Here is a 230,686-nt window from a genome sequence, read left to right on the forward strand (position 1 = left end):
GGTGGCCTGACCAAAAATGACCTCAAAGAGCATGTTATTGTAGCCAAATACGATCAACTGATCAGAAAGCAAGGAGGGAATATTTCCCATTCCATGCACAGCTACCATAAGTCACCTACCAAAAAACTCTTGGACATGTACTTGTGTGAAGATGGGCTGCCAATTTCGATGTCACCACTGTACAAGGATGGTAATCCCAATGATCCAGCTATCGATGCAGAGTTTGTGAACAGGGATCTAAGGCTTCAAAATAGCTTTAGAATACCGTTCCACACTTACTACCCGAGAGCTGAAGAAACTTACTACGAGCCTGAGTTAGGAACCAATACCCTTACTGGTTATAACTGGATCAAGTTTGTGAGTATAGAAGATATCGAAAGTGGCGAAGAAGGTTTTGATTCTCCTATTTTACGGTATGCAGAAGTATTGTTAAACTATGCAGAGGCGGTATTTGAAAGAGACGGAATGATCAGCGATGCAGATTTGAACAGATCGATCAATGTAGTTCGTGACAGGGTGGACATGCCGGCATTGACCAATGCTTTTGTTACCAGCAATGGCTTGGATATGCGAACAGAAATCAGAAGGGAAAGAACAGTGGAACTGGCTTCTGAGGGACAGCGGCTATTGGATCTGAAAAGATGGAAAACGGCCGAAGTAGAAATGCCGATGGATATGATGGGCGTTAAGATCACAGGGACCAATTTTGAAGATGATCCAGATGCGGTCTATCCAGGATTGAAAGATGGCTTCTTGTTGTTTCAGGATGCTTCTACTAGACACTGGGAAGACAAGCATTACTTGGATCCATTGCCCCAAGATCAGCTTAACTTAAACAGAAACTTGGAGCAAAATCCAGGATGGTAACGAAATAGTTTTGTCAAGAGCCTCTGATTGCTCCCTATTTGGGAGTGGTCAGGGGTTCTTTTTTTGTTCCACCTAGAATATGCATTAGTCTATCTATTACGGTCTGAAACCCTAGCTGTTCGAGATTTGTAATCTCGAACCGAGATAAAGGGGATTTGAAATCCCCCTAGGCCATTTGTGAACAGCGCAGACATCAATAAGGATATAGGTTTTCAACAACTTACACTAGCCTGACGGCTATGAGCGGCCAGATAGGTTCACCATCGCGGTGCTATGCCTCCATCTCCAATCAGCTTGATTTTATTGCAGTTTCACACCGTCTCTACATCCTTCGGGATAGACCATGACGATTCCTAAATCGGGATAAAACGATATTTGATTATACACTTTATTGCCAGTAGGTTTTATTTCTCACGGAACACACAGAACTCCCAGAATGAAATAAGGCTTTTCTGAGATTTCCATGTTTTCTGTGAGCACCTATTTAATTTCCCTGTGATTACTGGTATCATTGAGGATAATCATAAAACGATAAGCAAAATGAAACCGTGAACCGACAAAAATTAGTTTTTATTTTTCTACTGATGTTGTCCGCTCAGCCTGTGATCAGCCAATCACCCGAAAAGTGGATCAATGCAGGAGTAAGTGGAAATACATCTGTTGATCTGCTGGATCGGCTTGACAGGGATGTGTTGTCGCAGCACCCTGATTGGGTAGTGATGATGGTGGGGACCAATGATATGCTGAACTCTTCTAAAATGGTGGACATAAAAGATTACAGATACAATCTAACCGAACTCACCAAACGGATGTTGTCGGCAGGAATAGAGGTGATTTTGATGAGTCCTCCTCCAGTGGATACAACTTATTTGTTTCTTAGACATTCACCAGGCAGTTTTCAAGTATCTCCAAATGCCAAGATTGATACAGTAAAACAACTTATGCAGGCAACAGCTAAAAGAGAAGGGTGCGGTTTCTTTGACTTGAACCAGCAATTCACCATCAATCACCTTCCGCAACACAATAAAGATTCCCTGATCCGAAACGAGAACAATAGCAACACCAAAGACGGAGTCCACTTGACCAGTCTTGGGTACCGTTTTGTAGCAGACGGCCTGTATGAATACCTAGCAGGTGAAAAGATCTTATTGAAGGGGAGCTAAGGTGGTGTTTTTTGGGGATTCACTCACCAAAGGAGTGGGCGACACTGAAAACACAAAAGCCAACCTAAAAGGCTACCCCGCTTACCTTTGGAGAAGGTTGGACCAAGATCAATTTCGTAATAAAGACTGAAATATGAAGATTAAACCACTAACTTCCAGAACTATGACAACTAGACTCAAAAAAATTCCTTTTTATGTACTGATCATTTGTCTGACCACCAGTTTGGTGAGTATGTCCATGAAGATGATCGACACCAAGGAAGTGTTGGATTACTGTATCGGTAAGGTAAAGGGCAGCTTGGAACAGCTCACAGCGTATGATCGTTTTCCTAGAAATATTCCCGAAGGGGAGAAGCATTGGGAAACTGTCGACGTAAGGGACTGGACCAGCGGGTTTTGGCCAGGTGTGTTGTGGTACAGCTATGAGTACACAGGCGATGATGAGCTTAGACGTCAAGCTGAAAAATACACTGCACCCTTAGAGGTGATCTCAAAAAGTGCTGCACGTGACCATGATATAGGGTTTATGATGTATTGCAGCTATGGTAATGGCTACAGGCTTACCGGAAATCCGAAATACAAACAAGTGCTGTTAGCTTCTGCTGACACCTTGGCCACACTCTTTAATCCTGCTGTGGGTACGATCCATTCATGGCCAAGCAAGCCCCAATACCCCCATAATACGATCATTGATAATATGATGAATTTGGAACTGTTGTTCTGGGCGGCGAAGAACGGAGGAGACCAGCGGCTGTATGACATCGCAAAAAGCCATGCTGAAGTAACCATGGACAACCTCATTCGAGAAGACTATTCCATTTATCATTTGGGCTCTTTTGATGATAAAACAGGCGAGTTTATCGAAGGAAAAACCCATCAAGGCTATGCCGACGAATCCATGTGGGCACGCGGTCAGACATGGGGAATATATGGCTTCACCATTTGTTATCGGGAAACACAGGAAGAAAAATTCCTCGAAACTGCCCAAAAGCTGGCTGACCGATTTATAGAGCGATTGCCCCAAGACGTTGTTCCGTATTGGGATTTTGATGATCCAGGAATCCCTAATGTTCCCAAAGATGCTTCTGCAGCAGCTATAGCCGCCTCCGCCTTATTAGAGCTATCCCAACTGGTCAGGGATAAGGCAGTAAGGGAAAAGTACCAAGAGGTGGCCGTTAACTTACTTGATAAACTGGCATCCAGCAGGTACAGGGCGGGAGATAAGAATGATGCCATTTTGTTACATTCCACAGGACACATGCCTAGAAAATCCGAGGTAGATGTACCTATTGTATATGCGGATTACTATTTTATGGAGGCCTTGCTGAAGTTACGTTCCATGGATCTTTGACCCCAACGCTAGGTTTTAGAATTGGGATTTTATGAATTCTGATAACCCAAAATTACAACATACATGAAAAATCAACTTATTGGATTAATGATACTGCTGTCCACGGCAATGACCAGTTTTGGCGGCACTTTGGAAAAGCCCATCGACAAAGAGGCTGATGTGATTATTTATGGTGGCACTTCTGCTGCGGTCACCGCAGCGGTCCAAGTGGTGAGGATGGGAAAATCAGTGATTATAGTTTCTCCAGATGAGCATTTGGGCGGATTGTCCGCCGGTGGGCTGGGATTTAGTGATACAGGCAATAAGGAAACGATAGGTGGGCTTTCCCGTGAGTTTTATCAGCGGGTTTATGACTATTACGATCAGGAAGAGACCTGGGAATGGCAAAAGAAATCCGAGTATGGCAACAAAGGCCAAGGCACCCCTGCCATAGATGGTGATAAGCGGACGATGTGGATCTTTGAACCGCATATAGCAGAACAGGTATTTGAGGATTTTATCCGTGAAAACCAAATCGAAGTTTACCGAGATGAATGGCTGGATCGGGAAAAGGGAGTAATAGGAGAAGACGGAGGTATCCAGTCGATTACGACCCTGAGTGGTAAGAAATTTATTGGAAAGGTATTTATCGATGCTACGTATGAAGGAGACCTCATGGCCAGTGCCGGAGTTTCCTATATGGTAGGAAGGGAGTCAAATGAACGATACGACGAAAACTGGAACGGAGTACAAACAGGTGTGCTCCATCACGACCATTGGTTCAAGAGTGATATCTCTCCGTATGTGGTGCCGGGAGACCCCCTTAGCGGTGTACTGCCATTGATATCTGTAGCGGATCCAGGGGAGAAAGGCGAGGGAGATCATAGGATCCAGGCATATTGTTTTCGGTTGTGCATGACTGATTTGCCGGAAAACAGGGTGCCATTTCCCCAACCAGAGAATTATGATCCTTCCCAGTATGAGCTGATGTTACGGGTGTTTCAGTCAGGATGGAGAGAAACATTTACGAAATTTGACCCTGTCCCAAACAGAAAAACAGATACCAATAACCATGGGCCATTTAGCAGTGATAATATAGGTAAGAACTACGACTATCCTGATGCTAGTTATGAAAGGAGAGAAGAGATCATCAAACAACATGAAAATTATCAAAAGGGCATGTTGTACTTTATGGCCAATGACCCTAGAATGCCCAGTGATGTTCGGGAAGAGGTGAGCCAATGGGGACTGGCCAAAGACGAATTTGTGGACAATGACAATTGGCCACATCAACTGTACATTAGAGAGGCACGTCGGATGATAGGTAAATATGTGCTTACTGAACATGATGTGACCTTAAAGTACGACACCCCCGATCCAATAGGCATGGGGTCTTATACCATTGATTCCCATAATGTGCAGCGCTATATCAAACCAGATGGCTTTGTTCAGAATGAAGGTGATATCGGGGTACACCTTAAAGCACCTTATAAGATCGCTTTTGGCTCTATTTTACCTAAGGAAAAGGAATGTACCAACCTGCTGGTGCCTGTATGTGTGTCTGCTTCCCATACGGCTTTTGGCTCGGTGAGGATGGAGCCAGTGTTCATGATTTTGGGCCAAAGTGCTGCTACGGCAGCTGTTTTGAGTATTGAAAGCGGTGAAGGACTCCATCAACTTGACTATGAAAAACTAAAAGGGCAATTGGAGGAAGATGGCCAAGTGCTCAATTATGAAAAGTAAAGCAATGTATTGGCTGATGTACATCAAATTATAGCCGTTTTTGGTTTTCCGGGAATATGCGCTGTTTGTTTTTTTTAAATACGGTGACATGCCTTATATTGCAAGAATAATAAAACGATTTAATGATAGACCCAATAATTCCATGAAGGCTAAAAACTTAGGATTGTCAATTCTGATGGCGAGTTGTTTGTCCATTTCGATTTCTCTATGTCAGGGACAGAACATGATATCAAGTCACCTTGATGCGGCACCTGTGCAAGGAGGTTTGGAAATGGAAGACTACTGGGTATGGGGAAGTGCTGTAATAAAGGGCGATGACGACCAATACCACATGTATGCTTCCCGATGGCCGAAGTACCTTCCTTTTCACCCAGGGTGGATGATTGCCTCAGAGATAGTGCATGCCGTTTCTGATCGTCCTGAGGGACCTTACGAATTTAAAGATGTGGCTTTGGGAGCAAGAGGGCCACAGTATTGGGATGGTCGATCCTGTCACAATCCCAAAATAGTAAAATACAAGGACACCTATATCTTGTATTATATGGGATCTACGCACCCATTTGAAGAAGTCACCACTGATAATGTGGATAAGTTTGACTTATCAAGTAAATGGTGCATCACCGGACGTTGGAGGAAGCGGATCGGTATAGCGACCTCAAAAAGCCCCTACGGTCCTTGGAAGAGGAGGGATGCGACGATACTGGATGTGGCACCAGATACGTTTTATAGCTTTCTGACTTCCAATCCGTCGCCGCTAATCAAGGAGGATGGTTCAGTGGTGCTGCTTTTTAAAGGAAGGGGATATAGAGAAGATGGGATTACCCATGGAGATATGAGCATCGGTGTGGCCACGGCACCTTCTTTTGATGGGCCCTATACCGTCCAAGGAGATAAGCCACTTTTTTCGGTGGATCATTTGGGAGAAATAGAAGATCCGCATATTTGGGGAGATGAAGATGGGTATCATATGGTGGCCAAGGACCAAAGAGGGGGCATAACCGGCCATCAAGGGGATGGCCTAATAGCACATTCCGAAGATGGTATTCACTGGGAAGTAGATCCCGACCCAAAAGCATATACCAAAACAGTAGTTTGGGATAATGGTAAAACGATAAAACAGGGGCAATTGGAGCGCCCATTTGTGCTGGTGGAAGAAGGGCAGCCGACACACATTTTCTTTGCTACGATGGACGGGCCAGGAGGTTTTTCCAATGGGACCAAGACATGGAATATGGTCATTCCCATTACCAAAGATTAAGTTGCTCTTTTTAAGCTGGTTAAAAAATTGAAATTATACATCTAACTAATAACAGAAAATGAAACGTTTCATACCTTATGTGCTTTCCTTGGCCTTGCTGGGACAGGGAGCATGTTCAACAAATAATAAAACAGAGGAAAAAGAACAAGCCGTAGTGACGGAAGAAGCATTGCCAGATGATGAGCGAATGGCTTGGTGGCGGGATGCTGGATTTGGAATGTTTATCCACTGGGGACTTTATTCTATCCCAGCGGGAATATACAAAGGAGACACTGTCCGAGGCAATGCCGAATGGATCATGGACAAGCTGGATATTCCTGTAGAGGAGTATGAAAAATTCGCAGGACAGTTTAACCCAGTCAAATTTGATGCAGACCAATGGGTAAAAATAGCCAAAGATGCAGGCATGAAATACATCGTGATCACTACCAAACACCATGAGGGATTTTGCCTGTGGGATTCTGAGATCACCGATTATGATATCATGGATGCGAGCCCTTTCAAAAGAGACATCCTTGCAGAACTTGCTGAAGCCTGTGAAAAAGAAGGTATCAAATTGTGCTTTTACCATTCCATTGTGGATTGGCACCATCCGCAGGCCCAAGCTCCATTGTATCCCAATTATAATGCGGGCCAAAAGGACTCCACGGTGTTTAATCCGGAATTTTCCAAATACTATGACAATTACCTAAAACCCCAAATTAAAGAGCTCTTGACCAATTATGGTGAAGTAGGCGTGGTGTGGTTTGATGGTGACTGGATACCGGACTATACCACCGAAATGGGTAAAGAGCTGTATAGTTTTATCAGGGATATCCAGCCAAACACTATCGTGAACAACAGGGTGGATAAAGGAAGAACCGGAATGAGCGGCATGAACAAAGAAGGAAGCTTTGCAGGGGATTTTGGCACTCCAGAAAAAGAAATTCCTGATACCGGGATAGAGGGTGTAGACTGGGAGTCATGCCTTACCATGAACAATACTTGGGGCTTCAAAACCACGGATCATAATTGGAAAAGCTCAGAGACTTTGGTGCAAGATTTGGTGGACATTGTGTCCAAGGGAGGTAATTTACTATTGAATGTAGGTCCGACGTCAGAAGGTGAGATCCCAAGTCCAAGCGTGGAAAGGTTAGCAGTGATGGGAGATTGGCTAGATGCTAATGGTGAATCCATCTATGGAGCTGAGGCTAGTCCTTTTTCTAGGCCAGACTGGGGAAGATATACCAGCAAAGATGGAGTGATCTATGCCCATGTTTTTGATATCCCTAATGACAGGACGATCAGTGTACATCCAGACATAGCAATTTCTTCTGCTACTTTATTGGCTTCACCAGATCAAGCAGTGGAGGTGGATAAGGAACAGCATCGCCTGAGGCTTCCTGAAGGAATAGAAGATGAAGCAGTTACCGTAATTAAAATACAGTAATAACCCACAGCCAGATAATAGTCCCTGGAGCCTTTGGTCTTCAGGGACTTTTTTTGTCCTTTTTTCAACTCGGGTTATCTTGGTTTATGGATCAAGCCGTATTTATGTGAGGCGATAAATTTCTTTATTTATCAGAACAATGATACGCCACTAAGGCTCCAAGGCACAAAGCAATTATAAATCCCTTTCAGTACAGGTTCCAGCTTGCACTTGGTGCCTTTGGGACTATGTGGCCCTTTTATTTTTCGTGTTTTTACCATTAACAAACTGGCAGTCCCCAGCTTTTACGCTTGGTCCTGGTTGGACCAAGCAAAATATCCTGGGGAATAATTTTGGACATACTTCCTTGAATTTTTTTTCTTATTGATCATTGAAAAAAGCGCTATTGGTGTGCAAAGGGTTTTAGCGTGAATTTATAAGCGCTAGGAAGATGATTGCTGCTAAAACAATAAGGTTATTTGTGATGTTTACCATGGGCGTTGTCTATGGCTAAGTTTGTTACGCCCTTTCAGGGCTTGTTTATACTACTTGGCTATTCCATTTAAAGAAAATCTGATTATAGGCTTTATTGCCAGTAGCTTTTATTTCTCACGGAACCCACAGAACACCCAGAATGAAGCAAGGCTTATCTGGGATTTCCAATGTACAAATCGGGGGAAAGTGCCAGCGGCACGATAAATTTAGTAACCTGCGGATTCATCCGCAAGAGCTTAAGCTCTCCTCAACCTCCCGAAGGAGTGCCAGCGGAACGGATGATAGCTATGCCTACACGAAAATTGTTTCCCTTCAAAACACTAAACGCGTTTGCCCTGTCCCCCAGTGCAGCTGTCGGAACAACAGATGACAGATTTTTCGTGAACACTTTGGTGTCTTGGCCACTTAGTGGCTTCTTCCATTTTTAGAGCAATAAGGGTACTACGGCTGCAAGGAGAACATTTCCGTGAAATAGCACTTGATCGGGAGTACTTACATTTGACTTTCCATGATCTCTATATTTTACTTGATATCAGTTAATCGTTTTAGTAAATAATATTTGGTATAATTTCTATAAATGTGTTTGTAGGATACTTGTGTGTAAGGTGTTTGTTTCAAATAATATTTTAATTAAATGGTCAAACAAATGTTTAAAGTTTGCTAATACTTGTATGATCGGTATGGTATTTTGTTTACTAAATTGTTAAAAATATTTGCATTTATTACCAAAAGGCTTTCAAATATTGTGTAAAATGATTTACTTATAGAATGTTATAGGTATTAAAAAGGTGGGAGATGGCTTATTAGTCTCCTGTTATGACCAACCTTTAGAAATATCTTAGCTCATTATAAACCAAAATAACCTAACATTATGAAAGAAAAATTACCATGGGCGGTATCACCCAGGATTAAAGGCGCAATGGCTTTGTTTTGGGGGGTACAGTTTGTAATTAGCCCCATTTTTACACCAGCTGTTTCTGCTGATTCCGCGACAGCGTTGGCGACCAGTCCTATTGGTCAGCCTTATTCATTTCATTTAAAGGATAAAGAACCAAAAAAAACCGATGAACGGGAAAAACGTTTTATCGAGGTGATCAATGTTCCAGAGAGGAATGTTTTTCCGCTTTATGTAAATGAAAGAAAAGAGAATTATCCGATGGTTTCCTCACTTGATAGGGAAATTGCGGAAGAAAAAGAAGTGACAGGAAAGGTCTTGGTACCCGGAGACCCGTTGGGTCTTCCAGGGGTTACGGTAAGGCTAAAGGGCACAGATGTAGTGACCGTCACAAATATCGACGGTGAATTTTCGATCTCTGTTCCTGATAATAATGCTGTCCTTATCTTCAGTTTTGTCGGGTACCAGACCACAGAAGTACCCGTGGGCACCCAAACGGATATTACCGTAAAGCTCGAGGAAAACCTAGAAGGACTGGAAGAGGTAGTGGTGGTAGGATTTGGTACGCAAAAGAAGGAAAGTGTAGTGGGTGCGATGTCTACTATTAATCCATCTGAGCTCAAAATCCCCTCCAGTAACTTGACCACGGCATTGGCAGGTAGGGTGTCAGGTATGGTTTCTTACCAGACCAGTGGCGAACCCGGTGCTGACAATGCCCAGTTTTTTGTTAGGGGTGTTGCTTCCTTTAACAACCAAAACGGTCCTCTGATCCTTATCGATGGTGTGGAATTAACGGCTGATGATTTGGCCCGGCTGCAGCCTGATGATATTGAGAGTTTTTCTGTGCTGAAAGATCCCACTACCACGGCGATTTATGGTGCCAGAGGTGCCAACGGAATCATCTTGGTGACCACCAAAACAGGTGTAGAAGGCCCCGCAGTGGTTAATTTGAGGGTGGAAAATTCGTTCAGTTCACCGACCCAATTGGTGGAACTGGCAGACCCAGTTACGCATATGCGGCTCCAAAATGAAGCCAATAGGACGCGGGGAGATTTTTCCACTTTTACAGAAGAGCAGATAGCAGGTACCGAAAGGGGAGGAAACCATAATATCTATCCCGCAACCGATTGGTATGAAACCTTGTTCAAAGACTATGCAAGTACTACCCGGGTAAACCTCAATGTACGTGGTGGTGGCCCTAAAGTCCGGTATTATGTGGCTGGATCATTTAACAAGGACAATGGCCTGATCAAATCTGACCAGGCAAATAACTTCACCAACGGTATTGACCTTAAACGGTACTTGTTACGATCCAATGTGAATATAGACCTTCACAAAAACACCGAAATGATCGTAAGGTTACATTCTACCATTGATGATTATAGAGGCCCACTCCAAGGAGGTAACGACATTTATAATGCAGCGGTACGGACGAGTCCTACGCGGTTTCCAGCAGTGTATGATCCAGACCCGAGCTTGGAAGGTGTGCCACATATCCTTTTTGGCAATGGCCTCCCTCCCCGTGGACAGGTCGCGGCCGGTGGAGACGAAAGTGCCGTTCCCGTGTGGTTTAACCCGTACGCAGAACTCCAGAGAGGCTATCGCGATACCCGTCGGCAGCTTTCCTTGGTACAGTTGGAATTTAAACAAAAACTGGATTCTTGGACACCAGGATTGAGTGCCAGGATCTTGGGCAATATCAATACCACTTCATACTTCGAAAATAGGAGGGCTTATCAACCGTACTTTTATAGGTTGTCCACATTTGATCCTTACACCGAGGAATACAACTTGGTAAGAACTGCCTTAGCTTCTGGGGATGAGTCGTTGGAACTACAGCCTGGCCTGCATACCAATAACTCGGTGATTTATATGGAGTCGGCAGTACATTATAACCGAACTTTTGGCAAGAATACGGTAGGCGGCCTAGTGGTAATGATCGCTAGGGAATACCTGGATGGTAATGCCAATACGGTTCAGCTTTCTCTCCCCAGTAGAAACCTTGGTATTTCTGGGCGTTACAATTATGATTATGACAATAAGTATTTTGCTGAATTTAATTTCGGGTATAATGGCTCGGAACGTTTTGCCAAAAACAATCGATTTGGCTTTTTCCCTTCTTTCGGTTTGGGCTGGCTAGTATCCAATGAGAATTTTTTGCGCTCATCATCACTTATCAGTCGATTGAAGTTTAGGGCTTCGTATGGTTTTGTGGGCAACGATCAAATAGGTAATTCCAGAAACGACCGTTTCTTCTATCTTTCAGAAGTAAACCTGAGTGATGGAGGCAGAAGTGCCACTTTTGGACGTGAGCTCAATGCCGGCATTCCGGGGGTATCCATCAGCAGGTATGCCAATCCTTTGGTGACCTGGGAGCTTGCCGAGAAGGCCAATTTTGGTATGGAACTGAACCTGTTTGACGATGCGGTCCAATTGAGAGTGGACGCATTTAAAGAAAACAGGACGAGTATCCTACAGAACAGGGCAGACATCCCCTCCACACTGGGCTTACAGGCACCACTACAAACCAATGTAGGGGAAGTGAAAGCCCATGGGCTGGATGCGTCCCTGGACATCAACCACTACTTTAACAATGAATTTTGGGTGATCGGTAGGAGTACATTCACCTATGCGGACAATGAATTCGTGGTCTTTGAGGAGCCTGACTTTAGTGAAGTAGGAGCTCCTTGGCGATCCAAAACAGGGACGAACGTAAGTGTGGCGCAAGGGTATATTGCCGAAAGGCTATTTGTGGATGATGAAGAGGCAAAAAACTCTCCTGCACAATTTGGAACCCCAGGTGTGGATTATGGCGGTGGAGATATCAAATACAAAGACCTCAATCAAGATGGTATCATCACTGAACTGGACCAAGCACCAATTGGCAAACCACTTATTCCAAAAATCACCTATGGATTTGGGTTCTCGGCCGGTTACAAACGATTTGATATCAACGTGTTTTTCCAAGGCTTGAGTGAATTGTCCTTTATGATCAATCCTGTTAGCACTGGGCCATTCATCAACTCCATCCAGAATGAGGACAATTCGTTGGCTTCGGGGATATTGAGCGAAAACGGTTTGCTACAGGCGTATGCGGATGACCATTGGTCTGAAGAAAACCGCGATGTATATGCGCTATGGCCACGCCTATCTACCAATCAAATCAACAATAACATACAAACGAGTACCTGGTGGATGCGAGATGGTTCTTTTTTAAGATTGAAGCAGCTGGAAATAGGGTATAACCTGCTAAGTGACGCCACCAATAAACTGGGAATGACCAACCTGCGGGTTTACGCCACCGGTACCAACCTGTTTACTTGGAGCAGGTTTAATCTTTGGGATCCAGAGTTAAAGGGAAATGGAATGAATTACCCTTTGCAGCGTGTGATCAATCTAGGTGTTCATATTGGATTTTAAAATATAGAAATGATGAAAGCGAGAATATTAAAATACTTTGTGGTCCTGACAATGATGTTTCCCATGTCCAGTTGTGGGGATTATCTTGATGTGGTCCCTGATAATATTGCAGTGATCGAAGAGGCCTTTGATACCAGGGAAAGTTCCCTCAGGTTTTTGGCTACCCTTTACAATTATCTTCCGCCTTTTGGGCATTACAACAATAATCCGGCATTGGCAGCAGGGGATGAAATAGAGGTAAACGATAACGTGGCAAGAAACTGGAGCAGTAGGAGAATAGCCCGTGGCGGCCAGAATATCATCGCGCCCGATCTGGGTTATTGGGGCAATAACGGTACGGTTACCAACCTGTTTATAGCTTTGAGGGATTGTAATATCTTTTTGGAAAATGTGGACAGACCATTTGACCTGACAGAGGACGAAAAAATCAGATGGATAGCAGAAGCAAAATTCCTAAAGGCCTATTTTCATTTTTACCTGATGAGAATGTATGGCCCGATGCCCATTACCCGCGAAAACATCGATGTAAGTAGTGGTGTGGATGAAGTGAGGGTAAAAAGAGACCCTGTCGATGATGTGACGGATTATATAGTGGAGCTATTGGACGAAGCGATCCCAGATCTACCCTTAGTGATCCAGGATACTGGAAATGAGTTGGGACGTATCACTTCTCCCATTGCTGCATCCATCAAAGCCAGGGTATTGGTGACTGCTGCCAGCCCACTATTTAATGGAAATACCGATTATAGCAACTTTGTAGACCATGATGGTGTGCAGTTGATAAGCAGTGAATACGATGAGACCAAATGGGTCGAAGCAGCGGCGGCTTGCAGTGAAGCTATAGAACTCGCCCATGAAGCAGGTCATCAGCTGTACCGGTTTCAGCAGGCTCCTTCGGACTGGTCTGATACCACTGTGCTGAAACTGAGCATTAGGGGAAGTATGACAGAGAGATGGAATGATGAAGTCATTTGGGGAGGTTCGGACAGCCAGGTTTCAGGAGGATTCCAAAGCTGGGCACAAGCGAAAATAGCCAATGGGCTTACAGCAGAAACACGTCAAAGTGCTCCGTCTACATGGTCGCCACCAATGCGGATAGCTGAGATGTTTTATACTGAAAACGGGGTGCCTATGAACGAAGATTTGGATTACGATTATGCCAATCGGTATGAGGTGGGAACTGCCAATTCAGCCCATAAGCACTACGTGAGAACTGGCTTCGAAACCGCCAAGCTTCACTTGAACAGGGAGCCGCGATTTTACGCTTCCATAGGATTTGATGGTGGTATTTGGTTTGGTCATGGGGTAAAAAGCGATGATGAAGCCCTGTTCGTTAGAGGCAAAAAAGGAGAGCAGTCTGGAGACCTAGACGGACGGCTGTACTCTAATAGCGGCTACTATGCGAAGAAGATGGTTTACTACGAAAACGTCCAACAAACATCCACCGCCGGGTATTCTGCCAGGTCTTATCCATTCCCTATTGTTCGATTGGCCGACCTGTATCTGATGTATGCAGAAGCACTGAACGAATCAAGTGGACCTGCCGCTTCCCATGAGTGGGTTGACCTTGTTCGGGAAAGGGCCGGTTTGGAAGGAGTCGTGACATCTTGGGCCAATCACTCCAATAACCCAGACAAGCCTACGACCCAAGAGGGAATGCGGGACATTATCCAGCAGGAGAGATTGATTGAGCTTTGTTTTGAAGGTATTCGGTTCTGGGACTTGAGAAGGTGGAAGAAGGCATCGGAATATTTGAACAGTGACATTAGGGGCTGGAATTCACAAGGAGAGACCACAGATACCTACTATCAAGTGACCTCTCTGGGTACCTATAAGTTCCTGAGCAGGGATTATCTGTGGCCGATAGCAGAGGAGGACATGATCGCCAATTCCAATTTAGTCCAAAACCCAGGTTGGTAAGTAAAAACAAAAATCGAATATTATGAACATCAATATAAAAATACTAGCGATATTCAGTTTGCTGGCTTGCTTCTCGTGTGAGGAGGAGTATATCGAGCCTTATCCAGAAGATGGGGTGCCTCCCGGCAAAATAGGGGAGGTGGTCGTGAGCAATTTGCCCGGAGGGGCAAAAATAGAATATGCCACTCCACAAGACGAAGATGCACTTTTGGTAGAAGCCCATTATACACGTGACGATGGGAAGGAAGTCGTGACCAAGTCATCCATCTATAAGAATTTCATAACAGTAGAAGGCCTGCGGGAGATCAAGGAGCGTCAGGTAAGCCTGATTGTGGTGGACCGGAGCAATAACAAATCCGAACCGGTGAATGTTAGCATAAATCCTGAAAAAGCACCCATCGATCAATTTTATGAGACCATGGAATTGGTAGAGGACTTTGGAGGTGTGAGGCTACGGTTTGATAACTCCAATAACTTGTCAGCTGAGATTTTGCTGTACAGTGAAGATGATAGCGGAAACTTGGTATATACCCAGTCCACTTTTGTCAATAATGACCAGCAAAATTCGATCGCTTTTCGGGGCTTTGATGTGAGGTTACAGAAATTTGCCGTGAAGGTCATCGACCGATGGAACAATATCACGGATACCTATGAAGAGGAAATCACCCCCTTAAAGGAATCCTTTATTCCAATAGAGAACTTCAGGGATATATTTCTTACAGGTGATCAGGAAGATGCCTTCGGTTGGGTGAAGACCAATATGTGGAACAATACCCTAGGTGGCAATGGCTTTCACACCGCTCAGGATGAGCCAGGTCATGTGGTGGCTCCATATACCGAATCTTACCATATGTTTACCATGGACTTAGGTACCACTGTTAAGTTAAGTAGGTTTAAGTTTTGGCAACGGCAAGGTGGCTGGATATTCAGGCACGGTAATCCCCGTTTATTTGATCTGTGGGGAATTGATGAACTTCCTGAAGATAGTAATGGAAGCCTAGAAGGTTGGGTGAAGCTAGTAGATAACGGCGAAGACTTCAAGCCATCCGGTGGACCTGAAGGAAGTAATAGTGCCGAGGATCAAGCAGCTGCCGCAGCAGGCGAGGAGTTTGACTGTAATGTGGAAGCGCCACCGGTGCGGTACATAAGGTTTGTAAACAAGGAATCGTGGTCCGGTGGTAAGTTTATGCACATAATGGAAATTAATTTTTGGGGACAAGAAGTAGAACAATGAAGACGTCAAAAAGAATGATTTCGAATATAACGAAAGTACTGTTGGTCATGATAATGGGTGCAGGCTTGGTGGCCTGTGAGACCACTATGGAGACCTATGACGAGTTTTTGGTAGATGGTGAGACCGTCTATGTAGGAAAAGCCGATTCGGTAATGGTAGAAGAAGGCTTTGAAAAGCTGAAGTTTAACATAGCCATAAATGCTGATCCCAAAATCACGAAGGGGTTGATCAATACCATTGACGAAACCATCCATCATGAGTTTGAGGTGAACCGCAAGCATGCAGGGGCTGATACCATCACCGTGGACATGGAGCTTCCTGAAGGAGAGTATACTTTTGGTGTTTTCTTTTTTGATGATTATGGAAATAGCTCTATCAGGGAAGAAGTCACGGCTAGGGTCTATGGAGAAGCTTATATAGATCGACTGATGAACAGGGCTATAAGTAATATGGAGATGAATGACCAAAACGAATTGACTATCAATTGGTCATCTCCCATCGGTACAAGTACTTATACCCAGCTGACTTATGAAGACCCAATGGGAGAGGTTCATAGCATCGAAGTACCAAATGAAGATTCTGAGACCATTATAGAAGCTGTAAAGGAAGGTAGTGAGCTGACGATCATTACAGCATATCGACCTACTTCTACCTCTTTTGAGGATTTTATGGCTAATCCATCAGTTGTGATGGTACCGGATATTTCCCTTCCCTAATGGGCTTGTTTTATGCCAGGCCGCCTGAGTGGTGGCCTGGCCCTAGGGATAACGGTAAGAGCGGGAAGTGCAAGAAAAATTAGTTAGTTTGGCGGTGTAACCGTCTGCCAAGGTGGACGGTTACCCTGTCTAACTGCCTGATAGAACCAGAAACTAAGGCTTAATGGTCGATTTAGAAGACATTAGGTCAGGACTTCTGTGGACATGCCTATTAGCCAGCGGCGGGTCGCTTAGATAGACGAATGCCTATTCCGTGATTACCTAAACGGTATTGACTTTGGGTTTGAATTTCCTGATTATTTTGCATTTTAAATCGTTTAACTGTCAAGGCTACCATTAAAGTAAATTATAATTATATTTACGTCATTATGGCAAAGAAGAAAATTTCCATTACCGATATAGCGAAGGACCTCAATGTTTCGATTACGACTGTTTCTTTTATACTGAACAAGAAAGCCAAGGGGAAGATTAGTGAAGAAGTAATCAAAAAAGTGGAGGATTATGTAAAAAAAGTAGGTTATAAGCCCAATCAGCTTGCCCAAGGACTCAGGACGGGAAAATCCAACATCATTGTTTTTATGGTCGAGGATATTTCAGATGCATTTTTTTCCAGTATAGCGCGGTTAATGGAAGAAAAATCTTACCAAAATGGGTATAAACTGATCTTCTGCAGTACAGAAAACGATCCGGACAAAACACGTGACCTTATCCAAATGTTTAAAGATAGACAAGTGGATGGCTATATTATTACCCCTCCTGATGGCTTCGAAAAGGACATCAAGAGCCTAGCTGATGATGGCCACCCTTTAGTTCTGTTTGATAGGTATTTTGCGGACTTGGACGTAAGTCATGTGGTCATCAATAACCAGGAAAGCACTTTTCTTTCGCTTAAGCACATGATAGAAGGAGGGTTTCGTAATATTGGTTTCGTTACGCTGGAGTCTGGGCAGTCCCAGATGGTAGACCGACTGGAAGGGTATGACAGGGCCGTTTCCTTGTATGGTTTATCTAACTACACACTGAGGATCAATTTTAAGGATTTCAAAACACTCAAAGCCTATAACATCATAGAAGACTTCCTGGATGAAAATCCTAATTTGGATGGCTTGTTTTTTGCCACCAACTATTTGGCCAAAAGTGGATTGAGAGTGCTTAAAAATAGAAATATTACTATCCCTGATCAGGTAGGGGTAATGAGTTTTGATGATAATGAAGTCTTTGAGCTGTATACGCCGCAGATTTCTTGTCTCTCCCAACCCATCGAATCCATTGCCGAAAAATTAATGGAGATTATGCTTAAGCAACTGAAAAACACCAATTCTAATGGACATATTATCCATTCCGAATTGCCAGGGAATTTGGTGATCCGTCAATCCAGCTTCAAAAATTAACAGGGATACGTTTAGCGGGTCCAAGGCTCTTCCTATTAATCCTATTTTGTTAAACATTCTTAAAGTAAAACATTTTAATGGTTAATTTGAACTAGTTTTATTCCAAAGCAGTGTAGTTTATATAAATGCTTTTGCAACAAGAGTAGGCTGTGTGGGGAAGGAGCAGGACAGTGCTTCTGTATTGATACTGGGACCATGTTTCTTAGTTCCATTGGGTTGTGCATGGAAGATACATAAGTAGAAATTAAGGTTTTGATAGTAATGTGATCTTATAAAAGGTTTTATTTTTATTACTTAAAAGTAAAACCTTTTAATAAAAGATTATATATTTGAGAAATGAAGTAAAGAACAATGCATTTGATTTGTGTTATTATTGGTCCTGAAAATGACGTGATAACTTATTTTAGTGCAGTAAAAATAAGTGATATATGATAATTGCAGTTTATATTTCTGAAAAGTATTTGGGTAATCATTGTATATTTTGATTAATGATTTGGGTTTTTATCTACCATTCAGGATTTGTGAGAGTTCGGAAGTCTTGAATAATTAATAATCTTTTTTAAAAGGTTTTATTAGGTTAACAACGAAAGCAGAGGTCCGCCTCTGTTTTCGTTAATGTTAAGGCCAATATGCACCCAACTTCATAAAATAAACCTAGAATAATAAAATTTGGTGATTTTAATAGAATTAGATAAATGAAAGAATGTTTTAATGAGGATAATCTTTGGGGGATAGATTTTGGAGGGACAAAGATAGAAGGGGTCATACTGCATTCGGCAAAGAAACCTGAAGTCATCTTTAGATTTCGCGTGAAGACTGAATCCCATTTAGGGTACGAGCATATTTTGGATCAATTTTCCAAACTCTTCAATACGATGAAAGAGAAGGCAGGATATGAGCCAATGGTGATAGGAGTAGGTAGCCCGGGGACATATATTCCCCAAAAGAATGAAATGAAGAATTGTAATGCTACGGTGGTAAACGGTAAGCCATTTAAGGATGACCTGGAGCGAAAGCTAGGAATAGAGGTCATTTTGGCCAACGATGCCAATTGCTTTGCCCTAGCCGAAACCAAAATAGGGATCGTTCAGGAGCTTTACCCAGCAGCCGATGTGGTGTTTGGAGTGATACTGGGCACTGGTGTAGGTGGCGGCGTAGTGGTCAGAGGAGAGATCATCAATGGCAAGCACGGCATAGGAGGAGAATGGGGGCATAACTTCCTCGAAGAGGGTGGTGACAGCTGTTATTGTGGCAAATCAGGATGCAATGAACAGGTGTTTTCCGGCCCTGCTTTGGAGCGATTTTACCATAGAATATCAGGAAAAAAGAAAACCATGCAAGAAATCTCCCTTCTTGCTGAATCAGGCATAGACCCACATGCCCAACAAACGATGGATCGATTGATCCACAGTTTTGGGAAAGCCCTTAGTGTAGTGGTCAATGTCATCGATCCAGACGTGATTGTCTTGGGAGGCGGAGTAAGCAATATCAAACAGATTTATTCCGATAGTTTGAAAACACTGAATCAGATGGTCTTCAATAGAAGTTTCGATGCTCCATTGGTGAAAGCCAAATTAGGTGACAGTGCAGGGGTATTTGGTGCAGCCCTGCTCGTGGGGAAAGAAAAATCAGTGTATGAAGAAAATTAGGAAGTGATCCCATTCCGGTACTTAAGGGAGATACTCTTTGGCACCTAGGAAAAACCCATTTACCCAATAACCCAAATTACTAACCCATGCTTAATGTAACCTTACAAAAAGTGATACTAATGTCCTTAGCCATTTTGGTAACACCATTTTGCAGAGGACAAGAAATAATCAAAGAAACCAAAAAAGAACTGCTCTCGCCCAATGGGGATTTTGAATTCCGCGTATACCAAAAGGAATTAGACCAAGGTGGAAAACAATTGTTTTATGCGGTCAAGTTTAAGGAGAAAGACATCATCTTAGAATCTAAACTTGGTGTTTTGATTAAAAACCAACTTTTCGAATCTGCACTAGCCGTCCCCAATGATACTACCGAATACTGGAGCCAAAACCTTGACCTGGTTGGGGTGAGCAGTGACCAACACAATGAGACTTGGGAGCCATTGTATGGGGAGCGTAAGGAAGTGGTCGATCAATATAATGAGCTGACGCTTCACTTCCAGAAGTTTGGTGACCAAGAAGGGGGAGTGGAAGAAGGCCATTCAGGGACCTCTTACGATAAGCGCCAACAATACGAAATGGATCTTGTGATCCGGGCCTATGATAGTGGTATAGCCTTTAGTTATTCCTTTCCAGAAACCAAAAACGGACTTTTTTTACATATCACAGGTGAGCAAACCTCCTTTACATTTCCAGCAGAAACCTATGCGTACTATGAACGCTGGGCGCAGGGTCCGTATGAACGTAGACCACTTGAAGGCTGGGATGAAGAGAGTGAGCGACCTCTTACCTTAAGTCTTAAAAATGGCATTACCGTCGCTTTGACCGAAGCGAGACTCGTGGATTTTGCACGCACCAAGTTTCGACTTAGCAATCATCAGGCCAATACGCTCGAAACTTCCCTGTATAATACAGTAGATGTCATTACGCCGTACCAAACGCCCTGGCGAGTAATCATGGCGGCAGATACACCGGGAAAATTGATTGAGAACAATGACCTGATCTTAAACCTCAATCCTGAAAATAAAATCGAAAACACTTCATGGATAAAGCCTGGAAAGGTATTTCGCTCTGATCTGACCACTAAAGCAGCTAAAGAAGCCGTGGATTTTGCGGTGTCCAGAAACCTCCAGTATGTCCACTTGGATGCGGGATGGTATGGTCCAGAAATGAAAATGTCTTCCGACGCAACTACGGTGGATCCTGAAAAGGACTTGGATTTGCAGCAAGTAATCAACTATGGCGCCAGTAAGGACATTGGTATCATCGTTTATGTCAATCAACGGGCCTTGGCACAACAACTGGATGAGCTACTGCCATTATATCAAAAGTGGGGACTGAAGGGTGTGAAATTTGGCTTCGTCCACATTGGTTCGGATAAGTGGACTACCTGGTTACATGAGGCCATAAGAAAAGCCGCAGACCATCAGCTCATGGTCAATGTCCATGATGAATATCGTCCCACGGGTTTTAGCCGGACTTATCCCAACTTGATGACGCAGGAAGGTATTAGAGGAAATGAAGAAATGCCTGATGCTGATCATAACACCATTTTGCCTTTTACCCGCTATTTGGCTGGTGCCGGGGATTATACTATTTGTTATTTCAGCAATCGCATCAAGACCACCCATGCCCATCAATTGGCCTTGGCAGCCATTTATTATAGTCCTTTGCAATACCTCTATTGGTATGATAAGCCGGGCTTTTACCGAGGAGAGCCTGAATTGGCGTTTTTTGACAAGGTGAAGACCGTCTGGGATGATACCCAAGTCCTGCATGGGGAAATTGGCAAGTTCATCACCGTAGCACGGCAGTCTGGTGAGGACTGGTTTATCGGGAGTATTACCAATACCGCCTCTCGGGAGGTCGCCTATAGTTTGGATTTTCTGGATAAAGATAAATCCTATATCGCCCATATTTATATAGATGATCCTTCGATGGATACGAGGACCAATGTCAGGATCCTTCGCTATACCGTGAATGCAGAAGACCAGTTGAGGTTTTCCTTAGAGGCCAGTGGTGGGGCAGCGGTTCATCTCTCGCCCGCATCAGGTTCCGGAAAAATTGAAAAATTACCAAATGGTAGTTTGTAAAAAAAGTAAACAGTTTATGATCAAGGTATTTTATTCATTGGTAATTGGTGTTTTGATGCTGGGATGGAGCCAACATGGCTATGCCCAAAAAAGACAATACCTGTTACATACTGCCGATAATATAGAACGGTTAAAGACCCAAGTAGAAAATGACGATAAAATAGCTGATGCTTGGGAGGATCAGTTGCGCAAGGCCGAGCAAGTGGTAAAATCTGATCGGCAAAGTGCCTCAGATTGCCAGGTTTTGGCTTTGGCTTACCGCATGACAGGTAGGGAGGCATTTGCCGAAAAGATCCGGGAAATTTTATTGGCCAATATCGACAAGGATACGTGGGAAAGCCAAGGGCTCCTCAACAGAACACCCTCTTGGAAAGGAGGCTTAAGGACTTCCCATACTTCGTTTTTTTTATCGCTCGGGTTTGATGCAGCTTATGAACATCTATCGGAGGACGATAAACAAAAAATAGCAAAGGGTATCGTGAGGCTTGGCATCAAGCCACAGATGGAGAATTGGCTGGATCCAGAAACCAGCTTTCATACCTTCGATACCATGGGACACAATTGGTGGAGTGCTTGCGTATACATGGCAGGACTATCGGCCATTGCCGTTCGCAACGAAATTCCTGAGGCAGAAAGATGGATAGAAGAAATCGCTGGTACTGCCGGCGAGTGGATTGGGTATTCAGGAAGTGTGCTGCAAAATAAGATCCCGACTTTTGACCAAGACGGTGGCTTTTATGAGAGCATAAACTACGCTGCTTATGGTGTTTCCCAGTACTTACTTTTTCGTTATGCCCTAGAGCAGGCCATGCCTTCTATGGAGCAGGAGGACTTTCCCATTTTGGAAAAAGTCGTTGATTTTTTTATCCATACGACCTATTACGTAGAGGGTGATCTTCCACTATCCGTGAATTTTGGCGATACCAATGTGCACCGAAATGGCAACTCCTGTGTGGTACTTTTGTATAACTTGGGCTACCGGGATGATCGGTATACTTGGTACCTCAATCAGGTGAACAAAGGCAGTGATAAAGAAGGACTGGAGGTGAACTCACCCAACGGACTGATCCTATACCCTGACCTTCCAACGTTGGAGGGTGATTACACACCAGATTTGGCGCACTCGCATTTGTACAAAGAGATGGACTGGGCCACAATGCGGAATTCCTGGGAAAATGACGCCACTATGCTGGCTGTAAAATCAGGTTTTAGCTGGAACCATGCCCATGCAGACGCAGGATCATTTATCCTCTTTCATCAAGGAAAAAATTTGATTATTGATTCAGGAAATTCGTCCTATGGCAATCCCTTGTACACCACATATTATTGTCAAAGTGAAGCGCACAATGTCATTTTATGGGATGGTAAAGGGCAGGATAGAAAAGACCCCTACTTCGGTACGGTGAATCATGGAGATTTACATCACCTCATCGACGGAGACCACTACAAATACCTTTTGGCTGATGCATCGGGACCATATGCCCACTTGTTGAGAAGAAATTACCGTAGTTTTCTTTGGGTCGGGGATGTGATACTGGTGATCGATGACCTGCTGGCACATCAGCCCGGAAAATTTGAATGGCTATTGCATTACAATGGTGTGTCCAAAAGAAGTGGAAAGGATTTGTCCATCAAGGAAGGTGATGCGGAAGTCTTGGTTCGTCCGTTGTTTCCAGAGACTTTTCCTGATGCTGGCCTGCCACATGACTTTCCCGAGCAGATGAGGCTTGAGGAAAAAATGGGGTACAAAGACCATGAACCAGAAAATAAAGTGCCTTATTGGTCCATCAGTCATTTTGAAGAATCCGCACGTACCAAGTTTGTGAATGCTATTGTCTTGAAAGAAGATGGCCAGCCTGTACCGGAAGTAGAGCCGTTTGAAGGAAAGGACTTCTTGGGTGTTAGGATTACCCAAGGAGGGGAGGTCACAGAAGTATATTTTAATCTGCTGGCCGATGGTCGCTTGAAACACCGTAACAGTGTCATCAACATGAACGGTTGGGAAACCGACGCCTACCTGACCGCATTGACCTTTGATGTCGGAAGTGACCGTACAACAAGCGAAAATGTCAAAAAGCTATTTGTCGGTCACGGCAGCTATTTGCGAAGAGATGGACAAGTAATGGTGCATTCCCTGTCCAAATTGTACGGGGAATTTGGGTTTGATGATGATGGAAAAGCCTATATCGATGGGCAAGCAGGGGCAAAAGTCAGCATGAACGGATCGTCTTTTGAGCGTTTTCAAGTAAATGGACAGTCCGTAAACCATTCAGTGGATGAAGAGAGTGGGCTGTTTACATTTCGCCTGTCCGATAAATAAAGAATGATTGCCAATAAAGATGAAACTATAAGAAATATGATGTTAGAAAGTAGGACCATAACAATTGCATTGCTTTCTGGGCTTTTGGTGCTGGGAGCATGCAACGGTCAAAAGCAAAATAATGAACAGGAAACTGTAAAAAAGGAGGGGTTCAATGTGGACGCTCAGCTGGACTATTGTTTGGCACAAGCGGAGAAAACACTGCAAATGATACCTGAGGACTCTGTTTTTCCACGTACTATCAATAAAGGAGAAACAGCTTGGCGGTATGTTCCTGTAGAGGATTGGACCAGTGGGTTTTGGCCGGGTACCCTCTGGTATCTGTATGAATACGCCCAGACAGACCAATGGAAGGCTGCTGCTGATAAATATACCCGCTTCTTGACCCCCTTGTCCCAACGTCCACCGCTGGACCATGACATAGGTTTTCAGGTTTATTGCAGTTTTGGCAACGGATATAGGCTGACAGGAGAACCTGACTATAAGCAAGCTATCCTAGGTGCAGCCGAGCAACTGACCACGCTGTACAATCCAAATGTTGGCACCATTTTGAGTTGGCCGCGGGATGTTCCCAATATGGAATGGCCCCAACATAATACCATCATGGACAATATGATGAACTTGGAGCTGCTGCTATGGAGTGCCGATAACGGTGGCAAGGAAAAATATGAGTCAATAGCCATAGACCATGCCCAGACCACTATGGAGCATCATTTTAGGGAGGATTATTCTTCTTACCACGTAGTAGTGTACGATCGTGAGAGCGGAGACAAAATCAAAGGCGTGACCCATCAAGGGTATTCGGACAGTACCATGTGGGCAAGAGGACAATCTTGGGCTATATATGGATATACCATGGTCTATAGGGAAACCAAGGATCCCGAGTACCTTGAATTCGCAGAAAAGGTCACTGATGTCTATCTGTCCCAGTTGCCTGAGGATTTGATACCGTATTGGGATTTTTCGGCACCTGACATCCCCAATGCTCCGCGGGATGCATCGGCTGCCGCTGTGACTGCCTCTGCACTTCTGGAGCTTGGCAGTTATGTCGGTGGTGAAAAGGGGGCAAAATACCAGGATTTGGCTGAAAAAATGCTTCAAGAACTTTCTTCCGATCGCTATCAGAGCGGGGAAAAGAATTCCGCTTTCTTGTTGCATTCCACAGGTCACTATCCCGCAGGATCTGAGATAGATGCCTCTATCAATTACGCTGACTATTATTACGTGGAAGGCTTGATCAGACTGAAAAAACTGAAGGAAGGAAAGGACATATTAAGTTAAACCCGGTTTATGCATTAGCAATTGTAATAGACAGGCTAATGCATATTCTAGGTAAAATACCAAGTTACAATTAATCGATAATGAATAAACTGTATTGATCATATGACCAAGAAACTGTTTTTGGGAGCTATAGTGGCCTCTTTGGGAGGCTTGCTGTTTGGCTTTGATACCGCCGTGATTTCAGGCGCCGAACAATCCATCAAGGATGTATTCCATCTGGAAGGATTTGCCCATGGTTTTACCAATGCCATTGCATTGATAGGGACCATTTTTGGGGCCATGTTTGCAGGAAAGCCAGGAGATGCATTTGGAAGAAGGAATACATTGGTCGTGTTAGCGGTATTTTATGCCGTATCTGCCTTGGGCTGTGCTTATTCTTCCTCTTGGGAGGGATTTCTCTTTTACCGTTTTCTTGGTGGCTTAGGAGTAGGTGCTTCCTCGGTACTCGGCCCCATGTACATTTCAGAAATCGCTCCTGCCCAATATCGAGGCAGGCTGGTAGGACTCTTTCAGTTCAATATCGTTTTCGGGATCCTTTTGGCTTTTTTCTCCAACTACATCATCAATAACCTAATTGATCAGGAAGCTTGGAGATGGATGCTTGGTGTGGAAGCATTGCCAGCAGCATTGTTTTTGGTGTTGCTCTTTACGATTCCACAGAGCCCTAGGTGGTTGGTGAAGATGGGGAGAGAAGATGAGGCTTTGCAGGTACTTCAGAAATTGGGAACGCTAAATCCTACCCAAACCTTTACTGAAATCAAAGACTCTCTCTATAAAGACCAGGCTAGCAAAAAGGTAAGGCTGTTCAGTAAGCAATACAGTTATCCATTATTATTGGCATTTCTCTTGGCCACCTTCAACCAGTTTTCCGGGATTAATGCGATCATGTATTATGCGCCAAGGATCTTCGGGATGACAGGGCTGGCAGAGGATACCGCTTTATTGCAGGCCATTGCCATTGGTCTTACCAATATGGTTTTTACCGTCATCGCGATGTCTGTCATAGATAAGATCGGCAGAAAAAAATTATTGATTATCGGTTCGGTGGGGATGATTGTCAGCTTAGGATTGACGGCTTATTCATTCCATGTTCAGAATTTTTCTGGATATGGTGTGTTGATTTACCTTATCGGTTTTATTGCCAGTTTTGCCTTTTCCCAAGGCGCGGTCATTTGGGTATTTATTTCTGAAATATTTCCCAATGCGGTCAGGGCAAGTGGTCAAGCATTTGGGACATTTGTCCATTGGTTTTGGGCTGCGGTAATGACTTGGACTTTCCCTGTGGTGGCAGAAATGGAAAATGGAGGCGCCATCGCTTTTGGATTCTTTTTCTTCGCCATGGTCCTTCATCTATGGTTTGCTGTAAAGATGCTTCCGGAGACCAAAGGAAAATCCCTCGAACAACTCCAAAAAGAACTGATCAGATAGCTCGCTTTTTGATCAGTTCTGCTAGCCTGTTTTTGAAAAAGGTAAAACATTTTAGCTGTAGCTTGGGATTTGGTTTATCTAATGTAGAAGGAGGGAAATATTGTACTGGTAATAAAGGTGATCAATGACGAATTTTGGTAAAAACCAAGTAATAAACTCAACATGAACCCAGATGGCTATGCCATCAAAAGTAACTAATCGTGAGAAAAGGAAATTTAATGTTTTTACAAAACCTGCTAGTCCTGATGTTGCTATGCGCTGGAGCCTTTGGGCAGTCCAGCGTCCATAACGGTAAAGAGCATCCACGCCTATATGCTGGGAAAGCTGAACGAGAAGAAATTTTACAAAAAATAAAAAGCCAAGAATGGGCCAATGAAAGTTGGGAAAAACTACTTGGTGAAATAGCTCCCTATGTAGAGCGACATCAGTCCGACCCTGAATGGATCACTTCTAGGCTGGCCATGTATTGGGAGGAAGGTGAGCGCTATACCCAATGTTATATCAAAGGGCAAGACTGGGACTATGGTGAAGGAAATGCGCCAGTACCTACTGTACGACTCCCAGGAATGCGGAAATGGAATGACTTTCAAAATGTTCCCTTGAAAGACCGCATTCCGTACAATGAGAGTGGTGATATGCTGGGCGTGAGCAGGTCTTCCGGTGACAAGACGCCCGTATTGGTGCCCTACAAGGAGAGTGGCCATATGATCCGTAACAATAATAAGGAAATCCTCCAACTGGCCGAAAAATCTGCATTTGCCTACTACCTGACCAAAGAGGAAAAGTACGCTAAGTTTTCTGCTGATATTCTCTGGACTTGGCTATTGGGGACTTACTATATGAAGCCACCATTGGATCCGGAAGAATCTACTGGAGGTCTAGGGGGCTATGCTCCCGGCGGGATCATGGGCTACTATGACTATGAAGTGATCCATGATGACCGGCAAGTGCCAGCGGCTACCACATACGACTTTGTCCATGATTATATGTTGGCAAATCCTCATGAACACCTGTCCCAACTGGACATGAACGTGACGGACCTGGCAGGTGATGTCTTCAAGCGATTTATCGAGATAGGACTGGTCAGAGGCGGGGCGAAGGGCAACTGGAATGTCAATCGCTATAGACATGTGCTGATAAGTATGTTAGTCCTTGAGGAGGATGAGTATTACAATGATGGGAAAGGAATGGAGCATTATATTCCCTATTACACTGAGATATCTACAGCGTTTCATGCACCTCTCCCTAAGATCCTGGAGAATTACAATAAAGAGACAGGCCTTTGGCCAGAATCTCCCGGCTATGCTTCAGGCATGATAGGAGCATTGCTGGAAATGGCCTTGCCCCTTTACCAAGCAGGAATCAATACGCTAGGAGAAAACCCCATGATCCAAAAAGCTGCCATGGCCAATTTAGGTTGGCTGGATGCCAGGGGAAACTTGGTGGTGTTTGGAGATATGCGGGGAGGCCCCTTAAACTACGAGGTTTTTGAACGATTACTGACCTATTATACTTGGGAAGGAATCACTGATGAGGCCAAAAAAGTAGCCACTGTCATCAACAAGGGAATAGCCTCGGATCAGTATGACAGGTCCGAAGTGGATTGGAGAAGGATTATTCTCAACCAACCGATCAATACTACAGAAAACACCCTGCCTTACCATCGTGCTGCATATTCTCCATTTCATCGGCACATGATTATGCGAAATGGAAATGACGATGAAAACGGCATGATGTTTACCCTATATGGCGGCATGCATGGAAGTCACTTATCTTCGAATGGCCTGGCTTGGCAGTTTTACGGAAATGGTTATGCACTGGCACCTGACGGAGCTGCATACGAATCATATTGGACACCGGACATGGGCTACTATAGTGGACCTGTAGCCAGTAATACCATTGTGCAGGGATATTCCAAAGGAGAGATCACCGTTAATGCCATGGACCCAATGGTACCGAGCGGACAATTTTACAATGAAAGTGTGACCTCGGAATTTTGTTCATTTGCTGATGTCTCGGCAGATGAGAAGCGAAGATTAATTGCGATGATCAGAACTTCTCCTACTTCTGGATACTACCTGGATATTTTCAGGTCAGACCTAGCAGAGAATGATTACATCCATCATAATTTGGGTAACCGTATGACCCTAAGTGATACTGGTGATACCCCGATTACGTTGGAAAACAGCAGTATAGAAAATCCTCCCCACGAAGCTTACTCCTTTTTTGAAAATACAAGAAAAGCGCGGTATGCTGATGATTTCAAAGCCACCTGGACCATCGATTCCGTTGCTCCGGCGTTGAACGTGGACATGTGGATGATGGGGCAAGAAGGCAGGGAACTGTTCGTAATGGATGCTCCACCGACTACCCTCCGTCCGGATGTAACTCCCGGCCAAGTCAACAAAGCTCCCCAAAAAACACCCACTTTACTGGTAAGGCAAAAAGGAAACAACGCTTCAGAAAGTCCATTTGTAGCTGTTTTTGAAACATATAAAAAAGGGGAGAATTCATTGAAGGCAGTTTCTACGATCCAGAGCACTGATCGGTTTGTAGCTTTAGAGGTAGGCTCTGATAACACCAGACAACTGATACACAATGCGATAGATAAGGAGGTTTATGAAACCCCAGCAGGAAGTGTTTTTCAAGGTATCTTTGGCGTAGTATCGTTAAAAAATGATGAATTGACCTACCTTTATTTGGGCAAAGGAGGCCAGATAGGGTATGGAGGATACCATCTAGCAGCCATTGAAGGAGAAGTAAGTGCCTCCTTGACAATAGAAAATGGAATAGTAGCTTATTCGGCCGATAAGCCTGTCATGATTAAGCTGCCAGGTGGGGATAAAAAGGAATTTTCGGCAGGTAAGAACATTAGAATACATCCAAGCAAGTAAGTATAAGTAAAATGAACAATAGGTATTTACACATCGTCATGGTGCTTTTTTTGGGAGGGATGATGGCATCTTTTACCCAAAAAACTCCTCCCAAACGGCCCAATTTTCTATTCGTGGTAGGGGATGATCAGTCTCCATTCGACTTGCAGGTGTATGATGGCAAGTCGGTATTGGAAACTCCACATATCAGCCAACTTGCCAGTTCGGGGATGGTATTCGAAAGTGCCCGCCATATGGGATCCATGAACGGTGCGGTGTGTACTCCCTCGCGTCATATGATCATGACGGGAAGAACACTTTGGCACCTTCCTCCCAGTGCGGAATTCCAAAAGCAGACTGACCCTCATCCATTGGACGAGCAGAGTCTTCCGGCTGTTTTCAATAAAGCTGGATATAAAACGATGAGGACCTGTAAGAAGGGAAATTCCTACCCAGGAGCCAATCGGCAATTTACGGTAATAGAGGATGCTACCAAACGGGGAGGTACTGAGGAGACAGGTAGCGCTTGGCATTCCAAGCAAGTGTTGGCGTACTTGGAAGATCGTGAAGCGAATAGGGAAGAAGATCCTTTTTTAATTTATTTTGGGTTTTCCCATCCACATGATACACGGGACGGCACGCCCGAGCTATTGGATAAGTATGGCGCTGTCAACCATAGGGATAAAAACAGCCTTCCACCGGCCAATCCAAAGCAACCGCCCCTGCAAGAAAACTATTTGATCGAGCATCCTTTTTTTCATGGACATCCGGAGCTTAGAGATGAAGAACGTGTAAGCGGCGTATGGAAAAATCGGGATGAGCAAACGGTCAGAAATGAGCTGGGACGGGAATATGCCTGCTCAGAGAATATTGACGACCAATTGGGAAAGGTCCTCCAAAAGCTTGAAAAAATGGGGGAGCTGGACAATACCTACATTATTTATACCTCTGACCATGGTATGTCCATAGGAAGGCATGGACTGATGGGCAAACAAAACCTGTACGAGCACACATGGAGAGTGCCGTTCATAGTGAAGGGGCCGGGTATCCAGCCTGGTCGCCGTGTGGAAGGGAATATCTATTTATTGGATGTGCTCCCGACTTTATGTGATTTGGCAGGAATAGCCATTCCTGAAACTGTAGAAGGAGCTAGTTTTAAGCCAGTCCTTATGGGGCAAAAGGAAACCATAAGGGAAGTCCAGTACGGGGTGTATTGTGGTGGTACCAAGCCCGGCATGCGGACAGTAAGAAAGGGAGACTGGAAACTCATAAAATACGATGTGATGGATGGAGAAGTGAGGGAAACACAGCTTTTCAACCTGGCCGAAAACCCACATGAATTTCTTCCGGAACATCAAAGGGCTGCCAAAATGGAAACTAACTTGGCCACCCATCCGGAGTACTCAGATAAGCTTCAAGAAATGGAAGCCCTTCTGCTGGAAGAAATGGTGAAGCACGATGACCCTTACCGACTTTGGAACCAAGAATAGAAATAATGAAAAATATCAATACCACCTTGTTGTTAATCCTGGCCGTGTTGGCCTTTTCCTGTGAACAGAAGAAGGAAAGGGCAAGCCAGCCCAATATTGTTGTTATTCTGTGTGATGATTTGGGCTACGGGGATTTGGGGGCTTATGGCCATCCAGTGATCCAAACGCCCAACTTGGACGATATGGCGGCCAAGGGAATACAGTTCACCAACTTTTATTCGGCAGCTCCTGTATGTTCACCATCCAGGGTGGGATTGCTGACCGGTAGGAGCCCAAACAGGGCCGGTATTTATGATTTTATAATTGGGGGAAGTAGAAAACGACCCAATAACCGGGACTTGGTCCATCTACAAGCTGATGAGGAAACCATTCCCGCAAGGCTAAAATCTGCAGGATATGCCACTTGTCTATCCGGAAAATGGCACTGTAGCTCATTGTTCAACCAACCAGCCAAACAGCCTACCCCTGACCATTTTGGGTTCGACCACTGGTTTGCTACCCATAATAATGCTGCACCAAGTCATGAAAATCCCAATAATTTTGTCAGAAATGGTCAGGATGTCGGCGAGATAGAAGGGTTCAGTTGTCAGATAGTGGTGGATGAAGCATTGAGTTGGCTTCAGGGGCAGTCGGAAGACAAGCCTTTCTATTTGCAGGTTACCTTTCATGAGCCTCATGAGCCTATTGCTTCTCCGCAGGACTTGGTGGAGAAGTACCTTCCTACTGCCGAAAACCAACACCAAGCCGAGTACTTTGCCAATGTCGAAAACATGGATTTGGCAGTTGGGAAATTGATGGCTTATTTGGAAGAAAACCATGGTGAAAATACCCTCATTGTCTTTACTTCAGACAATGGCCCAGAGACGCTGAACAGGTATGCTCGTGCCAAGCATTCCTATGGTTCTCCAGGAGAACTAAAAGGCATGAAGTTATGGACAAATGAGGCAGGTTTTAGGGTTCCGGGTATTATGTACTGGATGGGAGAGTCCATTTATCAAGGCACTTCTGATGCGGTGGTGTCATCATTGGACTTTATGCCTACATTCTGTGAATTGGCCGGTGTCGAGGTGCCTGAAAATACATTGGATGGCCAATCTTTCCTGCCTGTACTGGAAGCGGGTACAATGGAGGAGCGTGATAAGCCGCTGTTATGGAGTTTCTATAATGCGCTCAACGACCACATGGTGGCGATGAGGAAAGGAGACTGGAAAATTCTGGCACGCCTAAAAATGGAAGAGGGCTATCTGCCCAAAACACTGAACCTTTATCCCGGAAATGAAGATTCCGTAAAAAATGCCAAGTTGGTGGATTTTCAACTGTATGACCTCAGTAAAGACAAAGGAGAGGGGACGGACTTATCCACTGAGCATCAAGAGAAATTAGCGGAGATGAAGCAATCGCTGGAGAAAGAGTATAAAGCATTATTGGAAGGCAGCCATATTTGGGAGCGGGATTCTGAATAATCAATAGCAATAATAAAGTGGAACATAAAATAGGAAGTGTTATGAGTAAATCGGTTTTATGGATAGTCCTTTCGGGCATGGTGTTTTTTGCATGCACCAAAGGTGAAGAGAAGACCGTCCAGCTAACAGATGATTTGACGGTGAAGGCGTCTTTACAGTATAGTGATGATTTTGCCGAAGGTATAGCAAACTGGAAAGCGGAGCAAGGCGAAGGTGGTGAAGTGTACCACAATAATGGAAAACTTGAAATAAATGATAAAAGTGGTTGTACCGTTTGGTTTAAAGAGAAACTGGAAGGTCCGGTCATGATCGAATACGATGCCTATGTCATCGAAGACGGAGGAGAATATGATCGTGTTTCTGACTTGAACTGCTTCTGGATGGCTACTGACGGTGAAAACCCAGACAACCTTTTTGCCAAGTCAGATTTTAGAAAGGGTAGTTTTCCTAATTATGACAGCCTCCATCTTTATTATGTGGGAATGGGGGGACATCACAATACAAAAACAAGATTTAGGAGGTACACGGGCAATGGTGAAAAACCGCTCTTACCTGAGCATGACCTCAGTGCCCCAGAGTACCTCATCACACCAAATACCGTAAAGCATATTCGGTTAGTGGCTTTTGATAATGTTATCCAATATTATCGAAATGATACATTGATCTATGATTATCGCGACCCAAATCCCTATACGGAAGGGCATTTTGGCATCCGAACAGTCCATAATCACATGACCGTAGACAATTTTAAAGTTTACCAGCTCAGTGAAGTAGAAAAATAGCATAGCTTAAGCAATAAGCCCGTCTCTCGTTAACCTAGTTATTAAAATGAAGATTTCAGGATTCCATTATCTGAATTTACTGATAGTATTTACTTTCCTACAGCAGGCAGTTGTGGCTAATCCGTTGGGGTTTTCTGACGAACGGGTGAAAGAAATATACGTCTCTCCACTAGGTGATGATGATGGTGCAGGGACGAAAAATGATCCTTTTGCCACATTTGACAGGGCATTGCGGGAAACCAAAGCATACGCGGGAAAGCAAGCCGTGACAGTGTGGTTCTCTGAGGGAACGTACTATTTGGAAGAAACTATCAGGATAGGAAGTGAATATTCCGGGACGGATTCAAATCCCGTGACTTTTGCCGCCTCTCCCGGAGCAAAGGTCACTATAAAAGGATCCCAGCGTCTGGACAATTTACAATGGGCAGCCTATAAAGAGGGGATTTATGTGACGTCTATTCCATCTGATCTAGAAGAGGTGGACCAGTTATTTGTGAATGGAAACAGGCAAGTGCGAGCGCGCTTTCCCAATTACGATGATCAAAATCCCCTGCGAGGTGGCGAAGGATACATTCAGGTGACTGGCGGTATGAATGAACGCTATGATGAATGGTTTTCCTATGATCCCGAAACATTTACAGAAAAGGAATGGGCACATCCGGAAACAGGGATTGTCCATGCCTTTCAAAGCCACAACTGGGGGAATATGCAGTATGCCATTAAGGAAGTAGATAGGAGTTCCAATAAAGTTTATTTGGGAGAGGGAGGATGGCAGCTCCAGAGAAAATATGGAATAGGAGGAAAAGGGAGCAAGTCTTCTTGGTATTTTATTGAGAATATTTTTGAAGAGCTGGACGATCCGGGAGAATGGTATGTAGACCATGAAGAAAACCTACTTTATTACTACCCTCCAGCTGGGGTAAATCTCTCCGAAGCCATGGTGGAAGTTCCGGTGGTGAATGACCTTATCCAGCTGATGGGTAGCCCATCCTCGCCGGTAAGGCATATTCAATTCAAAGGATTCCGGTTTACCCAATCCAATTACACGTTCATGGATGAATACGAGCCGCTTGCTAGGGGAGATTGGGCCATACACAGGGGAGGAGCAGTGTTTATGGAAGGAGCAGAGCACTGTTTGGTAGAGGACTGTGCGTTTGAATACCTAGGAGGAAATGGGGTGTTCATGAGTGCTTACAATAGAGAGAATGTAGTAAGAGGGTGTCAATTTGTCCACTTGGGAGAGAGTGCGGTGTGTTTCGTAGGGGATCCTTCATCGGTTCGCTTCTATCAGACTTGGGATGATAGTGAGCTACTCGGTAAGGACTGGGTCAAGATGCGTGAGGGGATGGATATGGAGCCAGGCCCTAAGACTCCCGACTATCCAAAAAACTGTGTCGTAGAAAATTCCATCATGCATGACTTTGGTGATGTGGGCAAGCAAGTGGCAGGAATCTATATTTCCATGAGTTTTAAGATCAGGGCATCACATAATACGATCTATAACTGTCCCAGGGCCGGTATCTGTATTAATGACGGTACTTGGGGTGGCCACATCATAGAGCACAGTGATATTTGGGAAACAGTCCGGGAAACTGGAGAGCATGGCCCTTTTAATTCCTGGGGAAGAGAGCGCCAGTGGCGGGGCTCCCGCGGAAAAGATGATCAATTTCTCAAAGAACTCACGAAGCTCGATGCGTTGGAGAATGTAATCGTTCGGAATAACAGGATCGCCAATTACCGTAAATCGATTAGTGCCGGTAACTGGACAATAGACTTGGATGATGGATCCAGTTATTTTGAGATATATAATAACCTTAATTTGGGCTCTACCATTAAGCTTCGGGATGGCATGGCCAGAAAGGTTTATAACAATATCACAGTAAGTGCTGTGCCACTGGGATGGCACGTATGGCCAAAAGAATCTGAAGATGAAATCTACCAAAACATTTTTGTGATAGCCGGTGCTATCCCTGGCAATGAGCAACCTACCCGTAATTTTATCCGGCCGGTGGGGTTACCTTCCGACACTAAGTGGAGTGAGCATTATGACCGAAATTTATACTGGAATTATAATTTTCCTGTGGATTTTTTAGTCACCGAAAGCAAGGATATGAAGGCTTGGTTAGCAGAAGGATATGACAAAAACTCCCTTGTTGCGGATCCGCAGTTTGTAGATCCGCTCAATGGCAACTACCAGGTAAGTGAGGATTCTCCTGCGTTGGCGCTTGGTTTTGAAAATTTCCCTATGGATAAATTTGGGCATCAGATGACCCGGATAGTTCCTTTTGGGGGCGAGTTTGAAGAGGATATAAAAGTGGAGCTAAAGAAGGACTTGCGAGCAAAAGATGGAGGCAAAGTGTATTTTACCCTTGACGGATCCGCCCCGACCATTCATTCCTTGGAATATAATGGTGAATTCATCTTGGATAAAAACACTACCGTAAGGGCGCAGACTTTTGATGCCAATGGCTTACCTGTTGGTTTCGAAATGAAAGCAGATTTTGAAAAAGTGGAAAAAGTTATTTATCCGAGCTGGTTACAAACCTTATTGGCCGGAAAATACCAAGGTGATGTAGTAGCTGCCGACCAAGCATTGGTAAAAGAGGTAGCTGGAGCCACACTGGTGAATATAAAAGATGATCCGGATTTGATTGATGCCACAGGCGGCTACGATTATGGTTGCTATATCAGGTCACTAGATGAGGACAAAGGCGCCATGTGGGGCGATGCAGGGCTAGAGCAAGACTGGGTCATACAACAAGTAAATGGCGTTACTGTCCGAAATATCACCTCCCTGGAAAGGGAATTGGCAAAATACCATAATCAGGACGTGGAAGTAACGGCAGCAAGAGATTATAGTACAAGTACGTTTACCGTAAAAGTACCATAAACGTCAATTGTGCTATCATCTAAATATTAACCCCGGTTGATGCATATTTCAGGTTAAAGAAGAAAATAGGAAATAGTAATCTCGACCAATATGATGAAAAATATACGAAATAGAGCGTTGTGGACATTTTTTGCCTTTATGATTGCATTTTATGGGTATTCCCAATCCAAGGAAAATATAGGTTCCCCTGATTTTTCTGATTGGTCAGGTATCCAAGATGTGGAAGGTGGCATAGCAACGATCCAAAATGCCCAAGCTATTTCTTATACCTATGCCCATCAAAACCGGGTTTATTTCCCTGATATACAGCGTAATTACTTTGGGGATGCCGCCGATTGGACTGCCTTTTCGGGATTGGCCTTTGACCTATATTTGGGATCTACTTCCCTCACTGAAGTTACGGCGGTGTTAAAGGTGGACTCCCTCGACTATAAAGAACTAAACCCTGTGAGTACCGCAAAAGTGAATGTGCTGGGAGAAGGTTGGCACAAGGTCTATATCCCGTGGGACATGTTTGATATTGATGCGGGACAACGGTTGGGGACGCTCTATGCCATTAAGCACGTAAGCTTGTCAGTGAATTCGAATGATAGGACCACACACCAGATCCGGAATGTAACGGTCCAAAAAGGAAGAGCCACTTATCTGGAAGGAGGCATCCAAGGTAAATCAGCCAAGGCCGGAGAAAAAGCGATCTATCGATTTGAAGTGGGCAATTCAACCGACCTGCCGCAGGCAGTCACGCTACGCATCGAGACCATGGGCTGGGAATCCATGAAAGCCAAGTTATCCAACAACATAATTGAGTTGGCTCCGGGAGAAAGCAAAGAAATGGAGCTGAGCGTTTATATTCCAGACCATCTGCCTGAGGGAATCCGGGAAAAGCAAGTGATCAAAGCCATTGCCAATGGAATGGGCGAATCCGAAGCGACACTCACCTTTACCACGGCTGTTCAGCTGCCTTTTCCCAATATTGTTTTTACACCTGATAAGTGGCAGGATGTGAAGGACAAGGTAGCTAACTATGAGTGGGCCAAGGAAGGTTTGGCAGCGTATGAAGAAAAAGCCCAACAATGGAAAGTACCTAAAGGAAATGACTTTTCTGATGTGGAAGGATCCTTGTTGGGGAAGTCGGTTTTCAATACGGACGGAAAAGAGATTTTGGACTGTGCCATTGCTTATCAACTTACAGGAAAAGAGGAATATGCTGCCAAATGCTTGGCGGTGCTACGACGGCTGACCGATCCAGAAATTGGGTATCCCGCCACCTTGGTAGGTGGTGGAAACTCCTTTGTGGCGGAGGGGAAATTTTGGCAATCTATTGGTCGGACATATGACCTTATCCGAGGCAGTGAACTTCTCACGCCAAGGGACAGGGAATTGACCGATGAGACATTCAGGCTTTTTGTGAACCAGACCATTAAGGGAAATAGGCGTGGAGCAATCAGCAATTGGAACATGGCCGAAATTACCGCAGCCCTTTACTGTGCGCTTAATCTCCAAGATTGGCACCTCATTGAGCAATTGCTGGAATCTCCTACTGGGGTGTATAAGCACATCGAGCATGGGATAATGAATGATGGCTGGTGGTACGAGTGTGCCGTCGGGTATAATACTTGGGTAGCCACAGAGCTGTCCGAAATAGCCATTGCCCTGGAGCCTTGGGGGATCAACCTTAAGGACCGACAGTTTCCCATAGGAACCACCAAGCACTTTAGCCTACTAGCCAGCAGAAGAGAAGGAGGCTTGATGGGCATGCAGTTTGAAAAATGGGGCAAAATCGAGCGAAACAGTGTAGGCATCAAGGCGATGTGGGATGCGACCGTCCAATTCCTGGATTATAGAGGAGTGATATTGGCCGTTAATGATGCCGTGGAATCTCAGGTGGCGGGCAAGCCGTACGAATTGGCTTATTACCTATACCGAGATCCTGAATATGCAGCTGTGATCAATAGGGGAGACCAGAGGGACTTACTGTATGGGGTGCCCGATTTGCCGGAAGTAACTTCTGAGCAAATGAAAAAGTCCACCTATGCCGACAATATGGGAATCGTCCAATTAAGGTCACAAACCAAAGGACGGGAACAACGAGAACAGCTCCAAGCATCGCTTCATTATGGATCGCATGGTGGCTACCATGGGCATTTTGATAGGACCAGCCTTGTGAACATGGCCAGGTACGGGCGGAGTTTTTATGGTACCCTGGCTTACTGGTTTCGTTACCAAAGCTACTTGTACAAATTCTGGAAACAAACCTCCATAAATAAAAACATGGTGGTGGTAGATGAGAAAATGCAATTGCCTGTAGAGAATTTCAGGACGTTGTTTCATGCTGGTGAAATGATGCAGGCCACCGCGGTGGAAACCAATTCAAAATGGAGCTATGCACCCTATGGCGGGATCCATTATAAAGCGGACCAAACTTTTGCAGAGAAAGTATGGGAAGAAGGACGGTCCATTACGATCCCAGAAAATGCCCCGGAATATGGTGCCGTTACGGGATATACCGAACCTGTGATGCAGCGAAGGACGATGTTGGTCATGGATGATTATGTGGTGTTGGCTGATTACCTGGAAGGAGAAAAAGAACACCAGTTTGATTGGATGCTGCAGGTGAAAGGTTTTAAAGGAATCTACGCCGATAAGGTGAAATATTCGCACCATACCTTTCAAATGAATACCGATCCACTTGGAAGTGCCCAGTTTATCACGGATTGTGATTGGTATATCACCGAAGGCACCACCAAAACCCAGTACGAAATGTGCTTCGGTGAAGGTTGCGACAATAGGGGAGTTCGACTGCCAAACAGGGCCGACGGCCCATTGAAAATAGATGTTTATAATGCTTGGCCCAGAAAAAACGAAGTGATGATCGGGACATCTACCGAGTCGGTAGGGGTAAATAAAAAGCTATGGTACACCATTTCGGCAGATGGCGAAGAGGTGGTCAATGATAGTACAGGAGCGTGGATTTTGGGAAGTAAGACTATCGCCCTGGATATTGCTGGCAAAAAGCAATTGGAACTGGCATCAAAAACCGAAAGTCGGGTGAACAACAACACCCTGTTTTGGGGAAATGCAAAAGTCATTTTGAGTGATAGTTCAGAAGTTTTTCTTTCTACCCTTCCCCTTACCTACGAAAACATCTTAATTCCTGACGAAAAGGGCAAAGACTATTACGGCGGCCCTGTCAAAATCCAAGGTGAACAGATGGATATGTCCACCCCGGCCATGCCGGAAGACACCAAGGAATGGGGGAAAGTAAAGGTGGATTTGAGCGGTTTGGATGTGGTGAGGTTGGAAGCTAAGGTAGGTGGTGATTTTCCACTGGGCGACGAGACTTCCAGGTTAAAGAATATGGCGGTAAGAAGCCATGGCAAAAAGGCCAGGTACTTGGCCGTACTGGAGCCCTACGAAAACGAATCCATGGTCAAAGAGGTCATTGCCAAAAATGAAAATGAATTGGTGGTAAAACTTCTCGATGGCCGCGAACAACACATTACGTTGTCGGGAATGGAAGAAGGTAATGTCTCGGTAGCAGTCGAGGAATACAAGAACGGAAAACTTATACGGCAAGAAAAAACCAAATAAGGAATGTCAATAAGAAAATTAATAGGGATAGTGAAAGTCATGTTTTTGATCGTGTTGACTTCTTGTGGAGATGAGGCCAAGAAAGTGACCGTATATCCAGCTCCTGATGGAGTGGCACTGTCTGAGGACTATAATGTAACCGTAGACGGGCAGTCGGTGCCGGTTTACAAGACCAAGATTCCACCGGACAAGCCCATACCACGACTGAACCACTCCCGTTCGGAATATGGCTATGCTTCTTTGGCATCTTTTGATATGGCAGAGGAAGCAGTGGAGCTTAGTATAACTTATCCAGTAGCGATCGAGGAGGCAAAAGTCCTGCCTTCATCCTTAGGCATAACACCCCGGATCGAGGGAGACAGGCTGGTATTTAATGTTACCAAACCCGGTAACCTGACCATAGAAATAAATGGTGATTGGCACGAGTCCTTGCATGTCTTTGTGAATCCGATGGAGACCGATGTTCCCGATCCGGATGACCCAAATGTGATCTATTTTGGCTCCGGCCTCCACGAAGTAAGCCATGTCAATGTAAAGGACAGTACCACCGTGTATTTGGCCGGAGGAGCTTATTTAAAGTGTTTATCCGATCCTGAGGAAGAGGACATAGACAGGCTGATTGGGCATAATAAAACACCGCCGACATTTTTGCTGGAAGGTAAGGGTATTACCCTACGGGGAAGGGGCATTATTGACCAATCGGCTATTCACAAAAAGGAAAGACGCTATACCATTTTCTCCCAATATTCCGATAATGTGAAGTTGGAAGGGGTGACCATACTGGATCCGAGCCACTGGACAGTGCCGATTCAAGCCTCAGGAAATATTCATGTAGACAATCTTAAAATCATAGGTTGGCGGGACAATTCCGACGGTGTCGATATTTCCAACAGTCGGGATGTGCTGGTAGAAAACTGTTTTATGAGGACGCTCGATGATGCAGTAGTGATCAAGTCCTTTGAGGGAAAAGGTGAAGTACGGAATATCCATACCCGTAAATGTGTGGTATGGAACGAACTGGCCCATTCTTTTAGCATTGGTGCGGAAGTTCAGGAAGATGTAAGTGATGTGCTTTTTGAAGATTGTGATGTCATCCATGATGTGGGACGAGAGACGGCCTTACGTGTGTATCATTGTGACGATGCACTTATTAGTGATGTTACTTTTGAAAATATCCGGGTAGAAGAAGCCCGCAGGTTAATTTCTTGCTGGATAGGAAAAACACGATGGACCGAATCCGAAGAGCGTGGAAATATCAGAAATGTTACGTTCAAAGACATTAAAGCTATCTCCGCACCCATTGATACCACATTGACCGGTTTTCAGGATGGGCCAGACTGGAAGCCGTACATTATTCGGGATCATGCGAGTATGGAATTGACAGGCTTTGATAAAAACCATACCATTGAAGGAGTGATTTTCGATAATGTGCAGTTGGATGGGGAGATAGTAAGTGCCGATCAGGTAACGATAAATGAATTCGTAAAAGATGTAGCATTCCATTAAAATGGGATTTTCTGATTATATAGTAAAAGGTTTTAATTTTAGATTCAATATATGCGAACGATAAAAAATACATTGACCGTCCTGTTCTTTTGTTTATGGAGCAGCGGGTATTCACAAGAGCTTGTCGGCTCCTTGGACGAATTACTTCCGTATTTGTCCCAAGATGGAGCAGAGGTAACGATAGCACCAGGCACTTATACCATAACAGCAGCAGATATTGCCGAAGGACGCTACCAAGGCATTACCACTATCCGGAAGCACAAAGGCTATGCATTATTGCTTTTTGAAGGGAATAACAGCACTTATGATTTTACAGATGTCACCATTAATGTGGAGACGGCTGGTTTCAGTGATTACGGGGATTTTGATGAGTTTTACGAAGTACAGGTGACAGGCAATGACAACATCATAAAAAACCTTACGCTGACTGACGTAGGATCAGTCCATGATTACCCCAAAAGAAGAGCTTGCAATATCGTCATGGACGGCGCCAATAACAGGATTGAAGGTTTTCATGTCACCACACGGGGATCATTTCCTTATGGTTATGGAGAGTCCTTTGGCAAGGGAGGAAATAATGTGATCGGGCATTATAAACATTCGGCTCTTTTGGTAAGGGGATATAAAAACCATGTGAAAAATTGTAGCATCATCCATCGGTCTTATGGTCATGCCATCTTTATGCAAGCGGCGGACAAGCCGCTGATAGAGGGCTGCTATGTGGAAGGCCAGATGCGGTCTACAGATGATATGCTGGAAGAAGAAGGTACGGGGTCAGAAGCGGATAAGGTGGATTTTATGACCTATTTTGATTATAAGCTTCCTCAAGGCTATATGCTCAGCCTCGGCGAAGAGGGCATACGTGCTTATAATGGCGGAGAAACTATCATAGATGGTGTAGAATATGTCCGTGGTACTTCTAATCCCACCATCCTAAACTGTACAGTAAAAAACATGCGAGCTGGCGTGACCCTCACCCACGCTACAGGTACCAAGTATGTAGAAGGTTGTGTGGTAATTGGTTGTGAGCGTGGGTATTGTATAGGATCTGGCGATATAGTGGATTGCTATGCGGACACACAGTATGGGCCAGCCTTGGGCGTAGACTATGCCACCGATCATGGAACGAATGCCGAAATAACGCTTTTGCCTTATGACGGCCCTTCCTATAATGGGAGTAAGCATGCTGCTATCATCATTGGGCATGACCACTATATTACTTTGAAGGGAGAAGTGCCGGATGCTGACCAAGATTTAAAAATCAACGTTGGTGGAGATAATCGCACCATTGGACTATTAAAAAAGGATGAAAATTATCCTGCTTCCAATATTGTCCTTCACAATTTGACCGGTTATCCCGTGGTAATGGACGATAACAGTAAAGGCTGTACGGGGATTTCTGTCGGTAGCGTAACAGATCAAGGAAGGAACAACCATGTGTTTGAAAAATGATCATAGAGCTAGTTTTGCCCATTTACAAGGGGCTAGGCTGTTAATGAAAAAGATATGAAAAAGTATTGTATTTGGTTTCTTTTATTAATTCTTACTATTTCATGTGGCCCAGAAAAAGAGCATAAAAAAAATGTTCTGCTCATTTGTATTGATGATTTGCGTCCAGAATTAAATTCCTTCGGAGCCACCTATATTAAATCTCCACATATCGATAAGTTGGCTGCAGATGGACGTGCTTTTCATAGGCATTTTGTAAACGCTCCAAGTTGTGGCCCTTCTAGGTATACCTTATTGACAGGTCAATATGGACTCCAGTACCGCCGACATTATAACCAACCACTATTTTCGAGGGCGGCAGAATTTCAGAAGGATGCTGTTTTGGGCGATGCTAGTATGCCAGCGTGGTTTCGGCAAAATGGTTATACAACCGTTTCTGTAGGAAAGGTCTCTCATCACCCAGGAGGTAGAGGTGGGGAAAATTGGGATAATGATTCCATACCGGAAATGCCCAGTGCATGGGACAGACACTTGATGCCGGTAGGAGATTGGAAGACACCTCGTGGAGCCATGCATGGACTTGCTTATGGAAAAGTGAGGGAACCCAATCAAAGAGATGTGATAGAATCGGTAGACGGAGGAGACGATAGCTATCCTGATGGGCTTATCGCAGAGGAAGGCTTAAGACAACTCGAAGACCTGGCCGCAGCCGATAAGCCATTCTTTTTAGCTATCGGTCTTATTAAACCTCATCTCCCTTTTGGAGTGCCTAAAGAGTATTTGGATTACTATGAGGGTGTGGACATACCACCTATTCCTCATCCTGAAAAACCAAATGGAAAAACCACTTGGCATGGTTCCAAGGAATTTATGAATTACAATCGCTGGGGAAAAGATCCTAGAAAAGATGCTGAGTTTGCCATGACTTTAAAAAAATATTATGCGGCCTGTGTGAGTTATGCCGACAAGCATGTGGGAGACATTCTGGATAAATTAAAAGAAACTGGGCAAGACCAAAACACCATTGTAGTAGTATGGGGAGATCATGGTTGGCATTTGGGTGAACATGCAATCTGGGGTAAGCACAGTTTATTCGAAGAGTCGCTGCATTCTCCTTTGATTATTTTTGATCCTGCGATGTCCCAAAAAGGAAAATCCACCAATGCGCTTGTAGAGACGTTGGATGTTTTTCCAACACTTTGTGATTTGACACAGATCGGAAAGCCTGAATATTTACAAGGTATATCCCTTTTACCTTTCATGAAAGACCCGAGCTCAAAGGGACATTCTGCTCTGGCATATTCATCAGGCGCTACTACTATCAGGACAGATCGGTACAGGTTTACGCAAGATGCAAGCGGAAATATGGAATTATATGACCATATGGCTGATGAATACGAAATCCAAAATGTCGCTATGGAAAACCCTGTAATGGTGGAGAAATTGAAAAAACTTATCATAGATAAGGCAGGAGAAATTGCTTTTGTTTGGGATCCATAAATGGACATTCAACGATTTGAAGCTGATCATTACAATTATAAAACCTAATAATAAGCATGACCAATAAATACTTATTCAGCTTACTATTCATATCCTTCGGTTGGTTGACGGCACCCCATCAGGCAAATGGACAGGTAAAAACGGAGATAGACTGGCCAGAGTTCATGTCTCAGCATGACTTGGTTTGGGAGGATATTCCATTACAGTGGGCCGAAGGAGCATTTGTTGGGAACGGGCAACTTGGTATGATGATGTATGCCAAGATGGACGAGAACCGATTCAACTTCCATGTGGGAAGGCAAGATGTGACAGACCACAGAAGGGCACCTGATAAAAAAACATCCATGGGAGTAGAAGGGGCTAATTTGTTGGACTTTTCAAGGCTGGATATTGGCAAAATGGTGTTGCACCCAGCGGGTGAAATTCAAACGGCTCACATCCGTCAGGATTTATACAATGCCGAGGTTCGCGGTACTATTTTTACGGATAGGGGAGAGATTAAATTCCGTGCCTTCACCCCACATGATAGAATGGTTCAGGTTATTGAAGTCAGTTCCACAGAACAAAAAGAGGGTAAGGAACTTCCGTTTTCTTGGGAATGGATGCCTGGAAATCCTTCTTGTCCAAGGGCGCTACTTATGCCGGACCGATATGAGGATACGTATAAAATGAACCCCTATAAACCTGAGATCAGTTCACTGGACGGAGCGTCAGTTTGTGTCCAGCGGCTGGAAGCAGGAGGCGACTATGCCACCGCCTGGAAGGAGGTAAGGTCCGGAGATGGGCGACAGGCGACCGTCTATATTGCTACGGCCAATGAAGTCCCTGAATCTAATAAATCAGCAGGGGTAGCTGTTAGCGATGTGAAGGAAGCAGCCGAATTAGGGGTCGAAGCACTGGAAGTGGCTCATCAGAAATGGTGGCATACCTATTTCCAAAAGTCATTTCTTAGCTTCCCTGACACGAGAATGGAATCCTTTTACTGGATCCAATTGTATAAAATGGCCACTTGCTCTCGTGCAGATGGCCCAGCCCTTGATTTGTTGGGGCCGTTTTTTAAAAACACCTCCTGGCCTGGATTGTGGTGGAACCTTAATGTCCAACTCACCTATTGGCCGTTCAATGCCAGCAACCATCAGGATATTGCTATCAACTATATCAAATTGATCGATGATCACTTTGATTACCAGATCAAGCATAAGTCAGGAAAAAACCTAGGGGATTTTGCCTGGGCCACTCATAATTACTGGTTGTATTTTAACTATCAAGGGGATGACCAATCCATCTTGGAAAAGTGGGTACCCAAAGGGATGGCCATTGCCAAAAAATATGAAGAAAAGCTAGCTCGAAACTCAGAAGGCCAATTAGAATTGACTCCTATGGGTTCTCCTGAATACATGGGATTTAAGTCCTTCAAAAACACCAATTATAACCTGGCCATACTACGTTGGTTGCTCAATGCCCTTATAGAGGCCAATGAAAAAGCCGATCAATACCCCGAAAAGGTAGCGCATTGGAAAAGTATTTTGGCAGATCTGATTCCTTTTCCAGTAGATGAAAATGGGCTGATGATAGGAAGTGACCAAGCAGTGGATATGTCTCACCGTCACTATTCCCACTTGTTGGCATTGTATCCGCTGTTCCAACTAAACCCAAACTCTCCAGCGGATCGTGACTTGGTGGTAAAGTCTGTTTTACACTGGCACAATATAGATAATGGGTCAGGTTTGGCCGGTTATTCTTTTACGGGGGCTTCATCACTTTATGCTGCATTGGGTATGGGAGATGAGGCGGTAGCGGTAATGCAGGATTTTTTGGATGCCAATATTGGTAAGGCCCATTTTCTGCCCAATACATTTTATATGGAGGGCACCAACCCTGTCATAGAAACGCCATTGAGCGGTGCTGCTGCCATAATGGAGTACAGTCTCCAAAGCTGGGGAAATAAAATCCGGGTTTTTCCTGCCATACCAAAAGATTGGAAAAACGCATCATTCAAAGATTTATTGGCCCAAGGAGGTTTTGAAGTAAGTGCATCACTTGAAAATGGCCAGGTCCAATGGGTACGGATCAAGAGTTTGGCAGGGAAACCATGCAAGCTGGTCGTGCCTGGCTGGGAAAATGCCGTTACGGTGGGCATGGACAATGAGGTGAATATTACTAAAACGGAACAAGGAGAATTTTCAATTGAGCTTGGTAAAAATGACACGGTGGTGTTGAGCCCTGCTGTATTGGAAAGCATACCCTCTATAATGCCAGTAGCACACCCTGATGACGAGACGAACTATTTTGGAGTGAAAAAAGGCCGAAAAAGAAAGCCGCTATTGGAAGCGCCTATCTTAGAATATAGTGAACAAAATTGACCAAGATAATTAGCAACGACTAAACGTTAAAAAAGATGAATAAGATCATACTATTTACCATAACCTTATTGTTACAAGGGGGGCTTTGTTTTGGACAAAAGCCCGTATCCGTCAGTTCAAAAGCAGCTGGTGAGAAATTTGAACACTTCTGGAGCAAAAGTGTAGGAGCGGGCCGAGCCAATGAAGGATTACGTGCTGGTTGGCTAGAGCAATTGGAAAAGGTGCAGCAAAATTGTGGGTTTGAATACGTGAGGTTTCACGGTATTTTCCATGATGATATGTTTCCCATCTTTGAAAAAGACGGGAAATACACCTATAACTGGCAATATATCGACGATTTGTTTGATAGGATGCTGGACTTGAATGTGCGGCCTTTTGTGGAGCTGGCCTTTTTCCCTACACCATTGGCGGCAGAAAACAGCAAAACGCAGTTTTGGTGGAAGGCCAATATCACCCCCGATGAATCTAAATACGACGAATGGTATAACTTGGTACAGGCCTTTACCCAGCATTGTGTGGATCGCTATGGGATCGACGAGGTGCTTACGTGGTATTTTGAAGTATGGAACGAGCCCAATCTCTATTATGGATTTTTTGATGGTACCAAGTCGCAGTATTTTGAATTGTACAAACAGTCGGTGCTGGCAGTACGTTCGGTGGATGAGCGACTGAAAGTAGGAGGGCCTTCCAGTAGTAACTTTGTGGCTGATGGCAGGTATGACGGCGAAGTAGAAAGCAGGGATGGCGATCTTATCACATTTACGGCAGATAATATCAATGACCTGGAATGGAAGGGCTCGTGGATAGTGGATTTTCTGGAATACTGTGAAAAGGAAGAGTTGCCGGTGGATTTTATATCTACACATCCTTACCCTACCGATTATCCTTTTAATCCCAATACGGGCAAAGGAAAGGATTTTTCACGGTACGTAAATTCTACCAAGGATGATATGGAGTGGCTTAATGAAGTAATAAAAAACAGTGCGTATCCAACTGCCGAAATTCACCTTACGGAATGGAATACAAGCCCGAACAGCCGGGATGCCATGCACGACTTTTTACCTCCTGCTGCCTATATTGCCAAGGTAAATCTGGATTGCATTGGATTGGCCAATTCATTGGCATTCTGGACGTTTACGGATATTTTTGAAGAAAAAGGTGGTGGAGAGAGTATTTTTCACGGAGGTTTTGGCATGATCAATTACCAAGGTCTTGTGAAGCCTTCCTATCATGCCTATCGAATGCTTCACCAGCTCGGGGACGAGAAAATCTATCATAACGATTACCTATTTGTGAGCAGAAAATCAGGCGATGGAAAAATAGTAGCATTGGCCTATAACTACCCCGAAGACCATTACAATGCAGTGCCTTCCAGTATCAAAAAGATCGACCAGCATAAAAATGGCAAAAGCCGATCCTTGGACTTTAACTTATCTGACCTAAAATCGGGCACCATGTTCAAAATAGAAGTACTGGACTGGGAAAGTGGAAATATCTATGACTACTGGGAACAAATGGGCAAACCGGAACCACCAACGCGTGAACAGATAAAAGTAATGAAAAACTACGCTGAGAACTTGGACACTGACCTTGTTAGTGCCGATGAAAATGGAGAAGTCAGTTTTCAACGTACGCTGGCTCCTTGGAGTTTGGTCCTTATAGAACAGGTTAATTGATCTTTACATCACTTGTGCAAATAATTAAATAAACCATTGTAAATAACCTGAAATGAGATTCATAAGACATATCTTTTTATTTGTCATGCTGGGTGTTTCCATAGCTGGCCAAGCCCAAGACTTGAAGTTGTGGTATGATCGTCCCGCACCGGACTGGAATGAGGCGTTACCTATTGGAAACGGAAGGTTAGGCGCTATGGTCTATGGTGATCCCCTAAGGGAGAATATCCAACTTAACGAGGAAACGCTTTGGTCCGGAGGGCCACACCGCAATGATAACCCGGACACAAAGGCCATATTGGACGATATCCGAGCGCTGCTTTTTGAGGGGAAGTACAAAGAAGCCCATGACTTGGCCAATGCCAAAATCATTTCCCAAACATCCCATGGGATGCCCTACGAAACGGCAGGAAACCTATACCTTGATTTTCCCGGTAGTGATAATTATACCAATTATTATCGGGAATTGGATATTAGTAAAGCCATCCAAAAGACGACCTATACGGTGAATGGTGTGGATTATGAGCGGGAAATGTTTACTTCCTTCGCCGACCAAGTACTGGTCATCCATCTTCGTGCAAGCCAACCAGGGAAAATCAACTTTACGGCCACCATGGATCGGCCTGATTCTACCTTGCGAAAGCTGTCTACAGCAGGTGATAACCTCCTGATAATGAATGGCAGGAATGCTGACCGCAAAAATAAGCGTTTACCCAAAGGTGCTGTGGGAACCAAAGGGCAACTGAAATTCGAATCATTGGTAAAGGTCATCCCGCAAGGAGGGAATCTGGTGACAGAAGAAGCTTCCCTGACCGTAATGAATGCCAATAGTGCTACCATTTATGTTTCCATTGCCACTAATTTTGTCAATTACCAAGATATCAGTGGTGATCAGCATGAGCGAGCCCAATCGTACCTGAAAGGGGTGGAAGGAAAATCCTATGATGCACTCAAAGAAGCCCACATTGCCAAATACCAACGGTTTTTTGATCGGGTAACCTTGGATCTTGGCCATACAGCAGAAGCTGAAAAAACTACCGATCAACGTATCAGGGATTTCAGTAAGGTAAATGATCCTTCTTTGGCGGCACTTTATTTTCAGTACGGGAGATACCTTTTGATCAGCTCTTCCCAACCGGGCGGCCAGCCATCAAACTTACAGGGTATTTGGTGCAACCAACTCGACCCACCATGGAAAAGTGCCTACACCATCAATATCAATACGGAAATGAATTACTGGCCTGCCGAAGTGACCAATCTCCCAGAGATGCATGAACCATTGATCCAAATGGTGAAGGAGCTGTCCGAAGCAGGGAAAGAAACCGCCCAAGTGATGTATGGCGCTGATGGCTGGACGACGCATCACAATACGGATCTTTGGCGCATCTGTGGCCCGGTGGATGGAGCTACTTGGGGGATGTGGCCAATGGGAGGTGTATGGCTGTCCCAACACCTCTGGGACAAGTTCATGTTTTCTGGTGACCTTGAGTACTTAAAGGATGTCTACCCTGCGATGAAAGGTGCTAGCGCTTTCTGTCTTGATTTTTTGACTCCAGAGCCCACAAATGGGTGGTTGGTAGTGGCTCCTTCCACTTCCCCAGAGAACAGGCCCCAACATTTTCCAAACATGGTAAACATAGCTTATGGTACCACGATGGATACACAGCTGGTATTCGATATCCTTACCAAGACTGCCAAGGCAGCACAATTACTCGATGTGGATGCGGAGTTGGTGGCTAAAATTGACAAAGTACTCCCTCAGCTTCCGCCCATGCAAGTGGGACAGCACGGTCAGCTTCAAGAATGGCTTTATGATTGGGATGACCCTGAGGACCATCATCGACATGTTTCACATCTCTACGGGCTGTACCCCTCCAACCAGATTTCGCCTTATCAAAACCCCACATTAGTAGAAGCGGCCAAAAACGTGTTGATCTACCGTGGTGATCCTTCTACAGGCTGGTCCATGAACTGGAAAATCAACCTTTGGGCGCGCTTGCTGGATGGAAACCACGCTTATAAGCTGATGACAGATCAGATCAAATTGGTAGGAAGACCAGATTCCCCCAAAGGTGGCGGGACGTACGCCAATATGCTCGATGCCCATCCTCCTTTTCAAATAGACGGAAACTTTGGATTTACCTCTGGACTGGCCGAAATGCTGGTACAGAGCCACGATGGCGCCGTTCACTTATTACCTGCCCTACCCGATGTGTGGGATAAAGGCAAAGTCGAAGGGCTACGGGCCAGGGGCGGTTTTGTCATCGAGTCATTGGAATGGGAGGATGGTCAGGTCAAAGAGGCCGTTATCCGTTCGACCATAGGAGGAAACTGTAGGATACGTTCTTTTAGCGAACTTTCCCTCAAAGGAACGGGAAGCCTTAAAATTGCCGAAGGCACCAACCAAAACTTGTTTTATCAAGTGCCACAGATCGAAAACCCTGAAATTTCAGCAAAGGCCAGCCTAGCAGCATTTGAAGTGCCTAAAAGCCATTTATATGAGTTGTCAACTAACCCAGGACAACGCATTGTTTTAGTCAGTAAACCATGAAATAACCTTAAGTACTTATGAAGAATCAATGGATTACGAATTTCAAGCATTGTTTTCCTATCATCATTGCCTTGATTGGCCTTCAGAACGTTTGTTTTGGCCAAGGGAATCAGGAAGGAGAAAATGTAAAGAGCGATCGCCGTTTGTCACTGTGGTACGAACAGCCAGCCACAGAGTGGACCAAAGCCCTTCCTATAGGGAATGGTCGACTTGGAGCCATGGTGTATGGCGGGATCCAAATGGAGCACTTGCAGCTGAATGAGGAAACGCTATGGAATGGCGGACCGCATAGTTATGATAATCCAGAAGCCTATCAATACCTTAAGGAAGTGAGGGGATTATTGGAACAGGGTGAATATATCCAAGCTGAAGATACAGCCCAAAAAATGCTCGGGTCACCTTCCAAGCAGATGGCCTATCAGCCATTTGGAGATTTGTTTTTGATGTTTCCGCAAGGTGAAAAAGCAAAAAACTACCGTCATGAGCTTGATTTGGCGTCGGCAGTGAGTACTGTTTCCTATGATATCGGCCCCACCCACTATACCAGGAAGGTGTTTGCCTCCCATCCCGATGAGTCGATTGTCATGCGGGTAGAGGGGGAAGGCGAGGGACAGGTTACCTTTGATCTATTACTTACCAGTCCGCATCCATCCTCCACCTCAGTGGATGAGCATGGCCTGTTAGTGATGAAAGGCCAGTTGGGTCCCCGTGAAGAAAGAGGGCTGATAGGTCCTTGGGAAGGAGAGGGAATCGAATTTGCCGCTAAGGTAAAAGTCTTGGCCGAAGGAGGAGAGGTGGTCTCACAAGGAGAAAAAATATCCGTCAGGGATGCCGATGCAGTGACCTTGGTATATGTGGCGGCCACCAGTTTTGAAAGCTATGATGATGTAAGCGGAGACCCTGTGCAGAAGGTCAATGATGATTTATCGGCAGTAGACGGAAAGTCCTATGACGATTTATATCAAAGGCACATTAAAGAATATTCAGAGGTGTTTAACAGGGTTTCTATTGACCTTGGTGGTCCAGAGGAAGGGGATGATGTCCCTACAGATCAAAGACTTCACAAAGTGATCGACGGAGGAACGGATCCATTGCTGGCAGAAAAGATCTTCCAATATGGCCGTTACTTAATGATAGCTGGATCCAGACCAGGTTCGCAGCCATTGAACCTTCAGGGGATTTGGAATGGGACGATTAACCCTCCTTGGGCCAGTAAGTACACGATCAATATCAATATCCAGATGAATTATTGGGTAGCTGAGGTGTGTAATTTGAGTGAGTTCCATGAGCCTTTACTGAACATGGTGGATGAGTTACAGGGGCCCGGAAGCACTACAGCCGAGGTACATTATCGTGCCAATGGCTGGGTGACTCACCATAATACAGACCTCTGGCGTGGTACGGCTCCCGTGGATGGTGCGCAGTGGGGAATGTGGCCCATGGGAGGAGCATGGCTTTGCCAGCACTTATGGGAGCATTACCTATATACGGGAGATCGTGAGTTTCTCAAGAAAGCCTATCCCATCATGAAGGGAGCGGCCACTTTCTTTTTTGATGCATTGGTAGAAAATGAGGAGGGATACCTGATTACTTCTCCTTCTATTTCACCAGAGCATAGCCATGGGGGCACCACAGCCGATGGCCTAAGTGTGGGACGGGATGGCACCTCGCTTTGTGCTGGTCCTACCATGGATACCCAGATCTTGAATGACCTGTTTGCCAATTGTGTGAGGGCATCTGAAATATTGGGAGAGGACAAGAAGTTTAGGCATCAGGTCGAACGAACAAGAGCCAGGTTGGCTCCAATGAAAGTGGGCCGCTACGGTCAGCTTCAGGAGTGGCAGTCCGATTGGGACAATCCTGATGATCCCCATTCCCATGTTTCACACTTGTACGGACTTTATCCAAGTAGCCAAATAAACCCTTCCAAAACGCCCGTTCTTTTTGATGCAGCGCGGACTTCGTTGATCCAGCGTGGCTTTAATGATGGCTGGCCCGGGGCTTGGAGGATTTCTCTATGGGCCAGGGTAGGAGATGGCAATAACGCCCACAAATCCCTCAATGACTATGTCATCCCAGGATTGTCCGAAAGTTTGCTCAACAACGGTAGGGTGTTCCAGATAGACGCTAATTTTGGAGCGACCGCAGGGATAGCCGAAATGTTGCTTCAGAGCCATGATGGGGCTGTCAACTTATTACCTGCCTTGCCAGATGTGTGGGATAAAGGCAAAGTCGAAGGGCTACAGGCCAGGGGCGGTTTTGTCATCGAGTCCATGACTTGGAAAGATGGTCAGCTCGAGGAAGCAGTGATCAAATCAACACTTGGTGGCAATTGTAGGGTGAAAGCATCCAACGAGCTGGTTTTAGCAAGTGGCCAATCCCTGAAACTGGCCAAAGGCAACAATAAGAATGAGTTTTATCAAATTCCAGCTATAAAAGAACCGGTGATAGCCGATCGCTCGGCCCTACAAGGCTATTCTGTCCCAGAAACCACTGCATATGATATACCTACCGAAAAGGGTGAAATAATCAGGTTGGAGAGGAAGTAAACCATCGCTAGATGCGGTTCGTCATCCAAGGCCTTCACTAAGGATGGGCTATGGCTAGGGAATCCAGCAATACGTCAATAAATTAAATTATGGATATGATACAAAAAGTAAAATTTATAAAACCTCGGTTGTGCTTACTATTTATCTTGTTCTTTGGCATATCGGTCAGTGGAATCGCTAAGGAGTTTTATGTCTCCCCGTCAGGAAATGATAAAGGGAAAGGGACATTGAAAAAGCCTTTTGCGACCATTGCCTATGCCCAATCGATGGTGAGGGCTTTCAAAAAAGCCAATCCCACAGAACCCGTCACGGTTTACCTAAAAGGCGGGAAATATTACCTGTCCGAGCCTATCGTGTTTACCGCAGCGGATAGCGGTACTGCAGACGCTCCCATCACCTATAAAGCGTATAAAGATGAAGTACCCATGGTACTGGGAGGCGTGGAGCTGACAGACTTGCAATGGGAACAATATGATGAGCATATCTACAAGACCAAGGTGCCAGAAGGGCTGGTCTTCGAAACCCTTTTTGTCAACGGAAAACAACAAGTGCTTGCCCGCTATCCCAATTACGACGAGGATGCTGCCAAGTTCAATGGAACGGCCGCAGACTGTTTATCCCCAGAGAGGGTAGCTACTTGGGAAGACCCCACCTATGGTTACTTTCATGCCATGCACAAGGCGCTATGGGGAGGTGTTCATTATCAGATCACTGGTAAGAAAAATGACCAAGAGGTGATCCTCGAAGGGGGCACGCAAAACAACCGCGGAAGTAGTCAGCACGCTGAATTTCGCTTTGTGGAAAACATCTTCGAAGAGCTGGATACCTTAAACGAATGGTATTTGGACCGAAAAACCTCCGAACTATATTTTTATCCGGAAGAGCAACAGGATTTGGACAAAGCAGCGATAGAGGTCGCCGCTTTGGAACAACTGTTCGTGTTTGATGGGACAATGGAAAACCCCGTGAAGTATGTTTCCATTGAAGGGTTGACCCTAAAGCGCACCATTAGGACATTTATGAAGACCGCCAATCGCTTGTTGCGTAGTGACTGGACGATTTATAGGGGCGGAGTGGTCCATTTTGAGGGAACGGAAAATTGTGCCATTAAGGATTGTGAAATGAGTGACTTGGGAGGCAATGCCGTATTCTTTAATGAGTATAATAAAAACAGTGCTGTAGAAGGTTGTCATATATTTGATGTAGGAGGAAGCGGTGTTTGTTTTGTAGGAGATATCAATACAGTATGGCATGAGAACTACGATATTGGCAATGCCCCGGATCTGGACAAGATGAACTTTACGCGCGGCCCAAAAACCGATAATTACCCCCAACATTGCCTTGTGGACAATAACCTGATCCATAATATAGGAACGGTGGAAAAACAAACGGCAGGGGTACATATGAGTTTGGCGGCTTATATTACTGTGAGCAGAAATAGTATTTATGACGTGCCCAGAGCAGGGATCAATATTAGTGAAGGAAAATGGGGAGGGCATATATTGGAATACAATGATGTGTTCCTGACCGTCCAAGAAACCCATGATCATGGTGCCTTTAACAGTTGGGGACGGGATCGGTATTATACTAAAAACAGAGGTGCTGCCGGAGATAGAGTGGCCCTGCATGGGTATGATTTGGTGAGATTGGATATGATTGAAAAGAATGTAATCAGAAACAACCGTTTTCGTTGTGATCACGGATGGGACATAGACCTTGATGATGGCTCCGCTTGGTACGAAATCTATAATAATGTTTGTTTGAGTGGAGGTATCAAATTGCGTGACGGGATGCTCAGGACAGTTTATAATAACGTCACCATCAATAACTCCATGAACTTGCACGTATGGTTGCAAAATAGTGGGGACACCGTTAAGAATAATATTTTCACCCATGGGTACATGCCCATAGGCATGAGGCACTGGGGATCTCAGCTTGATTCCAATCTGTTTTTCCAAAAAGAATCCTTAAAGAAAATCCAGAACTCCTTTGGTACCGATCAGAACAGTGTGTATGGAGATCCTGAGTTTGCAGATCCTGCCAATGGTGATTATACAGTGACCGATACGGCCTTGGCCAATAAGATAGGATGGAAGAATTTTGCAATGGATCAATTTGGCGTTCAAAAACCTGCTCTAAAGGCCATTGCCAAAACGCCTGAAATCCCTGAAATCGAACTGACACCTGACGAGGTGATTCCCGGTGTGGAATACATGGGCGGTGTGATAAAGAACATTGTCAATGATGGCGAAAAATCAGCAGCAGGACTGCCTGACTATAAAGGAGCCAAGATCGTAGAAAGGCCAACAAAGGGGATTTTCTCAGTCGTCCAATTACAGGACGATGATGTGATCCTCAAATTGGATGATGAAGAAATCGACAATATTGATGATTTCAGGACCCTTTTGGCCAGTGACCATGTGTATGGAACCATTGGGGTATGGCGATACCAAAAGCTGATCGAGCTGGAATTGCCTGATCCTGCTGATTGCACTATTCCAATGATGATCGATAAGGAAAATTGGGAATTGGTTTCTGTAGACAGTGAAGCAGCAGATTATTCGGCCAAAAATGCTATAGATGGGGATCCACAGACTTTTTGGCACACACAGTTTGAACCTACCGAACCGGCTTTTCCCCATGAAATAGTCGTGGATATGGGCGAAGCGCATGTCCTTCATTCGTTTGAATATGTGCCACGACAGGGATCCTCACATCCCCGTATCAAGGACTTCCGGTTGTATGTTTCGGAAGATGGCAAATCGTGGGGCAAGCCCTTGGTGGAAGGGACCTTTGAAGACTCCGAAGAGATTCAAGCCTTCTCCATTGATAAGGTAAAAGGCCGCTACTTCAAGCTAGAAGGGCGTTCGGGATATACTCGCAATGCTGCAGCAGTGGGCGAGATCTCCTTATACGGAACTTGTGTGCCTTAACGAAATAGGGCAAATCAACTGATAAGCCTAATACGCTCCTTCAGCCTTTCTTGTCGCAAGCAATGAAGCTACAAATGCAAATTAAGAATAAGACGTGAAATGATGTTTATAAACGAAGTAGGACCAAGTGGGCAATTCCAAAAAGGGTTGGTAATCCTTTTTTGTATATTATTATGCCCTGATGCGCTGTTATTGGCCCAGTCAACTGATCGGCCCAATGTTATCTTTGTGATGCCCGATGACATCAGTCATCATGCATTTTCTTATTACAACGAAGATGGTCCCCAGACTCCTCATATTGATGGTTTTGCTCAGGAGGCTGTTCGCTTGACGGATTTTCATGTATCACCAAGCTGTTCACCAACACGTGCGGCACTTTTGACGGGTAGACCGAGTAATGTAGTAGGGGTGTGGCATACCATTAATGGACGTAATATGATGCGTGCTGATGAAATTACCATGGCAGATATCTTTAAAGCCAATGGATACGCTACAGGTTTGTTTTTTAAATGGCATTTAGGCGATAATTATCCTTTTCGCCCAAAAGATCGAGGTTTTGAGTATGTAGCTTGGATCAAAGGTGGAGGTACAGGCCAACAGCCTGATTACTGGGGCAATACCAATAGAAGTGCCAGCATGTGGGTGAATGACCAGTTGGTCAAAATGACCGATGAAGATGATGGAATCGAAGGAGCCTTCACTACCAACTTCTTTATGAACCGGGCCATGGATTTTATGGAAGAAAATATCCGGCAGAACAAACCGTTTTTTGCCTATATACCACTAGGGACAGCCCATGCGCCACATGTAATGCCACCTGATGCCCGTAAGGGTGTAAGCGCCAAGACTGGAACGATCGAGAATATAGACAAGAATTTTGGTCGCTTATTGGAGTTTTTGGAAGATAAAGGCATTGCAGACAATACCATTTTGGTCTTTACCACTGATAATGGGTCCGGCACTCACCTGCGGGGTGGTAAAGGATCCAATTATGATGGAGGCACACGAGTTCCTTGTTTCGTCAGGTGGGAAAATGGCCAACTTGGTGGCGAAGGTAAAGGAAGAGAATTGGCCCTTCTGACGGCACATATCGATTGGTTACCCACGTTTATGGATATGCTAGACCTGGATGATGAGGAAGGACGACCCGCAAAACTCAAGATACGAGGTAGGAGCTTTAGGCCTTTTTTGGATGAAGATCCCACCAATGATCCAGTGGACTATAAAAACAGGGCCGTCACCATTAATGACATGTGGACTGAGTTTCCCGAAAAATACAAAAAGCTTTCGGTGAAAAAAGACGAGTGGGATGGCGATGTCATTACGCACAAGTGGCGGTTGGTACGTACCAATAGTGAGTCCGATTGGGAGCTGTATGATGTGCTTGAAGATGAAGTGCAGCAAAATGATATCATCGATCATCCTGCCTATGAGGAGATTGTGGGTGAGCTGAAGGAGGAATATGAAAAATGGTGGCAGCTTGTGGATGAAAGATCGAGTGAATATACGAGGATCATTATAGGAAATCCTGCCGAACCAGTTAGTGATCTTCATGCCCATGATTTTCACGGTACGGTGATCTGGAGCCAAGGAGATGTGAAAAAGGGAGCAGAAGGCAGTGGCTTCATTGCAGTGGAATTTGATAAAACGGGTACCTATACGTTTGATCTTCGTCGGTGGCCAAAGGAAATTGCAGCAGAAACCACTTTGACCTCAGCAGGTCCTGGAGAAGCCCTGGACATATCCAGTGCGAGGATTAAGATCTGGAATGGCGATCAAGTATATGTCGATAAGAGCAAAGAAGCTGATCCGGATGCAGATGGCGTGCATTTCACCATTGATGATTTACCAAAAGGGCCTGCCTTTATCCAAACTTGGTTTTACGATGAAGCAGGAGAAATGGAAGGTGCGGTTTATTATAATTATGCTCAGGTTCATAACCAAGGTTTTCCTTTGTCCAACTGAGGTAAAAGAGTAAAATTTCTGTAGCCTTTTTTTGGATGGTAAAACAATTTACTTGATCTTGTAGAAGATGCGAAAAAAGTGTATTTGGTAAAAAATATGCCTAAATGCTAGCGTTTAGTTGAGGATGAAATTTCATTGCGGATATATGTGAGTCGGAATTGTATCTATTCATTAACCTAGAAATAATCACAAAATGAATACGGTTCATCTTAAGGATATCTTGAGAAAGATGGTGGATAATAATGATGAAAAGGCATTTTCTGTTTTTTTTGACCATTATCATACACGAATGATCAACATGTCCATGCTTTTTGTTCAAAACTTTGATCTAGCCGAAGAGGTAGTTTCGGAGGTGTTATTAAAGCTCCTGCAAAAAAAGGAGCGATTGCTTAAAATTGAAAATTTTGAAGGGTACTTGTTTAAGATGGTGAAAAACTACTCTTTAAATAAGCTGAAATTTCATAAGAAGGAAAGTAAACATTTACGGGTTGATGATATTCAAGATTTTCTGATACCAGACACTTCAGATCCAGAGAAAGACCTGATCAACTGCCATTTAGGAGATTTTTTAGATGAGGTTATCCAAAAGTTACCTCCAAAAAGGAGAATGGTTTTTAAGCTGATCAAAGAAGAAAATATGAGCTATAGTGAAACTGCAGCGTTGTTGGAAATCTCCGTAAAAACCGTAGATGTGCATTTGAGTTTGGCCATAAAGGAACTCCGCAAAAGGCTTAAGGTATTTTATGACGAACACCAAGAAAAAATACCCATGTCCCGACAGCGATTTTTATCTATCTTTTTGTAATTGCCCCCCTAACATAGCCATCAGGCTAATACATGTAAGTTGCTGAAAATCTGTGTCCTTAAAAATGTTTGTGCTCTTCATAAATGGCCTAGGGGGATTGCAAATCCCCCATTATTCCGGTTCGGGATTCCAAATCCCGAACAGCTAGGGTTTAAGAGATAAGAGGAGAGGTTTTTTCGATTTCCTAAAACTAGCCCATACGCTGAAGAGGTGATCAAAAAGTCCCCTTTAGGGGATTTAAGGGTGAATTTTAACTAAATTCCTTCAAAAGCAACGTCTATGCTCGGACGCCACTAAAAAAAATAGTAAAAACCATTAAGGAGTTTTCTGGGCTGCATTGTCTTTATAGTGTTGACAATGTACCTAGATGGAAAACCGTAAAGACATAGACCTAAAAATAGCCCGATGTTTACAAGGCGAAGCTTCAGAGGATGAAAAAAGAGAAGTTGATTCTTGGGCGAAACAGTCTGAGCAGAACGAGTATGAATACGAACGTCTACGTGCATACTGGAAGAAGCCAATAAGGGATCCCCAACTGGTAAACCATGAAGAGCAAAAGGCCCAAATATGGCAATCCTTCCTAGAGCAGCAGGAAGATATTCCTCAAAGAAAAACTTCCAGAGGCTGGTTAAGGATGGTGGCTGCATTTTTACTGTTAGCTTGCGGGTCATTCCTCTTCTATCAGTCTGATTATATCTTTCAGAAAGCCGATCCTGATAGTCCTTTATGGATCACCAAGGCCAACCAAAAAGGCCAAAAGTCACAAATTCAACTTCCGGATGGATCAAAAGTATGGTTAAATGCCGATAGTAAGATCAGTTATCAAGAAGTGTTTTCAGATACGGCGAGAGTGATACAGCTAGGTGGAGAGGCATTTTTTGATGTCGTAAGAGACAGTCTTCGCCCATTCATCGTGACCACAGAAGGGCTCAATGTGCGTGTTTTGGGCACTCAATTCAATGTCGAAGCTTTTGAAGGTGAAAGGGATATTACAGTTTCGCTATTAGAAGGTGCGGTAGAAGTCCATTCATCTGAAGAAGACTCCAACGAGGGGATCTCCATCCAGCCAGAAAACGGTATTTCTTTTATAAAACAGGAGAATATTTTTCAGCGATTTTCAAAATCCTCCCATAAAGAAAAATTCAATAAGGCCATTTCATGGAAAGAGGGTGTTTTGATATTTGAAGGGGTAGACATGTCGGTTTTTATACAAGAAATAAGCCGTTGGTATGGAGTGTCAGTTGTAGTGAAGGGGACACCAACAGATGACTGGGACTTAAAAGGACAATTCAATAATGAGTACCTGAGCAATATCCTTGAAGCGGTAAGCTACAGTAAAGGCTTCGAATATGAAATAGAGGATAAGCTAGTGACTTTGACCTTCGATAACAATCAAAAGAGATAGATGCTTATGAAACAAGCTGTCTGGCAAGAGGCCAGAAAATCAATTAACATCAGATTTTAGAACAATAAACCAATACCCAAAATGACGACAACCTTACCTCAATTAATGAAGACGGCACTGTGGTACTTGATTTCAGGCCTGCTGGCCCTGATAATAAGTATGAATGGTCTCTTGGCAAAAGAGACCTCAATACAAGGTGACAAAAAGTTAAAGGATTATCATATTGAAATCGGATTTGACCAAGTATCCATTCAGGACGTCTTTGTACAACTCGAATCAGCCACACCTTTTACTTTTGTTTATGACAAATCAGATGATTACCTGCATAAACGGGTTTCCATCACCAAAAAGGATTATAGCCTAGAGGAGCTTTTGGGAGAAATAGGCAAATTCCAAGGGCTTCATTTTAAGCAGGTAAATTATAATATTAGTGTATTGGACACCGTAGAAGAGCGGGAGCCGGTGGAGACCAAGGCCATGGTTCATACTGTCCAAGGAACTGTCATATCCCAATCCGATGGCGAGCCTATTCCCGGCGCAACGGTGGTGCTAAAGAACACCACAAAGGGTACTGTCACGGACATCGAAGGGAAATTTACCCTGGAAGTTCCAGATGAGAATGCCATATTGATCATTTCTTTTGTCGGGTATCGCTCCGAAGAGATCCCTGTAAATAACCAAACGACGATAGAGGTGCTCTTGGAAGAGGACTTGCAAGGTTTGGAGGAAGTGGTGGTCGTAGGATATGGGGAGCAGAAAAAGGAAACGTTGACAGGGTCAGTGGTGAATGTAAAAGGCGATGAAGTGGTGGCAAGCCCATCAGCCAATGTGACCAATTCTTTGGCAGGGCGCTTACCCGGTCTAGTGGTGAACCAGCGAAGTGGTGAGCCTGGCAAGGATGATCCCAATATCCTGATCCGTGGAAATTCCACATTGGGAAATAATTCACCTTTGATCATTATTGATGGGGTACAGCGGAGTCTCATGGGCAGGCTGAACCCAGAGGATATCGAAGATATTACCGTGCTGAAAGATGCTTCGGCGGCGATCTATGGAGCTAGGGCGGCTAACGGCGTGATTATTATTACCACTAAAAAAGGGAAAGTTGGAAAGCCGTCTTTTAACTTGTCCTATAATCAGGCATTCAACCAACCCACTAGGATGCTGGAAGTAATGGATGGCCCTACCTTTGCCGATGTATATAATGAAGCTGCTTGGTACAGGGCAGGGCGGCCAGAAAATTTTAACAATCCCTATTCCGAGGATTTTATCCAACAGACAAGGGATGGAAGTGATCCAGTTCTCTATCCAGATACCGACTGGGTGGGAGAGGTACTGAAGCCTCATTCTTTGCAGAGCCGACTTAATCTTTCCGTTAACGGAGGAGGAGAAAATACACGGTATTTTGTCTCCTTGGGAATGATGAACCAAAACGGGAATTTTAAGAATAATCCTACATCCTATGAACAATATAATTTTAGGGCCAAACTAGATGTGGATATTTCCGATGACCTGACAGTCGGTTTGAATATTTCCGGTATTTTAAATAATGGAACCTATCCATCTACAGGAGTATGGGCAGGTTTTTATAATATTCTCCATGCCAGCCCATTGCTAGTAGCACAGTATCCCAATGGGCTGATCGGTCCTGGGAGACTGGGACAGAATCCCTTGCTTCGTGATCAGGTAGGAACGACTACCACGGAAGATGTTCCCATATATTCCACTTTTACGGCAGAGTATAAAGTTCCGTTTTTGGAAGGCATGAAGATCTCAGGATCATATAATTATGATATTAGCCACAGGTTTGAGAAGACCTTTAGGACACCATTTTATTTTTATGAATACAATGTTAATACAGAAGAATATGATCGTACAATGTCCTCCGAAATTCCCGTTACGGAGTTGACGGACAGGTTTGATAAGTGGACGACTTCACTGTACAATATTAAAATTCATTATGACAAGAGTTTTGACCAGCACAATATAGGGGTGATGCTCGGTAATGAACAGCAGAAGAACACCAATAAATGGGTGAGTGCTTATCGACGTAACTTCGTCAGTACGGCCATTCCCCAGATCAATGTGGGAAGTAATGCTCCAGAAGACAAAAATAACGGAGGATCAGCATCCTATGGTGGTTATAATAATTACTTTGGGCGGCTTAACTATAATTTTGATGAACGTTACTTGGCCGAATTTGTCTTTAGGTATGATGGATCACAGATTTTTCCCAAAGAAAACAGGTATGGCTTTTTTCCGGCGTTTTCTGCTGGATGGAGAATCTCAGAGGAAAATTTTATCAAAAACAACCTTCCATCCATCAATCAACTTAAGGTGAGAGTTTCCCACGGCAAAATCGGTAATGATAAAGTAGGACAGTTCCAGTATCTCCAGGCTTTTTCATTCGGTGATAATTACGTATTTGGAGGGGGAGATGTCCCGGGCATTTATCCCAATACCATGCCCAACCCAAATATCACTTGGGAAGAAAGTATCAAAACCGATATAGGACTGGAATTAGGTCTTTGGAATGGTCTTTTAGGACTTGACCTGACCTATTTCAAAGAAGACAGGAATAGTATTTTGGCCAAAAGAAACCTCAGTATCAGTGCGATATATGGTTTTTCAGGATTGCCGGATGAAAACATCGGAGAGGTCAAAAGCCAAGGTTATGAAGCGATCATTACACACCGTAACCAAGTGGGGGAATTCAATTATAACCTCAGTGGTAATGTTTCCTATGCCCGTACCGAAGTAGTGTACCTAGATGAAGTACCGCCGACGGAAGAGTACCAGGCCGTAACTGGCAGACCTGTAGGAGCACCGTTATATTATCATGCTGATGGTATCTTCAATACAGAGGAAGAACTGGAGGCCTATCCCCATCTGGCAGCTGCACAAGTAGGGGATATCAAACTGGTGGACCTTAACGAAGACGGACAGATCAATGCCCAAGATCAGGCGCGCTTTGATTATTCAGAGACACCAGAATTTGTTTTTGGCCTAAATGCTTCTGCCCAATATAAAGGGTTTGATTTCAGTATGCTTTGGCAAGGGCAGACCAACGCGTACAACCTTGACACAGAGTTCAGGAAACTGGGTACCACTGGCTATGACAATACGGCTGTGGCCAGGGCGGAGGATCGCTGGACAGTAGATAATCCGGACGGTAGTATGCCCAGGGCTGATGATGCATCACCTTCCAACAATACTTTTTGGGTTTTTGATGCCAGTTTTGTCAGGTTAAAGCAGGTAGAGCTGGGGTATACCTTGCCCAAACCTGTTAGCTCTAGCATCAAAATGGACAATGTCAGGCTCTATATAAGTGGCTTTAATATGTTGACCTTTGCCAAGAATGATTGGACCGATCCTGAAAGAAGTGGTGGTTACTTGTTTTATCCACAACTAAGGACAATGAACCTAGGTGTTAATATCAAATTCTAAAAGTAGCAATCATGAAAAATATACTAATTTATACAATTATACTTATAGCATGTTTGGGGTGCAATGATGACTATTTAGATGTTACGCCTCAGGATAGGGTTTCGGAAGATGCGGTCTGGTCAGATCCCAATTTGATAGCGGCTTATCACAATGGCTTGTATAATGGGATCCCCCATGGTTTTGGACGCCATATGATTTCAAAATACTCAGATGAAGCATTCAGTAATTTTTGGGATATACAGCGAAATACACTAAATCCCGATAATGTCACCTCAGTAGGAGGAGGAAACACCAACTATCTTTATTTTTGGGGAAGGGCGTATCAGTACATTCGAAAAGTGAATGTTTTTCTTGAAGAAATGGAAGATCCCCAAGTCGAGCTTCCAGATTTGGACAGGATGGTCGGCGAGGCAAAGTTTATAAGGGCCTATATGTATTTTGAGATGGTGAGGCGTTTTGGCGGTATCCCCTTGGTCACAGAGGTATATGCACTAGGAGACGAAGTGATGTTTACCAGAAATACATTTGATGAGTGTGTGGATTTTATCGATGCAGAATTGGATGAGGCCATCGCTTTGTTGCCGCAATCATATGCATCAACGGATGCTGATTTTGGTAGAGCTACACAAGATGCCTGTCAGGCACTGAAATCCCGCATGTGGCTGTATGCGGCTTCTCCATTGTTTAATTCTTCCAATGATATGGCCGTTTGGCAAAAAACCGCCGATGCAGCAGAGCTGCTATTGGATAGAGGATATTCATTGCATCCTGACTATAGACAGATGTTTATCCAAGAAAGTGGAGCTGCGAACGAAGAACTCTTGTTCGTAAGGAACTTTTCAGTGTCCAATTCCCATCAAGCACCCATTATCAACATGAACAGGAGATATGGAGGTTATGGTGGGTGGAGTGCCAGTAATGGTCCGACCCAAAATCTGGTAGATGATTATGATATGGAAAATGGTCAGCCGCCCTTTATCTATGATAATGGCCAAAAGCAGCTGAATCCAGCTGCCGGATATGACCCACAGGATCCTTATGCCGACCGAGATCCCAGAATGGACTATACCCTGCTCCACAATGGGTCTGAATACAGGGGGGATGTAATGGAAATGTGGGTTTCCTCGGATGAAGCCACATGGGGCTTTGATTCCTTCAGGCAAAGTGGTGACAATCCCCGATCAAACTACGTACTGAAAAAATTCATGCCGGATGAGGATATACCGCTGGATTGGTCTACACCTTTCCATATGCCTTGGATTCACTTTAGATTAGCCGAGATCTACCTCAACTATGCTGAGGCACAATTCGAACTGGGTAATGAATCTGTATGCAGAGAGTACATCAACATGGTAAGGGCTAGGCCTAGCGTAGCACTTCCGCCTATTGGCAATGACGTGACGGGCGAAGAATTACGAAGGAGACTTTATAATGAAAGGAGGATCGAGCTGGCCTTTGAAGGACATCGGTATTTTGATCAACGCAGATGGAAAGTTCCTTTAGAAGAATTGTCATCACCTATTATGGGAATGGATATTATAAAAGATGCAGCATCCGGTGAGCTGACTTTTACGCCATTCGTTTTGGGAGAGCGGGAGCCATTTGAGGACCATATGTACCTTTTACCCATAGAAACCAATGAGATCCAGCGTAATCCAGAACTAGAACAAACGCCTGGGTGGTAATCTACTAAAAAAACATCATAATAGGGTTTATTTGATGTAGGGTGGCTTTGTCTTCTGGTTAACCAGTGGCGAGGTCACCCTTTTTACTTGGGTTCGAAGACGATGAGAGAGTAACGTAAAGTGGCCAACTTATTAAGGAACCACATAGGCAGATAGAAAACATAGTTTTTTTGACTTGTGATGGAACGCAGATACCGCTGATCAGGCAGATGACCACTGATTTTTAAAAGAACAACATAGGAACATGAGGACACATAGCGCATTGGGTAAGCCTATGTTTTTTATTGATGAAGTTAACCTTAAACCATCTTCCCAAGAGCAGCTCTGAAAAGTGGAGGTGAGTTAAAAACTCAACTTTCGTGGTTCCGCAGCACAGCTGCTGTAACAACAGGATTCTGCTGTGTCCTATGTGTCTATGTTGTTAACCATAAATCATACTCCAAAGAATAACTTGTAGATGGTATTGTCTTTAACCACATAGGCAGATAGAAGACATAGGTTTTTTGACTTGTGATGGAACACAGATACCGCTGATCAGGCAGATGACCACTGATTTTTAAAAGAACAACATAGGAACATGAGGACACATAGCGCATTGGGTAAGCCTATGTTTTTTATTGATGAGGTTAATCTTAAACCATCACCCTAAGAGCAGCTCTGAAAAGTGGAGGTGAGTTAAAAACTCAATTTTCGTGGTTCCGCAGCACAGCTGCTGTAACAACAGGCTCCTACTGTGTCCTATGTGTCTATGTTGTTAACCATAAATCATACTCCAAAGAATAACTTGTAGATGGTATTGTCTTTAACCACATAGGCAGATAGAAAACATAGTTTTTTTGACTTGTGATGGAACACAGATACCGCTGATCAGGCAGATGACCGCTGATTTTTAAAAGAACAACTCTGAAAAGTGGAGGTGAGTTAAAAACTCAACTTTCGTGGTTCCGCAGCATAGCTGCTGTAACAACAGGATTCTGCTGTGTCCTATGTGTCTATGTTATTAACCATAAATCATGCTCCAAAGAATAACTTGTAGATGGTATTTGTCTTTAACCACATAGGCAGATAGAAGAGATAGTTTTTTTGACTTGTGATGGAACACAGATACCGCTGATCAGGCAGATGACCACTGATTTTTAAAAGAACAACATAGGAACATGAGGACACATAGAGCAGTGGCTACCCCTATGTTTTTTATTGATGAGGCTAACCTCAAACCATCACCCTAAGAGCAGCTCTGAAAAGTGGAGGTGAGTTAAAAACTCAACTTTCGTGGTTCCGCAGCACAGCTGCTGTAACAACAGGATTCTGCTGTGCCCTATGTGTCTATGTTGTTAACCATAAATCATACTCCAAAGAATAACTTGTAGATGGTATTTGCCTTTAACCACATAGGCAGATAGAAGAGATAGTTTTTTTGACTTGTGATGGAACGCAGATACCGCTGATCAGGCAGATGACCACTGATTTTTAAAAGAACAACTCTGAAAAGTGGAGGTGAGTTAAAAACTCAATTTTCGTGGTTCCGCAGCACAGCTGCTGTAACAACAAGTTCCTACTGTGCTCTATGTGTCTATGTTGTTAACCGCATAATCCTTCACTAAAAGACATTCATACCGGGTCATTAGAGCACGTAAATGGCCTTGATATAAAAACGGTTTACTTAATTTCTCCAATAGGAGAGGATATGTTAACCTGTTCTCGGGAATGTCAACGTGTTTCCTTGTTGTGTTTGTAAAATAGGTTTTTTTCAGTGTTTTATTCTATTTATGGTAATTTAGAAAAAGTTAATTATGTAAAAATGATCTCTTGGGTCTACTGCTCGTTTTTTTAGGGGATAAAAAAGAGAGGTAATTGGGTGGTGTTTTAGGCCTGTTCGTATAAGGTAGCGGTGATCTATAAGTGATTTATATGCTATAAATATGACTATTTATACTGTTATAGGTGAAAAATATAAGAAATAGCTTGGTAAAAGAAGAAAAAAGTGAAATATTGTAAAGTAAATAGTAAAACGTTTTAATTTCAATCTTTCAGTTTGGTAAAGTGGCGCCAAATGGAGGAAAGAACTTAGCGAACAATTAACCAACCAAATAACCAAAATAACCTATGAAAACAGACTTTTACCTGAGAGGAGGTAGTAAGTTGCGCTACCTATTTTGTATGAAGATGTTTCTTGTCGCGTGGCTATGGAGTGTATGCGGCATGGCACAGACTACAGTGGCCTCGCTGGCGGAATTGAAACCGTACCTTAAGCAAGATAATGTCGATGTGAAAATGACACCAGGGGTTTACACCATCACAGCAGAAGATGTGGCCAATGGGCTGTTTGATGATGAGACAACCATCTCTGGGGTTACTGTAAAGGCGCTTCTATTATTTGAAGGAAGCAATAGTACCTATGATTTTTCGGACGTGACCATACAAGTAGAAACGGCCGTTTTCCAAGCCTATGGCAATGTTCAAGTTTATGAAGTCCAGGTCATTGGAAATGAAAATGTGCTTAAAAACCTCACCTTAGAAGATGTGGGTTCGGTGCATGATCGCCCAACAAGAGGTGCATTGAATATATGCATGGACGGTAGGGCAAACCGGATAGAAGGTTTTCATGTAACGGCAAAGGGATCCTATCCTTATGGGTATGGAGATGCTTTTGGCAAGGGTGGCTCGTATACCATCAAACATTATAAACACAGTGCTTGCCTCATCCGGGGAGAATCCAACCACTTAAAAAACAGTACTTTTATTCACCGATCCTATGGTCATTGTATTTTTATGCAGGCAGCCAGCAATCCATTAATCGAAGGCTGTCTGGTGGAAGGAGAAGTAAGGAGTACCGACGATATGCTGGCAGAGACTTCTGGACCTGCCTATGATATCGATTTTATGACCGATTGGGGATACAGACTGCCTGCCGGCTATATGTTGAGTACGGGGGAAGCTGGTATCAGGGCATATAACGGTGGCCAGACTGTGATCGATGGAGTGGAATATTCTCGCGGGACCTCTAATCCCACCGTTTTAAACTGTACCATTAAATACATGCGTACCGGGGTCACCATAGCCCATGCCACGGGTACCAAATACGTAGAAGGATGTACAGCGATAGGTTGTGAAAATGGATTTTCCTTAGGCTCTGGGGATGTGGTGGACTGTGCTGCGGACTGCACTTATGGCCCTGTGTATGCCTCTACGTACGAAAATGACCGCAATTATAATGCTGACATTACCATTCTTCCGGCCAGTGATCCCTACTATAATGGCTCTGGAAGCGTGGCATATATAGGAGGAAGCGGCCATCAAATCACCTTAAAAGGATCATCAGAAGCCCTAGAGCAGGGATATAAGATCAAAGTGGGCGGGGATAAGAATAATATCCGGCTACTTAATGGCAACCTTCCCCATCAGAATGATTTTGCAGCATCGGACTTTGAGCTTAACAACCACACCAATATCCCTGTATTTCTCTCGTCAAAGTCCTCGGGTATCGTGGGGCAGTCAGGAGGAATGGTGACCGATTTAGGGACCAACAATAATTTGGTACATACTGCCGTGCCGGTGCTTGATATTGAAGCGGAAGATTATACAGACATGAGTGGTGTGACTACCGAAACCACTACGGATAATAATGGTGGAGAAAACATCACCTCCGTTGAAGGGGATGATTGGTTGGAATATCAGATTGACGTTCCCTATAGCGGGACATATTTTATGGATTATCGAGTAGCCAGTGCATCTGTTACGGGTGATTTTGTAGTGCTTGCTGAAGAAGATACGTTGGAAAACATTACTTTTCCGGCTACCGGGGGTGGGCAAACATGGTCTACCACCAGATCACCCGCGGCTTTTTACCTAAGCAAAGGTACCCATACACTGAAGGTACACGCCAATAGTCCAGGGTGGAACCTTAATTGGATGCAGTTATTATTGGAATGTGCGGAGACTCCTATCGTCCCTTTTGGGGAGGAATCCAATTCCCTAGGAATGAGCATTCGTAGGGAACAAACTGCGTCATGGACTGTTTTTCCTGGCAATACAATTAGCCTGCAGCCTGAGCCACTATTGGGAGGCAGCTGGACTTGGGCTGGACCAAATGGATTTACAGCCAACTCCCGAGTGGTCGATATCCAAAATATAGATGTGGATGATGCGGGAGCTTATGTAGCCACTTATACCAATGATTGTGGTCAATCCACTTCGGTGGAGTTTACAGTTGTAGTACAAAATGCATTGGAAATAGAGGCAGAGGATTATTCGGACATGAGCGGAGTGGAGACAGAAGATACTGATGATACTACTGGCACAGAGAATGTTACGGCTATAGATGCGGGAGATTGGATGGAGTATTCCGTCGAGGTGGCTGTTTCCGGAACCTACTCCGTGGACTATCGCCTGTCCAGTGAGGATGAAGGGGATTTTACCTTAAGTATAAATGGTGAAGAAAAAGAGACGGTTGATTTTACCGCTACAGAAGGCACTCCTCCATGGGAAACCATCGCCGGCATTACTTCCTATTACCTAGAGGAGGGCACCCACACTTTTCGTATTACTGCCAATACCCCCGGCTGGAAAATCAATTGGGTGAAGTTGAATAGTGAGCAATTTGTCAATCCGTGTGAATTGCCATTTTCGCCTGAAGGATTTTCCATAAAAAATGAAACTGTAGAATGGTCTTCTGGGTTGATCGATATTGGCTGTGCGGCTACAGTAAATGCGTATGTTGAGCTTTCTGAAGCTGGTTCTTTAGGTTCGGAAGACCATATCAACCTATATTACAGGTTGGATGGAAGTGAAAAGGTGGCCATTCTCGAAAATTCCGGTTCATTGGCCGAAGCGGCAGGAATAGTAAGGGAGTTGGATGGAGAGACATTGGAGCTTATCATAGAAGGTAGCAGTGCTAGCGCCACGGATTTTTATACGATCAATAAAATCAATATTGTAGAAAGCAGTGACCCATTTGCCAGAATAGAGGCCGAGGACTTTACCGAAGCTGACGGGCCAAGGGCCGGTAACACTGGTGATGTAGGAGGAGGACAGAATTTAGGCTCGATAGTACCCGGTGCATGGAGCATGTATGCCGATTTAGACCTTACCGATGTGAAAAGCATCGATGCCAGAGTGGCCTCTATTTATGATGATTCGTATGTGGAAGTGAGGATAAATGCCGTGGACGGCCCGCTCATCGGTACGTTGGAAGTACCACAAACTGGTGATTGGCAAACCTATGAAACAGTCAGCGCTTATATCGAAGATGTCGTAGGGATTTATGATGTTTATTTGGTCTATCAATCAGGTAGTTCCCATGTTTGTAATATCAACTGGTTCGAATTTTCGGATGCGTTCGTGGCTCCTCCCATCGATCCATATGAACGCTTTGAAGCCGAAAATTACGATGGACAGGAGGGAACCGATACCGTAGCTACATCCGACATGGATGGTGACCAAGAGTTAGGGGATCTTCAGGATGGTGACTGGGTAAGGTACGACGGACTTGATTTTTCTGATGCGTCGACTTTAACATTAAGACTGGCCAGTGATTCCGAAGGTAGCGGCACCGTCGAACTGCGTTTGGATGCAGTAAATGGTCCGATTATATCCATTTTGGATGTGCCGGATACAGGTTCACTCGGGGATTGGCAGACGGTGGCTACCCAGATCGATAGGGTAGAAGAAGAACACGATATCTTTTTGGTATTCAAAGGAGAAGGTGATGATCTATTGCGATTAAATTGGCTGCAATTTGATATTTATGAGAACCCCAATGAACGGATAGAAGCAGAGGATTTTGATGACCAATTTGGTGATCCCAATGTGGCCGGTACCACTTCGGATGTAGATGGTGGGATGGATTTACGAGGGATATTTCCTGGTGATTGGATCATGTTTACTGATATCGACCTCACGGGTGCCAAGAGCATTACTGCTCGGATAGGTTCGCTATATGATGATGCCTATATAGAAATAAGGGATGCATCTGTGGATGGTCCTGTCATCGGCAACATCCCCCTTCACAACACTGGTGGATGGCACAGCTGGGAGACCGTCACTGGAAGCATTGAGGAACTGCAAGGATTGCATGACCTATACTTTATTTTCAAAACTGAAAGTAGCCCCAATGTTTGTAATATCAACTGGTTTCAGCTTTCAGGCCTAAAGGTAGATGCTGTCATCGATCCTTTCGCCAGGATTGAAGCGGAGGATTATTCCGGTGAAAAGGGCACTGCTATAGCGACCACCACCGACAGTGATGGCGAGGAAGAGGTGGAAGGCCTCGACCAAGGTGACTGGATCAAGTTTAATCAGGTAAGTATGGATGATGTTGGCAGAATAGATGTACGTGTGGCAAGTACCTGTGATGACTGCCATATCCAGCTACGTTCCGGTGCTTACGATGGGCCGCTTTTGGCGGAGATGGATATCCCCAATACAGGAGCGACCAATTCTTGGGAGACCATCAATGCACCAGTCACTTCATCAGAAGGTATACATCATCTTTATTTGGTATTCCAAGGTGGACAGGACATGGCTGTCAAAGTCAATTGGTTGCAGTTTTTTGAGTTTGAAATTCCAGCAGGGTACTTGGAAGCGGAAGACCATGATGATATGTATGGCATTCAGACACAAGAAACATCCGATGAGTCTGGAGGAGAAAATGTGGGCTGGGTCCACAATGACGATTGGATCATGTTCAGCGAGGTGGACCTTACCGATATTTCCATGGTGGATGCCCGATACAGTTCTCCCAATACCGGGTGCGGGCTGGAAGTACGTTTGGGAGCTGTGGATGGGCCTTTGGTCAGCTATATTGATCAACCAAGTACCGGAGACTGGGACAATTGGCAAACCGCCAGTGCCAATGTGCTGGACACGGAAGGGGTCCATGATGTTTACATCATCTTCAAAGGTGGAGGAGGCTATCTGTCCAATCTCAATTGGCTTTATTTCAAAGAAGGAGAAAGGGTTTTTGAAAGGGTTGAGATAGAAGACTTTACTACCATAAGTAGTGGTCCTCGTGTAGCGTCTTCTACTTCTGATGTGGATGGTGGAGCTGATATCCGTTCCGTAAAACCAGGCAATTGGACATATTATGAGAACTTGGACCTCACTTCGGCCAAAAGCTTAACAGTGAGATCGGGAACACAGGTACCCGATGCACGTGTGGAAATACGGCTAGACGATCCTAATGGAACCTTGGTGGGCGAAGTCCCCTTGATCAATTCAGGTGGATGGCATAATTGGGTAAATTCCTCAGCCAATATCGAAGGGGCAGAGGGAGTGCAAGATGTATATTTGGTCTATCAGACCGATAGCAGTGCTAATGTAGGGAACTTTAATTGGTTTGAGTTTTCCAGCACAACCTTGCAGCAGGACGTGGATCCTTTAGCAAGAATAGAGGCCGAAAATTACGATTTGGTAAAAGGAACTTCTGTTGAGACCACCACCGATACTGATGGGGTAAAAGAGCTCATGGGTAACGATGGAGATTGGATTGCCTTTGGCAATTTGGACTTGAGTGAAATTGGTCGTTTGGACCTGCGGGTAGCCAGTAATCAAGATGGAGGTACGATCGAAGTCAGGTCCGCAGACTACCTCGGTGAACTGCTTGCGACCATAGAAGTACCAGGCACGGACTCGTTCACTGGTTGGGAAACGATAAAAGGAGAAATCAGCGATATTGCCGATAAACAGCATATATTCCTTGTTTTCAAGGCAAACAGTGAACAACCTATTAAAGTGAATTGGCTTCAGTTTAAACCGAAACCCATTGATATTGGTGAAAATAGTAAAGTAGAAGCTGAAAAATACTATGAACAAGTGGGAGTAGAAACCCAAATCACCACTGATGAAACTGGTCATGAGCATGTGGGAATGATCGATAACGGAGACCATATTTCCTTTGATGTCAATGTACTCCAAAGTGGCATTTACAAGGTGTCATTTAGGGTTTCTTCCGAAAGCACAGGAGGTGAAATTGCCATGAGGACGGATGGTGATCATCTGGGCACTACGGCTGTGCCAGTGACAGGAAGCAAGGAAAGCTGGAAAACCGTGGAAGCCCTGATTAAGTTGAACGCTGGTAAACAGGTCCTGGCGTTTGAATTTTTAGGAGATGGTGAAGACCTATTTGATCTAAACTGGATCCTATTTGAGCTAAGCGGTATTGACCTGAGTCTGCAGACAAGGACAAAAGGCAAAGTTTCCGACAATAGTATACAAACAGATTTTGAGCTTCTAAACCAAGGGAATGAATCCCTATCCTTGGATAGTTTGACCATTCGCTATTGGTTTACTGCTGAGGATGCTGCCCCGCTAAGCTTTAATGTTGATTATGCGGAACTGGGGGGTGAAAATATCACTGGTAAATTCCATTCCAGCGCTCCCGTTCGAAAAGGAGGCTATACCTTCCTTGAGATGGACTTCCAGTCGGGGATAGACCTTATAGGAGGGATGAGCACAGGAGATATCCAAACCCGCATAGCGAAGAATGATTGGACCGATTTCAGTGAAGACGATGACCATTCATTTATTGCATCTAGCAGTTATGTGGAAAACCAGAAAGTAACCCTATACTATAACGGGAACTTGATTTGGGGGACAGTGCCAGAGATAGAGCCCGCTGAAACGGCCTTGGAAGTTTATCATAAAGCTGGTGATTTCAACTCTCCTGCTGACAATCAACTAAAACCACAATTCAAACTGGAAAACACGGGCAATACCCCGGTAGCTTTAGCAGATATCAAGGTACGTTATTGGTTTTCGGAGGAGGATGAGGCTCCCGTTAATTTCTATTTGGATTGGGCAGAAATGGGTGGCCAGGGCATAGATGGTGCGATTTATGAAAATGAATCCGAAGGAATTGGAGCCAATAAATACTTGGAACTGACCTTTACTGGAAATGACACCCTGCACAGCCTGAGCGGAACGGGAGAAATCAGGACCCGATTGGCCAAAACCAATTGGAGCGATTTTGAAGAAACCGACGATCATTCTTATGTAAGCACTAAAACGTATGAATCTAATGAGAAGATCACCGTTTATATCAAAGAGGAACTCGTGTGGGGATACGAGCCCATGGGGTCAGAAAGTGCCAGGGAATACCCAACAGAAGCAGCCTCCAAAGAAGGTGAAGTCATCCTTACGGAGGTCCAGCTCTATCCAAACCCTGCTTCTGAGAAATTGACGGTAGATTATGCAGTGCCACAAAAAGGCCTGGTAGTACTAAAAGTACTGGATATAACAGGAAAGGTACTCCATAATGAAATGAATGAGGTGGACGCTGGCAGGCACACTACTGAATTAAGTGTCTCTGATCTATCTAGCGGAGTGTACATTCTTCAGTTGAAGCAGTTTGGCAACCAATCCGCGCTTAAGTTCATTGTGAAGCATTAAACCCGGAATATGCATTAGCCTATCTACGCCACGGCGCACAGGTGTTGTGACCTGAAACTGCTTCAAAATCAGCCGTTTCATTTTAGTTTTCGGCATTACCGTAGCGGTGCTACGCTAATGCCTCCAAACTAACTGATTTTCTTGCAATTTCAGCTCTCACTACGATTCCTAACGCATAATCCGGGTTAAATCAATTCAGTATTATGATTGGATAAGATAAATGGAGCTTAGTTAGGTAAAAAAGCTGTATTATTGAAGTTGCCCTGAAGCTTCTTCTCGGGGCAACTTTATCTATATTACAACTAGTAAAATAGCTAGGAAAGAAAGTGATTTTAACGCATTAGTAACATGGTATTAAGTAAAACGTTTAAGTTTCTTTTGGTTGCGCTTTTTTTGGGGGCTTTCAGTAAGGGATATGGCCAAGATACTCCGCCAAATATAATTTTGATCATGGCAGATGATTTGGGGTATGGGGAGCTATCCAGTTATGGGAGTAAGTCCATCGACACCCCCAATCTGGACCGACTGGCTAGGAATGGGGTGAAGTTTTCGGATTTTCATTCTAATGGCCCTGTTTGTAGCCCTACCCGAGCCGCATTGATGACAGGTAAGTACCAACAGCGAACAGGAGTGGAAGGAGTGATCACAGCGGCAGATCATCGCGAAGTGGGTTTATCCTTGGATGAAGAGACTATGGCCGAAGCCCTTAAGGAGCTAGGTTACAACTGTGGGATTTTTGGAAAATGGCATTTGGGTTATGATAAGGAGTTTAGCCCTATTGACCAAGGTTTTGATGAGTTTGTGGGCTTTGTGGGAGGAAATATTGATTATATTTCGCATGTGGACCAAGCAGGTTATTTGGATTGGTGGCAGGGTAAGGTAATAGAGGATGAAGAAGGATATACCACTGATTTGATTGCAGATTATGGTGTGGAGTACATAAAAAATAATCATCCGGATAAGACTGGCAAGCCTTTTTTTCTGTACCTGCCACAGGAAGCGCCCCACTATCCCATACAGGGAAGGGGAGACAAAGCAGTAAGGAAAGTGGGCAGTGGAAAGTACATAAGAAAGGTGCCCAATGACAGTGTCCCGGTGATTTACGAAGAGATGATAGAGACCATGGACGAAACTATCGGGAGAATACTCCAGACGGTGTCCGAGGAAGGTTTGGATGAGAATACCCTCATTGTATTTTGTTCCGATAATGGCGCAGCAGGTGGGCGTGGGGATAATGGAGTCTTAAGGGCGGCAAAGGCTTCCGTCTATGAAGGTGGCCATCGGGTACCCGCAATAATCAGTTATCCCGGAAAGATCAAAGCTGGTACAGAAAGTACGGCGACTATAATGTCGATGGATTTATATCCTACTTTTGTAGAGCTTGCTGGTGGAAGTGTGGCCCAAGGAAAATTTGATGGCGTCAGCCTAAAAAAGCACTTGTTGCAAGGCAAAAACCTCCCGAAAAGAGACTTGTTTTTGTCGTTTAAGGGAAATGCTGCCATCCGTAGTGGAAAGTGGAAATTAGTTGCCAAAGGGGTAGACAAAGAGGATCCCGAGTTGGAATTATACGATTTGGAAACCGATCTGTCGGAACAAAATGACCTGTCCGACAAGTACCCCAAGAGAGTAAAAAAGATGTTTCGTAATCTTCAGGATTGGGATCAGGAGGTGAGAGAAGGAGTGACGTTTATAGCAGAATAAAGATTAAAATTGATGCATAAAATGAGACTTGAAATTAAGCTTTTAGCAAGCTTTCTATGTATGGTGCTGTTGGGGTGCGGGAGTACCCGATTAGATGCGGTTCCCAAAGATCGCCCCAATGTCATATTGATATTGGTGGATGATCAGGGCTATGGTGATATTGCCAGTCTTGGCAACCCTTACATCAAAACACCCAATATCGATCAGCTTCACGAGGTGAGTGCCCGTTTTACGGACTATCACGTGAATCCTACTTGTGCACCCAGCAGAGCTGCATTGCTCACGGGCCATAATGCCAACAGGACAGGGGTTTGGCACACCGTCAATGGGCGTTCGTTGATTTTGGAACGTGAGATTACGGCGGCTCAAATAATGAAAGAAAATGGATATGCAACGGGGATTTTTGGAAAATGGCATTTGGGGGATAATTATCCCTTTAGGCCAGAAGACAAAGGCTTCGAAGAAGTATTGGTCCATGGTGGCGGTGGTATAGAGCAAACCATGGATTACTTCGACAATGATTATTATAACGATACCTATATCCATAACGGTAAATTGGAACAATACGAAGGCTATTGTACTGATATTTGGTTTGAAGAAGCCATGAAGTTTATGGATTCGAACCAAGACCAACCGTTTTTCTGCTATTTACCGACCAATGCAGCCCATTCTCCCTATTTTGTCGATGACAGCTATATCGAGCCTTATAAGGACAATGAAGATATCCCGCTTCCTGCTTTTTATGGGATGATCGCCAATATTGATGAGAACATTGGGAAGCTGATGGACCATCTTGAGAAAAATGGTCAGTTGGACAATACCATTGTTATTTTTACCACTGACAATGGTACTGCACAGGGTGCAAGAGTAGAAGGACACCGCTTGGATGGGTTTGTAAACCAAGGCTATAATGCAGGCATGCGCGGTATCAAAGCCAGTAAATACGAAGGTGGCCACCGTGTGCCTTTGTTCATCCATTGGAAGAATGGGGGGATTACGGTAGGCAAGGACATTGATGAATTAGCGGCGCATTATGACATTCTCCCTACGCTTGTGGAAATGTGCGATCTGGAGGTGCGGCCGGAAATTGATTTTGACGGAAAAAGCCTTTTGCCTCTTATCAATGGGGACAAGGGGGATTTTAAAGACCGAATCGTCATCACCAACTCCCAGCGGACAGAAGTCCCCGAACCATGGAGAAGGACTTCACTGATGCAAGGGAAGTGGCGATTGATCGATGGAACAGAACTGTATAATTTAGAAAAAGATCCAGAGCAGCGCGAAAACATTGCAGATCAGCATCCAGAAAAAATGAAGGAGTTTAAAGCTGCATATGATCGCTGGTGGAAGGATCTTGAGCCAGGATATGAAGACCAGCCACGTATATATGTGGGGCATGAAGAAGAAAACCCTACAAAATTGTATTGTCACGATTGGCATACAGAGGAAGTCAGCCCTTGGCACCAGCGCCATATCAGGGAAGGGTTTATTGATAATGGATATTGGCTGATAAAAGTCGCTGAAGGCGGCAAATACAGGGTGCGTTTGAGAAGATGGCCAGTAGAGACAGGGCTTTCATTAGGAGCAGAAGCGCCTGTACGGCCAGCACTTCCCGGGACTAGTGTAAACGCCAGTAAGCTGGGAAAAGCCATGAAAATAAAAGAAGCGAGGCTTGCTGTCCAAGGCATTGAGATGCAGAAAGAAGCCAGCCTTGCCGATGAATATGTTGAATTTGAAGTGGATCTAAAAAAAGGCGACACCAGGCTACAGACATGGTTTACATTAGAAGACCAGAAAGAACTAGGAGCCTATTTTGTGGAAGTAAAAAAACTATGATAATGAAAAAGATTTGTACGATGCTGTTTCTTTTGGCCATGACGATGGGGATTTCTGGCGCCCAGGATCTGGCCAACTTGGGAGAAGCAGTCAACCATGATGCCCCTTTTGATTTGATCTATAAGGTCAAAAATGGCGACACATTAAAATTGACCTTCAGGTACCCAGACAATGTGAAGAAATCAAAGAAGTACCCTACCATTGTCTTCTTTTTTGGCGGTGGATGGAACGGTGGATCGGTCAACCAGTTTAAGCCCCATGCCGAATACTTTGCCTCTAGGGGAATGATTACCGTTTTGGCCGATTATAGGGTGAAATCCCGACATGGTACCACTCCCTATGAAGCGGTCAGCGATGCCAAGTCTGCAGTTCGTTTCTTACGGGAACATGCCAAAGCCTTAAATGTCAATCCCAAAAAGATAGTAGCCTCCGGAGGTTCGGCAGGTGGTCATTTGGCTGCTGCCTGTGGGAATTTACCTGGTCTGGATGAGCCCGGAGATGATTTGTCCATTAGCTCCAAGGCCAATGCCCTGGTTTTGTTCAATCCTGTGTTTGATAATGGACCAGATGGATTTGAACACGAAAGAATGGGAGAACGCTGGAAAGAGATTTCTCCTGTACACAATATCAAAAAAGGTGCCCCGCCAACGATCGTTTTTCTGGGTACAGAAGATCACTTGATCCCTGTTGCCATCGCCGAAAACTATAAAGAAACAATGGAAGCGGTAGGAAGCCGGTGTGACCTACATCTCTATGAAGGAGCAGGACACGGTTTTTTTAACAAGGGAAAAAAAGACGGAATCTATTATGACAAGACAGTTCGGGAGACGGATTTGTTTTTGATTTCCCTCAAGTACCTAAAAGGCAAGCCTACGATTTGACCAGAGGGAAAGGCGCGCTAGGTTACCTTATTTAACTCGGAGTATGCATTAGCCCATCTACGCCACGGCGGACAAAATCAGCGGCTTTGCTTTAGTTTGGAGGTGTGAGTGTAGCGGTGCTCCGCCCGCAACTCCAAACTAACTGATTTTATGGTGCTTTAAGCTCTTCCCGTATCAGTTGGGGCAGGCTATTACGGTTGCTAATGCATCAGCCGGGTTTACTTCGCATTGATAGAATTAAATATGTTTATTAAAAGGTTTTATAATGATTGATAATATGTGTCGGAGGATCATCATCATAGTTTTTGGGCTTTTTGTTTGGGGGGAGAGTACGGGGCAGACCCACCGGATCATTCCTACTCCCGATGACCTACCCCAGGCCTATCCCCGTATTTATGTAAGTCCAGAAGACAAAAGCGATTTGATAGAAACGGTTGCTGACGAAGAGTGGGCAACAGGGGTGGTGTCTGGAATCCATGACCGTATCGATGAGCATGTTTATCGCCATGAGAAAGATAAGGAGTGGATGATTTCCCGTTTACAAATGTACTGGAATACCAAAGCTACGGATGTTTATATTGATGGGATCTACTATTCCCATGCCTCAGGAAAAGCCCCCGTGCCTACAGTTCGGTATTCTGGGTCGAGGGATCCTGTCACGCCCTATAAGCGACCCAAGCTGGAAGATATCCAACCCTATATGGATGATGAAAGAGGCTTGTTTTTTCACAATACCAGCAAAGAAGGTAATCCCCTTGAATGGGTGGAACAGTCCAAAACCGGGAAGCAAATAGAAAGTATTAACCAAGAGATAATCGGTTATGGCCGTGATGCTGCGTTTTTGTATTGGTTAGAGGAGGACGATCGGTTTGCGGAATTTGCTTTCGACCTGTTTGATACTTATATGGATGGGATGTATTACCGTAGCGAGCCCATTGACATCTCCAATAGCCATATACAGACCTTAGTTGGGCTTTCTTCCTTTCAGGTGATCCACGAGGGCATCCTTCAGGACCTGTCGATATTATATGATTTCCTTCATGGCTATATTGAGACCAACCATGGTGAAGAAATAGCAGGGTATGAGGAGACCTTCAAGAAGTGGATCGATCTGATCATACAAAATGGTGTACCCCAAAATAACTGGAACCTCCATCAGGCCAAGCATATTTTGAAGGTGGCGATGGTGCTTCGTGACAATGTACACTATGAAGACGGCAAAGGCCGGGAGTATTATATCGATTACCTCCTGAACCAAACTTCAGCCAGACAATGGTCGCTGACGAAGTTTATGGATTATGGATATGATTTAGAAAACGGAGTGTGGGCCGAGTGTCCAGGGTATTCGCAAGGAGTCACCAATGATCTGACTCATTTTATTCGGGATTACTATACTAATTTTGACTTTAACATTTTGCCTTATACTCCTGTAATGGCAAAGGCCGTAAAGATGCTTCCACAGTACTTGTTTCCCAATGGAGATATTACAGCCTTTGGGGACACCTATTATGGTGCTGTCAGCACAGGCCCAATGGAAGATATGATCTGGATGGCCCAGCAGACCGATGATGAAAAAATGGAGGAGGAGTTTACGGCGATGTATAGGTTATTTGAGCCGAATGCAGAAAAAATGGGGAATAAATACAGGCCTCGGCCCGAAATTTCTTCGCTTTTTTCCAGTAAGCAGCTCAGCTTGGATCCAGCTTATAAGAAGGGTGAATTGACTGATTACCTTACCCAGACTTTTTATGCGCCCAATGTAAGTTGGCATGTCCAGCGTATCGGTCAAGACCCGAAGAATGGTATGATGGTCTCCATGGTCGGCTCGCTCGGTAACCATATGCACGCCAATGGGATCAGCGTAGAGCTATACGGAAAGGGATATGTACAAGGAGCCGAATCGGGTAGGGGATCCAGTTATTTCCAGCCGGATTACTTGGAATATTATTCCCAATTCCCTGCGCATAATACGGTGATGGTAGATGGTATTTCGTCCTATCCTGAGATGCTGAGCAATCATGCGTTTGACTTGAATGCGGAATACCCACTATCCGGAAAAAAGGAAGGTTACTATCCAAGCATTACTTTTTCTGATGTGTATTTCTTGGAACCTGAATCACAGAGCGACCAACGGCGCCAAGTGAGCATTGTGAAAACCAGCGAATCAAGGGGGTATTATGTGGATATATTCCGGTCCAAAAAACAGCGTGAAGGTGATAAGTTTCATGACTATTTTTACCATAACCTTGGACAGTCCATGACCATTACGGATGAGGAAGGGGAGGCATTAAAGCTGGTCCCTAGTGATGAGATGGCCTTTGCTGGGGGGCATTTATTTGCATTGGATTATCAATGGGACAAAAAATCCATTACTACCAATGAAGACTACCAAGCGGAATGGAAAATAGCACATCCTGACGGGGAAGACGTATATATGAACCTTTGGATGAAAGGAACCAAAGGCAGGGAAGTGTTTTCGCTTAAATCACCACCTACCAAAGCATTTAGAAAATCAGCTGATCTGCCTTATGACGCTTCCAAGGAGCCGTTTTTGACCATTGCTGCACGGCAGCATGGAGAGGCTTGGGAGCATCCTTTTGTCTCTGTGTATGAGCCATATACCTCTTCAGAAGGCAAAAGCATAGCCTCTATCGATGGATTTGAGGACGAAAATGGGAACAGTGGATTTGTAGGCATAAAAATCACCCATAAGTCAGGAAGGGAAGACTTGGTCTTTTCCTCAGCTGATGGTGCCGTAGCCAAATTCAACGGGATATCCACTGATGCATCCTATGCTTTGGTAGGGAAAGAAGCGGATGGGAGAATGGTGTTATTTCTCGGTGATGGAAATCAGTTGGAGCTGGATGGCTATTCCTTGACCACCACAGAAAAAGGTACTGTGGTCATGGAGGTAAGCGAGGGAAGTGTCATGCTCCATAATGAGGTTACTGTGAAGGTGACCAAGGAAGGAAAAAGCCAAACTATTGATCCAGGAGATTTCCGTAAAATTAAATTCTGATTATAGGCTTTGTGAGATTTCCATGTTTTCTGTGAGTACCTATTTAATTTTCCTGTGATTACTGGCATCATTGGGGATAACCATAAATTGAATTAACCTTATCAAACAAACGAATCAGCGAATACCATTTGATATGAAAGTAATTAACAAACAACCCAGACTAGCCGTTTACCTGCTTTTTATCTGTGCATTGACTGTCCTTCCAAGAGCTGGCCAATCACAGATCAACAGTAAGCAGCTGGATATCCCAGCTTACCTTCAGCTAGCAAAAAAAGGCGATATATACCCCAATGCAGCCCAATTGGAAATGCTGGATGCAGTGCTTCCCAAGACGGCCTTTCAGCCAGCGCCCTCTTTTCAAAACAGGAAATATTGGCAGAAAATGGCGGACACTGACTTGGGAAAGAAATACATCCTAGAAGCCGAAGAGGCTATCGGCCAGGCTCCTGAAGTGCCCATTTCGGATGCCATCTATCGAAGGGCAAACAAGGAAGGAAACCGAGGGATTTATAAGCCCAGGTATTATCGGACGATGGACAGGCTGGAGAAGTACATTTTAGCGGAGTGCATGCTGAATGATGGACGCTATCTAGCCCAGATCGAAACGTATATAGAAGCCATTATGGAAATGAAAAGTTGGCTTCATCCCAACCATGATGATTCGGACAATTCCGTTTTGGAAGGAAAACGGGTGTCGATTGATCTTGGAGCACGTAAATTCGGGTTGGTTTTGGCACTTGCAGATGCTTTACTAGAAAATAAGCTGTCCACCACCTTGAGAAATGAGATAGCAGAACAACTTCAGTGGCGGATCATTGATACCTATTTGGCATCCTGTAAAGAAGATGACCCTGAAAGCAACCATTGGATCAGAAGTACCAGCAACTGGAATTCTGTCTGCACCAGCGGTACGCTTTTTACGACGATGGTGATATCAGATGATGAAGAAGAAAGAAAAGCAGCTATTGGAGCAGCGCTCAATAGTATGGTGTTTTACTTGTCAGGTTTTGGAGAGGACGGGTACTGCTCGGAAGGTACGGGATACTGGAACTATGGTTTTGGGCATTACCTTTACCTAGCAGAAATTTTGTTTGATTATTCAGGAGGAAAGATTGACCTCTTCCGCTTTGATAACCCGGAAAAACTCCAAAAAGTAGCTGATTTTCCTGAGAATTTCCAAGTGCATCAAGGGCTTTATGCCCCTTTTTCGGATGGAGTCACCAGGGTCAAAGAAGGAGGCGACAACTTTGCCTATGTGATGTCGGCAAAATATTACGGCGCCCAGAAGCCCAAGGGCTTTGTTCCTGATGAGGCTGTGCAATCCTTGGTGGTGTGGCCAGATTATCAACAGTACATTTCAAATGAAAAGGGCAAGAATCCATTACCGCCAGTAACCTATTTTGATGATTATGGTATAGTGATTTCCCGTGGTCAACAAACGACTCCCTTTTCCATTGCTGTCAAAGCAGGACATAATGCCGAAAACCACAACCACAGTGATGTAGGAAGTTATGTGATCGCCTATGGTGAGCAGATTATGGCAGGTGATATCGGTGCGCCCTCGTATATAGCAGGCGCTTTTTCCAAGGACAATCCTGCCAGAAGTTCTTGGGGACACCCCGTGCCCAAGATCAATGACCAGCTCCAATCCAATGGTAGAGAGTACAAAGGGAGGATCACCAGCACGGAATTCACCAAGAATAAAGATAAAGTAGAGGTGGATATACAACCCGCCTATGAAATTCCTTCTTTGACCTCCTTGTCCAGAACTGTGGAAAATGATAAGACTGGTCAGGGTACCATCAGTATTACGGATCATTTTGCGGCCAGTCGCCCAGTAGACTTTGGGGTAGCCATCATGACCTTGGCCGAATATGAAATCGTCGATTCGCGAACTGTTATTATCACCGAAAACGGGTATAAAATAAAAGCAGAAATCACTGGAGAGGGGGGCGACTTGGTCATTAAGGATGAACAAGTCCCTGTGGAACACCTGAGAGAAGGAGGGCCGGCATATAGGATTGGGGTGGACTATACAGCGCCCGTAGCAGAGGGCAGCATTACGGTACGGTACAGCCCACTTCAAGAGTAACTTAGCTAATCGGTGACGGCTTTACCATTCGGTAATTTGTGAAATTCCTTGAATAGATTCCTATTGAAATATTGATTGGAACCAGCATGTTAATGAGCAAGTAAAACAATTTATCAACAAACCCAATAAGATATGTTAAACCGCATAAACCATTTTATAGCCACAAATAGCTTTTTTACCACCGTACTCCGGTTGATTGGTGTGGTATTACTTTATTTGATCAGTAATGTTGTTTATTCTCAAACAATGGTTCATTCACTTAGTGAACTGAAACCTTTTTTGGATGATGACGATGTCAATGTGAAATTAGCACCAGGGACTTATACGATCACAGCTGAAGATGTAGCCAATGGTGAAATAGGTAGTGACAGTGAAACGTGGCCTAACGTAAGTCGATTATTGGCATTTGAGGGCAATAACAGTACCTATGATTTTACAGATGTAAAATTCGATATTGATACAGAAGTGCTACAGGCTTTTGGAAGGAATGATGTCTATGAGTTGCATATCACTGGAAGTCATAATGTCATTCAACATCTTACCATAGAGGATTTAGGAAATACCCGACCAAATTTCCGTGCCACAAGTATTGTCGTTGATGGTTTGGACAATAGACTGGAAGGAATTCATATGACTGTAAGAGGTTCATACCCTTATGGATATGGTGATGCTTTTGGTAAGGGAGGTCCCCAAGTCATAAAACACTATAAACATAGCGCCCTGTTGGTAAGAGGAGAAAGTAACCATATAAAAAACTGTACTATTATCCATAGGGCCTATGGGCACGCCATCTTTATGCAGGCAGCCGCCAAACCAATTATTGAAGGGTGTTATATAGAAGGTGAGGTTAGGTCCACCGATGATATGTTAGCTGAAGAGGGTACAGGTTCCCCAGCAGACAATGTTGATTTTATGACCATCTGGGGTTATAAACTGCCAGCAGGATACGTGATGAGTCTTCAAGAAGAAGGAATTCGTGCTTATAATGCAGGGCAAACCATTGTAGATGGAACACTCTATAAACGTGGTACCTCTGATCCTACGATCATTAACTGTACCGTGAAGAATGTAAGGGGAGGTGTGACACTTGCCCACGCATCAGGGACCAAATACGTTGAAGGTTGTACCGTACTGAGTTCTGAACAGGGATATTCTGTTGGATCCAATGGGAATATTGTGGATTGTAGCGCAGATGCCAAATATGGTCCCGTTTTGGGATTTGCATACTCCAGTGATAATAATAGTACGATTGACATAGCCATTATTCCTAGTGACAGTATCCAAAATGGTGCTGGCTCTTTAGCTTATGTAGGAGGGTCCGACCATAAAATAACCTTTAGAAATGCGGAGTCCAGTATCAATCAAGGCTTAAAAATAAGCGTATCCGGTCCTAGGTACAGTGTGAGACGGCTGGACAGCACTGATACAAATAATGATTTGAATTCTTCCAATATAGAAATTTACAATTATACGCCTTACCCCCTAGAACTTGCAGGTAACAGTGCTGACATATCAGGAGAGTCGTGTGGGCCAATCACAGACAATGGAGCGAATAACAATATCAACAATAATGACTGCAGTGGGGCTTTGATTTCACCTTGGGAAAACAATGATGTCGGAACAGTAAAGAAAAATGGTCGTGCATCAGATCTTGGGGGACTATTTACCATAGATGGTGCAGGCAAGGATATCTGGGATACATCGGATGAATTTCACTGGGTATATAAGGAAATGTATGGTGATGCAGTGATTACCGCCAAAGTAAATAAACTGGGAAATACCCATAATTGGGCAAAGGCTGGATTGATGATACGGGAAGAAGCCGCAGGAGAAGGTTCTAAATATGCCATGGTAGGCATAACAGCTACTAAGGGAAGTGTTTTCCAGTTTAGAAATACAGAAGACGGCCCTACTTCTCACGAAATCCCTAAGGACGGAAAAGCGACTCCAAGTTGGCTTAAACTTGAAAGGCTAGGGGAAGTGATCACAGGATATATTTCGGATGATGGTATTTCTTGGAAAGAAATAGGAAGTACCTCTGTGGCAATGAATGCGACGGTTTCAGTTGGTATGTGTGCGACATCCCATAAAAAAGGCACTACTACAACAGCTACATTCAGGGGAGTACGCACAGCATCTCCTTCTGTGCACATCCCCCAAGTAGGTAAAACTTATTATATAGACAATAGGAGATGGAATGTCCGGTTGGCTGCAGATGGGAATAACAAACCCTATACGACTTCTGTAGACAGTATAGGAGCTAAAACGGAGTGGGTAGTCAAGGCCAGTGATGTTCCTGAATATTTTTATTTGGAAAGTAATGGGGCTCCTACGAAGAGCCGAATAGCTTCTGATGGGATAGCCAATGCTACCATGAAAGAAAATACTAACACTGAAGATGCAGCGAAATGGGAATTTGTCCCCATAAAAGAAGGAGTATATCATATCGTTACAAAGGATCCAACCTTACCAAGGTTGTTGGTAGACAATGATGGGAACGTTAAAATGACAGGAGTAGAAGGTACTAACTTCTGGACCAGGTTTCAGTTTACCGTAGTACCAGATCCGGAGGGCAAAGAACCGCTAGCAGTAAATAATGCAGCGCAAGTAAATGGGGAGAAGAGCAAGGCAGAGGTGGCCATATATCCCAATCCTGTCCAAAGCGAGCTCACCGTAAAAGTACCTTCCGCGACTTATCATCAGTATGTGATCTATGATGACTTAGGGAATACTTCATCAGTAGGAGATATTCCAGTGGATAGTAATATTCTATCTATTGATGTCAGTAAGTTAGGAATTGGGGTCTATATGCTTCGATTGAACGGAGTGGAGAGAACGGATGGTTTTAAGATAATCAAGGAGTAGCAGAAGTAATATAATCATATTCTTCATTCCAATTTGATCCATTTGGGGAAATGGCCAATTTGTTTTGGTAAAATGATTTCAGGCCACAAAAAGTAAAAAATTAGTCAATCAAATAGTAATATGAAGTTCAAAATCAGTGCAAAATGGTTACTGGTGTTATTCGTGGGAATAGTATCGTGTGATCAAAAAGGTGGAAATACCAAGGGAAAAAAGCCCAATATCCTTTTTATAATGTCTGATGATCATGCCTATCAGGCGATCAGTGCCTATGGAAGTAAACTGGTACAGACACCACACATCGACCGTCTGGCCAAGGAAGGGATGTTGTTTACCAATGCCAGTGTGACCAATTCAATATGCGCACCATCAAGGGCTACCATTCTCACAGGAAAGCATACGCATCTAAATGGTAAGATAGATAACTTGATGCCTTTTGATACCACACAGGTGACCTTCCCCCAGCTATTTCAAAAGAACGGATACCAAACGGCGATGTTTGGGAAATTACATTTTGGCAATAACCCAAAAGGGGTGGATGAATTCAAGATTTTGCCGGGCCAAGGGTATTACCTCAACCCTGATTTTAACACCCCAAAGGGAGATATGACCATCATGGGATATGTCACCGATATCATCACCGATCTTACGCTGGGATGGCTGGAGGAGGAACGGAATCCCGATAAGCCATTTATGCTAATGTACCTGCATAAGGCTCCTCATCGTCCTTGGTGGCCAAGTCCAGAGAAGTTTGAGGAATTTACAAAAAAAGAGTTTCCAGAACCCGCTACATTGTTTGATGATTACCAAAACCGGGGCACAGCAGCCAAAGAGGCAGAGATGAACCTGCTCACCCATATGATGTACAGCCATGACAGTAAGATCAGGCCTGAATTATTGAGCGAGATGGGAGAAAAGGTGAGCCCCAAGGTCGAAGAGTTTGAAAATGGATTTTATGGCCCTTATGGTCGGGCTACAGCAGAACAGAAAGCTAAATACGACAAGGTATTGGACAGGATCAATAGGGATTTTGAAGCGAACTGGCCTGATATGACCAAGGAAGAAAAAATGCGCTGGAAATACCAACGGTATATGCAAGATTATCTAGCGTGTATTTCTTCTGTGGATGATAATGTAGGTAGGGTATTGGACTACTTGGATGAAAGTGGCCTAGCGGAGAATACCATAGTGGTCTATACTTCGGATCAAGGATTCTATTTGGGAGAGCATGGTTGGTTTGATAAACGGTTCATTTATGATGAATCTTTTAAAACGCCACTGATCGTCAGATGGCCTGAGAAAGTGGCTGGAGGTTCAGTAGAGGACGAAATGGTACAGAATCTTGATTTTGCCCAGACATTATTGGATGCTTCCGGAATCGAGGCTCCTGATGATATGCAGGGAGAAAGCCTGATGCCTCTGCTGACGGGAAATAAGGAAAAATGGGACAGGGATGCAGTATATTACCATTACTATGAATACCCAAGTGTACATATGGTAAAGCGCCATTATGGTATCGTCACGAAGGAATATAAGCTTGTCCACTTCTATTATGACGTGGATGAATGGGAGCTTTATGATCGCAAAAAGGACCCGAATGAAATGAACAATGTGATCAACGACCCTGCTTATGCTGAGGTAGTGGCCGAAATGAAGGTGAAGTTAAAGGAACTTAGGGCGAAGTATAAAGATTCTCCAGAGCTGGACAGCGTGTTTATAGAAAAGTACAAAACCATGCAAATAGAAAAAGGGAATGATTTCTGGTAAGCTCTTTTACTGGTTATCCGCCTTCTTGCCAGTATTAAACCCGGAATATGCATTAGCCTATCTACGCCACGGCGCACAGGTGTTGCGACCTTAAACTGCTTCAAAATCAGTCGTTTCACTTTAGTTTTAGGCATAACCGTAGCGGTGCTACGCTAATGCCTCCAACCTAACTGATTTTCTTGCAATTTCAGCTCTCACTACGATTCCTAATGCATAATCCGGGTTAAAGTCTTTCACGGATTTCTTGGATGATCATAGACAATCACAGACAACGCACTTTTGGGGATTTAGGGCAGATATGGACGAATTTCCTTCGAAAGCAACATCTTTACTCGGACGTTGTTTGTGGCTAGTGGTTCGTCGCCTATGATGATCAACCTAGCTTACGGGCATAAAATCGAATAAACAACAACCATAATAGATTGGAATGAATAAGTTACTGAACATCGTATTATTACAGTTTATCGTGTTTTCGGCAATAGCGAACGAAAACAAAAAAATAAACAGTCTATCCAAAGCCGCCAATGCAGGTGAAGAAGTAGTATACGAATTTGATGTTTCCAATAACTCAGCAGAGGCCCAGGCTTTTCGGCTTATGATAGCTACACCCCGGGAGTTGACATGTGAGTATCTACTGGAAGATTCCTTGGTAAGTCTAAGCCCAGGAGAGACCTATGAAGGTCGGTTAAAAGTTATCGTAAGCGATCAGATCCCCATTGGGGCATATGAAAGCGCCAGCCTGTTGATAAAATCGGCAAATGAAGTAAAGAGGAGGGAATTTGTGACCGTACGGTCAAGACAGCATCCGTTCGTTTTGGTAACTGAAGAAACCTTTACAGAGACCAAGCAAAAAATCAATGACCATTCATGGGCCAGAGAGAATTTGGACGATATGCTTCAAGAGCTGGAAAGATTTGACTTTCCAGAGAAAAAGATCATTAGCAAGCCAAGACCCACGAAAGTCTGGTCGAGTTTTAACTACCAAGCCAGCGATGGCGAAATGGCTTTTAAGTACAGTTTGGCATGGAAGCTTACTGGTGAGGATCACTACTTGGATAAAGTCGTGGAATTTGTCAAGACCGTTTGTGATCGCGAGGAGGGATACCTGTCCATCGGGGCGGCTACTTCCGGGGTACAGGTCCATGAAGGTAACTTTTTTCTTTTTTTGGCGGCAGCATGTGATATTATTTATAATGAGCCCAGTTTTTCCTCAGAAGACAGGGAGAATATCAACGCTACTTTTCGGTATTATCTAGCCCAAAACCGACAACACATGAATTCTTTGGGAATCATGAACCATCAGGCCAGTGCTAATGCTGGGGCGCTTTTGGTAGCATTGTTTTTACAGGATATTCCAGAAATCCACCACCTTATAGAGGCTGATGGGGCATGGCAGATCAAATCGGAAAAGGAGTCATGGCAGACGGCTGGTGGTTTGAGTCCACGGCAAACTATTGTTATTTGGTGGCACAGAGATACACTTTGGTGGCGCAGGCCTTTAAAAATTATGGATGGGACTTGTACCACAGGAAGTTTCCGACCAAATATAAAAGCAAGGATTTTGAAAATGCCAAAAGCGGTTTTACTGGGATGAAGTTTGAAAACTGGGGCCCTACAGGCAAAAACACCCGGAGTCTAGAAGATATGGTGACTCCTTATGTACCCATGATGGATGAAAATGCCAATGCCGTTGCCAGTAACGATACTAATCTTAAGGAACCGGATCCTTTTTACGAACTGGCTTATCGGGAATATGGACAGGATGAATTGGCCTGGGTGCTGAGTAAGACGGACAGGGACTCATGGGTAGCACTCATGTATGGTGTGCCCGTATTGCCGGATGTGGAAGACCCCAGAAGGCATTCTGCCTATAAACCTAACGTAGGAATAACGGCATTGAGGTCCCAGGGTGAATCGCAAGCACCGGAAGAACAAGTACAGGCCTATCTCAAATATGGGACACATGGTGGATGGCATGGACAGTTTGATAGGACAGGGCTGCTCGCACTGGATAGGTATGGGCACAAATATTTCAGTACAGAAATGGTTTGGTTCGGATACGGGCATCCAGGATATAAAGAATGTGTCCAGACCTCTGCTACCCATAATATGGTCGTGGTGGATGGTTTGCAGCAAGAGGCCGTACCCTCTGAGCAGTTGGTGTTTTATGCCGGGGATATGATGCAGGTAAGCGTGGTAGAGACCGAGGCAAGATGGAGGAAAATACCAACATTCAATATAGAAAAATTCCCCCCTTGGGATGATGCCGAATATGAAGATGGCTTTGAGCCGGTTTTGCAACGCCGAATGGCCATAGTGACGGATGATTATGTGGTGCTGGCTGATTATATGTCATCCTCCCAAAATCATCAGTACGATTGGTTGATCCATCCAGTTGGTTTTCAGGATATAGGTGATGTAAAGAGAAAAGGTACGCAACTCGATCAGTTAAGCACTGCCGATGATTCGCCATATAAATACTTTAAGAATGCCCAATGGTACCACATATCTCAAGGAACTTTGGTAGAATTCAAGGAAGGTGAAATGCACCTTGATGTACATACACTTTGGCCAAAAAAGGCAGAAGCATTAATTGCCGATTACCCTAATGGAGGCCGTCAAAGAGATATGAGAAACAATCCCAATAGAAGAACTTTTGGCGTACGCACCAATGGGGAAAAAGCCTCTTTTCTGACCGTATTGGAGCCTTATAAGGGAGCATCTGCTATTGAGAAAATCGAATCTACCTCTCCGGATAAGTTAATCATAACCTTAAAAGATGGAAGGACACAGACGGTTACTATATCCCAAATGGACGGTAAACGCCCTGTGGCCCAAATAGCTGAAACAAAAAATGGTGATGAAGTCCGGCGTGAACAGACCAATTAAGGGTTGGATTGGGTAGGTATTTACATCCGGCTTATGCACTAAGAATCGTCATAGGCCGTAATAATAACCTGCTATCGGCACAGTAGCTGCCACAAATAAATGACGTAGCTGCTCGAGATTTATAATCCCGAACCGGGATAATGGGGATTGGAAATGCCCCTAGGCCATTTGTGAAAAGCACAGACGTCAATAAGGATATAGGTTTTCAGCAACTTACATGCACTATCCCTAGGGGCTGATGCTCTTAATCCAATGGTAAAAGCTATGGGATGCTCCGTACCAAGCTTCTTATGAAACGAGTGGTATTGAGTTAAAAACTCAATGCTAGTGGTTCCGCAGCATAGCTGTCGGAACAACGGTAGGAGAATCCCCGCTCCCTGAGCGTAGCCGAAGGAAACGGGGATGGATTGATAATCGATTTTTTGAATACACGCTTTTTTGCCATTAGATTTTTATTTCTCACGGAATGCGCAGAATCCTCAGAATGAAATAAGGTTTTTCTGGGGATTCCGTGTTTTCTGTGAGGACCTAATGCTCCGTACCAAGCCTCTTATGAAACTTCCGTATGAGTGGTATTGAGTTAAAAACTCCATGCTAGTGGTTCCGCAGCATAGCTGTCGGAACAACGGTTTACACTACTGTTGCTGTGTTGGTATGACGCAATGATGATAATTTTATTATCGGCCACTGGTTAAGTGATAGATAAGAGCTAATGCATAAACCGGCTTTATGGTTTATAGTGCTGGGAAGGATTTACAAGAAACGTTTCAATGCTAAGCCAGCAACCGTTCTGCCAATGGATAGGGAAGAGGTAGCTGCAGGACTGGGGGCATTGAGGACGTTGATGGCATGGGCGTTTTCTGTGATGGCAAAATCATCCAACAAGCCACCAGTACGATCACAGGCCTGGGCACGCACGCCTGCACCACCGTCCACAAGGTCGTCTTCTTTGAGGTCAGGAATCAGTTCTTGCAGGGCATGGGTAAAGGCCGTTTTGGAGAAGGAGCGATAGTATTCTCCTATTCCGGTCTTCCAGTATTTGGCGGCTACTTTTTGCAGGCCTGGCCAAGTGATGGCTTCACGGAATTCCTTAAGGTTGAAATCCGTTCTTTTGTACCCTTCCCGCTTAAAGGCCATGACCGCATTTGGTCCAGCTTCCACGCCACCTTTCATCATGCGGGTAAAGTGGACGCCTAGGAAAGGGAAATTGGGATCTGGCACGGGATAGATAAGGTTTTTGACCAAGTATTCCCGTTCTTTTTTGAGTTTGTAATACTCCCCACGAAAAGGAATGATCTTGACATCCAAGTCCAGCTCACCGTTCATATCGGCGACCTTGTCAGAATAAAGTCCGGCACAGTTGATCATGAGCCGGGAAACGATGGTCTTACCAGAAGTGGCCAGCTCAGATTGCTCGGCTTTGTGATTGATTTTTTTGACTTTATGACCGAGAAGGATTTCTCCACCTAATGATTTGAATTTTTCACCATAGGCCAAGGCCACTTTTTTATAATCTACGATACCGGTTTGTGGTACGTGCAGGGCAGCGACTCCCTTACAGTAGGGCTCATATTCCTTGAGTTCGTCCAAGGTGATCTGACGAGTTCCTGTCAATCCATTTTGGAGTCCCCTTTTTAGGAGGTTTTGCAGCAAGGGGAGTTGTTCGTCCTTGGTGGCCACTACGACTTTACCGGTAATCTCAAAGGGGATATTCTCCTCTTCGCAGAATTTAATCAGCCCATGGTATCCATTGATGCAGTTGGTGGCTTTCAATGACCCAGGCTTGTAATAAAGACCAGAATGGATCACACCAGAATTATTGCCTGTTTGGTGCTTGGCAAGTTCATTTTCTTTTTCCAGGATAACTACCTTTAGTCCTGGCTGCTGCTGGATTATAGTAAGTCCGGTGGCAAGGCCCACGATGCCACCACCCACAATTGCAATATCGTATGTCATCTTTCCCGTCAGTTGTGTTTAAGCATTGACAATTTATGTGCTAAAAGTAATAAGCAACAAATATACAGATTCAAATAGTTTCTAGAGTAGATAAATTGCCTTTAAAACCGTCTCTGAAAATCGTTTGAACCCTTCCTGCGTATTGTTACGCCCTTTTCTCATGCCGTATCCATTATGAAAGGGTTTGTTTGGAGCAGACAGGGCCGCAATGAATTGATGTTGATTTGATGGTATTACTTCTGCATTTTCCTTTGGAATGAGCTGTTTCGGTGCACGTTTTATGAAGGTTTCTATGAAAACAGCCCATTGATTTCCCTGTCGATCTGGTTGACGATAAAGCTAAAGTCCTCCCTGTTGGATACGAAATCGAGGTGGTTGACATCAATGATCAATAGCTTGCCTTTGTCGTAGTGGCTGATCCAGTTTTCATAGTGCTTATTGAGGTTTTTGAGATAATTGATGCTGATGGTGGTTTCGTAATCCCGTCCTCTTTTTTCGATCTGGCTTACCAGTTTAGGAATATCAGCGCGTAGGTAGATCAACAGATCAGGAGGTGTGGCATACGCCATCATCGAATGGAAGAGCTTGAGGTAGTTTTGGTAATCCCGTTCTTCAAAACAACCGGATTGGTGCAGGTTGGCAGCAAAGATGTAAGCGTCCTCGTAAATGGTCCTGTCCTGAACAGTATATGTGGGGGACTTTGCAATATCTTTGACCTGTTGGAAACGACTGTTCAAAAAATAGATTTGGAGATGAAAGGACCACTTTTTCATGTCTTCGTAGAAGTCCTCCAAATAGGGGTTGTCTTCAGTATCCTCCAGCTCGATCTTCCAGTCATAGTGATGCCCCAGTTTTTTGGCCAGTGTCGTTTTGCCACTTCCGATATTGCCAGCGATAGCGATGTGCATGGTTAGTGATTAAGTTACGTGTATATTGGTCAGTGAGTGGAGTGTCAGCGGATGGCCAAATGGCGAGCGTGCTTCCCCAGAATCTAAATTGGTTTTCCTTAACATTAATACTGCTTACTTATTAAACCGTTCTGAAACGATGAGTTCTTTGCTTCCATGTGTATGAAGGTAAAACCCCTCACCGGATTTGATGCCTTTGTTTCCTGCCTCGACCATATTGACCAGAAGGGGGCAAGGTGCGTATTTCGGGTTGCCGAGGCCTTCGTGGAGTACATTCAGAATAGAAAGGCATACATCAAGGCCAATAAAGTCTGCCAGTTGCAGTGGTCCCATAGGATGTGCCATGCCCAGCTTCATGACGGTATCGATTTCCTGTACACCCGCTACTCCTTCATACAGGGAGTAAATGGCCTCATTGATCATGGGCATCAGGATACGATTGGCGACGAAACCCGGGTAGTCATTTACGGCTACCGGTGCCTTCTCCAGTCCTTTTGCTACGGACATGATCTGATGGGTGGTTTCTTCGGAGGTTTTATACCCTTTGATGACTTCTACTAGCGGCATGACAGGAACTGGATTCATGAAATGCATCCCGATAACTTGCTCCGGCCGATTAGTAGCAGCGGCTATTTTGGTGATGGAAATGGAGGAAGTGTTCGTGGCCAAAATGGTGTTTTTTGGGCAGTGCTGATCCAGCTGGCGGAAAATGTCCAGCTTTAGTTTGGTGTCTTCGGTGGCGGCTTCTACCACGATGTCTGCGTTTTGCACGCCGTCAGCCAACTCGGTATGGGTGGTGATATTGGCCAATACGGACTCCTTTTCTTCTGCCTGGATGACCCCTTTGGAGAGCTGCCGGTCCAAGTTCTTGGAAATCGTCGCCAAGGCTTTTTCCAAGGCTTTTTCATTGGTATCTATAAGCGATACCTGATGGTCATGTTGGGCAAAGACATGGGCGATTCCGTTGCCCATGGTGCCTGATCCTATTACTGCTATTTTCAACATCGAGAAGAGGTTTGATTAACGGATAATTTCTACCGGGATTTTCGAATCTAGCCTCGCTGATCCCTGCTGGTATTTGCCTGTTGGATTGATATAAATCTAATTTTTATCCTTGGGTTTAGCAAATGTTAGGTACAATGTATAGGGTACAAATTACGAAGTGTCATAACGCTGACCTTGATGCGATAGACATGCCTTGGCATAATTACTGCCAATGGCATTTTCTTACTATTTGCACACTTTTAGTTACCTTTGCATGATATGGATACAATTAATGAACTAGGTAAGATTTCTAGCCTGCCGATCACGCGATTTACCGCTCATGGAGCTTATTTGAATATGTCCAATGGGAATGAGGTGCTTTTGCCCCAAGGGTATCTGACGGGTGATGAAAAAGAAGGAGAGGAAGTAGCCGTATTTGTATATACGGACAGTGAGGACCGTCCGGTGGCGATTACCGATAGGCCCGTGGCATTGGTGGATGAATTTGCCATCATGGAAGTCAAAGAAGTGACCCCGTTTGGTGCATTTATGGATTGGGGGCTTCCTAAGGATCTTTTTGTGCCCAAATCAGAAATGGGCAAGCCCATGACGCCGGGAGATCACTGTCTAGTGATGATCTGTGTGGATTATAAAACCAATCGACTGATAGGCGTATCCAAGTACCAGGATTTTATGCTGAATGATACATCGGAGTTTGAAGAAGGGCAGGAAGTAGAGGCCTTGGTTTTTGACTCGACAGATCTTGGTTATAAAGTGCTTATCGATCAGCATTACGAAGGATTATTGTATGCAAATGAGACATTTAAGGAAATTGAGGTAGGGGATGAAGTGACGGCCTATATCAAAAAGCGCCGAGAAGACGGCAAACTCGATGTGCAGTTGACACCGGTAGGAAGGCAGAAATACGAAGAAGGGGCAGAAAAAATCTTAAACCTTTTAAAAGTTAAGCGTTTTTTGCCCCTTCATGATAAATCATCCCCCGAAGAAATCAAAAAGACGTTAGGGATGAGTAAAAAGCACTTTAAACAATCCATTGGTCAATTATATAAAAGTAGGAAGATCGAAATCAAAGCGGATGGTATTGAGTTGGCGGATTAATCCAACTTAAATATCTCGCCTGGTTTTATACAAAGCACTGCTTTGCCCCGCTTGATGGCAATGGGAGCTTTGAGCAGGTAAGGATGTTTGACCAATATGTGCAACCAGCTTTCATCATCCCAGGTTTTACCTGCTATTTGGCTTTGGTATTCCGGATGGGCCCGGTTGAGCAAGTCCTTGGCCCGCAAGTGCAATTTATCCAGGATAGTTCTCCATCCCGTCGTGGTGATGTGCTCTTTCTCAATATTGATCTCATTGACATACCGAGAAACCGATCGCGCATATGCCCTCGCTTGCTTGTCGATAGTGTGCGAAGGAATATAATAGAAGAACAATTCATTTGGATGCATTTTCATGTCGAAACTGGGTTTATGTTACCAATAAAAATACGAATAATATTGTAAATTCCAAATAAATTACCATGAAATTTACCAGAGATAGGTGAAAATATGGTTTATGAAAGCGTTGGAAATGCATATAAAGTGACTCCAAATAGAACAGTTTTCTAGCGCTATTCAGCTTGCCAATACGACAAGCGTGCAATTCAATAAAATAAGGTATGGATCTAGCTAATTTCAGGCAAAAATCCCTTTCGGATTATAGCCATAACAAGAAGCTGCGTGTGAGGTTAAGGAAAGTCAAGCCCAAGGTTCTTGATGAGAGGTTTGCGGCAGCGCATGAAGAGCAGTTTGAGAAGATCGATTGCTTGGATTGTGCCAATTGCTGCAAGACCACTAGCCCAATTTTTCTGCAAATTGATATCGATCGATTGGCGAAGAAACTGCGAATGAAATCTTCCGAATTTATCGACACTTATTTGCACAGGGATGAGGAGGGGGATTTTGTGCTGAACAGTTCCCCATGCCCCTTTTTGGGCGAGGACAATAAGTGTTTTGTGTACGAATCACGGCCCAAAGCATGCCGCGAGTATCCACATACCAATCGAAAAAACATGCATGGCATATTGGGATTGACCCTAAAAAACACCTTGGTTTGTCCTGCTGTTCATGAAATCTTTCAAGACTTTTCCAAAGAATTTAGGAAGTAAGCTTATCTGTTTACTATTTTAGATGTCAAAACCTATTAAACCGTAAACCATGCATAATCAAGACGAGCACTTTTTGGGTGTAGACGTAGGTGGAACTCACCTGAAAATTGGTAAAGTAAACCAGCAAGGAGAAATTGTATCTTTTGATAAAGAAGATACCAGCCATTATAAGGAAGACCCAAAGGGGTTTAATTCCTGTTTTGTGGATGTTATAGGCAAGTACTTGTCAAAATACCCCGATATCAATAAAGTAGGCATTGGCCTACCGGGCTTGATCAATAAAGAGCGGACTACCACATTGGAGATTCCGGCAATACCGGCCTTGGACGGGTTTAACCTGAAAGGTAGCCTGCTGGAAAAATATCCAGAGAAAAGTTTCTATTTGGAAAATGACGCCAGTGCTGCTGCAATGGGTGAGTTTAAATTTGCTTCCTCAAAACCCTCTCCCAATTTTCTGTTTATCACAATGGGGACAGGAATCGGAAGTGCTGCCGTCGTGGACGGGAAGATATTTAAGGGAGCACGAGGCAATGCCATGGAAATGGGGCACATGCTTTCTAGGGGTAATGCCAGACTGGAAACCCTCATTGGCAGAAATGGCATATTGAGCATTATGGAAAGAATGATCAATGCCTATCCGGAGAAGGCCGGGGAATTATTGGACAAGGAATTGGGAACCCATCTGCTGGTAGATACTGCGCGTGAGGGGAATGAAGTGTCCTTGATGACTTTTGAAGAAGTGGCCGATATCCTCGGAGAGGCAATTGTCTCCACCGTTCGGGTTTTAGACGTAAATGAAGTCTATTTTGGCGGGGGGATCTCCGCTGGTCTGGAGTTTATGATGCCTGCACTCGAAAAGACCGTCAGGCAGTACCTTACCCATTATTACACCAATGACCTTCAGCTCAAAAAAGCTACTTTGGGCAATAACGCTGGTACACAAGGAGCCGCAGCTCTGTGTTTTTAATTGATAGTCTTGAGACGTGAGATTTGAGACATTTCTGTGGGAGGTTAGTTGGGGGCTTTAGAGCACGGAGGCTCCCAGAATGGCGTCAGGTGAGCTCAATTTCCAATTTGGCACCATGAAAAGCCTTCGTCTCAGGACAGCATTGACACTATGGATTGAGCGTGGTAATGGTCACTTCACTGACCTTATTGATAGCATTTAAGCGGAAAAGGGCCTTTAGGGGCTCTTTTTTGTTGTTGTGGTTATCACATTCACTGGAAGGCTCGAGAAAATAAAAGAAAAAGCTCTGGCTTTTACTTAACAATTCCACTCGGTCAGGGCGACCAAAGGTAACGATCAGTTCTTGGTTGGTAGCTTCCAGAAAGGTGTTTTTAAGCGATTGGAGCTCGTCGAGATCTTTTATACGGAGCCCTTTGCAGCCATTTCGGTCGTTTTTCCAGTTTTCCATATTGATGTTTCCAGTGTCCAATTTGGATACACAGCTGGTAAAAACTGCTAAAATCAGCACAATAATGATGGATGGAAGAGGACTACGTTTCATCTATGGGAAGTTTCTTGACGATTAGATGCCAAAGGTAGTTTAAGAAATGGGCGGATACAAGTGTGGTTACTATTAGCACAGGACAAACGCATAGAGTATATCGAAAGAAACACTTTTCGTGTAGGCATAGCGATCATCCGTGCCACTGGCACTCCTTCGGGAGGTTGAGGAAAGCTTAAGCTCCTGCGGATGAATCTGCAGGTTACTTAATTTATCGTGCTGCTGGCACTTTGCCCCGATTTGTACATTGGAAACTGCAGTAGCTTATTGAATATGGAGTCATTAGATAGGAGATGTGAGACGTGAGATTTGAGAGCCATTGAATCTGTAGGAGCTTACCTCTATGGCGCCCTATATACCTATGTATTTCCCCAAAAAACGATCTTCCAAAGAGTGCTTGCCTGAACTTGACCAAGGAGGACTACTACCACTTTTCTTTCAAATTCTACTTATTGTCAGTAGATTATGTCTTTCCAAAATCAGGGGGCTAGAATGAAGCAAAAATCTAATACTTCAGAATCAGGCATACTATTATCTTAACCATTATATTAGCAGTTTAAAATACGCATATATGAATCATAGATTTGCTAAAGCATTCCACCTAATTACTGTATTGGCTTTTATTGTTATTTTCATGTACATCTATTCAGGTCTGCCTGCGATGGTGGGCTTTGAGCTGAACGAGGATGGGTTTGCCCATGGAGTGATGGATAAGAATATCTTTTTCTATATTGTCATAGGCATCTTTTTAGTGCTGAACATCCTATTGGTGACCCCTGCAAAACTCATAGAGAGTGGCGCTAGTCCGAATATCAAACGGTTATTTGCCAAAGGCGATCCTTTTCGCGATCAGATGTTGACATGGATTTACTCTTTTGTTGGTGTCATCAACGTCTCCATCATCGTCGTGGTGATGTACCTATTCCAGTTGAATGGAGTCATGGAAGAGACGGGACGGCCATCGGGAGTTGGGTTATATATTTTGCCTGTTTTATTTGTAGTTTGGACGGTCATTTTATTTATATTGTTGACCCGAAAAATGAAGAGTGTCCAGTCCACCAAATAAGGACCGAAGAGAAAATTAAGTAGCCAAGAAAACAAACAACCACACATGGCAGAAAAGAACGTACAATATACCGAAGATAGTATCAAGTCACTCGACTGGAAAGAGCATATCCGGCTTAGACCGGGGATGTATATCGGGAAGTTGGGGGACGGTAGTGCCCAGGACGACGGTATTTATGTGCTTGTGAAAGAGGTGCTTGACAATAGTATCGATGAGCACATGATGGGGTTTGGCCGTACTATCGACATCAAGATCAGTGAACATAAAGTAGAAGTAAGGGATTATGGCCGTGGTATTCCGCTGGGAAAAGTAGTCGATTGTGTTTCGAAGATCAATACCGGTGGCAAGTATGATTCCGGTGCCTTCCAAAAGTCCGTTGGGCTAAACGGTGTGGGTACCAAAGCGGTGAACGCCTTGTCACAGTATTTTAAGGTGCAATCTTACCGTGATGGACAGACCAAAGTCGCTGAATTCGAAATGGGGGTGTTGAAAGAGGACAGGCCAGTGGACAAGAGCTCTGACAGAAACGGCACCAAAATCGTCTTCAGTCCAGATGCCACGGTGTTTAAGAATTATCATTTTATCCCTGAATACCTAGAAAACCAAATTTGGAATTACGCCTTCCTCAATTCAGGATTGACCATCAATTTCAATGGGAAAAAGTACTTTTCTGACAAAGGCCTTCATGACCTTTTGGACAGAAAAGTGGATGATGACAGCAAGCGGTATCCGATTATCCATTTGAAAGGCGAAGATATAGAAATGTCCCTTACCCATACCAACCAGTATGGAGAGGAGTACCATTCATTTGTAAACGGCCAATACACCACGCAAGGAGGAACGCACTTAGCGGCCTTCAGGGAGGCGATCGTGAAGGCCGTAAGGGAGTTTTTTAAGAAAGATTACGATGCGGCGGATATCCGGCAGAGCATCGCGGCGGCCATTGCTGTCAGGGTGCAGGAGCCGGTGTTTGAGTCGCAGACCAAGACCAAGCTGGGGTCACACAGTGTGGGACCTGATGGGCCGACCTTGCGGACGTTTGTGAATGATTTTGTGAAGACGGAGCTGGACAATTACCTCCATAAAAATACCGAGACAGCCAATGCCCTGCTCAAGCGAATCTTACAATCCGAGCGAGAGCGTAAAGAAATATCAGGCATCAAGAAGCTGGCCAACGAAAGGGCCAAGAAGGCCAATCTCCACAATAAGAAACTAAGGGATTGCCGTGTGCACTACGACGATGCCAAGGCCAATGAGGAAAAGAAGAACGATACCATGCTGTTCATCACAGAGGGGGATTCGGCCTCAGGATCCATTACCAAATCCAGGGATGTGCAGACACAAGCCGTGTTTTCCCTCAGGGGAAAGCCCTTAAACTGTTTTGGCATGACCAAGAAGGTGGTGTATGAAAATGAAGAGTTTAACCTGCTGCAGCATGCGCTGAACATAGAAGATGGGATAGATGGCCTGAGGTACCGTAAAATCGTCATTGCTACGGATGCCGATGTGGATGGTATGCACATTCGCTTGTTGATCATGACCTATTTCCTGCAGTTTTTTCCTGAACTGGTAAAAAACGGGCATTTGTACATCCTTGATACCCCCTTGTTTAGGGTGAGAAATAAGAAGGAGACCATTTACTGTTATTCGGAGGACGAAAAGAGAAAGGCTGTTGTCAAGCTGGGAAACAAACCAGAAATCACCCGATTTAAGGGGCTGGGAGAGATATCACCAGATGAGTTTGGTGGATTTATCGGTGAAGATATCCGCTTAGAGCCCATTATCCTTAATAAGGAAACCAAGATAGCGGACTTGCTTTCGTTCTTTATGGGCAAAAACACCCCAAGCCGGCAGACTTTTATTATTGATAACCTGAAAATAGAAAAAGACATCGTCGAGGAAAAGGCGGAAGGAGCCAAATTGGATTCAGAAGAGACTGAGGCAGCGTGATGGGGGAGTACTGAGTAAACAATAACGGAGTAGTCAGTGACCAGTAGTCAGTGTGATGTAGCTCAATAGCCAATAACCAATAACGCTTAAACCTTACAACGTTCAAAACCTAGCATATGAGTGATATAGAAAACAACGGTCAAGGTAAAAACGGAGATGCTTTGCATGATTCCGTACCGGTGACCGGTATGTATCAAGAGTGGTTTTTAGATTATGCATCCTATGTGATTTTGGAGCGGGCGGTTCCAGCCATTGAAGATGGTTTTAAGCCCGTTCAGCGCAGGATCCTGCATGCGATGAAGGAAATGGACGATGGCCGCTTCAATAAGGTGGCCAATATCATCGGCCAAACCATGCAGTACCACCCGCACGGGGATGCCTCCATCAGTGATGCCATAGTCAATATTGGCCAAAAAGACCTGCTGATCGAAACCCAAGGAAACTGGGGCGATATCCGTACCGGGGATGGAGCGGCTGCGGCACGTTATATTGAAGCTCGGCTATCGAAGTTTGCGCTGGAAGTGGTCTTTAACCCACAGACGACCGATTGGCAGGTATCCTATGATGGCAGGAAGCGGGAACCGGTAACGTTACCCGTAAAATTCCCTTTGCTGTTGGCGCAAGGTGTAGAAGGGATTGCCGTGGGGCTTTCCACCAAGATCCTTCCCCACAACTTCTGTGAGCTGATCAATGCCTCTGTCGATATACTGAAGGGCAAAAAAGCCAATATTGTCCCTGACTTTCCCACAGGTGGACTGGCGGATTTTTCGGAATATAATGAAGGCCTTCGTGGCGGAAGAATCAAAGTAAGGGCGAGAATAGAAGAAGGAGAAGGCAAAAGCCTGTTGATCAAGGATATTCCTTTTGGGACGACGACCACTTCACTGATCGATTCCATCATCAAGGCCAATGACAAGGGCAAAATCAAAATCAAAAAGGTGGTGGATAATACCGCCAAGGACGTAGAAATACAGGTGTTCCTGGCCTCTGGCCAATCTCCTGATATGACGATCGATGCCCTATATGCCTTCACGGACTGTGAGCAGTCCATCTCTCCAAATGCCTGTGTGATCATCGAAGACAAACCGGTTTTTATAGGCGTAAATGATATTCTGGAGTACAACACCCGCCAGACCAAAGAACTCCTGAAGCGTGAGCTGGAGATCCGGAAAGGGGAGTTGATGGAGAAATTGCTCTTCTCTTCGCTGGAGAAAATATTCATCGAAAACAGGATCTACCGTGACATCGAGGAGTGTGAAACGTGGGAAGATGTCATCGTCACGATCGACAAGGGACTGGACCCTTACAAACCGGAATTTTACCGGGAAATCACCCGGGACGATATCATCCGACTGACGGAGATCAAGATCAAAAGGATCTCCAAATTTGACAGTTTCAAAGCGGATGAACTTATGCGAAAACTGGAAGATGAACTGAAGGAAGTCGAGCACCACTTGCAGCATCTTACGGAATTTGCCATAGACTATTACAAAAACCTGCTGAAGAAGTACGGTAAGGGCAGGGAAAGAAAAACAGAAATTCGCAATTTTGAGACCATCCAAGCGACCGTCGTTGCGGCCAACAATGCCAAGCTGTATGTGAACCGTAAGGATGGTTTTATCGGTTATGGGCTGAAGAAGGACGAGTTTGTTTGTGACTGTTCTGACCTGGATGATATCATTGCGTTCAAGAAAGATGGTACCTGTGTGGTGACCAGGATTCAGGATAAGGTATTTGTGGGCAAAGACATCATCCATGTGGGGATTTTCCGCAAGGGAGATGAGCGGATGGTCTATAATATGATCTACCTGGATGGCACATCCGGACGGACCATGGTGAAGCGTTTTCAGATCCTCAGCGTGACCCGCGATAGGGAGTACGTCCTCACCAAAGGTACCAAAGGCTCCAAAGTGCTGTATTTTACTGCCAATGCCAATGGGGAAGCGGAGATCGTGACCGTTTACCTCACTCAAGGAAGCAAGGCCAGGGTGAAAGTATTTGACTTTGACTTTAAAGAGCTGGACATAAAAGGGAGAGGTGCCGGTGGAAATATCCTTACCAAATACCCTGTCAGAAAAATCCAGTTGAAAATGGAAGGTGTATCGACACTGGGCGGTCTGGACGTGTACTATGACGAGGCAGTCGGCAGGATCAATACGGATGAACGGGGAAAACTGATCGGCAACTTTTTGGGTGATGATAAGGTCGTTGCTTTTTATAAGGATGGAAGTTATGAACTGACCACTTATGAATTGACCAATCGCTATGATCCCAACACGCTTTTGCTGATAGAGAAGTTTGATCCGCAAGCGGTCATTTCATGTGTTTACTATGATGGTGCCAGCAAAAACCATTACGTGAAGCGATTTAACATCGAAACCAGCACGGTGAACAAGAAATTTAACTTCGTCTCTGATCACAGGAAATCCACCTTGGATATAGTCTCAACGGATAAGCAACCACAAGTAGAGGTGACCCTCAGCAAGGGCAAGGAAACCGAAAAAGTGGAATATGACCTGGATATGCTTATCGATGTAAAAGGGTGGAAGGCCGTAGGCAATAGACTGAGTTCCCATGCCGTAAAAAGCATCAAACTACTGGAGCCAGTGAAGAAGGAATCTCCAGCCCAAGAGCAGAAAGGAGACAAGGATAGTCTAGAGGTAGGATCTACTATAGACCTGAAAATAAAGGATGAGGACGACGAGGATCAGTTAGGATTGTTTAAAAATGGGAAATAATTCTTTTGATCCGGAGCTATTAGTTTACCTATCCCAATATGTAACAGACCATAAGAAAGCCAGGATGGAAGAAGTCCTGGCTTTACGGTCTCGATTTTTTACCGTGGTGTTGGAGGATATTTATAAGCCACATAATGCCAGTGCGGTTATCAGGACCTGTGATTGCTTTGGTGTGCAGGACATTCACATCATCGAAAGAGCCAATTCCTACGACGTCAATCCCTATGTCACCAGAGGAGCAGCCCAATGGGTGGATATCCACAAATACCAAGATGACCCCGGCCGATCTTCGGTGGACGCCTGTTTTGAGGAGCTGAGGGCGCAGGGGTATAAAGTCATGGCTACGTCGCCACACGGAGAGAGCGTTCCGTTACATGAGCTGAAGGCAGACCAGAAAACGGCCTTGGTCTTTGGCAATGAGCATGCAGGAGTAAGCGAAGAGGTAATCCAAAAAAGTGATGGTGTCGTCCACATCCCCATGACGGGTTTTACGGAAAGTTTCAATATCTCGGTCAGTGCTTCTATTTGCCTGTATGATTTGCAGCAAAAGATCGTGCGTTCCCGGCCAGAGGTCTATTACCTAAGCGAGTCAGAAAAAGCCGAAATCCGCTTCCGATGGTATAAGAGTGTCGTCAAAAACGCAGAGGCACATATCCGGAATTTTTATGGATCCGAAAGCCGTTAATTAAACCCAAATTCCAAGACTTTGAGGAAGTAACATAAAGTAGCTAATTTATTAGACCACCACATGAGACCCATAGGGCATAAATCAGGATTAACAAGCGCTTCCTCCTTGCCCTACGGCTCTTCAAAATACCTCAAATAGGGTGTTTTTTTATAATGTAAAGATTCGGTGTTTTTCGAAAATAGCGGGTTGTAAGCGGAAGTAAACGTTTGTAGTCGTTTACAAACGGGAAATATAATGGATATAGAGGCAATAGGGGTTACTTTTATATAAGTGTTGGCGGTAATTAAACTACGTGCTTAGACAAAATATGTTCTTCTCCCCAAGCTTCCATTGATTTCAAAACAGGACAAAGGCTTTCTCCCGAATCGGAAAGGGAATATTCTACTCTTGGTGGGGTTTCATTGTATTTCTTCCTAATTATTAAACCATCTTTCTCCAATTGTTTCAGTTGCTCAGACAGAACTTTTCTCGAAATATGCGGAATCCGTACTGCTATTTCACCGAATCGTTTTGTCCCAAATGTGAGACAATACAAAATGATAGGTTTCCATTTTCCGCCAATAATTTGAAGCATTGCCGTAACAGGACATTGGGTAGTTCTATTTTTATCTTCCATTAGTTACTATTTTGTTACCACTTTTTATAAGTTACCAAAAGGTAACTGGTTACTTAAGTAAACTATTTTTAGTTACTTTGTGTAACAAATGTAATTAATTAATTAAAAAAATTGAAAAATATGATTTTAGTAACAGGCGCAACAGGACATTTTGGAGGTTTAGTGATTGATTCTCTAATAGAGAAAAAGTTGAACCCAGTCAAATATCTGCATTAGTTCGAGACAGTCAAAAAGCAGAAAGTTTAAAAAATAGAGGAGTCAATTTACGAATAGGAAATTATGAAGATTTCAGCTCTTTGAAACGTGCATTTGAAGGTGTTGACCAACTGCTATTTATATCGGGTAGTGAAATCAAAAATCGTTTTGAACAACACAAAAATGTAGTGGAAACTGCTAAACAAGCAGGAGTAAAACACATCGTTTATACAAGCTATGCCCGAAACGACAAACCAGAACCATCGCAACTAGGAGACTTAGCCGAATCGCATATTCAAACAGAGGAAAAATTGAAAAATAGCGGTGTGGATTACACCATTTTGCAAAACAATCTGTACTTAGATTTTATTCCTTACTTTATTGGCGATAAAGTGTTGGAAACCCAAACGATATTGTTGCCTGCCGAAAATGGAAAAGTTAGTGCTGGATTGCGGTCGGAATATGCAGAAGCAACGGCAAATGTTCTTCGTTCCGAAGGTCACAAAAACAAAGTCTATCGTTTTACAAATACGCAATCTGTCAACTATAGCGATATTGCCAATATGCTTTCTGAAATTACGGGTAAAAAAATAAACTACGTTTCGCCTTCTTTAGATGAATATGTAAAAACACTTTCAGATGCTGGAATTCCAACTGATTTCATTAACCTTTTTGGTAGTTTTGCAGTAGCTCAAGCAAAAGAAGAATTGGATGTAAAAAGCAATGATTTAGAGCAATTTCTGGGCAGAAAGCCCACATCGTTTAAAGATTTCTTGATTAACGTTTATGGCAAATAAATAAACCAGCCTACACATTTTTTACAAATCCCTAAATTGAATGAAAAGAAATGAATTTCTAAAAATGTCAACTCTTGGACTTTTGGCATTTAACCTGCCGTATGGATTTGATAGTATTGTGAAGAAACTCAATAGTTATAAAAAATTAAAAAGAAATAATATGGAAAAAGAAACAGCAAAATATGGAGCGGTACATTTAGAAATTACTGACAAAGAAAAATCGCTTCAGTTTTATAGAGACATTGTCGGATTGAAATTGCGAAATGAGAACGACTCGCTTGAAATGGGAACAGAAACCGAAACTTTAGTGGTTTTACATCCCGTAGCAAACCAACCCAAACTAAAAGGACACAGCGGATTATATCACTTTGCCATTCACCCACAAACCGAAACAGAATTTGCACGAATACTCGCAAGAATGATTGAAAGTCGCTATCTTATTGCGCCAACCGACCACACCATATCGAAAGCCATCTATTTAGATGACCCCGATGGGATAACGGTGGAAATCACCCTTGAAACCCCTGAACGCTTTTCGCATTATGAATTGAATGGCAGGATGTTTTCGGCTATTGCCAAAGATGGCACAGCCAAAAGCGCATCAGCACCACTTGATGTAGAATCTTTATTAAAAATTGCCCCAATGGATAATCTACAAAATCCATTGGCTGTTGGTACTGTCATCGGACATATGCACCTGTATGTTGGCAACTTAAATGCGTCATACGACTTCTATTCAAAACTTGGTTTTGAAGAGCATTATTTAGCTTCCGAAATCCAATTTGCGGATTTTAGTTTGGGCGGTACTTTTAAACACAGAATGGGCGTAAATACTTGGCAAGGATTAAATGCACCACAAGCACCTGACGGAACTGCAAAAATGAGACACTTCACCATTCAATATACTACTAAAAACGGTTTGGAAACTGCATTACAAAATGTTGGTCAATTTGAAAAGACCGATGATTATCACCTTGTAAAAGATCCATCAGGTACTAAAATTAGGTTGACAGCTGAAAAACAATAATTAACGCTTCGGACAATAAAATCACTACCGCCAACAATGGTTATACGTAATGCGGGTTAAAGTACAGATATGAAAGCAATTACATTAAATAAACTAACTGCTAAACGGACAGTAAAGTACCTTGAAAACCCGCACTACGCATAGCCGAACCGTTAGCTTGCATTTGACTGAACAAACAAAAATGATTGCAATAAAAGAACGAATAGTGAAATCTTATCAAGATACCAAAGACTTTTGTATGATGATAAAAAATGGTATCAATATCCACAAACAATTTATTTAACAATTTTCATCTTACTAAGTGCAATTAGTTTTTTTCTTAAACCAACATATCAAGTTGTCTTTTTAGTTATATGGGGAATTCTATTATTTCTAGGAATAGTTACAGTAATTTTTCCATTAAATAAAAAACGGATAAAAACTAAACTAGATGTTGAACCTAAGAAAAGTAAACACTCTCATTGGGCAAATACTGAATTTAGAGAAGCGCAAATCAAAAAATTCTATGATGCCTTGGTTGAGAATAGAGTATTAAATAAAAATAAGAAAGATATTGACTTATTAACTTCGTATGAGAAGCTGTTTAAAGATGAAGCTGAGTTATTGAAGTCTAAGGAAAGATTACTTTTAGGTGGTGGAATTCTTCTATTGTTTATTTTGCCTGTTTGGAATACTTCAACTGAATTAATTCTATCCGATGGTCAAAATTTTGTGAAAAATATTAAACTAGTATTTAAATTTTTATTCTTAATCTATTGCTTGATTTACTTTTTAAACTTAATGAGATTTTGGATAGAAGAAATACTAAATAAAACTTATTGGAAATTTATTGACATTAAGCGGAATTTACATCAGATTAAACTAAACATTGAACTAAAAAACGCAAGCCAATCGAGTAGTCCGACCTGAGCCAAGTAGCTCAGGTTAAGACTCTCACAGCCCTGCTGAGCTTGTCGAAGTACCACTCCCGAAAGCTTTCGGGATACGGGTCTTACCGATAGTCCTGTAGAAACAATAGCTTTTTTTGGTTCAGTCAGGAACCGTAAGTCGCTGCTCAAAGGTAGTTGCTTTCGGGATATTGATGGAATAAAGGCTGCTACTGCTTCTACACAGGGCGTTGGCAACAAGCTGAAAAAAGAAAATTCATTACCAATTTGGTAACTTTTTTATTATGTTTGCGACAAACAAATATAATGTGAGAGTAATAGCGAAACGAACTTTACGAGACTTTTGGGAGAAACACGCTGACTGTGAAGAACAATTAAAGTCTTGGTTTAGAGAAGCAGAAAAATCCGAATGGAAAAGTATTAATGAATTAAAAAACGATTATCCAAGTGCAAGTATTTTAAAAGACAATAGAATTGTTTACAATATTAAAGGCAACAACTACCGATTGATTGTAAAATTCAACTTTGAATATCAAATATGCTGGATAAGATTCATCGGAACTCACGCAGAATATGACAAAATAGACGCAAATAATATCTGATTATGAAGATAACACCAATAAGAAACGAAAAAGACTATCAAAACGCTCTGAACAGACTTGAAGAGATTTTTGATGCAGAAAAAGGAACTAATCAAGGAGATGAATTGGAAATCCTTTCAATCTTAATTGACAGATATGAAAATGAGAACTTTCCAATTGGAATGCCTGACCCTATTGAGGCAATCAAATTCCGAATGGAGCAAATGGGAATGAAACAAAAAGATTTAGCCAAAGTTGTTGGGTTTAAAAGTAGAGTTAGTGAAATTTTAAGCAAAAAACGAAAACTGACTTTAGGAATGATAAGAAAACTGAATTCAACACTTCACATTCCGACTGAAGTGTTAGTTCAAGATTATTGATAAAAAAGCCAGTTGCCAGTCGAGTAGCCCGACCTGAGCCAGTTGGCTCAGTGATTTTGGAGGTTTAGGGTAAAAGTATCGAGGTCTTTTGGGCCTGTATGGTTGGTGTTAGTTGATTACCTACTTACAAACCGAATAATTCCGAGAAACAGTATTGTACCTACGGCACAAGGTGATCCCGTTAGAGCGTGAGTTTATTTACCAAGCTTTTATTCCTAGCGGCATAAGTCAGGCTGGCTACCTTCCTGACTGGTTTTGCTAATAAAAGTGTTCGCAGGGATGCTCCGTTAGGAGCAAAAAGGTTGGTGACAGAAAGGAAATACCCTATTTTTAGCAGTGCCGTAGCTATTTTAAGATTCTCATATAATTACATTGTGAGGATAAGCAACACCACGATTTTGAAATCTAAGTATCGAATCTTTTACAACAATCCCTTCGTCTAAATTGATAGCATAAGTTATTGTTTTATTTTTTTTCCAAAATGCTCTACCTTCTATAACTGAAGGCAAATGAGGTATTAATGCAGCCGAGATAGACCTTGAAGCACTTTCCCAAAAATAACTAGGTGTATGATCTACAGCGTAATAATCAATGCTATCTATCACTATGATTGGGTCTTTAAATGTTGTAGGCTTAGCGAAATAAAACCCCATGCCTTCATCACAACTAACATCGACAATAAGTGTCCCTTTATTTAACATCCCTTTTTCTTCTTCTATTATATAATCGATAGGACTATCAGTATTCTGATATGTTCCATTGATTATAATTTCAGATTCTTTAATTAATTCCAACAAAGGACGTTCTGAGCCATCGTGTTCTACTACGATCATCCTAGCCTCATTCTCATTTCCTTTTCTGATTCTAGTATAATGCACATCTAAGATTTCTTCTCTAACCTCTTCATCTAATCTTTGTACACAGATAGTAATATCTCTATAGCCATGAGCTTTTAAAGCATAAATTGCACCTCTACTTACAGCACCAAAACTGAAAATTAAAACTTTTCGTTGAATTCCCATAATGTCCATCTATTCCTTTTAATTGGAGAGCATGAATAACAGCACTATACCCAGCCATTTCATTGTTTTTGTAAAATGTATGCCTTCCTTTTTGTCCGTTAGAATGCCACATATACATATCTTCGAAAGCAATCAAAGTCAATTTTTTATCTATAGCAATTTGAGTAATCTCTTTTTGCTGAGCACAATGAGGATACCCCCAAATAATACCTCCTTCTTTGACTTCTTGTAAATCGGCTAAAATAGGTTTAGCAATAATGATATCTCCAATATCTGATAAGATTTCTCTACGTGTAGCTATTCCACCTACTAAATCACAAATTTCTTCATCTGAAATATGAAAAGGGGCTCCATACCCTTTTTCAAAAATCAATTGTTTACGAATGTTTTTTGGAAGTCTTTTTAAATGTTCTGGATGAATTGGTAACCGTCTCTCGTCTTCTTTTTTTGATGTTCCGATAACACCCATTTTTAAAAAAGTCATTTTTTTTGAATTAAAACGAGTTGCAGAGTAATGACATTTGCAAAGCGTAGGATTAAAACCATTATTAAATAGTTACTTACTAGTAATCAGGCATTAAATTGGCCACTAGAGTTTTATGAATCAAGACAGGGACTTTAGTTAAGTCTTAATAATTCGCTAAAGTTTTGCGAAGAGATAAATAATACTTCAACAAAGATACCTTTAAATAAACTATTATCACTACACTATCGAAAAACCTGTTAAATCGAAACTTTATCCTTTAAATTAAAATACCCAAAAAAACTGTTGCCAATAACTAAGCATTGGTGTGGCCGGAACGACGGAATCTGGATGCAGTGTAGTCTTTGGTAGATAGGCTAATGCATATTCCTTTCTCCGGTTCCTGCGGCATCTACCTAAAAGGGCTCGGTGGTCACGGGCTTTGCAAAGATGTGCTTGCTTACCCGCCCTTATTGGCCTCTGTATACCGTTTCTGTTCGTCAGTACCGGATTTGCAGTCCCACTTCCTTCACTGTATGCCTCACGGCAACCAGCTTGCGGCTTGCTAATAGCCTTTACCAACTCGCCTGTAAGGGACTTTCACCCTCTGGAATATTTTGGTATCTTCGATACCTGATGCTCATGCTGGGCACACACAATGACTATAAGTTATTGCTTGTTCTCGCCTACTTCTGAAAATCATCGAGGATTTTCAGTTTGGTGTGTACTTGCAAAGTTAAGTTCTAATCCACGCAACTACTCATCGCCGAGACCGTTGTACTCAATTAAAAAATTCCGTTTCCTTACATAATTTAAATTAAATGATTGCATCTTTGATAGTATCAAATGATAGTATCACGAATGAATCCACCTTACGAAATAACATCTTCCATTTTAAAATTATTAACTTCTATTTCCGAAAAAATTGGAGAGGTTAATGCAAACCTATTAAATAAACCTTCACCTAAATTGAGAAAACAGAATAGAATAAAAACTATTCATTCTTCATTAAAAATAGAAGGGAATACACTTACTGAAGAACAAATAACTGCTCTACTTGAAAATAAAAAAATTATTGGTCCAAAAAAAGATGTTCTTGAAGTTTTGAATGCTATCAAAATTTATGAGAATTTAGAAAAATATAAGCCTTCTAATGAAAAGTCATTTTTAAAAGCTCATAAAGGCTTAATGGAAGGTCTTATTGAAAACCCCGGTAAATACAGAAACCAAAGTGTCGGAATCGTAAAAGGTTCGATAGTTGAACATTTAGCACCGCCATTTGGGAATGTCCCTTATTTGATGAAAGAACTTTTTGAATACCTAAAAAAGTCAGACGAAATTGAATTAATTAAAAGTTGTGTTTTTCATTACGAAATGGAATTTATACATCCATTTTTAGATGGAAATGGTAGAATGGGAAGATTATGGCAAACTCTGATTTTAATGACGAGATATCCAGTATTTGAGTTTTTACCTTTTGAAACTTTAATAAGTAGTGACCAAGAAAAATATTACAAAGCTTTAGCTGAAAGTGATAAGTCAGGAAATTCAACAAAATTTATTGAATATATGTTAAACGTAATTGATATTTCAATAAGTGAATTATTAGATTTCAATAATCGGACATTAAACGAAAAAGACAGATTAGAATATTATGTTTCATTAAATAAAACCGAATTTTCAAGAAAAGACTATATGGATATTTTTAAAGATATTTCTTCAGCGACAGCAAGTAGAGATTTAAAGACTGGAACTAAATTAGGTTTGTTTGAAAAAATAGGAGAAAAAAATAAAACAATTTATCGATTAAAATAACTGGGTGGATATCCCGGTCGATGTTGACCTTTAAAATTAAAATACCCAAAAAAACTGTTGCCAATAACTAAGCATTGATGTGGCTGGAACGACCGAACCTGGATGCAGTGTAGGGTGGTCTTTGGTAGATAGGCGTACCATGGCAGGAAAGAATGCAGTGTTGAACGAGTGGTGCTGGGAGAGGGGTGATTATGGAGAAAGCTTTTCCTCTTTTGTGATTTTGGAGGTTTAGGGTCAAAATTTTGGTGGCTATTGGAGCCTGTATAGTTGGTGTTAGTTGGTCGTCTACTTTCCAGAAAAATTCCGAGAAGCAGTATTGTACCTACGGTACAAGGTGATCCAGTTGGAGCGTGAGTTTATTTACCAAGCTTTGATGCCTAGTAGCACAAGTCAGGCTACCTTCCTGGCTGGTATAGCTAATAAAAGTGTTTGCAGGGATGCTCCGTTAGGAGCAAAAGCTTGGTGACAGCAAGGAAATACGATGTTTTAACAGTGCCGTAGGTACTGGCCATCCAAAGGATAGCGATGTGGAATATAAAACACAGGGCCATAGTTATGGGCGAATTTGGTGAGAGCTTTTACTTTTATTGTCTTTGGCCGTTTGGAATGGGAAATTTTGTAGTATTTGGTGTTGATCATTCTTTTGAATGCCTGTAATTTTAGGTTGCAATAGATAGGCTAATGCATATTCCGGGTTTAATAAAATTTAACAAAAAAGGCTGAGTGTAGATCTAATTTTCCTAATCGCATGAGTAAATAATGTAAAAGCACAAAAAAAAGCAAATATGACAATCAACAAAGAAGCACCTGTAGTACAAATAAAAGAGATAATAATTAACGCTACCCCAGAGAAGGTATGGCAAATCCTAACCAATATTGGCAGTTGGAATGAATGGAATGAGAGGATAAAGCAACCAACGTTACAAGGCGATTTGGAAGTTGGAAGTAGTTTTACTTGGAAAACAAATGGAAGTAAAATAAAATCCAGGATTCACTCTTTTTCACCAAACAAAACTCTTGGTTGGAAAGGAAAAGCATTTGGTGCAAGTGCCATTCACAATTGGTATTTGGAACCAACTGAAAATGGCACAAAAGTGAGCGTCGAAGAAAGTATGGAGGGCTGGATTATCAACTTGATGAAAAAGAAAATGAACGAAAAATTGGCTGATGATATCATTTATTGGCTCGAACAACTAAAAAAAGAAAGTGAAAAATAAATAAGACACCCAACCATGGAGTAGTCCGTCCGATCTTGATTCAATTGGCTCAGATTGAGGAACAACACTCGACCCTATGACGTTTCCTGCCGGGTCACCCGCACAGGATGTATATGGCGGTTCGCAAAGAGGAAGAAAACTGCTCTTTACACCAATATCCTCTTTATACTACTTCTAATATAAGGGTACACAAAGGCTCCTTATCGACCCCGCCTGACGGACGGCCAGGTTTTTACTTCGCGATACGTTTAGCCCTTCATCTGCCCGTGAGGGCTCTTCGGCTTTACGAAGCTTATGTCCTGTTGACTACTATGGCCTCTGAATGCCGTTCCTGTTAGTAGGTGTTGGATTTTGCAGTCTTGTTTTTACTGGATGCCCCACGGCAGCCGGCTTGCTAACAGGCTTCACCAACTCGCCTGTATGGGATCTTGGTAGGGATCGGCATAAGCTTTTCACCTTTTGGAATAATTTGGTATCTTCAATACCTGATGCCATGCAGGGCACACATAATGATTGAAAACGCATAGCTTCCTACCGTCAGCTGCGACATCATATACACGCTGTTATTCCTCCTACTAAGTGATACTATCGAATAAATTAAAAATATAGCTCACTAAAATATGACTAATACAAAAACAAACTATTTATTCTTTACCGGTAAAGGGGGAGTCGGAAAAACTTCACTTGCTTGTGCAACAGCGGTTGAAATGGTCGATGCTGGAAAAGTCGTTCTTCTTGTCAGCACAGACCCTGCGTCAAATTTGAAGGATGTATTGGAAAGTCCTGTTGACGAGAATATAAAAGCTATAAAAGGAACCAATAATCTCTTCGCTATTAATATTGACCCTGAAAATTCTGCCGAAGAATACCGCAATAGAGTTACTCAGCCATTAGAGGGTGTTGCTTCTAAAGGAGAAATCAAAAAAGTCAGGGAAGACCTTTCTGGTGCGTGTACTACGGAAATAGCGTCTTTTGATGAATTCTCTCGTTTCGTTTCTGGCGAAACTGAAGGGACAGAATTTGACGTGATTGTATTTGATACTGCACCGACAGGGCATACATTACGCCTTCTTGAGCTGCCTGCTGCATGGTCTAGCTTTACGGAAGAAAACCCTGAAGGCGCTTCTTGTTTGGGGCCGACCTCTGCTCTGAAAAGTGGCAAAGAAAGGTACCATACCGTAGTAAATAGACTAAGAGATGGTTCATTGACCAGCTTTTATATTGTAGCCAGGGCAGACAAAGCCTCCTTGAAAGAAGCATCAAGGACAAGCAATGAATTGAAAGAACTTGGTATGGGGAATCAACAATTGTATATCAATGGTGTATTCAAAGCAATTGACAAGCAAGACTCACTTGCTAATGAAATTGAAGCGAAGGGCAGCGAGCAACTCAAGTCTATTCCCGGTAATTTAAATGAGCTACCAATAAGAACATTTCCTCTTTTGCCATACAATATTTTGGGAATAGATAAACTCCGTTCATTATTTAACCCTGATCTCCAAAAGTCGATTTCTGAAAGTACGGTTGCTCAAACTAATACACCACATCAGGAACTAACGGGAATCGAAAAATTAGCAGAAGAACTATGTGAAAATCAGCAACACGGACTTATCATGACCATGGGTAAGGGAGGTGTTGGTAAGACCATTGCCGCTTCTGCTATCGCAGTTTTACTTGCCAAAAAAGGCCATGAAGTTCTCCTAACAACTACTGACCCTGCTGCTCATATTCAGGATTTTATTCAGCAATTGGGTGAACTACCAGCTACATTGCAAGTGGAACGGATAGACCCCAAGGTAGAAACGCAACGATATACAGAAAAGGTACTGGAACATAAAGGCCAAGGGCAGTCCGAGGAAGCTAAAAAGCTAATCTTGGAAGATTTAAAATCCCCATGCACAGAGGAAGTGGCGGTTTTTCATGCTTTCTCAAAAGCAATCAGTATGGCAAAAAGAAAATTTGTCATAATGGACACAGCACCGACCGGGCATACACTTTTGCTATTGGATACCGCAGGAAGTTACCATCGTGACATTATGAGGAATAATATGAATGCAGGTCGGCTTCGTACCCCTTATATGAGTCTACAAGACCAAGAGCTATCAAAAATAATTCTAGTCTCCTTGCCCGAGACAACTCCTATGAGAGAAGCAGGGTCATTACAGGATGATTTAAAAAGGGCGGGGATCAAACCTTACGCTTGGCTAATAAACCAAAGCCTTACTTTACTTTCATCTATCACAGACCCATTGCTCAAAAGTCGTGCAAGTGCGGAAGCAGAAGTTATTAATACAATTAAAACGAGCTATTCGGAAAAAACATTTGGCATTCCCTTCATTGCGGACACAAGGCTACTCCCCACACTTTTGGGAAACAAGGAGAAGGTATAAAAACATTGCTTGCGTTGCGAGTGTAGGACGAGCAATAAACCTATTCGTTTCACGATCCAGATGAGATTTTTATAGGGAAGGGGTCGGGGAGTGGTAGGAAAAGGAGGTCCGTAAAGTCAACATAATGGAAGCTTTTTATTGATTTTGGCCAATATTACCCGCTTGTTAATTTAAATTAAATCTAAATAAAGTTGCTTTGACGTTGTCCTGCTTCTATATTTGTTGTATAGTTAAGTTTGAAGCGGACTGACCATGATTACATTAGCAGCATTTATCGTTTTTTTGGGTTTTTATCTCTTATATAATACTTCCAAAAAAGCACAACTTCACCAGACACACCGCCTGGAAATATGGGCCCATCATTATCCTAACCAATCAAAAGTTATAGGCCTATTGTTATTTCTTGTGGGATTGCTGATAGCGGTCTTTGACAGTGGTCTGGGAGCGGGTATATTTACCTTTTTTGTTCTATTGATGACAATAGGAAGCTTGGTGGTAGTGGTCACTCCGATAAGGTTTTTGAATTTCAAGACCCTCATTGTCTTATTTGCCATTTCCTTCATCTTTGAATTGTTATAATATGCCAGCCAATAAAAAACACTTGACGACATCAAAATCACAGCGATTTGCCAAGATCACAGCGGGATTTTTGGGTGGATACGCGGTGACCGTTAGCCTTTTTATGGCCATTGCCTTTTGGGTAGACCATATCAATGTCCTCAGCAGTCTCCGGTTTGGAGGTTTTATGTTATGGGCCACGTTGTTTGTGGTAGCTTTTCTCTTTAGAAATGGATGGAAAGTGTGGGGCATTTATCTCCTTTGCACCTTGGTCTTTTCAGGGTTGATCTATATTGGTAAAATCTATAACCCAATTGTCTGAATATGAGTAACAGGATCTACAATGTGCTATTCCATACCCATACCGTAAGCGGCATCGTGATCAGCGTAGCGTTGTTTGTGATTTTCTTTGCTGGTTCTTTTTCCTTTTTTAGGGATGAGATCGTTGGTTGGGAGAGAAATGAACCGATTGCTGAAAATGCGACCTTGAGTGACTTGGATTTTGACGTGTTGTTGGATACCCTTGATCAGCGATATGCACTTTATGGACGAGATGTGGCCCTTACTAGGTATTTTAATGAGCGAAGGATCAATGTCAGCCTATCTGCCACTAAGGATACTACGGCCACCGAGGAAGCAAAGCGGAGGAATTTCTTCTATTTGGATCCCCAGACTTCCGATACTTACACTTATCAAAGTAACTACAGCATAGGGGAGTTGCTGTATCGCCTTCACTTTTTTGCCCAGCTAAACTTGTGGGGAACTTCAGGATATATCTTGGCGGGTCTAGTGGCCTTCTTCTTTCTTTTTGCTATCATCACCGGTGTGTTGGTGCATTGGAAGAAGATCGTTTCCAATTTCTATGTCTTCCGCCCAAAAGCCAGCTTGAAAAACCTCTGGACTGACGCCCATACTGCCCTTGGAGTGATAGGTTTACCTTACCAATTTGTCTATGCAGTGACAGGAGCCTGCCTGATCATCGGTACATCTGTGATGTCTCCAGCTGTGGTAGCTTTCGTATATGACGGAGATACTAACCAGCTGTATGAGGACTTTGGTTTTAATCCACCACATTATGAGTGGTCCAATGATAAATTGGCCGAAGTGCCAAGCATCAATGCATTCGTAGCACGTGCAGAAGACAAATGGGATGGCTTCGAAGTTCGTAATGTTGAGGTGTTTGATTATGGTGATCAAAATATGCACATTGGGATAGAAGGCCGTACAGATTATAAAGCAAAATTTGCGGGCAGGGGAGAAATTGTGTTTAATGCAACTACTGGCGAAGAGGTAAAAGTCGTGGATCCCTTTACGTCCACTTCTTATCAAAATGCCGCTACAGCTGTTATTACCCAGCTGCACTTTGGGGATTTTGGTGGTATGCCCTTGAAGGTAGTTTATTTTATTTTGGGTATTATTTCTTGTTTTGTCATTATTTCGGGTGTCATGATCTGGTTGGTCGCGCGTGACAAAAAGCACATCCCTGAAAAACAGCGGAAGTTCAATGCTTGGGTCGTTTGGATTTATTTGGCGGTTTGCTTGAGTATGTTTCCGGCTACGGCCATTACCTTTTTGGCGGTCAAGGTTTTCCTTCTTGATTTTGATGCTACACGCATGACATTCATCTATCAAGTCTTCTTTTACAGTTGGTTGGTGTTGTCAGTGCTATTTGCCGCAAAACGGGACAATTTCTTTACCAATAAATATAACCTTTTAGGAGGTGCCGTTTTAGGGCTTCTGGTTCCAGTGGCCAATGGCATCATCAGTGGTAACTGGCCTTGGGTGACTTTTCCTGCTGGTTATTACCAGATCTTTGTGGTAGATGTTTTTTGGTTGGCGGTTTCCTTGACGGCTTTGATCATTGGACTGAATCTTAAAAAGCCAGACAAGCAAGTCAAATCACCTCCCCGCAAAAGAGTGATCAGCCATTTGCAAAAAGGGGTAGATGTTTCCTTGACGAGAGAGGAAAGTCTACAACAATTAAACTGATGTACAGCTGGGGATCATTTCTCCTCTGATCGATTAGAATAGCCAAAATTGCTAGCAACAATAACCCGTAAAAGTGCGTTACTCGTTTGGACGATTTTGAGCCTTCAGCATGCAGTCAGCGGTTGCTTCGTGCTTACCTCAGAAAACAGCACAGTACAGCACAATGAGGTTGAAATTTCCAGACGTGTTGAAAGAGCTATTCTTAAAGTCACTATCTTTATTTTTTAGCTTAACCGATAAAATGAAGACCATGCGTTTCCGATTAGTTATTTCTTGCCTGCTTTTCTTAGCCAGCATTCCCTCTTTCCTACTTGCCCAAGATGTACGAAAATCATGGACGCTGGAAGACAACTGGAAGTTCAGCAAAGGAGAGCAAGAAAAGGCCTTCGCGGTAGATTATGACGATTCAGGCTGGCAGGAAGTGACCGTTCCGCATGATTGGGCGATCTATGGTCCTTTTGATGAGCGCAACGACATGCAAATCGTCGCTGTGACCCAAAATGGTGAAAAAGTGGCCACGAAGAAAACTGGGCGAACAGGCGGATTGCCCTATATGGGAGTCGGCTGGTACAGAAGGACGTTTGAGGTCCCTGGTTTTGACCCTGAGGGACAACGGGTAAAACTGATTTTTGATGGGGCCATGAGCGAGGCACAAGTGTATGTCAATGGGGAAAAAGTAGGCTTTTGGCCCTATGGCTATAATACGTTTTATTTTGATGTAACGGATTTCCTTCATACGGACGGATCCAAAAACCAATTGGCCGTCAGGCTGGAAAACAAAGAGCAATCGTCTCGCTGGTATCCTGGGGCCGGGCTCTATCGGAATGTACATCTGCAGGTTACTCCCAAAACCCATGTGCCCGTTTGGGGGACGTTTGTGTCCACGCCCCATGTCGCTGAGGAATATGCATCGGTCAATGTGAAAACCGAGGTAAAGAATGTGCCGGAAGGAACTGACATCACTATCACAACAATCATTACAGATGCTTCTGGGAAGGAAGTGACACAAAAGGAAAATACCCAACAACTCAATCACGGTCGGCCACTTGAGCAGTTTTTGACGGTGAATGACCCGCAACTTTGGTCTCCTGAAACGCCTCAGCTGTATTTTGCCAAGTCCACCATCTCCATTGGAGGCAAGCTGGTGGATGAGTTTACGACGCGTTTTGGGATTCGGAAAATTGAATTCATTGCAGATAAAGGTTTTTTCCTTAATGGGCAGCGGAGAAAATTCCAAGGGGTAAACCTGCACCATGACCTTGGCCCTCTGGGCGCGGCAGTGAACCGTTCTGCTATCAAGCGACAGCTGAAGATCATGAAGGACATGGGCGCTGATGCCATCAGGACCTCACACAACATGCCTGCTCCCGAATTGGTGGAGCTGTGCGATGAGATGGGCTTGATGGTGATGGTGGAGTCCTTTGATGAATGGGATGTGGCCAAATGCAAAAATGGTTATCACCGCTTCTTTGACGAGTGGGCCGAAAAAGACCTGGTGAATATGGTGCGTCATTACCGAAACAACCCAAGCGTGGTCATGTGGAGTATCGGCAATGAAGTGCCTACCCAGTGCAGTGCCGATGGGTATAAAGTGGCCAAATTCCTTCAGGATATTTGTCACCGAGAAGATCCTACCCGCTTGGTTACTGCCGGAATGGACCGCATTTCCTGCGTGCTGGACAATGGTTTCGCAGCAATGATCGATGTGACGGGCTTTAACTACCGCACCCATCGGTATCAGGAGGGGTATGAAAAGCTCCCGCACAGCTTGGTACTGGGCTCAGAGACCGGTTCCACGGTGAGTTCTAGGGGTGTTTATCATTTTTCTGTAGAAAAAGGCGCGCAGGTGATCCATGAAGACCAGCAGTCCAGCGCTTATGGACTGGAGTACTGCAGCTGGTCAAATCTCCCCGAGGATGATTTTGCACTGGCGGAAGACTATGACTGGACCTTGGGACAGTTTGTGTGGACAGGCTTTGACTATTTGGGAGAGCCTACGCCGTATGATACCGATGCTTGGCCCAATCACAGCTCGATGTTCGGGATTGTTGACCTAGCTGGAATTCCCAAGGATAGGTATTATTTGTACAAGAGTGTGTGGAAGCCAGAAGAAGAGACCCTTCATATTTTGCCCCATTGGAATTGGGAGGGAAGAGAAGGTGAGAAGACACCAGTTTTTGTTTATACCAACTATCCATCTGCCGAACTCTTCATTAATGGCAAGAGCCAAGGGAAAAAGGCCAAGACCAAAGAGGGGAGCTTGCAGGAACGGTACCGGCTGATGTGGATGGATGTGACATATGAACCTGGCGAAGTGAAGTTGATAGCTTATGATGACAATGGCAACAAGGCAGCTGAGAAACTCCTACATACGGCAGGAAAAGCCCATCACATCAACCTAATTCCCGAAAAAGAAAAAGTGTCCGTGGATGGCAAGGAACTGGCTTTTGTCCGCGTGCAGGTTGTGGATAAGGAGGGGAATCTCTGTCCGACCGATCAACGATCCCTGTCGTTTGAAGTGAATGGCGCAGGGGCTTTCAAGGCCGTTGCCAATGGTGATCCGACTAGTTTGGAGCTTTTTCATAAGCCTACTATGAAGGTGTTTAACGGCCAACTTACGCTTATCGTATCACCAGAAAAGTCAGGTGAAATCAAGGTGGTCGCAAAGGCAAAGGGAGTCAAGACAGGGGAGGAAACCTTGTCAGCTTATTGATGGATGCTCTTTAGGTTTTCTTAGACTACAGTTTCTTTTTTCCAGTTTCCTCCTTGTCCGCTGGTGGATCAAAAACGGGTAAAAATTACCAAGTAAATTGGCCATCACCAGTAGGTAGAAAAAGAGTTGGGAACCTGTAAAAAAAATGAATAGTGTAATACCAGCTAAAACCACCGTGGCAATTAGGTACTCAAATTCCCGGGTAAAGTGTTTGATCTTAATCTCCTCAAGGCTAATACGGTTTTGGTTTTTTCCATACATCATCTGATATTCCATGTACTCCAGTGGAAAATAGGAGATGAATTTTTCAAACCAGTTGAGGGCTATCCATTTTTCCCATTTGTTGCCGTTAAAGAGGAACAGCTTACCATACCTGGAATGGAGAAGGTGGCCTTTTGTCCAATGACAAACCATTATCGCAACAAACCAAGAAAATATCAATGAAAGAATAGTAGGGAAAATTATGGTGATTAAGATCATTTACTTTGGATTATAAACCTGCTAACTACATAAACACGCAATTCACATAATTATTTTAAATTTTGGATATTGTTTTCTTTTCACATCGATGAAATGGGGCTTATTTTCCAGTCTTTATAAGGGTGGTAGATAAATGTGCTGATTGGTATGATGCCCTTAGCCTAGTGATGGATCAAGCAATATTTTTTGGGAGATAATTTTCGACACACTTCCTTAAGACTCTTTTTTCCTGTTGATTATTGGAATAAAGCGCTGTTGGTGTGTATTGGTTTTTAGCGTGAATTTATAAGCGCTAGGCAGGTAATTGCTGCTAAAAGAATGAGGTTGCTTTTGATGTTCACCATGAGGGGTTGCCCATGGCTAAGGAGATTACGCCCTTTCAGGGCTTTTTTATGCTACTTGTCTTTTCCAATTATAAGCAAAAAATCAGCGCAAATCATAATCATCTGCGTCATCAGCGTTCTATCCGAACCATCCCCCGATCCTTCAACTTTTCCGTAAGACCCGGCCAAGCACCAACTACTTTTTGGGTGGATATAAAGGAGGTGAATTTTGTAAGTACTTCTGGGCTCAAGTTAGACTTATCCAATCATAAGAATTATGAAGGAGGAAAGCATTTAAGGTAAATTTCGAATGGTAATTTTTTTAAAAAAATCCGTTTGAGTTCAATTTTCGTGGTGATTTTCCTTTCTTTTTCTGCCTCAATAAAATAGACATCTTCGGCTTGATCGATTGCAGTCTGAAAACGTTTTATTTCAAGCTTTATTAAAGAAGGAAATAGCACTTTGAACAACTCAAAGTCGATGAGGTGTTTTTTCATTAGTCTGATAAGTGTAGTTTCTTTATATCAAAGTAATCAAAATTGACAAATAGACAAACGAATAATGTGATTTTTTTTAGAATTGATAATAAGAGATGGTGATTTTTTTAAGTGAACCGTTACTAAATACAATTGTAGAGGTGATATTTACAAGCACCTATATTATGCGTGCAATCGTTGTACTTCACACCAAGATGCTATTAAAGCTTGTTTTTTATTGAGATGTTTGGAAAAGTCAATGAATACAGGAGTGCTGAGTGGTGTTCTGAGTATGATCCAGTCAATTCCTTCAGCTTCTATGTGGCTTCCTGATAAATTTTCATTGGTGTTGCCAAAGCCATGGCAATAATGGTCATTGATAGTTTTTCCTACATTGCTCATATTGAAATCGGTATAGTTAAAAAGGATTTCTGATTATACGCTTTATTGCCAATAGGTTTTATTTCTCACGGAACACACAGAACTCCAAGAATGAAATAAGGCTTTTCTGAGATTTCCATGTTTTCTGTGAGCACCTATTTCATTTTCCTGTGATTACTGGTATCATTGCTGATAATCATGAAAGGATTCCTAATCGTATTACGTAATTTAAATAAAATCCCGCAAAAACCCTTTCCTTAAACCTAATATTGGTATTAAATACCGTAAAAGGGGTAGGGTATTTAAATAAAAATAACGCAACAATGTTGCAAAAAATAGCATTCTCAATTAGGTTTGTGTATTATAGGTTCATCAGAGAATATATTTCCTATGGGTTAGCTGTCTATTAGGATACCATAAAATACAGTAAGGGTAAAAGTCGTTTATCAAAATTGGAAAGATGGATTGGCCAAAAGCTATTAACTATGGATACAAAACGCATAAATGTTTTTATACTGACAGGTTTTTTGGGGGCTGGGAAAACAACTGTGCTAAATAATTTATTGCAGCAATATGCCCGTGAAAACAACATGGTAATCGAAAATGAGTTTGGAGCGGCATCTGTGGATGGCGGTTTGGTGAATGTCCGGCAAGACCGAGTTTTTGAGTTGAACAACGGGTGTATTTGTTGTTCATTGGGAGAAGAGCTCTATAGCGTCCTGAGAGAAATAGCGCAGATGCCCACTCCTCCTGAGAATGTGTTTATCGAAGCGTCGGGCTTGGCTGACCCTGGTGCTCTGGCCAGTGTTTTTGTGATGGAAACAGTGAGTGAGTATTTCGTAGTCAAAAGTGTCATAGGAATAGTCGATGCTGTTTTATTTGAGGATAGTTTGGTAGAAGTGCCAGAGGCGGGAAGACAATTGGCCATTGCTGATTTGATAGTGTTGAACAAGGAAGCAATGGTTGCCAAAGACTACACCCACTCTCTCGTTCAGAGAATCAAGCGAATTAACCCTCTTTCTGTTGTATATCCTACCAATTACGGTAACATCAGCACTGAGCTGCTGGCCCAGCACTTTACTGAAGCCCCCCAGTTGTTAACTTATAAAGAAACACAATCGCATGAACACAGCGATGTCAAATCGATTTTGTTGGATTTTAAGGAGGTCGTTTTTGATCTTGGTCGTTTGCGAAGTATCTTGACGGTGTCACTATTTCTCCATTACCATCAGATTTACAGGATCAAAGGCTATGTCCATATCAATGGAAGCAAGCGCCTTCACTTGGTCCAAAGCGTAGGCCAGCAGCTTAGTATTTCTCCCGTCCATAGAAATGAGGTCCAAGATCCTTTTTTAGTGGTAATAGGAAAAGGGCTTACCAGAAAAGGGATAGAGAAACTGTTTTCCAAGGGCTTTGATCATGAAGCAATGGTCAAGTGACAGGTGAAGACCAATCAAATATCATTTCTAGAAAGTCGTGACATGAAGAGTCCGATCGCCAATAAAGCAGCATTTTGCGTACTGTCTTCACCAATTGATCAGGCTTTTTTGATCATCTTGAGGGAAAACCAGCCCAATACCACAATGATGATGGCCATTATCGCCCAAAGCCATGCTTTATTACCAAATAGCGGCAATGGAGCAGCAGCCGGTGTTGACTGGATGGCTATTGGCGGTTTTAGCGTAAGTGCTTTTGGGGAGGAAGGGATGTTTTCAGTGAATTGGGCAATATCATAATGCGGGGCTATTCCATTGGCCTGGCCATATACCAGAAAATAATCTGCCGGTGTCGTGAATCGGGCGATCAGCATATAGTCAAATCCTTTGGCTTCCACACCATTCACGGTGAGAGGTGTATTGTCCTGATTATGGATGGTGATCCTGAGCTGCTGTAGCGTGGTAGGAGGCAGGTCAAATTGGTTGCCCGAGAGGGAGTTGAGCATTCCTGAAGCCAACTGACGGTACTGATAATGCCAGCCTTTTTCTATCTGTACACTGTCCGAAAGGTAGCTTATAGTGACTGGCCGATAATAGTCAAAATCTTCGTTAATATTGATCTTCACCTGACTTATCGGTACCGGCATGCTTAATTTCACTTCGATTTGACTTGACTTTGATTCATCATTCTGATGTGACTGAATACTGGCGACTTGGTGGTTTTGATAGGTTCCTTTTTCGATGACCTGCCGCTCTAGTGTTGCTTTTTGCAAGTTGGGATTTTTGCTGCTGGGGATGGCCAGTCGGTAATAGGGGTAATTGGCCGCCGGAAAATCCAACGTGGTGAACCGGAAGTCTGTGGAAGTGTTTTTGATGGAGAGTATCCTGTAATCTTCCAATAAGGTGAACCATTCTTTTTGGTCATGGCTTCCCTCCAGCTTTACTTTCCAGTCAAAGTTCTGTCGACCAATATCAAGGGCAATATGGTCCGTTATCGCTTCACCCGCTACTTCAAACGTGTAAAAGTGATGTCCACTACTTTGTGAGGTGTTGAGTAATTTGAAGTCAATGGAGGCTTTGTCCGCTTTTGGCGCAGTGGACCTGAGGAGATAGGGAGCTTCTATCGTGTCCTGTTGGGCTGTGATGCCATAGATGCGGATATCATCGAGCTGTTGGTCGACCTTTCCGAAAATATCATCCGGCAGGTCAATCTGATGCCACGTATCGGTGATGCCTTCCAACTCACGCATATACGCGTAATCCTTGATTTGCCCTAAGGCCTGCTGGGACACCAGCAGGTAAACGGGGATTAGAAGTTTAATGATCGGTCTCATCAGTGATAATGTGCTTGAATTTGTTGTACAAAAATGAAATGATCAGCAATAAAATGCCAAGGGAAATGAATACCACGGTTTTGGCGATGGTGTCCAAGTGGCTGATGTCATAGAAGAACAGTTTGAGCAGTGTAAGACCAAACAGCGCAATCGCCGCTATCCGCAGGTACTTTTTGTTTTTCCAGATTCCAATTCCTATCACTGTCAGCGCATAGACACCCCAAAAGATACTAAGCCCAAGCTTATATTGACGGGACCAGCCGGCCATGTCCATCCAATGAATCAGTTCACTGCTGAGGGTCCATACTAACGTGAGGTGCAGTCCAAAATCAAATGCCATCACAAAAGAACGTTTCATAAAAGCCTGTTTTCGGTAGAAATAGGCAGCGATAAGGGCTAGGCCTACAAAAACAAAGGAGATATAGCGAATGATAATATTTCCAAACCCATATGCAAAGTATTCCGGGTGGGGTGGATCCAGATAAGTTACCCTAAGCTCACTTAACGCATAAAGACCATCGGTCAAAAAGATCAGTAAGGCAAAGGCCAATAAAACCAAGTTTACCCAGCCGAGAGGTTGACTGCGGAGTTTTTTGAAATTTAAAATCGCCAAAATTGCTAGAAAAGCCAGCGAATAGCAAATGGCCCAGATGCTCTTAAAATGGAGCAAGTCCTCGTTTCTAACGTATCCGATATTATCAATGGCCACTTCCGAGATGACATACAGTTGCTGCCAGTAGGTGTTGATTTCTGCAAGTAAAGTGTAGAAAGCGCTAAAGAGGAGGATCGCGGGAATACCAAAAGAAATGACAGTGGCCGTTTCTTTTGTCGGTTTCCACGACGGGGAGAAGTCCGTTGTTGATTGCAGCCAATAGATCCACCCAAAGCCTGCCAAAAACAGCAAAGAGGAAAGAAAATGGATATTAATTAGTGGCGTAAAATGCGCTTCTTTTATTTCTGGATAATATGTGGCGTAGATGATCGACCAGTCTTGGATCAGGCTGAAGAAAGCGATGAGCATGAGGGGATAGGCCATTTTTTCGTAAAATGCTACCTGTTTGGTCCTTCCTATCCAGAATAATAACGCAGCTTCACCAGTCCACAGCAATGTCACCCAATTGCCATCCAACTGTACTGGGAAAGTCAGGGTGACAAAGATCAAAACCAGCCCTATCACCAAATAGAAGAGGTTGCGATCAGCGAGTTTACGTCGATAAATCGGTAAGCTGACCAAGAAATGGATAATGGCATTGGCCAGTGTAAACAGTCCTAAAAAGGGGGCTTTATCCGGTTGATCTGAAAGAAGCGCATATCCTATTCCATAGAAGATAAAGGCATTGGTCATCAGCATGATGATATCTGCTGAATTGAACTTTTCCTTCTGAAGGAATTTATAAGCAAGGAATGCCAAGTAGAAGATCACAAAAAAGATCACCAGAAACGTCATGGCCAAGCCAAAATGTTCCGCGCGTCTATAATCGAAAACAAACCATACCAGATAGATGATCCAAGTCAGTCCAAAAGCGGAATAGTAAAGTGCTTTCCAGTATTTTTTGATAGCAATGACAAGGATTCCCGCATTGATAATAGCGATATATGAAAAGAGAAAGCCGACATTGCCGGATCCATCACTGAGTAGAAAGGGGACAGCATAGGCGCCCACCAGTCCAATGTGTGCGATGACCTGCTTGTCGTAATGCAATGCTGCCAGCACGGTAAAGGCCGTGAAAATAACCATCAGTGCAAAGGTTAACGGAAGCCCGATCAACCCATAAAAGCTAAATGCTGCAAAAGTAATAAAATACATAATGGCCATGGCTCCACTGAGCAGCACAGCACTGAAATTTCCATACTTCTCTTTTAGCTTTATGGCAAATCCCATGAGACCAATTCCCAAGCCGTAGCCAATGATAATTCTGGTCAGTGGGCCGATCAGTTGGTTTTCAATGGTGTATTTGGCACCTATGGCGACCCCTATGATGACGATGATAATACCGATCTTATTGGCGAGGTTTTCACCAATAACCTTTTCAAAGTCGATTTTTGGTTTTTTTGACTTGGGAGGGAAGTCCCAGGCCAAGGCTGCTTTTGACTTTTCCTGTTTACGGAAGGGCCGTAGCGATGGTGTTGGTTCCTTTTTGGGAATTTCGGGTAGCGTTTTTTCCTCTTTTCCGGCAGAGGTAGATGTTCTTTTTAATTGTTGGATTTCAGATTGCAGCTGATTGACTTCCTTGGAAAACGCTTCTTGTTTTTCCAGTAATACTTCCAGGTTTTTTAGAAGCAAGTCCAGCTTTTCGTGATTTTCAGCCATAGATTAATGGTAAAATAGAGTCGATTGATGAAAAAATAGCAGTCAGCTAGCTATTCCGGCAATATAGGATTTTCTCGGCTAATAAAATGTGATCTATTACAGGAAATACGAAAGCGTAAATTGTGAATCTCTCCGAATACTTACGACCTTTTGGGATAACGATTACAGATGTTGATGGTTATGAGGAAGTAATTTGTTTCATATTGAAGGCGTTTTGTTTTTATGAAGCGGGAAGTGTAGAGCAGTTTCCTGTAGCGGGATAGGAAACAAACAACTGCCACCGATTCACCTAATTTTGCCTCAAAAAAACAATAGGTCGGTCTTCTTTACTGTAGCTATTTTCGTTGGGATTTGCCTAGGCTTTCTTTACAAAAATGGACTTTAAGGCCATTGCGCCGAAGCCAGGGATTTTGCAGTCTATATTGTGGTCTCCCTCTACCAAACGAATGTTTTTTACCTTGGTGCCTGCTTTTATGGGGTGGGCAGCGCCTTTTACAGGCAGGTTTTTGATCACTACCACATCGTCGCCATCTTGGAGGGGATTACCGTTGGCATCTTTGACGTCCAGACTTTCTTCATCCTCCTCAGTAACTGCAGTTTCTGGGTTCCACTCGTGGCCACATTCAGGGCACATCATCGAAACTCCGGTAGGGTAGGCGTATATGGAACTACATTGGGGACAAGGGCTATTCTCTGACATGATTCGTAGTAATGTGTAGGATAAATTACTGTTCTGTAAATACTTCTTCTTTATGATCATCGTGGTTTTGGTGATCACACAGCTCTTCGGAATGCACTTCTCCAAAACCCGAACAGGTATGGCAAGCGCTGACCTCTTTTAGTGTCCCATCGCATCGTGGGCAGGTTAATCTTCCCTCACCTTCACATCGGGAGCATTGGTAATATTCGGTGATGTCAAAGACATTTTTCCGAGTGACGATCCCGGTGGCTTTACAGCGGCTGCAACCCACCACTCCTTTTCCTTTACAATAGCTACAGTCCTGCTCGATGACTTTTTTGCCATGGCAGGTAGGGCAGGGTTGGTACCGATAACCTTTGGCATCACACAGCTTACAGGATGAAATAGCCTCCAAAGGAGCTTTCAGTGCTTGCTGTAGGGCTTTTGCCTCCTTATAGTTTTCTGCTTTGAACCCGTTTATTTCAAGGTATTTGTTGAGGAAATTAGAGCTGTTGTCGAATTGCTTTAATTGGTAAAGGGTTTCTGCAAAATAGTAGGGCATTTCTGGTGGAATGGAAACCCCGCTTTCGATAATTTGTCGGAAATAGTAATTGGCTTTTTCATAATCACTTTTGGCGATGGAAGTTTTGGCCATTTCCATGAGACGGTCAGTTCTTCCTAGGTTGGGGCTACTTTGGCCAAAAGAAGTGTTGGTCATTCCGACCAATAATAATAAAATGAAAAGGGAAGTCTTTAAAGGGATAAGCCAGGAATGTTCCTGTGTGATTTTCTTTCGCGGCATAGTATTGATTCTACTCTCTATCTAATCGAACTTAAAGAACTAAAATTTGCACGAAATGTCCGCAGTTTTTTCCTTTTTTTTAAGTTATATTAACATTATTAGTGCATTTTGAATGACTATTGCGCAAATGGTATGTATGATTTTACTACAAAAACAGGAGTTTTTATACAGCTTTTTTTAACGGCACACCATAGATGGTTCATCCTGTTTGTCCATCTTTTCCCAGGGTAGGAATCGCTAAAATAACCTCAAACTTGACAAGGTAACGAGATGAAATAAATTGTTTCGGGTATTTATTACTAGTTAATTGTTAAGGATTTTATAATTTACTGTTAAAAACGGAAATGGTTATTAAATGAATTGTAATTTTTAGTTATATTAAAAGTGATTTGTTAAAAAGCAGGCAGGGTTATTGATGAATAGCGACTGCAATCTTTTTGATGCACTATACAACTTAACTGTTTTAACATGATCAATGAAATTTTAAAAAATGTGGGGCCAGAGGTGATTTCTAAGATCACTAGCCAGTTTGGATTGTCAGAGGAGCAAGCCTCCAAAGCAGTAGACACCACACAAGAATCTCTCACTGCCACAGCCACCAAAGAAGCTGCAGGCGGGAACCTGGATGGATTGCTCAATATGATCAATCAAGGCAGTGGAGCGGCCGGTGGTAGTATGTTCCAGAAGTTTGCAGGAAACCTGGCCAGCGATTATATCTCCAAGCTGGGAGTTTCTGAAGGTATTGCCCAGCAGATCAGCAATTTTGTCCTGCCATTGGTGCTCGATAAGATCCTAGGCCAGACTGGTGGAAATGCCGGCAAAGGTGACCTGATGAAGCTTATTGGAGGCAGTGCGGGTGATATCCTCAAGGGCAAGGCAGGAGATATGCTCGGCGGATTGGGGAATATGTTTAAATGACAATCATCCTTTTTATGGGGGTTTAATAATGCGGAAGCATTGGCCGACTATGCTGGATATGGTCATATAGACTTTATTAAGCTCATTAATGATTGGCATCGCTACCACAGGACAACTTTAACTTAATTTTCAATTATAATTCGTTTACAATCATGTCAAAAACCATCACAAGCATTGAAGGAATTGGACCTGTGAATCAGGAAAAACTGACCAAAGCAGGAGTAAAAACCGTAGAAGGACTTTTGGAGAAAGGCGCCTCTAAAAAGGGCAGAAAGGAATTGGCCGAATCTTCAGGAATTGATGAAGGCAAGATCTTGGATTTTGTTAATATGGCTGATCTTTTTAGAATCAATGGCGTCGCCAGCCAATTTGCAGAATTGCTGAAAGCTACTGGGGTGGACACGGTCAAAGAACTTCGTACCCGAAATCCAGAAAATCTCCACAAGGCACTTACAGAAACCAATGAGGCAAAAAAACTTACCAGAACAGTTCCTGCATTAAGCCAAATAGAAGATTTTATCGATCAGGCCAAATCACTGGATCCGGTGGTTACCCATTGATATTAGCTATAGAGACAGACACCTTGGACGGTTTGCCGTCCAAGGTGTTTTTATTTTAGCATGATTGATCCAATAGTAGAGAATGAAAAATATTTTTAGCCGATAGGCTGCTACCGAAACGATGACATCATGCTCACTAATAGAAGAAGATACAAAAAGCATCTAGTTATGCATTTCGGAAAGCCAGCCACCAGCTTAATCATTTTATATGACAACTAAAGAAGATTTCCAGCGGCATATTTCAGCAGGTTACCAAACGAAAAAAGACTTTTTTGTTTTAGGAACAGGTATACTGGAAAAAAATCCCGTGAAAGAAGCTACGGTCAAGATTCCCCTAAAGACACTCAATCGCCATGGGCTGATAGCAGGAGCTACAGGTACGGGTAAGACAAAGACATTGCAAGTGATGGCGGAGCAACTTTCACTGAAAGGAATTCCGAGCGTACTGATGGATCTAAAGGGTGATCTTTCAGGTCTCGCTTGCCCGGGCACTTCAAATGATCACATTGTCTGGCGAAGTGATGCGATAGGGGTAGAATATGATCCTGCGGGTCTTCCTGTGGAGTTTTTGACTATCAGTCAAGAGCCCGGGACTAGGCTAAGAGCCACAATAACGGAGTTTGGGCCGGTGCTGATTTCACAGATTTTGGACCTGAACAGTACCCAACAGGGGATTTTAGCCTTGGTTTTCAGGTTTTGTGATATCAAACACTTACCCTTGTTGGATTTGGAGGATTTGAAAGAAGTCTTACAATATGTGATCAATGAAGGTAAAGAAGAAATAAAGAAGGAGTTTGGCGCAGTCTCCTCGGCCTCTGTGAATACGATCATGCGAAAGATCATAGAACTTGAACAGCAGGGAGCGACATCGTTTTTTGGTGAGGTGTCTTTTGATGTCAATGATCTGCTGAGGCAGAGAGAAGGAAAAGGAGTGATTTCCATTATTCGATTGACTGATGTTCAAAGTAAGCCTAAGCTCTTTTCTACTTTTATGCTGAGTTTACTATCTGAAATCTATGAAACCTTTCCCGAGCAGGGAGATTCGGATAAGCCCAAGATGTGCCTTTTTATCGATGAGGCACATTTGGTATTTGACAATTCCTCCAAAGACCTAAGGGATAAAATTGAAGTGATCGTCAAGCTGATCCGATCCAAGGGTGTCGGAGTTTATTTCTGTACGCAAAGTCCGACGGACATTCCGGAAAATGTCTTGGGGCAATTGGGGCTTAAGATTCAACATTCCTTGAGGGCCTTCACCGCCAAGGACCGTAAGGCTATCGGCAAAACCGCCGAAAACTACCCAGAATCTACATTTTATGATACCAAAGAGGTCTTGACCAAAATGGGAATTGGCGAAGCATTAGTTACAGCACTTAATGAAAAAGGAATCCCCACACCCTTGGTGCACACGCTGGTGAGACCTCCCGTGACCAGAATGGATATACTGTCCAAAACCGAACTGGAGAGCTTGGTAAGTCAATCACAGCTCGTTCAGAAATATAACCAGGAGATCGATAGGCAAAGTGCACACGAGATGCTGGAGGCAAAAATCCTACAGGCAGAAGAAACAGCCAAAGAGAAGTATACATCTACTGCAAACCGAAAAACTACTTCACGTAAAAAGGAAGACAGTTTATTTGAAGAATTGTCCAAAAATACCATGGTCAGACAATTGGGCAGGACAATTTTCCGTGAATTGACGCGGAGTATTCTTGGCACCTTATCCGGAAAGCGCAAGTAAGGTACTGCATCGCATAAGGGGTAGATGTTGCCCTAGTCGTATCGCTCATCTAGGATATATCCATAAGGGTTTTTTAATTTGGAAGAAGCAATATATTTTTACAGTATATGGCGATTATAGGAGTAATAGGAGGCGGAGCTGCTGGTTTTTTTGCAGCTATTCATGCGGCACAAGAAGGAGCACAAGTGACGATCTACGAAAAGACGGGCAAGACACTGTCCAAGGTGAAGGTGTCAGGAGGGGGGCGGTGTAATGTGACCCATGCTGCTTACCAAGTTTCCACACTGGTCAAGCATTATCCCAGAGGAGCAAAATTCCTTAAAAAAGCCTTTGGAAAGTTCCAGGTAAAAGATACGGTGGAATGGTTTGAAAGCAGAGGTGTAAAGCTCAAAACAGAAACCGATGGCAGGATGTTTCCTGTTAGTGACAGTTCACAGACCATCATCGACCTACTTCGCCAAGAAGCGGATAAACTTGGTGTAGAAGTAATGCAAAAGTCAGAAGTGCAACAGGTTACTGCTACGGATGAAGGCTTTGTATTGACTATAAATGACAGTACCACCATGGTGGACAAAGTGATCGTCTCGGCAGGAGGAAGTCCAAAGTCAAAGAGCTACGATGTGTACAAAAAACTAGGACATACCATCATTGATCCGATCCCAAGTTTGTTTACTTTCAATACCCCAGCAGCAAAGCTGAAGCAGCTGCCTGGAGTGGCCGTCCCCAATGTCCAGGTGAGGATAGAAGGTACCAAACTGGCTTATGAAGGTCCATTATTGATCACCCACTGGGGAGTCAGTGGACCTGTGGTATTGAAATTATCAGCTTTTGGGGCAAAGTGGCTTCATGAGCAAGATTATAGTACGAATGTACACATTAGGTGGGTGACAGGAATGAAAGAGGAGGAAATCGGACAAGCGTTGCGCACCTACAAACAACTACACCCAAAACGTAAAGTAAGTGTTCACCCACTTTTTGATTTGCCAAAAAGACTGTGGGAGCACCTGATAGAAAGTGCAGGAATTGACTCATCGGCCAAGTGGTCAGAATGTGTCAAAAAACAAATAAATATTTTGGAACAGCATATTTTTTGTTATATCTTACAAATGAAAGGTAAGACGACGTTTAAAGAGGAATTTGTTACAGCTGGAGGAATAGCCCTAAATGAGGTGAATCCAGTAAATATGGAGAGTCGGTTGGTGCCAAATTTGTTCTTTGCGGGAGAAGTTTTAGACATAGATGGTATTACGGGAGGTTTTAATTTTCAGGCCGCTTGGACCACGGGATATATTGCAGGAAAATCAACACAAAAACTATGATCAACACCATGCCTAACATGATTAAAAGCAGGAATATTAACATGGATAAAGTCCATGAAATGTCAGAGGGAGATATGGAATTTCAGAAGGAACTGCTTCAAGCCATTGCCAGTTCCGTAGAAGAGCTAAAAGAGCGATATGAAGATGGTATTACTAAGCGTGATGAAGATATTCTTCACCAAGCGAGGCACAAGGTTAAGCCAACTGTTACCATTTTTGAGCTTAGAAATTTAAGTCAAGTTTTGGACAAGGGAAGACAGCTTATCCAACAAGATGAATTGGATGAGAGGATGAATGAACATTGGGAAGAGTTTTCCAAAGTTGCTGATGATCTCTTGCGAGAGATTTATGAAATGAATAACTGAGCACAGATTTCGTTTGTTAAAAGAGAATTGCCGAATACTACTACTTCACATTACATTTTTGCCCATTGATCTACTAGTAAAATGCTGATAAGTTGATTTTTACAACTATACTGGGCCATAAATTCACTATTGCTACTAATTGTATCCATTCATAGAATAGGGTTGACCTGATATTCTGGTTTTATGATCGGAATAATCCGTCATTGTTAGCTTGTCTGGGTCAGATAGGTTCTTTTTACAGGATGGTACGTAGGAAAAAGGGGCAATCTCGTATGGACGGAGACTGCTGTAGCTCCTTCCCATAGATCACTGTTGGAGACCTGTTGGCTCGAGATAAGGGGCAAGCAATGGTTCAATGGGGAATAATTTTCGACACACTTTCCTAACATTGCTTCTCCCTATTGATTATTGGAATAAAGCGCTATTTGTGTGTATTGGGTCTTAGCGTGAATTTATAATGCTAAGAAGGTGATAGCTGCTAAAATAAAGAGATTATTTTTTATGTTCACTTTGTGTATGGCCCATGGCTTAGGGTGTAATGCCCTTTTAACCTGAGCTCGACTTATTTTTAGTATAAAAAGCGTCATAGCGAAGCCTTTTAAGGAGGATGTGGGTTGGAAAAGGGTGTGGCAACTCGCCGCGGCGAGCTGCCACGGCTTCCACTTCCTCAAATCTCCCCCTAAGTCCTGTTTGGCTCCAGACAGGCTCGCAGTGCATGTTCCGACCACTGTACGGAAACGGTTTTATAATCGAACTGAGGTTATGAAATTAAAGCATTGATATTTGAGAGGCCAGGGAACAGTCCCCTTGTTCCGACAGCTGTGCTGTGGAACCACGAACATTGAGTTTTTAACTCAATACCATATATTCGAGCAATTATTTAGGATACAGTTTGTTTGTAAGAACATAGACACTGGACAATAGGGGAGATTTATCAAAAGACCCCACCTACCTCGCCAACAAGGGGAGGAATACAGTTGTCAGGGGTGTTTTAGCAATGGAAGAATACGCTTCACTTATGGTGATTTTTTGGGTAGTTTATTGCTTCATCAGCCTAAGATCATTTACTTTGTCGGCCATTACCGAGCTGAATTTCCATGCCTTTAATAAAACATTCTTCCTATCCCGGTCCACCAATACTTTACTTTAATGGTCATTTCGAAACGATATTGCCCAGTGTGTTTCGGAAAATTACTGGTGTCGTATACCAGCGTGAGCGGATCGATACAGCGGATAGGGATTTTTTGGATTTAGATTGGAGTAGGGTGGGAAGCAAAAAGCTTTTGATCATTTCCCATGGGCTGGAAGGAAACTCAGCTAGACACTATGTCACGGGGCTAGTGAAACTGTTTAACCAACACCAGGTGGATGCATTGGCCTGGAACAACCGCTCGTGCAGCGGTGAAATGAACCGTCAGCAAGTACTTTACCACCATGGAGCCTCACATGATCTGAAAACAGTAATCGAGCACGTGCTGGCTACTGGTGAATATACCGATATCTACCTTGCCGGGATCAGTATGGGAGGAGCGCAAACACTCAAATACCTCGGCGAAGAAGGAAGTGCACTTCCCAATCCTATAAAAAAGGCCGCGGTCTATAGCACTCCCTGTAATTTGCCAGACAGTGCAGCGACGTTGCGATTTACCAAAAACATCTTTTATAAAAATAAATTCCTCGCCAAGCTAAAGGTGAAAATGGCCGAGAAAGCCAAGCAGTTTCCTGGTATTATTGACGAAGTTTTACTGCAGACGGTAAACGATTTTGATAAGTTTGATGACCACTTTACCGCAAAACTTCACGGGTATAGGAATGGGCAGGACTTTTATCATGCTGTTAGCCCTGACAATTGGATGGAAGAAATTTCTGTTCCCACGCTCATAGTCAATGCCCAAAACGATCCATTGCTGATTGATCGTTGCTATCCCATACAACTTGCCGCACAGCACGAAATGGTTTATTTGGAAATGCCCAAACGAGGTGGGCATACAGGCTTTGCTGTCAAAAGGAAGGAGTTTAGCTGGGCAGAGGAAAGGCTACTGGAATTTTTGAATTCGAAATGACATTAGGTGTTTTTTAGATTGATGCCTTTATCCACCATTATTATATAGCGATCAAAACCTTTTGCTGATTTGATAGTTTAGGATATTAAATAGTTTTTCACATGATTCAAAAAGCTTATATTTAGCTCTGATGAATTTTATGGGCAGTCTGTTAAGAAAAACAGCATGCCTATGTGTTAGGTTAAGCAACAAATACCAAAATTATGCGCCATCTTTTTTATAATATCACCATTATCCTAGTTATTTTCTTTGCCATTTTGGCCTATTATTATGAACAATGGATTTGGGCTTTTCTGATCATAGGGCCGATAGTTTTGATCGGGGTTTATAACCGTTTTCAGAAACGGCATACGATTTTAAGGAATTTCCCTATTCTAGGTTATTTTAGGTACTTTTTTGAGATGATTTCTCCAGAAATCCAACAGTATTTTATCGAAAGAACTACTGACGGTAAACCTTTCAGCCGAAATCACAGGGCGTTGGTGTATAGACGGGCCAAGGATGTAAACGATACCCACCCCTTTGGCACACAACTGGAAATCACTGGTGAAAACTACGAGGCCATTCGGCATTCGATTTACGCTACCCCGCCCGTTTCAGAGATTCCTCGGGTGATTGTCGGTAGCAAGGCCTGCAAGCATCCTTACAGTGCTTCGATTTTGAATGTTTCGGCGATGAGTTTTGGTTCACTGAGCAAAAACGCTATCATGGCCCTTAACCACGGAGCCAAGAAAGGGCATTTTTATCACAATACGGGTGAAGGAGGACTTTCGCCCTATCACTTGGAAGGTGGTGGAGATTTGGTTTGGCAGATCGGCACTGGCTATTTTGGCTGCCGAACCGAGGATGGGGATTTTGATCCGGAAAAATTCAAAGAGAAAGCAGCGCATGAGCAGGTGAAAATGATTGAAATCAAAATCTCCCAAGGAGCCAAACCCGGTCATGGGGGAGTACTTCCAGGCGAGAAAAACACGCCTGAAATTGCTAAAATCAGAGGAGTAATACCCCACACCACTATCGTATCTCCACCCAGTCACCGGAAATTTTCTGACCCTGAGGGACTGATCAAGTTTATCAGCGAATTAAGGGAGCTAAGCGATGGTAAGCCAGTTGGCTTTAAGCTTTGTATAGGAAGGACGGAGGAGTTTATCGACCTCTGCGCGGCCATGAAAAAGAGTGGTGTAGTGCCAGATTTTATCACGGTGGATGGGGCCGAGGGCGGAACTGGGGCTGCGCCATTGGAATTTTCCGATTCGGTGGGTATTCCACTCGAACCCGCATTGATTTTTGTGCACCGGACCTTGGAAAAATTTGGGCTGCGGCAAGAAGTGAAAGTAATTGCTAGTGGCAAAGTGCTCACGGCTTTTTCTATTTTGAGGATGCGTGCCCTGGGAGCCGATATGTGCAATTCCGCCAGGGCATTTATGTTTACAGTGGGCTGCATTCAGGCACTCCGCTGCAATACCAACGACTGCCCAACTGGCGTGGCCACGCAAAATAAAATGCTGGTGAAGGGATTGGTGGTGGAAGAGAAGGCCGAAAGGGTATTCAATTTTCACCGAAATACCATGCATGCTGTCCTAGAACTATTGGGAGCCTGTGGAGTGAAGCATACCAATGAAATCAACATCAGCATGTTTGTGAAAGGTGATGAAATGGTCGCCTTGACCAATAAATACTTCCCTGACTCCGTGCTGAACAGGGTGGATTGATGTAGTTTTTAGTAGTGAGACTTGAGAAGTGAGACTTGAGACAAATGTACATTGTATTGAGACAATCCTCCCCGCCGCGGCGGGGAGGTTAGGTGGGGTTATTTTGGAGCAAAGAGAAACACAATAGGATTTTAGTAAATGACTAGCGATTACAATAATTGATAATGAAAACTAATATTAATCCGGTCAACACTAATCAGGGAAGTACAATGAGTCAGTAGGTGGTAGGTTAAATGAGTTTAAGTAGTTGTGTCAGTTCCCAATAACTTGCATAATAAGCTAAGTAAGAACCCAAGAATAGGAGAAGAAAAAGTTTGCCCTATTGTTGGGCTACTTTAAGTGTTTGATCAATTTTCCTAGATGATCGTAGAGTACTTTCATTTCGTCTAGATCGAGAACCTCTACATTTTTTAATATTTCGGAAGGGATGCAAACTGCTTTTTCCCTCAGGGCTTTCCCATAAGAGGTCAACGTGACAAACACCTTGCGCTCGTCATCTTTGTCCCGCGTTCTTTTTAGCAAACCTTTGTCTTCAAGCCTTTTCAAAAGCGGTGTCAGGGTGTTGGATTCTAGCATCAGTGCATGGGAGATTTGACTTACCGTAAGATAATCTTCCTCCCAAAGTACCAGTAGCACCAAATACTGTGGATAGGTCAGGTCCAGTTTGCTCAAGTGTGGCTGATAGGCTTTTATTATCAGCCGAGAAGCAGCGTAGAGTGGAAAACAAAGCTGATTTTCAAGAAATAGGCTGGAATAATCTTCGGTTTTTGCCATTGTCAGTGTGTATGTTCGTTCTGTAAAACCAATTTACATCAGGTTTTCTGCTTTATCCAATACTTATATGCACCGCTACTCCAAAGGGCCCAAGCGATCAGCAGGGGTTGGAAGAAGAGCCTTACCAGTCTTTTGGTGTCCGTATCCAGGCCAAAGGAGTCGATGCCATTAACGTACTGTGCGATATTACCAGGGAAGACCGCTATGAAAAATAGTCCCAATGCAAGCCCTGTATACACTTTGTAGTTAGTGCCGATAACCATGGCAATACCCAAGAGGATCTCTGCGACACCCGAAGCGAGTACAACGAAATCTTTCGAGAATGGCACCCAATCTGGTACCTGAGCTTGGAATTCAGCCCGCAGAAAAGTCATGTGACCGATACCTGCATATAGCATAAATAGTCCCAAGAGTACCCGAAAGATATTTTGTGCTAAAGTTGTTTTGACGGTTGGTATGGTCATGGTCTTAAGGGTCAGAAGGTATAATAGGTGATTCAAAGTATCCATGAAGCCAAATTTTTGGCTTCATGGATATAGAATATTGCTTAATCATCTGTATTGACATTAATATTGACTTCCACATTACCTTTTACGGCATTGGAGTAGGGACATGTAGCGTGTGCAGTAGCTACGATGTCTTCGGCCGTGGCCTGGTCGGCGCCTTTAATGGTGATGTCAAGGGCAACCGTCAATTGATAGCTTTTGTCGGCTGTCATCGCCAATCCAACGGCGGCGGTGGTTTGGGATTCTATTTTTGCTTTTTTCATGGCAGCCACGTGAATAATGGCATTATCAAAGCAAGCGGAATAGCCTGCGGCAAAGAGTTGTTCTGGATTGGTGAATTCACCGCCTTTACCGCCCATTCCGGTAGGAACGCGGACGTCAAAGTCCAGAATACCATCTTCACTTTTTACATGGCCATTTCTTCCACCAACAGCTGTGGCACGAGTTTCAAATAATGTTTTCATAATTGATTAGGTTAAAATTTTCTTTATTTTATTCGATAGCGATTATATCGTAAACGATTTAAATGAGCGAAAAGTTTAGTAATAGTATTGATTTTTTATTCATCACTTGAGCGTCTACTGAAAATCATTTTTCCTTTCCCATCTCTTCCTTCTACTACAGGGGTGAAAATCAAGGTTATTCTATCCAATTGTAAGATTTTAGCTTGTCGACTATAAGGTCTGTTCTTTCAGGGCAAATGCGTTTAGTGTTTTGAAAGGAAACAATTCTCGTGTAGGCATTGCTATCATCCGTGCCGCTGGCACTTTCCCCCGATTTGTGCATTGGGAATCGCAGTAGCCTATCTTGCTGAATGCCGGGATAGGCTGGAAGTACAAGATCAGTTAGCTAGACAGGCTAACGTCTGTAAGTTGCTGATAACTTACATTCATATTGGTGTCTGTGCTATCCACAAATGGACTGGGGGGATTGCAAATCCTTACGTTTCGGAAGTAAACAAAAAGTGCAATTAGCCTTAATCGCATTCATGCGGTTTGGTATCTATAGCGACCTGAAATTGCTTTAAAATCAGTCGTTTTGGTGTTATCGGTGCTACGCTCACACCTTGTTTTCTGGAGCATGAATTATGTGTAACAACATAGACACATAGTCCACAGTAGGGGATATGCATCTATTCACCCTGTCGGTACCTTCACTGTTCTTGCTGGATCGATAGCAAGCCACTAAGGCACCAAGACGCTAAGTATTCTGGAGAGCAATAGGCCAAGTACCCGACACATCACTATTCCCCCCTCTTTGTGACTTCGTGGCCAAGAAATAATCAGCGAAAATCAGCTGGATCCGCGCTATCTGCGTTCCATTCAAAATTACCTGTTGGATCAATAAGGAGCCACTAAGGCGCCAAGACGCTAATTATTTTGGATAGCGAGGCCAAGTACCCGACACATTACTATTCCCCCTTCTTTATGACTTCGCGACTTTGTGGCCAAGAAATAATCAGCGAAAATCAGCTAAATCCGCGTTATCTGCGTTCCATTCAAAATCACTTGTTGGATCGATAGCAAGCCACTAAGGCACCAAGGCGCTAAGTAGTTTGGATAGCAATAGTCCAAGTACCCGACACATCACTATTCCCCCTTCTTTGTGACTTCGAGACTTTGTGGCTAAGAAATAATCAGCGAAAATCAGCTAAATCCGCGTTCCATTATTAGTCAAAACATCGCTCTCCGAGACCTTTCACGTTCTAAAAGCTATGTGCCCTATGATTCTATGTGGTTGTCAAATAAACAGATTACTAATACATATTACAGGTACATTTCATCCATATACTGGTATTTTACCACTTTACACCTAGTATGATGCAGGATACTTTTTGATTTTATAGTGATTATTATTGTTATAGACGGTGTATAATCTATAGAAATAGGAAAAATCCTTTATTTAATTGATTGATAGAGGGTGGGTCCCTAGTGTCTGTTTCGTAAGGGGATCCTGCTGCTTCCAAACATTATAGAGTACTGGATCTATCATAACCTGAGATTGATTTAAAAACTCAGTGCTAGTGGTTCCGCAGCATAGCTGTCGGAAAAGCGGTTCCCTGTACATCTACTGCCTTCGAATGAAGGATTGGTAATTCATTTTATAGTACTCGAAACCTACTAAATATCAAGGCCAAAGAATTAGGAAAAGTCCAACCTAATAGTAGGAGCAATTGATACCAAAGCAAAAATTGCCAAGTCGTTTGTGTTTGCTGAGCCCAGAGCAGATCACATTATAGTAAAAATCAATAAACCAATTTAACCGAATCGATGATTATGAAAACAAAATGGAATGTAAATGTTTTTGCCTTAGCCATTATGGCATTTAGCACGGTCTCTTCATGTATTCAGGAGGATACTCCTTCGGTGCAGGAAAGTGACGAAGTGGAATTACTAACGACTACCGCAGCATCTTATAAAGGGTGGAACCCCACTTGGGCCAATCTGATCGGCAATGAGCCAAGGGCAACAACTAATGCGGAGCAGTCTGCATTGAGGGACAAAGTGGCCAATGGGACCATTGATACAAGAGGGACACTGGTAGATGTTCCCAATACCACTATTGAGACCACAGGAACAGGTAGTCGATCAGTGATGCCGGATAGCGATATGAGATGGCATAATCCGCTTAATTCTAATGCTACTGACCCCAATGAGAGTACCCGTTGGTATCAGAAAGATGGGAATACGCAGGTGTTCAGGGTTATTCCAGGAGACCAAAACTGGCAAAATAGTAGAGTGGGGGCTGCCCGAAGTGAAGCCTTTGCCCCTAATCTAGGTATCCGGCGGGATGATAATAAAGTGATGACATTCTCTGCCCGATACCACGTAGCAGCTCATAACGGAGCTAAAGATGTCAAGATCTTTCAGTCCAAAGCAACCGCCGCCAATGGGTTTGACCCTGCTTGGGGAGTGGCCCTTCATGTTACCGCTGCTGGTGATATTGATATTATTAAAAGAGGTGTTACATGGCCCCAAAATGAAAGGATTTCTACTGGAAAGACGATCGGGCAGAGTTTTAATCTACGGGTAACCGACGATGGGTTCAATTATAAGGTCTTCATTGATAATGTAGAAAAAGCTTCCGGTACTTGGGATCGGGCAAACTTGAAGTCTGTATGCCGTTGGGGAGCTTATGTTCAAGGAGGAAGTGATGGGATTTTGCCTGGAAGCGTCAGCAATCCGGAGATTGTTTACATAAGTGGAGCCAGGGTGACACTTACGAATTAACAAGGGATATCAGCAAGCACAACACTTGGTTGGTAAGCCATCACCTTTGAGGTGATGGCTTTTTGGGGTTAAACAGGAAAAAGCAATAGGGGATTTCAGGATCACCAATTATAGAAATCTTGGATCAAGCGGAAAAGCTGGGGGCTTATAGAACGCTGAGGACGCAGATGATTAAGATTTGCGCTGATTTTTTTCAAGAATCAATAGGGATAAAAAATTCAAGGAAGTATGTCCAAAATTATTCCCCCAGAAATATTGCTTGGCCCAAAATCTTCGCCAAAACCTAGTATGAGGCAGGATAGACCTTCACGTTAAATTGGCTAATATTGATTTATAATATTTGGTCATGGAATAAAAAGGGAAATGAATGGATCAATGAAAGTGGCTTTTGTTATAGGGTTTTCAAAATCACCTTTCCTATTTCTGTGTAGCCCTGAGTAATTTATTGATCGAATTATTAAATAATAATGCCATTTTGTATTGACAAAATTCTGCGTTTATTATTAATGGTAATTGGGTTATGGCGTCCATCAGATAGTGTTTGGTGGACGCCTTTTTTAGATTTAAACCGGCTTGTGCATACTCTGGTTTAATTATATGAAATAATCGACATATTCCACCAATTTCCTATTCTTGGAAGATGTGCTGTTTATAGGTGGTTAGCGCCCTCTTAGGCTTCCGTGATCCAGGTAAGTAACTTAAAAAAAATCCTGTTGTATGATGATGATAAGATTTCTACTGTTTTTATTTATTGGCTGCATCCCTTCTCATCTGGTTGCGCAGTCGCTGGAGTTTTCTGCCCTTACTTGTGAGTCACAGGTAAACCCAATAAGCATAGAAGCTGGCCAACCTTCATTTAGTTGGATGATGAATGCAAGTGGCTTTGATAGGGAACAGACTGCTTATCAGATTTTGGTGGCCTCAGATAGTGCCTCTCTTTTTGTCGGGAATGGAGATATATGGAATTCTGGAAAGGTTTCGTCTAGCAATTCAGTGGACATATCCTACAAGGGGGACAGCTTGGTGCCAAAACAAAAATACTGGTGGAAAGTCCGGATATGGGACGAAAGTGGCAAAGTGACCAATTGGTCTATGATCCAGCGTTTCCAGATGGGACTGATGGGCACTCAAGAGTGGGGAGGTTCCAAATGGATTAGTCTAAGAGAAGACACAAGAACATCCCAATACCGGTTCAGAGGTTATAAAACCGGAGCTATGACAGCGCCGATACAGGTCACCAGCCATGCTGCTGGGTATTTTAGAAAAGAATTTCAAAATTCAAAGAACATAAAAGACGCACAAGCTTATGTATGTGGCCTTGGGTATTATGAATTATTTGTCAATGGAGAAAAAACAGGAGACCATGTTTTGGATCCAGCTCCATCCAATTATGACCAGCAAGCCTATTATGTGGTATATGATATTTCTGATAAGTTAAAAAATGGCAAGAATGCTTTTGGAATCATATTAGGGAATGGTTTTTATGGACAAAATATATCTTGGAAGAATGACCCAGAGTCGGAGAGGGACTTATCCTATGGCACTCCTGCTGTCAGGCTCATGGTTGATATTACTTATGATGATGGGAGTAAGGAGACATTGATCAGTGATGGTAGTTGGAAAGAATCTACAGGGCCTATAGTTTTTGATAATATTTATGGGGGAGATACCTATGACGCTCGGTACGAGTTAGGTGACTGGTCGCAAGTCGGCTATAATGATAGTGAATGGCAACAGACCAAGGAGGTGCGACCAGCAGTAACTAAAATCAGTGCACAGCAAATTCCTCCAATTAAAAAATTAAGATCATTCAAGCCAGAGCGTGTTTTTAAAGCGAGCAGTGGTGACTGGATAGTCGATTTTGGACAAAATATCGCAGGATGGATACACCTGACAGTGGATGAAAAGGAGGGAACCGTTATCGAAAGTATAGCTACTGAGGCATTGACCCAGGATGGAACAGCGATTTTTCCGGGCTCTACAGGAGGAGGTGCCAATGGCATGAAGCAAATGTACCGGTACATTTGCAAGGGAGGAGGCAAGGAAAGTTGGGAGCCGAAATTCAGCTATCATGGCTTCCGTTATGTACAAGTGTCGGGTCTTACCTCGAAGCCAAATGCCGAGACGATCCAAGCCGTGATGGTCGCAACGGACATAGAGAATAAGGGCTACTTCAGCAGCTCAGATCTGCTGCTTAACAAAATGCACGAGGTAAGTAAATGGACCATCGAAGGGAATATCCATGGTATACCTGAAGACTGTCCTCATCGAGAGAAATGCGGCTGGCTGGGGGATGCCCATGCATTTTGTGAATATGCGCTCTATAATTACGAGATGAACAATTTTTATGAAAAATACATGGAGGATATCCGTACCCAAATGCGTCCGGTCAAAGGAGGAAATAAAACTGAGAAGACCTTTCTGGCGCCTACAATGATCGCACCAGGTAGGCGCACCTCTTCGATTGCCAAGCTGGATTGGGGAGTGGCCACGATGTATCTTCCATGGTATAATTACGTCTATTACGGTGATAGTGCCATGGTTAAGGAATATTACGAAGAAATGAAGGTGCTGACCAATTACTACCTTACTTTCAAAGATGAGAATGGAGTGGTACAAAATGGAATGGGAGACTGGTGTCCACCACGATGGGACAGGCGACAAAATCCCGATGCCATGGAGTGTCCTCCATTGGTCTCCGCCAACGCCTATTTTTATGATGTGTTGGGAATAATGGAAAGGTTTGCCAAAATTACCAATGATGATATTTACCGAAGTGAAATAGCAAGGGAGCAGGAGGAAATAAAGAGAGCATTTAATTCCCAGTTTCTGGAAGCGGTCCCCGGGACAGCTCACAAATGGTACGGCAGTCAAACAGCTACCGTGATGGCCTTGCAGTTTGGGATGGTGCCGGAAAGTGAAATTTCTGCCGTTGTAAATGGGCTTGTGCACGACATTACTGTTGGAAAGAACGGGCACCATAGTACAGGCATTCATGGCAACAGGTATATTTATACGGTGCTGAGCAAGTATGGACATGAGGATTTGGCATATGAAATATTGACCACCCCTACATTTCCAAGTCAGGCCTATATTCTGAACTACGGTTTTACGACCTGGCCGGAACGACAATTTGAATGGGAAAAAATGGCCGGATTGACCAATTCTCTCAACCATCCCATGCACAGTGGTTTTGCGGCTTACTTCTTTGAATCTTTGGGAGGCGTAAAATCATCCTATGATGCACCGGGCTATAAGAGATTTGTGGTAAACCCCGTATTTCCAGCTACCCTTACCCGCACAGAAGTGGTGATTCCGACTCGATACGGTGATATCCGAAACTACTGGAAGAGAGAAGAGGGGGATGTTACAATGTGGTTGACCGTTCCCTTCAATACCAAGGCCTTACTCAAACTGACGGAAGAAGAATTGGCCACATTTACGATCAATGGCCAAACTGGAGAAGAATTTCTCCAGGAGCACGAGGAAGCATATTCGAGTAATCAGGAATTGGTTCTTGGGTCTGGCTCCTATAAAGTGGCCTACAAACATATAAAATAGGGAGATGGGTGCTTGCCTTTTAATTCAACGCGGTTTATGCACCTTATGCAGTTGGCCTTCTTTACTTATCTGTTCAGAAGGATACAGGATGCATTTACGAAGAAAATACCCTAAACTTGAAAAGCAGTAATTTGGTTTTGAAACATAACCCAGCTGTACCATTTGGCTAAATGATAATTTAACCCTTAACCCAGTCTGACCTATGAAAGGAATATCTTTCTACTTTACTATTCTTTATTGTTCCATTGTGTTGATGTTTAACCTTGGATGTTCAGAAGCTAAATTGGCCAGTGAACCAGTATCGTTACGTGTTTCAGAAAACTTTACATCACCTTTGGGGTTTTATGATTCCAAGCCGACATTTTCGTGGAACCTACCTACTTCTAATAATGGATTACAGCAAACAGCTTATCAAATTGTGGCAGGAAGTGATCCGGACTTGCTACCAGAAAAAGCTGACTTTTGGAATTCTGAAAAAGTAACCAGCTCCCAGTCTGCCTGGATAAAATACAGTGGAACTGCGTTGGGTTCTCGACAACGGGTGTATTGGCAGGTTAGGTATTGGGATCAAGAAGGGCAACCTTCTGAGTGGAGTAAAACAGAGAGTTTTGAATTGGGTTTATTGGACAATTCGGATTGGTCAGCCAAATGGATAGGGTTACCGACAGCGGAAGAGGAAGTGACAGGTGAGTATGGAGATATGGTTCATAGGCCCCAATATCTTCGCAAGGACTTTGATATCCCCTCTGATGTGACTCAAGCGAGGCTATATATTACGGCAAAAGGCGTATTTGATGTACATCTAAATGCCAAGGATATCAGCGATGACGTGATGCCTCCTGGCTGGACGCCTTATGATGAACGTATAGAAACCATCACATATGATGTGACCGATTTATTGTCCCAAGGGCCTAACACTATTGGGGTGGAACTCGCCCCCGGGTGGCACTCCGGCAGGTTGGGGTGGCAAAAATCCAATTGGAGTGAAACGCCATCACCAAAAGTCCTTTGCCAATTGGAAATGATCCACTCAGATGGAAGCAAATCGCTACTGATTACCGACCATAGTTGGAAGGCAACCACCGATGGCCCCATAAGAAGGGCGAGTATTTATGATGGGGAGCTTTACGATGCGAGGAAGGAGCTGGAGGGATGGACAAGTAATGGATATGAGGACAGTGATTGGAGTAAGGTGCTGGTGGAGGACATTGATCCTTTGGTGGATTTACAGCCGAAGAGGCACCACACCGTAAAGCCCAAAATACACCTGGAAGCTAAAAAGGTAGAAATGACCGATGGGGAGGCTGTTTTTGATTTGGAGCAAAACATGGTAGGAGTATCCCGGTTACAGGTTCCCATGAAAAAGGGTGATACACTTAAAGTGCGCTTTTCCGAAATGCTTAGTCCTGATGGGACATTTTATACGGATAATTACCGTAGTGCACTGTCTACCGATTATTATATTGCCGATAAGACGGGAGTGATCGATTGGATGCCCAAATTTACCTTTCACGGCTTTCGCTATGTAGCCTTGAGCGGATATGACTTGGGCAAGACCCCCACTGAGGATTGGGTGACGGGAGTAGTCCAATACTCTGATTTTGATCAGAACGGGAGCTTTTCATCTTCACACGAAAAACTCAATCAACTGCAAAGTAATATCCAATGGGGGCTTAGAGGAAACTTTTTTGATGTCCCTACCGATTGCCCCCAAAGGGACGAACGGTTAGGTTGGACGGGAGATGCCCAGGTTTTTGGCCCCACTTCCTTGTTCAATGCTGAGGTATATTCCTTTTGGGCGAGTTGGCTCCAAAGCGTCCGTGAGTCCCAATATAAAAATGGCGGTATCCCTTTTGTGGTTCCTGATGTCCTTCAAAATAACAAGGTGAGCTCTGGCTGGGGAGATGCATGTACGATAATCCCTTGGGAACTGTACCGGTACACTGGAGATAGGGCCATATTGGAGGATAATTATGAGATGATGAAAAAGTGGGTACACCATCATAAAGAGAGTACCACTGATTTAATTTCGCACATGAACTCATTTGCCGATTGGCTTCAGCCATTTCCCGAAACAGGAAATACCCGTGGGGATACTTCACCAAAACTAATCGGCACGGCATTTTTTGGGTATTCAGCCAAGCTGACTGCGCTGACAGCAGAAGTTCTCGGCAGAGAGCGTGAAGCCAAGGAATATTGGGATTTATATAATGCAGTAGCCACTGCATTTGATCAGCAATTCTTTAATGCTGATGGAGAAGTGACTGGTGTAGAACCCACACAAACGGCTTATTTGCTTGCCTTGGCCTTTGACCTGATACCTGATAACAAAAGGGCCAAAGCAGGAGAACATTTGGTGGCAAAAATCAATGAGGCGGACAACCATCTTCGGACAGGCTTTTTGGGTACACCATTATTGGCCAAGGTATTGGATCAGTTGGGACACCCTGAGTTGATGTACACCTTGCTTTTTAAGGAAACATACCCCTCTTGGTTCTATTCTATTAACCAAGGAGCTACCACTATTTGGGAACGATGGAACAGTTACAGCAAAACAGACGGCTTTAACCCCCAGCGAATGAACAGCCTTAATCATTATGCCTACGGCGCAATAGGGCAGTGGATGTATGAAAGGATTGCGGGGATCGCACCGATAGAGGCCGGGTATAAGAAGATCCGGATAGCACCATTTCCCCATGAGCCACTTACTACAGCCAAGGCGTCTGTAAATACTACTTATGGAGAGGTGAAAAGTTCGTGGCAAATAGAAGGAAACCTGTTTGTCCTAAAAACGACGGTTCCTCAAAATACCACCGCCAGCATAGAGTTGCCCACGACAAGTATGGAGACGGTTATGGTGAACGATGAACCTGTAAAGAATAACTACACCGTCAGGGGAACAGGAAAAGGTAAAACGTTGAGTTTTGAAGTGGAGCCAGGGACTTATCATATTAAGTGCCAATTGGACCGATAGGCTTTTTAACCCGGATTATGCGTTAGGAATCGTAGTGAGAGCTGAAATTGCAAGAAAATCAGTTAGTTTGGAGGCATTAGCGTAGCACCGCTACGGTAATGCCGAAAACTAAAGTGAAACGGCTGATTTTGAAGCAGTTTAAGGTCGCAACACCTGTGCGCCGTGGCGTAGATAGGCTAATGCATATTCCGGGTTTAACTGGTTGTTGGTAAATAATTAGTAGAGATAGATTAGTTAATCAAATCAATCATAAACCAAATGAATAAAGTAGAAGCGTTAGGTATATTGGGACTTGTGCTAGTAATAGCTTGTTTTACATCCTGCAAAGGGGAGAAAACCAACTCGGACATGAAGACATCAGGTCAAAAGAATCCGAATATAGTTTTGATACTTTCCGATGATCAAGCTTGGACAGATTATGGATTTATGGGGCATGAGCATATCGAAACGCCAAATATAGATAGGTTGGCAGAAGAGAGCCATACCTTTACGAGAGGCTATGTCCCTACATCATTATGCTCTCCCTCCTTGGCTTCCTTGATTACGGGGCTTTATCCTCAGCAAAATGGAATATTGGGAAATGATAGGATATTGCCTACGGATGACCCCTCCAAGAAGAAAGAAGTCCGAGGAGAAAACTTCAAGCCTTTAATCAAGCAATTTGAGAAGTTCGAAACGTTGCCAGATCTATTAAAACCTAAAGGTTACCTGTCATTTCAGACAGGCAAATGGTGGATTGGAAATTATAAAAATGGTGGGTTTGACAAGGGCATGACCCATGGTGATATATCCCGGGGCGGAAGGCACGGTGATGAAGGCCTGAAAATAGGCAGGAATGGCATGGATCCGGTTTTTAAGTATATTGATGAAGCGGTAGAAAAGAAAAAGCCGTTTTTTATGTGGTATGCTCCGATGATGCCCCACGGCCCCCACACTCCTCCCGATAGTCTTTACCAAAAATACCTAAAGAAAACACCTTCTAAATATGTGGCAAAATACTGGGCCATGTGCGAATGGTTTGATATCACCTGTGGACAGCTAATGGATTATGTAGATAATAAAGGCCTTACCGACAATACCATATTTATCTATGTCTGTGATAATGGCTGGGTTCAAAACGAAGACAACGCTAGCTATGATAAGGTATCCAAAAGAGCACCTTATGATTTGGGAATGAGGACTCCGATTATGATCAAATGGCAAGGACAAATAAAACCATTAATGGATACTTCATCCATCGTAAGCAGCATCGATATTGTCCCTACTGTCTTAAGTCTTTTGGATTTAGAAAAAACCGAGAAAATGGAAGGCATTGACTTTTTGGACCAACAAGCCTTGGATAATCGGGAAACAATATACGGTGAAATCTATGACCACGATTTTTATAGTACCGAGGAAGACCTGTTTTATAATATTGTGTACCAAAAACCGTATAAGCTAATCGTACCCAATAAGAAGAACAAACCAAATGAAAAGATTGAACTTTACGATATTTTCCAAGATCCATATGAGGAAAATGAAATAAGTGAAGCCCACCCTCAGCTAGTGGAGACATTGACAAAGAAGGCCATCGAGTTTAGAAACTAAGCACCTACTTATGGGGGCAACTTCAATTAGTTAAGGAAAAAACATATGATACGGAAAGCATTTAAAATGAAGGTCTATCCTGATCAATTGGAAGAATACAAGCGCAGGCATAATCCGATCTGGACGGAGCTAAAAGACACATTGAAAAATCATGGGGTTAGCAACTACAGCATCTTTTATGACAAAGAAACCAACTCCTTGTTTGGGTACGCTGAGGTATCCTCTAATAAGCAGTGGGAGGAAATTGCCAATACACCGATATGCAGGCAATGGTGGGATCATATGAGCGAGCTTATGGAAACCAATGCTGACAACAGCCCCGTTTCAATAGATCTTCAGGAGGTCTTTTATATGTCATAGCGAACACAGCAACAGTGTAGGTGAGAGATCGTTGTTCCGACAGCTTTGCTGCGGAACCACTAGCGTTGAGTTTTTAACTCAAAACCACTTATTCCTTTCCGTGCTGGTGTCCAGCACTTATGGCATTGCTAGGATGCTTTATCCACTTTCTATTTCCAAGCTAAAGCTCCTAGCGGAGCATCCCTGCTTCGCAATACGAAACAGGATAGTTTTCAAGAGACTATGAAGTAGTTTTGATATTCTAAGGTTTAACCATTATAAAGCATTTAACATAATGAGCACAGCAGAACGTACTTTTAAGCATGTCAACTACCTCTGGGACGAGCAAAAAGCCCAAGAACTAGAAGGAGACGAGGTAGCCCTTTTGATCTACCGTTCCAATATCCTTGGATCGGATCTCCGCATCACCAATTACGGTGGGGGGAACACGAGTTGCAAGACCACGGAAGTCGATCCCTTGACCAAGGAAGAGACAGAGGTAATGTGGGTAAAGGGCTCCGGTGGGGACATCGGCACCCTGAAGAGAAGTGGGCTTGCCGGTCTGTACATGGAGAAGCTGCATTCGCTGAAGAATGTGTACAGGGGCTTGGAGTTTGAAGACGAGATGGTAGGTTTGTTCAACCACTGCATCTATGACCTGGACTCCAAGGCACCTTCCATTGATACGCCCTTGCATGCATTCCTGCCGTTCAGGCACATCGACCACCTGCATCCTGATGCGGCCATTGCGATTGCTGCTTCCAAGGACGGAGAGAAGATTACCCAAGAGCTTTTCGAAGGACAGATTGCGTGGGTGCCCTGGCAGCGCCCAGGATTTGACCTGGCCCTGCAATTGGAAAAAGCCCTGAACGACAATCCCGGTATCCGTGGCATCATGTTGGGCGGCCATGGACTGTTCACCTGGGGCGATACGGCCTATGAGTGCTATATCAACAGCCTTGAGATCATCGACAAGGCCTCTGAGTACCTGGAGGAGAACTATGGCAAGGACCGTCCGGTATTCGGTGGCCAAAAGCTGGAGTCCTTGGCCCCTGAACAGCGTAAAGAGCAGGCTTCCATTATCGCCCCCGTGCTAAGGGGACTGGCTTCCGGGTACAACAGAATGGTCGGCCATTTCACCGACGATGAGCGCGTACTCCAGTTTGCCAACAGCCATGACCTGGAAAAGCTGGCACCGCTGGGAACGAGCTGTCCCGACCACTTCCTGAGGACAAAGATCAGGCCTTTGGTACTGGATTTTCCTGCTGATATTGACCTGGGCAACGCAGAAGAGATCAAGGAAAAGCTGGACAGGGATTTCGAAGAGTACAGGGCGTACTATAAAAAATATTACGAGGACCATAAGCGGGACAACAGTCCGGCCATGCGAGACCCGAATCCCGTGGTGATCATTTGGCCAGGCGTGGGGATGTTCTCCTATGCCAAAAACAAGCAGACCGCACGTGTGGCCAGCGAATTTTACATCAACGCCATCAACGTAATGCGCGGGGCGGAAGCTGTTTCCGAGTATGTGGCCCTGCCGCTCCAGGAGGCTTTTGATATTGAGTACTGGTTGCTGGAAGAAGCAAAGCTCCAGCGTATGCCCAAGGAACAACCACTTTCCAGAAAAGTGGCATTGGTGACCGGTGGTGCAGGCGGTATCGGCAAGGCGATTGCCGACAAGCTGGCCGGTGAAGGTGCCTGCGTATTCATCACGGACATCAACCAGGACCGTCTGGACGAGGCTGTAGGGACTTATTCCAAAGATGTCGGTGGCGGTGCAGTGATGGACGTGACCAAGGGTGACGACATCGTAAAGGCCTATAAGGAAGCTGCCCTGAAGTTTGGTGGTGTGGACATCATCATCAACTGTGCCGGGCTGGCGATTTCCAAGCCGATCGAGCAGACCTCCGAGAAAGACTGGGACCTGCTACAGGATATTCTGGTAAAGGGACAGTTTGCCGTATCCAAGGCGGGAGTGGAAACCCTGAGGGCACAGAACCTTGGCGGTGACATTATCAATATAGCCAGTAAAAATGCCCTGGTATCCGGTCCCAACAATGTAGGTTATGGTACTGCCAAAGCCGCCCAGGTGCACATGAGCCGTCTTCTGGCCGCTGAGCTTGGCAAGGACAAGATCCGCGTAAACGTGGTGAACCCCGATGCCGTGATCGAAGGAAGCAAGATCTGGGAAGGCGAATGGGCAAAAGGAAGGGCCAAAGCCTATGGCATCACCGTGGAAGAGCTGCCGGCCTTCTATGCAAAAAGAACGATCCTGAACGAGATCATCGGTGTGGATGACATCGCCAATGGTGTCTTTGCCTTTGTGGGCGGTCACCTGAGCAAGTGTACAGGTAATATTCTGAATGTAGATGGCGGAGTGGCCGCTGCTTTTGTGAGATAATTATGCGAATGGACAAGCAAGGAATAAATGAAATGAACGATCAGGCTCTCCCGGACCACCGGGAGGGTCTTGATCATTTGAATAGCGTACTGGGAAAGAAGGGCATCGATGTCAATGCCCTTGTGGGAAAGCTAAAGGAATTCCAGGTGGCCGTGCCCAGCTGGGCACTGGGCACCGGAGGCACACGTTTCGGGAGGTTTCCCGGAGGCGGTGAGCCGGGCACCCTGGAGGACAAGATTGCCGATGTGGGGCTGTTGCACCAGTTGAGCCAATCTGCGGGAGCGATCTCGCTGCACATTCCCTGGGATATCCCCAAGGATGTGAAGGCCATTAAGGAACTGGCCGCTTCGCACGGGCTGATCTTCGACGCGGTGAACTCCAATACCTTTCAGGACCAGCCTGACCAGGAGCTTTCCTATAAGTTCGGGTCGCTTTGCCATGCGGACAGGGCGGTCAGAAAACAGGCCGTGGACCATAACCTTGAAGTGATCAGGTATGGTGATGCCCTCGGCTCCAAGTCGCTGACCGTTTGGTTGGCGGACGGATCGTCATTCCCGGGACAGCTGAACTTCAAGAAGGCTTTCCGGCGTACCCTGGAATCGCTTCAGGAAATCTATGCGGGCATGCCTTCCGACTGGAAGATGTTTGTGGAATACAAGCCCTATGAGCCGAATTTCTACTCTACGGTGATCCAGGACTGGGGCACCTCCCATATGCTGGCCGATAAGTTGGGCGACCGTGCCTACAGCTTGGTGGACCTTGGCCACCACCTGCCCAATACCAATATCGAGCAGATCGTGGCGACGCTGATGATGGAGGGCAAGCTGGGCGGCTTCCACTTCAACGATTCCAAGTACGGCGATGATGACGTGACCGTTGGCTCGCTGAAGCCCTACCAGTTGTTTTTGATCTTCAACGAACTGGTGGACGGCATGGAAGACCCTACATCGGACAATCCCTATCCGGCCTGGATGATCGATGCCAGCCATAACCTGAAGGATCCGTTGGAGGACCTGCTGCAATCACTGGAAGCGATCAAACTGGCCTATGCACAGGCACTGTTGGTGGACCGTGTGGCACTGGAAGAGGCAAGGGAAAACAATGATCCTTCCCTGGCACAGGAAATCCTTCAGGCAGCCTACCGTACGGATGTCCGCCCACTGTTGGCGGAAGCCAGGTTACAGGCAGGAGGGGCACTGGATCCGATAGGTACTTATCGAAGGCTCAATGTCCGGAAGGAACTGATCGCCCAGCGTGGCGAGAAGGTGATCTCCACGGGACTGTAACAGGGCCGTCATAGCTTTGCCTTGGGCCCTTACCATAACATCAATACAATCATTACAGCAACTTCCGGCAATCCGTTCATTTCCTTTTTCACGGGTTTAATAGGTTTGAGAATTTTCTTCTGAAAAATTGAACTGGATTGCCGGTTTTGTATTACCAGCTTCCAACGTGAAGTCTAATTAACTTACCCCATGACGCCAATACCGGTAATTGCCATATTTGATATAGGAAAGACCAACAAGAAGTTCTTTTTGTTTGATGGGCACAGCAATGAGATCAAGCAGGAGTACAACAAGATCCCGCTGACAGCGGACGAGGATGGTTTTGAATGTGATGACCTGGCAGCATTGACGGATTGGATAAGGTCCAGTGTTGAGGGCATCTGCCGGTCACCGGACTATGAGCTCAAGGGGATCAATTTTTCCACTTATGGCGCGTCGTTTGTCCATATTGGCGAGGATGGCGAGCCGCTGACACCACTTTATAATTACCTGAAGGAAATCCCCCAAGAGGTGCTTGACGGGTTTTACCGGCGCTATCCCGAGGAGGCCAACAACCTGGAGACCGCTTCCCCTTCATTGGGCATGCTGAATTCCGGGCTGCAGCTGTACTGGCTGAAGAAGACGAGACCGGAACTGTTTGCCAAGATCAGACACTCCCTGCACTTCCCCCAGTACCTGAGCTATCTGTTTACGGGCAAGGCGGTGAGCGAGCCCACTTCCATCGGCTGCCATACACGTCTCTGGGACTTCCAAAAAGGCCAGTACCATGATTGGGTGAAGGCGGAAGGCATCGACCGGGTGCTCCCTGAGATCGTACCGACGGGCCAATTGTACACGGCAGCGATCTGTGGCCGGAAAGTGGATGTCGGTGTAGGTATCCACGACAGTTCCTCGGCGCTTGCCTCTTATCTGGTGCGGGTAAAGGAACCGTTCCTGTTGATCTCCACCGGCACCTGGAGCATTTCCCTCAACCCGTTTACCCAAGATCCACTGACACGGGAAGAACTCCACAATGACTGCCTGAATTTCCTCAGTATCGATGGCAATCCGGTGAAGGCATCCCGCTTTTTTATGGGCTACGAGTTCAATTACCAGATGGACCGGATCAACAGGCATTTTGACAAGCCCGACAAATATTACAAGACGGTACCTGCCGACCCGGCAATCATCCGGCAAATCAAGGACGGAAAGGTCCGCAATACGTTTTGTCCGGCGCATATCGCGGAGACACCATTGGTGAAGTCCCTTTACGGCGGCAATGAGTGGGAGCCCGGGGCATTTGACAGTTTTGAAGAGGCCTACCACCATTTGATCTGGGGGCTGACGCTGCTGCAGGTAGCGTCGCTCAAATTGGCAAGGGGGAATTCCGCTATCCATAAGGTCTTTGTCGACGACGGCTTTGTCCACAATGAGGTGTTCATGGAACTGCTGGGACACTACCTTCCGGACTGCGAGCTGGTGTTTTCGGACTTCCCACTGGGATCGGCCTACGGCGCGGCCCTGGTACTGGAGGCCAGCGAGAAGAAGATGGTGTAGAAGTCCGAAGACTTTGGGAAGTTATGGTCGCAAGTCTTTAGACTTGGACCAATTAAGCCCTGGTCCAAGTCTGAAGACTTGCGACCTCATACTTATGGAAGTCTTCAGACTTCCCTTTTTTTACCTTGTTTTAAAGAAAGAAGAATTCCATACAATATTACCTGTTTTTTGGACTTTTCAATGGGGAATAATGGCTTCATTGGAGATTAAATGAAGCATATGGTTACAATTAACTATTGTTTCATTCTATATGTTGAAAGGTTAATGTAACATAAATGAAAATCTTTAAAATCACGGTACTTCTTATGTGTTTTGCCGCACAGGCATTTGGTCAGATCGAAAAAGGGGCAAGAGATGATAATGGGCGACATGTGATCCCGCGAGGCTTTGTGGTCAACACCAATGATGCAATGGGTGAATTGTTTTACACCAAAGACGATTATTTGAGAATGGTCCGGATGGGTGCAAATTATCAGGTGATCCGGCTGGAATTGGGGAAGGTGAGTGGTTTTACAGGCTGTACAGTGGATTCTGAATATTTACAAAAACTGGATACATTGGTGGAGCTGGGGAAAGAGCACGGTATGAAGACCGTGTTTAAAATGACGGTATATGGTGTGAAAGGCTTCAGTTGGGAAGAGTTTTGGGAAAACAGAAACGATGAACACTTGACCTATATTGATGCATGGAAAAATATTTGGGAACGTTACCAAGATCAAGTAGCAGTAAAAGGGTATGACCTTGTAAACGAGCCAAGGAAGGAATCGATGGATATTTCGTATGAGGATTTGACCAATGACTATTTGGTTCCGCTCTACCAGAAGATTATCGACGAAGGCCAAAAATTCAACGCAGATAAGTTGATGTACTGCCAAGCTATTTTTATGAACAAAGGTGATGCCGTCAACCATAATCAATATGCTGAGATCACCGCAGCCATAAACCGTGAGAATGTAGTGTTTACCCCGCATATCTACCAAAACAAGAAAGAATGGATAAAACCTACTATGCTAAGATTTGAGCAAGAAGCAGCACTGCAAAAGGGGCCCATGCTCGTAGGGGAGTGGGGCTTTCCTACTTTCCAAACCACAGATTCCTCCGCCCATGAGCAGAGGAATTATATGGATTTTTATATCCATACGGTAAATATGTTTGACAGTTTAGGAGTGGGGTCGATAAAGGCTTGGTTTTCAGGCAACCGTAAGATGCAAAATTTTCTTCCTGGAGGGCCATCTACTTGGGCGATATTCAGTGATCCCAATGGTGTGGGAACGGTGGAGCGGAAATATATCACGGATATCATAGCCAGGCCTTATCCCCAAGCGATCGCAGGAAGTATCCGGTCATTTGGCTTTGATTTCGCCACTAGGACGTTGGCGGTGAAGATTACTTCAGACAATCAGAAAGGCCCTTCCCATATCTTCGTCGGGGCAAACAGACATTACCCTGATGGGTTTTCTGTTAGACTAGGAGATGAATTGACCCTGATTCAAAACCCACTGCATAACACAGGACTTGAGGTGGTTAAAAACGAAAATAATTGGGAAGTTGATGGTTTTATCTGGGATGAGGTACAACAACAACTCATCGTGTTGGATTGGCCACTGGACCATACGGATTTGGAGCTGAGGATCGAGCCAGGTGTTACCCGTTGATAATCTCCTTGGGCGGAATCTCTATTTTAAACTACAGCAAAAAAATAACAATATGCGCATCATATTAATAATTTTATCAGCAACCGTTTTCGTATCTATCGGTAAAGCCCATTCGCAGGTAAATGTCGCACACAATGGCTCTCTGGAGTGGGATTATGAAGAAAAAAACGGAATAGTTGCGGTCGAAGCAGAGCATTTCTATAAACAATCCAAAACAACAAAGAGAAAGTGGTATGCCATATCAGGCAAGCAGGCATCGGCACCTGCTATCCAAGGTAAAGAAAACCATGCTTCGGGAGCGAGCAACGAAACCTATATGGAGATTTTGCCTGATACAAGGACGGATCATTCGGACGAATTGGTTCATGGGGAGAATTTTTCCAATAAAGCCGGGGAAATAGGTGTACTACATTACCAAGTAAAGTTTAATACACCAGGTAGGTATTATGTATGGGTAAGGGCGTATTCGACTGGAAGCGAAGACAATGGGGTACATGTGGGCATTGATGGAGCGTGGCCTACGAGTGGCCAACGGATGCAATGGTGTGAAGGTAAGAATGGCTGGACTTGGGAAAGTAAGCAAAGAACCGAGGAAGAACACTGCGGGGTGCCCCATGAGATTTATCTGGATGTAGATAAAGCGGGTATGCATGAGATCCAGTTCAGCATGCGGGAAGATGGGTTTGAATTCGATAAGTTTATTTTGACCAAAGATGTGGACTATCAACCTACAGGAATAGGCCTTCCATCTACGGAAAAGCAAAGGGATCTTTCGAATGGTTCAACAAATCAGAACAGCAGGGAGCCATCGTATATTGCGAGGCTGTCCACTTCTTCAGCGGACAACAAGACATTTTTTGCCAAGGAATATGCAGTCGAAGGCTCAGGTTTTTATAAAGACAAGCATGGAGATTGGTTGGCCATAAATCCGGAAGAGGGTGAACGGGCAAAAATCTCGATGCCTTTTTATTTTTCTAGTGGAAAGTACGATATACTGTTTGTAGGAGTGGGAGAAAGCGATGGACAGCCCACGTATTCACTAAGGGTAAATGACCGCGACCTAGGGAGTTTTTCTTTTCCTCTTTCTGATAAAATGTTTGAGCAGGGGCCCACATATAACCATGTATGGGAAAATATTTCCTTAACCAAGGGTGATATCGTGACCGTTCAGGCCACTATAGCGAGTGCTGATGGAAAAGAGTGGGCGAGGGGAAGATGGTCAGGTATCGTATTTGCCCCTGCAGGACGAGGGAAGCTACTGCAAAGTAACATGGACAGTGACCAATACGGCAGAGATCCTATCAGTATATCGCCGCCAGTGGGGAGATTGGCTATTGTAGCAGATGGAAACTCACCGGATCCTGATGATTTGGGAGGTACGGCGGTTTCTTTGGCCTTATTGCAGGCATCGGGCCTGGCGGATCGCTTGGTCCATTACTCCCATAGTTGTGATTTGGTCAGAGGGGACCGGATTTCTGAGCGTGCAGAGAAAGAGCGGCATTCCCTGATGCAGGTAGCATGTGATGTGACGGCACGTCGTTGGGGAGGTTTTGATTCCTTGAAATTCCATGATGCGCTATGGGAGCAAGAGGAAACGGTCAACGACCTGGCCAGAGCCATAAATAATTCTTCGGCATCGGATCCTTTATGGATTGTGGAAGCTGGAGAACCTGATATAATTGGCTTGGCCTTGGATGCGTCCCTACCTGCTAAACATTCCTTTGTGAAGGTGGTCACCCATCACTCAGCAAATGATGATGCAGGTGATTTTTATACATGGCAAAATATACTTGATTTCGGCGTGGAAGAAGTGCGGATACCTGATCAGAATGTCCATCTTAAAGTAGCCTTGGAGGCTTGGGATTGGGCAAAAGATCACCACGATCCTAGGATACAATGGGTATGGCTAATGGGGAAAATTGCGGAAGTGGACGATGTGGTGAAATTCCAAAAAGGAAAATGGGACTGCTCAGATGCCGGAATGGTATTGTATTGGATTACAGGAGCCACATCAGGAGGAGTGGAACTGGGAACTGTAGAAGATGTAAAAAAATTGCTATTGGATTATATAGATAAGTGAATGGAGGCATGATAAAAGATGTTTCACTAAGGTGGAAATAGAAATCCTGTTTCCGAACGACTGCTTCCAAAACCCTTTGGAACGCAATACCTGTATGCGGTGGCGTAGCCAGGCTAATGCCTATTTCGGGTTTAAGTTGATTTTGGAGAACTTTTGGACGAAAACACCCTTTTTTTAGACGATTCTTTTCACGCTGCTGCTTTAATTTGGTTGAAATAAATTAACACAGTTACAATGAAAGTACAACAAACTATTTGTGGCTATTTTTGGTCGCTTCTGATCATGGTGCTTGTCATGGGGTGCCAGACTCATGGAAAAAATACGGAGAAACAATCCACTATTGACCAAAAGGTAGCAGAGCTGGTCAGTAGGATGACGTTGGCAGAAAAAGTAGCGGAGCTCACACAAGATGCTCCTCCAAATGAGCGTCTGGGTATTCCGATGATGCAGTACAGTGAGTGTCTCCATGGCTTATGGCTTCCTGGGGCGACGGTATATCCACAGGCGATAGCCTTGGGGTCTACTTGGGATCCGAAAACGATCAAAGAAATGACCACGGCGATTGCCAAAGAGGCCAGAGCGGCAAATCTTACCCATTGTTATTCTCCTAATTTGGATGTGATTACGGGTGATCCCCGTTATGGAAGGGTAGAAGAGTCTTATGGTGAGGATCCTTATTTGGTCTCTCGGATGGGAGTGGCTTTTATTGAAGGTTTACAAGGAACAGGTAGTGAAAAGTTTGATGAAAACCACATCCTAGCCACAGCAAAACACTTTGTTGCCTACCCCGAAAACCGCCGAGGAATCAACGGTGGGTTTAGTGATATTTCAAAAAGGAGGCTTTATGAGGTTCATCTTCCTCCATTCGAAGCAGCTGTAAAAGAAGCAGGAGTAGGGTGTATTATGCCCGGCCACCAAGATCTCAATGGTGTGCCTTGTCATATGAACACATGGTTGATACAAGATTTGCTTAGGGACCAATGGGGATTTGATGGATTTATCGTCTCGGACAATAATGATGTTTCAAGATTACACCATATGCATTATATCGCCAAATCTCGGGAGGAAGCAGCCGTAATGGGACTGCAGACTGGAGTAGATGTGGACTTGGTAATCGGTAAGGATCCTGCTAATGCAGCCTATATTATGGAGGTATTGGAAGATACGTTGACCAGTAATCCTGATTTGGTGAAGCACGTAGACAGAAGCGTATCACGAATATTGAAAATGAAATATAAACTTGGCCTATTTGACCAAGAGGATACCGATGAGGTAAAGGACGTGGTAAGTACACCAGAAAGCCAAGAGCTGGCGCTGGACATTGCCAAAAAGTCCGTAGTGCTGTTAAAGAACGACAATGACCTATTGCCTCTGGACATTGACAAGGTCAATTCTATAGCAGTAATCGGCCCAAATGCCCATGAAGAGGTGGCCAAAGGGAAAAAATATACGCTTCTCGGAGGGTATGCTGGTATACCGCCATATTATACTTCCGTGCTGGAAGGTATACGACAAAAGGTGGGAGACAAAGTGAAAATCAACTATGCGGAAGGCTGTAAACTTACGAGCAGTTCCAAGGCAGGGTTTGCAGAAGCCATCGAAGCAGCCAAGAAATCCGATGTAGTGATTTTGGCGGTTGGCGGCTCCACTGCCACCTGTGGAGAAGGCGGAGATCGTGCAGATTTGGATCTTTTTGGTGTCCAAAATGAACTTGTTGAGGCCATCCACAAAGTCGGAAAACCGGTGGTAGCGGTACTGATAAATGGCCGTCCACTTACGATAAACTATATAGCGGAAAACATTCCTTCTATTATCGAAAGCTGGTATCTAGGAATGCGTAGCGGGGATGCATTGGCTGATGTGGTCTTTGGGGACTATAATCCGGGAGGAAAACTTACCGTTTCTTTTCCTAGATCAGTGGGGCAGCTACCTGTAACTTATCTGGAGAGACCTGACTTTGTAGGGTCGGGAAAGGGACTGTATAAATTTACCGATAAATCCCCCTTGTTTCCATTTGGACATGGACTTAGTTATACCTCTTTTAGCTATAGCAATGTAAGGCTCGATAAGCGCCAAATCAAAGCTGGCGAAAAAGCCATCGTATCCGTAGATGTGACCAATACAGGCAGCAGGGCTGGTGATGAAGTGGTGCAAATGTACGTCAGAGATGATTTTGCCTCAGTAGGCCGATATAACAAAATGTTAAAGGGCTTTGAAAGGGTTCCGTTGCAAGCAGGTGAAACCAAAACCATCCAGTTTGAACTGAATCCTGAAAACCTGTCGATATATGATCAGAACATGGAAAAAATAGTGGAGCCTGGAGATTTTACCATTTCAGTTGGTGGCTCTAGTCTTGAAAAAGACCTTAGTGAAATCAAATTAGCAGTGTTGTAAATCAACTGATTTTCGTGCACTTTCAGCCCATCCCGATAGCTGTCTGGACAGGTCATAACGATTCCTAATGCATAAACCGGGATAAGCCGGGGTTAATTGATTCTACCATCACAAAGTGCTTAATCATAGCCTGAGTTGGGGCATAAATCGCTATCAATCCGTCATAGCAAGCTTCTCTGCTCCAAACAGGCCTGCTGGACTTCAGACAAGCCTATCTGGAGTGAAGCTAGGCAAGCCTGTCTTGGGTGGAGCCAGGCAAGCCTGTCCGGAGCCCATAGCCGTCAGGCTAATGTAAGTTGTTGGAAACCTATATCCTTATTGAAGTTTGGGCTCTTTACAAATGGCCTAGGGGGGGCAAATCCCCATTATCTCTGTTCGAGATTACAAATCTCGAACAGCTAAGTTAAACTGACGACTATGGTCCCGAGCCCGGCAGGCTCGCAGTGCTTGTTCTCCTTGGGCGATAGGCAAAAGGGAAATCATGAAGGTTTTGTCACCGACAGAAAAGAAGTACAGCTGTTTTAGGAGGGGCTTGTTCGTTGGTGGATAGTGGCTAATTGCTATATTTGCTATTACCAACAGATCAATAGTATTCCATTTGCTGCAATGGATAAATATACATTCGTTTGTTTTGTCAAATGAAAAGTTACTATTGGTAATGTGTTTCCCAAAAAAAATCACCTGAAATACCCCTGCTTCCAAAGACTGGGCCCTTGATCCAGAGAAGGTAAAAGGAGTAGTGGTAAAGAAAATATAAGAACGTGAAGTGCTATTTAAACCCAAGAGCGCCAAAAAAGATAATCACCGGAGTTGTTCCTCTCCATATAACTGTGAAAAAGCCTTCAATGGCGGTTTCATTGATTGGTCTGATAGTGTACTTTTTGATGATTGGAGCGGAGGTTAAATCCGCTTTAGGACAGGACCAAATCAATAATTTCAAGCATATTTCGACCTCTGATGGGTTTTCCCTAAACTCAGTTAACTCCATTGGCCAGGACCAAAAGGGACTCATCTGGTTTGGAACCCGAAACGGACTGATGAGGTACGATGGTAAGGAATTGAAGGTAATGCGCCGGGAAATAGGGGACACTGATAAGCTACGGATAAACGATATATACGCTATCCATGTGGATAGTGCCCGTGGGATATGGATGGGGACCAAAAGCGGCCTGAGCATTTTTGACCCCAAGAACCATTCCTCGATTGATTTTGAAGAGGAGACGTTGTCAGACATGGCGATCTCTTCGCGTTTTGTACACGATGTATTGCGAATAAGTGACCATGTGGTATGGATAGCTACCAAAAACGGCATCAATGTCCTAAATGAAAAAGAAAGAAAGGTTGCCTATTATTTGCATGATGAGACCAGACCTGAGACCATCAATTCAAGTTTTGTCAATTGCCTTTACCAATCCAGTAACGGAGCGATATGGGTAGGATCGCGATCTGGCCTCAACAAGCTGGAAGAGGTCCAGGGAGATGAACTTGTTTTTAGGGATTTTACCATAAAAGAGGGCAATAAGGAAAGTCCTTTTAGTGAAAATGTCAGCTCTATAAAGGAAGACCATAAAGGTAACTTGTGGATAGGGACACATCATGGACTTTTTTATTTTGATATTTCCACTGAAAAATTTGAAGCTTTTGGAGAAAGTTCCGGTCAGACACTGACCAATAATCTCGTTCAGGATTTGACTCTTGATAAGCACCATCGACTTTGGGTGGGGACCTATGATGGGTTAAATGTTATAGATAGCACACATACACTGATCAGGAAAATCAAACATGACCCCCAAAAGCCGGATGGTTTGACAGATAATTCTATCCGGTCCCTTTTTACGGATAGTCAGGGGGGAGTATGGATTGCGACCTATTATGGTGGTGTGAACTATTGGGATGATAAACAGTTGAACTTTGAGAATATAGAAGAGAGCAACGGAACGCAGTTAGGGTATAACGTGGTGAGCACGCTAGTGGAAGGAAGCAATAAGAATATCTATATTGGTACCGAAGGGGCAGGACTGACTGTGCTCAATCCAGAGGGGATGGAATTTCAAAAAATCAATGAACTGGGACCCGGAAATTATATTGGGTCTGTAAAGGATTTATTGTTTGAGAGCGACGATAAATTATGGATTGGGACATTTAGCAGGGGGCTGGTACTACTGGATCTAAATACGAGAGATTTTAAGGAATATCGTGGGACAACTGATTCGTTAGCGCCAAACACATTGACTACAGACCAATTATTGTCCCTGGAGGAGGCGCCTGATGGAAAACTTTGGATAGGAACCCTTAACAGGGGGCTGGATTTATTGGATACAAAGAAACAGTCCATTAGGAATTTTAACGCCGATGGTACGAAGTCCATGATAGCCAATAATAATGTAAGGGCCTTATTGCGCAGCTTAAAAAACGACTTGTACATAGGTACGGGTCAAGGTCTATGTAGATTAGATTATTCGAAGTATCAAGCGGGTGATTATGATTTTGAGTTTTTTGAAATGGCAGATGGGACCCCTGATGACCTCTATATTCATGATCTTTTCGAAGATTCTAATGGAGAAATATGGGTGGCTGCGCATAACTTTGGTCTATTTCGTGTAGAAGGAGATCAGTTATATCCTTCGGGGCTATCTGGGGTAAGCAGTATCTTTGCCATTTCTGAGGATTCAGAAGGGAGTTTATGGCTTAGCTCGGAAGAAGGCATAGTCACTTATGACCCGACCAATGGAGACCAACGGATATATAACCGGAACGATGGTGTACAGGCAAATGAGTATAATAGAGGCGCTAAGCTCCATGCATCTGATGGAAGGATGTTTTTTGGAGGTGCTTCTGGGGTGACTACTTTTCAGCCGAGTAATTTGGAAATAGAGAACAGTTATGCACCTCCAGTAGTCTTGACAGGACTAAGTATAGCTGATTATAAACTACAGGCCAATGACAGTACGGGGATTTTGCAAAAGTCCATCGAGTATACCGAGTCAGTGACCTTGGATTACGATCAGAATATCTTCACTATACAATTTGCAATGCCCAATTTCAGCAATGCAGATAAGAATACCTATATGTACCGACTGAAAGGCCTCGGGGAGCAATGGAGCACTACCTCTAATTCCTTTGTTACCTTTACCATTCAGCGGGGTGGTGATTATGTATTTGAAGTAAAAGGGATCAATAGCAACGGAATCGAAACTCCCATTACTACTAAACTTGAAGTTAAGGTAAAGAGTGCGCCGTGGTTGACAGTATGGGCATATTTACTTTATGCTGTCCTTTTGCTATCGGCATTGATTCTATTCATATATTTTTTTAAGTCCCGCTTGAACCTCCAGCACAAACTGGAAATGGAAACCCAAGAATTCCTTAATCAACAAGAACTTAACCAACGGAAATTACAGTTTTTCACTAATATTTCCCATGAATTCAGAACGCCCTTGACGTTGATATCCGGGCCGCTGGAAAAAATCATGGGTAATTATGAAGGGCCAAGTTCGGTTTTTAGGCAGTTACAGGTGATCAAAAAGAATACAGACCAGCTTTTTAAACTGATCAATGAACTGATGGACTTCAGGAAATTTGAGAGTAAGCAGATGAAATTGCAGGCAGCAGAAGGGGATATAGTAAAATTTGCCAATGAAATATTCCTTTCCTTTGCCCAGCAAGCCAAACTGAACAAGATCAAGTATACCTTTGATTCGGAATATGAAGAGATCAATGTGTTTTTTGATCGGGACAAATTGGAAAAAGTACTGTATAACTTGATATCCAATGCATTTAAATATACGCCATCAAAGGGAAAAATTAAAGTCACTGTAACCAGCGCCAATGGAAAGGTTTTGGTACTGGTAAAAGACAATGGTGTAGGCATTTCGCCTGATCATTTGGAGAAAATATTTGATAGGTTTTATGAAATCCCAAAATTGAAAAAGCGTGAAAAACTAATTTATGGCTCGGGGATAGGATTGGCTATTGCTAAAAATGTCATGGATTTGCATAAAGGGGAGTTAAAGGTAAATAGTGAAGAAGGAAAGGGAAGTACCTTCATCATGGAACTTAGGACAGGGAGAGAGCACCTAATGAATGATGAAATTATCGTATCCTTCAAAAACAGCGAAGACATCACACAATACACCGATGAATCGTCGGTATTGAATATTCAGGAGCAGGTGCGGTCGATCATAGAGGAGCATGATCCATCGGGAAATGAAGGGACTGTTCTAATTGTAGAAGACAATCCGGATATAGCCCAATTTATCCAAAGTGCCTTAATGGAGTATTATAAGGTGTCCTTAGCAGAAAACGGAGCCATTGGATTCCAAAAAGCCATCGCAGATCAACCAGACCTTATCATTAGTGATGTCATGATGCCAGTGATGGACGGTATTGAATTTTGTGCCAAGGTCAAAGGAGATCTTCGCACAAGCCATATTCCATTTATCCTGCTCACTGCCCGTACCTCTTTGGTGTATAAATATAATGGATTGGAGTCAGGAGCTGACGAATACCTGAGCAAGCCTTTTGAATTAAAGGAGCTACTGCTCAAATGCAAAAACATCATCACCACTCAGAAAAAACTCAAAGAAAAATTTGCGGAAACAGGGGAGTTTGCCGTAGTGGAAGCGACCGTAAACTCTAGGGATGAAGAGATGATGAACAGTGCTATCCAAATAATAAAGGAGAATTTAAAAAACGAATTTTTTGACATCCAGTATTTGTGTGAGGAATTAGGTATCAGTAGGTCCTTATTGTTTACAAAATTCAAAGCATGGACCAACCAAACTCCCAATGATTTTATCTTATCTATAAAAATGAAACAAGCAGCCACACTTATCGAACAGGGAAAGACCAATGTTTCGGAAGTCGGCTACCAAGTAGGGTTCAAAAATCCCAATTATTTCTCAAAGTCATTTAAGAAATACCATGGCCTGAGTCCAAAGGCTTACGCCCAACGCTTCAAAGCCAATTTGGGAATTGAATGATTTGATAAACTGGTGTGCCAAATACTAAGACTGCTACGGCTTCCATCCCTCAAATCTTTCCCTAAGCCCTGTTTGGCTTCAGACAGGCCTGCCTTCGGCTTCAGACAGGCTCGTAGTTCCTGTTCCGGCTACTGTACGGAGACGCTTTTATAATCGAATTGAGGTTTTTAGGTTTTATTCTCAATAAAATAACCCCTTCATGGTAATGTTTACCAAAAGTGCTTTAGATAATTGAGCTTGGTATTCTTTTAATGTATTTTAGAAAAAACGTCCAGATCACTCCATTACTGTCTACAATGTCGTTATTTGAACTATTTGACCTGTAATCTGGACTTTTTTTTCTAGCTATATGTATAATATTGAATGATGACAGGGAGAGATCCTGACTATTACCAACGATCACTTTACCCAATTAACCATGATCATAAAGAATAGAATAGTACATAATGCGATCAATGAATCATCTCGTGTGCCCAAATACAGGCAGTTGGCCGGAATCATAACCCAAGCAATAGAAAATGGGGAACTTGAAGTAGGGGAAAAACTCCCTTCCATCACGGAGTTACATGAAGAGACTGAGCTAGCAAGGGATACTATTGTTAAAGCACTGACTTACCTCAAGGAGAAAAAGATCATTTCTTCAGTCATTAGTAAAGGCTTCTACGTAGCCAGGAATGTCAATAGGGCCAAAACAAGGGTGCTGCTGGTGATGAATAAATTAAGCAGTTATAAGCTGAAGATCTACCATTCCTTTGTGGATGCCTTAGGCGTGGACTATCAAGTGGATCTAAAGGTCCATCATTGTAATCCGGAATACCTAAAGTCCATACTTGAAGAGGGGATGGAAGTCTACGAACATTTTGTAGTCATGCCGCACTTTAACGGAACTACAGCGGAAGAAACCAGTATTATCGACTACTTGAATGGTCTTCCCGACCATAAACTGTTGTTAATGGACAGGCATGTTGCCGGGATTTCGGATAAGGTTCCCTGTATCTACCAGAATTTTGAAGATGACATCTATTTTTCGTTGCTAGGTATAGCGGACAAATTAAAGAAATACGACAAGTTGACATTGGTTTTTCCAGAGCACAATATCTACCCTTACCCAGAAGAAATCAAAGCGGGTTTTTTGCGTTTGTGTCACCAATTGGAATGCAGTAATGAAATCATCGACAAAGTGTACCAGGATATGGAGTTTGAATCCAATGATGCCTTCATCATCATTGATGAAGAGGACCTGGTCTGTTTTCTTCAACAAGTGAGGGACAAAAAGCTAGTCTTGGGAAATGACCTTGGAGTAATTTCATATAATGATACTGCGCTGAAAGAAGTACTGGGGATTTCTGTGATGACGACTGATTTTGAAGTGATGGCCGACTCAGCGGCATATATGATCAAGAAAAAGAAATATGATATCGTACCAAATTACTTTAGCCTTATCGACAGGGGAAGTGTTTGATCGATTTGTTTAACTCTATTAGGATGATAGTAAAAAATGATAAGGTCTCATAGGAACATAGTACCCCATTACATTGCGCTGGTCTGTTTTACAGTACTGTTAGGTTGTTCCTCAAGTAAAAAAGAACAAAAGGCTATTTCGGATGACAGCAAACCCAATGTATTGTTTATCGCTGTTGATGATTTGAATACTTGGTTGGGATGCCTTAAAAATTATTCCAATACCAAAACGCCAAACTTGGACAGATTGGCAAGTCAGGGAGTGTTGTTTTCAAATGCCCACTGCCAAGCACCTTTATGTGGACCATCGAGGGCCTCTGTAATGACTGGCTTAAGACCGTCCACCACAGGAATGTACGGTATGGTGCCAGATGAAAAAGTGCGCTCTGACAATCCCGCTACAAAAGATATCGTTTTTCTTCCCGAATACTTCTCCCAAGAAGGCTATCATACAATGGGCATAGGGAAGCTATTCCATATCCATGCCCCAAAGGGAGTATTCACTGAGTCTGGTGGCAGGGTAAAAGGTTTTGGCCCTCACCCGGACCAGCGATTCGTATGGGATGGCGTAGGCCAGTCTGACCAGTCCCGTTATGGTAGGACCAGTACAGACTGGGGAGCCTATCCAGAACAGGATACATCAATGCCAGACCACCAGTCGGTGGATTGGGTAGTGGAGCGGCTTGAAAGAGACTACCAAAAGCCGTTTTTTATGGGCTTGGGTTTTTTACGTCCTCATGTGCCGTTGTACGTTCCCCAGAAATGGTTTGATCTACACCCTTTGGACAGTATCGAGACACCGCCCTATTTGGAGGACGACTTGGAAGATATCCCCGAAGTTGGGCTTAAAATCAATGACCTGCCCATGATGCCATCCACAGAATGGGCCAAGGAATCTGGTGAATGGAAAAAAATCATCCAGGCCTACTTGGCCTGCGTGAGTTTTGTGGATTATGAAATCGGAAGGGTGATTACAGCTCTTGAAGAAAGCCAGCACGCCCAAAACACGGTCATTGTATTATGGTCTGATCATGGATATCGCTTGGGAGAAAAAGGGACTTTTGCCAAGCATGCCCTGTGGGATCCGGCTACCAATGCGCCTCTGTTATTCAAAGCGCCTGGGTTACCTGCTGGAAAGGTCATCACCGAGCCAGTAGAGATGTTGGATATCTATCCTACTTTACTTGAATTATGTGGATTGGAGAAATACCCGAGGAATGAAGGCAAGAGTTTGGTGCCTTTGATGAAGGGCAATAGCAAAGGAGAAGAAAATGTGGCTATCACCACCTTTGGCATGAACAACCATGCCGTAAGAACGAATAAATACCGGTATATCCAATATGAAGACGGTACTGAAGAGCTCTATGCTCTCCAAGAAGATCCCAACGAATGGGTGAACCAGGCTCAGAATCCAGCATATGAGGAGGTAGTCAATAGATTAAAAAAACACTTACCTAGTACCAATGCGAAGTGGGATGACAATTCTTCTTATAGCTTCCAGCCCTATTTCGTAGATCAAAAGTCAAGAACAAGCAACCTTTAGGTCATGCATCCAAATAGCTATGCGGTGAAAGCGGTTATCCCAGCATCCGATTGGCTATTCTACATCTTGTCTTCTACTATCGATATCACTTAATCGATTTACTGGTCGGTTTCATGATGGGCCAACACAGGTGAGTTTACCTACCGTACGGTGGATATATGGTGAAATAAAATTAATAAAGCAGACTCCTGAATAATAAGGAGGATGGCAGTTATACACTAATTATGCAGTATAATATGAACATTAGAAAAGTAGTGGCTTTTATTAGCTTGATGATATGGGGAGGAGTCCTTGCTGCCCAAACTGCAAAGCCAATTTACAAACAACCTGAACATAGCATAAGCGAAAGGGTGTCGGACTTATTGGAGCGAATGACCTTGGAGGAGAAGGTGGCCCAGATGCGAATGTTTCACGCACAAATAGGGGTAGCACTCAATGAAAAAGATGAACTGGAGCTATCCGACAAGGTCATCGAGAAATTAAAGATGGGCATAGGCGGGATCAAAAACCCGGGAGAGCACCTGTCACCGCATAGGGCAGCGATACTAAACAACCAACTCCAAAAGTACATTATTGAAAATGGTCGCTTGGGTATTCCGGGATTTTTTGTGACCGAATCCTACAATGGGGTGGATGCCGCAGGGTGTACCCGTTTTGGCCGTCCCATTAATATGGCTTCCACGTTTAATCCAGCATTGGTCAAGGAAGTTTTTGATGCAGTGGGAAGGGAAGCCCGATGGAGAGGATTACATTTGACCCATTCACCGGAAGCGGATATCGTCCGAGATCCTAGGTTTGGTCGGATGAGTGAAGCTTTTGGTGAAGACACCTACCTTACCAGCCAAATGATCATCAGTGCCATTACAGGACTGCAGGGTGATTATAAAGGCCTGAAATCAAGTCATATCGGTGCAGTGGCAAAGCATTTTGCGGGCTATGCACAGGTGGCCGGAGGAACCAATTTTGCCTCCATAGAGATTTCTCCACGTACGCTGGTCGATGAAATATTCCCGCCATTTAAAGCAGCAGTCATAGAGGCAAATACCTTAGGGATAATGGCATCTCACGGAGATATAAACGGGGTGGCCAGCCATGCCAATCCTTGGTTATTGACCGAAGTACTTAGGGAACAATGGGGATTTGAAGGGTATGTGGTGTCCGATGCCAATGACATTGGACGGCTCCACTATTTTATGAAAGTCGCCGAGACGCCTGAGGAAGCGGCGATTTTAGGCTTAAAGGCAGGGGTCGACGTAGACTTGTACGCCGAGGATGCTTATGCACTTCTTCCGGAAATCGTCAGTAAAAAGCCCGAACTCATGAAATATATCGACCGCTCTGCAGCTAGGGTGTTAAGGACGAAATTTATTCTGGGACTGTTTGACGATCCATATATTGACATCGAACAAGTGGCTTCATCAGTTCGGTCCCAAAGCCATTTGGACCTGGCCAAGGATGCAGACCGGGAATCTATCATCCTGCTACAGAATAATGGGGTATTGCCATTATCACCTGCTAAAACCAAAAAGATAGGGCTAGTAGGGCCTTTGCTCACTTCGGAGACAAGGGAGCAGTTTGCCAATGCCTTTGGCGAAGAAGTGGAGTTCATCGAAGCAAAAGGATTTGAACTTACCGATGGTAACGGTGCAGTCCCCCAGTTGGCACCCGAAGAGGCCCAAAGAAGAGGCATCAAAGAAATCATCGACAAGGTCCAACAAGCTGAGGCTATTGTGGCTTTTGTGGGAGGGGATGAGTTCACTGCTAAAGAAGGTTTTTTCAATAACGCCCTAGGTGACCGTGAGCGTATTGACCCTGTTGGGCTCCAAGATGAATTAATAGCGTCGCTTAAAAAACTTGGCAAGCCACTGATCATAGTCCTTAAGCATAGGCGGACGCTTTCTATAAATACATTTGCCAAAAAGGCAGACGCCATCTTGGATTGCTGGGACCTTAGTGAAAAGGGGGATTATGCCATAGCGGAGGTGCTTTTTGGTAAGGTAAACCCTTCGGGAAAACTACCTGTGACGGTACCCCGATCTATTGGGCAGCTACCTTTTCATTATAGCCAAAAAGAAATCAATTATAAAAAAGGCTATCTTTTTGCCGAAAACAAGCCTTTGTACCCATTTGGACATGGGCTTAGCTATACCACATTTGACTACAGCCCTGTACAGCTGTCACATCCGGTGCTCCACGAAAACGGATCAATGTATGCTACCGTCAAGGTGACCAACACAGGGAGCCTACCAGGTAAAGAAACAGTGCAGCTATATCTTAAGGACCTTATTGGCACGGTGGTACGTCCGATGCAGGAACTTAAAGGCTTCCAAAAAATCGAATTGATGCCAGGGGAATCAAAGGAAGTGTCTTTTGAAATACTGCCTGAAATGCTCGAGTATTGCGGCCTTGATATGGAAAAAAACCAAGGTAAAGGCACCTTTGAATTGCGTGTGGGAAGTTCGAGTGCATCCTTCCAAGCCATCAACTTTGAGTTGCAATGATGTCTGGGCAATGAGGTAAGTAAATGAGACATATTCCGGATCAAACCTAGGAAGTATTCCCTAGATCAACGGGAGCTGAAATTGGATGCTGAAATGAGGACAGTTAACCATACAGGAGTTTAAAAACGCGACGGTGAAGCATCCAACGTCCGCATAAGAAGAGAACAATAGTAATAACAAACTTTCAATAAAATGACACTATCAGGACTTTTGGAATGGGCGGTTAAGAGCGTAGGGATAGCATTTTTGCTGGCCTGCACTGTTAGTTGTGGCCATACAGGGAATTCACAAAATAAGGATAACGCGGCCATGGACCATGAAGGCTTATCAAGGCCCAATATTTTATGGCTAGTGACCGAGGACATGGGGCCATATATAGCACCTTTTGGTGATTCTACCGCCTACACCCCAAATTTAAACCGCTTGGCCAATGAAGGTGTAAGGTATCCAAATCTATACTCTACTTCAGGAGTCTGCGCTCCCAGTCGAGCAGCTATAGCTACGGGGATGTACCCTTCCAGTATTGGTGCTAATCATATGCGTACGAGTTCGTATACTGAAATTACGGGACTGCCCAAATACGAAGCTGTACCTGGAGCCGATGTCAAGATGATCAGTGAGCTCTTACGGACACAAGGGTATTATTGTACCAATAATTACAAGGAAGATTATCAGTTTAGGGCGCCGGTCACAGCTTGGGACGAGAGCAGTCCTTACGCCCATTGGCGAAATAGGGCAGAGGGTCAGCCTTTCTTTTCTGTTTTTAACTTTACAGAAACCCATGAATCAGGTCTATTTGACCCCTACGGTTTTCGGTATATTGAAACCCGACATTATAGAGCTGGTGATAGAAGCTATAAATGGGCAGATGGAAGGATGAGCGAGGAGGAAACACCGGTTCACCTATCCAAGGACAAGGATTTTCCTATTCCTCCTTACCTCCCCAATACAGGGGTAGTAAAACGGGACATGTGGAAAATGTATAACAATATTTCTGAAATGGACCGGCAATTGGGCGCTGTCTTGGACCAGCTGGAAGAAGATGGGTTGTTGGAAAATACCATCATTATCTTTTATGGAGACCATGGAGGACCTCTTCCCAGACAAAAACGTCTGATCTATGATTCTGGGCTGAATACACCAATGATTATCAGGTTTCCCAATAAGCGTCGTGCAGGGTCAGGAGATGACCAATTGATAAGTTTTGTTGACTTTGCGCCGACAATGCTCTCTCTGGTAGGTGTGCCACCTAAAGAATATATGCAGGGGCAGGCATTTCTGGGCGAGTACCAGGCATCGGAAGAGAGGGATTATATCCATGCCGCAGCGGATCGATTTGATGAAGTGACCGATGCCATTAGGGCAGTAAGGGACAAACAGTTTAAATACATACGGAATTATCGTCCGTATCAAGGATATTACTTGCCCATAACGTACCGCGAAAAAATCCCGACCATGCAAGAGTTATTGCGGATGCGGGAAGCAGGCACCTTAAATCCTATTCAGGCTCAGTGGTTCCGGGACAGTAAGCCAAAGGAAGAGCTGTATGATCTTTCGGTGGATCCCCACGAGCTCAACAACCTAGCGGAAGATCCGGAATACAAGGACAAGCTTCGGGAGTTGAGCGGAGAAATGGACAGGTGGCTGACAGAAATCGGTGATGACCCCACGATGCCCGAGCGAGAACTGATAAAAGAGCTCTGGAATGGTCAATCTACACAGCCTAAGACAGGAACTCCAATAGTGACCATAGAGCAGGGGGAAGTCACGATCAGCTCTGAAACTCCCGGAGCTTCCATTGGCTATAAGGCCATCAATCATAAAGGAGAAGCCAATAAATCCTGGGATGTGTACCAAGGACCCGTTGAAATCACCGAAGCCGATAGCATCATGGTAAAAGCACAACGGATAGGCTATAAACCCAGCCAAGTGGTGACAGTAAGCATCAAACAATAACCGGATCTATTAACGTTGAATATCATGAACAGACGGGATTTTATACAATTTTCATCTTTATTGGGCCTAGGGATAACGATTCCTTCCAGTCCGCTGCTAGCCATCGATAGCAGGGGAGAAGGACATTCAAAGGCATATAGAGAGTTGGTTTACGAACTGCTAAAAGAGTGGTGTGATGGTATGATCGCCAGACAGCTTATCGATCCTTCGGATCCCAAAATCCATGGACTTATGCAATGTCCTGCTTGTGATGTGGTCCATGCACGCTTTTTTGATGCAGTTTACCCACTTTTCTACATGGCCAAGACCACTGGACAAGCGAAATACCTGGATGCGGGAATAGCGGCAATGGAGTGGAACAGAAATGTGACGCTGGCCGATGGGAGTTGGACAAATGACCTGGATCCCAAATCATGGAATGGGACAACGGTTTTTGGAGCGATTGCCTTGGCCGAGACGTTAAAATACCATGGAGACTTGCTTGATTCCAAGCGCTATGAGGCTTGGCAGCAAAGACTTCGGGCAGCAGGTGATTTTATCTACCGAAAGTTTGACGCCATTGATGTGACCAATGTCAACTACGGTGCTACGAACATTTATGCCCTTGATCTCATCGGGAAACTTTTGGAGCTTCCCCATTACCGTTTAAGGAGCAAGGAGCTTGCCGAGCAAATAAAAGGGTATTTTACGGAACCCAATAAATTATTGTTCGGTGAGATCAAACCTTCTGCTCATAAAAAAAGCGCCAAGGGACTTCCAGGTGTGGACCTAGGCTATAACGTGGAAGAGTCCCTGAACAGTATCGTCATGTACGCACTTCATGCCGAGGACAAAGAACTCATTGGGCTGGTGCAGAAATCCATGGAAAGCCATTTGGAATTTATGCTTCCAGATGGAGGCTGGGACAATAGCTGGGGAACCAGGATGTTTAAGTGGACCTATTGGGGCAGCCGTACATGTGATGGTTGTCAGCCGGCATTTACCATGATGGCCGGACACAATCCTGCTTTTGGTACGGCAGCCGTGAAAAACACCGAATTGCTGAGACGCTGTACGGCGGATGGGCTACTACATGGCGGACCACACTATATTTCACGTGGGATAAAGCCTTGCCTACATCACACCTTTACCCATGCCAAAGCACTGGCCACTGTACTTGACCAGTGGGATGAACTGCCTCCGGTAAATACAAATACACCTTTGCCAAGAGCGGAGGCCGATGGGGTACATTATTTTAAAGAGCTTGATACGGCGTTGTTTGCGAGAGGAGCTTGGAGAGGAACTGTGTCGGCCTACGATGCAGAATATTATCACAAAAGGGACATGCGCCAGGCCACGGGCAATTCACTGGGGATCTTATATCATGAAAAGGTAGGCCTTTTATGTGCAGCAAGCATGGCCATATATAAGTTGATGGAACCCCTCAACCAACAACCTGCCCCAGGAGAGGATATAGCCTTAACACCAAGGATTGAGACCTATCAAAATGGAAATTGGTACTCTAATCTTTTTGACCTGACCAGTACGTTTGATTCAACTGATTCGGATGGGAAAATTACCGTTCAGGGTCAAGTGGCCCTGAAGAACGAGCGCCGTGAAAAAGTCCAAAACACAGCTGCGGATTTTGGTATAGCATACGAGTGTACAGCGGAGCACGTTCGGATAACAGGAGATACCACTCAAGAGCTTGTAAATGAAACGTCTATCACGGTTCCTGTGCTTTCCCCATCTGGTGAACTAATGGGCCAGCCCGAGCCAAATTTCATCACCATACAAAAACCTGAAGGTACGGTGTATGTATCGGCCAATGTCCCTTTGGAAATCAAAGAAATGGGCACTGACCGAACGTTTAACATGGTGCCTGGGGTGGAAGCCATTCCCATTGTTGCTTTTTTTACTCCAGAACAGAAGCGAGTGGAGATAGAAATCAAGGTAATATGATTCGTTCTACCTTATTCGGATAATGCGTATTCCGGAGCCAAATAGAGCACAGGGGGATTTCAAATCCCCATTATCCCGGTTCGAGATTACAAATCCCGACTAGCAAAAGCTATCCTCCAGATAGAGTCGAGTTCTAACGTCTAGCCTTCGACTCCGCTCAGGCTGACATCTCTTTACTAATAGTTTATAAGGGATTTTCCCCATTATCCCGAACAGCAAAAAACTTAATGTTAGCTATTCCGCAGCATAGCTGCCAGAACAACAGTTAGATGGCATCCCTTCACTGGTGGTGTCCTCGAATGACGGCTTGTCATGGATTTTATTAGCGATTTGAGATTAATTTTTTTGGATTTTGACTTTTATGCTCACTGTGGCTTTGAGGGTTTTTAGCAGTTTATCCAAGTGTCCTTAATGAATATGCTTTAGCCTAGCAGGGCAACTATGCCAAGATGACTTTGTGGAAATTGTTCTATGGTGTTTATAGTCCACCATATCCTTAAAGAAGTAGCTGTTTGTTGCGTTTAAATTCGGTGTAAACCATCGTTAATGGACGTTTTGAGAGGTTTTGTACGATATCACCTATTTTTTGGACTTTATTTTCCGCGATAGTAATAAAATTGAGATAACGTTAAATCAATGCAATTGGCCAGTCCCCAATCATCGAGAACGATTGCAAGAGACAGCATTATACAATCCCTAAAAAAAAGTAACGGGTGATTATAACAGTTGCGCTCAGGCTGGTTGAATAATGTAAAAGCAAGAAAAGAAAGGAGCCCTACGATGAAGTAAAAGGTGGGGGAAATATTTTGAAGGTACCCAGAGGATGTGATCAGGATTACTTGCCTACAAGTATATTAATCTTCTAGAAAGGGGTCATGACTGATTTTTATAAAGTGAAATATGAATAGTTAAAAAAATTGCGAACATGGAAAAAAACCCAACATAACCTAAGCCAAATAATGCGCAGCCCTACAAAGGCCAGTGCATGATTGGTGAAATAACAAATTAGACTACAAATTTAAAATACAATATCATGGTTCATAAGGTTCTACAAAGAATACTATTATTAACTATTTCATTCTTGGTATACGCTCATTTGGCTACGGCCCAAGAGGGAGTGATATCAGGTACCGTGACATCAAATGAAGATGGACTGGGATTGCCAGGAGTGACGGTACAAGTACAAGGGAAATCAAATGGCACGGCCACCGATATAGACGGCAAATACCAAATAAATGCCGGTCCTTCGGCAGTATTGGTGTTTTCATATATAGGCTATGCCCAGCAGAAAATAGAAGTCGGTAACCGCTCCCAGATCGATGTGGTTATGGAGCTAGATGTCTCACAGCTCAACGAAGTAGTGGTAGTTGGCTATGGGGAACAAAACAGGAGGGATTTGACCGGTTCAGTGGTTTCGATTAAATCCGATCAATTGGAGCAAGCCACCCCTACTACTGCTTTGGAAGGAATGAGGGGAAGGCTATCAGGTGTGTCCGTTACCGCTAATGGGGGGCCGGGAGAAGCTCCCGATATCAAAATCAGGGGTACATCTACACTTAATAGTGGTACGGGGCCGCTGTACGTTGTGGATGGACAGCAGCTTGATGATATCAATAATATAAACCCTAATGACATTGCTTCCATAGAAGTGCTCAAGGATGGAGCTTCTGCTGCCATATACGGGTCAAAATCAGCAAACGGGGTGGTGATCATTACTACCAAAAAAGGTAAATCAGGTAAAACCAAGATAGATGCAAACTATGTGCGTAGCTATAGTGTGCTGTCTTCCAAAATACCCGTGTCCAACACGCGTCAGGCGAGGATATATGAGATCGCCAGACTAGGAAATGATGCTGTCAATGCTGGACCTCCGGCGGATTCTCTCTCCACCTTGTTCAACCAGGATTTCGATTACCAAGAGATGATCACTCGCGTCGGGGTCAGGGACCAAGTAGGACTTTCTTTGAGTGGGGGTAAAGATGATGCCAATTTTTATTGGAATACCGGTTTTATGAACCAAGATGGGGTTGTGAAAAACTCAGGTTTCGAGCGGGTCAATACCACCTTAAACCTGAACTTTAAGGCTTCAAAGATAATCAAGGCGGGCACCAGGGTTTTGGCCTCCTATTCCGAGAGAAACGGGTTGAACGAAGGAGCCGTATTTAATCAGTTGTCGACGCACTTTCCTTATTTGCCTTCCCAAGACGCTGACGGGACTTATGTGCCGCAAACTTCCAGTCAGCAGAATGTGCTTGCTGAAACATTGTTTACAGTAAGGAAAAGGAGAGATTATGATGGGCAAATATTTAGTTTTATAGAATTGGATTTATTGCCCTCGTTAAAGTTCAAATCAACATTGGGCGTGCTATTGGAGCTTCGCAGGGACAATGATTTTGATCCTATTGTCGTACAACCACTGGGAAGAGCAGCATCTGGATCTGAAATAACACGCTTAAATTACAGCCTTCAGCAGGAAAATTATCTAACCTATAAAAAGCGTTTTGGCGACCACAATGTAGGAGGGGTTTTGGGTATTCAGATCCAAAAATGGAAAAATGAATTTGCCCGTTTTAGATCAACAGAATTTAACAATGACCTCGTCAGGACTTTTAACAATGTCGTAGAGCTCGATGCTGCCAATACGCTGACGACAGCTTCTGACCATTCTATCGTTTCCCAGTTTGGGAGGGTGACGTATGATTATAAAAGTAAGTACCTTTTTGGTGCCACGGTGAGAAGGGATGGTTCTTCACGTTTTGGATCAGCAAACCAATACGGTGTTTTTCCAGGTGTCTCCGTTGGATGGAGGGTAAGTGATGAGGCTTTCTGGTCACCGCTGTCCACTGTAGTCTCTGATTTTAAGCTGAGAGCAGGGATTTCCCAAAATGGCAATGAGCGAATTGGTGACTTTGACAGCAGGTCTTTATACTCTCCAGGATTCTTCTATGACGGCCAGAATGGTATCGCCCTCACACAGCTAGGAAACCAGGACCTCGTTTGGGAGACGACACAACAATCCTACGTGGGATTGGATTTCGGACTATTTAATGGAAAGATCAATGCAAGTTTTGATTATTATGAAAAGCTGACCTCTGATTTGCTCTATAATACTCCGCTTCCTGAAGAGACAGGATTTAGCAGTATTAGAAATAACATTGGTGAGATCAAAAATAAAGGATTGGAATTTACCATCAGTGGTGATGTGATGAACAGGCCTGATTTCAAGTGGTTTTCAAGCTTTAATATTTCAACCAATACAAATGAAATTTTGGATTTGGCAGAAGAGGATGGACAGATAATTCAGGGAAATTATATTATCAGAGAAGGTGGCCCGATTGGAGATTTTTGGGGATATACTGCTCAGGGTGTGTTTGCCTACGATGAGTCCAATGCATTCGATGACGCAGGAAATCAATTGACGCCGATTTTTGATGAGCAAGGTGGTTTTCTTAGTTATGAGCTGAATGGAGAAGCGTATTCAGGTAATATTAACCAATTATCTGTTGGCAATAACATCCTGACAGGAGGGGATGTTCACTGGAAAGACTTAAATGGAGACTTTAATATCGATGCCAATAATGACCGTTCGGTAATTGGAAACGGAATTCCCAATTTATTTGGCGGCTTCTATAATGAATTCACCTATAAAGGCATCAAGCTTTCCATTATGATCGATTATAATTTCGGAAATGACATATACCGAGAATATGACGAGACCCGTAACCAAAGAATGAGGAGAACAGTTCTACCTGGTCCGGATAGGATCGATGAAGCCTGGTACCAGCCGGGAGACATTGCTAAATACCCGACCTTGGCATCTGCCGGTAGTTCTAAAAACAACCTCGGCCCCAATAGCTTCTGGGTCAGTGATGCTGATTTTATTATGTTGAGATCTTTAAGGGTTGATTATTCCCTTCCCCAGTCTGTTATCGATAAGGTGAGTTTCTTGTCAAACGTGTCCTTATATGCTTCAGGAAACAATTTACTGAACTGGACAAATTACGAAGGTTATAATCCAGAATTGGGAACCCGAGGAAATGCCTTGCAACCTGGAATGGATAATTTAAGGTACCCCTTATACCGTGAGTATATTATGGGGCTAAATATTGCATTTTAAGAATCTTAGTTGCTTGAAAAATAATAAAGACATTAAATATGAAAATTTTCGATAAAATACGATGGATGTTGACCTTTTCAATAGCCATGGCCATTACTGTGGGCTGTGAGAGTATTTTGGAGGTGGAGCCAGAAAGTTCGGTTAGTGAGAGTCAGTTCTGGAACTCAGAAGCTGACGCCAATGCGGGCGTAGCAGGTATTTATGATGCCATGCAAGGAGCCTATAGTAGAAGGTACTTTTTATGGGGAGAGATGAGGTCAGATAATTTTGATGCCTTTGGCTCAGCAGAGAATCCAGAATCCTTGGAATTGACGTCAAACAACTTGACAGACCAAAGGTCCAGTTATTCAAGTTGGGGTGATTTTTATCAAATGATCTTGCGGGCCAACCTTGCGATAGAGAATATTCCGTCTATCGTTGGCGGGAATACAGATCCTCTTTTGGGACAGGCGTATGCCTTGCGGGCCTTTGTTTATTTTGACCTGATCAGGGCATATGGAGATGTTCCGTTATATCTTGATTTAATTTCTGGGGTCAATGATGATATTTTTAGGTCCAAAACGTCTGGAACGGAAATTATGAACAATGTTGTCATTCCCGATATGTTAAAGGCTGAGGAACTTATTCCCATTCCGAAAGATAGGTTTAGGTTCTCACTGTCAAGTGTTTATTGTTTACAGGCCGAAGTATATATGCACTTAGGGGAATATGCCCTGGCCAAAGAAGCCCTTGACAAATTAGAGGCTTTGGGTGAGTTCAGCTTAGTGACCAGCCCAGAGGCATTTCATTCTCTGTTTAGAAGAGAACCGGAAAGGTCGGGGATTTCTACTCCCCAAGAAACGGGGCCAGAATTGATCTTCTCCATCGTCTTTAACCAAGACGAAGAACCAGGTGATGGAGCGATTTATTCATTGTTTTGGCCCGGGGTGCCCAGTTATGTGGTCTCTAACGAACTGGAAGAAAAATGGATAGAAACTTTCCCGATAGACTCGGCTTCTTGGGTGGCAAAATACCCTGATTACACCCCTTCTACGGTAGATGAAGAAACTGGTGCTACCATATACGGCGATTACCATAGGTACTTACAGTTGATAGAGAGCATTAAAGATATTGGGGATAGGAGATATGGGAAATACAATTTAAGTAATTATCCCGGCTCTGAGGATGATGTAGATATCGTTGTCTATAGGTATGCAGGGATGCTCCTGCTCAAAGCGGAGGCAGAACTACAGATGGGCAATAGTGAAGAGGCCGTCAACTTGGTCAACAGGGTCAGGAGTGCCCGGGATTTACCTGGAATTTCGCTTGCTGATTACCAGACCACGGAAGAGCTTCACGACGCAATCCTAGATGAACGTCAGTTTGAGCTCCTCGCTGAAGGCAAAAGGTGGTGGGACCTGATCAGGACCAACAAAGCAGTAGAGATCATGGGCCCGATTAACGGCCAGACCTCGGAGACTCTTTTGTTTCCTATTTGGTTTAAGCATCTAGTGGACAATGAAAACCTGACGCAAACACCAGGGTATTAATTAAGCATTAAAACAGTGGAAAAATGAAGATATTCATAAAAAAATCAATAAATATAATTGTGGTAGGTGCAATGATGTTGTTCGCAGCGAGTTGTGACTTAGCGCTACAGGAGAAGTGGGAGTATGTGCCCGAACCATTTGGAAACCGTCCGACAGGTATGACGGCCTATGATTGGATGCTGATGATCAATGGTGATACCACCTATAACGATGACGATGGCTTGCCTCAGTTCCAGTTTATGCTGGATGCCATTGAACGTGCAGGGGTGTTTGAATTATACAATAATCCTGATGCACAGCAAACGTATTTTTTATTGAGAAATAGTGCCTTTAATGGCGGTGGCCAATTGATCGCAAATATGACAGGAGATAGTGAAAATCCACTGGACTCGATAAGTCCGGACCGATTGGCACATGCCCTCAAATACCATATTATAGATGAGACAATGAGCCAAACTGATATCCCGAAGAATGATTTTCATCTTTATTATCAGTCCCTTATCCCTGGGGATACCGGGGTAGTGGAGATAAACAAAAGGCTTTTTAATCAAGAGATCCGGATTAATGCCAGTATTGCAAGAGTAGGAGGAGGGACTACCCCGACCACTATGCCGAGTTCATCAAAAGGAGCTACAGTAGTCTTACATAACTTTATATTCACCAATGGGATTGGTCATCAACTTAACGGATACGTGAGGTACCAACCTTTCTAATAACCATTTTATGGCAGGCCAATATGGGCCTGCCATTGTTTTTAGCAAAGCGATAGCATTATGTCATCGTTTGGGGAAATGACCTTGTACAGGGAAATGGATAGTGTTTCAAAAGGAAAGATGAGGACTCCATCAGTCTAACCTATTTTTCTCTCAAGATATAAATCATTTTATGCAATTTTAATATCATATTGTCAATTGATTGATTTTTACTTTTTAGTGATATTTGGTAAGTAGTAAAGCTAAATAATTGATATATAGCTATTTATTGTTTGAAGTGAATTGACTATTTCTATAGGTGTAGTCAATAATGAAAAATATCAAATAATACTATTTTAATATGCGAGTGTGCTCGTCTTGAGAGCTTAGCATTCCTAAAATTTCAATCAAAATAAACCTTATTATGCAACCCACTTTCAGTCAACAAAAGAGGCGTATGCCTAATGTGCCGGCGACCCAAAAACAAGCGAAAAATAATCTTAAATAGATAAAAAAACGCTATAAGTAGAAATATACTATTCCAAGGAATTATGTATACAAGTCCCTGCTGTGAAATGGACTTTATCACCCTTTTTATAAATTATTTTTCAATAAAAGAACCTCAGATTAGCAACGAATAATCCAATGTACTATTTGTGAAATCAAAAAGGGCATGCGTGTCATTTATGAAATGTATAGGGTATAAATAATTATCAACCGCCTATTGTCAGGGGTAAAGAGAAAGCGAGCTTGTCCAGCTAAACCCCGACTGAATCTTAAATTAAAATAACCTCAAAATGAAATGTAAAGCATTAACAAACACGTTGTCTTGCGCAAAATTTGCTTTAATAATTTTCTTTATTAAAGCACTTGCCATCCATCCTCTTATTGCAAAAGAGGATGGGCTTCTGCAAGACAAGATCAAAATTACGGGCCAAGTAACGTCCGCCCAAGATGATACTACCTTGCCAGGTGTGACTGTGTTGGAAAAAGGTACTTCAAATGGCACAGTAACCGATATTGATGGAAACTTTGCACTGAATGTAGAGCAGGGCGCTACACTTGTCATATCGTTTGTCGGTTTTGTAACCCAGGAAGTTCCCGTGGACAATCAATCCAAAATTGACGTGGTCTTGGAAGCAGATGTGAAACAATTGGATGAAGTCGTGGTCATTGGTTATGGTACCGCTAAAAAATCCGATCTAACGGGGGCTGTTTCCACAGTGGATACCAAGGTACTGGAAAACAACCCGAACTCAAGGGTGGACCAAGTGCTACAAGGACGGGCGACAGGTGTGCAGGTCACCCAAACAAGTGGGGCACCAGGAGCCGGGACATCCATAAGGGTCCGCGGTGGCAACTCCATCCAAGGCAGCAATGAACCACTTTGGGTCATTGATGGAATTATAGTTGGGCAGGACTTTAACCTAAATAACATAAACTCCAATGATATCAAATCCATCGAAATCCTCAAGGATGCCTCTTCGATAGCCATTTACGGGTCAAGAGGTGCCAATGGAGTGGTCTTGGTAACCACCAAAAGTGGGACCGCTTCAGGTGGAAAACCAAAGGTAAACGTTGGATTTTATACAAGTACGCAGCTGGTGCCGGAGCGGCCGGCTTATCTTTCACAACCGGAGCAGATTGATTATACCAACGAAGATGCGCGGTTTAGGTCTGCAGGAGAACCCTTTCCGAACGATCCTTCCAGTTATCCCGACAATGATTGGTTTGACCTCTTGATAGACCCTGCTGCTATTTATAATGGAGATGTTTCAATAGCAGGCTCATCAGAAAATGGCCATATTAATTATTATAACTCCTTCAACTATTTTAACCAAGATGGCTTGATCGAAAATTCCGGGATCGAAAAATACATTTTCCGCTCAAACCTAAGTGTCGATTTGAATGATAAGTTAAGCGCGGGATTTCGGGTGAATTATTCCAGGCTACATCAGGACAACGGTACTGTGGGGTACAGTCAGTTATTGGCCACCTTGCCCACCCAGCCCATATACAACGAAGATGGGTCGTACAGTGGCTATGACGATGTGATTGGAGCGCCATTTTCTAATCCAATAGCCAATGCTGCGTTGAATACGAACGAAACCTACACCAATAACCTGTTGGGTACGGTTTACTTGGAGTTCAAACCAAATGAAAAATGGCTCATTCGTTCTACTTATAGTCCAGAAATAAATAGTACCAAAACCAATGTGTTCAATTCCAGTCAGCGTCCCGATTACCTGGAAGTGGGTCAAGACGGGGATGCAAGTGTAAATGCCCTGTCCAGCATGGGCTGGAACAATGAAAACACTGTCAAATACCAAACAGATTTTTTGGATGACCACAGCATCACGGCATTGGGAGGGGCGTCTTTTCAGAAGTTTACCTCCGAGACCTTTTTTGCGGAAGCTTATGGCATTACCAGTGATGCCACAGGGTTCAACAATTTAGGCTTGGGTTCAGATCCCATCAGGAATGTTATTGGTAGTGGGTACGATGAATTTGAGATTGCCTCTTTTTTTGGAAGGTTAAACTATTCCTACAAAGATAAGTACTTGTTGACCTTGGTAGGAAGGACCGACGGCTCATCTCGGTTTGCGCCGGGAAATAAGTATGAGTTTTATCCATCCATAGCCGCCGCTTGGAAAATATCCGAAGAAGTGTTTATGGACGATGTCACCTTTATCAATGACTTAAAGTTAAGGGGGAGTTTTGGACGATCGGGAAGTCAGGGAATCGACTCTTACCGTACGCTTGCCGTAATGACCGAAGCCAGTACTACGTATAACGGCGTTCAAAACCCAGGGGTGACACTGGGCCGTCCTGCCAACCCTGGTCTGAGATGGGAGACCACTCGACAATTTGATCTCGCTTTGGAAGCCTCCTTTTTCAATAACAGGATTTTTACCGAGTTCAATTATTACCAAAAACAGACCAACGATTTATTACTTGAAGTGGTCATTCCAAAGCAAACTGGATTTACAAGCCAATTACAGAATATAGGTTCATTGGAAAACAAGGGATGGGAACTGTTGGTAAAATCAACCAACATCAGCAACCAGGATTTTGACTGGGGATCTACCTTGACCTTATCGGCCAATAGGAACAAAGTGCTGGATTTGGGCGGAAGACAATTTATTGATGTGGTGGTAGACGAAATCTTGGGAGCGGGCAATACCCGGATTATTGTTGGTGAGCCCGCTCCCGTGTTTACAGGGGTAAGGTACTTGGGAACTTGGAAAAGCCAAGAAGAAATTGATGCTTCGGGTTTAGGATCCCAAGTGGTGGGAGGTCCCCGATTTGAAGACCTCAATGGCGATGGTATCATATCGACAGAAGATAATGTGGTGTTGGGAAGTCCACAGCCGGATTTGGTATTCGGTTTTGAAAACTCCATTACCTATAAGGATTTTGAGTTTTCATTCTTTTTCCAAGGTACAGTCGGTAACGAAGTTTATAATCTAAGGACGAGAGGCAGTTACTTTACAAGAGGTGAACTGCCGAAATATGCAGAAATGGCAGACCGGTGGACACCAGATAATCCCACTTCTGATATCCCAAGAGCAGGGTCTGATGCTGTAACCTCTATAATGAGTAATTCAGAATACGTGGAAGATGGATCGCATATCAGGTTGAAGACCGTTAGGCTGGTCTATAATTTACCCGTCCAGCAATTGGGCCTCAATAGCGTGGAGAGAATGTCCGTATATTTTTCCGGGTCCAATTTGTTCCTCGCTTCAGGGTTTAGGTTAATCGATCCTGAGACAAGCAGGTACGGGACTTCTGGAGTAGGTAATATCGCCCAAGGGTTTTCCAATGGAGAGTACCCCAACCCTAGGGTACTTACATTCGGCGTAAACGTTACTTTTTAAGATTAGCTTAAACTAAAATTGACAATTATGAAAATCAAAAATATAATAGTTGGTGGTTTGGCCATTGTTATGGTCAGTTGTAAAGGGTTCTTGGAAGAAAAACCTAGGGACATCATTGCCCCCGAAAATTTCTTTAGTTCGGAAGCAGATGCCCGACAGGCCGTCACAGGGATTTATGCCATCCTTAAAAACAACTCACTTTATGGACAGGTTGGTTTGGACGTATTCTATGATAATGGAGCAGATATAATAGAGCCGAACCGTGCGGCGGACATTTTTGAACCGATCGGTAACTACTCTATGAATGAGGCGTTGGCGGATGTATCTATTCAGAAGATGAGTGTTGCTGATACTTGGAGGGACCTGTATAAAATTGTCCTAAATAGTAATTTGATTATTGAAAAGGTAGATGGTAATGAGGCCATTCCCGATGCCGTAGAAACAGCTATCATTGCCGAAACCATATTTCTTCGTTCCTTGGCATATTGGCACATTACCAACCTGTGGGGAGATGCGCCATATTATACAGAGAGCCTTGATATCAATGAGATTAGAACCTTGGGAAGAACTGATAAGGAGGTGATCATTGAGGCGGTTTTGCGTGATCTTCAATTTGCCCAAGACAATATGCCAAGAAGGGACCAGATTCCTGAGGACCAAAGGGGAAGGGCATCAAAGTGGACGGCTGCTATGGTGATGGCAAAAATACATATGAAACAACAGGACTGGCAAGCTGGACTGGATAAGTGCTTGGAAATTATTGATTTGTCATCACATGAGCTTATGCCTGAATATGCCGATGTGTTTGACCCTGAGCAGGAATATAATGATGAGATCATATGGGCCTTGGATTTTGCAAAGGACATAGTTGGGCAGTTTGAAGTAGGAGTTCCCCAACTACCAGGAAATGGAAACTGGAGGCCTAGTATGTTCAACCCCCGGTTGAGGGATGAGCCTGCAAATACCGACCAGAGGGACGAATTGTCTCAGGGACTGACGTCCGAAGGTCAGACATTTAATGGGACAGGACTTCAGGTAGCCTCTAAAGATTTTGCAGAGAAATTCCCACAGAACGACTTGAGAAGACCCCTAAATATTATGGATCACTATCTTGGTTATGAGTTGGTATTTCCTTACATGAAGAAGATGATGAACCTAGATACCGAATCCTCTCCAAGATTTAACCACTCCGATAATAGGTTGGTCTTTCGCCTGGCAGATGTTTACCTTATGGCTGCCGAATGCGAAAATGAGTTGAATGGCCCTGCAAATGCCTATCAATATATCCATGCAGTAAGGCAACGTGCCTACGAAACCATAGCAGAATGGACACTCAACGGTCTAAGCCAACAAGGGTTCAGAGAAGCGATTTATGATGAAAGGAAATGGGAATTGGCCGGAGAGGCACATAGAAGATATGACCTGATCCGTTGGGGAATACTCTTGGATGTGGTCCAAAACCTGGAATATCGTTTTTGGAAACCAAATGAGAACATTAAACCATGGCACGTGCTGCTGCCGATTCCATTACAGGAGTTGCAAACGAATCCAAACTTACTTGAATCAGATCCAACCAATAACGGGTATAGGTAATGATCAATATAAATGGAATTTTGAAAGTGATTAAGTGAATACTAAGGCTCCTCACACTGTGTAGGGGTATATTTTGGGCAAGTGCTACTCGTCAATGGTTGTTAGACTAGGTCTTCAGCCGTTGACGAGTTTTTTGTTTTTCTGTTTGTTTTTTCTTTAGTAACCTGAGCTCGATTTATTTTTAGCATTAAAAGCGTCATACGAACCCTTTTTAGGAGGGTGTGGGTTGGAAAAGGGTGTGGCAACTCGCCGCGGCGAGCTGCCACGGCTTCCCCCTGCTCAGAGCCCCCTCTAAGCCTCGCAGTGCATGTTCCGACCACTGTACGGAAACGGTTTTATAATCGAACTGAGGTTATGAGGATGAGGAGAACAGGGGGGAGGCAGAAAAATTGGGAGATTGGGAATGGTTCGGATAGAATGCTGATTTACCTCGGTGTGACAGGCGCCGCTGATGATTAAGATTTGTACTGGTTTTATTCTTAAGCTAGAAAGGCCAAGTAGAATAAGAAAAAAACTGAAAGGGCATAATATCCATGGGCAGGGCAAAGCCATAAAAAAAAATGTTCCTATTTGCATTTATACCTGCCGTTCCTACGGAACGTACCCTTTTGTGTGTAATCATTCTTTCAGCCTATCCAGCCATTCGGCAATCTAGTGTCAAGCCAAACCTAAACCTACGTGTAATCTGGTGTGGCTTTTGGCCTATCTCTACGTTGCAAAAAGACTCCCTTAGCTACGGCTAGGGGCATTTTTTGCGCCTTGATCTCGTCCAAAATCCACTACCGCCTTACCCGTCATTTAAGCGTTGACTTGACCCTAGGCTACTGCGGTTTTCAACGTATAAATCGGGGCAAAGTGCCAGCGGCACGATAAATTTAGTAACCTGCGGATTCATCCGCAGGAACTTAAGCTCTCCTCAACCTCCCGAAGGAGTGCCAGCGGCACGGATGATAGCTATGCCTACACGAAAAGGGTTTCCCTTCAAAACACTAAACGCGTTTGCCCTGCTTTCCTAGTGTAGGCAATTTCATTTATAAGATGGCGTCCTTTTTTCGTTAATTGGGTTTGAGAAGTAAATTAGTTTTTGTAAAATACCATTTCTCTTTAGTTTATTCTATAGCTTTTAATAAAATAAACTTTTAGAATATTTAGTTTACAATTAATATTGCCCAACATTCGATTTATTTTGAAATTGAAGGATAACCTAAGGCCAAGGAATTTTCAGCTTGAGACTGAAGCAGATTTTGATATGCTTTTTCAAAGTTATTATCATGATTTGGTCACTTATGCTCATACTTTTCTTCATGATATGGATGAAGCCGAGGACTTAGTGCAGAATTTGTTCATTCATTTTTGGGAAAATGCCAGGAATATCAAATTAAATGGATCTTTAGAAGCTTACTTTTTCAAATCTGTTAAAAATAGGTGTTTGAATAAATTGAAGAGTATGCATGTTTATGACAAGCACAAGGTTTTATATTTGGAGGCAACATTGTCAATGAACAAATCAGAGGATGTTGAAGATGCCACGTTTCTAGAAAAGGAGCTTCTGGAAGCTTTGGAAAAGCTACCAGATCAAGTGCGTGAAATCATTGAACTGAAATATTTGAAAGGGAAGAAAGTGTCGGAAATAGCATGCCAATTGGAGTTATCTGTAAATACAGTAAAAACACAATTACATAGGGGAAAGTCAAAACTAAGGAAAGAGATGGACCCAGGATTGTTCAGTTTGTTTTTTTTGATCTAATCCATATAATTTTAGTGTAGTTCAGAAGGATTTTTTAAAGTACAATGAAATCAATTGGTCAGAGGTGTTGACCTTCACCGGACCTGTTTGTCAGGCCATAGCCGTCAGTTTAAGTTGCTATTGGCACACCAGCTGCCACAAATACATGAATTTAGCTGTTCGGGATTTGGAATCCCGAACCGGAATAATGGGGATTTGTAATCCTCTAGGCCTGTATTAGGAATCGTAGTAGCCTGTCCCTACTAGTGTCAGGATGAGATGAAAGTGCATGAAAAGCAGCTAGACAGGGCCACTCTACCTGACCATATCTACCCCCCTTAACTAAACGACGCTAATTTCAGGTTTACTGTCATTTATTACTTGTTACACTACTTTGGTCTCAAAGTACGAGTAGTACTCTTTTTCTATAGTGTTTTGGTTTTATGGTGTGTTTTGAATTTTTATTTCGTGAATGATACGTTTGTTAGATATATGTGCTGAAAGTTTTTTTTAAAATAATTTTATTTTTTGTCACCTCTTTTTCCATGTTGCCTGTCATTTAAATGACAACGCACTAAAATATGATTGATTATTTACTTATTTGGAAAAAAGCGCATAACTGTATTTCTGATGCTGAGGAAAAACAGCTAGAGGAATGGATCAGCGAAGATCCTAGGCACGAAACATATTATCTAAAGACCTTGAGGTTTTATGAATCCCAGAAGATATTTGTGCCAATAGATCCGAATAAAGCATCATCAAAAATAAAAGAGAGGATAACTTTTCAAAAAGCAAGACCATTACCTTATTGGAGGTATGCAGCAGCCTTAGTGATTTTTCTGGCTTCAGCTGCGGTGATTTGGTGGTCCATTAGCTCTACAGTTCAGTATAAGGACATCCAAGAGGAGGTTTTAATAGAAGTGTCACAACAGACGGGGAGTGTCCGGTTATATACATCTACAGGATCACAGATTGATTTTGAAAACGATAGTGTGTTTTCTATTGCAGACCCAAATGCAAAAATATCGGCAAAAGGCAAAAAACTGGAATATACTGATGCACCAACTTCGTCAGGTATACGTCAGTTGAATACCTTGGTAGTGCCTAGGGGAGAGTCGTTTACCCTGAGTTTAGCGGATGGAACCAAGGTCTGGCTTAACTCCGAATCTATTATTAAATACCCTTCCTCTTTTGGCGAGAAAACGAGGGAAATAGAGTTTACGGGAGAAGGTTATTTTGAAGTAGCCAAAGACGCTAGTCGTCCTTTCGTTCTCCAATCTCAATCTCAAACCATTAAGGTTTTGGGAACAGCTTTTAATCTGACCTCATATAAAGATGAAGATAGCATCACCACCACTTTAGTAGAAGGAAGTGTCGCTCTAGAAACTAGTACTGGAAAAGACATGGTACTTCACCCCAATGATCAGGCTCGTCTGTCAAGGACCAATGGCCGACTGATAAAGAAAGAGGTGGATGTGGAAAATTTCATCGCGTGGAAGGACGGTGTGATGTATTTTGACAACGAAGAACTCCAAGTTATCCTTTCAAGAATGGCGAGATGGTATGATATCAAGGCGGTTTTTGAGAATGAATCATTGAAAACGCAACGGTTTACTGGTGAGATAGTACGTTACGAAGAAATTAGTCAGTTTTTGGCAATGCTTGAAGCTTCAGGAATTGTGGAATTTAAAATAAAAGACAATGTAGTGATCGTAAAATGAAAAAGGAGTGCTCCCAACACTCCTTTAAATCTGTTTAAATAAATGTTTAACCTTTTACAATTAAAATTTATGTTCAACAAGATTACAATAATACCCAAAAAATTCTGTAAAAAATACTTACCACCCCTCATTCTGGCGATAATGGTAATGTCAGGTGGTCTAAATAAAGTAGCAGCAGAGACCTATGCACAGTCTGTTACATTAGATCTTGAGATAGAAAATGAATCATTTGAATCTATCTTAAAAGAAATAAAGCGGCAAGGTAAATTCAAGGTATTATATCCAAGTGAATTATTTCTTGGTCTACCCAAGATGAGTATTTCTGTAAAAGAGGCCAGTGTCTCTTCAGTTCTGGATAGGCTAATTGTTCCTTATGGATACAACTATGAAGTAAGGGACAGTACAATAATATTTAAAAAGAAACCATCGGCTGGTCTGAATGATGGAGAAGGTAGCTCTATGACCGTAAGCGGAAAAGTGACGGATGAAGAAGGAGAGAGCTTGCCCGGCGCCAATGTTTTGGTAAAGGGGACATCTAAAGGTACTGTTACAGATGTAAATGGAGAATACAGCTTAACAGTGGATAGTGAAGCAGTATTGGAATTCAGTTTTTTAGGGTTTATCAGTTCCCAAACTGCCGTAAAAGGCCGGTCAAAGATCGATATGGTCCTGCAAGCAGATATAGCAGGCCTTGACGAAGTAGTAGTTATCGGATATGGTAGCGTTAAAAAGAGCGACCTTACTGGGGCCGTCAGTACCGTTTCTACAGAAGATTTTGATAAAATAGCGGGAACCTCACCACTAAATGCCATGCAGGGAAGGGCTGCTGGGGTTTCGATTTCCAGTAATTCTGGTCTTCCAGGGTCTGGGTTTAACGTGACCGTTAGAGGGATCAATTCGATCAATACTGGCAATGGAAGCGGGTCATCTCCTATCTATGTTGTAGATGGGGTAATTACCAGTTCCATCGAAAATATCAACCAAAATAATATAGCGTCTATTTCAGTACTGAAGGATGCCTCTGCTTCTGCTATTTATGGGGCAAGGGCCGCTAACGGGGTTGTGCTGGTAACCACCAAGAGGGGAAAGGTGAATGTGGAGCCACAAATTACCTTTAATGCTTACTGGGGTGTCAGCAACGAGGGAAATCTCAAACATGAACTTTTGAATGCAGATCAGTTTTTGGAACTGTGGACAGAGTCTTATGAGAACTCCAACATCCCTTTGGATTGGGAAGAAAGTGATTTGGCCTATTATGAAGGAGTAGATACCAACTGGAAGGACCTGATGCTTCAGCAAGGAGGGATACAGTCCTACGATGTTTCAGTGGCGGGCGGTTCAGATCGCTCCAATTACTTTGTGTCTGCTAATATGGTGGATCAGGATGGGATGGTTATTGGTACAGGCCAAAAGAAATATACATTTAGAATCAATACTGACCACAAAATCCGTGACTGGTTAAAGTTTGGAAATTCATTAAACATTAGTTCCAATAAAGTATATGGTGACCAAGCTTACTACCGGAAAGCCCTTACCAAAGTGCCACTTACCAGAAATAAGGAAGAAGATGGAGATTGGGGAGTCATTCATAATCCCGGCCTTGAACATTTCTTTGTCAATCCTATCTGGGAAGCACAAAACAGCAGCCAGGAAGCCATTTGGAATGGGCTTCAGGGAAATTTATATGTTTCAATTTCTCCTGTGAAAAACCTGGAGTTTACCGTGAGGGGAAGCCTTAATTATTCTGGAAAGAAACAATCGGATTTTACCCCGGGGGTGCCCCCAGAGTATGGTTGGGGAGGTACCAATGTCAATACCGTTTATAAGGAATCTTTCGAAAACGTATATTGGAGCAACGACTATTTGTTGAAGTATAAAATGAATGTCAATGATCATGCAATTAATTTTTTGCTGGGCTATTCAAGAGAACAAAATTCCTCAGAAACCCTCTCAGGGCAGCGAACCGGTACCATTAATAACGATATTAGGTTCTTGGATGCAGGAGACCCAACTAGCCAAGTCAACAGTAATTATTTCAGGGACTGGGCATTGGTATCCATGTTTGGCAGGGTCAACTATTCCTTTCAGGATAAATACCTGTTTACCGGTACTATACGGCGTGATGGAACTTCTAGGCTTACAGAAGAAAATAGATGGGGGGTCTTTCCATCAGGGTCTATTGCCTGGAAAATATCTGAAGAGGTTTTTTTAGAAAACAGTTCAGTGTTGGAAGAATTAAAGTTGAGGGCCAGTTATGGTTCTTTGGGAAATGTGAATTCCATTGGAATTTATGGAACCAGTGCTGCTTTGGTCGCGGTAAGAGCCGTATCTAATAACCTCCCTGCTTTGGGGTATACCTTGACTTCTGCAGTCAATAAGGATGTGACATGGGAGTCCGCCAACAAGGCCAATGTGGGCTTGGATGCTTCATTGCTAAATGGGCGGTTGTACGGAAGTGTAGATTATTTTGTAGAGAATACATATGATATGCTTTTTGGAGAACCTATTCCACGCTCTTCCGGATTGTCCGGTTTTCCGGTGATCAATGGAGGTAATGTAAGGAACAAAGGCTTTGAAGTGGTGCTGGGAGCAAGAGGAGGTAATTCGGATTGGTTTTATGATGTGAGTTTTAACATCACCAGGGTCAAAAATGAGGTGACTGATTTGGCAGGAAGGGATGAAATCACGTTGGGAGGTAGCAGGATCAGCTATATGCATAAGGTAGGAGCACCGGCACACTCATTTTTTGGGTATAAATCCGATGGGCTTATCCGAGACGAAAGCGAATTGGATAAATACGCTGGAGGAAACTTCCCTACCAAGCAAGTAGGTGATATCGCATTGATGGATATCAATGGGGTCGATGAGGAGGGAAACCTTACCGGTGAGCCAGATGGAGTGGTCAATGAATACGACAGGACGATTATAGGTAACAGGTATCCCGAATTCTTTTATGGAGGGATGCTCTCTGGTGGATACAAAAACCTCAGTTTAATGATCCAGTTGCAAGGTTCCCACGGTTCTGATGAATTCTTTGGGCCCGGTCAATCAACAGACCTGTTTCAGCTTATGACCAGTTTTGCTCAAAATGAAGATGTGAGGCTCTATGACCGATTTCATCCTACCAAAAACCCTGATGGCACCTTTCCACTTTTAAACAAAAATGGGTCTGGAGGAAACGAGCAGTTCTCGGATTTTTGGTTGGAAAGTGCTTCTTATTTGAGAGTTCAAAACATTACCCTTAGTTATGATCTCCCGAAGAGCCTTCTTTCAAGGGCACAGGTGGACAAATTAGGGGTCTACTTTAGTGTGCAGAATGCTTATACTTTTACCAAGAACCATAATCCTGAAGTGGGGAACTCTACTGCGACGGGGGCAGGGCTGAATGCCTATGTTACCGGAGTTCCTATTCCGAGAACACTTACATTAGGCGTTAAAGCGGCATTTTAAACCCAAAATAGTTAAACCATGAATTCTATAAAGAACATAAAAAATATAGTACGTCTCCTTTCCTTGGTGACATTTATTTCCAGCTGTAGCGAAGAGGATTTTCTGGACAGGTATCCTTTGGATAGACCGAATTCTGAAAATTTCTTCGTGGGGGCCGAATCTGCCAGGGCAGCGGTCAACGCCTGTTATGACCCTTGGCACAGGGGCAATGCCAATATGCTTTACAGGGATTTGACCATCCATTTGGATGCGTTGACAGATGACAGCTATTGGCGGCCTGTAAGGGCTGCATCGGTGGCATTGGAACAATGGAATATAAACCCAACCCACGAAAATGTGAGCAGTTGGTGGAGATATCCATATGAATGTATCAATGCCGCCAACTATGCGTTGGCCAATATCCCAAACTCTACTGATGAAAGCTTTACAGCAGAGCAGCAGGCTCCTTATTTGGGGGAGGCAGCTTTTTATCGGGCTTATTCCTACCAGTTTTTGACATTGCTTTATGGTGATATTCCCCTGTATTTGGAGTTGGCGGACAGCTATGAAGATTTCCATTTGCCCAGAACATCTAAGGAAAAAGTCTTGGAGCAGGTGATAGCCGATTTCACCTTTGCAACCGAAAACCTGAAAGAGACACCTATCTATCCTGGAGCCCCATCCAAGCCAGTTGCAGCAGCGATGTTGGCCAAGGCCTATTTGATTGTGGAGGATTGGGCCAATGCCGAAACAGCTGCTAGAGAGGCTATTGAGATTGCAGAAGGAGCGGGGAAACACCTTATGGATGATTTTGAAGCAATTTGGGCCTTGGAAAACGAAGGGGATAGTAATCCGGAGCTTTTGTGGTATTGGGGATTTGTGGAAAATGATCAATACCATGGAGGAAACCATGCCGTACAGCGATTGTGCAGGGACTTGCCTTCCACTCTCAAAACGGCAATTGACGGGGATGGATGGGGGTATGCCCTCCCACAAAGGGATTTGTACGATGCCTTCGAAGAGGGAGACCCCAGAAGAAAATATACCATTTTTGCGCCAGGGGATGATTATAAAGTATACCCAGGAGAAGATTTTGCATACACACATCAGCGATTGGATGAAAACGGAGACACGTTAAGGTGGGATGTGGTTTATTCGGCAGGTGATATGGTGGAGTATGATTATCGTTGGTCTCCATCGGGCATGAATGTCCGAAAGATGACCAGAACAGTGATCAATCTTGCCAATGTACGCTGGTCCGGCCAGGATGTCCCAGTAATGAGGATGTCAGAGCTGTACTTGATATTGGCAGAAGCGCTGGCTGAGCAAGGTAATACAGAGGCTTATACTTGGGTAAACAAGGTAAGGGCCCGGCCATCAGTGGACATGGCGCCGATAAACAGTGGTGATTTAGTAGAAGTGGTCCGTCATGAAAGAAGGGTAGAACTTGCTTTTGAAGGTTTGCGCCTTTTTGACCTGATCAGATGGGGGGAAATTGAAAATGTTTTTGGGGATGGAATGAAGGTTAAACGGCATTTTTATTCGGACTTTATGCCTAATAATTCCCTTCTTAAATATGATCAGCCTATTGGCAGATTGAATTTGGACCCTCTTTTCCCTCTTCCTCAAGAAGAGATCGATAATAATCTCAATATCAATTCAAATAATCCAGGTTGGTAAATGCTCATGGTTAGACAGTTGATGGGGGCAGGAGCTTGGCTGCTGTCCCTTTATCAACTGGAAGATCAAAACGCCATATTATGGGGTGAATGGAAAAGCTATGGCCTTACCAGAAAACGATTGGACTTGATAATAAATTAACCTAACCCAAAATTCCATGTATGTATCTAGACAAGTATATTCTTTTATTTATTTGATGTTGTGTGTGGTCTTGGGCCATACCCAGGTAGTTATGGCCAGTGTAATTCAGGTGAATCCTGGAGATGATGTGGCAACTATTATTCAAAATGCCAACGGGGGAGACGATCTGGTATTCAGTCCCGGTACCTATGACAAGGTGCTTATCGAAAACCGACAATTTACAGAGAATGCTCCTTTGGTCATTAAGTCGGACGGTACCGGTGAGGTGGTTTTCGAGACGGTGACCAATACCGGAACGGCTTTCAAAATAGCTAATAGTAGTTATGTGGTCGTTCAGGGAGTCTTTATCAAGGGAGGATTAAACAGTGTAGTGATTGAAGCAAGCGACCATATTGTGGTGATGGATTGTGATATTAGTCAACCCGGACAGGCAGGGATTCATGTGCACCTAAGCTCCACTTATGTTGATATTAAAAACAACCATATATACGAAACCGGAAAAAGAAACCCACAATGGGGAGAAGGGATTTATGTGGGTACAGGGAGTTATTACAGTGCGACTTTTCCGGATAATTGTGAACATATCTGGATAGAAGGGAATGAGCTTCACGAATGCGGTTATGGAGAAGCCATCAATGTAAAAGGGGAAAGCTTTCATGTAACCGTGAGGGACAATGTGGTATATGATATTGCTCCAGGTACGGCCACACAGTATAATCAAGCGGCAATTACATTGGAGGCGGCGTCGATTTCCATAGATGAGAACTATCGTTTATCAGAGTGGAGGGATACTTGGGTAGAAGACAATGTGATTTATAATGTTTCGGGCGGTTATGAAGAACGTAGCTCGGATAATGGGATCATGTTCGGTGGGTCGGGATGCTACATCATTGGCAATACGGTCCATAATTGCGATGAAGTGGGGATTTTGGGAAATGCTTGGAAAAGCCTCGGATTCGATACCTATGTGTTCGATAATGTGACTTTTGACAATGGAACAAATTCGAGATATAGCAGTGGGTTGAACATTCTCAACCAAGACCCAGGGCCCAATCCCAATTTACCACAAACTTGGTATACTCCTGACACGGTAAACGTGGACACGGTCATATTGGATCTTTCTTCGGTGTTGATGGAAGTCGGTGAAAATCAGCAGCTTGTAGACCAAGTAATGCCGCTGATGGCCAGTGACCGTTCAGTTACATGGAGTTCTTCCAATACCAATGTGGTGACTGTAGACGAAAATGGACTGCTCCGGGCAATGGGGCTGGGACAGGCCCTTATTTCGGTCGTAACATCAGATGGAAATAAAACGGCCACCTGTTCTGTAATCGTCAATGACGGAGCCCAGGCCTTGGGAAATACGGATATCTATCCATTGATCAGCACGGCAAGTAACAGAAGTGCTGTTCCAGTGGAGGTAACACAGCCAGGTACCATCAATGAAATTTCTATTTATCATGAAGGTGGAAGTGGGAATATGGTTTTGGGGGTGTATGAAGGTGAAACGGCTCCTGCGGATTTATTGGAAAAAACAACTATTACAGCTGTCAATGCAGCTGCAGGCTGGCAGCAGGTTTTACTGGATAGCACGATAGAGGTGGTCTTAGGGCAAAAGATATGGCTGGCTTGGAGTTTTGAAAACAATCCCGGAATCCGGTATCAATCGGGAAGCCCAGGGGTAAACAAATCCTCAGAGGGCTGGGAGAATGGTTTGCCCACATTATTTGGAGCAGCTACCGAAGAAGGTAAGGTCTTTTCCATTTTTGCCTCTTTGGATCCTGAAAATATAGCTCCTAGTATAGAACTGACAAATCCATCAGCGGGAAATATAGAAATTAACCCAGGTTTGGCCCTAGTAGAATTATTGGCTTCTGCCAATGATCCGGATGGGGAGGTGGCACAAGTAGACTTTTTCGTGGATGGAAATTTAGTGGGGAGTGCTAATAGTTCGCCTTTTACCGTGGATTGGGCAAATGTTACCGCAGGTAATTATGCACTTAGCGCAACAGCGCAAGATAATGAAGGAGCACTTGCTTACTCAGATACCACCCTCGTTACCATCACCGAGAAAGATTTGGTACCGGGCACAGTAGGTATTACGGACGTGCTGGGAACCAATACGACCAATAATAAGAGAAGGGCCCAGCCTTTTGTGATGCCTGAGGATGGAAGGATAGAAAGTATGTCCATGTACCATAATGCAGGCAGTGACGGGATGATTTTGGCCATATATAATGGCACCACAGCTCCAGATAGTTTGTTGGCCACTACTCCGGTGACCCCAGTGGACAATGTGGAAGGTTGGCAGACTATTGGTCTTTTGGACAGTTTGGAAGTCAGTGCTGGAGAAACGGTGTGGTTGGCTTGGCTGTATGAAAGCAATCCTGGCATTCGATATGAAAAGGGAAGTCCAGGGAGATTTGATTCCAATATAGCTTGGATAGGAGGAATGCCTACTTTATTTGGGGGAGGAACTCAGGGTACGGCCATGTATTCCCTTTATGCTTCTTATGTACTTACTTCATCTCCTAATGTCAGTTTAAGTAGTCCGGTTGATGAGAGTACTTATGCCGCTCCGGCAGATATTGAACTCACCGCCCAAGTGCTGAATATGGATAAATTGTCACAGGTGACCTTTTACCATGATAGTATCCCTATACAGACTGTTTATGATGCTCCATATACCTTTACTTGGAATGATGTTGCCGCAGGGGTGTATAATGTGTATGCTTCTGCTTTGGACAGCTCTTCCAACGAAATATTTTCTACCCCCATCAGTTTTACGGTAGAATCACCCGATTCCCTGCTCCAGACAGTAGGCATTACAAATAGATTGTCAAGTGCCACCAATAATGCCAATAGGAGAGCAGTCCCTTATACCATGCCGGAGGACGGCAAAATAGAAAGCGTGACGATGTACCACCGTGCGGGAAGTGGTCACATGCTGTTGGCCGTCTATGAAGGAGATAGCGTGCCCACTAACAGGATTGCCATGACCCCACTTACCTCGGTAAACAATGAGGATGGATGGCAGGAGGTATACTTGGAATCCTCTGTGCATGTGGCGGCAGGAGAAACGGTATGGTTGGCATGGGTTTATGAGCAGCCTACGAATATTTATTTTGAAACAGGGACCCCAGGGAGATTTGATTCGGGACAAAAGTGGGAAAATGGTATGCCGGCAGTCTTTGGCAGTGGTAATTCAGGAAATGCCATCTATTCCATTTATGCATCATATATAGCAGATGGAGAAGTAGAGGAAAATGAAGGTATTAATGAAAAAAATAAACCAAAGAATAAGAAGGATAAAAATAAAAAGCCGAAAAAACCAAAGGTGAAAGTCTATCCAAATCCATTTGATCAAGAGGTTACCATTGGCTATGAGATATGGGAGCCTGCCAATGTCGTGTTGGTAATTCATGATCTCAATGGCAACGAAATAGCCAGGATGGACCAAGGTATGGTGGAGGATGGCCACCATAAAATTGAATGGAACTTAACTGGAATCACCATCAATCCAAAAAAGATGTTTGTCTACCACCTTATGATAAATACGGAAAGTGATGATCATTTAATGATCGGCAAGCTGAAAGTTAAATAAACACTTGAGCCAGAAGTGGTCAAATGTACGTTCGACCACTTCTGGCCTACTAATTTAAAGCAGTCCTTATGAAAAAAGTGTTTTATAGAATTCATAGTTGTTTGCTTATAGCGATGGCCTTTATGGCATGTACCGAAAAACCGTCCGGGCTTATGTTGTCTAGGTTATTTTCAGACCATATGGTTTTGCAGCGAGAACAGCCCGTCCCCATTTGGGGAAAGGCTTTTCCCGGGACCTCCATAGAGGTAAGTATTAATGGAAAGGCCGAAAGGACAGTGGCGGGGAGCGACAGCACATGGATGGTGAGTTTTCCTGCTCAGGAGAAAGGCGGTCCCTTTGAGATGAAGCTGGTAGGAGACAGTACCATTGTCCTAAAGGATATATATTTTGGTGACGTTTGGATTTGTTCAGGTCAATCAAATATGGAATGGCCCGTGGAGAAGGCCAAAAATGCCGCTGAGGAACTTGCCCAAGCTAGCTTTGAACATATAAAATTATTGGATATTCCACATCAGATGGCTGGAAAACCGATAAAATCTTTGCCGGATAGTCTCCTTTGGAAGGCGTGTAATGCTGAGAACATTAAGGATTTTTCAGCAGTTGGTTATTTTTTTGGTCGTGAATTACATGAAGAATTGGATGTACCGATAGGGCTCATTAGCACCAATTGGGGAGGCACCAATGTAGAAGCCTGGACAAGTAAGAAAACCCTGTCCAAATTCCAAGTCTTCAAGGACAGTTTGGAGCATCTCGAAGAGATGGATTTTGAAAAAATGAAGGAGAATGCTCAGCATGCGATATCAGTTTGGAAGCAGTCCATGGATTCTTTGGATCTAGGCCGTCAGTTTAATTGGTCTTCCCCGACTGTATCCTGGGAAAAAACACAAACAGTAATGCTGCCGAATGTGCTGGAACATATGGGACTACAAAATTCCGATGGGGTTTTTTGGTTTAAAAAAGTCTTCCATCTCTCAAAAGAATGGAGTAGGAAGGATGGTATGGTCCATTTAGGAAGGATCGATGAAGAGGACATTACATTTATCAATGGTAAAAAGATAGGGGCTACCAAGGGGAATATTGAAAAAAGAGCTTACCCAGCCAGTGGAAGTCTCCTGAAAGCAGGATTAAACACCCTAATAGTGCGTGTAAAAGACACAGGCTGGACTGGGGGCTTTAAAGGAGTGCCAGAACATTTGTATTTAGATTTTGGTGAAAATAAAATATCCCTCTCCGGAGAATGGGAAATGAACATTGGTACAAGAGGGTTACCCGTTAGCCCCAAAAATATTCATCCCAATAATTTTCCGAGCACCTTGTACAATGGAATGGTTTATCCGCTTATTCCTTTTGCGATAAAGGGGGCCATTTGGTATCAGGGAGAGAGTAATGCCGGGCGCGCCTATGCATACCGAGAGTTGTTCCCCGCCATGATTGAAGATTGGAGGGCACACTGGGGACAAGGTGATTTCCCATTCTATTTTGTTCAATTGGCTAATTACAGAGCTGAGCAAAAGAAACCAAGTGAAAGTACATGGGCAGAATTGAGGGAGTCCCAAATGACAGCTTTGGAAATACCTCGGACGGGGATGGCTGTTGCCATCGATTTGGGTGAAGCTGATAATATCCACCCTAAAAATAAGCAAGAAGTAGGTAGAAGGTTGGCCTTACAGGCGCTTTCTGGTGCCTACCACTATGATGTGTTAAGCGCTGGCCCGACATACACCAAACAAGAAGTATTGGGAGATCGGATACGCATATATTTTTCGAATACAGGAGATGGAGTTACTTCTGGAAACAATAGCAATGCATTGGCTGGATTTACTATTGCTGATGAGGATCATAGGTTTTATGAAGCCAAGGCACTTGTTGAATCTGATTCAACAGTTTTGATAAGCAGTCAATATGTGGCCAATCCCAAAGCTGTAAGATATGGATGGGCAGATAATCCAGGGGAACTCAATCTCTATAACAGTGTAGACTTACCAGCGAATCCATTTAGAACTGACAAATGGAGATTGTCTACAGAGTAGGTAACCATATTTATAATCTAATGAATAGTAAATTGATAAACTTAGCGATTACATTTCCACTTAAGTCTTTTCGGATCATTGGCATATGGTTGTTTGGAGGGGTATTACTATTGGTTTTCGAAAGTGCAAATGCTCAAATGGGCGAAAGGGATTTTTATGCCAAAGAATTGGATAAGGTTGTTTTGAGGATGCAAGGAAAATTGGCCCATCTAGCATTGGACTCCACACGTATCCCTCGGTCCTTGACTTCGGAAGGCTGTCTAGTGGGAGTGGGGTCCCGGGATTGGACGAGTGGCTTTTTCCCTGGTACACTATGGTACTTGTACGGGTATTCAGGGAATAGGGCGCTTTTGTCAGCAGCCAGGAGTTGGACAGCCTTTATTGAAAAGGAAAAATATGATGAACATACCCATGATACAGGCTTTAAGGTGTACTGTAGCTTTGGAAACGCCTACAGGATCCAAGGAATGGAAAGCGATAAGGATGTCATTGTCCAAGCGGCTAAGTCACTTATGAGCCGGTTTGATCCAAACTTAGGGTGCATCCGTTCCTGGGATTTCAACCAAGAGGTTTGGCAATACCCCGTTATCATAGATAATATGATGAACTTGGAAATGTTGTTTGCGGCTACCCGAATTTCAGGAGATTCCATTTACTACCAAGTGGGAAAGAAACATGCCGAAACCACCCTCAAAAATCATTTTAAAGAAGATTATTCCAGTTATCATGTGGTGGATTATGATACGATATCTGGGATGCCAAGGCTAAAGACGACACATCAAGGGTTTGGGGAAAGCTCCAGCTGGGCACGAGGGCAGGCTTGGGCATTGTATGGTTTTACCATGTGCTATAGGGAGACAGGTGACCCGAAGTTCTTGGAACTTGCCCAAAAAATCGCACAATATATCCTCCACCACCCCAGATTACCTGATGATAAAGTCCCTTATTGGGATTTTGATGATCCAGACATTCCGGATACAGAGCGGGATGCGTCTGCAGCAGCTGTGATAGCTTCTGCCCTGCTGGAACTTTCCACTTATAGCAAACAGGAAAAAAGCAAGGTGTACTGGCATGTAGCGGATACCATTTTACATAATTTATCCGGTTCTGAATATAGGTTGAAAGATGAGGAAGCCCCTTTTTTTCTGGATCATAGTGTAGGATCAAAGCCGCACGGTTCTGAGGTGGATGTACCCTTGGTTTATGCGGATTATTATTATGTAGAAGCCTTGATTCGGGCCAATAACCATATAGAATCTAAATTATATTAATGAGCGTACCTTCATTCTCAAAGGGGTGTTTAGGTATGGTTTTACTATTTAATAAATAGAAGTTTCATGTTACAGATCAATTTTAAGAAGCTCAATCTTTTTTTCATAGTCCTCTTGTTTTCCCTGAATTGTTTTGGGCAACAGAGCGATACTCTGAAGGTGTTGTTTGTTGGCAACAGTTATACCTACTATTGGAACCTTCCCCAAATGGTAAGTGCTCTTGCTAAGGGAGGTGATACGGTGATAAAGGCAAGAAAATCAACTTTAGGCGGTGCCACACTCATGCAACATTGGGAAGGTGAAAGAGGACTGGAAACCAAGAATACCATTTCTGAAGGAGAATGGGATGTAGTGGTACTTCAAAACCACAGTAAAAGTACCATAGCAAATCCAGAGGGATTTATGGATTATGGAAAAAAGTTTATCGGTTTGGTGAAAGAAACAGGAGCCAGACCTTTACTGTACATGACTTGGGCCAGGGCCTATAATCCCTTGATGCAAAAAACTGTTTCGACAGGGTACCGTAGTTTGGCAGAGACCACTGGGGTGGATGTAGCTAAAGTTGGCGAGGTTTGGGAACAGGCCAGGTTATTACGTCCCGACTTGGAGTTGTTTGATTCTGATGGAAGCCATCCTTCTCCATTGGGCACCTATTTAACCGCTTGTGTTTTTTATAAGATCCTTACTGGAAAAGCAAGCAAAGGTTTATCTGGAAGGCTTTCAGGAATTGATCAGGATGGGGAGACATTGTTTTTGTCAGGGAGTTCTGACGGTGATGCCGAATTTATCCATCAGCTTGTGGATAAAATGATCGTAGAAAAAATGGTCTGGGAATAATGAGTAGGACTTTCAGCAAAAGGATGTCGCTTATATTGGGGTCAATTGTTTTTCTAGTAATGATGTTGCCGATAGGGATGGCCATTGTTGGCCAATTGGTGAAAGGAAATCCTTCTGATCAAACCAGTGAAAAAGAGGTGGGCAAAGGCCTCATGTTGGCAATAGCTTATAGTGCTTCCATAGGCGGTTTTGCCACCTTGATTGGGACACCTCCCAATTTGGTGCTGGCAGGAATAATAGAGGAGCTATACGGGGTGAAGCTTAGTTTCTTTGATTGGATGAAATTCGGTTTTCCGGTAAGCATGGTGCTGTTGATCATCTGCTGGATCTACCTGACCAGTTATGCTTTTGATTGTAAAAAGGTAAAATTCCCAGGAGGAAAAAATGAGCTCAATAAAATGTTGAAAGGCTTGGGAAGAATAAGTTATGAGGAAAAGTGGGTATTGATGATATTCGCCATAACTGCAGCTGCATGGATCCTGAGGCCGCTTATCCAAAAGCTTGTTCCAGGTGTCGATGACGCTGTGATTGCCTTGATCGGAGCCATCAGCTTATTTATATTCCCTAATAAAGTCAGGTCAAGAAGCTTGATCACATGGGAGGAGGCCGTAAAACTCCCTTGGGGAATTATTTTGCTTTTTGGGGGAGGTATGGCATTGGCCAAGGGCTTTGGGACTACAGGGCTTGCGGAGTGGATAGCCGGAAAAATGGGCCTGATGAATGGCATGTCCATGATCGTGATGATATTGATCTTGGTGGCCATTGTTAATTTTCTAACAGAAATAACCTCTAACCTGGCTACTACTGCCATGCTTTTACCGGTTTTGGCTCCTTTGGCCATGTCCTTTAATGCACATCCCTTCATGTTTATGGTCCCGGTAGCTGTGGCTGCTTCCTGTGCCTTTATGCTTCCCGTAGCTACTCCTCCAAATGCAGTGGTGTTTGGTTCTGGCTACTTTACCATCCCCGATATGGTTAAGGTGGGTTTCTGGATGAATATCTTTTCAATAATATTGATAACAGTTGTATGTTATTTGATCTTACCGCCTATTTGGAATATTGAGCCAGAAATCTTTCCAGAAGCATTTAAACAGCCCCGGTATATTCCTTAAATGTTGGGGGACATGGTAACGCTGGTTTTATAGGCCAGAGAATAGTTGTATTCTTGGTTATTGTTGATATTCTGTCATAACATATTGAAAAATGTATAATTTAACAAATGTAATTTTAATGAAAACAAAAAATCTAATGCTGGTAAAGTTTGTAGGGGTGATTGTGGGCATTTTTCTTTGTTCCTGTAGTTTAGCTCAAAAAGATGAGGTCACTGATATTATAATTTATGGAGGGACTTCAGGTGCAGTCACTGCGGCAGTTCAAGCCAAAAAAATGGGGAAAACAGTGATTATGATTTCCCCAGACATTCATTTAGGGGGATTGAGTTCTGGAGGCCTGGGGTGGACTGATACGGGAAAAAAGGAGGTTATCGGTGGACTTGCAAGGGAATTTTATCAGCGTGTTTATGATAAATACCAAAATCCTGGAGCATGGAAATGGGAGAGAAAGGCTGATTTTGGGAATCAGGGACAGGGTACCCCAGCTATAGATGGTGAATTGAGGACCATGTGGATTTTTGAACCACATATTGCTGAAGAGGTTTTTGATGAATGGGTGGAAGAAATGGGGATTAAACTGTACAGGGACGAATGGCTGGACAGGAAGACAGGGGTAACGGTAGAGGACGGAAAGATAACTTCCATCCGGACATTAAGCGGTAAGGAATTTGAGGGGAAAATGTTTATCGATGCCACCTATGAAGGAGACCTCATGGCCGCTGCCGGGGTAAGTTACCATGTAGGAAGGGAAGCCAATAGCGTGTATAACGAAGAGTGGAATGGTATACAAACAGGTGTTTACCATCATGGACACCATTTTCAAGCATTGGAGAGACCAATTGCCCCCTACTTAATCGCAGGAGATCCTTCTTCAGGTCTAATAGCGAAAATAAGTGCTGAAAATCCCGGTAAAAAAGGAGAGGGTGACCATAAAATCCAGGCGTATTGTTTTAGGACTTGTATGTCCAATCATCCTGATAACATGGTGCCGTTTCCTCGGCCTGATAATTATGATTCCACCCAATATGAATTACTCGTCAGGATATTTGATGCAGGATGGAAAGAGCTATTTAATAAATTTGATATGATTCCCAATCGTAAAACAGATACCAATAACCATGGCCCCTTTAGTTCCGATAATATTGGGATGAATTATGATTACCCAGAGGCCAGTTATGAACGTAGGCAGGAAATCATTAAAGAGCATGAAGACTACCAGAAGGGCTTATTGTATTTTCTGGCCAATGATGCTAGGGTTCCCAGAGAACTCCAAGAGGAATTCCAGCGTTGGGGCTTGGCCAATGACGAGTTTACCGATAATGCAAACTGGCCCCATCAGATTTATGTCCGGGAAGCCCGTCGGATGATTGGAGAATTTGTCATGACCGAAAATGAACTTTTAAGAAAAAAACCAACTCCAAATTCTGTGGGAATGGGCTCCTATACGATTGATTCCCATAATGTTCAGCGGTATGTGGACGAAAGTGGCCATGTTCAAAATGAGGGAGATATCGGTGTTCATTTGCCCGGGCCATATAAAATAGCCTATGGTTCTATCATCCCCAAAATGGAGGAGATCAATAATTTAATTGTTCCGGTGGCTGTATCGGCAAGCCATACTGCCTTTGGTTCTATCCGAATGGAACCTGTTTTTATGATTTTAGGTCAATCTGGTGCCACAGTAGCGGCTTTGTCCCTAGAAAAAGGGCTGGATGTACAGGATTTGCCATATGAGGCTCTTAAGGCCCAATTATTAGAAGATGGTCAGGTATTGACGATGGACAATAGAATTTTGTCTGACTGATATTGCCATTTGCTTAAAAGGGGAGCAATATACTTTAATGAGGCCATCATTAGTGGTGTACTTTGTATAGCTGGTTTTATCATCTGCCCCATAGTTAAATTCCGAGTTATTGTTAATACTAATGATATTATATCAATAGCGTCATAAATAAAAAATGAGAGGTTCTATTTTTTGCCCAAAATAGTTATTTTGGGTTTGCACCAAAAAACACGAACCCCTCATGTGTAATATTAAATATTACATTGTTTTCACAGATTATTAAACCCGGAATATGCATTAGCCTATCTGTTGCGACCTGAAACTGCTTCAAAATCAGCCGTTTCACTTTAGTTTTCAGCATAACCGTAGCGGTGCTACGCTAATGCCTCCAAACTAACTGATTTTCTTGCAATTTCAGCTCTCACTACGATTCCTAACGCATAATTCGGGTTAAAAAGATAGACCGATCAATTTTCAAGAAGTTGGTCAAGGAAAAGCAGACCGATAAGGGCTGCAAGGGATTTGACAGCTGGACGCATCTTGTCTCGATGTTGTTCTGCCATTTTGCCAAGAGCACCTCGGTAAGGGACATTTCCAACGGGCTCCGGTCTGCTACCGGGAACCTTAACCATCTTGGCATTGCCAAAGCCCCCTCTAAATCAAGTATCAGCTATCAGAACAAACGAAGGGATTCGGACCTGTTCAGGGATCTTTACTATTCCCTGCTGGGAAGTTTAGGACAGCAGGCAGCTGTCAAGAGGTCCAAACTCAGGATCAAGGTCCCCGTTTACCTGCTCGATGCCACGGTGATCAGCCTTTGTCTTTCGGTGTTTGACTGGGCTACTTTCCGTACCAAAAAGGGAGCTATGCACACCCTGCTGTAATATGACGGGAAACTCCCTGTTTACGTGAACATTACCGAAGGGAGTGTCGGGAATAATAAAGGAGCTTACGACATCCCCTTAATTTCGATTGTTCTGATCACATTTTGGTGTAGATGGATTTTGGAATTCCTATGGGGATTTGAAGACGGAAGTTTTCCGGTAGAATTATTGAAATAGATTGGGAGGCTAGAGTATCAGAGCCTTATAAACTAGTTTTATTTTATAGGCTATCTTCTATGTTGCAGGTAAGCAACTATTAATTAAACCCGGTTTGTGCATTAGAAATCGTCATAGCCTGTCCCGATAGCTCGGGGAGGTTTGAAACTGCAATAAAATCAGGCTGTTTGGAAATTGAGGTATAACTTGGGCACATAGGTGCGGTGGTTTATTTGTGCTCTAAACCAACTGATGTCCTTGCTCCTTCAGCAATTGCCTTGACAAGCCGCTGCTATTCCTAATGTACAAACTGGGGTAAAGTGCCAGCGGCACGATGAATTTAGTAACCTGCGGATTCATCCGCAGGAACTTAAGCTCTCCTCAACCTCCCGAAGGAGTGCCAGCGGCACGGATGATAGCTGCCCGATACGAATTAATACTAAGCGTTTGCCCTGATGGAACCTCCCGCCACGGCGGATAAGGTGATCAGCCCTGCAATATACTTTTACCCAATATTGATAAGTTCCTGAGATGGTACATAGTTACCTTAGTTGGAGTAAAATTATCATGGAATACATACTTTTTACGCTGAAACACACCTCTTGGAGGATGTTAAAATAAATTGGCACTTGAAATTACGACCCAAAAGCCTCGAAGTGAACTCCCAATTAAAAGAAGTTAATTAGTAAAGTTCACGATAGCTGTTTCTATGACAAGGCGTCAAGCCCTGAGTCAAAATGCACGATGTGAAAGAACAGGGGAGTAAGTTCATTTAATACAATTCAATTAACATAAACCTAATTTCATGAAACAAACAATTACAAAATTGAAGCCCAACTTCAGGGTGTTTCTATTGTGTGGGTTGCTGTGGGGAATCCTCATCCTCCCAGCTAGCGCACAGGAAATGCAGATCAGTGGAACCGTTAAGGATGCCACCACGGAGGAACTTATCCCAGGGGTAAGCGTATTGCGAAAGGGAACGTCCTCGGGTACAATAACTGATATAGACGGGAAATATACCATAAAGGCTACTGAAGGTGATACGCTTATGTTCAGCTACCTAGGGATGCAATCAGTCACCAGAGTAGTAGATCGTCAGGTATTGAATATTTCCATGCAATCGGAAGATATCGGCTTGGATGAAGTCGTAGTTATCGGATATGGCACAACGACCAAAGCAAAAATGGTCGGAGCGGTTTCTAGCTTGGGAAAGGAAAAGCTGGAAGAAACACCATTTTACAATGTAGGATCTGCCTTACAGGGTCAAGTTCCTGGCTTGGTAGTCCAAAACAATGGTGGTGGACCGGGAAGTACCCCAAATATTTCCATCCGAGGGGCGGGCAATCCATTGTACGTTATTGATGGGGTGATCACGACGGAGCAGGATTTTAACACCCTCAACTCAAATGATATTGAGACCATTAGTTTTCTGAAAGATGCTGCAGCTACTGCAGTATATGGTTCCAAGGCGGGTAATGGAATTGTGCTGGTCACTACCAAGAGAGGTCAGGAAGGTAAAATAAATGTCAACTATTCTTATAACTACCAGATCAGCCAACCGACCGTACTGCCTGAAATGATGAATTCCTATCAGTACGCGTTGTTGCAAAATCAAGCCAATGCGTATGATGGAACCCCACCAACTTATACACAGCAACAATTGGAAGTGATCAGGACACATGGTGATTTGGATACCTACCCTGACAACAATTGGCCAGATATGACGCTGAAAAATTTTGCACCAGAGCAACGTCACAACCTATCCTTGAATGGTGGGAGTAAGCGAACCAATTATTTTGTTTCATTGGGCTATGCTGATCAAGGAGGTATCTTGAAAGAAGACGTCGTGGATTATAACCGGTTAAATATCCGGTCAAATGTGGTGTCAACGTTTGAGGAAATTGGATTGGAAGTAGGGGTTAATATAAATGCGAGTCTTGAAAACTACCAAGAGCCATCCGCCGGGATGTATAGTATCTGGAGGGCAGTAAATCAAAATACCAACCCCATGTACAGGGCATATAATGTAGATGGCACCTTGGCCGGAGGAGGAAATGGTGATCATCCATTGGCGCTTATTAGCCCAGACGCTGGATATAACCGTACCAGAGATAAGTTCCTCAACACCCAACTGTCATTAAACTGGGAAGTTCCCCAGGTGGAAGGGTTGAAGTTCGGTGCTATGGCCAATTATCGAAATGGAGACGGTTGGTCAAAGTTGTGGGAAGAAAATGTTCCTTTATACATGCAGGATGGATCCCTCATGAATCAGCCTCCGCCGCAACTCACAGTGGGATCTTATTATAACGAACGGATGTATTTGGAAACCAGCGCCAATTATCAACGCACATTTGGATTACATGGACTGGACGCAACATTCGTTTACAATTTGAATACCAACCGCAAGGAGGACATGTCTGCTTTTAGAAGAGGGTATTTGTCCGGAGCGGTAGACCAGTTGTTTGCAGGCCCTACAGATGGCCAGACCAATAATGGAACTGAAGCAGAAGGTGCCAATGCAGGTTATGTCATGCGGGTAAAATATGATTATAACTATAAATACATCCTTGAGTTTAGTGGTAGATACGATGGCAATGACAATTTTGCTCCGGAACAAAGGTGGGGATTCTTCCCGGCAGTCTCCGCTGCCTGGAATGTAAGTGATGAGCCATTTATGAAAACTCTTGGCAACAGGAACATCATCAACGACCTTAAATTAAGGGTCTCTTATGGTGAAACTGGCGTCACCCAAGGGGTCAATAGATTTGGGTATATTCCTGTTTATAACCTGGAGCCCAATGCCTATAATATTGGAAACGAGCTAGTAAATGGATATTCTGAAGGTGAATTGGTCAACCCTCTAGAACTTACCTGGTATACCCGAAGATCACTGAATTATGGATTGGACTTCTCTTCGTTGGGAGGAAGATTGAGCGGTACACTGGAATATTTCTATTACCGTACCACTGGCTTTTTGGTCAGCCCAGAAGATATCTACGCACTACCTTTGGGCAAGGACTTGCCCCAGATCAAATCCAATTCCGCCCAACGTAGAGCTGGTTTTGAGCTCTCATTGAATTATAGGGGGCAAGCAGGGCCTTTGTCCTATGAAGTAGGGGGGAATTATTCCTACTTCAACCAATTATGGGAGCAATTGGACACAGAGAATGAAGCACAGCTTAAAAACCCCTATATCAGGGAAACCCACCGGACGGATTATTGGGGTGGAGGGCCCGTTTATATCACCGACGGTCTGTACCAAACAGAGGAGGATATCCTGAATAATCCAAGACTGCTGAGTTCTACGGCCACCCAGCAAGGAGACATGAAATATGCCGATGCCAACGGAGATGGCAAGGTCGATGTGCAGGATAAACGAACAGTGGGATTGCCCAGCCTCCCGCATGGTACCTATGGTGTCAATTTTTCATTGAAATATAAAGGATGGTCAATGAGTGGGCTGTTTCAAGGCACAGGAGATCGGTACTTGGCTTTTGATAACTTCATGATCGTGGAGGCTAAGCGAAGGACGTATGAATTTCAGCAAGATTACTGGACACCTGATAATCCAAATGCACTGTTTCCAAGGGTATCTCATTTAGAGCAAATCAATGGTGGAAATAACAGTAACGACACCTATCCTTCTGATTTTTACCTTAAAAATGCCAAATATTTCCGCTTGAGAAACCTGCAGATAGGCTACGACTTGAAGCACTCCCTACTGGATGGAGCAGACTGGATATCCAATTGTCGGGTATTTGTGAATGGAACGAACTTATTTACGGTATCGCCCGTGATGGACTATTTTGATCCTGAACAGGCCGAGACGGGTAATGGTGTACAGTCGTATGGGTACCCGGTTCAGCGGACCTTTGCCATTGGAGTAAATGTAGGGCTATAATAAACATGATAGAAATGAAAAGCTATATAATAATACTGATGATATCTGTAATATGCCTAGGGGCATGTAACGATGTTTTGGACACTAAACCTTTAGATAAGTATACGGAACTTGACGTGTGGAATGATCCCAACCTAGCGCAAGGATTTATTTACAATACCTATGCTTCTGTGATTCCTGAGTTATTGGTAAACCCGGGTGATCCCCAGTCTAGGTTTGGAGGTATTGGAAACGAGGATTTTACAGATAATGTACTTTCACGCCAATCCAATAATATCGCCTTGGATCTAATAGACCAATTTTATGATGCAGGATGGTCTACAAATAATTCCTACTATTTTTTTGGAAAGGCTCCTTTGGGAAATAATGCTCCGATCAAGCAAAATTCCTTCGAAGTGATCAGGGATTGCAATTTGATCATTGAAAAAGTGGAAGCCTCTGAGGGAATACCGGAAAACCTGAAACCTGGACTGGTAGCTCAGGGGAAGATGTTGAGGGCCTTGATCTACTATTCAAAAGCCCGTCTTTTTGGGAAGTACATTATAGTAGACCACGTCCTTACGCCAGAAGATGATTTAATGTTGCCCAGATCCGAAACGATAAAGGAAACCTATGATTTCATAATTGGTGATCTGCAAGATGCTGCCGAAAACTTGCCTTTGGCAGGAACAGTGGACAGAGGTCACTTGACCAAAGGAGCTGCTTATGCCATGCTTGCGGAGATAGCTCTCCATGGAGCTGCGTATGTAGAATCAGGAAAAGACGCCTACTACCAGTTGTCAAAGCAGGCAAGTGAAGAGTTGTTTGGCTTAGGGTATTCATTGGACACAGATTATGCCAGTATGTTCAATGATTATGACCATGCTTTTTCTTCCGAGGAGATTATTCTGGGGCAATTTAAAAACACCAATGCCACTTGGTGCCAGCAGACCTTGATGCAAGGGCTGGTCCCAAACATGGAAGTGTCGGCCACCACGGGTTCCCCAGGGCTAAAAGAGTCTTTCCTTGGGTGGACAGAAGCTTGGCCAACGCATGACTTGATCGCCGATTATTTGGTAGAAGACGTGGACGGAATGGCCAAAAGATGGGATCAAACTAGCTTTTTTAATGACTTTCAGGCAAATGGAGGGTATTTATCAGATGCGATTTATAATGAATACCGGGATGATCGATTTGATGCCTCTATTTTGTATGATTCCACCTATTTGTTTTCCAATCTAGTAACTACCCGTATCGGCGGCAACCTGTATTATGCAGAAAGTACCAAAGGAACCAATAGGTCCACTCCTTCTGGATATTTTGTGAAAAAAGGCATTTATGACATTACAGGATATAAGGCAAACGTTCATTCTCCATATGCACAGGCGATGATGCGATTGGGACGGGCCTACTTAAACTATGCAGAAGTAATGTTGCGCCTTAACAATATCGCCGTCGCTGTCGAATACATCAATAAAACCCGGACAGTGCATGGGGGCTTGCCTGAGTTGTCCAATAGCTTATCTCTGGAAGAGACTTGGGAGTACTATAAAATAGAAAGAAGGGTAGAGTTGTTTTTTGAAAATGACAGGTACTGGTCGCTTCTGAGATGGGGCAAGGAAGATGGCGGGAATGTCATCCCAGAACTTAATGATAAGCAATACAAATTTTTTGAAATTTCCGCAGATGGTAAGTCCTACGATATCAGAAACGTATTCCTTAACCCTTCTGCCCATAAAAAGCGATTTTCTATTAAGCGGTATTTGTTTCCAGTACCCGAGAACGAGAGAGTATTAAATGAAAAATTGGACCAAAACCCAGGATGGTAAACCTACTTTATTATGAATAGATTTATAAAAAACATATCAATTTGCTGTACTTCAGTTTTGCTTTTAAGTGCTTGCCTTCAATCAGGGCTGGAAGAGCTGCCGGCATTTGAAGAGGCCGATATTACCAACTTTAGGTTTGAGTATCGGTGGATAAATGAAGAAGGCAATTATCCCCAGTTAAATGTTCAAGGTCTTGAAACCCTGACAGAGGTGGATGCTACATCAGGTACGGTTACCTGTGTAGTCAAAGTGCCCAATGCCAGTCAGGATTTTCCTGAAAGCATCCGGAGTCAAGTAGCGCTGTCAGAGCTGGTCGGTTTTGCAGATATATCCAATGCCTCCACGATCCAACCGACCGACGGAGCCCCTGTCTTGGGCCAATTGGCGGATTTTTCCCAAGGGCCTTATGAATACGAAATCACAGCAGCCAATGGAAACAAGAAAGTCTGGATATTGGAAATAGCTGGTTTTGAGAAATAACTATTTTGATGGCTCCGGTGCTGCTTCTCCATGTGGGAAGCAGCACCGGGGCATTGTCCACCCATTAACTATTCCTTTGTAGAATATTACTATCATGAAAAGAAGAAAGTTTTTCAAACATACTGCCGGAGCAGGATTATTGACAGGTTTACTGCCCATTTCGATAGTGGCAAAAGATGATCCTGAAAACCTCGGCAAGAGAACGAATGATCACTGGAAACAAATGGGCAAGGGAAAGGTGGGTATGCCCAAAAGACAAAAAAACCTCCAGTATGATGTAGCTGTTATTGGCGCAGGGATGGCTGGCATTAGTGCAGCAGTGGCGTCTGCGAGGAATGGCGCCAAAACCGTTTTGGTAAATGATCGCCCTGTTTTGGGCGGGAATGCCAGTAGTGAGATCAGGGTAACGGTCAATGGTGTACAGTCACTGAAAAACAAGCACCGTGTAGAAAGAGAAACAGGAATTATTGAAGAAATATTGATAGACAATTCGTTTTACAATCCTCAGGAAAGCTACCCTGTGTGGGACCATGTCGTGTATGATTATGTGACCAAGGAACCAAACCTGGACGTGCTCCTCAATACGCAGGCTATAGACGCGGTAATGCATGATAGGAAAAACATAAAAAGTGCCATTTGTTGGCAATTGACCACTGAAACAGCCATTACCATTAATGCGGATTACTTTATTGATTGTTCTGGAGATGGGCTGTTGGCAGCTACTGCAGGTGCTGAATACCGGACAGGTAGAGAGGCGAGAGCTGAATTTGACGAGTCATTTGCCCCCGAGATAGCGGATGGATGGCAAATGGGCGCAACATTGATGATGATAACCAAAGATATGGGCAGGCCTGTGCCATATTATCCACCTGCTTTTGTACTTCCATTTAAATCGGATAAAGCAAAAGAGCGAAACATAAAACAGCTCAAGGAAGGTTATTGGTGGGTAGAGTTGGGGAGTGATGAGGATATCATTGCCGATCAGGAGACCAATAGACATAAACTTATGGGGTATATGCACGGGGTATGGGATTATATAAAGAACTCAGGCAACTTTCCCGATGCAGATAATCTCGCATTGGACTGGGTAGGGTCTTTGCCCGGTAGGAGAGAATCTCGTCGGTTTATGGGGACTATATTCTGTCCCAAAAAGATATGGAAACCTACAAGCATTTTTATGACGCCGTATGTTATGGTGGATGGTCTTTGGATGAACATAACCCGGGGGGAATTGAAAACCTCAGTGAGCCGCCAAGTTACTTTCATGATCGGTTTGAAAAACCATATGAAATCCCTTTTAGGAGTTTATACAGTAAGAATATCACCAATTTATTGTTTGCTGGGCGAAATGTGAGTGTTACACATATTGCCCTAAGTTCTACACGTATCCAAGGGACTTGTGCACTCATGGGGCAAGCAGTAGGAACGGCAGCAGCTTTATGTCATTCCCACCAGCTATCTCCCCGGACACTGGCACAAGACCATATCGAGATGCTTCAAGAGCAATTGCTGAAGGATGATGTCTATATCCCCAACAGGCCAGCAAGGGATGGCAACGACTTGGCCAAAACCTGTGAGGTGATTTTTGGAGACTCTACTGCATCTGGAGACGCCAAACTCCTCTTGGATGGAGTGTCAAGAGATGAGATCGATAACATCCATCACTGGGAATCGTCCGCTTGTCCAGCCAAACTACAACTGGAGTGGATATCCCCACAAGAGATCAGCCAGGTGCTGATTAAAGCTGATTCCAACCTCCAGCGCAAGATCATGATGCATAAAAATCCCGAAAAAAATGAAGGTCAGGTGCTGGCTGTTCCCCCAGAACTCGTGAAAGAGTTAACCTTGGAAGCGAGGATCGGAGGGAAATGGCAACCTGTGGCTCATCTAAAGGAAAATAGGAGGCGATTGATCAAGTTAGGTTTTGATCCCATAAAAACGAATGCAATTCGGGTAAACGTTGAGGCAACCTGGGGTGCAAATCACGTAAAGCTATTTGAAATAAGATGTTATTCCTGAGAACAGTACTGTTTACGATTTTATCCCTGCTCCACTCAGTAGAAGCCTATAGTTACCAAAAAGATACCACGAGCAGGAAGATTGCGCTTACCGTTGACCATCCTGCTTTTATGGATGGTCCCAGAGAAGTTTCCTTGGTCCAGGTAGATGAAGAGCAAGCTGCTTCTTATTTCTACATGACAGTAGAGTCCGTATTATGTGCTGACCATATCTGTAAAGTGGTTCCTGTAAGGCTCTATTGGGATAGTTTTGGCAACTATATCAAGTACAGGCTGGAAGAGGGAGTCACCTTGGAAAAAGGAGACGGGCAGCCGTTTGATGAGGATGATTATATAAAACTGGACGAGATATTGACCAATAAAAATGCTGCTTTACGGAGCCTCGCCTATTCGGATATTATCCAGACCAAAGTCCATGGTGAAGTGGATGCCATGTCAGGCGCCACGGCTTTGATTCTTCCCGACGACGAATCAATAGAAGGTGCCACTTGGACATGCTATACCCTATGGCACTGGGTACATGGTGAAATGCATCATAAGGTACGCGAGATATATGCCGCTACCTTGGACCAACAACAACTGGTCGCCATGCTAGGACTTAACGATAAGGAAAAGGTAAAGTTTGCCTATGAATCGTTGGCCCGACTCAATGAACTGGATAATGGTACCAAAGCAATATTGTTGGAAAGTGCGCAAAGCTGGGATAAGGAAATTGCAGCCATAATTTGTCCAGCAATGCAAAATTGGCATGTAAGTTTCCAGACGGGATTGGCTCAAGAGCTCCTATCCAATCCCAGTTCTTCTGCCAGGCTACTGACGCTGGATGCAATAAGTGAAAATAAAGAACTGTCCTCTTTTCGGAGCCTTCTCCTAGGACATATTGGCTCGACGGACAGTTTTTTAGAGGTGGATAAGACTATAGAGATGATGGGGAGGTACGGGGAATTGTACGAAGGAGAGGTGGATGCCCTCCAAGAAGTGATGCTTCGGGAGAATTTCCTTATCGCCAGAAGACTGTTCTATTTTTTGAAAGATCAGTCCATGACCCGTGGTCAACAGGAAATAATGAAGGAGTTTGCCCATGAAAATACAGAGAGGTTATAAAACCTGATTGTTGTTAACTTAAAATATAATAGATGTTGAAAGTATCTTTCTTAAGATTAGGTGTTGTTTTTGCCTTCCTATGTTTGGGATGTGCCAAGAGTAAACCGGTCAAAAAGCCAAACATTATCTTTATACTAGTAGATGATCTTGGTTACGGAGATGTGGGATTTAATGGTTCTAAGTATTATGAAACGCCAAATATTGATAGGTTAGCGGGAGAGGGGCTAATATTTGATCAATCCTACATGTATCCTACATGCTCGCCCTCGAGAACGGCTATTTTTACCGGAAAGCAAAGTTTCAGAACGGGAGTCTATACCGTTCCTGTTTTGGAAAAAGGAACCGCACAGGAAAATATCTTTAGCAGATGGACTGTTGGAAAGGAACATGAAATTTATGCCGAAGTATTGGCTCAGCAAGGATATAAATCCATTCATCTTGGCAAATGGCATATAGTAGGGCCATATCCTGAGGCAGAATTGCGAATGGATTGGCCGATCCAACATAAGCTAACCCAGCCCGATCCAGGCGATTTCTCATGGCTTGAAGCACACCGTAAGCCATTCGTTCAGCAGTTTTATCCAACAGGAAGGGGATTTCTCAAGAATGTTGGGGGTACATTCAGGGGAGATCCGGCCTTGGAAAAAGGGGGCTATCACAGTTATACTGGAGGATATAGGGCGCCATTCAGCAATCCTTTTATTGCCCCAAAGCCAGATGATGAGTGGTTGACAGATAGGCTGACAGATGATGCCGTAGCTTTTATGAAAGAAAACCGGTCTGCTCCTTTCTTTGTCAACCTTCATTATTATACAGTACACCGGCCCATAAAGTCCAGAAATGAAAAATTATTTAAGTACTACATGGATAAAAACGGCGATCCTGTTACTGGGCAAGGGATGGGTAAAAGAAAAGAAACGATGGCGGCATATGCGACCATGATCAGCTCGCTAGATGAAAACGTGGGTAGGTTGGTGGATTTTCTTGACGAGCATGGATTACGTGAAAATACATTGATCGTCTTTTCATCAGATAATGGCTACAATGGAGGACAGAGCAGTAACCACCACCTTAGAGGAGCAAAAGGGGAAATTTATGAAGGGGGAATAAAGGTGCCTACTTTTTTTAACTGGCCAGGTGAGGTAAGGCCTGCAAGGACCGATAGACTCTTACATGCTGTCGATTATTTCCCTACATTTTTGGATTTGGCAGGGGTTCCATTGAACGAGAAAATAGACGGAAAATCGGTCAAACCACTTTTCCGCAGCGATACTTACGAATCGAGTGAGGAGGCACTTTATTGGCACTTGGCGAGCCAATACAAACATGGTACTTGTTCGGCCATAAGGAAAGGAGACTATAAATTGATTCAATTTTTAAAAGATGGTGAGGTAGAACTGTATGATTTGGCCAATGATCCGCTGGAAACAGAAAATGTTGCAGATCAGATGCATGGTAAACGTCAAGAGCTTGTGGATGAATTGGTAGAGTGGCGGAAAAGCAATAAGGTTCCCCTTCCTCCAAATTCCACTTTAGAATATTAATTAGGTAATGATCACAAACCATACATGGTAAATGAATTCTAGAAGAAATTTCATAAAGTCTGCGGGGCTGAGCTCATTGTTACTAGGCACAAATACCGGACTCTCACTAGGCAACACTGTGGGAAAAAAAGTATCAGGCTCAGGAAGTGTACCTGGCCAAGCGATTTCTGTAAGGGAATTTATGGTGGAAGGGCCACTTTTTTGTCCATATCATAGCGTTGGTGCCGGTGTTCCTAAGGGAGGCTGTCAACAATACTACCATGATAGGCCTTTTGTGCACAATCCATTTACCCTGCCTGCTTCAGGAATGTCCGGCTCTCCGGTGATCATGGACGTTACTGGTAGGTTTTTCGGATTCAAAAACACCGTTGGTTTTCAAGCTTCAGAGTTTGAATTTGATGGAAGGAATACCCTTAAAGTACATATTCCGGCTGGACAGGAGTTGTTTGTGGACGAATCAGGTAACAGTGATTTGGCTTGGAAAGCGTATAATAAAGAAATGATGGAGCGACTTTCCTTTAGGTCTCCAGCCTTTATTCCTGGATTTTGGAAAGACTTGGAGTATTGTACATGGGTGGAGCAAAAATACCTGGCTCAAGAGCGAAAAGGTCAATTCCGTAACCTCAATGCTGATTTTGTAAAGAATTATCTAAAGAAAGTAAGAGAACTGGGCTACCCCACCGGTAAGTTTACCCTAGATCATGGCTGGGCCAGGTTTCCAGACGGCGATGTTGATTCCGGGTTTGGTAGTTGGCAGCCGGACAAAACGTTGTTTCCCGATTTTGAGCGCATCATTGACCATATCGCTTCAGCAGGATTTACCCCCGGTATCTGGGTAGGCTTCCCTAAAATCCAGATGAATAGTACTGCTGCAAAAATATACCCTAACTTATTGGGAAATTGGGGAGCCGAAAGCAGTAGCTATGATCCATCAGAGGTAAGGTACCTTAATCCGTACGCCAACATATACGATTATGCACATGAGGTTTTTGCTCCCTTGATCAAAACGGGTATAAGAAAACTGAAGATAGACATGTCTTATAATACCAAATCGGACATGTTATTGATCCATAGGGAGATGTACCGGGCTATTAAGGACATTGACCAGACGGTGGAAGTAGAAACTCATGTGCCTGATATATTCTTTGCTCCATATACTGATGTGATTCGTACCAACGATATTTGGTTAGACGACCGTTACGATTGGCCATGCAGGGTGGAGACACATTATGAGGTAGCATTCAAATCTGCACCGTCAAAACTCATTAACTTGGATCATATCGGAGGCAATGACTCGGGGGTGATAACGGAGGAAAAATACCTGAAGCACCTGGCCATGTATGAAGGGAAGAGGGGTTACCCATTGGTATCCATCCTTCCGCATCATATAAGTCAAAAATGTGCGGATAGGACGGGGGATTATTTATGGCAATATGCCCATGGGAAAAAACTGGTTACTTCTGATTTCTATTTGGATGAAAGAAAATAGGTAGACTTATGAAAACGTTGAAATTGATTGTGGGATTATTGGGGATTTATCTACTCCCAGCTCTTGCAAGCGGACAGGAATATACTTCCCCGCCTAATGTGATCCTTATCGTCTCAGACGACCACGGAAAGGATGCACTGGGGGCTTATGGTAATTCCGTGGTAAAAACCCCGGCATTGGACCATCTGGCCGCAGAGGGAGTGAAATATACAAATGCCTACTGCACTAGTGCCAGTTGTGCAGCCAGTAGATCCGTGATCCTTACGGGGATGTACGGTCACGCTACTGGTTCATATGGGCATACGCATGATTATCATCACTTCAGTACCTATGATTCGGTAAGGTCATTACCGGTGATTTTGCGAGATCATGGTTACAGAACAGCAAGAGTGGGAAAATATCATTTGGCCCCAGAGCAGGTATATGACTTTGACGTAGTGCTGGATGCCGATGAGAGGAGCACAGTGGAAATGGCCGAACAGAGCAAGGAGATTATAGAAGGTGAAGCTCCCTTTTTTCTTTATTTCTGCCCGGGTGATCCCCATCGTGGTAGTCCGTTTAAACCAGAAAAATGGGATGATCCCAATAGCTTTGGAAATAGACCCGAAGGGTACCCCGGCGTTGAACCTATAGCCTATCAGCCGGAGAGGGTAAAGGTTCCGGATTTTTTGCCCGATACTAAAATAGTCAGGGAGGAATTGGCCGAGTATTATAAGAGCGTATCCCGTATGGACCAAGGAATCGGTAAGTTGATGGAATATCTAGAACAGTCTGGAAAAAAACAACAGACCATCGTCATTTATATTTCAGATAATGGGATCGCTTTTCCAGGTGCCAAGACCACATTATACCAAGCAGGGATACAGCTTCCGTGCATTGTGTATGCACCAGGTGTTTCAAAAAAGGAAACTACCAGCCGTTCTCCTATTTCGTGGGTCGATCTATGTCCTACCATATTGGATTTAGTGGGGATTTCCGTTGAGGAAGACCAGTTTCATGGCCGGTCATTTAAACAGACGATTAGTGATCCTCAGAAGTATATTGAAAAAAGTGTGTATGCCTCTCATACATTTCACGAAATCACTATGTACTATCCCATGAGATCAGTGATAGAAGGAGATATGAAACTTATATGGAACATTGCCTATCAACTGCCTTATCCCTTTGCCTCTGACCTATGGTGGTCTTCCAGTTGGCAGGAGGCCGAAAGGGGGAGTCAAATGACTTTTGGCCCTAGGCTTAGGGATAAATATATCCATAGGGATGAATTTGAACTCTATGATCTTAGCACAGACCCCTTGGAATTAAATAATCTGGTGGATAAAGTAGGGTATCATGAAATACTCAAACAGCTGAAAAATAACATCAAGACTTTTCAATCACAGACAAGGGACCCTTGGATGATAATGTGGGATCACGGTACCGCTATTCAAGGTAGCGGGGTAGGGCTATGAATTCACTATCAAGAAAAGTCAAGGTGGTTAATTGTTATGTACTATTAGGAACATAAAATAAACGTGGAGAAACACCCTAAGGCCTTTGATTGTAGAACTTTGGTCTATTAAACTCAAAATAATAGTAAAATGATCAAGAAAATACAGCCTCTTCTAGTGGCCTTGTTTATGGTGGCCTTATCAGTAAATGGCCAGCAAGACAAAACTCCCAAAAAACCCAACATCATTTATATCCTTGCAGACGATTTGGGTTATGGGGATTTAGGGTGTTATGGACAAGACAAGATACTCACTCCCAACTTGGATGACATGGCGGCATCAGGAGTCAAGTTTACCCAACATTATGCTGGACAAACCGTGTGTTCCCCGTCACGGTGTTCTCTGATGACAGGCAAGCACATGGGGAATGCTTCCGTAAAACGGAATGGGCAACTAATGGATTCCAATGATGTGACCGTAGCAGAACTCCTAAAGGAAGCTGGCTATACCACCGGGGCGATTGGAAAATGGGGGCTCTCCAATGGGCCATTACAAACCAATAGTGCCAACCAAAAGGGATTTGACCACTGGTTTGGCTATGATAATCAAGGGTTTGCCCATTTTTATTATCCAGAATATATGTGGCGGAACCATACCAAAGTCAACTATCCCGAAAACGTATCTATAAGAGATGCATCAGGAGCGTACCTACAAGGTAGAGGGACCTATTCCCATGATGAATTTACGAAAGAGGCGCTTTGGTTTATTGAAGAAAACAAAGACAATCCCTTTTTCCTCTATTTGCCATATACTATTCCTCATGCTGAATTGACGGTTCCCGAGGATTCCTTAGAGCCATATTCATCTCTTGGATGGCCTGAGCGCAAGAAAAAAGAAGGTGGAGGAGGGGGGACTCCTGGCGATGAAGGCTATGGCAGCCAATATGACGGCGGCTATTGTGCCCAAGACAATCCCAATGCCACCTATGCGGCCATGATTTCAAGAATGGATCGAGATATTGGAAAAATCAGAGCGCTGATATCCCAGTTGGGATTGGACGAGAATACCATTATCATGTTTGCCAGCGACAATGGCCCTGATGAAGCGGGAGGCAACGACCTAGATTTTTTTAACAGTACGGCTGGACTTCGAGGACGCAAAAGAGATATTTATGAGGGAGGAATACGGTCTCCATTTATAGTGGAGTGGAAAGGAAGCATCCCATCTGGGACCGTTAACAATATGCCATCTGCTTTTTGGGATTTTTTACCCACTGCTTGTGATTTAGCAGGAGTCACTATTCCGGAATATACAGATGGGGTTAGTTTATTACCGACACTTTTGGGAAAGAAAAAACAGCAAAAAAAGCACGATTACCTTTATTGGGAATGGGGAACGGTCCAAGCGGTCAGGGTGGACAATTGGAAGCTTCATTATATCAATTCAACCAAAAATGACAGTAAACCTATTTATGAGCTATACGATCTGGATAAGGATCCTTTCGAAATCAATAATGTCGCCCAATCACATCCCCAATTGATCAATAAGCTCAAGAAATATTTTGCCGATGCTACCCAAACAAGATAAAATGAACAGGGTAGCCATTAACGGTTTCCTACTGCTATATGCCTTTTTTTTGGTAGCTACTACCAATGGCCAATCAAGAATTTCAATCAATAACGACTGGAAATTCAAGCTTGGCGATCATCCTGAGGTACTTGAAAGAGATTTTAGGCCTGCTGGATGGAGGACATTGGACGTACCTCATGACTGGAGCATAGAGGGAGAGTATGATAAGGATGCACCCATGGGCGGAAGAGGAGGATACCTTCCCTCGGGAATAGGCTGGTATTATAAAGAGATTCCAGTTGCTGCCTCATGGAAAGGTAAAATGGTGAGCATCGAATTTGACGGTGTGTTTATGAACAGCACTGTATGGGTAAATGGAGACAGTTTAGGTACCAGACCATATGGATGGATTTCTTTTGATTATGATGTAAGTGGGAAGGTGGTCCAGGATTCTGTGTTGAGAGTAGCTGTGAGGGTGGATAATACTCCCCAGCCTGCAGCACGATGGTATACAGGAAGTGGGATTTATGCCAATACTTGGTTAAGGGTGACCGACCTCATTCATACGGAGGAAAGGGAGACTTTTGTCCGTACGGAAGACAACATCGTCAAGACCAGTGGTACAATCAGGAATGCAGGTTCATCTTCGGAAGGGCTTACTGCGACAATGGCTATTTTGGACAAGGAAGGAAAAACAGTTTCCAGTATAGGTAAAAAATATCACTTACCTGCTGGTGGGGAAGTGGCGTTCAATGAAGAAATAGAAGTGCCTGAGGTAAAAAAATGGTCACCGGGAGCCCCGTACCTTTACCGCCAAGTCATTACACTTGCCAAAGGTAAAAAAGTGTATCATCAAGATACTGTAACGTTTGGGTTTAGAGAAGTGGAATGGAAGCCCAAATCTGGTGTTTGGATCAATGGAGAACATATTAAATTACGGGGTGTCTGTAACCATCAAGATGCGGGAGCTTTCGGAGCCGCTGTACCCGACAAGATCCTTCGCTATAGAATTCAGCAGTTAAAAGATATGGGGGTAAATGCCATTAGGACAGCCCATAACCCCCAGACTCCCCAATTTTATGAAATGTGTGATGAAATGGGGATGTTGGTAATGGACGAGATTTTTGATGGATGGGAGCAAAAAGCCGATAATGATTATGGCGCCAGGTTTTTTGACGATTGGTGGGAACGTGATCTTACGGATTGGGTAAAGCGAGACCGCAACCATCCCAGTATTATCCTATATAGCATAGGTAATGAGACTCACGGGGATATCGCCAAGAGCATGGTAAGCAAATGTCATCAGCTGGATCCCAGCCGACCAGTAACGTCAGGCCATTCTGCATCCGAGTATATGGATGTTTTTGGAGTCAATGGAGCCAGTGAAAAAAAAGGATGGTTGCAATCGATGCCTACAGACCGGGTGTTTGTCGGGACAGAAAACACCCATACCTGGCAGGTGAGAGGCTTTTACCGAACCAAGACTTGGTATAGGGATGGATACCCCAACCAACGTCAACAACCCTACTATTATCCTGATCTGACAGAAAATGAGTTGTTTACCTATGATTGGGCTGATGCTTCGGCCAAGACCCATTACAAACAGGTGTTCAATTCCAGCTATGATAATGCCATGGTACGATTGACTTCTAGGCAGAGTATTGAATTGTTACGGGATACTCCCCATTACGCAGGCACTTTTAGGTGGACTGGGCATGATTATATTGGAGAAGCGACTTATGTCCATGGAGGGTGGCCGTTCAGGGCCTTTATGGGAGGAGCAATAGACTTGGCCAATTTCGAAAAAGATCTCTATTATCTTTATAAAAGCCAATGGACTACGGATCCAATGGTCCATATCCTTCCCCATTGGACACACCCTACACTGAAAAGAGGAGCACTGGTACCGGTTTGGGTGTATTCCAATTGTGATGAGGTAGAGTTAGTGGTAAATGGTAAGTCTTTGGGTAAGAAATCACCGGGAGAAAGCTGGGATAAGATGCAATGTGAATGGATGGTGCCTTATGAACCGGGAACTATCCAGGCCATAGGTTATATGGCAGGAAAAGAGACAGTGAATGAAGTGATTGCTTCTGCTGATCCTCCATCACAAATATCACTGAGCGTAGACGGCAAAGCCTTACAATCCAAAAAGGGTGACATCGCCCAAGTTCGCGTGAGCAGTGAGGATAGAAATGGAGAATTTTATCCGTATGGTGAAAACAGGACCTACTTCACCGTCCTCGGGCCAGGAAGGATCAAAGCGCTGGACAATGGCAGCCCAGTGGACACGGAAAGCCATGTAGGTACAGATAACCGCACAGCCTTTTTTGGTTTGACGCGGGCCTACATAGCATCCACATCTGCTTATGGGGATATTTCCTTGGTAGCTGCTTCGATATTAGGAGAGAAACAACAAATAACTTCCAGGGAAGTCAGTATTGATGTGGCTATTTTGGGACTAAGAGGTGAAGTCCATGCTCCAGAGGTGAAGGTATACTATACCACAGATGGCAGGGAGCCTAACCTAGGAAGTAGTGCATATGACAATCCTTTTGAAGTAGCCCCTGGCACTATTGTGCGGGCATTGGTTACGCTGGATGGTATCCCTGCCCAAAGGCTGGAAGAAGAATTTGGTACTGGAGCAGGGATGGTCTGGGATGCGAAGACTTCAGCCAAAAAACTAGCTGGAGACCAAGCTGAAGACGCCAGTTACGTACAGGCAATCGTCTCCAGCGATGGACAAGGTTATAATGGCAAAGGCTATGTGGATTTTGGAAGAAATGCGGGTGGCTATGTGGAGTGGTACCAGGAAAACGATGGAAGTGATGGCGAGTTTGTACTAGAGTTAAGGTACAGTGCTTCCCCTAAGGTCAGGGATCAATACAGAGTGAGGCTGATGATCAATGGAAAAGAGCAAAACATCATCCTGCCTGCCACGAAAAACTATCGGAAAGATTGGGTAGTGAAAAATATCCGTGTAGATCTAAAAGCAGGAGCCAATAACATCCGCATAATGCCCATGGATGATGATGGATTTGCTATTGATCAACTTAAAATAAACTAAATAAAGAGTTCCTTAAACCTGAATTATGCATTAGCTTAATTGACTATCCGTGATAGTACACGTGATGAAACCATTATTAAAGGATGGTTACCTGCAAAATTCAGGAGACTCATTTTACTTATCTATTACGATTCCTAATGCATAAACCGTGTTAAAATCATGAGCAGATGAAAAAAGTACTATTGATTTGGGCGTTTGGTCTAGCTGGATTGGCGGGCTGTTCTTCCTCTACTACGCAAGATAAAACAGATCGAAAGCCAAATATATTGTGGATTTTTGTAGAGGATCTATCTCCATTTTTAGGGTGTTATGGCGATACGATTAATGATGGTCATACACCTATTATCGATGGTTTGACTTCGAATGGTGTGCTTTTCGAACGGGCCTATGCTACTGCCCCCGTATGTTCAGCTAGCCGTTCAGCTGTAATTACAGGGAAAATGCAGACCACCTTGGGAGTGCACCATCATCGGTCCAGCCGTACAGATGAAGGAAATGTGGTACCGGATAGTTTGAGGATTTACCTACCGGAAGAGGTAGAGACCATTCCTGAAATGATGAAGGAGGCAGGTTACTTTACCTTTAACAGCGGCAAAGATGACTATAATTTCCATTACGATCGCCTGGATTTGTATGATGTAGGAACGGCCTCAGATTATATCACCGGAATGAACGGGTGGCAGGGAAATAAGGCTGAGCATGCCCTGTCCATTACCAAGGATACTTGGACTGCCAGAAGTTCAAAGGAACAACCTTGGTTTGGGCAGATTGAATTGAAAGGAGGAAAGGCCGGAAATCAGTATGTAAGAGAAGGCGAACTACTTGCAGATGACGAGCTGCCCTTACCTCCTTACTTTCCGGATGTCCCTTCCCACAGAGAGGCTTGGACCACTCACTTTAATGCAAATCGTGGCACCGATGTCAGAGTAGAAGAGATACTCAAACAGCTGAAAGAGGATGGAGAATTGGAGCATACAGTAATCTTTTTCTTTTCGGACCACGGAAGCAATACTTCACTGAGGCATAAACAATTTTGCTACGAGGGGGGGATGAAAGTGCCATTGATCATCAGTGGGGACCATCCCTTCATTCAAAAGGGAACTAGAAACAGTGACTTGGTTTCCCTATTGGATGTGGCAGCGACCACACTGGAAATGGGAGGAGTTGAACGTCCTGAATATTTTGATGGACAGTCGCTCTTTTCGGAGGATTATCATGCTAGGGATTATGTGATTGGGGCGAGAGACCGATGTGATTTTACTATAGATAGGATCAGGACGGTTCGCACGGAGGACTTCCGGTACATTAGGAATTTTTTTCCGGAAAGATCCATGATGCAGCCAGGGTATAGGGACAATAAGCCCGTTGTCAAGGATTTGAAAGCATTGCACAAAGAAGGGAAGCTAACACCTTACCAAGACCAATTTTGGTTTGGGGATAGGCCCAAGGAGGAATTATACCTATTGAAAGATGATCCCCACCAAATCAACAACTTGGCCGGAGATCCCCAATACCAACAGGTATTGGAAGAGCATCGAGAGATACTGGAAAATTGGATAAAAGATACCAACGACCAAGGGCAATATCCTGAGGATCCTCGTCAACTGAAAGCTGTGTATGACTTATGGAAAGATCGTCCCCAATTTAAAGGACAAGACGTCAATCCCGAGTACAGACAGTTTTTAGGGAAATAAGATCGATGTTTTCCATATATGGTTATTTAAATGATTAGAACATGAAATATTTACTATTTACTTCATTACTTCTTTGGTATATGACCTGTAGCGCAGGTGCCAAAGAAAAGCAACCCAATATTATCATTCTTTTTGTCGATGATTATGGCTGGTCCCATGTAGGGTACCGAAATGCCACTTACCATACCCCGAACCTTGCCCAACTT

The 230,686-nt window shown here is 43.7% G+C and carries 134 protein-coding genes and 1 pseudogene (2 of these 135 only partly in view); 117 read left to right on the plus strand and 18 right to left on the minus strand.

Translation table 11 applies throughout. The features are described from left to right. From DN752_RS22880 to DN752_RS23100, 44 genes are all read left to right on the plus strand, one after another. Positions 1–867 carry the 3' portion of a RagB/SusD family nutrient uptake outer membrane protein gene (locus tag DN752_RS22880; RefSeq protein ID WP_112786128.1) on the plus strand. 810 nt of this gene lie to the left of the window's left edge, so 867 of the gene's 1,677 nt are visible here — the last part of the coding sequence; the start codon falls outside the window, past its left edge; it ends in the stop codon at positions 865–867. A 548-nt stretch (positions 868–1,415) separates the two neighbouring features. Beyond that, a complete protein-coding gene (locus tag DN752_RS22885; protein WP_162633331.1) occupies positions 1,416–2,030 on the plus strand; it encodes an SGNH/GDSL hydrolase family protein in 615 nt (204 codons plus the stop codon). Between the two features lie 163 nt (positions 2,031–2,193). Next, positions 2,194–3,381 (plus strand): glycoside hydrolase family 88 protein, encoded by a 1,188-nt coding sequence (locus DN752_RS22890; RefSeq protein ID WP_112786130.1) that lies wholly within the window; start codon positions 2,194–2,196, stop codon positions 3,379–3,381. Between the two features lie 63 nt (positions 3,382–3,444). Then, a complete protein-coding gene (locus DN752_RS22895; RefSeq protein ID WP_112786131.1) occupies positions 3,445–5,103 on the plus strand; it encodes an FAD-dependent oxidoreductase in 1,659 nt (552 codons plus the stop codon). 142 nt (positions 5,104–5,245) lie between these two features. Beyond that, positions 5,246–6,361, plus strand: a complete 1,116-nt coding sequence (locus tag DN752_RS22900) for a glycoside hydrolase family protein (RefSeq protein WP_112786132.1) — start codon at positions 5,246–5,248, stop codon at positions 6,359–6,361. A gap of 58 nt (positions 6,362–6,419) precedes the next feature. After that, positions 6,420–7,790: an alpha-L-fucosidase gene (locus DN752_RS22905; RefSeq protein WP_112786133.1), complete on the plus strand. Its 1,371-nt coding sequence runs from the start codon at positions 6,420–6,422 to the stop codon at positions 7,788–7,790. 1,345 nt (positions 7,791–9,135) lie between these two features. Then, a complete protein-coding gene (locus DN752_RS22910; RefSeq protein ID WP_245949376.1) occupies positions 9,136–12,579 on the plus strand; it encodes a SusC/RagA family TonB-linked outer membrane protein in 3,444 nt (1,147 codons plus the stop codon). A 9-nt stretch (positions 12,580–12,588) separates the two neighbouring features. Beyond that, a complete protein-coding gene (locus tag DN752_RS22915) occupies positions 12,589–14,499 on the plus strand; it encodes a RagB/SusD family nutrient uptake outer membrane protein (RefSeq protein ID WP_211324082.1) in 1,911 nt (636 codons plus the stop codon). A 22-nt stretch (positions 14,500–14,521) separates the two neighbouring features. Continuing rightward, entirely contained in the window at positions 14,522–15,733 is a 1,212-nt protein-coding gene (locus DN752_RS22920) for a DUF5000 domain-containing lipoprotein (protein ID WP_112786135.1), read from the plus strand. A 14-nt stretch (positions 15,734–15,747) separates the two neighbouring features. Beyond that, positions 15,748–16,449: a DUF4998 domain-containing protein gene (locus DN752_RS22925; RefSeq protein ID WP_162633332.1), complete on the plus strand. Its 702-nt coding sequence runs from the start codon at positions 15,748–15,750 to the stop codon at positions 16,447–16,449. A gap of 368 nt (positions 16,450–16,817) precedes the next feature. Next, a complete protein-coding gene (locus DN752_RS22930; protein ID WP_112786137.1) occupies positions 16,818–17,840 on the plus strand; it encodes a LacI family DNA-binding transcriptional regulator in 1,023 nt (340 codons plus the stop codon). Between the two features lie 695 nt (positions 17,841–18,535). Then, entirely contained in the window at positions 18,536–19,489 is a 954-nt protein-coding gene (locus DN752_RS22935) for an ROK family protein (protein ID WP_112786138.1), read from the plus strand. Between the two features lie 119 nt (positions 19,490–19,608). Beyond that, complete coding sequence (locus tag DN752_RS22940; protein WP_245949378.1) at positions 19,609–21,579, plus strand: glycoside hydrolase family 97 protein; 1,971 nt, start codon at positions 19,609–19,611, stop codon at positions 21,577–21,579. A 16-nt stretch (positions 21,580–21,595) separates the two neighbouring features. Continuing rightward, positions 21,596–23,899 carry a heparinase II/III domain-containing protein gene (locus DN752_RS22945; protein ID WP_162633333.1) on the plus strand — a complete coding sequence of 768 codons (2,304 nt, stop codon included), beginning with the start codon at positions 21,596–21,598 and terminating at the stop codon, positions 23,897–23,899. Between the two features lie 36 nt (positions 23,900–23,935). Next, positions 23,936–25,180 carry a glycoside hydrolase family 88 protein gene (locus DN752_RS22950; protein ID WP_245949379.1) on the plus strand — a complete coding sequence of 415 codons (1,245 nt, stop codon included), beginning with the start codon at positions 23,936–23,938 and terminating at the stop codon, positions 25,178–25,180. A 102-nt stretch (positions 25,181–25,282) separates the two neighbouring features. Next, positions 25,283–26,608, plus strand: a complete 1,326-nt coding sequence (locus DN752_RS22955; RefSeq protein WP_112786142.1) for a sugar porter family MFS transporter — start codon at positions 25,283–25,285, stop codon at positions 26,606–26,608. A gap of 200 nt (positions 26,609–26,808) precedes the next feature. Continuing rightward, positions 26,809–29,502, plus strand: coding sequence for a hypothetical protein (locus tag DN752_RS22960; RefSeq protein WP_162633334.1), 2,694 nt, complete (start codon positions 26,809–26,811; stop codon positions 29,500–29,502). An 11-nt stretch (positions 29,503–29,513) separates the two neighbouring features. After that, positions 29,514–30,971, plus strand: a complete 1,458-nt coding sequence (locus tag DN752_RS22965; RefSeq protein WP_112786144.1) for a sulfatase-like hydrolase/transferase — start codon at positions 29,514–29,516, stop codon at positions 30,969–30,971. 5 nt (positions 30,972–30,976) lie between these two features. Next, positions 30,977–32,434, plus strand: a complete 1,458-nt coding sequence (locus tag DN752_RS22970; RefSeq protein WP_112786145.1) for a sulfatase-like hydrolase/transferase — start codon at positions 30,977–30,979, stop codon at positions 32,432–32,434. Between the two features lie 41 nt (positions 32,435–32,475). Then, entirely contained in the window at positions 32,476–33,216 is a 741-nt protein-coding gene (locus DN752_RS22975; protein WP_162633335.1) for a DUF6250 domain-containing protein, read from the plus strand. Positions 33,217–33,262: 46 nt separating this feature from the next. Then, complete coding sequence (locus DN752_RS22980; RefSeq protein WP_112786147.1) at positions 33,263–36,106, plus strand: right-handed parallel beta-helix repeat-containing protein; 2,844 nt, start codon at positions 33,263–33,265, stop codon at positions 36,104–36,106. 90 nt (positions 36,107–36,196) lie between these two features. Beyond that, positions 36,197–39,697: a COG1470 family protein gene (locus tag DN752_RS22985; protein WP_162633336.1), complete on the plus strand. Its 3,501-nt coding sequence runs from the start codon at positions 36,197–36,199 to the stop codon at positions 39,695–39,697. A 3-nt stretch (positions 39,698–39,700) separates the two neighbouring features. After that, positions 39,701–41,203, plus strand: coding sequence for a glycosyl hydrolase family 28 protein (locus tag DN752_RS22990; protein WP_112786149.1), 1,503 nt, complete (start codon positions 39,701–39,703; stop codon positions 41,201–41,203). Positions 41,204–41,254: 51 nt separating this feature from the next. Then, positions 41,255–42,655 carry a right-handed parallel beta-helix repeat-containing protein gene (locus DN752_RS22995; RefSeq protein WP_112786150.1) on the plus strand — a complete coding sequence of 467 codons (1,401 nt, stop codon included), beginning with the start codon at positions 41,255–41,257 and terminating at the stop codon, positions 42,653–42,655. A 54-nt stretch (positions 42,656–42,709) separates the two neighbouring features. Continuing rightward, a complete protein-coding gene (locus tag DN752_RS23000) occupies positions 42,710–44,152 on the plus strand; it encodes a sulfatase (RefSeq protein ID WP_112786151.1) in 1,443 nt (480 codons plus the stop codon). A gap of 56 nt (positions 44,153–44,208) precedes the next feature. Further along, entirely contained in the window at positions 44,209–46,515 is a 2,307-nt protein-coding gene (locus DN752_RS23005) for a glycosyl hydrolase family 95 catalytic domain-containing protein (RefSeq protein ID WP_112786152.1), read from the plus strand. A 35-nt stretch (positions 46,516–46,550) separates the two neighbouring features. Then, positions 46,551–48,191, plus strand: coding sequence for a GH39 family glycosyl hydrolase (locus DN752_RS23010; RefSeq protein ID WP_112786153.1), 1,641 nt, complete (start codon positions 46,551–46,553; stop codon positions 48,189–48,191). A gap of 52 nt (positions 48,192–48,243) precedes the next feature. Continuing rightward, positions 48,244–50,742 carry a glycoside hydrolase family 95 protein gene (locus DN752_RS23015; RefSeq protein ID WP_112786154.1) on the plus strand — a complete coding sequence of 833 codons (2,499 nt, stop codon included), beginning with the start codon at positions 48,244–48,246 and terminating at the stop codon, positions 50,740–50,742. Positions 50,743–50,759: 17 nt separating this feature from the next. Next, complete coding sequence (locus tag DN752_RS23020) at positions 50,760–53,291, plus strand: glycoside hydrolase family 95 protein (protein WP_112786155.1); 2,532 nt, start codon at positions 50,760–50,762, stop codon at positions 53,289–53,291. Between the two features lie 95 nt (positions 53,292–53,386). Next, positions 53,387–56,224: a discoidin domain-containing protein gene (locus DN752_RS23025; protein WP_162633337.1), complete on the plus strand. Its 2,838-nt coding sequence runs from the start codon at positions 53,387–53,389 to the stop codon at positions 56,222–56,224. 99 nt (positions 56,225–56,323) lie between these two features. Continuing rightward, on the plus strand, positions 56,324–58,189 hold the full coding sequence (locus DN752_RS23030; protein WP_112786157.1) for a sulfatase-like hydrolase/transferase: 1,866 nt from the start codon (positions 56,324–56,326) through the stop codon (positions 58,187–58,189). A gap of 193 nt (positions 58,190–58,382) precedes the next feature. After that, positions 58,383–58,994: an RNA polymerase sigma-70 factor gene (locus DN752_RS23035; protein WP_112786158.1), complete on the plus strand. Its 612-nt coding sequence runs from the start codon at positions 58,383–58,385 to the stop codon at positions 58,992–58,994. Positions 58,995–59,361: 367 nt separating this feature from the next. Next, entirely contained in the window at positions 59,362–60,399 is a 1,038-nt protein-coding gene (locus DN752_RS23040; RefSeq protein ID WP_112786159.1) for a FecR family protein, read from the plus strand. Between the two features lie 81 nt (positions 60,400–60,480). Continuing rightward, on the plus strand, positions 60,481–63,846 hold the full coding sequence (locus DN752_RS23045; RefSeq protein WP_211324083.1) for a SusC/RagA family TonB-linked outer membrane protein: 3,366 nt from the start codon (positions 60,481–60,483) through the stop codon (positions 63,844–63,846). A gap of 11 nt (positions 63,847–63,857) precedes the next feature. Next, positions 63,858–65,531 (plus strand): RagB/SusD family nutrient uptake outer membrane protein, encoded by a 1,674-nt coding sequence (locus tag DN752_RS23050; protein WP_112786160.1) that lies wholly within the window; start codon positions 63,858–63,860, stop codon positions 65,529–65,531. Positions 65,532–67,637: 2,106 nt separating this feature from the next. After that, a complete protein-coding gene (locus tag DN752_RS23055) occupies positions 67,638–74,918 on the plus strand; it encodes a carbohydrate-binding protein (RefSeq protein ID WP_112786161.1) in 7,281 nt (2,426 codons plus the stop codon). Positions 74,919–75,266: 348 nt separating this feature from the next. After that, the gene (locus DN752_RS23060; RefSeq protein ID WP_112786162.1) at positions 75,267–76,619 is read left to right on the plus strand and encodes a sulfatase-like hydrolase/transferase; all 1,353 of its coding nucleotides are present in this window, start codon (positions 75,267–75,269) and stop codon (positions 76,617–76,619) included. 21 nt (positions 76,620–76,640) lie between these two features. Then, positions 76,641–78,455 (plus strand): arylsulfatase, encoded by a 1,815-nt coding sequence (locus DN752_RS23065; protein ID WP_112786163.1) that lies wholly within the window; start codon positions 76,641–76,643, stop codon positions 78,453–78,455. Positions 78,456–78,457: 2 nt separating this feature from the next. Then, entirely contained in the window at positions 78,458–79,336 is an 879-nt protein-coding gene (locus tag DN752_RS23070) for an alpha/beta hydrolase (RefSeq protein ID WP_112786164.1), read from the plus strand. A 265-nt stretch (positions 79,337–79,601) separates the two neighbouring features. Beyond that, the gene (locus DN752_RS23075) at positions 79,602–82,355 is read left to right on the plus strand and encodes a heparinase II/III domain-containing protein (protein ID WP_245949381.1); all 2,754 of its coding nucleotides are present in this window, start codon (positions 79,602–79,604) and stop codon (positions 82,353–82,355) included. 133 nt (positions 82,356–82,488) lie between these two features. Then, entirely contained in the window at positions 82,489–84,447 is a 1,959-nt protein-coding gene (locus DN752_RS23080; RefSeq protein ID WP_112786165.1) for a heparinase II/III family protein, read from the plus strand. Positions 84,448–84,693: 246 nt separating this feature from the next. After that, entirely contained in the window at positions 84,694–87,312 is a 2,619-nt protein-coding gene (locus DN752_RS23085; RefSeq protein WP_211324084.1) for a T9SS type A sorting domain-containing protein, read from the plus strand. 120 nt (positions 87,313–87,432) lie between these two features. Beyond that, positions 87,433–89,076 carry a sulfatase family protein gene (locus DN752_RS23090; protein WP_112786167.1) on the plus strand — a complete coding sequence of 548 codons (1,644 nt, stop codon included), beginning with the start codon at positions 87,433–87,435 and terminating at the stop codon, positions 89,074–89,076. Between the two features lie 1,389 nt (positions 89,077–90,465). Beyond that, on the plus strand, positions 90,466–91,965 hold the full coding sequence (locus DN752_RS23100) for a heparinase II/III family protein (protein WP_162633338.1): 1,500 nt from the start codon (positions 90,466–90,468) through the stop codon (positions 91,963–91,965). Positions 91,966–92,718: 753 nt separating this feature from the next. On the opposite strand, the gene lhgO is transcribed toward DN752_RS23100, so the two are convergent. The 3 genes from lhgO to DN752_RS23115 all read right to left on the minus strand — a co-directional run bounded on the left by lhgO (position 92,719) and on the right by DN752_RS23115 (position 95,834). Continuing rightward, positions 92,719–93,921 carry an L-2-hydroxyglutarate oxidase gene (gene lhgO / locus DN752_RS23105; protein WP_112786170.1) on the minus strand — a complete coding sequence of 401 codons (1,203 nt, stop codon included), beginning with the start codon at positions 93,919–93,921 and terminating at the stop codon, positions 92,719–92,721. 290 nt (positions 93,922–94,211) lie between these two features. Beyond that, positions 94,212–94,829: a deoxynucleoside kinase gene (locus DN752_RS23110; RefSeq protein WP_112786171.1), complete on the minus strand. Its 618-nt coding sequence runs from the start codon at positions 94,827–94,829 to the stop codon at positions 94,212–94,214. Positions 94,830–94,943: 114 nt separating this feature from the next. Further along, positions 94,944–95,834, minus strand: coding sequence for a 3-hydroxyacyl-CoA dehydrogenase family protein (locus tag DN752_RS23115; protein ID WP_112786172.1), 891 nt, complete (start codon positions 95,832–95,834; stop codon positions 94,944–94,946). 267 nt (positions 95,835–96,101) lie between these two features. On the opposite strand from DN752_RS23115, the gene DN752_RS23120 reads away from it, so the two are divergent. Beyond that, positions 96,102–96,932, plus strand: coding sequence for a CvfB family protein (locus tag DN752_RS23120; RefSeq protein WP_112786682.1), 831 nt, complete (start codon positions 96,102–96,104; stop codon positions 96,930–96,932). On the opposite strand, the gene DN752_RS23125 is transcribed toward DN752_RS23120, so the two are convergent. Continuing rightward, on the minus strand, positions 96,929–97,288 hold the full coding sequence (locus DN752_RS23125; protein ID WP_112786173.1) for an arsenate reductase family protein: 360 nt from the start codon (positions 97,286–97,288) through the stop codon (positions 96,929–96,931). The genes DN752_RS23120 and DN752_RS23125 overlap by 4 nt on opposite strands. A gap of 203 nt (positions 97,289–97,491) precedes the next feature. Here DN752_RS23125 and DN752_RS23130 point away from each other — a divergent pair, with 203 nt between their 5' ends. Next, positions 97,492–97,980 (plus strand): YkgJ family cysteine cluster protein, encoded by a 489-nt coding sequence (locus DN752_RS23130; RefSeq protein ID WP_112786174.1) that lies wholly within the window; start codon positions 97,492–97,494, stop codon positions 97,978–97,980. A gap of 49 nt (positions 97,981–98,029) precedes the next feature. Next, positions 98,030–98,947: an ROK family protein gene (locus tag DN752_RS23135; protein ID WP_112786175.1), complete on the plus strand. Its 918-nt coding sequence runs from the start codon at positions 98,030–98,032 to the stop codon at positions 98,945–98,947. Positions 98,948–99,095: 148 nt separating this feature from the next. Here DN752_RS23135 and DN752_RS23140 read toward each other — a convergent pair whose 3' ends face one another. After that, positions 99,096–99,488, minus strand: a complete 393-nt coding sequence (locus tag DN752_RS23140) for a hypothetical protein (RefSeq protein WP_112786176.1) — start codon at positions 99,486–99,488, stop codon at positions 99,096–99,098. A gap of 571 nt (positions 99,489–100,059) precedes the next feature. On the opposite strand from DN752_RS23140, the gene DN752_RS23145 reads away from it, so the two are divergent. The 4 genes from DN752_RS23145 (at position 100,060) to DN752_RS23160 (ending at position 105,927) form a co-directional block, all read left to right on the plus strand. Then, positions 100,060–100,554 (plus strand): DNA topoisomerase IV, encoded by a 495-nt coding sequence (locus DN752_RS23145; RefSeq protein ID WP_112786177.1) that lies wholly within the window; start codon positions 100,060–100,062, stop codon positions 100,552–100,554. A gap of 45 nt (positions 100,555–100,599) precedes the next feature. Continuing rightward, the gene (locus DN752_RS23150) at positions 100,600–102,504 is read left to right on the plus strand and encodes a DNA topoisomerase IV subunit B (protein WP_112786178.1); all 1,905 of its coding nucleotides are present in this window, start codon (positions 100,600–100,602) and stop codon (positions 102,502–102,504) included. A 116-nt stretch (positions 102,505–102,620) separates the two neighbouring features. Continuing rightward, on the plus strand, positions 102,621–105,242 hold the full coding sequence (locus tag DN752_RS23155) for a DNA gyrase/topoisomerase IV subunit A (protein ID WP_112786179.1): 2,622 nt from the start codon (positions 102,621–102,623) through the stop codon (positions 105,240–105,242). Further along, the gene (locus DN752_RS23160) at positions 105,232–105,927 is read left to right on the plus strand and encodes a TrmH family RNA methyltransferase (protein WP_112786180.1); all 696 of its coding nucleotides are present in this window, start codon (positions 105,232–105,234) and stop codon (positions 105,925–105,927) included. The genes DN752_RS23155 and DN752_RS23160 overlap by 11 nt, the downstream gene beginning before the upstream one ends. A gap of 286 nt (positions 105,928–106,213) precedes the next feature. Here the strand turns inward: DN752_RS23160 and DN752_RS23165 are convergent, their stop codons facing one another. Continuing rightward, a complete protein-coding gene (locus DN752_RS23165) occupies positions 106,214–106,546 on the minus strand; it encodes a winged helix-turn-helix transcriptional regulator (protein ID WP_112786181.1) in 333 nt (110 codons plus the stop codon). Positions 106,547–106,749: 203 nt separating this feature from the next. Between DN752_RS23165 and DN752_RS23170 the strand changes: the two genes are divergently transcribed. From DN752_RS23170 to DN752_RS23190, 5 genes are all read left to right on the plus strand, one after another. Continuing rightward, complete coding sequence (locus DN752_RS23170) at positions 106,750–107,538, plus strand: SDR family oxidoreductase (RefSeq protein WP_245949548.1); 789 nt, start codon at positions 106,750–106,752, stop codon at positions 107,536–107,538. A gap of 40 nt (positions 107,539–107,578) precedes the next feature. Then, positions 107,579–108,565 (plus strand): VOC family protein, encoded by a 987-nt coding sequence (locus DN752_RS23175; RefSeq protein ID WP_112786182.1) that lies wholly within the window; start codon positions 107,579–107,581, stop codon positions 108,563–108,565. Positions 108,566–108,799: 234 nt separating this feature from the next. Beyond that, a complete protein-coding gene (locus DN752_RS23180) occupies positions 108,800–109,474 on the plus strand; it encodes a hypothetical protein (protein WP_112786183.1) in 675 nt (224 codons plus the stop codon). A 262-nt stretch (positions 109,475–109,736) separates the two neighbouring features. After that, positions 109,737–110,054, plus strand: coding sequence for a type II toxin-antitoxin system HigB family toxin (locus DN752_RS23185; protein ID WP_394337162.1), 318 nt, complete (start codon positions 109,737–109,739; stop codon positions 110,052–110,054). Between the two features lie 2 nt (positions 110,055–110,056). Then, complete coding sequence (locus DN752_RS23190) at positions 110,057–110,413, plus strand: helix-turn-helix domain-containing protein (RefSeq protein ID WP_112786184.1); 357 nt, start codon at positions 110,057–110,059, stop codon at positions 110,411–110,413. A gap of 359 nt (positions 110,414–110,772) precedes the next feature. Here DN752_RS23190 and DN752_RS24790 read toward each other — a convergent pair whose 3' ends face one another. Then, positions 110,773–111,444 carry a Rossmann-fold NAD(P)-binding domain-containing protein gene (locus DN752_RS24790; protein ID WP_211324085.1) on the minus strand — a complete coding sequence of 224 codons (672 nt, stop codon included), beginning with the start codon at positions 111,442–111,444 and terminating at the stop codon, positions 110,773–110,775. After that, entirely contained in the window at positions 111,386–111,919 is a 534-nt protein-coding gene (locus DN752_RS24795; protein WP_211324086.1) for a Rossmann-fold NAD(P)-binding domain-containing protein, read from the minus strand. The genes DN752_RS24790 and DN752_RS24795 overlap by 59 nt, the downstream gene beginning before the upstream one ends. Positions 111,920–112,759: 840 nt before the next feature. Between DN752_RS24795 and DN752_RS23200 the strand changes: the two genes are divergently transcribed. From DN752_RS23200 to DN752_RS23235, 7 genes are all read left to right on the plus strand, one after another. Then, positions 112,760–113,713: a Fic family protein gene (locus tag DN752_RS23200; protein WP_112786185.1), complete on the plus strand. Its 954-nt coding sequence runs from the start codon at positions 112,760–112,762 to the stop codon at positions 113,711–113,713. Positions 113,714–114,498: 785 nt separating this feature from the next. Then, on the plus strand, positions 114,499–114,930 hold the full coding sequence (locus DN752_RS23210) for an SRPBCC family protein (protein ID WP_112786187.1): 432 nt from the start codon (positions 114,499–114,501) through the stop codon (positions 114,928–114,930). A gap of 620 nt (positions 114,931–115,550) precedes the next feature. After that, positions 115,551–117,320, plus strand: a complete 1,770-nt coding sequence (gene arsA, locus DN752_RS23215) for an arsenical pump-driving ATPase (RefSeq protein ID WP_112786188.1) — start codon at positions 115,551–115,553, stop codon at positions 117,318–117,320. 252 nt (positions 117,321–117,572) lie between these two features. Next, positions 117,573–117,899: a hypothetical protein gene (locus DN752_RS23220; RefSeq protein ID WP_112786189.1), complete on the plus strand. Its 327-nt coding sequence runs from the start codon at positions 117,573–117,575 to the stop codon at positions 117,897–117,899. 1 nt (position 117,900) lies between these two features. Continuing rightward, positions 117,901–118,200, plus strand: coding sequence for a hypothetical protein (locus DN752_RS23225; RefSeq protein WP_112786190.1), 300 nt, complete (start codon positions 117,901–117,903; stop codon positions 118,198–118,200). 2 nt (positions 118,201–118,202) lie between these two features. Beyond that, on the plus strand, positions 118,203–119,867 hold the full coding sequence (locus tag DN752_RS23230; protein WP_112786191.1) for a PepSY-associated TM helix domain-containing protein: 1,665 nt from the start codon (positions 118,203–118,205) through the stop codon (positions 119,865–119,867). Between the two features lie 250 nt (positions 119,868–120,117). Next, the gene (locus tag DN752_RS23235; protein WP_112786684.1) at positions 120,118–122,580 is read left to right on the plus strand and encodes a glycoside hydrolase family 2 TIM barrel-domain containing protein; all 2,463 of its coding nucleotides are present in this window, start codon (positions 120,118–120,120) and stop codon (positions 122,578–122,580) included. Here the strand turns inward: DN752_RS23235 and DN752_RS23240 are convergent. From DN752_RS23240 to DN752_RS23255, 3 genes are all read right to left on the minus strand, one after another. After that, complete coding sequence (locus tag DN752_RS23240; protein ID WP_162633339.1) at positions 122,569–123,060, minus strand: glycosyl-4,4'-diaponeurosporenoate acyltransferase CrtO family protein; 492 nt, start codon at positions 123,058–123,060, stop codon at positions 122,569–122,571. The genes DN752_RS23235 and DN752_RS23240 overlap by 12 nt on opposite strands. A gap of 598 nt (positions 123,061–123,658) precedes the next feature. Continuing rightward, entirely contained in the window at positions 123,659–123,880 is a 222-nt protein-coding gene (locus DN752_RS23250; protein ID WP_112786194.1) for a hypothetical protein, read from the minus strand. Positions 123,881–124,042: 162 nt separating this feature from the next. After that, positions 124,043–124,261, minus strand: a complete 219-nt coding sequence (locus DN752_RS23255; protein ID WP_112786195.1) for a hypothetical protein — start codon at positions 124,259–124,261, stop codon at positions 124,043–124,045. Positions 124,262–124,725: 464 nt separating this feature from the next. On the opposite strand from DN752_RS23255, the gene DN752_RS23260 reads away from it, so the two are divergent. Then, a complete protein-coding gene (locus DN752_RS23260) occupies positions 124,726–125,679 on the plus strand; it encodes a CobW family GTP-binding protein (protein WP_112786196.1) in 954 nt (317 codons plus the stop codon). A gap of 98 nt (positions 125,680–125,777) precedes the next feature. On the opposite strand, the gene DN752_RS23265 is transcribed toward DN752_RS23260, so the two are convergent. From DN752_RS23265 to DN752_RS23280, 4 genes are all read right to left on the minus strand, one after another. After that, on the minus strand, positions 125,778–127,010 hold the full coding sequence (locus DN752_RS23265) for a DUF3999 family protein (RefSeq protein ID WP_112786197.1): 1,233 nt from the start codon (positions 127,008–127,010) through the stop codon (positions 125,778–125,780). After that, positions 126,994–129,321 carry a DUF2339 domain-containing protein gene (locus tag DN752_RS23270; RefSeq protein ID WP_112786198.1) on the minus strand — a complete coding sequence of 776 codons (2,328 nt, stop codon included), beginning with the start codon at positions 129,319–129,321 and terminating at the stop codon, positions 126,994–126,996. Before DN752_RS23270 ends, DN752_RS23265 begins: the two co-directional genes overlap by 17 nt. 355 nt (positions 129,322–129,676) lie before the next feature. Next, the gene (locus DN752_RS23275; protein ID WP_112786199.1) at positions 129,677–130,021 is read right to left on the minus strand and encodes a zinc ribbon domain-containing protein YjdM; all 345 of its coding nucleotides are present in this window, start codon (positions 130,019–130,021) and stop codon (positions 129,677–129,679) included. Positions 130,022–130,046: 25 nt separating this feature from the next. Next, the gene (locus DN752_RS23280; protein WP_112786685.1) at positions 130,047–130,718 is read right to left on the minus strand and encodes a tetratricopeptide repeat protein; all 672 of its coding nucleotides are present in this window, start codon (positions 130,716–130,718) and stop codon (positions 130,047–130,049) included. A 552-nt stretch (positions 130,719–131,270) separates the two neighbouring features. Between DN752_RS23280 and DN752_RS23285 the strand changes: the two genes are divergently transcribed. The 7 genes from DN752_RS23285 to DN752_RS23320 all read left to right on the plus strand — a co-directional run bounded on the left by DN752_RS23285 (position 131,271) and on the right by DN752_RS23320 (position 139,480). After that, on the plus strand, positions 131,271–131,720 hold the full coding sequence (locus DN752_RS23285) for a DUF937 domain-containing protein (RefSeq protein ID WP_112786200.1): 450 nt from the start codon (positions 131,271–131,273) through the stop codon (positions 131,718–131,720). Positions 131,721–131,872: 152 nt separating this feature from the next. Beyond that, the gene (locus DN752_RS23290) at positions 131,873–132,280 is read left to right on the plus strand and encodes a DUF4332 domain-containing protein (RefSeq protein ID WP_112786201.1); all 408 of its coding nucleotides are present in this window, start codon (positions 131,873–131,875) and stop codon (positions 132,278–132,280) included. Between the two features lie 208 nt (positions 132,281–132,488). After that, on the plus strand, positions 132,489–134,021 hold the full coding sequence (locus tag DN752_RS23295) for a helicase HerA-like domain-containing protein (RefSeq protein ID WP_112786202.1): 1,533 nt from the start codon (positions 132,489–132,491) through the stop codon (positions 134,019–134,021). 107 nt (positions 134,022–134,128) lie between these two features. Next, positions 134,129–135,340, plus strand: coding sequence for a BaiN/RdsA family NAD(P)/FAD-dependent oxidoreductase (locus tag DN752_RS23300; protein WP_112786203.1), 1,212 nt, complete (start codon positions 134,129–134,131; stop codon positions 135,338–135,340). An 8-nt stretch (positions 135,341–135,348) separates the two neighbouring features. Then, complete coding sequence (locus tag DN752_RS23305; protein WP_112786686.1) at positions 135,349–135,705, plus strand: hypothetical protein; 357 nt, start codon at positions 135,349–135,351, stop codon at positions 135,703–135,705. A gap of 1,097 nt (positions 135,706–136,802) precedes the next feature. Continuing rightward, a complete protein-coding gene (locus DN752_RS23315) occupies positions 136,803–137,768 on the plus strand; it encodes a YheT family hydrolase (RefSeq protein ID WP_112786205.1) in 966 nt (321 codons plus the stop codon). A gap of 203 nt (positions 137,769–137,971) precedes the next feature. Beyond that, the gene (locus DN752_RS23320; RefSeq protein ID WP_112786206.1) at positions 137,972–139,480 is read left to right on the plus strand and encodes an FMN-binding glutamate synthase family protein; all 1,509 of its coding nucleotides are present in this window, start codon (positions 137,972–137,974) and stop codon (positions 139,478–139,480) included. 330 nt (positions 139,481–139,810) lie between these two features. Here DN752_RS23320 and DN752_RS23325 read toward each other — a convergent pair whose 3' ends face one another. Genes DN752_RS23325 through DN752_RS23335 form a run of 3 tightly spaced genes read right to left on the minus strand, consistent with a single transcriptional unit; the run spans position 139,811 to position 141,224 of the window. Continuing rightward, entirely contained in the window at positions 139,811–140,254 is a 444-nt protein-coding gene (locus tag DN752_RS23325) for a MarR family winged helix-turn-helix transcriptional regulator (RefSeq protein WP_170134471.1), read from the minus strand. A gap of 38 nt (positions 140,255–140,292) precedes the next feature. After that, complete coding sequence (locus DN752_RS23330; protein WP_394337163.1) at positions 140,293–140,763, minus strand: DoxX family protein; 471 nt, start codon at positions 140,761–140,763, stop codon at positions 140,293–140,295. A 38-nt stretch (positions 140,764–140,801) separates the two neighbouring features. Beyond that, positions 140,802–141,224, minus strand: a complete 423-nt coding sequence (locus tag DN752_RS23335) for an organic hydroperoxide resistance protein (protein ID WP_112786208.1) — start codon at positions 141,222–141,224, stop codon at positions 140,802–140,804. Positions 141,225–143,036: 1,812 nt separating this feature from the next. Between DN752_RS23335 and DN752_RS23340 the strand changes: the two genes are divergently transcribed. From DN752_RS23340 to DN752_RS23570, 46 genes and pseudogenes are all read left to right on the plus strand, one after another. After that, positions 143,037–143,990, plus strand: a complete 954-nt coding sequence (locus DN752_RS23340; RefSeq protein ID WP_112786209.1) for a hypothetical protein — start codon at positions 143,037–143,039, stop codon at positions 143,988–143,990. A gap of 717 nt (positions 143,991–144,707) precedes the next feature. Then, the gene (locus DN752_RS23345; protein ID WP_112786210.1) at positions 144,708–147,551 is read left to right on the plus strand and encodes a family 78 glycoside hydrolase catalytic domain; all 2,844 of its coding nucleotides are present in this window, start codon (positions 144,708–144,710) and stop codon (positions 147,549–147,551) included. 202 nt (positions 147,552–147,753) lie between these two features. Further along, positions 147,754–150,525 (plus strand): alpha-L-rhamnosidase, encoded by a 2,772-nt coding sequence (locus DN752_RS23350; RefSeq protein ID WP_211324087.1) that lies wholly within the window; start codon positions 147,754–147,756, stop codon positions 150,523–150,525. Positions 150,526–150,783: 258 nt separating this feature from the next. Next, a complete protein-coding gene (locus DN752_RS23355) occupies positions 150,784–152,112 on the plus strand; it encodes a sulfatase-like hydrolase/transferase (RefSeq protein WP_112786212.1) in 1,329 nt (442 codons plus the stop codon). A 45-nt stretch (positions 152,113–152,157) separates the two neighbouring features. Further along, positions 152,158–152,472, plus strand: a complete 315-nt coding sequence (rhaM, locus tag DN752_RS23360; protein WP_112786213.1) for an L-rhamnose mutarotase — start codon at positions 152,158–152,160, stop codon at positions 152,470–152,472. 274 nt (positions 152,473–152,746) lie between these two features. Beyond that, complete coding sequence (locus tag DN752_RS23365; RefSeq protein ID WP_112786214.1) at positions 152,747–154,855, plus strand: bifunctional aldolase/short-chain dehydrogenase; 2,109 nt, start codon at positions 152,747–152,749, stop codon at positions 154,853–154,855. 2 nt (positions 154,856–154,857) lie between these two features. Next, entirely contained in the window at positions 154,858–156,141 is a 1,284-nt protein-coding gene (locus tag DN752_RS23370; protein WP_112786215.1) for a TIM barrel protein, read from the plus strand. Between the two features lie 189 nt (positions 156,142–156,330). After that, on the plus strand, positions 156,331–157,677 hold the full coding sequence (locus tag DN752_RS23375) for an FGGY-family carbohydrate kinase (RefSeq protein WP_112786216.1): 1,347 nt from the start codon (positions 156,331–156,333) through the stop codon (positions 157,675–157,677). 275 nt (positions 157,678–157,952) lie between these two features. Next, a complete protein-coding gene (locus DN752_RS23380) occupies positions 157,953–159,332 on the plus strand; it encodes a cellulase family glycosylhydrolase (protein ID WP_112786217.1) in 1,380 nt (459 codons plus the stop codon). A gap of 52 nt (positions 159,333–159,384) precedes the next feature. Continuing rightward, positions 159,385–161,412 (plus strand): hypothetical protein, encoded by a 2,028-nt coding sequence (locus tag DN752_RS24640; protein WP_162633340.1) that lies wholly within the window; start codon positions 159,385–159,387, stop codon positions 161,410–161,412. A 234-nt stretch (positions 161,413–161,646) separates the two neighbouring features. Continuing rightward, positions 161,647–163,806 (plus strand): beta-xylosidase, encoded by a 2,160-nt coding sequence (locus DN752_RS23390; RefSeq protein ID WP_112786218.1) that lies wholly within the window; start codon positions 161,647–161,649, stop codon positions 163,804–163,806. Positions 163,807–164,636: 830 nt separating this feature from the next. Next, positions 164,637–168,788 carry a hybrid sensor histidine kinase/response regulator transcription factor gene (locus tag DN752_RS23400; protein ID WP_162633341.1) on the plus strand — a complete coding sequence of 1,384 codons (4,152 nt, stop codon included), beginning with the start codon at positions 164,637–164,639 and terminating at the stop codon, positions 168,786–168,788. Positions 168,789–169,206: 418 nt separating this feature from the next. Beyond that, positions 169,207–170,250 carry a GntR family transcriptional regulator gene (locus DN752_RS23405; protein WP_112786221.1) on the plus strand — a complete coding sequence of 348 codons (1,044 nt, stop codon included), beginning with the start codon at positions 169,207–169,209 and terminating at the stop codon, positions 170,248–170,250. A gap of 36 nt (positions 170,251–170,286) precedes the next feature. Then, positions 170,287–171,792, plus strand: coding sequence for a sulfatase (locus DN752_RS23410; protein ID WP_112786222.1), 1,506 nt, complete (start codon positions 170,287–170,289; stop codon positions 171,790–171,792). Between the two features lie 236 nt (positions 171,793–172,028). Beyond that, the gene (locus DN752_RS23415; RefSeq protein WP_245949383.1) at positions 172,029–174,293 is read left to right on the plus strand and encodes a glycoside hydrolase family 3 N-terminal domain-containing protein; all 2,265 of its coding nucleotides are present in this window, start codon (positions 172,029–172,031) and stop codon (positions 174,291–174,293) included. A gap of 192 nt (positions 174,294–174,485) precedes the next feature. Continuing rightward, on the plus strand, positions 174,486–176,249 hold the full coding sequence (locus DN752_RS23420; protein WP_112786223.1) for a sulfatase-like hydrolase/transferase: 1,764 nt from the start codon (positions 174,486–174,488) through the stop codon (positions 176,247–176,249). A gap of 24 nt (positions 176,250–176,273) precedes the next feature. Then, positions 176,274–178,190 carry a hypothetical protein gene (locus tag DN752_RS23425; protein WP_112786224.1) on the plus strand — a complete coding sequence of 639 codons (1,917 nt, stop codon included), beginning with the start codon at positions 176,274–176,276 and terminating at the stop codon, positions 178,188–178,190. 1,033 nt (positions 178,191–179,223) lie between these two features. Then, a complete protein-coding gene (locus DN752_RS23430; RefSeq protein WP_112786225.1) occupies positions 179,224–182,307 on the plus strand; it encodes a SusC/RagA family TonB-linked outer membrane protein in 3,084 nt (1,027 codons plus the stop codon). Positions 182,308–182,345: 38 nt separating this feature from the next. Continuing rightward, the gene (locus DN752_RS23435) at positions 182,346–183,836 is read left to right on the plus strand and encodes a RagB/SusD family nutrient uptake outer membrane protein (RefSeq protein ID WP_112786226.1); all 1,491 of its coding nucleotides are present in this window, start codon (positions 182,346–182,348) and stop codon (positions 183,834–183,836) included. A 23-nt stretch (positions 183,837–183,859) separates the two neighbouring features. Next, positions 183,860–184,549, plus strand: coding sequence for a fasciclin domain-containing protein (locus DN752_RS23440; RefSeq protein WP_112786227.1), 690 nt, complete (start codon positions 183,860–183,862; stop codon positions 184,547–184,549). Positions 184,550–185,325: 776 nt separating this feature from the next. After that, positions 185,326–188,406: a SusC/RagA family TonB-linked outer membrane protein gene (locus DN752_RS23445; protein WP_112786228.1), complete on the plus strand. Its 3,081-nt coding sequence runs from the start codon at positions 185,326–185,328 to the stop codon at positions 188,404–188,406. 27 nt (positions 188,407–188,433) lie between these two features. Further along, positions 188,434–189,999: a RagB/SusD family nutrient uptake outer membrane protein gene (locus tag DN752_RS23450; protein ID WP_112786229.1), complete on the plus strand. Its 1,566-nt coding sequence runs from the start codon at positions 188,434–188,436 to the stop codon at positions 189,997–189,999. A 1,186-nt stretch (positions 190,000–191,185) separates the two neighbouring features. Continuing rightward, entirely contained in the window at positions 191,186–191,746 is a 561-nt protein-coding gene (locus DN752_RS23460) for an RNA polymerase sigma-70 factor (protein WP_162633342.1), read from the plus strand. Between the two features lie 560 nt (positions 191,747–192,306). Continuing rightward, entirely contained in the window at positions 192,307–193,446 is a 1,140-nt protein-coding gene (locus DN752_RS23465) for a FecR family protein (protein WP_112786232.1), read from the plus strand. 147 nt (positions 193,447–193,593) lie between these two features. Beyond that, on the plus strand, positions 193,594–196,896 hold the full coding sequence (locus DN752_RS23470) for a TonB-dependent receptor (protein WP_245949384.1): 3,303 nt from the start codon (positions 193,594–193,596) through the stop codon (positions 196,894–196,896). An 18-nt stretch (positions 196,897–196,914) separates the two neighbouring features. Then, complete coding sequence (locus DN752_RS23475; protein ID WP_112786234.1) at positions 196,915–198,555, plus strand: RagB/SusD family nutrient uptake outer membrane protein; 1,641 nt, start codon at positions 196,915–196,917, stop codon at positions 198,553–198,555. After that, complete coding sequence (locus DN752_RS24645) at positions 198,556–198,696, plus strand: hypothetical protein (protein WP_162633343.1); 141 nt, start codon at positions 198,556–198,558, stop codon at positions 198,694–198,696. 16 nt (positions 198,697–198,712) lie between these two features. Next, on the plus strand, positions 198,713–202,300 hold the full coding sequence (locus tag DN752_RS23480; RefSeq protein ID WP_112786235.1) for an Ig-like domain-containing protein: 3,588 nt from the start codon (positions 198,713–198,715) through the stop codon (positions 202,298–202,300). Between the two features lie 152 nt (positions 202,301–202,452). Continuing rightward, positions 202,453–204,330, plus strand: a complete 1,878-nt coding sequence (locus DN752_RS23485; protein ID WP_162633344.1) for a sialate O-acetylesterase — start codon at positions 202,453–202,455, stop codon at positions 204,328–204,330. A gap of 20 nt (positions 204,331–204,350) precedes the next feature. Next, the gene (locus DN752_RS23490) at positions 204,351–205,601 is read left to right on the plus strand and encodes a glycoside hydrolase family 88 protein (protein WP_112786237.1); all 1,251 of its coding nucleotides are present in this window, start codon (positions 204,351–204,353) and stop codon (positions 205,599–205,601) included. A gap of 66 nt (positions 205,602–205,667) precedes the next feature. Then, positions 205,668–206,438 carry an SGNH/GDSL hydrolase family protein gene (locus tag DN752_RS23495; protein WP_112786238.1) on the plus strand — a complete coding sequence of 257 codons (771 nt, stop codon included), beginning with the start codon at positions 205,668–205,670 and terminating at the stop codon, positions 206,436–206,438. 23 nt (positions 206,439–206,461) lie between these two features. Further along, the gene (locus tag DN752_RS23500; protein ID WP_262511706.1) at positions 206,462–207,550 is read left to right on the plus strand and encodes an SLC13 family permease; all 1,089 of its coding nucleotides are present in this window, start codon (positions 206,462–206,464) and stop codon (positions 207,548–207,550) included. Positions 207,551–207,668: 118 nt separating this feature from the next. Beyond that, the gene (locus DN752_RS23505; RefSeq protein WP_245949389.1) at positions 207,669–209,354 is read left to right on the plus strand and encodes an FAD-dependent oxidoreductase; all 1,686 of its coding nucleotides are present in this window, start codon (positions 207,669–207,671) and stop codon (positions 209,352–209,354) included. A gap of 437 nt (positions 209,355–209,791) precedes the next feature. Further along, the gene (locus tag DN752_RS23510) at positions 209,792–210,217 is read left to right on the plus strand and encodes a DUF4372 domain-containing protein (protein WP_262511707.1); all 426 of its coding nucleotides are present in this window, start codon (positions 209,792–209,794) and stop codon (positions 210,215–210,217) included. 961 nt (positions 210,218–211,178) lie between these two features. After that, the gene (locus tag DN752_RS23515; protein WP_112786240.1) at positions 211,179–214,274 is read left to right on the plus strand and encodes a SusC/RagA family TonB-linked outer membrane protein; all 3,096 of its coding nucleotides are present in this window, start codon (positions 211,179–211,181) and stop codon (positions 214,272–214,274) included. Positions 214,275–214,288: 14 nt separating this feature from the next. Further along, entirely contained in the window at positions 214,289–216,082 is a 1,794-nt protein-coding gene (locus DN752_RS23520; RefSeq protein WP_211324088.1) for a RagB/SusD family nutrient uptake outer membrane protein, read from the plus strand. 12 nt (positions 216,083–216,094) lie between these two features. Then, entirely contained in the window at positions 216,095–216,562 is a 468-nt protein-coding gene (locus tag DN752_RS23525; protein WP_245949391.1) for a DUF5018-related domain-containing protein, read from the plus strand. Positions 216,563–216,860: 298 nt separating this feature from the next. Continuing rightward, positions 216,861–218,581: pseudogene (locus DN752_RS23530) on the plus strand (FAD-dependent oxidoreductase). Then, positions 218,569–219,684 (plus strand): hypothetical protein, encoded by a 1,116-nt coding sequence (locus DN752_RS23535; RefSeq protein ID WP_112786243.1) that lies wholly within the window; start codon positions 218,569–218,571, stop codon positions 219,682–219,684. The pseudogene DN752_RS23530 and the gene DN752_RS23535 overlap by 13 nt, the downstream one beginning before the upstream one ends. A gap of 32 nt (positions 219,685–219,716) precedes the next feature. Continuing rightward, positions 219,717–221,228 carry a sulfatase gene (locus DN752_RS23540; RefSeq protein ID WP_112786244.1) on the plus strand — a complete coding sequence of 504 codons (1,512 nt, stop codon included), beginning with the start codon at positions 219,717–219,719 and terminating at the stop codon, positions 221,226–221,228. A 31-nt stretch (positions 221,229–221,259) separates the two neighbouring features. Next, the gene (locus tag DN752_RS23545; protein ID WP_112786245.1) at positions 221,260–222,717 is read left to right on the plus strand and encodes an alpha-galactosidase; all 1,458 of its coding nucleotides are present in this window, start codon (positions 221,260–221,262) and stop codon (positions 222,715–222,717) included. An 8-nt stretch (positions 222,718–222,725) separates the two neighbouring features. Continuing rightward, positions 222,726–224,171: a sulfatase family protein gene (locus DN752_RS23550; RefSeq protein ID WP_112786246.1), complete on the plus strand. Its 1,446-nt coding sequence runs from the start codon at positions 222,726–222,728 to the stop codon at positions 224,169–224,171. A 129-nt stretch (positions 224,172–224,300) separates the two neighbouring features. Next, complete coding sequence (locus DN752_RS23555) at positions 224,301–225,737, plus strand: arylsulfatase (RefSeq protein WP_112786247.1); 1,437 nt, start codon at positions 224,301–224,303, stop codon at positions 225,735–225,737. After that, positions 225,718–228,786: a glycoside hydrolase family 2 TIM barrel-domain containing protein gene (locus tag DN752_RS23560; protein ID WP_112786248.1), complete on the plus strand. Its 3,069-nt coding sequence runs from the start codon at positions 225,718–225,720 to the stop codon at positions 228,784–228,786. The genes DN752_RS23555 and DN752_RS23560 overlap by 20 nt, the downstream gene beginning before the upstream one ends. A gap of 167 nt (positions 228,787–228,953) precedes the next feature. Next, positions 228,954–230,480 (plus strand): sulfatase family protein, encoded by a 1,527-nt coding sequence (locus DN752_RS23565; protein ID WP_112786249.1) that lies wholly within the window; start codon positions 228,954–228,956, stop codon positions 230,478–230,480. Positions 230,481–230,521: 41 nt separating this feature from the next. Next, on the plus strand, positions 230,522–230,686 hold the 5' end (the start) of the coding sequence (locus DN752_RS23570) for a sulfatase (protein ID WP_112786250.1). It continues 1,170 nt past the right edge of the window; the window shows 165 of its 1,335 coding nt (coding positions 1–165); it begins with the start codon at positions 230,522–230,524; the stop codon falls past the right edge of the window.

Origin of the sequence: Echinicola strongylocentroti (assembly GCF_003260975.1) — a bacterium.
GTDB lineage: Bacteria > Bacteroidota > Bacteroidia > Cytophagales > Cyclobacteriaceae > Echinicola > Echinicola strongylocentroti.

Excerpts from the sequence above, each read along its gene's own strand:
- DN752_RS23515 (WP_112786240.1), top strand. The coding sequence starts at position 211,179 with ATGAAACAAACAATTACAAAATTGAAGCCCAACTTCAGGGTGTTTCTA.
- DN752_RS22990 (WP_112786149.1), top strand. The coding sequence starts at position 39,701 with ATGTCAATAAGAAAATTAATAGGGATAGTGAAAGTCATGTTTTTGATC.
- DN752_RS23485 (WP_162633344.1), top strand. The coding sequence starts at position 202,453 with ATGTTGTCTAGGTTATTTTCAGACCATATGGTTTTGCAGCGAGAACAG.
- DN752_RS23235 (WP_112786684.1), top strand. The coding sequence starts at position 120,118 with ATGCGTTTCCGATTAGTTATTTCTTGCCTGCTTTTCTTAGCCAGCATT.
- DN752_RS23075 (WP_245949381.1), top strand. The coding sequence starts at position 79,602 with ATGATTGATAATATGTGTCGGAGGATCATCATCATAGTTTTTGGGCTT.
- DN752_RS22955 (WP_112786142.1), top strand. The coding sequence starts at position 25,283 with ATGACCAAGAAACTGTTTTTGGGAGCTATAGTGGCCTCTTTGGGAGGC.
- DN752_RS22995 (WP_112786150.1), top strand. The coding sequence starts at position 41,255 with ATGCGAACGATAAAAAATACATTGACCGTCCTGTTCTTTTGTTTATGG.
- DN752_RS23550 (WP_112786246.1), top strand. The coding sequence starts at position 222,726 with ATGAAAACGTTGAAATTGATTGTGGGATTATTGGGGATTTATCTACTC.
- DN752_RS24645 (WP_162633343.1), top strand. The coding sequence starts at position 198,556 with ATGCTCATGGTTAGACAGTTGATGGGGGCAGGAGCTTGGCTGCTGTCC.
- DN752_RS24795 (WP_211324086.1), bottom strand. The coding sequence starts at position 111,919 with ATGACTTTTTTAAAAATGGGTGTTATCGGAACATCAAAAAAAGAAGAC.
- DN752_RS22935 (WP_112786138.1), top strand. The coding sequence starts at position 18,536 with ATGAAAGAATGTTTTAATGAGGATAATCTTTGGGGGATAGATTTTGGA.
- DN752_RS23545 (WP_112786245.1), top strand. The coding sequence starts at position 221,260 with ATGAATTCTAGAAGAAATTTCATAAAGTCTGCGGGGCTGAGCTCATTG.
- DN752_RS23435 (WP_112786226.1), top strand. The coding sequence starts at position 182,346 with ATGAAAATTTTCGATAAAATACGATGGATGTTGACCTTTTCAATAGCC.
- DN752_RS23405 (WP_112786221.1), top strand. The coding sequence starts at position 169,207 with ATGATCATAAAGAATAGAATAGTACATAATGCGATCAATGAATCATCT.
- DN752_RS23415 (WP_245949383.1), top strand. The coding sequence starts at position 172,029 with ATGAACATTAGAAAAGTAGTGGCTTTTATTAGCTTGATGATATGGGGA.
- DN752_RS23220 (WP_112786189.1), top strand. The coding sequence starts at position 117,573 with ATGATTACATTAGCAGCATTTATCGTTTTTTTGGGTTTTTATCTCTTA.
- DN752_RS23255 (WP_112786195.1), bottom strand. The coding sequence starts at position 124,261 with ATGAGCAATGTAGGAAAAACTATCAATGACCATTATTGCCATGGCTTT.
- DN752_RS24790 (WP_211324085.1), bottom strand. The coding sequence starts at position 111,444 with ATGGACATTATGGGAATTCAACGAAAAGTTTTAATTTTCAGTTTTGGT.
- DN752_RS23085 (WP_211324084.1), top strand. The coding sequence starts at position 84,694 with ATGGTTCATTCACTTAGTGAACTGAAACCTTTTTTGGATGATGACGAT.
- DN752_RS22900 (WP_112786132.1), top strand. The coding sequence starts at position 5,246 with ATGAAGGCTAAAAACTTAGGATTGTCAATTCTGATGGCGAGTTGTTTG.
- DN752_RS23020 (WP_112786155.1), top strand. The coding sequence starts at position 50,760 with ATGAAGAATCAATGGATTACGAATTTCAAGCATTGTTTTCCTATCATC.
- DN752_RS23210 (WP_112786187.1), top strand. The coding sequence starts at position 114,499 with ATGACAATCAACAAAGAAGCACCTGTAGTACAAATAAAAGAGATAATA.
- DN752_RS23080 (WP_112786165.1), top strand. The coding sequence starts at position 82,489 with ATGAAAGTAATTAACAAACAACCCAGACTAGCCGTTTACCTGCTTTTT.
- DN752_RS23295 (WP_112786202.1), top strand. The coding sequence starts at position 132,489 with ATGACAACTAAAGAAGATTTCCAGCGGCATATTTCAGCAGGTTACCAA.
- DN752_RS23280 (WP_112786685.1), bottom strand. The coding sequence starts at position 130,718 with ATGACCAACACTTCTTTTGGCCAAAGTAGCCCCAACCTAGGAAGAACT.
- DN752_RS23445 (WP_112786228.1), top strand. The coding sequence starts at position 185,326 with ATGAAATGTAAAGCATTAACAAACACGTTGTCTTGCGCAAAATTTGCT.
- DN752_RS23465 (WP_112786232.1), top strand. The coding sequence starts at position 192,307 with ATGATTGATTATTTACTTATTTGGAAAAAAGCGCATAACTGTATTTCT.
- DN752_RS23010 (WP_112786153.1), top strand. The coding sequence starts at position 46,551 with ATGAATAAGATCATACTATTTACCATAACCTTATTGTTACAAGGGGGG.
- DN752_RS23100 (WP_162633338.1), top strand. The coding sequence starts at position 90,466 with ATGGCAGATCAAATCGGAAAAGGAGTCATGGCAGACGGCTGGTGGTTT.
- DN752_RS23265 (WP_112786197.1), bottom strand. The coding sequence starts at position 127,010 with ATGAGACCGATCATTAAACTTCTAATCCCCGTTTACCTGCTGGTGTCC.
- DN752_RS22945 (WP_162633333.1), top strand. The coding sequence starts at position 21,596 with ATGATCAAGGTATTTTATTCATTGGTAATTGGTGTTTTGATGCTGGGA.
- DN752_RS23505 (WP_245949389.1), top strand. The coding sequence starts at position 207,669 with ATGAAAACAAAAAATCTAATGCTGGTAAAGTTTGTAGGGGTGATTGTG.
- DN752_RS24640 (WP_162633340.1), top strand. The coding sequence starts at position 159,385 with ATGCGCATCATATTAATAATTTTATCAGCAACCGTTTTCGTATCTATC.
- DN752_RS22910 (WP_245949376.1), top strand. The coding sequence starts at position 9,136 with ATGAAAGAAAAATTACCATGGGCGGTATCACCCAGGATTAAAGGCGCA.
- DN752_RS22890 (WP_112786130.1), top strand. The coding sequence starts at position 2,194 with ATGACAACTAGACTCAAAAAAATTCCTTTTTATGTACTGATCATTTGT.
- DN752_RS23320 (WP_112786206.1), top strand. The coding sequence starts at position 137,972 with ATGCGCCATCTTTTTTATAATATCACCATTATCCTAGTTATTTTCTTT.
- DN752_RS23275 (WP_112786199.1), bottom strand. The coding sequence starts at position 130,021 with ATGTCAGAGAATAGCCCTTGTCCCCAATGTAGTTCCATATACGCCTAC.
- DN752_RS23285 (WP_112786200.1), top strand. The coding sequence starts at position 131,271 with ATGATCAATGAAATTTTAAAAAATGTGGGGCCAGAGGTGATTTCTAAG.
- DN752_RS23330 (WP_394337163.1), bottom strand. The coding sequence starts at position 140,763 with ATGGATACTTTGAATCACCTATTATACCTTCTGACCCTTAAGACCATG.
- DN752_RS23040 (WP_112786159.1), top strand. The coding sequence starts at position 59,362 with ATGGAAAACCGTAAAGACATAGACCTAAAAATAGCCCGATGTTTACAA.
- DN752_RS23065 (WP_112786163.1), top strand. The coding sequence starts at position 76,641 with ATGAGACTTGAAATTAAGCTTTTAGCAAGCTTTCTATGTATGGTGCTG.
- DN752_RS23350 (WP_211324087.1), top strand. The coding sequence starts at position 147,754 with ATGAAAGGAATATCTTTCTACTTTACTATTCTTTATTGTTCCATTGTG.
- DN752_RS23290 (WP_112786201.1), top strand. The coding sequence starts at position 131,873 with ATGTCAAAAACCATCACAAGCATTGAAGGAATTGGACCTGTGAATCAG.
- DN752_RS23200 (WP_112786185.1), top strand. The coding sequence starts at position 112,760 with ATGAATCCACCTTACGAAATAACATCTTCCATTTTAAAATTATTAACT.
- DN752_RS23475 (WP_112786234.1), top strand. The coding sequence starts at position 196,915 with ATGAATTCTATAAAGAACATAAAAAATATAGTACGTCTCCTTTCCTTG.
- DN752_RS22930 (WP_112786137.1), top strand. The coding sequence starts at position 16,818 with ATGGCAAAGAAGAAAATTTCCATTACCGATATAGCGAAGGACCTCAAT.
- DN752_RS23055 (WP_112786161.1), top strand. The coding sequence starts at position 67,638 with ATGAAAACAGACTTTTACCTGAGAGGAGGTAGTAAGTTGCGCTACCTA.
- DN752_RS23430 (WP_112786225.1), top strand. The coding sequence starts at position 179,224 with ATGGTTCATAAGGTTCTACAAAGAATACTATTATTAACTATTTCATTC.
- DN752_RS23315 (WP_112786205.1), top strand. The coding sequence starts at position 136,803 with ATGCCTTTAATAAAACATTCTTCCTATCCCGGTCCACCAATACTTTAC.
- DN752_RS23500 (WP_262511706.1), top strand. The coding sequence starts at position 206,462 with ATGTCGCTTATATTGGGGTCAATTGTTTTTCTAGTAATGATGTTGCCG.
- DN752_RS22915 (WP_211324082.1), top strand. The coding sequence starts at position 12,589 with ATGATGAAAGCGAGAATATTAAAATACTTTGTGGTCCTGACAATGATG.
- DN752_RS23480 (WP_112786235.1), top strand. The coding sequence starts at position 198,713 with ATGTATGTATCTAGACAAGTATATTCTTTTATTTATTTGATGTTGTGT.
- DN752_RS23125 (WP_112786173.1), bottom strand. The coding sequence starts at position 97,288 with ATGAAAATGCATCCAAATGAATTGTTCTTCTATTATATTCCTTCGCAC.
- DN752_RS22940 (WP_245949378.1), top strand. The coding sequence starts at position 19,609 with ATGTCCTTAGCCATTTTGGTAACACCATTTTGCAGAGGACAAGAAATA.
- DN752_RS23555 (WP_112786247.1), top strand. The coding sequence starts at position 224,301 with ATGATCAAGAAAATACAGCCTCTTCTAGTGGCCTTGTTTATGGTGGCC.
- DN752_RS23495 (WP_112786238.1), top strand. The coding sequence starts at position 205,668 with ATGTTACAGATCAATTTTAAGAAGCTCAATCTTTTTTTCATAGTCCTC.
- DN752_RS23535 (WP_112786243.1), top strand. The coding sequence starts at position 218,569 with ATGTTATTCCTGAGAACAGTACTGTTTACGATTTTATCCCTGCTCCAC.
- DN752_RS23240 (WP_162633339.1), bottom strand. The coding sequence starts at position 123,060 with ATGATCTTAATCACCATAATTTTCCCTACTATTCTTTCATTGATATTT.
- DN752_RS23175 (WP_112786182.1), top strand. The coding sequence starts at position 107,579 with ATGAAAAGAAATGAATTTCTAAAAATGTCAACTCTTGGACTTTTGGCA.
- DN752_RS23520 (WP_211324088.1), top strand. The coding sequence starts at position 214,289 with ATGAAAAGCTATATAATAATACTGATGATATCTGTAATATGCCTAGGG.
- DN752_RS22975 (WP_162633335.1), top strand. The coding sequence starts at position 32,476 with ATGAGTAAATCGGTTTTATGGATAGTCCTTTCGGGCATGGTGTTTTTT.
- DN752_RS23250 (WP_112786194.1), bottom strand. The coding sequence starts at position 123,880 with ATGAAAAAACACCTCATCGACTTTGAGTTGTTCAAAGTGCTATTTCCT.
- DN752_RS23000 (WP_112786151.1), top strand. The coding sequence starts at position 42,710 with ATGAAAAAGTATTGTATTTGGTTTCTTTTATTAATTCTTACTATTTCA.
- DN752_RS23450 (WP_112786229.1), top strand. The coding sequence starts at position 188,434 with ATGAAAATCAAAAATATAATAGTTGGTGGTTTGGCCATTGTTATGGTC.
- DN752_RS23050 (WP_112786160.1), top strand. The coding sequence starts at position 63,858 with ATGAAAAATATACTAATTTATACAATTATACTTATAGCATGTTTGGGG.
- DN752_RS23035 (WP_112786158.1), top strand. The coding sequence starts at position 58,383 with ATGAATACGGTTCATCTTAAGGATATCTTGAGAAAGATGGTGGATAAT.
- DN752_RS23060 (WP_112786162.1), top strand. The coding sequence starts at position 75,267 with ATGGTATTAAGTAAAACGTTTAAGTTTCTTTTGGTTGCGCTTTTTTTG.
- DN752_RS23365 (WP_112786214.1), top strand. The coding sequence starts at position 152,747 with ATGAGCACAGCAGAACGTACTTTTAAGCATGTCAACTACCTCTGGGAC.
- DN752_RS23130 (WP_112786174.1), top strand. The coding sequence starts at position 97,492 with ATGGATCTAGCTAATTTCAGGCAAAAATCCCTTTCGGATTATAGCCAT.
- DN752_RS22950 (WP_245949379.1), top strand. The coding sequence starts at position 23,936 with ATGATGTTAGAAAGTAGGACCATAACAATTGCATTGCTTTCTGGGCTT.
- DN752_RS23370 (WP_112786215.1), top strand. The coding sequence starts at position 154,858 with ATGCGAATGGACAAGCAAGGAATAAATGAAATGAACGATCAGGCTCTC.
- DN752_RS23115 (WP_112786172.1), bottom strand. The coding sequence starts at position 95,834 with ATGTTGAAAATAGCAGTAATAGGATCAGGCACCATGGGCAACGGAATC.
- DN752_RS22970 (WP_112786145.1), top strand. The coding sequence starts at position 30,977 with ATGAAAAATATCAATACCACCTTGTTGTTAATCCTGGCCGTGTTGGCC.
- arsA (WP_112786188.1), top strand. The coding sequence starts at position 115,551 with ATGACTAATACAAAAACAAACTATTTATTCTTTACCGGTAAAGGGGGA.
- rhaM (WP_112786213.1), top strand. The coding sequence starts at position 152,158 with ATGATACGGAAAGCATTTAAAATGAAGGTCTATCCTGATCAATTGGAA.
- DN752_RS23355 (WP_112786212.1), top strand. The coding sequence starts at position 150,784 with ATGAATAAAGTAGAAGCGTTAGGTATATTGGGACTTGTGCTAGTAATA.
- DN752_RS23525 (WP_245949391.1), top strand. The coding sequence starts at position 216,095 with ATGAATAGATTTATAAAAAACATATCAATTTGCTGTACTTCAGTTTTG.
- DN752_RS22965 (WP_112786144.1), top strand. The coding sequence starts at position 29,514 with ATGAACAATAGGTATTTACACATCGTCATGGTGCTTTTTTTGGGAGGG.
- DN752_RS22895 (WP_112786131.1), top strand. The coding sequence starts at position 3,445 with ATGAAAAATCAACTTATTGGATTAATGATACTGCTGTCCACGGCAATG.
- DN752_RS23025 (WP_162633337.1), top strand. The coding sequence starts at position 53,387 with ATGATACAAAAAGTAAAATTTATAAAACCTCGGTTGTGCTTACTATTT.
- DN752_RS23375 (WP_112786216.1), top strand. The coding sequence starts at position 156,331 with ATGACGCCAATACCGGTAATTGCCATATTTGATATAGGAAAGACCAAC.
- DN752_RS23160 (WP_112786180.1), top strand. The coding sequence starts at position 105,232 with ATGGGAAATAATTCTTTTGATCCGGAGCTATTAGTTTACCTATCCCAA.
- DN752_RS23005 (WP_112786152.1), top strand. The coding sequence starts at position 44,209 with ATGACCAATAAATACTTATTCAGCTTACTATTCATATCCTTCGGTTGG.
- DN752_RS23440 (WP_112786227.1), top strand. The coding sequence starts at position 183,860 with ATGAAGATATTCATAAAAAAATCAATAAATATAATTGTGGTAGGTGCA.
- DN752_RS23325 (WP_170134471.1), bottom strand. The coding sequence starts at position 140,254 with ATGGCAAAAACCGAAGATTATTCCAGCCTATTTCTTGAAAATCAGCTT.
- DN752_RS23070 (WP_112786164.1), top strand. The coding sequence starts at position 78,458 with ATGAAAAAGATTTGTACGATGCTGTTTCTTTTGGCCATGACGATGGGG.
- DN752_RS23335 (WP_112786208.1), bottom strand. The coding sequence starts at position 141,224 with ATGAAAACATTATTTGAAACTCGTGCCACAGCTGTTGGTGGAAGAAAT.
- DN752_RS23185 (WP_394337162.1), top strand. The coding sequence starts at position 109,737 with ATGTTTGCGACAAACAAATATAATGTGAGAGTAATAGCGAAACGAACT.
- DN752_RS22905 (WP_112786133.1), top strand. The coding sequence starts at position 6,420 with ATGAAACGTTTCATACCTTATGTGCTTTCCTTGGCCTTGCTGGGACAG.
- DN752_RS23420 (WP_112786223.1), top strand. The coding sequence starts at position 174,486 with ATGACACTATCAGGACTTTTGGAATGGGCGGTTAAGAGCGTAGGGATA.
- DN752_RS23425 (WP_112786224.1), top strand. The coding sequence starts at position 176,274 with ATGAACAGACGGGATTTTATACAATTTTCATCTTTATTGGGCCTAGGG.
- DN752_RS23230 (WP_112786191.1), top strand. The coding sequence starts at position 118,203 with ATGAGTAACAGGATCTACAATGTGCTATTCCATACCCATACCGTAAGC.
- DN752_RS23140 (WP_112786176.1), bottom strand. The coding sequence starts at position 99,488 with ATGAAACGTAGTCCTCTTCCATCCATCATTATTGTGCTGATTTTAGCA.
- DN752_RS22925 (WP_162633332.1), top strand. The coding sequence starts at position 15,748 with ATGATTTCGAATATAACGAAAGTACTGTTGGTCATGATAATGGGTGCA.
- DN752_RS23470 (WP_245949384.1), top strand. The coding sequence starts at position 193,594 with ATGTCAGGTGGTCTAAATAAAGTAGCAGCAGAGACCTATGCACAGTCT.
- DN752_RS23560 (WP_112786248.1), top strand. The coding sequence starts at position 225,718 with ATGCTACCCAAACAAGATAAAATGAACAGGGTAGCCATTAACGGTTTC.
- DN752_RS23565 (WP_112786249.1), top strand. The coding sequence starts at position 228,954 with ATGAAAAAAGTACTATTGATTTGGGCGTTTGGTCTAGCTGGATTGGCG.
- DN752_RS22980 (WP_112786147.1), top strand. The coding sequence starts at position 33,263 with ATGAAGATTTCAGGATTCCATTATCTGAATTTACTGATAGTATTTACT.
- DN752_RS22920 (WP_112786135.1), top strand. The coding sequence starts at position 14,522 with ATGAACATCAATATAAAAATACTAGCGATATTCAGTTTGCTGGCTTGC.
- DN752_RS23300 (WP_112786203.1), top strand. The coding sequence starts at position 134,129 with ATGGCGATTATAGGAGTAATAGGAGGCGGAGCTGCTGGTTTTTTTGCA.
- DN752_RS23540 (WP_112786244.1), top strand. The coding sequence starts at position 219,717 with ATGTTGAAAGTATCTTTCTTAAGATTAGGTGTTGTTTTTGCCTTCCTA.
- DN752_RS23410 (WP_112786222.1), top strand. The coding sequence starts at position 170,287 with ATGATAAGGTCTCATAGGAACATAGTACCCCATTACATTGCGCTGGTC.
- DN752_RS23345 (WP_112786210.1), top strand. The coding sequence starts at position 144,708 with ATGATGATGATAAGATTTCTACTGTTTTTATTTATTGGCTGCATCCCT.
- DN752_RS23150 (WP_112786178.1), top strand. The coding sequence starts at position 100,600 with ATGGCAGAAAAGAACGTACAATATACCGAAGATAGTATCAAGTCACTC.
- DN752_RS23135 (WP_112786175.1), top strand. The coding sequence starts at position 98,030 with ATGCATAATCAAGACGAGCACTTTTTGGGTGTAGACGTAGGTGGAACT.
- DN752_RS23490 (WP_112786237.1), top strand. The coding sequence starts at position 204,351 with ATGAATAGTAAATTGATAAACTTAGCGATTACATTTCCACTTAAGTCT.
- DN752_RS23155 (WP_112786179.1), top strand. The coding sequence starts at position 102,621 with ATGAGTGATATAGAAAACAACGGTCAAGGTAAAAACGGAGATGCTTTG.
- DN752_RS23165 (WP_112786181.1), bottom strand. The coding sequence starts at position 106,546 with ATGGAAGATAAAAATAGAACTACCCAATGTCCTGTTACGGCAATGCTT.
- DN752_RS23030 (WP_112786157.1), top strand. The coding sequence starts at position 56,324 with ATGATGTTTATAAACGAAGTAGGACCAAGTGGGCAATTCCAAAAAGGG.
- DN752_RS23305 (WP_112786686.1), top strand. The coding sequence starts at position 135,349 with ATGCCTAACATGATTAAAAGCAGGAATATTAACATGGATAAAGTCCAT.
- DN752_RS23190 (WP_112786184.1), top strand. The coding sequence starts at position 110,057 with ATGAAGATAACACCAATAAGAAACGAAAAAGACTATCAAAACGCTCTG.
- DN752_RS23390 (WP_112786218.1), top strand. The coding sequence starts at position 161,647 with ATGAAAGTACAACAAACTATTTGTGGCTATTTTTGGTCGCTTCTGATC.
- DN752_RS23045 (WP_211324083.1), top strand. The coding sequence starts at position 60,481 with ATGACGACAACCTTACCTCAATTAATGAAGACGGCACTGTGGTACTTG.
- DN752_RS23270 (WP_112786198.1), bottom strand. The coding sequence starts at position 129,321 with ATGGCTGAAAATCACGAAAAGCTGGACTTGCTTCTAAAAAACCTGGAA.
- DN752_RS23015 (WP_112786154.1), top strand. The coding sequence starts at position 48,244 with ATGAGATTCATAAGACATATCTTTTTATTTGTCATGCTGGGTGTTTCC.
- DN752_RS23260 (WP_112786196.1), top strand. The coding sequence starts at position 124,726 with ATGGATACAAAACGCATAAATGTTTTTATACTGACAGGTTTTTTGGGG.
- DN752_RS23090 (WP_112786167.1), top strand. The coding sequence starts at position 87,433 with ATGAAGTTCAAAATCAGTGCAAAATGGTTACTGGTGTTATTCGTGGGA.
- lhgO (WP_112786170.1), bottom strand. The coding sequence starts at position 93,921 with ATGACATACGATATTGCAATTGTGGGTGGTGGCATCGTGGGCCTTGCC.
- DN752_RS22985 (WP_162633336.1), top strand. The coding sequence starts at position 36,197 with ATGATGAAAAATATACGAAATAGAGCGTTGTGGACATTTTTTGCCTTT.
- DN752_RS23145 (WP_112786177.1), top strand. The coding sequence starts at position 100,060 with ATGAATCATAGATTTGCTAAAGCATTCCACCTAATTACTGTATTGGCT.
- DN752_RS23225 (WP_112786190.1), top strand. The coding sequence starts at position 117,901 with ATGCCAGCCAATAAAAAACACTTGACGACATCAAAATCACAGCGATTT.
- DN752_RS23380 (WP_112786217.1), top strand. The coding sequence starts at position 157,953 with ATGAAAATCTTTAAAATCACGGTACTTCTTATGTGTTTTGCCGCACAG.
- DN752_RS23110 (WP_112786171.1), bottom strand. The coding sequence starts at position 94,829 with ATGCACATCGCTATCGCTGGCAATATCGGAAGTGGCAAAACGACACTG.
- DN752_RS23340 (WP_112786209.1), top strand. The coding sequence starts at position 143,037 with ATGAAAACAAAATGGAATGTAAATGTTTTTGCCTTAGCCATTATGGCA.